This window comes from Streptomyces yatensis, assembly GCF_018069625.1.
In the GTDB taxonomy this organism is placed as follows: domain Bacteria; phylum Actinomycetota; class Actinomycetes; order Streptomycetales; family Streptomycetaceae; genus Streptomyces; species Streptomyces yatensis.
The window spans coordinates 115343-345138 of the sequence record NZ_CP072941.1 but is presented as its reverse complement, the minus strand read 5'-3'; the positions used below and the strand labels follow the sequence as shown (position 1 = coordinate 345138).

At 69.9% G+C, this 229796-nt stretch carries 196 protein-coding genes, 29 pseudogenes and 1 other annotated feature (2 of these 226 running past the window's edge); of the genes and pseudogenes, 138 read left to right on the top strand and 87 right to left on the bottom strand.

Annotated elements, in window-relative coordinates:
• A protein-coding gene (locus tag J8403_RS01610) for a non-ribosomal peptide synthetase (RefSeq protein ID WP_211121472.1) crosses the window boundary here: on the top strand, positions 1-3902 show its final stretch. The gene continues 7033 nt to the left of window position 1, outside the view; only the last 3902 of its 10935 coding nucleotides appear in the window; its start codon lies off the left edge, out of view; it ends in the stop codon at positions 3900-3902.
• Positions 3889-5589 carry an ABC transporter ATP-binding protein gene (locus tag J8403_RS01605; protein ID WP_211121471.1) on the top strand — a complete coding sequence of 567 codons (1701 nt, stop codon included), beginning with the start codon at positions 3889-3891 and terminating at the stop codon, positions 5587-5589. The genes J8403_RS01610 and J8403_RS01605 overlap by 14 nt, the downstream gene beginning before the upstream one ends.
• A 9-nt stretch (positions 5590-5598) precedes the next feature.
• Here J8403_RS01605 and J8403_RS01600 read toward each other — a convergent pair whose 3' ends face one another.
• Positions 5599-6699, bottom strand: coding sequence for an alpha/beta hydrolase-fold protein (locus J8403_RS01600; protein ID WP_211121470.1), 1101 nt, complete (start codon positions 6697-6699; stop codon positions 5599-5601).
• Between the two features lie 110 nt (positions 6700-6809).
• Here J8403_RS01600 and J8403_RS01595 point away from each other — a divergent pair, with 110 nt between their 5' ends.
• The 6 genes and pseudogenes from J8403_RS01595 (at position 6810) to J8403_RS01570 (ending at position 14104) form a co-directional block, all read left to right on the top strand.
• Positions 6810-8387, top strand: a complete 1578-nt coding sequence (locus J8403_RS01595) for an amidohydrolase (RefSeq protein WP_211121469.1) — start codon at positions 6810-6812, stop codon at positions 8385-8387.
• Positions 8388-8451: 64 nt separating this feature from the next.
• A complete protein-coding gene (locus J8403_RS43400) occupies positions 8452-8943 on the top strand; it encodes a GNAT family N-acetyltransferase (RefSeq protein ID WP_425519738.1) in 492 nt (163 codons plus the stop codon).
• A gap of 184 nt (positions 8944-9127) precedes the next feature.
• Positions 9128-10144: pseudogene (locus J8403_RS01585) on the top strand (extracellular catalytic domain type 1 short-chain-length polyhydroxyalkanoate depolymerase); the annotation flags it as partial.
• Positions 10145-10168: 24 nt separating this feature from the next.
• Positions 10169-11614, top strand: a complete 1446-nt coding sequence (locus J8403_RS01580) for a 3-hydroxybutyrate oligomer hydrolase family protein (protein ID WP_211121467.1) — start codon at positions 10169-10171, stop codon at positions 11612-11614.
• Between the two features lie 295 nt (positions 11615-11909).
• On the top strand, positions 11910-12311 hold the full coding sequence (locus J8403_RS43395) for a hypothetical protein (RefSeq protein ID WP_246585636.1): 402 nt from the start codon (positions 11910-11912) through the stop codon (positions 12309-12311).
• 671 nt (positions 12312-12982) lie between these two features.
• The gene (locus J8403_RS01570) at positions 12983-14104 is read left to right on the top strand and encodes an LCP family protein (RefSeq protein WP_211121466.1); all 1122 of its coding nucleotides are present in this window, start codon (positions 12983-12985) and stop codon (positions 14102-14104) included.
• A gap of 100 nt (positions 14105-14204) precedes the next feature.
• Here the strand turns inward: J8403_RS01570 and J8403_RS01565 are convergent, their stop codons facing one another.
• Positions 14205-15362 (bottom strand): alkaline phosphatase PhoX, encoded by a 1158-nt coding sequence (locus J8403_RS01565; RefSeq protein WP_211121465.1) that lies wholly within the window; start codon positions 15360-15362, stop codon positions 14205-14207.
• Between the two features lie 341 nt (positions 15363-15703).
• Here J8403_RS01565 and J8403_RS01560 point away from each other — a divergent pair, with 341 nt between their 5' ends.
• Complete coding sequence (locus J8403_RS01560; RefSeq protein ID WP_343245239.1) at positions 15704-18055, top strand: glycosyl hydrolase family 95 catalytic domain-containing protein; 2352 nt, start codon at positions 15704-15706, stop codon at positions 18053-18055.
• Positions 18056-18125: 70 nt separating this feature from the next.
• On the opposite strand, the gene J8403_RS01555 is transcribed toward J8403_RS01560, so the two are convergent.
• The 3 genes from J8403_RS01555 to J8403_RS01545 are packed head-to-tail and all read right to left on the bottom strand — an operon-like array spanning position 18126 to position 18978.
• Positions 18126-18278, bottom strand: a complete 153-nt coding sequence (locus J8403_RS01555; protein WP_014057504.1) for a hypothetical protein — start codon at positions 18276-18278, stop codon at positions 18126-18128.
• Entirely contained in the window at positions 18275-18703 is a 429-nt protein-coding gene (locus J8403_RS01550) for a DUF4352 domain-containing protein (protein ID WP_211121463.1), read from the bottom strand. Before J8403_RS01550 ends, J8403_RS01555 begins: the two co-directional genes overlap by 4 nt.
• 8 nt (positions 18704-18711) lie before the next feature.
• Positions 18712-18978 carry a hypothetical protein gene (locus J8403_RS01545; RefSeq protein WP_211121462.1) on the bottom strand — a complete coding sequence of 89 codons (267 nt, stop codon included), beginning with the start codon at positions 18976-18978 and terminating at the stop codon, positions 18712-18714.
• A 323-nt stretch (positions 18979-19301) separates the two neighbouring features.
• On the opposite strand from J8403_RS01545, the gene J8403_RS01540 reads away from it, so the two are divergent.
• The 8 genes from J8403_RS01540 (at position 19302) to J8403_RS01505 (ending at position 31671) form a co-directional block, all read left to right on the top strand.
• Positions 19302-20393, top strand: coding sequence for a LacI family DNA-binding transcriptional regulator (locus J8403_RS01540; RefSeq protein WP_211121461.1), 1092 nt, complete (start codon positions 19302-19304; stop codon positions 20391-20393).
• 76 nt (positions 20394-20469) lie between these two features.
• Entirely contained in the window at positions 20470-22068 is a 1599-nt protein-coding gene (locus J8403_RS01535) for an FAD-dependent oxidoreductase (RefSeq protein ID WP_211121460.1), read from the top strand.
• A 73-nt stretch (positions 22069-22141) separates the two neighbouring features.
• Positions 22142-24274: a hydantoinase/oxoprolinase family protein gene (locus J8403_RS01530; RefSeq protein ID WP_211121459.1), complete on the top strand. Its 2133-nt coding sequence runs from the start codon at positions 22142-22144 to the stop codon at positions 24272-24274.
• Complete coding sequence (locus J8403_RS01525; protein WP_211121458.1) at positions 24271-24822, top strand: hypothetical protein; 552 nt, start codon at positions 24271-24273, stop codon at positions 24820-24822. Before J8403_RS01530 ends, J8403_RS01525 begins: the two co-directional genes overlap by 4 nt.
• Before the next feature lie 3 nt (positions 24823-24825).
• The gene (locus J8403_RS01520) at positions 24826-26112 is read left to right on the top strand and encodes a TRAP transporter large permease subunit (RefSeq protein ID WP_211121457.1); all 1287 of its coding nucleotides are present in this window, start codon (positions 24826-24828) and stop codon (positions 26110-26112) included.
• A gap of 141 nt (positions 26113-26253) precedes the next feature.
• On the top strand, positions 26254-27276 hold the full coding sequence (locus J8403_RS01515) for a glycoside hydrolase family protein (RefSeq protein WP_211121456.1): 1023 nt from the start codon (positions 26254-26256) through the stop codon (positions 27274-27276).
• Positions 27277-27344: 68 nt separating this feature from the next.
• Positions 27345-28313 (top strand): acetylxylan esterase, encoded by a 969-nt coding sequence (locus tag J8403_RS01510; protein ID WP_211121455.1) that lies wholly within the window; start codon positions 27345-27347, stop codon positions 28311-28313.
• Positions 28314-28539: 226 nt separating this feature from the next.
• On the top strand, positions 28540-31671 hold the full coding sequence (locus J8403_RS01505) for a discoidin domain-containing protein (protein WP_211121454.1): 3132 nt from the start codon (positions 28540-28542) through the stop codon (positions 31669-31671).
• Between the two features lie 257 nt (positions 31672-31928).
• Here the strand turns inward: J8403_RS01505 and J8403_RS01500 are convergent, their stop codons facing one another.
• The 3 genes from J8403_RS01500 to J8403_RS01490 form a co-directional block, all read right to left on the bottom strand.
• Complete coding sequence (locus J8403_RS01500; protein WP_211121453.1) at positions 31929-32690, bottom strand: class I SAM-dependent methyltransferase; 762 nt, start codon at positions 32688-32690, stop codon at positions 31929-31931.
• 122 nt (positions 32691-32812) lie between these two features.
• On the bottom strand, positions 32813-33613 hold the full coding sequence (locus tag J8403_RS01495; RefSeq protein ID WP_211121452.1) for an alpha/beta fold hydrolase: 801 nt from the start codon (positions 33611-33613) through the stop codon (positions 32813-32815).
• Positions 33614-33657: 44 nt separating this feature from the next.
• Entirely contained in the window at positions 33658-34995 is a 1338-nt protein-coding gene (locus tag J8403_RS01490; RefSeq protein WP_211121451.1) for an MFS transporter, read from the bottom strand.
• Positions 34996-35094: 99 nt separating this feature from the next.
• On the opposite strand from J8403_RS01490, the gene J8403_RS01485 reads away from it, so the two are divergent.
• The gene (locus tag J8403_RS01485; RefSeq protein WP_211121450.1) at positions 35095-35667 is read left to right on the top strand and encodes a TetR-like C-terminal domain-containing protein; all 573 of its coding nucleotides are present in this window, start codon (positions 35095-35097) and stop codon (positions 35665-35667) included.
• A gap of 121 nt (positions 35668-35788) precedes the next feature.
• On the opposite strand, the gene J8403_RS01480 is transcribed toward J8403_RS01485, so the two are convergent.
• From J8403_RS01480 to J8403_RS01470, 3 genes are all read right to left on the bottom strand, one after another.
• Positions 35789-36253: an NADPH-dependent FMN reductase gene (locus J8403_RS01480; RefSeq protein ID WP_211121449.1), complete on the bottom strand. Its 465-nt coding sequence runs from the start codon at positions 36251-36253 to the stop codon at positions 35789-35791.
• Positions 36254-36333: 80 nt separating this feature from the next.
• A complete protein-coding gene (locus J8403_RS01475; RefSeq protein WP_211121448.1) occupies positions 36334-36999 on the bottom strand; it encodes a TetR/AcrR family transcriptional regulator in 666 nt (221 codons plus the stop codon).
• A 16-nt stretch (positions 37000-37015) separates the two neighbouring features.
• Positions 37016-37774 carry an SDR family oxidoreductase gene (locus J8403_RS01470; RefSeq protein ID WP_211121447.1) on the bottom strand — a complete coding sequence of 253 codons (759 nt, stop codon included), beginning with the start codon at positions 37772-37774 and terminating at the stop codon, positions 37016-37018.
• Positions 37775-38274: 500 nt separating this feature from the next.
• On the opposite strand from J8403_RS01470, the pseudogene J8403_RS01465 reads away from it, so the two are divergent.
• Positions 38275-38544: pseudogene (locus J8403_RS01465) on the top strand (alpha/beta hydrolase); the annotation flags it as partial.
• A 63-nt stretch (positions 38545-38607) separates the two neighbouring features.
• Positions 38608-39627, top strand: coding sequence for an LLM class flavin-dependent oxidoreductase (locus J8403_RS01460; RefSeq protein WP_211121445.1), 1020 nt, complete (start codon positions 38608-38610; stop codon positions 39625-39627).
• Between the two features lie 35 nt (positions 39628-39662).
• Here the strand turns inward: J8403_RS01460 and J8403_RS01455 are convergent, their stop codons facing one another.
• From J8403_RS01455 to J8403_RS01435, 5 genes are read right to left on the bottom strand one after another with little or no spacing between them, the layout of a single operon-like run.
• Positions 39663-42647, bottom strand: coding sequence for a glycoside hydrolase family 2 TIM barrel-domain containing protein (locus J8403_RS01455; protein WP_211121444.1), 2985 nt, complete (start codon positions 42645-42647; stop codon positions 39663-39665).
• Positions 42648-42676: 29 nt separating this feature from the next.
• Complete coding sequence (locus J8403_RS01450; protein ID WP_078646375.1) at positions 42677-43504, bottom strand: carbohydrate ABC transporter permease; 828 nt, start codon at positions 43502-43504, stop codon at positions 42677-42679.
• Between the two features lie 21 nt (positions 43505-43525).
• Complete coding sequence (locus J8403_RS01445) at positions 43526-44497, bottom strand: carbohydrate ABC transporter permease (RefSeq protein ID WP_211121443.1); 972 nt, start codon at positions 44495-44497, stop codon at positions 43526-43528.
• The gene (locus J8403_RS01440; protein WP_211128028.1) at positions 44494-45777 is read right to left on the bottom strand and encodes an extracellular solute-binding protein; all 1284 of its coding nucleotides are present in this window, start codon (positions 45775-45777) and stop codon (positions 44494-44496) included. Before J8403_RS01440 ends, J8403_RS01445 begins: the two co-directional genes overlap by 4 nt.
• A gap of 35 nt (positions 45778-45812) precedes the next feature.
• Positions 45813-46865 carry a PfkB family carbohydrate kinase gene (locus J8403_RS01435; RefSeq protein ID WP_211121442.1) on the bottom strand — a complete coding sequence of 351 codons (1053 nt, stop codon included), beginning with the start codon at positions 46863-46865 and terminating at the stop codon, positions 45813-45815.
• 136 nt (positions 46866-47001) lie between these two features.
• Here J8403_RS01435 and J8403_RS01430 point away from each other — a divergent pair, with 136 nt between their 5' ends.
• Genes J8403_RS01430 through J8403_RS01415 form a run of 4 tightly spaced genes read left to right on the top strand, consistent with a single transcriptional unit; the run spans position 47002 to position 53540 of the window.
• Positions 47002-47751 (top strand): DeoR/GlpR family DNA-binding transcription regulator, encoded by a 750-nt coding sequence (locus tag J8403_RS01430; protein WP_211121441.1) that lies wholly within the window; start codon positions 47002-47004, stop codon positions 47749-47751.
• Positions 47748-49121, top strand: coding sequence for a 6-phospho-beta-glucosidase (locus J8403_RS01425; RefSeq protein WP_211121440.1), 1374 nt, complete (start codon positions 47748-47750; stop codon positions 49119-49121). The genes J8403_RS01430 and J8403_RS01425 overlap by 4 nt, the downstream gene beginning before the upstream one ends.
• Before the next feature lie 11 nt (positions 49122-49132).
• A complete protein-coding gene (locus J8403_RS01420; RefSeq protein ID WP_211121439.1) occupies positions 49133-52267 on the top strand; it encodes an alpha-mannosidase in 3135 nt (1044 codons plus the stop codon).
• Between the two features lie 4 nt (positions 52268-52271).
• Positions 52272-53540 (top strand): alpha-L-fucosidase, encoded by a 1269-nt coding sequence (locus J8403_RS01415; RefSeq protein ID WP_211121438.1) that lies wholly within the window; start codon positions 52272-52274, stop codon positions 53538-53540.
• 97 nt (positions 53541-53637) lie between these two features.
• Here J8403_RS01415 and J8403_RS01410 read toward each other — a convergent pair.
• Positions 53638-54267 (bottom strand): annotated as a pseudogene (locus J8403_RS01410) (NADP-dependent oxidoreductase); the annotation flags it as partial.
• A gap of 453 nt (positions 54268-54720) precedes the next feature.
• Between J8403_RS01410 and J8403_RS01405 the strand changes: the two are divergent.
• Positions 54721-55749 (top strand): phosphotransferase family protein, encoded by a 1029-nt coding sequence (locus tag J8403_RS01405; RefSeq protein ID WP_211121437.1) that lies wholly within the window; start codon positions 54721-54723, stop codon positions 55747-55749.
• 290 nt (positions 55750-56039) lie between these two features.
• Positions 56040-57923, top strand: coding sequence for an ATP-binding cassette domain-containing protein (locus J8403_RS01400; RefSeq protein ID WP_211128027.1), 1884 nt, complete (start codon positions 56040-56042; stop codon positions 57921-57923).
• A 323-nt stretch (positions 57924-58246) separates the two neighbouring features.
• On the opposite strand, the pseudogene J8403_RS01395 reads toward J8403_RS01400, so the two are convergent.
• A pseudogene (locus tag J8403_RS01395) lies at positions 58247-59271 on the bottom strand (TerC family protein).
• 200 nt (positions 59272-59471) lie between these two features.
• Positions 59472-59942: a winged helix-turn-helix transcriptional regulator gene (locus J8403_RS01390; RefSeq protein WP_211121436.1), complete on the bottom strand. Its 471-nt coding sequence runs from the start codon at positions 59940-59942 to the stop codon at positions 59472-59474.
• Between the two features lie 92 nt (positions 59943-60034).
• Between J8403_RS01390 and J8403_RS01385 the strand changes: the two genes are divergently transcribed.
• Positions 60035-60529, top strand: a complete 495-nt coding sequence (locus J8403_RS01385; protein ID WP_211121435.1) for a PaaI family thioesterase — start codon at positions 60035-60037, stop codon at positions 60527-60529.
• A gap of 67 nt (positions 60530-60596) precedes the next feature.
• Here the strand turns inward: J8403_RS01385 and J8403_RS01380 are convergent, their stop codons facing one another.
• On the bottom strand, positions 60597-61556 hold the full coding sequence (locus J8403_RS01380) for a zinc-binding dehydrogenase (protein WP_211121434.1): 960 nt from the start codon (positions 61554-61556) through the stop codon (positions 60597-60599).
• 380 nt (positions 61557-61936) lie between these two features.
• On the opposite strand from J8403_RS01380, the gene J8403_RS01375 reads away from it, so the two are divergent.
• Genes J8403_RS01375 through J8403_RS01365 form a run of 3 tightly spaced genes read left to right on the top strand, consistent with a single transcriptional unit; the run spans position 61937 to position 62873 of the window.
• Positions 61937-62128 (top strand): hypothetical protein, encoded by a 192-nt coding sequence (locus J8403_RS01375; protein WP_211121433.1) that lies wholly within the window; start codon positions 61937-61939, stop codon positions 62126-62128.
• Complete coding sequence (locus J8403_RS01370; protein WP_211121432.1) at positions 62125-62367, top strand: hypothetical protein; 243 nt, start codon at positions 62125-62127, stop codon at positions 62365-62367. Before J8403_RS01375 ends, J8403_RS01370 begins: the two co-directional genes overlap by 4 nt.
• A 29-nt stretch (positions 62368-62396) precedes the next feature.
• The gene (locus J8403_RS01365) at positions 62397-62873 is read left to right on the top strand and encodes a hypothetical protein (RefSeq protein WP_211121431.1); all 477 of its coding nucleotides are present in this window, start codon (positions 62397-62399) and stop codon (positions 62871-62873) included.
• On the opposite strand, the gene J8403_RS01360 is transcribed toward J8403_RS01365, so the two are convergent.
• Positions 62767-63936, bottom strand: a complete 1170-nt coding sequence (locus J8403_RS01360; RefSeq protein WP_211128026.1) for a glycoside hydrolase family 113 protein — start codon at positions 63934-63936, stop codon at positions 62767-62769. The genes J8403_RS01365 and J8403_RS01360 overlap by 107 nt on opposite strands.
• Positions 63937-64200: 264 nt before the next feature.
• Here J8403_RS01360 and J8403_RS44260 point away from each other — a divergent pair, with 264 nt between their 5' ends.
• Together J8403_RS44260 and J8403_RS01350 are read left to right on the top strand one after the other, a co-directional pair.
• Positions 64201-65409: a sensor histidine kinase gene (locus tag J8403_RS44260; protein WP_211121430.1), complete on the top strand. Its 1209-nt coding sequence runs from the start codon at positions 64201-64203 to the stop codon at positions 65407-65409.
• A 4-nt stretch (positions 65410-65413) separates the two neighbouring features.
• Positions 65414-66068, top strand: a pseudogene (locus J8403_RS01350) (response regulator).
• Positions 66069-66116: 48 nt separating this feature from the next.
• Here J8403_RS01350 and J8403_RS01345 read toward each other — a convergent pair.
• From J8403_RS01345 to J8403_RS01330, 4 genes are read right to left on the bottom strand one after another with little or no spacing between them, the layout of a single operon-like run.
• Positions 66117-66572, bottom strand: a complete 456-nt coding sequence (locus J8403_RS01345) for a MaoC family dehydratase (protein ID WP_211121429.1) — start codon at positions 66570-66572, stop codon at positions 66117-66119.
• Positions 66569-68095, bottom strand: a complete 1527-nt coding sequence (gene menE, locus J8403_RS01340; RefSeq protein WP_211121428.1) for an o-succinylbenzoate--CoA ligase — start codon at positions 68093-68095, stop codon at positions 66569-66571. Before menE ends, J8403_RS01345 begins: the two co-directional genes overlap by 4 nt.
• 10 nt (positions 68096-68105) lie before the next feature.
• Positions 68106-68981 carry an amidohydrolase family protein gene (locus J8403_RS01335; RefSeq protein WP_211121427.1) on the bottom strand — a complete coding sequence of 292 codons (876 nt, stop codon included), beginning with the start codon at positions 68979-68981 and terminating at the stop codon, positions 68106-68108.
• A complete protein-coding gene (locus J8403_RS01330) occupies positions 68981-69898 on the bottom strand; it encodes an SDR family NAD(P)-dependent oxidoreductase (RefSeq protein WP_211121426.1) in 918 nt (305 codons plus the stop codon). The genes J8403_RS01335 and J8403_RS01330 overlap by 1 nt, the downstream gene beginning before the upstream one ends.
• Before the next feature lie 246 nt (positions 69899-70144).
• On the opposite strand from J8403_RS01330, the gene J8403_RS01325 reads away from it, so the two are divergent.
• Positions 70145-70570, top strand: a complete 426-nt coding sequence (locus J8403_RS01325; RefSeq protein ID WP_211121425.1) for a MarR family winged helix-turn-helix transcriptional regulator — start codon at positions 70145-70147, stop codon at positions 70568-70570.
• A 327-nt stretch (positions 70571-70897) separates the two neighbouring features.
• Positions 70898-71617, top strand: a complete 720-nt coding sequence (locus J8403_RS01320; protein ID WP_211121424.1) for a hypothetical protein — start codon at positions 70898-70900, stop codon at positions 71615-71617.
• Positions 71618-71751: 134 nt separating this feature from the next.
• Here the strand turns inward: J8403_RS01320 and J8403_RS01315 are convergent, their stop codons facing one another.
• Positions 71752-72384, bottom strand: a complete 633-nt coding sequence (locus J8403_RS01315) for a DUF2461 family protein (RefSeq protein ID WP_246585635.1) — start codon at positions 72382-72384, stop codon at positions 71752-71754.
• Between the two features lie 243 nt (positions 72385-72627).
• Between J8403_RS01315 and J8403_RS43380 the strand changes: the two are divergent.
• A pseudogene (locus J8403_RS43380) lies at positions 72628-72873 on the top strand (carbon monoxide dehydrogenase); the annotation flags it as partial.
• A 2-nt stretch (positions 72874-72875) separates the two neighbouring features.
• Positions 72876-73124 carry an NUDIX domain-containing protein gene (locus J8403_RS01310; RefSeq protein WP_246585634.1) on the top strand — a complete coding sequence of 83 codons (249 nt, stop codon included), beginning with the start codon at positions 72876-72878 and terminating at the stop codon, positions 73122-73124.
• Here the strand turns inward: J8403_RS01310 and J8403_RS01305 are convergent.
• Positions 73058-73861: an alpha/beta fold hydrolase gene (locus J8403_RS01305; RefSeq protein ID WP_246585633.1), complete on the bottom strand. Its 804-nt coding sequence runs from the start codon at positions 73859-73861 to the stop codon at positions 73058-73060. The two genes, J8403_RS01310 and J8403_RS01305, sit on opposite strands and share 67 nt — an antisense overlap.
• 103 nt (positions 73862-73964) lie before the next feature.
• On the opposite strand from J8403_RS01305, the gene J8403_RS01300 reads away from it, so the two are divergent.
• From J8403_RS01300 to J8403_RS01235, 14 genes and pseudogenes are all read left to right on the top strand, one after another.
• A complete protein-coding gene (locus J8403_RS01300) occupies positions 73965-74915 on the top strand; it encodes a GlxA family transcriptional regulator (RefSeq protein ID WP_211121422.1) in 951 nt (316 codons plus the stop codon).
• A 536-nt stretch (positions 74916-75451) separates the two neighbouring features.
• Positions 75452-75919, top strand: a complete 468-nt coding sequence (locus J8403_RS01295; RefSeq protein ID WP_211121421.1) for a winged helix-turn-helix transcriptional regulator — start codon at positions 75452-75454, stop codon at positions 75917-75919.
• 147 nt (positions 75920-76066) lie between these two features.
• Positions 76067-76915: an alpha/beta fold hydrolase gene (locus tag J8403_RS01290; protein ID WP_211121420.1), complete on the top strand. Its 849-nt coding sequence runs from the start codon at positions 76067-76069 to the stop codon at positions 76913-76915.
• Positions 76916-76929: 14 nt separating this feature from the next.
• Positions 76930-77328, top strand: coding sequence for a nuclear transport factor 2-like protein (locus tag J8403_RS01285; protein ID WP_211121419.1), 399 nt, complete (start codon positions 76930-76932; stop codon positions 77326-77328).
• Positions 77329-77569: 241 nt separating this feature from the next.
• A pseudogene (locus J8403_RS44685) lies at positions 77570-78561 on the top strand (Ldh family oxidoreductase).
• A gap of 143 nt (positions 78562-78704) precedes the next feature.
• Positions 78705-79733 carry an LLM class flavin-dependent oxidoreductase gene (locus tag J8403_RS01275; RefSeq protein ID WP_211121418.1) on the top strand — a complete coding sequence of 343 codons (1029 nt, stop codon included), beginning with the start codon at positions 78705-78707 and terminating at the stop codon, positions 79731-79733.
• Positions 79730-81373, top strand: a complete 1644-nt coding sequence (locus J8403_RS01270) for an AMP-binding protein (protein WP_211121417.1) — start codon at positions 79730-79732, stop codon at positions 81371-81373. The genes J8403_RS01275 and J8403_RS01270 overlap by 4 nt, the downstream gene beginning before the upstream one ends.
• A 9-nt stretch (positions 81374-81382) precedes the next feature.
• A complete protein-coding gene (locus tag J8403_RS01265; protein ID WP_211121416.1) occupies positions 81383-82318 on the top strand; it encodes a beta/alpha barrel domain-containing protein in 936 nt (311 codons plus the stop codon).
• A gap of 83 nt (positions 82319-82401) precedes the next feature.
• A complete protein-coding gene (gene tcuA, locus J8403_RS01260) occupies positions 82402-83898 on the top strand; it encodes an FAD-dependent tricarballylate dehydrogenase TcuA (RefSeq protein ID WP_211121415.1) in 1497 nt (498 codons plus the stop codon).
• The gene (locus J8403_RS44255; protein WP_281427985.1) at positions 83895-84338 is read left to right on the top strand and encodes a flavin reductase family protein; all 444 of its coding nucleotides are present in this window, start codon (positions 83895-83897) and stop codon (positions 84336-84338) included. The genes tcuA and J8403_RS44255 overlap by 4 nt, the downstream gene beginning before the upstream one ends.
• Positions 84339-84419: 81 nt before the next feature.
• Positions 84420-85199, top strand: a complete 780-nt coding sequence (locus J8403_RS01250; protein ID WP_211121414.1) for a TIGR03084 family metal-binding protein — start codon at positions 84420-84422, stop codon at positions 85197-85199.
• 481 nt (positions 85200-85680) lie between these two features.
• Positions 85681-86616: an aldo/keto reductase gene (locus tag J8403_RS01245; RefSeq protein ID WP_211121413.1), complete on the top strand. Its 936-nt coding sequence runs from the start codon at positions 85681-85683 to the stop codon at positions 86614-86616.
• Between the two features lie 92 nt (positions 86617-86708).
• Positions 86709-87359: a TetR/AcrR family transcriptional regulator gene (locus J8403_RS01240; RefSeq protein WP_211121412.1), complete on the top strand. Its 651-nt coding sequence runs from the start codon at positions 86709-86711 to the stop codon at positions 87357-87359.
• Positions 87360-87836: 477 nt separating this feature from the next.
• A complete protein-coding gene (locus J8403_RS01235; RefSeq protein WP_211121411.1) occupies positions 87837-89150 on the top strand; it encodes an MFS transporter in 1314 nt (437 codons plus the stop codon).
• Positions 89151-89362: 212 nt separating this feature from the next.
• Here J8403_RS01235 and J8403_RS01230 read toward each other — a convergent pair whose 3' ends face one another.
• Positions 89363-90262 (bottom strand): NADP-dependent oxidoreductase, encoded by a 900-nt coding sequence (locus J8403_RS01230; protein ID WP_211121410.1) that lies wholly within the window; start codon positions 90260-90262, stop codon positions 89363-89365.
• 578 nt (positions 90263-90840) lie between these two features.
• Complete coding sequence (locus tag J8403_RS01225; protein ID WP_211121409.1) at positions 90841-91935, bottom strand: PP2C family protein-serine/threonine phosphatase; 1095 nt, start codon at positions 91933-91935, stop codon at positions 90841-90843.
• Positions 91936-92190: 255 nt separating this feature from the next.
• On the opposite strand from J8403_RS01225, the gene J8403_RS01220 reads away from it, so the two are divergent.
• From J8403_RS01220 to J8403_RS01210, 3 genes are all read left to right on the top strand, one after another.
• Complete coding sequence (locus J8403_RS01220) at positions 92191-92649, top strand: sigma-70 family RNA polymerase sigma factor family protein (protein ID WP_211121408.1); 459 nt, start codon at positions 92191-92193, stop codon at positions 92647-92649.
• A gap of 207 nt (positions 92650-92856) precedes the next feature.
• On the top strand, positions 92857-93795 hold the full coding sequence (locus tag J8403_RS01215; protein WP_211121407.1) for an NADP-dependent oxidoreductase: 939 nt from the start codon (positions 92857-92859) through the stop codon (positions 93793-93795).
• Positions 93792-94256: a cupin domain-containing protein gene (locus tag J8403_RS01210; protein ID WP_211121406.1), complete on the top strand. Its 465-nt coding sequence runs from the start codon at positions 93792-93794 to the stop codon at positions 94254-94256. The genes J8403_RS01215 and J8403_RS01210 overlap by 4 nt, the downstream gene beginning before the upstream one ends.
• 251 nt (positions 94257-94507) lie before the next feature.
• Here the strand turns inward: J8403_RS01210 and J8403_RS01205 are convergent, their stop codons facing one another.
• From J8403_RS01205 to J8403_RS01195, 3 genes are all read right to left on the bottom strand, one after another.
• Positions 94508-94969 (bottom strand): YkgB family protein, encoded by a 462-nt coding sequence (locus J8403_RS01205; RefSeq protein WP_211121405.1) that lies wholly within the window; start codon positions 94967-94969, stop codon positions 94508-94510.
• Positions 94970-95265: 296 nt separating this feature from the next.
• The gene (locus tag J8403_RS01200) at positions 95266-97404 is read right to left on the bottom strand and encodes a SpoIIE family protein phosphatase (protein WP_211121404.1); all 2139 of its coding nucleotides are present in this window, start codon (positions 97402-97404) and stop codon (positions 95266-95268) included.
• A gap of 193 nt (positions 97405-97597) precedes the next feature.
• Complete coding sequence (locus J8403_RS01195) at positions 97598-97966, bottom strand: hypothetical protein (protein ID WP_211121403.1); 369 nt, start codon at positions 97964-97966, stop codon at positions 97598-97600.
• Between the two features lie 408 nt (positions 97967-98374).
• Between J8403_RS01195 and J8403_RS01190 the strand changes: the two genes are divergently transcribed.
• On the top strand, positions 98375-98989 hold the full coding sequence (locus J8403_RS01190) for a carboxymuconolactone decarboxylase family protein (RefSeq protein WP_211121402.1): 615 nt from the start codon (positions 98375-98377) through the stop codon (positions 98987-98989).
• 110 nt (positions 98990-99099) lie between these two features.
• On the top strand, positions 99100-100086 hold the full coding sequence (locus tag J8403_RS01185; RefSeq protein WP_246585630.1) for an SMP-30/gluconolactonase/LRE family protein: 987 nt from the start codon (positions 99100-99102) through the stop codon (positions 100084-100086).
• Positions 100087-100176: 90 nt separating this feature from the next.
• Here J8403_RS01185 and J8403_RS01180 read toward each other — a convergent pair whose 3' ends face one another.
• Positions 100177-101064, bottom strand: coding sequence for an aldo/keto reductase (locus tag J8403_RS01180; protein WP_211121401.1), 888 nt, complete (start codon positions 101062-101064; stop codon positions 100177-100179).
• A gap of 632 nt (positions 101065-101696) precedes the next feature.
• Positions 101697-102260 (bottom strand): annotated as a pseudogene (locus tag J8403_RS01175) (CTP synthase); the annotation flags it as partial.
• A 678-nt stretch (positions 102261-102938) separates the two neighbouring features.
• Here J8403_RS01175 and J8403_RS01170 point away from each other — a divergent pair.
• Positions 102939-103133 (top strand): hypothetical protein, encoded by a 195-nt coding sequence (locus J8403_RS01170; protein WP_211121400.1) that lies wholly within the window; start codon positions 102939-102941, stop codon positions 103131-103133.
• On the opposite strand, the gene J8403_RS01165 is transcribed toward J8403_RS01170, so the two are convergent.
• Positions 103118-103468, bottom strand: coding sequence for a hypothetical protein (locus J8403_RS01165; protein WP_211121399.1), 351 nt, complete (start codon positions 103466-103468; stop codon positions 103118-103120). The genes J8403_RS01170 and J8403_RS01165 overlap by 16 nt on opposite strands.
• Before the next feature lie 216 nt (positions 103469-103684).
• On the opposite strand from J8403_RS01165, the pseudogene J8403_RS01160 reads away from it, so the two are divergent.
• Positions 103685-104476: pseudogene (locus J8403_RS01160) on the top strand (IS701 family transposase); the annotation flags it as partial.
• A 69-nt stretch (positions 104477-104545) separates the two neighbouring features.
• On the opposite strand, the pseudogene J8403_RS43360 reads toward J8403_RS01160, so the two are convergent.
• Together J8403_RS43360 and J8403_RS01155 are read right to left on the bottom strand one after the other, a co-directional pair.
• Positions 104546-105005 (bottom strand): annotated as a pseudogene (locus tag J8403_RS43360) (MarR family transcriptional regulator).
• The gene (locus tag J8403_RS01155) at positions 105002-105496 is read right to left on the bottom strand and encodes a MarR family winged helix-turn-helix transcriptional regulator (RefSeq protein WP_211121397.1); all 495 of its coding nucleotides are present in this window, start codon (positions 105494-105496) and stop codon (positions 105002-105004) included. The pseudogene J8403_RS43360 and the gene J8403_RS01155 overlap by 4 nt, the downstream one beginning before the upstream one ends.
• 366 nt (positions 105497-105862) lie before the next feature.
• Here J8403_RS01155 and J8403_RS01150 point away from each other — a divergent pair.
• Positions 105863-106624 (top strand): annotated as a pseudogene (locus tag J8403_RS01150) (IS5 family transposase); the annotation flags it as partial.
• 18 nt (positions 106625-106642) lie between these two features.
• Here the strand turns inward: J8403_RS01150 and J8403_RS01145 are convergent.
• On the bottom strand, positions 106643-107905 hold the full coding sequence (locus J8403_RS01145; RefSeq protein ID WP_211121396.1) for an outer membrane protein assembly factor BamB family protein: 1263 nt from the start codon (positions 107903-107905) through the stop codon (positions 106643-106645).
• Positions 107906-108630: 725 nt separating this feature from the next.
• Here J8403_RS01145 and J8403_RS43355 point away from each other — a divergent pair.
• Positions 108631-109821 carry a hypothetical protein gene (locus J8403_RS43355; protein WP_246585629.1) on the top strand — a complete coding sequence of 397 codons (1191 nt, stop codon included), beginning with the start codon at positions 108631-108633 and terminating at the stop codon, positions 109819-109821.
• A 784-nt stretch (positions 109822-110605) separates the two neighbouring features.
• The gene (locus J8403_RS01130) at positions 110606-112312 is read left to right on the top strand and encodes a serine/threonine-protein kinase (protein ID WP_211121395.1); all 1707 of its coding nucleotides are present in this window, start codon (positions 110606-110608) and stop codon (positions 112310-112312) included.
• 80 nt (positions 112313-112392) lie between these two features.
• Here the strand turns inward: J8403_RS01130 and J8403_RS01125 are convergent, their stop codons facing one another.
• Positions 112393-112620 carry a hypothetical protein gene (locus J8403_RS01125; RefSeq protein ID WP_425519737.1) on the bottom strand — a complete coding sequence of 76 codons (228 nt, stop codon included), beginning with the start codon at positions 112618-112620 and terminating at the stop codon, positions 112393-112395.
• Positions 112621-113286: 666 nt separating this feature from the next.
• Between J8403_RS01125 and J8403_RS01120 the strand changes: the two genes are divergently transcribed.
• Complete coding sequence (locus J8403_RS01120; RefSeq protein ID WP_246585628.1) at positions 113287-114756, top strand: FG-GAP repeat protein; 1470 nt, start codon at positions 113287-113289, stop codon at positions 114754-114756.
• Between the two features lie 456 nt (positions 114757-115212).
• Positions 115213-115356, top strand: coding sequence for a DUF305 domain-containing protein (locus tag J8403_RS01115; RefSeq protein ID WP_211121393.1), 144 nt, complete (start codon positions 115213-115215; stop codon positions 115354-115356).
• A gap of 48 nt (positions 115357-115404) precedes the next feature.
• Here the strand turns inward: J8403_RS01115 and J8403_RS01110 are convergent, their stop codons facing one another.
• Together J8403_RS01110 and J8403_RS01105 are read right to left on the bottom strand one after the other, a co-directional pair.
• Complete coding sequence (locus tag J8403_RS01110; protein ID WP_211121392.1) at positions 115405-116337, bottom strand: hypothetical protein; 933 nt, start codon at positions 116335-116337, stop codon at positions 115405-115407.
• A 98-nt stretch (positions 116338-116435) separates the two neighbouring features.
• Positions 116436-116888: a hypothetical protein gene (locus J8403_RS01105; RefSeq protein ID WP_211121391.1), complete on the bottom strand. Its 453-nt coding sequence runs from the start codon at positions 116886-116888 to the stop codon at positions 116436-116438.
• Positions 116889-116929: 41 nt separating this feature from the next.
• Here J8403_RS01105 and J8403_RS01100 point away from each other — a divergent pair, with 41 nt between their 5' ends.
• The 3 genes from J8403_RS01100 to J8403_RS44250 are packed head-to-tail and all read left to right on the top strand — an operon-like array spanning position 116930 to position 118832.
• Complete coding sequence (locus tag J8403_RS01100) at positions 116930-117472, top strand: Chromate resistance protein ChrB (protein ID WP_343245359.1); 543 nt, start codon at positions 116930-116932, stop codon at positions 117470-117472.
• A 44-nt stretch (positions 117473-117516) separates the two neighbouring features.
• Positions 117517-118650 carry an MFS transporter gene (locus J8403_RS01095; protein WP_211128022.1) on the top strand — a complete coding sequence of 378 codons (1134 nt, stop codon included), beginning with the start codon at positions 117517-117519 and terminating at the stop codon, positions 118648-118650.
• Between the two features lie 47 nt (positions 118651-118697).
• The gene (locus J8403_RS44250) at positions 118698-118832 is read left to right on the top strand and encodes a hypothetical protein (protein ID WP_281427895.1); all 135 of its coding nucleotides are present in this window, start codon (positions 118698-118700) and stop codon (positions 118830-118832) included.
• Positions 118833-118924: 92 nt separating this feature from the next.
• Here J8403_RS44250 and J8403_RS01085 read toward each other — a convergent pair whose 3' ends face one another.
• Positions 118925-119311 (bottom strand): ArsR/SmtB family transcription factor, encoded by a 387-nt coding sequence (locus tag J8403_RS01085; protein ID WP_211121390.1) that lies wholly within the window; start codon positions 119309-119311, stop codon positions 118925-118927.
• A gap of 93 nt (positions 119312-119404) precedes the next feature.
• Between J8403_RS01085 and J8403_RS01080 the strand changes: the two genes are divergently transcribed.
• Entirely contained in the window at positions 119405-121381 is a 1977-nt protein-coding gene (locus tag J8403_RS01080) for a heavy metal translocating P-type ATPase (protein ID WP_281427894.1), read from the top strand.
• Complete coding sequence (locus J8403_RS01075) at positions 121378-121797, top strand: (2Fe-2S) ferredoxin domain-containing protein (protein ID WP_211121388.1); 420 nt, start codon at positions 121378-121380, stop codon at positions 121795-121797. Before J8403_RS01080 ends, J8403_RS01075 begins: the two co-directional genes overlap by 4 nt.
• A gap of 192 nt (positions 121798-121989) precedes the next feature.
• Here J8403_RS01075 and J8403_RS01070 read toward each other — a convergent pair.
• A pseudogene (locus J8403_RS01070) lies at positions 121990-122289 on the bottom strand (DinB family protein); the annotation flags it as partial.
• A gap of 585 nt (positions 122290-122874) precedes the next feature.
• Positions 122875-123768, bottom strand: a complete 894-nt coding sequence (locus J8403_RS01065; protein ID WP_211121387.1) for a LysR family transcriptional regulator — start codon at positions 123766-123768, stop codon at positions 122875-122877.
• Positions 123769-123875: 107 nt separating this feature from the next.
• On the opposite strand from J8403_RS01065, the gene J8403_RS01060 reads away from it, so the two are divergent.
• Entirely contained in the window at positions 123876-124964 is a 1089-nt protein-coding gene (locus J8403_RS01060; protein ID WP_211121386.1) for an alcohol dehydrogenase catalytic domain-containing protein, read from the top strand.
• Positions 124965-125623: 659 nt separating this feature from the next.
• Here J8403_RS01060 and J8403_RS01055 read toward each other — a convergent pair.
• Both J8403_RS01055 and J8403_RS01050 read right to left on the bottom strand, forming a co-directional pair.
• Positions 125624-126526 (bottom strand): annotated as a pseudogene (locus J8403_RS01055) (non-reducing end alpha-L-arabinofuranosidase family hydrolase); the annotation flags it as partial.
• Positions 126527-127606: 1080 nt separating this feature from the next.
• A complete protein-coding gene (locus J8403_RS01050) occupies positions 127607-128515 on the bottom strand; it encodes a LysR family transcriptional regulator (protein WP_211121384.1) in 909 nt (302 codons plus the stop codon).
• 198 nt (positions 128516-128713) lie between these two features.
• On the opposite strand from J8403_RS01050, the gene J8403_RS01045 reads away from it, so the two are divergent.
• From J8403_RS01045 to J8403_RS01035, 3 genes are read left to right on the top strand one after another with little or no spacing between them, the layout of a single operon-like run.
• Complete coding sequence (locus J8403_RS01045; protein WP_211121383.1) at positions 128714-130108, top strand: M20 family metallopeptidase; 1395 nt, start codon at positions 128714-128716, stop codon at positions 130106-130108.
• Positions 130105-131382 carry an MFS transporter gene (locus tag J8403_RS01040; RefSeq protein ID WP_211121382.1) on the top strand — a complete coding sequence of 426 codons (1278 nt, stop codon included), beginning with the start codon at positions 130105-130107 and terminating at the stop codon, positions 131380-131382. The genes J8403_RS01045 and J8403_RS01040 overlap by 4 nt, the downstream gene beginning before the upstream one ends.
• 13 nt (positions 131383-131395) lie before the next feature.
• Positions 131396-132406 (top strand): 1-aminocyclopropane-1-carboxylate deaminase, encoded by a 1011-nt coding sequence (locus J8403_RS01035; RefSeq protein WP_211121381.1) that lies wholly within the window; start codon positions 131396-131398, stop codon positions 132404-132406.
• 86 nt (positions 132407-132492) lie between these two features.
• Here the strand turns inward: J8403_RS01035 and J8403_RS01030 are convergent, their stop codons facing one another.
• Positions 132493-132756 (bottom strand): hypothetical protein, encoded by a 264-nt coding sequence (locus tag J8403_RS01030; RefSeq protein ID WP_211121380.1) that lies wholly within the window; start codon positions 132754-132756, stop codon positions 132493-132495.
• 75 nt (positions 132757-132831) lie between these two features.
• Positions 132832-133446: pseudogene (locus tag J8403_RS01025) on the bottom strand (S8 family serine peptidase); the annotation flags it as partial.
• Between the two features lie 93 nt (positions 133447-133539).
• Between J8403_RS01025 and J8403_RS01020 the strand changes: the two are divergent.
• Positions 133540-134166, top strand: a complete 627-nt coding sequence (locus J8403_RS01020) for an HIT family protein (protein ID WP_246585626.1) — start codon at positions 133540-133542, stop codon at positions 134164-134166.
• Positions 134167-135248: 1082 nt separating this feature from the next.
• Positions 135249-135695 (top strand): annotated as a pseudogene (locus tag J8403_RS01015) (IS5 family transposase); the annotation flags it as partial.
• 30 nt (positions 135696-135725) lie between these two features.
• On the opposite strand, the gene J8403_RS01010 reads toward J8403_RS01015, so the two are convergent.
• Entirely contained in the window at positions 135726-136100 is a 375-nt protein-coding gene (locus J8403_RS01010; RefSeq protein WP_211121379.1) for a MerR family transcriptional regulator, read from the bottom strand.
• 67 nt (positions 136101-136167) lie between these two features.
• Here J8403_RS01010 and J8403_RS01005 point away from each other — a divergent pair, with 67 nt between their 5' ends.
• The 4 genes from J8403_RS01005 to J8403_RS00990 all read left to right on the top strand — a co-directional run bounded on the left by J8403_RS01005 (position 136168) and on the right by J8403_RS00990 (position 138536).
• Positions 136168-136503 (top strand): EthD domain-containing protein, encoded by a 336-nt coding sequence (locus tag J8403_RS01005; protein ID WP_009719449.1) that lies wholly within the window; start codon positions 136168-136170, stop codon positions 136501-136503.
• Between the two features lie 402 nt (positions 136504-136905).
• Positions 136906-137106 (top strand): transposase domain-containing protein, encoded by a 201-nt coding sequence (locus tag J8403_RS01000; protein ID WP_246585625.1) that lies wholly within the window; start codon positions 136906-136908, stop codon positions 137104-137106.
• Between the two features lie 23 nt (positions 137107-137129).
• Entirely contained in the window at positions 137130-137945 is an 816-nt protein-coding gene (locus J8403_RS43350; protein WP_425519736.1) for an IS4 family transposase, read from the top strand.
• Positions 137946-138173: 228 nt separating this feature from the next.
• Positions 138174-138536, top strand: a complete 363-nt coding sequence (locus tag J8403_RS00990) for a DUF2267 domain-containing protein (RefSeq protein ID WP_014058497.1) — start codon at positions 138174-138176, stop codon at positions 138534-138536.
• A 362-nt stretch (positions 138537-138898) separates the two neighbouring features.
• On the opposite strand, the gene J8403_RS00985 is transcribed toward J8403_RS00990, so the two are convergent.
• Positions 138899-139498, bottom strand: a complete 600-nt coding sequence (locus J8403_RS00985; RefSeq protein WP_211121377.1) for a TetR/AcrR family transcriptional regulator — start codon at positions 139496-139498, stop codon at positions 138899-138901.
• A gap of 102 nt (positions 139499-139600) precedes the next feature.
• On the opposite strand from J8403_RS00985, the gene J8403_RS00980 reads away from it, so the two are divergent.
• Positions 139601-140764, top strand: coding sequence for an epoxide hydrolase family protein (locus J8403_RS00980; RefSeq protein ID WP_211121376.1), 1164 nt, complete (start codon positions 139601-139603; stop codon positions 140762-140764).
• A gap of 25 nt (positions 140765-140789) precedes the next feature.
• Complete coding sequence (locus tag J8403_RS00975) at positions 140790-141008, top strand: hypothetical protein (protein ID WP_211121375.1); 219 nt, start codon at positions 140790-140792, stop codon at positions 141006-141008.
• A gap of 36 nt (positions 141009-141044) precedes the next feature.
• On the opposite strand, the gene J8403_RS43345 is transcribed toward J8403_RS00975, so the two are convergent.
• The 3 genes from J8403_RS43345 to J8403_RS00955 all read right to left on the bottom strand — a co-directional run bounded on the left by J8403_RS43345 (position 141045) and on the right by J8403_RS00955 (position 143462).
• The gene (locus tag J8403_RS43345; RefSeq protein WP_246585624.1) at positions 141045-141194 is read right to left on the bottom strand and encodes a hypothetical protein; all 150 of its coding nucleotides are present in this window, start codon (positions 141192-141194) and stop codon (positions 141045-141047) included.
• Positions 141195-141468: 274 nt separating this feature from the next.
• Entirely contained in the window at positions 141469-141738 is a 270-nt protein-coding gene (locus J8403_RS00965; RefSeq protein WP_211121374.1) for a hypothetical protein, read from the bottom strand.
• Between the two features lie 1088 nt (positions 141739-142826).
• Entirely contained in the window at positions 142827-143462 is a 636-nt protein-coding gene (locus J8403_RS00955; protein ID WP_211121372.1) for a TetR/AcrR family transcriptional regulator, read from the bottom strand.
• A 131-nt stretch (positions 143463-143593) separates the two neighbouring features.
• Between J8403_RS00955 and J8403_RS00950 the strand changes: the two genes are divergently transcribed.
• The 5 genes and pseudogenes from J8403_RS00950 to J8403_RS00930 all read left to right on the top strand — a co-directional run bounded on the left by J8403_RS00950 (position 143594) and on the right by J8403_RS00930 (position 147498).
• Positions 143594-144526 (top strand): alpha/beta hydrolase family protein, encoded by a 933-nt coding sequence (locus J8403_RS00950; RefSeq protein ID WP_211128019.1) that lies wholly within the window; start codon positions 143594-143596, stop codon positions 144524-144526.
• A gap of 41 nt (positions 144527-144567) precedes the next feature.
• On the top strand, positions 144568-145428 hold the full coding sequence (locus J8403_RS00945) for an LLM class flavin-dependent oxidoreductase (protein WP_211121371.1): 861 nt from the start codon (positions 144568-144570) through the stop codon (positions 145426-145428).
• A gap of 15 nt (positions 145429-145443) precedes the next feature.
• Positions 145444-146412 (top strand): alpha/beta hydrolase, encoded by a 969-nt coding sequence (locus J8403_RS00940; protein ID WP_211121370.1) that lies wholly within the window; start codon positions 145444-145446, stop codon positions 146410-146412.
• Positions 146413-146478: 66 nt separating this feature from the next.
• A pseudogene (locus tag J8403_RS00935) lies at positions 146479-146991 on the top strand (FAD-dependent oxidoreductase); the annotation flags it as partial.
• Between the two features lie 150 nt (positions 146992-147141).
• Positions 147142-147498: a hypothetical protein gene (locus J8403_RS00930; protein ID WP_211121369.1), complete on the top strand. Its 357-nt coding sequence runs from the start codon at positions 147142-147144 to the stop codon at positions 147496-147498.
• A gap of 152 nt (positions 147499-147650) precedes the next feature.
• Here J8403_RS00930 and J8403_RS00925 read toward each other — a convergent pair whose 3' ends face one another.
• The gene (locus J8403_RS00925; protein ID WP_211121368.1) at positions 147651-148358 is read right to left on the bottom strand and encodes a hypothetical protein; all 708 of its coding nucleotides are present in this window, start codon (positions 148356-148358) and stop codon (positions 147651-147653) included.
• Positions 147768-147817, bottom strand: a sequence feature (sul1 is cis-regulatory element that is thought to sense ions involved in sulfur or methionine metabolism; They are found in Alphaproteobacteria). Its footprint overlaps the gene before it by 50 nt.
• A 24-nt stretch (positions 148359-148382) precedes the next feature.
• On the opposite strand from J8403_RS00925, the pseudogene J8403_RS44535 reads away from it, so the two are divergent.
• Positions 148383-150752, top strand: a pseudogene (locus J8403_RS44535) (Tn3 family transposase); the annotation flags it as partial.
• A 162-nt stretch (positions 150753-150914) separates the two neighbouring features.
• Here the strand turns inward: J8403_RS44535 and J8403_RS00905 are convergent.
• Complete coding sequence (locus tag J8403_RS00905) at positions 150915-151622, bottom strand: SDR family oxidoreductase (protein WP_211121365.1); 708 nt, start codon at positions 151620-151622, stop codon at positions 150915-150917.
• 61 nt (positions 151623-151683) lie between these two features.
• Here J8403_RS00905 and J8403_RS00900 point away from each other — a divergent pair, with 61 nt between their 5' ends.
• The 3 genes from J8403_RS00900 (at position 151684) to J8403_RS44245 (ending at position 152997) form a co-directional block, all read left to right on the top strand.
• Positions 151684-152106, top strand: a complete 423-nt coding sequence (locus J8403_RS00900) for a MerR family transcriptional regulator (RefSeq protein WP_211121364.1) — start codon at positions 151684-151686, stop codon at positions 152104-152106.
• Between the two features lie 83 nt (positions 152107-152189).
• Positions 152190-152561 (top strand): recombinase family protein, encoded by a 372-nt coding sequence (locus J8403_RS43340; RefSeq protein ID WP_343245358.1) that lies wholly within the window; start codon positions 152190-152192, stop codon positions 152559-152561.
• A gap of 304 nt (positions 152562-152865) precedes the next feature.
• Positions 152866-152997 (top strand): hypothetical protein, encoded by a 132-nt coding sequence (locus J8403_RS44245; RefSeq protein WP_281427893.1) that lies wholly within the window; start codon positions 152866-152868, stop codon positions 152995-152997.
• Positions 152998-153166: 169 nt separating this feature from the next.
• Here the strand turns inward: J8403_RS44245 and J8403_RS00890 are convergent, their stop codons facing one another.
• A complete protein-coding gene (locus tag J8403_RS00890; protein WP_246586284.1) occupies positions 153167-155143 on the bottom strand; it encodes an ATP-binding protein in 1977 nt (658 codons plus the stop codon).
• A 261-nt stretch (positions 155144-155404) separates the two neighbouring features.
• Between J8403_RS00890 and J8403_RS00885 the strand changes: the two genes are divergently transcribed.
• From J8403_RS00885 to J8403_RS44680, 3 genes are all read left to right on the top strand, one after another.
• A complete protein-coding gene (locus tag J8403_RS00885) occupies positions 155405-156352 on the top strand; it encodes an aldo/keto reductase (protein ID WP_211121362.1) in 948 nt (315 codons plus the stop codon).
• Positions 156353-156411: 59 nt separating this feature from the next.
• Positions 156412-157935, top strand: coding sequence for a GMC family oxidoreductase (locus J8403_RS00880; protein WP_211128018.1), 1524 nt, complete (start codon positions 156412-156414; stop codon positions 157933-157935).
• Positions 157936-158277: 342 nt separating this feature from the next.
• Entirely contained in the window at positions 158278-158505 is a 228-nt protein-coding gene (locus J8403_RS44680) for a transposase domain-containing protein (protein ID WP_211121361.1), read from the top strand.
• 454 nt (positions 158506-158959) lie between these two features.
• Here the strand turns inward: J8403_RS44680 and J8403_RS00870 are convergent, their stop codons facing one another.
• The gene (locus J8403_RS00870; protein ID WP_211121360.1) at positions 158960-159835 is read right to left on the bottom strand and encodes a cyclase family protein; all 876 of its coding nucleotides are present in this window, start codon (positions 159833-159835) and stop codon (positions 158960-158962) included.
• A gap of 1007 nt (positions 159836-160842) precedes the next feature.
• Here J8403_RS00870 and J8403_RS00865 point away from each other — a divergent pair.
• The 3 genes from J8403_RS00865 to J8403_RS00855 all read left to right on the top strand — a co-directional run bounded on the left by J8403_RS00865 (position 160843) and on the right by J8403_RS00855 (position 163487).
• Positions 160843-161430 (top strand): TetR/AcrR family transcriptional regulator, encoded by a 588-nt coding sequence (locus J8403_RS00865; RefSeq protein WP_211121359.1) that lies wholly within the window; start codon positions 160843-160845, stop codon positions 161428-161430.
• 78 nt (positions 161431-161508) lie between these two features.
• The gene (locus tag J8403_RS00860; RefSeq protein WP_211121358.1) at positions 161509-162915 is read left to right on the top strand and encodes an amidase; all 1407 of its coding nucleotides are present in this window, start codon (positions 161509-161511) and stop codon (positions 162913-162915) included.
• 140 nt (positions 162916-163055) lie between these two features.
• Positions 163056-163487 carry a type 1 glutamine amidotransferase family protein gene (locus J8403_RS00855; protein WP_246585622.1) on the top strand — a complete coding sequence of 144 codons (432 nt, stop codon included), beginning with the start codon at positions 163056-163058 and terminating at the stop codon, positions 163485-163487.
• Between the two features lie 416 nt (positions 163488-163903).
• Here the strand turns inward: J8403_RS00855 and J8403_RS00850 are convergent, their stop codons facing one another.
• The gene (locus J8403_RS00850; RefSeq protein ID WP_211121357.1) at positions 163904-164389 is read right to left on the bottom strand and encodes a MarR family winged helix-turn-helix transcriptional regulator; all 486 of its coding nucleotides are present in this window, start codon (positions 164387-164389) and stop codon (positions 163904-163906) included.
• 104 nt (positions 164390-164493) lie between these two features.
• On the opposite strand from J8403_RS00850, the gene J8403_RS00845 reads away from it, so the two are divergent.
• From J8403_RS00845 to J8403_RS00820, 5 genes are all read left to right on the top strand, one after another.
• The gene (locus tag J8403_RS00845; RefSeq protein WP_211121356.1) at positions 164494-165057 is read left to right on the top strand and encodes an NADPH-dependent FMN reductase; all 564 of its coding nucleotides are present in this window, start codon (positions 164494-164496) and stop codon (positions 165055-165057) included.
• Positions 165058-165063: 6 nt separating this feature from the next.
• Complete coding sequence (locus tag J8403_RS00840; protein WP_211121355.1) at positions 165064-166053, top strand: amidohydrolase family protein; 990 nt, start codon at positions 165064-165066, stop codon at positions 166051-166053.
• Between the two features lie 25 nt (positions 166054-166078).
• A complete protein-coding gene (locus tag J8403_RS00835) occupies positions 166079-166411 on the top strand; it encodes an alpha/beta fold hydrolase (RefSeq protein ID WP_211121354.1) in 333 nt (110 codons plus the stop codon).
• A gap of 486 nt (positions 166412-166897) precedes the next feature.
• On the top strand, positions 166898-167773 hold the full coding sequence (locus J8403_RS00825) for a dioxygenase family protein (RefSeq protein WP_211121352.1): 876 nt from the start codon (positions 166898-166900) through the stop codon (positions 167771-167773).
• A 146-nt stretch (positions 167774-167919) separates the two neighbouring features.
• Entirely contained in the window at positions 167920-168750 is an 831-nt protein-coding gene (locus tag J8403_RS00820; RefSeq protein ID WP_281427984.1) for a dioxygenase family protein, read from the top strand.
• A gap of 11 nt (positions 168751-168761) precedes the next feature.
• Here the strand turns inward: J8403_RS00820 and J8403_RS00815 are convergent, their stop codons facing one another.
• Positions 168762-169502: an SDR family oxidoreductase gene (locus J8403_RS00815; RefSeq protein WP_211121351.1), complete on the bottom strand. Its 741-nt coding sequence runs from the start codon at positions 169500-169502 to the stop codon at positions 168762-168764.
• A 220-nt stretch (positions 169503-169722) separates the two neighbouring features.
• Between J8403_RS00815 and J8403_RS00810 the strand changes: the two genes are divergently transcribed.
• Complete coding sequence (locus J8403_RS00810) at positions 169723-170088, top strand: MarR family winged helix-turn-helix transcriptional regulator (RefSeq protein WP_211121350.1); 366 nt, start codon at positions 169723-169725, stop codon at positions 170086-170088.
• A gap of 253 nt (positions 170089-170341) precedes the next feature.
• On the opposite strand, the gene J8403_RS00805 is transcribed toward J8403_RS00810, so the two are convergent.
• Entirely contained in the window at positions 170342-171397 is a 1056-nt protein-coding gene (locus J8403_RS00805; RefSeq protein ID WP_211121349.1) for a GlxA family transcriptional regulator, read from the bottom strand.
• 70 nt (positions 171398-171467) lie between these two features.
• Between J8403_RS00805 and J8403_RS00800 the strand changes: the two genes are divergently transcribed.
• The 3 genes and pseudogenes from J8403_RS00800 to J8403_RS00790 form a co-directional block, all read left to right on the top strand.
• The gene (locus J8403_RS00800) at positions 171468-172466 is read left to right on the top strand and encodes an NADP-dependent oxidoreductase (RefSeq protein ID WP_211121348.1); all 999 of its coding nucleotides are present in this window, start codon (positions 171468-171470) and stop codon (positions 172464-172466) included.
• Positions 172467-172599: 133 nt separating this feature from the next.
• Positions 172600-173807, top strand: a pseudogene (locus tag J8403_RS00795) (IS1634 family transposase).
• Positions 173808-173916: 109 nt separating this feature from the next.
• Positions 173917-174183, top strand: a pseudogene (locus tag J8403_RS00790) (transposase family protein); the annotation flags it as partial.
• Positions 174184-174256: 73 nt separating this feature from the next.
• Here the strand turns inward: J8403_RS00790 and J8403_RS00785 are convergent.
• Positions 174257-174973: a GntR family transcriptional regulator gene (locus J8403_RS00785; RefSeq protein ID WP_211121347.1), complete on the bottom strand. Its 717-nt coding sequence runs from the start codon at positions 174971-174973 to the stop codon at positions 174257-174259.
• A 160-nt stretch (positions 174974-175133) separates the two neighbouring features.
• On the opposite strand from J8403_RS00785, the gene J8403_RS00780 reads away from it, so the two are divergent.
• The 6 genes and pseudogenes from J8403_RS00780 (at position 175134) to J8403_RS00755 (ending at position 179386) form a co-directional block, all read left to right on the top strand.
• Positions 175134-175709 carry an HD domain-containing protein gene (locus J8403_RS00780; protein ID WP_211121346.1) on the top strand — a complete coding sequence of 192 codons (576 nt, stop codon included), beginning with the start codon at positions 175134-175136 and terminating at the stop codon, positions 175707-175709.
• Positions 175706-176812 carry an Ldh family oxidoreductase gene (locus J8403_RS00775; RefSeq protein ID WP_211121345.1) on the top strand — a complete coding sequence of 369 codons (1107 nt, stop codon included), beginning with the start codon at positions 175706-175708 and terminating at the stop codon, positions 176810-176812. The genes J8403_RS00780 and J8403_RS00775 overlap by 4 nt, the downstream gene beginning before the upstream one ends.
• A 1-nt stretch (position 176813) precedes the next feature.
• On the top strand, positions 176814-178151 hold the full coding sequence (locus tag J8403_RS00770) for an MFS transporter (RefSeq protein WP_211121344.1): 1338 nt from the start codon (positions 176814-176816) through the stop codon (positions 178149-178151).
• A gap of 38 nt (positions 178152-178189) precedes the next feature.
• On the top strand, positions 178190-178672 hold the full coding sequence (gene rraA / locus J8403_RS00765; protein ID WP_246585619.1) for a ribonuclease E activity regulator RraA: 483 nt from the start codon (positions 178190-178192) through the stop codon (positions 178670-178672).
• A gap of 201 nt (positions 178673-178873) precedes the next feature.
• Positions 178874-179047: pseudogene (locus J8403_RS00760) on the top strand (transposase domain-containing protein); the annotation flags it as partial.
• Between the two features lie 96 nt (positions 179048-179143).
• Entirely contained in the window at positions 179144-179386 is a 243-nt protein-coding gene (locus tag J8403_RS00755; protein ID WP_211121342.1) for a hypothetical protein, read from the top strand.
• A 44-nt stretch (positions 179387-179430) separates the two neighbouring features.
• On the opposite strand, the gene J8403_RS00750 is transcribed toward J8403_RS00755, so the two are convergent.
• Positions 179431-179880 (bottom strand): hypothetical protein, encoded by a 450-nt coding sequence (locus tag J8403_RS00750; RefSeq protein ID WP_211121341.1) that lies wholly within the window; start codon positions 179878-179880, stop codon positions 179431-179433.
• Between the two features lie 890 nt (positions 179881-180770).
• Between J8403_RS00750 and J8403_RS00745 the strand changes: the two genes are divergently transcribed.
• Positions 180771-181379, top strand: coding sequence for an ALF repeat-containing protein (locus J8403_RS00745; RefSeq protein ID WP_211121340.1), 609 nt, complete (start codon positions 180771-180773; stop codon positions 181377-181379).
• A 978-nt stretch (positions 181380-182357) separates the two neighbouring features.
• Positions 182358-182830, top strand: a pseudogene (locus tag J8403_RS44675) (transposase).
• A 77-nt stretch (positions 182831-182907) separates the two neighbouring features.
• Here the strand turns inward: J8403_RS44675 and J8403_RS00735 are convergent.
• On the bottom strand, positions 182908-183654 hold the full coding sequence (locus J8403_RS00735) for a phosphotransferase family protein (RefSeq protein WP_211121339.1): 747 nt from the start codon (positions 183652-183654) through the stop codon (positions 182908-182910).
• A 230-nt stretch (positions 183655-183884) separates the two neighbouring features.
• On the opposite strand from J8403_RS00735, the gene J8403_RS00730 reads away from it, so the two are divergent.
• Together J8403_RS00730 and J8403_RS00725 are read left to right on the top strand one after the other, a co-directional pair.
• The gene (locus J8403_RS00730; RefSeq protein ID WP_211121338.1) at positions 183885-184067 is read left to right on the top strand and encodes a hypothetical protein; all 183 of its coding nucleotides are present in this window, start codon (positions 183885-183887) and stop codon (positions 184065-184067) included.
• Between the two features lie 183 nt (positions 184068-184250).
• Positions 184251-185303 (top strand): fatty acid desaturase family protein, encoded by a 1053-nt coding sequence (locus J8403_RS00725; RefSeq protein ID WP_211121337.1) that lies wholly within the window; start codon positions 184251-184253, stop codon positions 185301-185303.
• A gap of 240 nt (positions 185304-185543) precedes the next feature.
• Here J8403_RS00725 and J8403_RS00720 read toward each other — a convergent pair whose 3' ends face one another.
• Together J8403_RS00720 and J8403_RS00715 are read right to left on the bottom strand one after the other, a co-directional pair.
• The gene (locus J8403_RS00720) at positions 185544-185951 is read right to left on the bottom strand and encodes a DUF2178 domain-containing protein (RefSeq protein WP_211121336.1); all 408 of its coding nucleotides are present in this window, start codon (positions 185949-185951) and stop codon (positions 185544-185546) included.
• A complete protein-coding gene (locus J8403_RS00715) occupies positions 185941-186132 on the bottom strand; it encodes a helix-turn-helix transcriptional regulator (RefSeq protein ID WP_211121335.1) in 192 nt (63 codons plus the stop codon). The genes J8403_RS00720 and J8403_RS00715 overlap by 11 nt, the downstream gene beginning before the upstream one ends.
• Before the next feature lie 517 nt (positions 186133-186649).
• On the opposite strand from J8403_RS00715, the gene J8403_RS00710 reads away from it, so the two are divergent.
• From J8403_RS00710 to narI, 5 genes are all read left to right on the top strand, one after another.
• Entirely contained in the window at positions 186650-187684 is a 1035-nt protein-coding gene (locus J8403_RS00710) for a tellurite resistance/C4-dicarboxylate transporter family protein (protein WP_246585618.1), read from the top strand.
• Positions 187685-187964: 280 nt separating this feature from the next.
• The gene (locus J8403_RS00705) at positions 187965-191693 is read left to right on the top strand and encodes a nitrate reductase subunit alpha (RefSeq protein WP_425519735.1); all 3729 of its coding nucleotides are present in this window, start codon (positions 187965-187967) and stop codon (positions 191691-191693) included.
• A 1-nt stretch (position 191694) separates the two neighbouring features.
• Complete coding sequence (narH, locus tag J8403_RS00700) at positions 191695-193329, top strand: nitrate reductase subunit beta (protein ID WP_211121334.1); 1635 nt, start codon at positions 191695-191697, stop codon at positions 193327-193329.
• A complete protein-coding gene (gene narJ, locus J8403_RS00695; RefSeq protein WP_211121333.1) occupies positions 193326-193961 on the top strand; it encodes a nitrate reductase molybdenum cofactor assembly chaperone in 636 nt (211 codons plus the stop codon). Before narH ends, narJ begins: the two co-directional genes overlap by 4 nt.
• A complete protein-coding gene (gene narI, locus J8403_RS00690; protein WP_211121332.1) occupies positions 193958-194707 on the top strand; it encodes a respiratory nitrate reductase subunit gamma in 750 nt (249 codons plus the stop codon). Before narJ ends, narI begins: the two co-directional genes overlap by 4 nt.
• Before the next feature lie 220 nt (positions 194708-194927).
• On the opposite strand, the gene J8403_RS00685 is transcribed toward narI, so the two are convergent.
• Positions 194928-195545, bottom strand: coding sequence for an SDR family oxidoreductase (locus J8403_RS00685; protein WP_246585617.1), 618 nt, complete (start codon positions 195543-195545; stop codon positions 194928-194930).
• 16 nt (positions 195546-195561) lie between these two features.
• Between J8403_RS00685 and J8403_RS00680 the strand changes: the two genes are divergently transcribed.
• Positions 195562-195963 carry a methyltransferase domain-containing protein gene (locus J8403_RS00680; protein ID WP_425519734.1) on the top strand — a complete coding sequence of 134 codons (402 nt, stop codon included), beginning with the start codon at positions 195562-195564 and terminating at the stop codon, positions 195961-195963.
• A gap of 481 nt (positions 195964-196444) precedes the next feature.
• On the opposite strand, the gene J8403_RS00675 is transcribed toward J8403_RS00680, so the two are convergent.
• Positions 196445-197245, bottom strand: coding sequence for a TetR/AcrR family transcriptional regulator (locus J8403_RS00675; protein ID WP_211121331.1), 801 nt, complete (start codon positions 197243-197245; stop codon positions 196445-196447).
• 151 nt (positions 197246-197396) lie between these two features.
• Between J8403_RS00675 and J8403_RS00670 the strand changes: the two genes are divergently transcribed.
• On the top strand, positions 197397-197780 hold the full coding sequence (locus tag J8403_RS00670) for a VOC family protein (RefSeq protein WP_211128012.1): 384 nt from the start codon (positions 197397-197399) through the stop codon (positions 197778-197780).
• Positions 197781-198113: 333 nt separating this feature from the next.
• Here J8403_RS00670 and J8403_RS00665 read toward each other — a convergent pair whose 3' ends face one another.
• Both J8403_RS00665 and ku read right to left on the bottom strand, forming a co-directional pair.
• A complete protein-coding gene (locus J8403_RS00665; protein ID WP_211121330.1) occupies positions 198114-198398 on the bottom strand; it encodes a hypothetical protein in 285 nt (94 codons plus the stop codon).
• An 80-nt stretch (positions 198399-198478) separates the two neighbouring features.
• The gene (ku, locus tag J8403_RS00660) at positions 198479-199372 is read right to left on the bottom strand and encodes a non-homologous end joining protein Ku (RefSeq protein ID WP_211121329.1); all 894 of its coding nucleotides are present in this window, start codon (positions 199370-199372) and stop codon (positions 198479-198481) included.
• Positions 199373-199476: 104 nt separating this feature from the next.
• On the opposite strand from ku, the gene J8403_RS00655 reads away from it, so the two are divergent.
• Entirely contained in the window at positions 199477-199950 is a 474-nt protein-coding gene (locus J8403_RS00655) for a DUF6233 domain-containing protein (protein WP_246585615.1), read from the top strand.
• Positions 199951-200061: 111 nt separating this feature from the next.
• Positions 200062-200415, top strand: coding sequence for a hypothetical protein (locus tag J8403_RS00650; protein WP_211121328.1), 354 nt, complete (start codon positions 200062-200064; stop codon positions 200413-200415).
• A 25-nt stretch (positions 200416-200440) separates the two neighbouring features.
• Here the strand turns inward: J8403_RS00650 and J8403_RS44670 are convergent.
• Positions 200441-200488 (bottom strand): annotated as a pseudogene (locus J8403_RS44670) (hypothetical protein); the annotation flags it as partial.
• Positions 200489-200898: 410 nt separating this feature from the next.
• Complete coding sequence (locus J8403_RS00640) at positions 200899-201669, bottom strand: anti-sigma factor antagonist (RefSeq protein ID WP_211121327.1); 771 nt, start codon at positions 201667-201669, stop codon at positions 200899-200901.
• Between the two features lie 173 nt (positions 201670-201842).
• Here J8403_RS00640 and J8403_RS00635 point away from each other — a divergent pair, with 173 nt between their 5' ends.
• Positions 201843-202187 carry a helix-turn-helix transcriptional regulator gene (locus tag J8403_RS00635; protein ID WP_211121326.1) on the top strand — a complete coding sequence of 115 codons (345 nt, stop codon included), beginning with the start codon at positions 201843-201845 and terminating at the stop codon, positions 202185-202187.
• Positions 202188-202269: 82 nt separating this feature from the next.
• Positions 202270-202479, top strand: coding sequence for an ATP dependent DNA ligase (locus J8403_RS00630; protein WP_211128010.1), 210 nt, complete (start codon positions 202270-202272; stop codon positions 202477-202479).
• A 130-nt stretch (positions 202480-202609) separates the two neighbouring features.
• Here J8403_RS00630 and J8403_RS00625 read toward each other — a convergent pair.
• Positions 202610-202999, bottom strand: a pseudogene (locus J8403_RS00625) (SDR family oxidoreductase); the annotation flags it as partial.
• Between the two features lie 344 nt (positions 203000-203343).
• On the opposite strand from J8403_RS00625, the gene J8403_RS44240 reads away from it, so the two are divergent.
• From J8403_RS44240 to J8403_RS00615, 3 genes are all read left to right on the top strand, one after another.
• Complete coding sequence (locus J8403_RS44240; protein WP_014057601.1) at positions 203344-203472, top strand: LPFR motif small protein; 129 nt, start codon at positions 203344-203346, stop codon at positions 203470-203472.
• Positions 203473-203815: 343 nt separating this feature from the next.
• Positions 203816-203971, top strand: a complete 156-nt coding sequence (locus J8403_RS00620; protein ID WP_211121325.1) for a DUF6131 family protein — start codon at positions 203816-203818, stop codon at positions 203969-203971.
• 207 nt (positions 203972-204178) lie between these two features.
• On the top strand, positions 204179-204355 hold the full coding sequence (locus tag J8403_RS00615) for a hypothetical protein (protein WP_211121324.1): 177 nt from the start codon (positions 204179-204181) through the stop codon (positions 204353-204355).
• A gap of 132 nt (positions 204356-204487) precedes the next feature.
• On the opposite strand, the gene J8403_RS00610 is transcribed toward J8403_RS00615, so the two are convergent.
• Entirely contained in the window at positions 204488-206053 is a 1566-nt protein-coding gene (locus J8403_RS00610) for an FMN-binding glutamate synthase family protein (protein WP_211121323.1), read from the bottom strand.
• Positions 206054-206482: 429 nt separating this feature from the next.
• On the opposite strand from J8403_RS00610, the gene J8403_RS00605 reads away from it, so the two are divergent.
• Positions 206483-207115 (top strand): restriction endonuclease, encoded by a 633-nt coding sequence (locus J8403_RS00605; RefSeq protein WP_211121322.1) that lies wholly within the window; start codon positions 206483-206485, stop codon positions 207113-207115.
• A 44-nt stretch (positions 207116-207159) separates the two neighbouring features.
• Here the strand turns inward: J8403_RS00605 and J8403_RS00600 are convergent, their stop codons facing one another.
• Positions 207160-208443 (bottom strand): IS701 family transposase, encoded by a 1284-nt coding sequence (locus J8403_RS00600; RefSeq protein ID WP_425519878.1) that lies wholly within the window; start codon positions 208441-208443, stop codon positions 207160-207162.
• 670 nt (positions 208444-209113) lie between these two features.
• Here J8403_RS00600 and J8403_RS00595 point away from each other — a divergent pair.
• Positions 209114-209764: a hypothetical protein gene (locus tag J8403_RS00595; RefSeq protein WP_211121321.1), complete on the top strand. Its 651-nt coding sequence runs from the start codon at positions 209114-209116 to the stop codon at positions 209762-209764.
• A 189-nt stretch (positions 209765-209953) separates the two neighbouring features.
• Here J8403_RS00595 and J8403_RS44665 read toward each other — a convergent pair.
• A pseudogene (locus J8403_RS44665) lies at positions 209954-210259 on the bottom strand (hypothetical protein); the annotation flags it as partial.
• A 284-nt stretch (positions 210260-210543) separates the two neighbouring features.
• On the opposite strand from J8403_RS44665, the gene J8403_RS00585 reads away from it, so the two are divergent.
• Entirely contained in the window at positions 210544-211833 is a 1290-nt protein-coding gene (locus J8403_RS00585) for a hypothetical protein (protein ID WP_246585614.1), read from the top strand.
• Positions 211834-212132: 299 nt separating this feature from the next.
• Here the strand turns inward: J8403_RS00585 and J8403_RS44525 are convergent.
• The 3 genes and pseudogenes from J8403_RS44525 to J8403_RS00570 all read right to left on the bottom strand — a co-directional run.
• Positions 212133-212369, bottom strand: a pseudogene (locus tag J8403_RS44525) (DUF2000 family protein); the annotation flags it as partial.
• Positions 212370-212488: 119 nt separating this feature from the next.
• Positions 212489-212715 (bottom strand): annotated as a pseudogene (locus J8403_RS00575) (IS5/IS1182 family transposase); the annotation flags it as partial.
• A gap of 108 nt (positions 212716-212823) precedes the next feature.
• The gene (locus tag J8403_RS00570; protein WP_211121320.1) at positions 212824-213417 is read right to left on the bottom strand and encodes a TetR/AcrR family transcriptional regulator; all 594 of its coding nucleotides are present in this window, start codon (positions 213415-213417) and stop codon (positions 212824-212826) included.
• A 121-nt stretch (positions 213418-213538) separates the two neighbouring features.
• Here J8403_RS00570 and J8403_RS00565 point away from each other — a divergent pair, with 121 nt between their 5' ends.
• Both J8403_RS00565 and J8403_RS00560 read left to right on the top strand, forming a co-directional pair.
• On the top strand, positions 213539-214492 hold the full coding sequence (locus J8403_RS00565) for an NADP-dependent oxidoreductase (protein ID WP_211121319.1): 954 nt from the start codon (positions 213539-213541) through the stop codon (positions 214490-214492).
• A 336-nt stretch (positions 214493-214828) separates the two neighbouring features.
• Positions 214829-215637, top strand: a protein-coding gene (locus J8403_RS00560; RefSeq protein ID WP_211121318.1) for an IS5 family transposase whose coding sequence is annotated in 2 segments (ribosomal slippage) — positions 214829-215168 and positions 215168-215637 — 810 coding nt in all. Because the reading frame shifts where the segments join, the coding sequence is not laid out codon by codon here.
• A gap of 89 nt (positions 215638-215726) precedes the next feature.
• Here the strand turns inward: J8403_RS00560 and J8403_RS00555 are convergent.
• Positions 215727-216274 (bottom strand): annotated as a pseudogene (locus J8403_RS00555) (integrase); the annotation flags it as partial.
• A gap of 411 nt (positions 216275-216685) precedes the next feature.
• Entirely contained in the window at positions 216686-217711 is a 1026-nt protein-coding gene (locus tag J8403_RS00550) for an Lrp/AsnC family transcriptional regulator (protein ID WP_211121317.1), read from the bottom strand.
• Between the two features lie 148 nt (positions 217712-217859).
• On the opposite strand from J8403_RS00550, the gene J8403_RS00545 reads away from it, so the two are divergent.
• From J8403_RS00545 to J8403_RS00530, 4 genes are all read left to right on the top strand, one after another.
• On the top strand, positions 217860-219257 hold the full coding sequence (locus J8403_RS00545; protein WP_211121316.1) for a type III PLP-dependent enzyme domain-containing protein: 1398 nt from the start codon (positions 217860-217862) through the stop codon (positions 219255-219257).
• 1 nt (position 219258) lies between these two features.
• A complete protein-coding gene (locus J8403_RS00540; RefSeq protein ID WP_211121315.1) occupies positions 219259-220677 on the top strand; it encodes a Na+/H+ antiporter NhaC family protein in 1419 nt (472 codons plus the stop codon).
• 51 nt (positions 220678-220728) lie between these two features.
• Positions 220729-222330 (top strand): N-acyl-D-amino-acid deacylase family protein, encoded by a 1602-nt coding sequence (locus tag J8403_RS00535; RefSeq protein WP_211121314.1) that lies wholly within the window; start codon positions 220729-220731, stop codon positions 222328-222330.
• Between the two features lie 69 nt (positions 222331-222399).
• Positions 222400-222693, top strand: a complete 294-nt coding sequence (locus tag J8403_RS00530; RefSeq protein WP_211121313.1) for a hypothetical protein — start codon at positions 222400-222402, stop codon at positions 222691-222693.
• 86 nt (positions 222694-222779) lie between these two features.
• On the opposite strand, the gene J8403_RS00525 is transcribed toward J8403_RS00530, so the two are convergent.
• The 5 genes and pseudogenes from J8403_RS00525 to J8403_RS00505 form a co-directional block, all read right to left on the bottom strand.
• Positions 222780-222953, bottom strand: coding sequence for a CsbD family protein (locus J8403_RS00525; protein WP_211121312.1), 174 nt, complete (start codon positions 222951-222953; stop codon positions 222780-222782).
• A 14-nt stretch (positions 222954-222967) separates the two neighbouring features.
• Positions 222968-223354, bottom strand: coding sequence for a hypothetical protein (locus J8403_RS00520; RefSeq protein ID WP_211121311.1), 387 nt, complete (start codon positions 223352-223354; stop codon positions 222968-222970).
• Positions 223355-223377: 23 nt separating this feature from the next.
• Positions 223378-224259 carry a hypothetical protein gene (locus J8403_RS00515; protein WP_211121310.1) on the bottom strand — a complete coding sequence of 294 codons (882 nt, stop codon included), beginning with the start codon at positions 224257-224259 and terminating at the stop codon, positions 223378-223380.
• A gap of 472 nt (positions 224260-224731) precedes the next feature.
• Positions 224732-225337 (bottom strand): annotated as a pseudogene (locus tag J8403_RS00510) (transposase family protein); the annotation flags it as partial.
• A 342-nt stretch (positions 225338-225679) separates the two neighbouring features.
• On the bottom strand, positions 225680-226015 hold the full coding sequence (locus J8403_RS00505) for an ArsR/SmtB family transcription factor (RefSeq protein ID WP_211121309.1): 336 nt from the start codon (positions 226013-226015) through the stop codon (positions 225680-225682).
• 170 nt (positions 226016-226185) lie between these two features.
• On the opposite strand from J8403_RS00505, the gene J8403_RS00500 reads away from it, so the two are divergent.
• Complete coding sequence (locus J8403_RS00500) at positions 226186-227328, top strand: FAD-dependent monooxygenase (RefSeq protein ID WP_211121308.1); 1143 nt, start codon at positions 226186-226188, stop codon at positions 227326-227328.
• A gap of 1207 nt (positions 227329-228535) precedes the next feature.
• Here the strand turns inward: J8403_RS00500 and J8403_RS44660 are convergent.
• A pseudogene (locus J8403_RS44660) lies at positions 228536-228841 on the bottom strand (transposase); the annotation flags it as partial.
• A gap of 15 nt (positions 228842-228856) precedes the next feature.
• Here J8403_RS44660 and J8403_RS43315 point away from each other — a divergent pair.
• Complete coding sequence (locus J8403_RS43315; protein ID WP_246585613.1) at positions 228857-229009, top strand: hypothetical protein; 153 nt, start codon at positions 228857-228859, stop codon at positions 229007-229009.
• Here J8403_RS43315 and J8403_RS00490 read toward each other — a convergent pair.
• Positions 228996-229796, bottom strand: the 3' portion of a protein-coding gene (locus tag J8403_RS00490) for a membrane-associated oxidoreductase (protein ID WP_211121307.1). The gene runs 666 nt beyond the window's last position; the window shows 801 of its 1467 coding nt (coding positions 667-1467); its start codon lies beyond the right edge, outside the window; the stop codon is at positions 228996-228998. The two genes, J8403_RS43315 and J8403_RS00490, sit on opposite strands and share 14 nt — an antisense overlap.

Below are 229796 nucleotides of genomic sequence, written 5' to 3'. Positions count from 1 at the left end.
CCCTGGTGGTCACCGTGCACCACCTCGCCGTCGACTCGGTGTCCTGGCTGATCCTGCTGGACGACCTGGCCACCGCCCTGCGCGGGGCGCCCCTGCCCCCGCCGACCACGTCCTACGCCGAGTACGCGGAAGCGCTGGCGGCCCGGTCCGCCCATGCCCTCGACGACCTCGGGCACTGGCTCACCACGCTCCGGGCGCCCGCCCTCCTGCCCGCGGTCGAGCGAACACGCGAGACCACCGTCGTGCTCCCGCCCGAGGTGAGCGACCGCGTGACGCGTACCGCGCCCACCGCACTCGGCGTCGGCCTCACCGAGCTGCTGTGCGGCGCGCTGCGCACCGCGCTGACCCACATCCAGCCATCGCCCACCGACCTCGCGATCGAACTGGAGCGCCACGGCCGGGTCCCGGGGCTGGAGCACCACGACTACACCCGCACGGTCGGCTGGTTCACCTCCATCGCACCCGTACGGCTCACGGCGCACAGCGACCCGGTCGCCGCGGCGTACGAGGTCGCCGAACGCCAGCCCGACGAGCACGCACACGTCGCCTACGGCCGGCTCAGATACCTCAACCCGCAGACGGCCCCGCTGCTCACCGCCCGCCCGCAGGTGCTCTTCAACTACCTGGGCCGGGGCGGCGAGTCCCAGGCCCCGCACCTCACCGGCGGCGACCCGGGCAGCCCGTACGCCGTCGAGGTGAACGCGTGGACCGACGCGGCCACCGGCAGCCTGCACGCCGTCTTCACCCTCGCCGAAGGCATCCCGGACGCGATCACCGGCCACTGGCGCAGCGCACTGGAACGCCTCGCGGACGCCTCCGCGACGGCCGAGCGCACGGCACCGGTCACCCCGCTCCAGCGGGGCCTGTACTTCCAGGCCCAGATGGCGGGTTCGGCGGGACACTACGTCGCGCAGAGCTGGTTCACCTTCGACCGGCGCCTGGACACCGACGCGCTGTCCGAGGCGATGGCGTATGTGATGGCGCGGCACCCGGTGGTGGCCGCCGGCTTCGCCACCGACGACGACGGAAACCCGGTCCAGGTCCTGGGACCGGGCCGGCGCGTCCACGTCCGTACGGTCGAGCTCACCCGTGACGCGGACGTGGAGGCGCTGCGCGCCCGGGACCGCGATACGGGATTCGACCCGGGCGAGCCCCCGCTGATCCGGATGACGGTGGTGCGGCTGCCCAGCGACCGCGACGGGCTGCTGCTCAGCTACCACCTGCTGCTGTGGGACGGCTGGTCCCGCGAGATCGTGCTGCGGGACCTGTTCGACGCCTACCAGGCCGTCCTCGACGGCGGGTTGCCCGACCCGGTCCCGGCCACGCCGAGCTTCGAGGACCACGCCCGGGCGCTCGACGCCAAGGACTCCGCCACGTCGGAACGCTTCTGGGCCGAGCACCTGGCCGGTCTCCCCGGCCCGACCCTGCTCGCCGGACCGGCGCCGTCCCTCTCCGACGACCTGCCGCGCGCGCTCGTGCACACGCTGTCCGCCGAGCGGTCGGAGCTGCTGAGGGCGGCTGCCAGGACGCACGGCGTCACCCTGAACTCGGTCCTGACCGGCGCGTTCGGCCTCCTGCTCGGCGCCCACACCGGCCGCGGCGACGCGGTGTTCGGCGTGACCGTCTCCGGCCGGGAGGGCGAGGGGCTGGACGGCATCGTCGGCGTGCTGCTCAACACCGTCCCCATGTGGACGCGGGCCCGGCCGGACGACACCGTCAGCACGTATCTGTCGGACGTACAGGCGGCCAGGGTCGAGGCGATGGTCCACGAGCATCTGGGGCTCGGCGAGATCCAGCGGGCCACCGGGCACGACACCCTGTTCGACAACCTCTTCGTGCTCCAGAACTTCCTGGACATGGACGCGTTCGCCGAGATGAACGCCAGGCACGGCATCACCTCGGTGACGGCCGACGACTCCACCCACTACCCGTTCACCTGGGTCGTCAACCCCGGGGAGCGGCTCACGGTCAAGCTGGAGTACCGCGACGAGGACACCGCGAACGCCCGGCGGCTCCTCGACGGCTATCTGCGGGTGCTCGACGATCTGGCCCGGGCCACCGGGCCGGTCGGCGCGCTGCGGGGACTGGGACCGGAGCCCGTGCCCGCCGAACGCACCGACATCGGCACGGACACCGTGGTCGACCGGTTCGACCGGGCGGCGGACCGTGACCCGCGGCGGACCGCGCTCGTCGCCCACGGCTCGACCATGACCTTCGCCCGGCTGAGGGACCGCAGCCGCGCGGTGGCCGGTGTGCTCGCCGGGCGCGGTATCGGCCCCGAGACGACCGTGGGCCTGGCGATTCCGCGCTCCCTGGACTCGATCGTGGCGCTGTTCGCCGTGCTGCGCGTCGGCGCCGCGTATGTGCCGCTGGAGCTGGACCACCCGGACGAGCGGATCGCCGCGATCGTCGCGGACGCCCGCCCCGATGTGATCCTCACCGTGAGCGCCGTGTCCCCCCGGCTCACCCCGCTCACCGGCGACCTGATCGAGCTGGACCGCCCGCTGCCCCAGGCCGAGCCGTACCGGACGTATCGGCCGGAGGATCCGCACCGCCTGCGGCACCCCGCGTACACGATCTACACCTCGGGCTCGACCGGGAAGCCCAAGGGCGTGGTGACCGAGTACGCCGGGCTGACCAACATGCTGATCAACCATCAGCGCCGGATCTTCGAACCGGTGCTGGCGGACCACGGCCACCGGGTCTTCCGGATCGCCCACACCGTGTCGTTCGCCTTCGACATGTCATGGGAGGAGCTGCTGTGGCTCGCCGACGGCCACGAGGTGCACATCTGCGACGAGGAGTTGCGCCGTGACGCGCCCCGGCTGGTCGAGTACTGCCTCGAGCACCACATCGACGTCATCAATGTGACCCCGACCTATGCACAGCAACTGGTGGCCGAGGGCCTGCTCGACCACCCGGAACGGCGGCCGGCGCTGGTGCTGCTGGGCGGCGAGGCCGTCACCCCGGCGCTGTGGCAGCGGCTCGCGGAGACCGAGGGCACGGTCGGCTACAACCTGTACGGACCCACCGAGTACACCATCAACACCCTGGGCGTGGGCACCTTCGAATGCCAGGACCCGGTGGTGGGCGTGGCGATCGACAACACCGATGTGTACGTGCTGGACCCGTGGCTGCGGCCGCTGCCCGACGGCGTTCCCGGTGAGCTGTATGTGTCGGGCATCGGCATCGCCCGCGGCTATCTCGGGCAGCCCGACCAGACCGCGCACCGCTTCGTGGCGTGCCCGTTCGGCGCACCCGGCGAGCGCATGTACCGCACCGGCGACCTGGTGGCCCGACGGCCGGACGGCAACCTGATGTATCTGGGCCGCATCGACCAGCAGGTCAAGATCCGGGGGCACCGGGTCGAACTGGGCGAGGTCGAGGCCGTGTTCGCCGCGCACCCGGCGGTGCGGTTCGTCGCCGCGGTCGCCCAGCCCGATCCGCAGGTCGACGGCGCCTACCGGCTGGCCGCCTACCTCGTCCTGGACGGCTCGGACCTGGCGGAGGTCGCCACCGACGTGGGCACCGGGCTGCCGGACTTCCTGCGCCCGACGCACTACGCGCAGGTCGACAGCATCCCGCTGACCGTCAACGGGAAGGCTGACACCAAGGCGCTGCCGGAGGCCAAGCCGCTGGGCACGCTGACCACGGCGGGGGAGCGGGCGCCGCGGACCGGGAACGAGACCGTGGTGTGCGAGTTCTTCGCCGAGGCACTGGACCTGGATGACGACGAGGTGAGTGCGGTGAGCGATTTCGTGTCCCTGGGAGGGCACTCCATGCTGGCGGTGCGGCTGATCGGGCTGCTCCGCCGCGAGTACGGCCCTGTGATCACCATCCGTGACCTGTTCACCCTGCGAACCCCGGAAGCGATTGCCCGCCACCTTGATGACCACGCCTGACACCCAGCGGCCCCGCCCGGGGGCCGACATCCTCCGGACCGCACTGCGCCGCAACGTCGGCGCCATGGCCTGGGGCACCGTCCTCATGGGCCTGTACCAGGCCGGTGAGACCGCCTTCCCCATCGCGCTCGGCCTGATCGTCGAGCACACGATGCGGGACCGCGGCCTCGGCTCGCTCGGCCTGGCGATCGCCGCGCTGGCGGTCATCATCACGACGGTGTCGCTGTCGTGGCGGTTCGGGATGCGCGTCCTGCAGAAGGCCAACACCACCGAGGCACACCGCTGGCGGGTGAAGGTCGCGGCCTACGGTCTCCAGCCGGTGGCCAGGGACGTCGACCTCAAGTCCGGCGAGGTGCTGACCATCGCCACCGAGGACGCCGACCAGACCGCCGACATCATCGAGGTGGTGCCGCTGCTGGTCAGCTCGCTGGTGGCGGTGCTGGTCGCGGCGGTCGCGCTGGGCCTGGCCGATGTCCGGCTCGGCCTGCTGGTGATCGTGGGCACCGTCGCGATCCTTTCGATCCTGAGCGTGCTCTCCAGGCGGATCGGCTCCAGCACCCGCGAACAGCAGGCCCGGGTGGCGCGGGCGGGGGCGAAGGTCGCGGACCTGATCACCGGCCTGCGCCCGCTGCACGGCTTCGGCGGCAACCACGCGGCGTTCGGTTCCTATCGCAGGGTCAGCACGGAGGCGAAACACCAGGCGATCACCGTCGCCAAGGTCAACGGCGTGTACGCGGGCACCGCACTGGCCCTCAACGCGGTCCTCGCCGCCGCCGTGACCCTGCTGGCGGGCTCACTGGCCTTCAGCGGCCGGATCACCGTCGGGGAACTCGTCATGGCCGTGGGGCTGGCGCAGTTCATCATGGAACCGCTCAAGCTGTTCTCGGAGATGCCGAAGTACGTGATGATGGCGCGCGCGTCCGCCGAGCGGATGGCGCTGGTGCTGGCCGCCCCGCCGGTGGCGGCCGACGGGCGGGAGCGCCCGGCCGCGGGCGGAGACCTCGACCTCGACTGCGTCCGGTACGGCTCGCTGCGCGAGCTCAAGTTCACGGTGGCCGCCGGCGAGTTCGTGGCGATCGCGCCCTACCAGCCGCGCGCGGCGGCCGACCTCGCGTCGATCCTCGCCGTGAAGGTCCCGCCCGCCGCGTACGAGGGAGCTGTGCGGGTCGGCGGGCAGGAGCTCGCCGACCTGTCGATCGAGGCGGTCCGCGAGCACATGCTGGTGAACCCGTACGACGGGGAGATCTTCGCGGGCACCCTCGGCACGAACATCGATCCCTCGGGCACCAGCCGGATGGTCCCCGAGGCCGTCGAGGCGTCCATGCTGACCGACGTCGTCGCCCTCCACCGCGAAGGACTCGACTACGGCGTCCGCGACCGCGGCGCGAACCTCTCCGGGGGACAGCGCCAGCGGCTGTCCCTGGCCCGCGCCCTCGCCGCCGACACCGACGTCCTCGTCCTGCACGACCCGACAACGGCCGTCGACGCCGTCACCGAACAGCTCATCGCGCGCAACATCGCGAAGCTGCGCCGGGACCGCACCACCATCGTCATCACCAGCAGCCCGGCGCTCCTGAACGCCGCCGACCGGGTCCTCGTCCTGGACGACGGCGTCATCACCGCCGGAGACACCCATCGCAACCTCCTCGCCACCGACCAGGACTACTGCCTGGCGGTGGCCCGGTGACCCGGCCCGCTAGCCGAGCGTCCAGGCCACATCCCTGAGCAGGGCGTGCCGCCAGCCCGCCCGGTCGTGACCCGCCGCCGACCGCGAGACCCGTACGGTCGCGCCCGATTGCCGCACCAGGGTCTCGGCCAGCTCGCAGTGGGGGAGCATCCGCGTCTCGTGCTCCCCCACGTCGAAGGCGACCCGCAGACCGGACAGGTCGGGGCGCTCCCGCAGACGCGCGGCCATGGTGCCGCCGACCGGGCCGCCCATGGGGTCCGGCAGGTCCATGGCGCCCGGTGTCCACCAGAACGACCCCGACTGACAGGCCACGCGGGAGATCAGGTCCGGGAACTCCAGCGCCGCGTACAGCGCGCTCAGCCCGCCCAGGCTCTGCCCCGCGACCACCAGCCGGTCCGGATCGGCGGCCGCGCCGGATTCCGCCACCAGCGGCAGCAGTTCGTCCCGGACCGCCTCCCACAGCCCGGGGCCGCACCCGAACTCGGCCTCCCTGTCCTTGCTCGGCAGGAAGACGAGCGTGACGGGCGGCATCTCGCCACTGGCGACGGCCGAGTCGAACGCGGTCATGGCCGGGTGCAGATGCAGCCAGTCGTCGCCGTCGAGCAGCAGGACCACGGGTCCGCCGCCACCCACCGGGTGCACGCGCACGGTGCGCCGCCCGCCCAGTCGTGCGCTGTTCCAGCGGATCCGGTGGTGGGGGAGGGGCAGTACGGCATCGGCGCCGAGGACGGGCCAGTGCGGCTGGGCCGGGGCGTCCGGGGTGGTGGCGATGGACCGGTCACCGCCCGCGCCGACCGGGTTGAACGGGTCGGCGTGCGCCGCGTCGTCCGCGAGGAACTGGTAGGTCACCCGCAGCCGCGCGGGCATGCGCACCTCGGCGTACCAGCAGTCCGTATCGCCCCACCGGCGCAGGGGGACCGGCTCCGACCAGCTCTCGAAGCCGATGGTCGCGGGAGAGCCGCGCCACAGGAACAAGGTCGTCCATCCGCCGCCGTCGGCGGGCACCGACGCGGGTGTCCCCGCCGCCGCCCAGAACTCGTCGGTGCCGGGTGTGCCGGGCAGTCCGAACGCGACGAAGGCGTTCTCCCCATCGGTCGCACTCAGGCGCATGAACGTCTCCTTGTGAGAGGGAAGGGACACAGCTAAGCTCCTGTCAATTAGGCGAGGCTAACCTAAGTTTGACCCGCGAACCGCCCCGGCACCCAGGAGAGTTCCGGCAGATGCTCTGCACCAGACTGACGAACGCCCGCTTCCTCACCATGGACCCGGACCACCCCGTCGCCCACGACCTGGGCGTGTGGCGGGGCCGGATCGTGGGTCTGGACGACGCCGTGACCTCCCTGCCCGCCCGCGAGGTGATCGATCTGCAGGGCGCCACCGTGCTGCCCGGGTTCATCGACCCCCATGTGCACCTGGCCTGGACCGGGTTCAAGCAGCGGACCCCGAGCATCGCGGGGTGCACGCGGATCGAGGAGGCGCTCGCCGCCGTGGAGGAGGCCGTCACCGGGAAGGGCTCGCCCGGCGCCTGGGTGAGCATCGCCGGCTACGACCAGCGGGCCCTGGGACGCCATCTGACCGCCGCCGAACTGGACGAGGTCAGCCACGGGCGCAAGGTGTTCATGATGCATGACTCCGGCCACGGCTGCATGGTCAACTCCGCCGTGCTCGATCTGCTGCCCGCCGACACCCCGCACCAACGCGGCTTCCTCGCCGAGGGCGCCATGGGCGCCGCCCGCGCCCTACGCCTTCCGTACTCCCAGGCGGAGCTGGCCGAGGCGATCGGCCGCGCCGCCCGCACCTGCCTGGCCGAAGGCGTCACCGCCTGCGCCGAGGCGGGCATCGGCGGCGCCCTCTTCGGCCACAGCCCCGTCGAACTGGGTGCCTACCAACTCGCCGCCGAATCGGGCCTGTTGCCGCTGCGCGTCCAGCTCATGGTGTCCGCCGACCGGCTGCGCCCGGTGGGCGCACACGAGGCCGACGGCATTCCCCGGGCCCTCGACCTCGGTCTGCGCACCGGATTCGGTGACGACCGGCTCTCGGTCGGCGCCCTGAAGATCTACACCGACGGCGGCATGATGGCCAGGACCGCGGCGCTCAGCAGCCCGTACGAAGGGCTGGACCACGCCGGTGAGCTGCAGGACGACCCGGGGACGCTCGCGGACACGATCGTGGACGGCCACCTGGCCGGGTGGCAGCTCGCCGTCCACGCGATCGGCGACCGCGCCGCCGATGTCGCCCTGGACGCCCTGGAACGGGCCCAGCGCCTCCGGCCGCGCCCCGACGCCCGGCACCGCATCGAGCACGCCGGGCTGATCCGCCCCGACCAGCTCCCGCGCTTCGCACGGCTCGGCATCAGCGCCGTCGTCCAGCCCAACTTCCTGCGCTACTTCGGCGACGACTATGCGGCGATCATGGGCGAGGAGCGGGCCACGTGGCTCTACCGCGGCCGGGCCTTCCTGGACCACGGCATCCCCCTCGTCGGCAGCTCCGACCGCCCCGTCACGGACGGATCGCCGCTGCGGGCCATCCAGTTCATGGTCGACCGCGCCTCCGAGTCCGGCCAGGTGATCGGCCCGGAGGAGGGCATCACCCGCGACGAGGCCCTGCGGGCCTACACGGTCGCGGGTGCCGTCGCCTGCCACCGGGAGGACAGCCTGGGCAGCCTCGCCCCGGGCAAACTCGCCGACCTCGTCGTGCTCGGGGACGACCCCCGGCGGGTCGACACCTCGCGCATCGGGGACATCGAGGTGGTGGCGACCTACGTCGACGGCCGGGAGACCGGGATCCGCACGGGATGAGATGAAGCACGCCGAGGTGCTCACCGGCCGGGCCCTCCGACCGCGGAACCGAGGAAGGAAAGCCTTGATCACGGCTACGCCCTGCCCTGCCCCGCTGCCGCCCGCCTTCCTCGCGCGGACGTCCCGTGTGCGCGGCGCCCGTCCGGAGGACGCCACCGCACTCGCCGAGCTGTCCCGGCCCTTCGTGCGTTCGGGGGCGCTGCGGGAGCGGCCCGTCGCGCTCTACGCCACCCGTGCGGCCGACTTCCTCGTGGCGGAGGCCCCCGATGGCACCGTCGAGGGCTGCGTGGGCCTGCGCGCGCACCCCGCGGAGACGCCCTGCGGCGGAGCGGATAACAGGGCAGACAGCGGGTCGACCCACGACATGGCGCAGGACACCATGCTCACCTCGGCCGGGCTGACCGGGAGGCACAGGGGCCGCGCGGCGGCCCCTGCCCCCCCGCAGAGCTACGGACCGGTCGGTCCGACATTCCGGGAAAACCCGGAGGAAGTTGGCGGCTGGTCGCCGCGTGGGGGAGAAGGCAAGTGGCCGGCTGGTGACGGCCGGGCCAATTAGCAGATCGGTCCTCGACCGCGCAATCCGTGTGACGCCGACGGCGGCGAATTCGCTTGTGGTGCCCGCGGCCATGGCGACGGGCCACGGCCGATTCTACGGTTCCGGCCATGTCTGGTGCTTCCGGCGCCCAGCGACGCCGGTGGCCTCACGAACACCGGGAGCGCGTCAACCGAAGGAGCCTGCCATGCCAGTTCCGCCGCGCCACGTACCGTCACGGAGTCGATGGAGCCGCATCGCCGCCCGGCTCCTCCCCGTCGCCGCCCTCGTGCTCGGAGCCGTCCTCGCCGGTCCCGCGCCCACCGCGAACGCCGCGGTCACCCTCACGAAGGTGAGCAACTTCGGCTCCAATCCCGGGGCGTTGAACATGTACGTGTACAAGCCGGCGTCGCTGCCCGCGAACGCGCCGGTGGTCGTCGCGCTCCACGGGTGCACACAGAGCGCCCAGGTCTACGCCGACAACTCGGGGCTGCCCGCGCTCGCGGACCGCGACAAGTTCGTCCTGGTGCTCGCGGAGACCACCTACTCGAACAACCTCACCAAGTGCTTCAACTGGTTCCAGGCCGGTGACAACCGGCGTGACCAGGGCGAGGCCCTGTCGATTCGGCAGATGGCCGGCCACGCCGTGTCGGCATACGGTGGGGACTCCAAGCGGGTCTACATCACCGGACTGTCCGCCGGCGGTGCCATGACCTCCGTCATGCTCGCCACCTACCCCGATGTCTTCTCCGCCGGCGCGGTCGTCGCGGGCCTGCCCTACAACTGCACCAAGAACAGCAGCCCTTACCTGTGCATGAACCCCGGGCTCGACCTCGGTCCGGACGAGTGGGCCCAGCGGGTGCGCGATGCGTACCCGTCGTACCAGGGACCGTGGCCGCGGGCCGCCATCTGGTACGGCGACCGCGACACCACGGTCGTGCCGCGCAACGCCACCGAACTGCGCGATCAGTGGACGGCGTTGCACGGGCTGTCCCAGACGCCCACCCGCACCTCGAGCATCGGCCCCAACGCCACCCGGCACGACGAGTACGTGGCCTCCGACGGCACGGTGGCCGTCGAGGTCAACAAGGTCCCCGGCATCGGTCACGGCACACCGGTCGACCCCGGCACCGGCGCCGAACAATGCGGCAGCACCGGTGCCCCGTACTTCCTGGACTCGATCTGCTCCAGCTACTGGATCACCAAGTTCTTCGGTCTCGGCGGCTGAAGGCGCTCGGAGGAGAATCGGATGTCTTCACCCCGCACGGCCTCCGCCCCACCCCGCGGACGGCCCGGACGGCACGCCGCCCTCGGAGTACTGTCGCTCGTGGGCGCCTGTGTGCTCGTCGTCGCATCGGCCGCGGCGGTGCCCGCGGCCGGCGCGGAGGGGACACCGGGCGGCCGCTGCCCCGGATCCGCCCTGCCGCACGTACCGGGCGCGGCCCACCAACAGGCCGACTGCCTGGACGAATTGACCACGGCCGGAACGGTGGCCTCGGGCCACACCGATCCGGCCGACTTCGCGGGACTCACCCCCGAGGGGCTGCCCACACCGAGCGGCGTTCCCGGGATCCAGATCGATGGCTACTTCCCCGACACCTCGACCACCAACGCCAACCACGGCTGGAACCACGACGCGCAGTTCGTCATCCGGCTGCCCGACCACTGGAACGGCGGTCTGGTGGTCTCCGGAACCCCGGCCAACCGCGAGCAGTACGCCAACGACCGCGCGATCTCCGACTGGGTGCTCTCCCGCGGCTACGCCTTCGCCGCCACGGACAAGGGCAACACCGGCCCCGCCTTCTACCGCGACGGCCGCGGGCCCGGTGGCGCCATCGCCGAGTGGAACGAGCGCGTCACCCAGCTCACCCGCGCCGCCCGGGGCGTCGTCACCCAGCGGTATCACCGGCCCCCCGTCCGCACTCTCGCCACCGGCCTGTCCAACGGCGGCTACCTGGTGCGCTGGCAGCTGGAGAACCACCCCGAGCTGTACGACGGGGGAGTGGACTGGGAGGGCACCCTATGGCGCTCCGACGGCCCCAACCCGCTCACCTTCCTGCCGCCCGCGCTGCGCGCTTACCCGGTGTACGCGGCCGGCGGGGCCGGAGCCGAGGACGCCCGGAAGGCCATGCGCAAGGCCGGCTACCCGGCGGGCTCGGAGTTTCTGTGGCCCTACCACCACCAGGTCTACTGGGACCTGACCCAGCGCATCTACCGCGAGGAAGCCGACCCGGACTTCGACGGGGCGGCCGAGGCGGGCACCCCCTACTGCGCCCCGGGCACCCCCGGCTGTGACGCCGACTACGACTACGCCACCCGGCCGCCCGCGGTCCACCGCGCCGTCGAGCGCATCGCACTGACCGGACGCATCGGCAAACCGCTGATCACCCTGCACGGCACCCTCGACGCGCTGCTGCCCATCAGCAAGGACTCGGACGTCTACGCCCGCATGGTGCGCCGGGCCGGCCGGGGCGCGCTGCTGCGCTACTACCGTATCGAGGACGGCACCCACGTCGACTCCCTCGTCGACGCCTACCCCGACAAGCTCCGCCCGATCGTCCCCTGCCACCGCTCCGCCTTCGTGGCACTGGAACAGTGGCTGACCGGAAAGGGCCGCCCCCCGGCGGACCACACCGTTCAGCGCCCGGCCGACGCGGATCCCGCGACACTGCTCACGAGGTGCCCGCTGGACTAGCGGAGGCGACGGTGTCCGTCAGCCGGACCAGGTGGACGATAGCCTTCCCCGATGGCGGGATCCCCGCCGAAACAGGGGTGTTCACCCGGCGCCCCGGCTCGTTTCGGATGCGCTCGGCCGGACGGAGCCCACGCGCCCGACCATGCCGTCCACACCGCTCCAAGAGAACTGAAGTTGCATCAAATTACTCCGGATGAGGCCGGTTCTCGGTGAATTTCATAACGCCCCGGGAACACCGGTGTGAAACGAGTGTGAAGAAGGTTTCGGGTGGGCTGGCCCGGCAAGGGGGAGCCTCATGAGTTACCCCCATGACCGCATAGCGGATAACAGCCAGTACAACAGCGACGGAAATCGCCCATACCACGCCGGCCCGGCCGGCTATCCCCCGGACAATCAGCGTCGGGCGGGCAATCGAGGGGGTCTGGGTGCAGACAGGACAGCGTTGGTCATTCACACCGTCGCAGACATTGCCGCGGGTTTTCTGGCGTTGTGGATCCTGCTGTACATGCTCGACGCGAATCAGGCGAATGTCTTCGTCGACTTCGTGCACGGTGTAGCGGACTGGCTCGCCGGCTGGTCACAGGACATCTTCACGATGGACACGGAATCCGTGCGGGTCTTCTTCAACTACGCACTGCCCGCGGTGATTTATCTGGCGATCGGGCACGGCGCCGCCGCCTGGGTGCGACGGCTCTGACTCCGCACGCCCGGCGGCCGGTACCCCTTCTCGTGCCGAGGGGTGCCGGCCGCCGCCGTGTTCGGGCGGACGGCCGCTCCGGACCCTGCGGCGACCAGCGGCGATGCCCCGCGCGGGCGATGCCGGCAGCTGGGGCCGACAGGGGGCTCAAGGAGGGCGCGGGCGGATAGCGTGTACCCGCCCGCGCCACGCGTCCTGCTGTCCCTGCACCCGGGGGGGACCGGAGATCGATCAGGGAGGACGCGCGCCGATGACCAGTCGGCAGTACCTACAGCGCCGTACCGTAAACGCGTGTTACTCCTGGCCATTTTCGCCCGGCAGGCCCCGTCCGATTCCGGCCGAGTAACACGATCCGCGCCCCCGGCGCTGTATGTGATGGCACCGTCATCACCGCCGTGGAGTGGTGTGTGGAGCCACGCCCCAACCGTACGCGGCAAATCCCAGAACGCCAGCACACGAGAGCCGGAGGTCCGCCGGGAGAACACACAGGTAATGTCCAAAATGTAGGGTGGCCGCAGAGCCTCCACTTGCTCGGTCACAGCTGATGGGAAATATCGGCTGTGCGCTTTTCGCTGCCCGCCGTGGAGTTGTGTATCAAATTGGAAACACTCCGAGGCGCATCCCCTCCGCCATTTGCGTTTCAGCCGGGCGAGGAATGCACACTGTCGGGCATGCATCCACGGACCGACAGCAGAAATCCCGACTTCGCGCACCCCTCTGGATGGGGAAACGCCGCGCCGGGTACCGGCGGCACGCACCCACCGGATGAGTTCCCGTACGAGGAGCACGGTGGTGGGCACCGCGGCAGGCCGCGCCGCCGCCGTGGCAGGACGGTCATACGTGTCCTGGTCGCCTTGGTCCTCGTTCTGCTGGTCGTCTCGGTGGCAACGTACTTCTGGGCCGACTCCGAGCTGCGCAAGGAAGTCGACCTCAGCAAGGTGGTCGACCGCCCCGGCACGGGGGAGGGCACCAACTATCTGATCGTGGGTTCCGACAGCCGCGAGGGCATGTCGGACCAGCAGAAGAAGGACCTGCACACGGGCTCCGCCGACGGCAACCGCACGGACTCGATGATGATCCTGCACGACGGCGCGTCCGGCCCGTCACTCATATCGCTGCCGCGCGACTCGAACGTGACCATCCCGAAGTTCCGCGGCTCCGAGTCCGGGGACATCAAGGGCCCGTTGGGCGACAACAAGCTGAACGCCGCGTACGCCATCGACGGCCCACAGCTCCTGGTCCGCACCGTCGAGTACAACACCGGTCTGCACATCGACCACTACGCGGAGGTCGGGTTCTCCGGCTTCGCCAACATCGTCGACTCCATCGGCGGCGTCGACATGACCCTCGACAAGGGCTTCAAGGACAAGTGGTCCGGCGCCGACTTCGACGCGGGCGAGCAGACGCTGAACGGCCGGCAGGCGCTCGCGTTCGTCCGCACCCGGCACGCGTTCGCCACCAGCGACCTGGAGCGCACCAAGAACCAGCAGAAGTTCCTCTCCGCGCTGGCCGGCCAGACCGCGACGCCCGGCACGCTCCTGAACCCCTTCAGGCTCTACCCCACCATGGAAGCCGGACTGGGAACCCTCATCGTCGACAAGGACATGAACCCCTACTACCTGGCCAAGATGTTCTTCGCCATGCAGGACGTCACCGGCAGCGACGGCAAGTCGATGAACATGCCCGTCTCCGGCAGCGTCGGCGGCAACCTCCAGTGGGACAAGGCCAAGGTCGGACAGCTTGTGCAGGAGCTCAAGAACGACGAGCCGGTCACCGTGACCGACACCCGGTGAACCCCGCCGGGCGGCGGCCGGACGGTCTGCTGCCCGTACTCCGGAGCCGCCGCCGGGCGCTCGCCAGGCAGCGGCTCCGGCTCCGGTTCACCGCAGACCGTCAGCCGCGGAACGGCCCCGTCACCTCATAGGTGATACCGCCCGACGAGCTGCCGCTGGTGCCGCGCTGGCTGGAGAAGTACAGCCGCGTGCCGTCCGGCGAGAACGCCGGGCCGGTGATCTCCGAGCCCGACTGGCCGTCGATGCGCAGGAACGGGGCCACCACATCGTCCGGGGTGATGACACAGATCTCCATGTTCCCGCCGTCCTCGGCCACGAACAGATCGCCGGAGGCGGCCCCGGTGACGTTGTCCACACCGGTCAGCGGGGCCGTGCCGCCGGTCACCAGCGAATCGTCATAGGCCAGTTCGATCGTCTGGGCGGCCGCGTCGTACTGCCACACCCGGTTGTCGCCCTTGGTGGTGAACCAGCAGGTGTCGTTCGCGTAGTAACACCCTTCGCCACCGTTGAACCGCTTGGCCCCGGCCACCTGGTTGCGGGTGGCGGTGGCGCCGGTCGGGTCCGGTACGGTCGCCCAGGTGACGGAGCCACTGGTGCCGGAACCGGCGACCATGACCTCCAGCCTGCCGGAGGACAGGTCACCCCACGTCGCCGGGGTAAATCGGTAGAAGCAGCCGTCCGTGACGTCCTCGGTCAGGTAGAGGGTCCGGCGGACGGGATCGGCCGCCGCGGCCTCGTGCTTGAAGCGCCCCATCGCGTCGCGCCGCACCGCGGCCTTCACGCCCCAGGGGTCGGTCTCGTACACATAGCCGCGGTCGACCTCCTCACAGGACAGCCAGGTGTTCCACGGGGTCTTGCCTCCCGCGCAGTTCTGCCGGGTACCGGAGAGGACGCGGTAGGCGCCGGTGACCGTCCCGGTCGAGGAGAACCTCACCGCGCTCGCCCCGCCCGACGGGTTGATCTCCGAGTTGGAGACATAGATCCAGCCGCTGCCGTCGGCATAACAGGCCCCGCCGTCCGGGGCGTCGTGCCAGGTGTACGAGGTGCCGGCGACCGTCTGCCGGGAACGGGCGATGACCCGGCTGGTGAACCCGGCGGGAAGCCGTACGCGATTGGCGTCCGGCGAACCCAGTGCTCCGTACGGGCCGGCGCCCGGCTGCGCCGGTGCGGCGTACGCGGCGCCGCGCCACAGGGTTCCGCCGAAAGCTGCCGAGGAGCCGCCGATGACGGCGGCACGCAGGAGGGTGCGACGTTTCACTCTGGCTCCCATGAGTGTCGTGACCGTTCCCCGCAGCCGGCCGACGGCGGGGTCCCACGGTGAGGGACTCTAGACAGTCGGCCAGTAGGCGGAATTGACGGGATTTGGACAACATATGACGCGGACGTGGAGTGTCCGGTGGCCAGTGGCGGCGGTCTGCGTGAGGAAGGGATATACATCGGCTGGCTGATGCCCTTCGTCGCTTCGAAGTGACGGGATAGGTCCAATTCATCTGCGGATATGGGAACTTCCGAATTCCGATACGTCGGAGGTCTTCCCCTGTGGCTCCTACGGCCTGCACCATGCCGGGTAGTTCACCACCGGAGATGGGAGGCACATACGTGACCCCAACGACAGGGAACGGGATCTCTCGAAGAGGTGTGATCGGCTCGGCGGCCGCAGCCGGGTCGGCGGTGGCGCTCGGGGCCGCGGGCCCGCTGGGCGGAGCCGGCACCGCCTGGGCCGCGCCCCGAGGCGCCGACGAGGCGGGCAGCCTGTCCGAGCGGCTGGCCAGGGCGGCCGCCCTGCGGTGGCGGCGGCTGCCCGGCGACTGGAAGGACGGCCCCTTCCTCGGCAACGGGCTGCTCGGGGCGAACGTCTACCGGGGCGCCACGGCCAACTCCGTGAAAGTGATGGTCAGCCACTATCACGTACAGGACCAGCGCCCCCAGTGGGCCGCCACCTACGGCTACTCACGGCTGCCCATCGGCCACTTCGACCTCACCCTCGCCGGAGAGGTGACCGGCGTCGACTGGACGCTCGACATCTGGGACGCCGAGCTGACCGGCACCGTCACCACCACCCGGGGCAGCGTCCGCTTCTCGATGCTGGTGCACAACGCCCGTACCGCGCTGCTGATCTCCACCCGGCCGAGCGCGGGCGAGGAGAGCGCGGCCTGGTCGTTCACCTGGCTGCCCGCCGCCTCGCCCCGGACGAAGGGCAAGCCCGCCGACTACACCGGCAACCCCGACCCCCGCACCGGCTCCACGGGCGCCACCCACTACGTCGAACAGCCGCTGATCGCCGGCGGCGGCTGGGCCACCGCATGGCGCGAACGCCGCGTCGGCACCGGCAGGCTGCTCGCCGCGCACATCGTCTACCGCTACCCCGAGGACCTCGCGAAGACCACCCAACTCGCCGTGGCCGAGGTGGCGCGCACGCTGGCCGAGGACCCGGACGAGCTGGTGCGCGTACACCGCGGCTGGTGGAACCGCTTCTACCGGCGCAGCCTGCTCTCCGTGCCCGACAAGCGGATCCAGGACTTCTACTGGATCCAGCTCTACAAGGCCGCCTGCGCCACCCGCGCCGGAGGACCCTCGATGTCCGAGTGGGGACCCTGGTACCCGGAGACCGGAGGGAGTTGGACCGCGGTCTGGTGGAACCTGAACGTCCAGATCGCCACCTGGCTCATCCAGGGCTCCAACCACCTCGAACTCGACTCCGTCACCTCCGCCTTCAGGGACTTCGAGAAGAATCTGCCGCTGTCCCTCCCGCCCGAGATCCCGAACGAGCAGATCTACGCCCTCGCCCACCCCTCCGACTGGACGTTGCGCCCCGGCACCCACACCGTCGGCGTCCCCGGCACCGCCACCAAGACCGACAACAACGGCAACCTCTCCTGGGCCATGCACAACGTCTGGCTCAGCTACCGCCACACCATGGACATCCGCATCGTGCGCGACGTCCTCTACCCGATCCTCGTCAAAGCGGTGAACTACTACGACCACTTCCTCCACGAGGGCGGTGACGGCAAGCTGCATCTGCCGCTCACCCGGTCTCCGGAGTACGCGGACGCGGTGGACTGCACCTACGACCTCTCCTTGCTCCGCTGGGGCTGCGCCACGCTCCTGGACTGCCTGCGCATCCTCCGCACGGACAACCCGCGCGCCGGCCGCTGGCGGGAGATCCTGCGGCGTCTGGTCGACTACCCGCGCGACGCGACCGGTGTCACGATCGGCGCCGGCACACCGCTCGCCGACTCCCACCGCCACTTCTCCCACATGCTGTGGCTGTACCCGCTGCACGAGCTCACCTGGGACCGTCCGGCCGACCGGGACATCATGCGCACCACCTTCGACCACTGGACCGAGGACCGCAGCCTGTGGGCGGGGTACAGCTACGCGGCGGCCTCCTCGATGGCGTCGCGGATGGGGCGGCCCGAGGACGCCCTCGACTTCCTCACCACCTTCACCGGGAACCTCTTCGACGAGTCCTACATGGACTGCTACATGACCGCGAACACCATGTACGCGGAGGACACCAACCTGGGCATCGAGAGCCCTCTGAGCACGGCCCAGTCGATCCTCGACATGGGCATACAGAGCCATGGCGGCGTCGTCCGGGTCTTTCCCTCCGTGTCACGGCGCTGGCCGGACGTCTCGTTCCAGGCCCTGCGCGCCCAGGGCGCGTTCCTCGTCGACGCGGACCGCGCCGGCGGCAGGACCCGGTGGGTGCGGGTGCACAGCGAGGCGGGCGCGCCACTGGTGCTGCACCACGGAATCGCCGGCGCCGTCGACGTACGGGACGAGCACGGCCGCCGGCTGCGGTACCGGGAGACCGGACCCGGCCGTATCGAGATCCCGCTCGGCCGCGACGAGACGGCCGTCGTCGCCCCGCGCGGCGCCCACCCGGAGCTGCGACCGCGCGACGTACCGGCCATCGGCGACGCGAAGCCGTGGGGACTGCCGGACTGAACCCGGCTCCCCTCCCAGCGGCCCGGGGCGACGCCTCATGCCCCGGGCCCGCTGACCATCGTGCCGCGTGTCAGGTGAGCAGCCACATGTAGGACGAGGTGAGGCCCGAGGCCAGCCAGAACGATCCCGAGGCGATCCCGATGATGATCAGTACCGCCAGCGTGCTGTCTATCTTTTCCACCCGCGGGGACGGACGCCGGGGCTCCAGGTCATGTGAACTCACCCGTCCACCATATATGGCAAGAAGTGGGTGTGTGTGGCAGCTTGTTGAGACCGCCGACGAGCCGCGACCGGGTAGGAGTCGCTAACCGAGGTTCCACCTGCCCACGCGCTCCTCGTCGAGCCCGTCGCGTCCATCTGGTAGGTCACGGCCGTGATCTTCGCGCCCTCCGGTACGTCGAAGACGATCCACCCGGCGGCCCGCTCGCCCGGCTGGAGGACCAGCGAGAGGTCCAGGGACTCGCCGACGGTGGGGGACCCGGGCTTGCCGATGTACTTCTTCCCCGTCGAGTCGATGACCTTCGCCCCGCTGTACCCGGCGTCGTGGTAGGTGCCCGTGCCCGTGCCGACGATCGAGAACTCCGCCGCGACCAGGCGCTCCCCGGCGGGAGCCTCGAAGTAGGCGACCTCCGCCTGGGCGCGGTCCACGTACCTCTTCAGCGTGAAGTCGGCCCGGACCGTGCCCGTGGTGTCCAGACGGCCAGTCCCTCCAGCGCGAGAGTGTCGCCGAGCTTGCCGACCGGCGGCCCCGCGCTGCTGGGCGCGGCCTCCGGCGCCTGCTCGCCGCCGGGTTCGGTGGGGCCGGGGGGGCCGGTGTTCTTCGTGGGCCCGCCCTTGCCGACACCTATGTCCGAACCGCCGCACGCCACAAGGGTGGCGGTGAGTGTGACGACCGCCGCGGCGGCCGCGATGGAACGGTGCATGGAATCCCCCCGTACATCCCGTTGAACCGGATCGGTCCGGCGACGAGTGGAATCCTCGTCCACCACGGCGTACGGGGAGTGCCGGTCGGGTAACCGAACGGCATCAATGGGGCTCGGGGCGCCGACGCGGCCGTCAGCCGGACCGCGAACGGCCTCCATCGGAGCCGGAGCGGTCCGCCTCCTCCAGGACGGTCACCATTGCGCCCCGCTCGAACGGAAAGCCGCCGCACGGGTCTTGACCTTCTCCACACGCCACCCGCAGAGTGCTCGGTAATGCGCATAGGTAATGCGCATTACCAATCGACGGGGAGAGGGAAGCACGCGTGGAGCAGTCGAGGAAGCGGGCGAAGCCGGGGCGCAATCCCGGCTCGGTCGGCCGTACGTCACGCCCGCGGCAGGCGGAGGTGGCCCAGCTCGCCGGAGTCTCGCAGGCCACCGTCTCGCTGGTGCTGTCGGCCCGCACGGACGGCAAGGCGGCGACGATCTCCGAGGAGACCCGGCAGCGCGTCCTCGACGCCGCCCGCAGCCTCGGGTACGTGCACGACCCGGCCGCGCGGCGGCTGGCCGCCGCCCGCAACAACCTCCTCGGCGTCTTCAGCTTCACCGCGACGTTCCCGACGGACGTGCAGCACTCGTACTACCCGTTCCTCGTCGGCGTGGAGCAGGAGGCGGCCGCCCGCGGCTATGACCTGGTGCTCTTCACAGGGTCGAGCGCGGGCGGGCCGGACGCGCTCGGCCGGGTGCGCCTGGCCGACGGCTGCCTCTTCCTCGGCCGCCACGCGCCGGGTGCCGAGCTCAAGCGGCTGGTGGCCGACGGGTTCCCGGTGGTCCACCTGGGCCGCCGCGAGGAACTGGAGGGGCTGGCCTGGGTCGGCGCCGACTACGTCAGCGCCAGCCGCGCCGTCGTGGAGCATCTGGCGGCGCTGGGTCACCGGCGCATCGTCCTGGTGCGCGAGGACGACGACGCCCCGGCGTCCACGGACCGTCAGCGCGGCTTTGTGGAGGGGCTGGCGGCCGTCGGCGCCGACACGGGCCCGGAGGCGGTACTGCGCTGCGCCGACCCGGCGGCCGAGGTGACGGCACAGCGGGTGCGGGCGCTGGTCGGGGACGGGGTGACGGCGTTCGTCGCGGAGGAGACGGACACCGGTGCGGCCTGGCGCGCGCTGGACGCCGCCGTCCGGGAGGCGGGGCTCGACTGCCCCGGGGACGTCTCGCTCGGGCTGCTCGGCGGCCCGCCGCCGGACTTGGCCGCGGCGCCCGTCCCCATGGGATTCGACGTGCCCCGGCACCAGCTCGGCGCGGCCGCCGTCCGGCTCTTCGCCGCCATGGTGGCCGGCGAGGAGACCCACGAACCTTTGGTGGCCTGCGCGTTCCGTACCGGCGAGACGGCGGGTCCGCCCGGCCGGCGGCCATGACGCCCCCTGACGCACACCGCGGTTCGCACACCGCGTTTCGGATACCGCGGTTCGGATACGACCCCCAAGGAGCAGCGTGATAGCGGAACCGGACATCCTGATCGTCGGTGGCGGCCTCGGCGGGGTCGCCGCCGCGCTCGGCGCCTGCCGGGCGGGCCGGCGTGTGGTGATGACCGAGGAGACGGACTGGATCGGCGGTCAGCTCACCGCGCAGGCGGTGCCGCCGGACGAGCACCCCTGGGTGGAGCAGTTCGGTACGACGGCGACGTACCGGGCGCTGCGCGAGGGGATCCGCGCCTACTACCGGCAGTGGTACCCGCTGCGCTCCGAGGCGCTGGCGCTCACCGAGCTGAACCCGGGCGCCGGCCGGGTCAGCAAGCTGTGCCATGAGCCGCGGGTGGCGCTCGCCGTCCTCGAGGGCATGCTCGCCCCGTACCGGGCCGCGGGCCTGCTGACCGTCCTGACCGAGCACCGCGCCGTCTCCGCGGAGACGGACGGCGACATGATCCGCGCGGTGACCGTGCGCGACCTGCGCTCCGGTGGGCTGACCACGTTCACCGCCCGGTACGTCGTCGATGCCACGGAGACCGGTGAACTGCTCGACCTCGCCGGTGTGGAGCATGCCAACGGGGCCGAGGCGCAGGACGAGTTCGGCGAGCCGCACGCGCCCGCCGTGGCGCGGCCCGAGAACCAGCAGGGCATCACCGTGTGTTTCGCGCTCTCGCACCACGAGGGCGAGGACCACACCGTGGAGCGGCCCGCGGACTACGACTTCTGGCGCTCCTACCGGCCCGACTTCTGGCCGGGTCCGCTGCTCGGCTTCGAGGCGCCCGACCCGCGCACCCTGGAGTCCGTGCCCCGCACCTTCGTGCCCAACCCGGACCTCGACCCGCTGGCGGTCAGCGCCGACCAGAGCGCCGACGCCGGGGACAAGGAGCTGTGGGGATTCCGCCGGATCCTCGCCCGCGGACTGCACCGGCCGGGCGCCTTCGGCTCGGACATCACCCTCGTCAACTGGCCGCTGAACGACTACTGGCTCAAGCCGTACATCGGCCAGGAGGCCGAAGCCCTGCACGAGGCCCGCCAGTTGTCGCTGTCGGTGCTGTACTGGCTGCAGACGGAGGCGCCACGGGCGGACGGCGGCACCGGCTTCCCGGGGCTGCGCATCCGCCCGGACGTCACCGGCACCGCGGACGGTCTGGCCAAGGCGGCCTACGTACGCGAGTCGCGGCGCATCAAGGCGGTGACCACCGTCGTCGAACAGGACGTCGCGATCGACGTGGTCGGCCCCTACGGCAGGACCCGCTACCGCGACTCGGTCGGCGTGGGCGGCTACCGCATCGACCTGCACCCCTCCACGGGCGGCGACAGCTACATCGACATCGGCTCCGTACCGTTCGAGATCCCGCTCGGCGCGCTGGTGCCGCGCCGGGTGCGCAACCTGCTGCCCGCCGGAAAGAACACCGGCACCACCCACATCACCAACGGCTGCTACCGGCTGCACCCGGTCGAGTGGAACATCGGCGAGATCGCGGGCGCGCTCGCCGCGCACTGCCTGGACGAGGGTGTGGAGCCCCACCAGGTGCAGGCCGAGGACAAGCGGTTCGAGGAGTTCGGCCGCCTCCTGGACCGGGCGGGTGTGCAGCGCCGCTGGCCCGACGTCCGCGGCTACTGACCCCGTCCGACAGCACTTCCGGCCCCCGTCCTGGACCACCTGAAGCACGTCAACACACAAGGAGGTGCCCGCCATGACTCCAGACCGCCGCATCCGCGTCGGCATCGACGTGGGTGGCACGTTCACCGATGCCGTGGCGGTCGACGCCGTCACGCTCACCCTGGTGGGCCAGGTGAAGGTGCCCACCAGCCACCACCACGAGGACGGTGTCGCCCACGGCATCGTCCAGGCCCTCGAACAGCTGCTGGCGAAGGTCGACCGGACGGCCGGCGACGTCGTGTTCCTGGCACACGGCACCACCCAGGCCACCAACGCCCTGCTGGAGGGCGATGTGGCCACGGTCGGGCTGATCGGGATCGGCGGCGGGCCCGGCGCGATGATCACCCGGCGGCTCGCCGCCTTCGGCAAGCTCGAACTCACCCCCGGCAAGCGACTTCCGCTGGTGTACGCGCACGTGGCCGACCCGTCCGCGGAGGCCGAGGTGCGCACGGCCGTGGAGCGGGTGCGCGCCGAGGGGGCCGAGGTCCTCGTCGCCACCGAGCCGTTCGGGGTGGACCGGCCCGAGGGCGAACAGGCCGTGCTCGACGTGGCGCGGCCCACGGGGCTGCCGCTGGCCGCGGCCCACGAGATCACCTCGATGTACGGGCTGCACAAACGGACCCGGACGGCGGTGGTCAACGCCGCCATCCTGCCGCGGATGCTGGCCACGGCCGATCTGGTGGACGCGTCCATCACCAAGGCCGGGGTGACCGCGCCGCTGATGGTGATGCGCTGCGACGGCGGTGTGATGTCGCTGGACGAGATGCGCCGGCGTCCGCTGCTGACGATCCTGTCGGGCCCGGCGGCGGGCGTCGCCGGGGCGCTGATGCAGGAGCGGGTCAGCGAGGGCGTGTTCCTGGAGACGGGCGGCACCTCGACCGACATCAGCGTGGTGCGGCGCGGAAAGGTGGCGGTGCGCCACGCGACGATCCTCGGCAAGACCTCCTATCTGAGCGCACTCGACGTCCGCACGGTCGGCGTCGGCGGCGGCTCCATGGTGCGGATCTCCCGCGGGCAGGTGGCCGGCGTCGGTCCGCGCAGCGCGCACATCGCGGGCCTGCCCTACGCCTGCTTCGCCTCGCTCGACCAACTGCGGGACGCCCGGGTGGCGATGGTGCGGCCGATGGCCGGCGACCCGGACGACTACGTGGTCCTCGACGCGGCGGGCGGCCGGTTCGCGGTGACCATGACCTGCGCGGCGAACGCGCTCGGACGGGTCGGGGAGGAGGACTTCGCACGCAGCGACCAGGAGGTCGCGCGGGCCGCCCTCGCCCCACTGGCCGCCACCCTCGGCACGGACGTGGCCGGTGCGGCGCGGTCGGTGCTCGACGCGGGGACAGAGCAGGTCAAGTCCGTGGTGGACGCCATGATGCGCGACTACCGCCTGGACCGCGACACCGCCCTCCTCGTGGGCGGCGGCGGGGGAGCGGCGGCGGTGACTCCGCACCTGGCCGCCTCCGCCGGGCTCGAAGGACGCATCGCCCGCCACAGCGAGGTCATCAGCCCCATCGGGGTGGCGCTCGCGCTGGTGCGCGAGCAGGTCGAGCGCATCGTGCCCGGCGCCACCCAGGAACAGATCCTCGCGGTACGCGCCGAGGCCGAGCGGGCCGTCGTCGCCCAGGGCGCCGCCGCCGACGGTGTCGAGGTGGAGGTGACCGTCGACCCGCAGACCAACACCGTGCGGGCGGTCGCGACCGGCGCCACCGAGCTGCGCACCCAGGACCGGGCGCACCGCGCCGATGCCGACGAGCGGCTGCGCGCCGCCGCCACCAGCCTCAAGACCCCCGAGACCCGTGTGCGGACGCTCGCCGGCACGGACGCGTACACGGTGTACGGCACCGAGGTGCGGCGCCGGTTGCGGGCGGACCGCCATCCGGTGCGGGTGGTGGACGCGGACGGTGTGGTGCGGCTCGGCGCGGCGGACGCGCGGGTGGCGACCATGACGGTCGAGGGCTCCGGCGAGGCGCTCGCCGCACTGGTCCGCGACACGACCTCCTACGGCGACGGAGGCGTACGGGCCCCGGCCGTACGGCTCCTGGTGGGCGGCCGGATCGCGGACCTCTCCGGTGTCCTGGAGCCCGAGGCGCTGCTCGCCCTGGCCCGCGCCGAGCTGCGTCCGCGCGGCGCCGCGGAGCCGGTCGTCGCCGTCGTGGAGTCGCGGACATGAGCGCCGACCCCGACGTTGACCTCGCGGTACGGCTGCTCGGAGGGACACCCACCCACGAGGGCCGCGACCCCGTGCTGCTGCGCCACTGGGCAGTGGCGGCAACGGAGTTCGGCCACCGGATGACCCCGCGGGCCGCGACCGTGCGGGTCGTGGAGCGGGACGGCGGGCTGGCCGCCGGGCTGCTGGCCCGGTACCGTTCCCGGCCGCCGGTGGTCGAGGTGTACACCGACACCGTGGAGCGGGCCGAGCGGCTGGTCGCCGAGCGCGGCTGGCGCCACTGGTTCCCGGAGGGGTCGGTACGCGCCGCCGCCCTCGCCCACGAGCAGGCACACGCCTGGCTCCACCACACCGCGGTGCGCGCCGAGTTCAAGCGCGCACTGGGCCACACGGCACTGCGGTTCGGACGGCGCCGCCTGTACGCGTACGTCGCGGGCGCGGACGAGGTCGCCGCGCACGCCTACGCCCACGCCGCCTGCGGCCTGGGCCGCAGCCCACTGCTGCTCACGGAGGCGCTGGCCGCCGCCGTGTCCTGCGAAAGCGAGAACTGAACGATGGGTGTCGTCATTCTGCTCGTCATGGCGGCGGGAGTCGCCGCCATGCTCACCCGCAAGCTGCCCACGGCGTTCGCCCTGGTGCTGCTCGCCGTGGTGATCGCGTTCCTGGCGGACGCGCCGCTCACCGGCAAGGGCAGCGTGCTCGACACGGTGCTCCAGGAGGGGGCTCCCGCGCTCGCCGCCACGATGATCGCGATCCTGCTCGGCTCGTGGCTCGGGAAGCTCCTGGAGGAGACCGGTATCGCGGGCACCCTGGTCCGTAAGATCGTCGAATTCGGCGGCGACCGGCCGGTGTTCGTGGCGCTCGGTGTGCTCGCCGTGTCCGCGGTGGTCGGCACCGTGACCGGATCGGCGCCCGCCGCGATGCTCGCCGGTCTGATCGGCATCCCCGCGATGATCGCGGTCGGCATTCCCAAGGTGACCGCGGCGGGCACGGTCCTCATGGGGATCGCCGTGGGTGTGCCGTTCGAGCTGCCGGTGTGGCAGTTCTTCTCCACCGCCCTGGACCTGCCCGTCGACACGGTGCGCGGCTTCATGGTGAAACTGTTCCCGTTCGCGCTGGTGGCCGCCGTCGCCTACGTCCTCGTGGAGTCCCGGCGCCGCGGTGTCGAGCACACCTGGTCGCTGAAGGCGGTGCAGGCCAGGCCCTCGCGCGGCGACCGTCGTCGGCGGCTCGGCGACGCCCCCTGGTACGCCCTGCTCACCCCGGCGGTCCCGCTCACCCTCGCCCTCGGCCTGGACGTGGCCATCATCCCCTCGCTCCTCGGCGGCGTGCTGTACGCGCTGGTGACCACGACCCGGCCGCGGGAGATGAACCGCCGCCTGCTGCGCACCCTCTACGGCGGATTCGAGGTGGCCGCCCCGCCCATCACCCTCTTCGTGGCGATCGGCATCCTGCTCGCCGCGGTCAAGCTGCCCGGCGCCGTCGACGCCCTGCAGCCCCTCGTCAAGGCCGTCAGCCCGCAGAACACCGTCCTGTTCATCCTCGTCTTCACGCTGCTGGTGCCGCTGTGCCTGTTCCGCGGCCCGCTGAACGTCTTCGGCCTCGGCGCCGGCATCGCGGGCGTCCTCGTCGCCACCGGCATCTACCCGGCCGTCGCCGTCCTCGGCATGACCGCCTCGTACAACCAGGTCTTCGGCGTGTCCGACCCGACCAGCACCCAGACCGTGTGGAGCGCCCAGTACGCGGGCGTCTCCCCGCACCAGGTGATGCTGCGCACCCTGCCGTACGTATGGGCCGTGGCCTTCGGCGGTCTGTGCGTCACCGCCTTCACCGAGCTGTGACCGAAGCCGACTTGCCCCACCCCGCCTCGACCGGCCCGCGCGGCCATCCCACCCCATAGCCACCGAATCCCCGGCCACCGAACCCCGGCCGCGCAAACCCCCGGCCATCGAACCCGCAGTATCCGACCCAAGGAGCCGATCATGCCCGAGCCGCAGCCCGGCCTCGACCGCCGTATGTTCCTGCGCGCCACCGCCGTGTCCGGCGCGGCGCTCACCGTCGGCGGGCTGGCCATACCGTCCGCCTCGGCCACGCCGTCCGCCTCGGCCGCGCCCGGCGGATTCCCCGACTACGCCTACGTCCGCACGCTGCTCACCCCGTCGCAGCTGAAGTACAACCCCACCGGCGAGATCATCTTCCCCACCATCCGCGGGGTCTACGACAAGCTGGCCAACCCCCTGGGCCGGTACTACCTCTACTACGCGCCGCACGACGCGCCGGGCGGCATCTGCCTGGCCTACGGCAACTCCCTGGAGGGCCCGTTCACCGAGTACCCGTCCAACCCGATCGTGTCCAACAGATGGGACCCGCACTACTCGGTCAGCCACGTCTCCTCGCCGCATGTGCTGTGGAAGGAGGACGTCAAGGAGTTCTGGCTGTACTTCCACGGCGAGAACACCACCACCCGCCTCGCCCGTTCGAAGGACGGGATCCACTTCACCTACGACAAGGTGGTCCTGAACACGTCCATGATGCCCGCCGGCACCACCGAGACGTCCTACGCCCGGGTGTTCCCGTACGACCTGCCCTCGCGTGGCGCCCACTACGTCATGCTGTTCATGACCAACAACACCACCGACCACCGCGACATCGGCTGGGGCTGGTCCGCGGACGGCCGCAACTGGACCTTCGCGCAGACGCCGCTGGTGCGCCACTCGGACGTCGGCGCGGTCAACGTCGGCGGCCCGCACCTGCTGACCCGCGGCGGCTCCGCGTTCGTCGTCTACAACAAGGACAAGGCGAGCGGCGGCGACCTCATGATCACCGAGGTGGGCAAGGACTTCTCGCTCCGCAAGCACCTCGGCGTCTTCTACAACTCCCATTCATCGGCGCCCGAGAACGGCCGGGCCGCGGCCCCCTCCTTCGGCACGGACCACGGCGTCCCGTACATGATCTACGAAGCCGGCGAACGCCTCGCCGGGTCCATCGCGATGGCCCGCGGATAGACACGGTCCCCGCCGGACCCGGAGCACCCACCGCCCGACCACCCGCCCCCTGAGGAAGACAGTCCCGCATGGCGCTCTTCGACCTTCCACGCGAACAGCTGCACCGCTACCGCGGCGCCTCCGCCGAACCGGACGACTTCGACGCGTTCTGGTCCGCCACTCTGACGGAGGCCCGGCAGCACGACCTCGACGCCCGCTTCGAGCCCGTCGACACGGGCCTTGTCACGGTGCGGGTGTACGACGCCACGTTCGCAGGCTTCGGCGGCCACCCGGTGAAGGGGTGGCTGACCCTGCCCGCGGAGGCCGCCGAACCGGTGCCGCTGGTCGTGGAGTTCGTGGGGTACGGAGGCGGGCGGGGGCTGCCCCATGAGCATCTGCTCTGGGCCTCCACCGGCCGGGCGCACTTCGTGATGGACACCCGCGGCCAGGGCAGCGGCTGGGGCGGCGGGGGAGCCACCCCGGACCCGGTGGGCGCCGCCCCCGCCTACCCGGGATTCATGACCCGCGGGATGGACGCGCCGGAGAACTACTACTACCGGCGGGTGTTCACCGATGCCGTGCGGGCGGTGGAGGCCGCCCGCACGCATCCGCTCATCGACGCCTCCCGTACGGCGGTCATCGGGGAGAGCCAGGGCGGCGGGATCTCCCTCGCGGTGGGAGGGCTGGTCCCCGACCTGCTGGCGGTCGCCCCGGACGTGCCGTTCCTGTGCGACTTCCCGCGCGCCGTCACCCTGACGGACGCGGCCCCGTACCGGGAGATCGGCCTGTTCCTGCGCACGCATCGCGGTCGTACCGAGGAAGCGCTGCGCACGCTCTCCTACTTCGACGGCGTGCACTTCGCCGCTCGTGGCCGGGCGCCCGCGCTCTTCTCCACCGCCCTCGAGGACGAGACGTGTCCGCCGTCCACCGTGTTCGCGGCCTTCAACGCCTGGGCCCACGAGGAGAAGTCCATCGAGGTGTACGACTTCAACGGCCATGAGGGCGGCGGGCCGTACCAGGCGGCGGCGAAGCTGAGATGGCTCAGGCTTCTGATGTGACACGGCCGGCGGTCCGGATCGCCGCACGGCCCCTGCCCAGGCCGGTGGGCGGCCCCGCCCCCACCGGTCGACGAGACCTGTCCGGAACACCCCGGCCGCACGGACGGCCCCCGCGAAATCCGCTGAACGGCTGACGTCGCACCCGTTGACGCGCGGACCGGGACCGCCGAAGAATGTGCGCCACCCCTCCTCTGACAACGTTGTCCAGCCCGTGAGGTATCGCCCCGTGTCGCATCAGCCCCTGCCCCTCGACCGCCGCCGCTTCCTGCACCTCGCCGGTCTCACGGGCGCGCTGGCCGCCCTGCCCCCGCTCACCGCGGCCGCGAGCGCCCACGCGGCGTCCGGCCGCACGGACGCCCCGCCCGACCCCGTCGCGGCCACCTACCTGCGGGTGCTCCTGGACCACACCCGGTGGTCCGAGACGCAGTGGGACGAGGCCCAGGGCCACTACCGCGCCAAGGACTTCGGGTTCGCCGTGGTCCTCGGCAACGCGGTCCTGCTCACCCACGGAACCTACGACGCGGCGCGCGCGGGCACCGACCGGGAGACCCTCGAGCGGCGCACGCTCGCCACGATCCGTCACTTCGCCGCGTCGAACCGGCTCACCGGCGGTGACGAATGGGGCCGCACGCTCTTCTTCGACACCACCTTCCAGTCGTACTTCATCCTGGCCGCCCGGCTGCTGTGGAAGGACCTCGACACCGCGACGCGGCGCAACGTCGAGACCATCGTCCGCGAACAGGCCGCCTACACCGCGTCGTTGGGCAGCGGCGACGACCCCGCCTCGGGCGACTGGACGCCGAACGGCACGAGCGGCGGACACGTCGGCGACACCAAGCTGGAGGAGATGGGCCTGTACGCGCAGACCCTCGCTCCGGCGCTCGCATGGGCCCACGACGACCGCCGCGCCGCCGACTGGGCCACGTGGTACGGCATCTGGTCGCGCAACGAGGCGGGGCTGCCGCCCGCCGACCTCGCCAACCCCGCCCGCGTGGACGGCGTCGCCGTCTCCGAGAACACCGCCCGCAATCTGTACGACACCTTCATCGTCGAGAACCACGGCTCCTTCGGCCCGCACTACCAAGAGGAGCTGTGGCGCACCTCCGGCCGCAACGCCGCGCACTTCCTGGCCGCCGGACGCCCCCTCCCGCAGGTCCTCGCCCGGCAGCCGAACGCCCAGCCGCTGTGGCGCACCCTGCTGGGCGTCATGAGCGACGCGGGCGAACCGCTGATGCCGATGGTCGAGGACCGCGAGCACCTCTACGGCAGGGACGTCATCCCGCTCGCCTTCCTCTCCCAGGTGATGCGCGACCGGGCCGCGGCGCGCGCCGAGCGGGAGCTGGCATCGCGGCTGGAGGCGTACCAGCAGTACCCGCCCGAGCACCGGTTGGCGAAGTTCTCGGGGGAGCCGAAGTACGAGCCGGAGGCACGCGCCGAGATCGCCATCAGCTACCTGTTGCATGTGTGGGCGGCGGCGTCCGGGCGCCCGGTCGAGGCGCTCTCGCGCGAGGAGATGTTCGCGCGGGCCTCCGGTGTCACGGACTTCGGAACCGGCCCCGGACTGGTGTCGCACCAGTCGCGCACCGCGTGGGCCGGTGCCGTGACCAAGCCCGGGTTCGTGAAGTTCGCCTGGCAGCCGGGGCACGACGACTGGCTGTTCCGGATCGGTGGCGCCACCCCGATGTTCCTGCCCGCCACCGCCGCGAAGATCCAGGGCCGCACCGTGCGCGTATACGAGTCCCTGCGCGACGGCTTCGACGGCAGCGCGACGCTGCTGCGCCTGGGCGGCGGTTGGGCCGGGTTCGCGACGCTCCCGACGGGCTCGATCGTCTACGCGAGCGGCGGCACCGCCGACGCGGAGGGCCACCTCGAGGTGCACAACCTGACGATGCCCGGTATGCCGGGGCTCGACGGCGCGCGCACCTACCGCTTCGAGGAGGGCGAGGCGACCGTCCGCGCCCGCGACACCGCCACCGGCACACCCGCCGGACGGGTCGACGACCTTGGCTTCACCCCCACGACGGTGCGCCACGTCCGTATGCTCGGCGTGCGGCCCGACCCGGCCTACGGGTACTCCCTGTACGCCTTCGAGGTGCGCGACGGGGCCCAGGGCGCGGACCTCGCGCGTGGCGGGTCCGCCACCGCCTCGTCCGCCGACGCGGGCAAGGGCGCGCCGCTCGCGGTCGACGGCGACGCGGCCACCCGCTGGGCGGTGTCCAAGGCCGACCGTCCGCGTGCCGACAGCTGGCTGGCCGTCGACCTCGGCGCCGAGCGCCGGATCGACCGGGTCACCCTGCGCTGGGAATCGGCGGCCGGCCGCGCCTACCGCGTCCAGGGCTCCACGGACGGCCGGGACTGGAGCGACCTGGCGACCGGGCCGAGCCCGGCGGTGAGCAGCCGTGGCGGCTGGCTCGATGTCGAGGGACGCGCCGGGCTCGTGGTGCGTGAGGGCCGGAACCCGATCGGCGTCTACGACGACACGATCGTCCTCGGCGACGGTCCGGCGGCACCCCTCCTCGTCGAGGGCTTCCCCGGCACGTCGGCCGGGAAGCTGCGCGCGATCTCCCGGGGGACCGCGCCCACGGCGGAGAACACCGCGGTGCGCACGACGCTGACGGACGGGCACCTGACCCTGTTCAACCTCTCCGGGGAGCCCGTCAGGACGCGGATCACGATCCCGCGCACCGGCACGGACACGGTGGTCTTCGAGGGCACGCAGTGGCTGACCGCCGACGGCATGTCCTTCGAGGCAGCGCTGCCCGCCGCCACGGCGGCCGTACTGCCCCCGCGCTTCACGCTCACCCCCCTCACGAGCCGACCCCTGCCGTCGGGCCTGCGGGTCCAGGTCGTCGACGGAGCGACCGTGCGCCTGTCCGGGGCCTCCTGCACCCTGCGCGTCCGGGCCCAGGGGCGCAGTCAGGTCGCCGTCGTCCGAGCGGGCCGGACGATCACCGTCGTCCTGGCCGGCGCGGCCGCCCATCCGCACGACGACCTGGCTCTTGGCAGGACCGTCTTTCCCACGAGCCCGCTGCCGGAGGGCATGTCCGACCCCGCGGCGGCGGTGGACGGCGACAGCCGCACCGCGTGGACACCGGGCACACGCGGCCGCATGGTCGTGGACCTCGGCGCGGCCCGCCCGGTCCGCCTGGTGGAGACCGAGTGGACGGCGGGCACGGTGCCGGGCACGAAGGTCGGCCTCAGCATGGACGGCATCACCTACCGGGACGCCGGGACCCTCACCGGCCGGGGCCGTGTGCGCGGGCTGACCACCTCCGGGACGGCCCGCTACGTCAGCCTCGAGGTCGACGGATCGGCACATGCGGCCGGGTCACGCCTGCGGCGCCTGACCGTGCGCTGACCGCTCCAGGCCCGCCGGGGCGAGTGGCCGTCGACCGCGCCGACGCTCGCCCGGCGGGCCCTCAAAGCGCGCATGCCACACGAGTCAGGGGTCAGTGGCGATGCGCTGCAGCACTTTGGTGAGCCGGCTCAGGTCTTCGCCCTGGACATGGTCGAGGACGTGTCGGCGCACGCCGGCGAGGTGCAAGGCATCCGCTGGGGCGGCCGGCCACTCGCCTCGGCTGCATGAGCGTGCCGCCCCGCCGCGGCCGCACCACGTCAGGGACGGAGCGCGACGAGGAGATCGACCACGTAGGTCTCTTCCACCTCCTCGCGGGGGAAAATCCTGCCCAGTCGCTCACGCTCGTCAACGAAAAACGCCTGACGGTCAGCCTCTTCAAGCACGAGGAATGCCGATCGGCTGCCAATGTTGGCGAGATGCGTGTCCAAGGAGACGGTGCGGCTCCAGCGCACTTGACGGCGCTCGACCCGCAGCCCCGTGAGCCCCGCCAGCCGGATGGCATCACGGTCCGAAGGGCGCACCGCAGACCTTCCCTTCACCCCGCAGTGGTGCGCGATACGCCCGTGCTGCTCGCGGATCCACGGCACGTCGAAGGCCGTGGTGTTCCACCAGATCGCCAGCGCACCGCCCGCTCGCAGGACGCGCAACGCCTCCGGGACAGACCGGCCGGGATCGGTCCACTGCCAGGACTGGGCATAAGTGATGAGGTTGCAGGAAGCCTCGGCCAGCGGCAGAGCGTTACCGTCACCCCTCACGATCGGCACTCCCGGGAGCGCCTGGTGGAACTCACCAGCCATGGCCTCACCCGGCTCGACAGCGATCACATCAGCACCTCGCTCCCGCAGCAGCACGCTGGCGATTCCGGTACCCGCGCCGACATCAGCGACGCGGGCACCCGCCAAACGACAGCCCGCGAACTCCTCGATGCAGTCGAAGAGCGGGGCTGGATACGAAGGCCGACTCGCCGCGTACTGAGCCGCGGCTCCATCGAACGACTGGGCGCGAGAGCTGACGGTCATACCCTCATCATCACCTCCCCGCACCGAACACGCGACCACCACCAACCCTGTGATCGTGTCCCGGTCACAGCACTAGCTCCAGGGATGGAGGGCCTGGAGGCCGGGCCGCAGCACGCTCGTTGCTACTCGGTGCCCACGCCGGCCAGAAGGTTCGCTGTGCCTTCGGGTGCCTCCACCGGGAAGTGGTGGCTGCCCAGGTCGATGGGCACGATGTCGAAGCGGTCGCCATAGCGGTCGATCGCTTCTTGCGTCACCAGGGCACGTATGGCGAACACGGTGATCGGCTGCTTGGTCTCCCGTAGCGCCGCGTCCATGTCCCAGCGCATCAGACCCTCGATGGAGCGCAGCCCCGCGGGCTGCCGCACCGCGACCATCTTCTCGAAGTACGTGTCCTTGAGGGCCGGGTCGGTCCCGGCCGGCGAACCTCCCTCGACGAGGCCTCGCACCCCTGCGGGGAAGTCCTCACGGAACATGCTCACCATCGCCTCGGTCTGTTCTTCGCTCTGCGCGGGGAACAGGGACAGGTAGTGCAGTGCGTCGAGGGCGACCACATGCGAGACGGTGTCGGGGAGCAGCCGGCCGACCTCGACGGCGACGGCCCCGCCGAGGGAGTGCCCGGCCACGACGCACGTGTCCACCGACTCGGCCTCCAGTACTGCCGCCACGTCGCGGGCGAACTCTTCCATGGTCCAGATGTCCCGCGTCGATCGCGACGCGCCGTGCTCGGCGAGGTCGATGGCGAGGACGCGGTAGTCCTCGGGCAGATGGTCGGTGACCGCGTCGTAGTCGCCGCGGTTGCACGCCCAGCCGTGGATGAGAGCCAGCGTCGGCCCTCCGGCCGGACCGCTGGCCGTGTACCGGATCGTCGTGTGGTCCGATCGCTGAACCTCGAGGTGCTTCCTGGACCTGCTCGCGGTCGTCACGGTGTCTCCTTGGCTCTGTTCCAGATGGTAAACGGTGTATCGGTTCAGTGGCATGAAGCGACGGTCGCCGGAGCCTCGGCGGTCGCCGGAGCCTCGGCGGTCGCCGGGGCCTCCGTGGCCGTCGGCGCCTCGGCCGCCCGGGCCACGACGGCACGGCGCTCCGCCCGTGTCCGGCTCAGGCGCAGGACGAGGGCGGTGGCGGCGATCACCGCGATCGCCAGCGCGTAGATCCCGGTGGCGGTCCGCACTCCCAGGACGGTGACCGCGATTCCGCCGAGGACGGAGGGCACGCTGTTTCCCAGGTAGGCGATGATGTTCGCCAGGGCGAAGACCTCGCTGCGCTCGTGCGGCTTGGCGATCCGGGCGAAGGTGCCGAACGTGGCCAGCACCGACGCGCCCATGCCGAGCCCCGAAACGACGGTGCCGACAGCGGCGAGCCAGGCGAGGTCATCGGCGACCCCGGCGAGCGATATCAGGGTGCCGAGTCCGAGCAGTGCGGACGAGGGGGCCAGCAGCGACGGCGCGGGACGGGAGCGGAGCAGGAAGACCGCGAGCGCTCCGGTACCCGTCAGGAGCGTCACCACCACGCCGCCGATCAGATGGCTGCGCAGCCCCAGCAGCTCGGCCGCGACGGACGGGCCGAGCGAGAGGTACATCCCGGCCAGGGCCCAGCCGGCGATCATCGCCGGCACCACCGGGACGATGTCCGCGCGCAGGTGAGCGGGCATCGCGACCCGCGGGCGCAGGGAGGCGGCGGCTCCGGGGCGGCGGAGCGATGTCTCCGGCATGAGGGCGACGATCACCGCCGCCAGCGCCATCGCGCCGAAGAGCAGGGTGTAGACCAGCCGGGTCGGGGCGGGGCCGAATTCCACCAGCACACCGCTGCCGAGGGCGCCCAGAGCGAGTCCGGTCAGGGGAGACACCGAGGTGATGACGCCTGCACGGCCGCGGGCATGCGACGGCTCGAGATCGACGAGGGTGGCGCTCAGGGTGGTCGTCGCGGCCCCGGTGGCGATGCCCTGCAGCACCCGGGCGGCGGACAGGACGAACACATCACCGGCGACGTAGAACAGGACGAGCGCGACCATCTCCAGCCCGATCGCCGCGGCGAGTACCGGTCGGCGGCCGAGATGGTCCGACAGCGCTCCGACGACGAGCAGCGAGCCCAGCAGGCCGACCACGTAGAGGGCGAAGACGACGGACAGCACCCACGCCGTGAAATGCCATTGCTGCTGGTAGATCGCGTAGAGCGGGGACGGTGCGCTGGAGGCGGCCAGGAAGAGGACGAGGATGGCGCCGACGTAGGGGAAGGCCCCCTTCCACGGTGCGCGGCGCGGATCCCCGGCGGGCGGCCTGGCGGTGACTGCAGGTGGAGCAGACATATGGACTCTCGCAGTGATCGATGCGTTAGTGGCTTCACTCTTACCGTAAACGCATCGATCGCTGCTTTCAAACGCAGTGATCGATGCCATACTGGTCACATGTCCACTCGCGCCGCCCCTCCGCCTCACACCGGCAGCCGGCCCGGCGGCCGCTCCGCCCGCATCCGCGCGGCGGTCCACCGGGCGGTCGCGGAGCTGCTCACCGACGAGGCCGACGAACTGCTGACGATCCCGGTCGTGGCCGCCCGCGCGGGCGTGCACGCCACCACGGTCTACCGCCGCTGGGGCTCCGTCGGTGAACTGCTCACCGATGTCGCGACCAGCCGTTTCTCCGGCGACATCGTGGTGCCGGACACCGGGAGCCTCCGCGAGGATCTGGAGCGCTATGCATCCGATCTCGCCAAGGACCTCAATGACCCGGACACCCTCCCTCTGGTGCGCGCCACCATCGGCACGGCCGGAGACCAAGGCGCCAGCGCCTGCACGGGCGAACGCCGGCAACAGCTCCAGGCCATGCTCGAACGGGAACAGGCCCGGGGCCATCAGACCCCGACCGTCGAACGCGTCACGGACGCGGTGATCGCCCCCCTCTACTACCGGGCGGTCTTCACCGACCAGCCCCTGACCCCCGAGTGGACACGCGGCCTGGTGTCCAACCTGCTGCCGGACTGACAACGCCCACACCCCCTCGTCGGATCAGCCCAACGAGGCGGCGTACCGGCGGGCGCCGGGGCCGGGCAGGCCTTCGGATGGCGTGGCACGTTCCCTCACGGGTCAGGCCACGAACGGGGCCTCAGGCGGCCGTGGCCGTCTGCGTCTTGGCTTCGCGCACCCCGCGCAACGCGCCGGACCAGGCGATGAGTTGGTCGAGCATGCCGCGGACTGCGGTGTCGAGGCCCTCTTGGGGGGCGAAGAGGCCGGTGGAGAACGAGGGGCGTATCGCGATGGTGGGCTGGGCGCGGACCGTGGCCACCTGAAGCTCGGCAAGGACGAGCCGGAGTGCCTCGGCAGCCCGCACTCCGGCGGCCCAGCCGCCATAGCTGATGATCCCCGCGGCCTTGTCGTTCCACTCCCGGTAGACGTAGTCCAGGGCGTTCTTCAGGGCTCCGGGGAAGGAGTGGTTGTACTCGGGGACGAGGAAGACGAAGCCGTCGAAGCTGTCGATGAGTTCGCCCCAGGCGCGGGTGTGGTCGTGCTGGTACTGGTCGGCGAAGCCGCCGAGCCCGGGTGCCGGCCGGTGTACAGCTCGCGAGGACATCGCCGATCTCCGGACGATGACTCGACACGCACCGGTGGCGTGGATGCGCCTGTGCCCCCGCCTCCAGGGCAGGGAACAGGTCACCCCCCAGGCGCGTTCCACAGCTCGCTGAGCTCCGCCCAGTCCGGGGCCGGTCCCGGCAGGATGGTGACTTGACCGGCGGCCGGGTGGCGCAGTCCGGCGAGGACGAGGTCCAGGTAGCGCAGGTGGAGCGCAGTGGCACGCTCGCCGGTGACGGGAATCCGCGCGGCGAGATGTTCGAGCAGCAACGGGATGTCGGCGGAGGTGAAATCCGTACGTAGCACGCCTGCCCGGTGCGCGCCTCCCACCAGCTCGTCGAGGGCGGCTCGCAGCCGGTCGGCGGCGGCCACGACATCGTCCGTGGCCGGCAGCCGCCCGCCGACCTGTGGCAGAAGTGGGCCGCTCGCCCCCTGGGCCGTCAACGCGTCGTGCAGGAAACGGGCGAAGGCGGCCCACGCGTCCGGTTCTTCGGCGAGTGCCGTGTGGGCCTGGGTGGCGAGCTGCTCCATGCCCGCGAGCCGCATGCGCTGGGCCAGTAGTTCCTTGCTGGGGTAGCGGCGGTAGAGACTTCCCATGCCGATGCCCGCTCGACGGGCGATCTCCGAGACGGGTGCGTCCCAGCCGCGCTCGGCGAAGACTTCGCGCGCGGCCTGCATGAGGCGGGCGTCGTTGCGGTCCGCCTCACGTTGGCGGCCTCGCGGTTTGCCTGCGTGTGTATCACCCATGGCGCAGCATTCTCCCTTAGGGGCGCGCCACCCCGTGCCCGCCGTCGACGGTGAGCACCGAGCCGGTGACGAAGCCGGCATCGTCGCCGACGAGCATCGCGATCGCCCGGGCCACGTCCTCCGGCTCCGCGACCCGTCCGAGCGGGGTGCGCTCCACCAGGCGCTGCTGGAATTCCTGCGGCATCCCGGCGCTGGTCTCGGTACGCACGAAACCGGGCGCCACCACGTTGACCTTGACGCCGAGTGGACCGGCCTCGTAGGCGACGAAGCGGGCGAAGGTGTTCAGGGCGGCCTTGGCGGTGCCATGGGCGGCCATGCCCGCGGTGGGTGGGCCGTCGGCCACGGCGCTGGACACGTACACGATCCGTCCCTGCCCCCGCGCGCCCATGATGGCCAGGGCCTGCTGGGTGAGGGTGTAGACGGACGACAGTTCGTCCGTCACCTTCCTCTTGAAGTCGTCCCAGGCCAGGGCGTGCAGGGGAGTGGGGACGAAACGGGCGCCGGCGTTACAGACAAGGACATCCAGGCGTCCGTCGACGGCGGCGCGCTTCAGCAGTTCGGCAGCCTGGTCGGGGTCGTACACATCGGCCTGTACGGCGAAGGCATCGCCGCCGTCGGCCTCGATGAGCTTGACCACCTGGGAGGCCGCCTCACGGTTCGAGAAGTAGTTGACCGCCACGCGGTATCCACGAGCCGCGAGTTCGCGTGAAGTCGCCGCGCCGATTCCCCGGCTGCCGCCGGTCACCAGAGCCGTCGGCCTGCCTGTCGCCTTCATATGTCCTCCGTGTCGGCGGAACGAAGTGTGTCGCATGCAACCTATCGGAGCGGAGCGCTCCGTTCAAAATCTTCATCCGGTCGACGGAACAGAGAGCACGGCACGCTCCCGGGTGTGTGCCGAGCCGGTGGCGATGGGACTCAGGGGCGCGGATTTCGTGGAGCGGCGCCGGAGCTCGCCGAGGGTGCCCCGGGTGGCGGGGGGGATCGTCCGGGGGTCGGGTGGAAGCCCCCTCCTCGATGCTGATGCGCTGATGAAAGCGCAGGTCGCCGGGGTTCCGTACGATGAGACACCTAAGGGTGTCCATTGACACCGGCTTCTGCGGTCACGACCATAAGAGGTATGCACTCGACGCATCCGGGCGTGCTCTGCCGCTATGTGGACTACCTGCGCACCTCCAGCGCTCTTTGTCGCTGAGCGGCGATTTTCACCGTCCCTGCGTGCGCTCGGCACCGTGTTGGTGATCGCTTCCCGCCACCGGCCCGGCCCGGTATTCCTCATCGCCCGCGTCGTTGCCCGACCTCCCCGCCCTGGTCCTGCACGGCGAGGCGGACCCGAGCTCTCCGCTGGAGCAGGCCCGCGGCCTGGCCGAACGGCTGCCACACGCGACCCTCGGCGTACTGCACGAGGGCGTGCACGACGTGCTGAACGACGCCACCCACCGCACCACGGCAGCCACCATCGTGCTGTGGCTGGAACGCCTGCGTGCCGACCGGGAGATGAGCCCGATCCTCACCCTCGAAACCGGCGCACACCCCGCACATTCCTGACCGTCCGGCACCGACCTCCGTCAGCCTCGCGTCGTTGACCGCCATGTGACAGGGAGCCACACCATGCCACTGACCTCGAAACCCTTGCGGAAGCTGGGTTTCCTGACCATAGGGCTGTTCGACGAGGCCGACCCTCACCGGGGCCATGAGTCGACACTGCGGATCATTGAGATGGGCGAGCGGCTGGGCTTCGACAGCGCCTGGGTGCGCCACCGCCATCTGCAATACGGCATCTCCTCCCCGATGGCCGTGCTGGCGGCGGCTTCGCAGCGCACCAGCCGCATCGAGCTGGGCACCGCGGTCATCCCCGTGGGATGGGAGAACCCGCTGCGGCTGGCCGAGGACCTGGCGACCGTCGACATCCTGTCCCGGGGCCGCCTCAACCCGGGGGTCAGCGTCGGTCCGCCGAACCACTACGACCAGGTCAAGGGCGCGCTCTACCCCGACACCGCCGACGTCGAGGACTTCGGCCACGAGCGGGTGCGACGACTGCTGGACTTCGTACGGGGCGAACCCGTCACCGACTTCAGCGGTGTCGAGGGCTTCGAGGTGTTCTCCGACCGCGTCCAGCCGCACTCCCCGGGACTCGGTGGCCGCATGTGGTACGGCGGTGGCAGCCTGCGGTCGGCCCAGTGGGCCGGTGAACACAGAATGAACCTGCTCACCAGCAGCGTCGTGAAGGCGGAGGAGTCCGAGGACTTCGCCGAGATCCAGCTCTCGCACATACGGACCTTCCGCGCCCACCACCCCGACGGCGACCGCGCCCGTGTCTCCCAAGGACTCGTCGTGATCCCCACCGACACCGCCTCGCCGGAGCAGCGCGCGAAGTATGAGCGGTACGCCCTGCGGCGCCTGCCGCGTACCGCCACGCCCCAGGGACCGGCGCGCATGATGTTCGCGCCCGATCTCGTCGGCACCTCCGAGGAGATCGCCGCACGGCTCGCCTCCCATGCCGCATTCCGGGAGGTCGACGAGGTGGCGTTCGCCCTCCCCTTCACCTTCGACCACGAGGACTACGTCCAGATCCTCACGGACATCGCCACCCGGCTCGGCCCGGCACTGGGCTGGCAGGCAGCCCCGTAGCGCGCATCACCCGCAGACCACCCGACGCGGGCGCCTCACAGCGGGCGCAGCACCCACGACCAGCGGTACGTGCCGGGGCCCAGCCGGTAGCGCGGGAGGGTGTCCGGGCCGCAGGACGCGGTGCCGAGGCCGCGGTGGGCGGCGTCGAGATGGACCACGCACCGCGGCCTGGGGGTCAGCTCGTCGTGGTGGGAGGCGGTGGCGAGGTCGGCCGCGCGGTACCGGGTGACCGAGACCTGGCGGGGCGCGTCCAGCCGTACGCCGAGACCGGTGCCGGTGTCCGACAGCAGCGCGAAGCGGCGTACGCCGGACCGGCCACCGCTCTCCTGGGGGCGCAGATACGGGGTGAACAGGCTGTCCACGCGGGCCCGGTGGTGGCCCACCGGGCCGCCCGTCCGCCGGTCCGGATAGGTCTCCCAGGGGCCCTGGCCGTACCACTGGAGGTGGTTCAGCCCGGCCACCGTCTCGAAGACCGTGCCCACGCGCGCGGCGTCGGTCAGCCCCTCGGGGAGGACGGCGGTCTCCTCGATCAGCAGGCCGTCGTCGTTGAGGAGGCGGAAGACCTGCTGGTGCTCGACGGGCCCGGCGCCGGTCGGGTAGGCCGACCGCACACGGACGCGGCCGTCCGCCCGGTCGACGGAGACGGGCTCGCGCACGAGCCGGTCGAGGCCCAGCGCGCGCCAGTGGTCCGCTGCGCCGCCCAGCAGATCGTTGTCGGTGGGCGCTCGCCACAGGCTCAAGGCGGGCGGGCAGGTCAGCAGCGGATGGCGCAACAGCCCTTCCGCGTCGACGTCGGGGGAGTGGGCGGACACCGCCACGGACGCCGCCACCACGGACGCCACCACGGACACCGACGTCGGCGGCGCCGGGGCGGGCCGTTCGCGCACCTGGATCTGAGGCGCGCACACCTCGGTGCCGCGCGGTGCCCAGGGCTCGTCATGGCGCGTGGTCACCTGCAGCGTCAGCCAAGCCTCGCCGCCACCGGCGGCGCCCGCGGCGGGCAGTTCGGCCAGCAGCCCGTGCGGCAGGGGCAGGTCCGCCGAGGCCCCGGGCGGGAGGTCGGGCAGGACGGCCGGGGCGGTGCGGGTGCCGCCGTCCTCGACGGACAGCCGCCACTCCGCCGTCAGCCAGGACACATCGCGGAAGTGCTGGGCGTTGGTGACGCGCGGCGGGCGGCCAGGATCGCTCCGGGTCAGCCGCACCGGGGCGGCGATCTCGCGATGCTCGTACATCGCGGGCTTCGGGGTGCGGTCGGGGAAGACCAGCCCGTCCGCGCAGAACGCCCCGTCGTTCGGCACATCGCCGAAGTCCCCGCCGTACGCCCAGCGGTAGCCGTCGGCCGCCACCCCGTGGGCGTAGGCGCCGGACGCGAAAGGGCCCGCGGGGCGGCCCGTGGCCAGGCGCTGGAGGATGCCGTGGTCCCAGAACTCCCAGATGAAGCCGCCCTGGAGACCCGGCGTGGTCTCGATGGCCGCCCAGTGGTCGGCGAGGGTGCCGTTGCTGTTGCCCATGGCGTGCGAGTACTCGCACAGGATCAGCGGCTTGTTCTGCTCGCCGGAGGCGGCGTGCGCGGTGATCTCGTCCAGTGACGCGTACATTGGGCAGAGGATGTCGGAGGCGATGTCCGCCCCGGACCAGCCGGTCTTGGCCGCCCCCTCGTACTGCAGCGGGCGGGTCGGATCGTAGCGGCGCAGCCAGCCGGCGGCCGCGTCGTGGTTCGCGCCGTAGTCGCTCTCGTTGCCCAGCGACCACACGATGACGCACGCGTGGTTCTTGTCCCGCAGGACCATGCGCGAGACCCGGTCCACGAACGCGCCCAGATAGCGGGGGTCGTCCGCGATCTCGTGGGCGTGGTCGTGGCATTCGATATCGGCCTCGTCGACGAGGTAGAGGCCCAGCTCGTCGGCGAGGTCCAGCAGTGCGGGGTCGTTCGGGTAGTGCGAGGTGCGGACGGCGTTGAAGCCGAAGCGCTTGATGGTCTCCAGGTCGGCGCGCATCTCTTCGGGGGTGACGGTGCGGCCGGTGAGCGGGTGGAAGTCGTGCCGGTTCACGCCCCGGATGAAGACGCGTTCGCCGTTGACCAGCAGGTCGTTGCCCACGATCTCGACGGTGCGGAAGCCCACGCGGTGGCGGGAGGTGTCGGCGACGGATCCGTCGGGGCGGTGCAGCCGGATGTCGAGCCCGTACAGCTCGGGCGTCTCGGCGGACCAGCGGCGTACGTCGGGCACGGTCGCGAGCAGGCGCGCCTCGCCGAGGAAGTCCGAGACCCGGTCCTCCTGGACGCACCAGGCGGCGTACTCCTCGTCGGGGGTGAGTACGCCGAACCCGTCGAGGTGTCCGGACACGCGCCAGCCGGCGGGCAGTGTCCCGCCCGCGTGGCGCACCTGCACCTCCACGCACAGCCGTCCGTCGGCGGGGGCGCTGACCTTCACATCGGCCAGATGCAGCGGATCGGTGGCGTAGAGCAGGACGGGACGGGTGATGCCGCCGTGCCACCAGTGGTCCTGGTCCTCGATATGCGAGGCGTCGGACCACTTGACCACGGTCAGCCGTACGGTGTTGGCCTCCCCGGTCCGTACCGCGTCGGTGATGTCGAACTCGGACGCGAGGTGCGAGTCCTTGCCGATGCCCACGGCCCGGCCGTTCACCTCGGCGATCAGCACACTCGTCGCGGCACCGACATGCAGGATGACGCGGCGCCCGGCCCAGTCGGCCGGGATGTCGACGTCGCGCTCGTGCACACCGGTGGGGTTGGCGGTGGGGGAGTGCGGCGGAATATCGGGCCAGGGCATCCGCCAGTTGGTGTACTGCGGCAGGTCGCCGGTGTCCTGTGTGGTCCAGGCGCCGGGCACCTTCAGCTGCCGCCAGTTCTCGGACGGGGGCACCTCCGGCGCGGGCAGCAGCTGGAAGCGCCAGTGGTCGTCGTCCAGCGAGAGGGCACCCGCCCCGCGGTCCACGGCGTGCATCGGCAGCCGTCGCCAGGAGGTGAGCTCGGGCGACTCCCAGGGACGCAGGTCCATCAGAGGAGTGTTCAGCGGACGCGGATCCATCAGCGGATGGCCCCCTTGGCGAGGTCCGCCATGATCTGGCGGGCGCCGATGAAGAACACGACGAGCAGCGGGATCAGGGCGAGCAGCGCGCCCGCCATCACCATCCCGTAGTCGGTGGTGCCATTGACGCTGTTGAGCTGCGACAGGGCGACCTGGAGCGTCACATGGTCCGGGTTGATCAGGGCGATCAGCGGCCAGGCGTAGTCGTTCCACTGGGCCATGAAGGTGAAGATGCCGAGGAAGGCGAGGCCGGGCCGGACCACGGGCAGCGCCACGTGCCAGTACTGACGGAGGAAGCCGCAGCCGTCCAGCCGGGAGGAGTCCATCAGTTCGTCATGGATGGAGCCCTTCATGTACTGGCGCATCCAGAAGATCCCGAAGGCGTTGGCGGCCGCCGGGATGACGAGCGAGGTGAGGGAGCCGATCCAGCCGAGCTTCGCCATGATCACGAACTGCGGGATGGCCTGGAGCTGGGCGGGCACCATGAAGATGCCCATCATGATGACGAACAGCGCCCGGCGGCCGGGGAAGTGGAACTTCGCGAAGACGAAGGCCGCGAGCGAGTCGAAGAACAGCACGAGGAAGGTCACCGAGACGGCGACGACCAGGGTGTTGAACATCGACCCGAAGAAGTCGATCTTCTGGAAGAGATGGTGGACGTTCTCGTCGAAGTGCGAGCCCGGCAGCAGCTTCGGCGGGTACTGGAAGATCTCCGTCGACGAATGGGTCGACATCACGATGGTCCAGTAGAACGGGAAGAGCGAGACGAGCACACCGGCGATCAGCGAGATGTGCAGGGTCAGCCCTCTGGCGCGGGTACCCTTCATGCCTTTCACGATGGTCTCCCTCTACTTTTCCCCGCGCTGTACCAGGCGCCAGTTGACGATCGAGAAGATGGCGACGACCAGGAAGATGCCCCAGGCGATGGCCGCGCCGTAGCCGAAGTCGTTGTTGTCGAAGCTCTGCTGGAAGAAATAGAGGACCATCGTCTGGCCGGAGTTGCCGGGGCCGCCCGCGAAGGTGGAGGTGTTGTTGGTGTTGGCCAGCAGCACCTGCGGCTCGGTGAAGCTCTGCAGTCCGGTGACGGTCGAGACGACCAGCGCGAAGAGGATGATCGGCCGCATCATCGGCACGGTGATCCGGAAGAAGGTCTGCACGGGCCCGGCGCCGTCGACGCGGGCGGCCTCGTAGAGCTCGGTGGGAATGGTCTGGAGCCCGGCCAGGAAGATCAGCGCGTTGTAGCCGGTCCACTGCCAGGTCATCAACACGGCGATGGAGATCTTGATGCCCCAGTCCGTGTTCAGCCAGGCCACCTGATCGAGTCCGAGTCCTTGCAACACGGCGTTCGCGAGGCCGAAGTTGGTGGAGAAGATCGAGGTGAAGATGATCGCCACGGCGACGACCGAGGTGACGTTCGGAAGGAAGTACGCGAAGCGGTAGAAGTTCTTGAACCGCACCGCGGAGTTGAGCATCACCGCGGTCACCAGCGCGATGAACAGCATCGGCAGGGTGGCGATCGCCCAGATGATCAGGGTGTTGGTGAGAGAGTTCCAGAACTGTCCGTCGCTGAGGAGGTAGCGGTACTGCGACAGGCCCGCGTACTCCATCGAGCCGAGGCCGTCCCACCGGTGGAAGGAGAGATAGAGCGAGAAGCCCACCGGGATCAGGCCGAAGCACAGGAAGAGCAGATAGAAGGGCGAGATCGCCAGATACAGCCGCCAGTACCCGAGTACGGAGCGGGACCTGGCGCGGGCGGGGGCGGATCTCACACCGCTGTCGGCGGGCGCGCCGAGCGTGGGGGCGGCACCTACTCCGGTCATGTCTGCACTCCCAGGTGGTCCGCTATGCGCCGGCACTTGGCCATGGCGTCCTTCCACGCCCGGCGGGGATCCTTGCCCAGGGCGTTCACATTGCGCAGTTCATCGGAGACCGCCTGGTCCAGGGGGTAGTCGTACGGGCTGTGGTAAGCGATCGGGATCTTCTCGGCCGTGGGGCCGAAGACATCGATGGTGGTCTGGCCGCCGAAGAACGGGTCCGGCGCGCGCATCGCCTCCTGCTGGTACGAGGCGGGGGTGGACGGGAAGAGGGTGGCGTCGGTGAAACCGCGGGTCTGGTTGTCCGCGTTCAGCAGCCAGGTGAGGATCTCGAAGGCCCGCTCGGGCTTCCGGCAGGACTTGGTGATCGCCAGGAAGGAGCCGCCGTTGTTGGCCGGGCCGCCGGGCAGGGCGGCCACCCGCCACTTCCCCTTGGTCTTGGGCACCGTCAGCTTGAGGTCGCCGGCCACCCAGGAGGCGCCGATCTGGCTGGGCAGCAGGCCGTTCTCGATGGCCGCGTTGCCGTCCGGGGTGCCGGACTGGTACCGGGAGCACAGGCCGCGCTCATACGCGTCGATCGCCATGTTCCAGGCGCGGCGCACATGCTCGTGGTCGCCGATGAAGCGCCGTTCCTCATCGACGTAGCGCCGGGTGCCCTGCGCGATCATGTACTGGTAGATCGTGAGCGCGTCGATGACCATATGCGCGCCACGGACCTTCTTCTTCAGCCGCTCACCGGCCGCCAGGTACTTCTCCCAGGTGTCCATCTCCTTGCCGACGTCCGCCGGATCGGTCGGCAGCCCCGCCCGGTCGAACACCTCGGGCATGAAGTAGTGGGCGACCGGGCCGGTGTCGATGGGAAAGCCGATCATGCTCCCGTCGGGAGCGATGCCCTCGGCCCACTTCCACGGCAGGTACTGGTCCTTGAGTTTCTCCGCGCCGAGCGTGCGCAGATCGATGAACTGCTCGGCGTTCGGCAGGTACGAGGCCATGTCCTCGCCCTTGAGACCGGTGATGTCGGGTACGTAGGCGCGCCCGGTCATCGTGGTCAGCAGCTTGGACTTGAAGTAGCCGCCGATCTGGGCGGGTTTGAGCGAGACATCGGTGAAGCGCTTCTTGGCGTCCGCCACGACCTTGTCGCTCAGTCCGCCGGTCCAGTACCAGAGGGTCATGTTCCGGCCGGTCGAGCCGTTCGGAACCGAGCAGCCTGCCGTGGTGCCGCCGAGCGCCGCGGTCGCCGTGGTGGCGAGGCCCGCGTACAGCAGTGCTCTTCGCGAGAGGTGCACCGCTCCCACCGCCTTTCGGGTAGTACGCACTGCGATTACAGGGTGTGGGGGGTGACGGGTGTGGTGTGCGGGGCGGGACCGGGGTCCTCGGGGATGCGGTCCGCCAGGAATCCGTAGGTGCGCCGCAGTGCGGGGTCGCGGCTGCCGGTGGTCCGCCACCACTGGTCGATGCCGTGCCAGCCCGGTGCGGCGAGCGCGCCGCCGTGCCGGGTGACGGACAGGCCGGCGGCCAGTCCCGCGAAGCGCAGCCGGTCGGCGAGCGGCCAGCCGGCGAGGGTGGCGGCGGTGAAGCTCGCGCCGAAGACGTCCCCGGCTCCCGTCGCGTCCACGACATCGATGTCGAGCGCGGCGACGTCGGCGGCCTCGCCCGTCGTCTGGTCGACGGCGAGGGCGCCGTGCGGGCCGCGTGTGACGACGGCGACCGGCACGATGTCGGCGAGCTTGCCGAGCGCGGCCCGTGCGTTGCCGGTGCGTGTGTAGCCCATCGCCTCGCCCTCGTTGGGCAGGAAGGCGTGGCAGCGGGAGAGCTGGTCGAGCAGCTCGCCGGACCAGGCCCCCGTGGGGTCCCAGCCGACATCCGCGAAGATCTTGGTGCCCGCGGCGGCGGCCTTCGCGATCCACGCCTGGGGCTCGGTGCCGAGGTGTGCGATGGCCGCCCGTGCCTGAGGGGCGCTCGCCATCAACTCGTCCTGCGGATACGGGGGTTCCTGGCCGTGGGTGATCAGTGCGCGGTCGTGTCCCTGGGCGATCGAGACGGTGACCGGCGTGTTCCAGCCGGGTGCGGTGCGCGAGAGCGCGAGGTCGATGCCCTCCTGCCGGGCGAGGATGTCGCGGCAGTACGCCCCGTAGAAGTCGTCGCCGAAGACGGTGGCCAGCGAGGTGGTGAGGCCGAAGCGGGCGGCGGCGACCGCGAGGTTGGCGATGCCGCCGGGGCCGCAGCCCATGCCCTGGGTCCAGATCTCCTCACCCGGTGCCGGCGGCCGGCCGAGTCCGGTCATCACGAGGTCGTAGAAGAGCAGACCGGTCACCAGGACATCGGGTCCCGTGGCGTCGGGAGCCCGTTCCCCGGGCGGGGGAGGTTCGGCCACGAGCTCCTCCTCTCGTCAAAAGTGTGCAGAAGCTGCAGCGCATTGCAGAGGATCGTGCGGGCTCTGCGCAAAAATGGCAAGAGGGGTGCACGTGGATGCATAGAAATGATTGAGATTGACGAGTAGGCTGCTCGCCGTGCTGGCTGAACGACGACATCAGATGATCCTCCGCGCCCTGCGGTCCGGGGGCCCGGCGGCCGTGACCGACCTCTCCGAACAGCTCGGGGTCTCCGCCGCGACCATCCGGCGCGACCTGCTGAAGCTGGAGGAGGAGGGACTGCTCACCCGGGTGCACGGCGGCGCGGTCGTCGAGGAGGGCGACCAGCCCTTCGCGGAGGTCGCCGGAGTGCGCGTGGCCGAGAAGGACGCCCTGGCGGTGGCGGCCGCGGACATGATCGAGGACGGGCAGTCCGTGCTGCTGGACATCGGCACCACCGCCTACCGGCTCGCCCGGCAACTGCACGGCCGACGGCTGACCGTGATCACCAGCAACCTGGTGGTGTTCGAGGAGCTGGCCGACGACACCGCAGTGGAGCTGGTGCTGCTCGGCGGGGTGCTCCGGCGCGAATACCGCTCCCTGGTCGGATTCCTCACCGAGGACAACCTCCGCCAGCTCCACGCCGACTGGCTCTTCCTGGGGACCAGCGGCGTCCGTCCCAGCGGGCAGATCATGGACACCACGGTCATCGAGGTCCCGGTGAAACGGGCGATGATCGCGGCCAGTGACCAGGTGGTGCTGCTCGCCGACGCGGGCAAGTTCCCCGGCACCGGCATGACCAAGGTCTGCGGCCCCGAGGACCTCGACACGGTAGTGACCAACGCCCCCTCGGACTCGGCCACGTGCTCGGTGTTCGAGCAGGCCGGAGTAAAGGTGGTGCGGGTGTGAAGCTGACCATTCTCGGCGGCGGCGGGTTCCGGGTGCCGCTCGTGTACGGGGCGCTGCTCGCCGACCGCTCCCCGGGCCGCGTCACCCAGGTCACCCTCCACGACCTGGACGCCGGCCGACTCGGCGCCGTCGCCCGGGTGCTGGCCGAACAGGCCGCGGCGAGCCCGGGAGGCACCGCCCGGCCGGAGGCCGGGGGAGCGCCCACGGTGTCCCACACCACCGACCTCGACGAGGCGCTGCGCGGCGCCGACTTCGTCTTCTCCGCGATCCGCGTCGGCGGCCTCGAAGGCCGCGCCGCCGACGAGCGCGTCGCCCTGGACCACGGAGTCCTCGGCCAGGAGACGGTGGGCGCGGGCGGCATCGCCTACGGGCTGCGCACCGTCCCCGTCGCCGTCGACATCGCCCGGCGGGTCGCCCGCCTGGCCCCCGACGCCTGGGTCATCAACTTCACCAATCCCGCGGGCCTGGTCACCGAGGCCATGTCCCGCCACCTCGGCGACCGCGTCATCGGCATCTGCGACTCGCCGGTGGGCCTCGGCCGCCGCGTCGCCCGCGCGCTCGGCGCCGACCCGGACCGCGCGTGGATCGACTACGTCGGCCTCAACCACCTCGGCTGGCTGCGCGGCCTGCGCGTCGCCGGGCGCGACGAACTCCCGCGGCTGCTCGCCGACCCCGAGGCCCTCGGCTCGTTCGAGGAGGGCAAGCTCTTCGGCCCCGAGTGGCTCGCCTCCCTGGGCGCGATCCCCAACGAGTATCTGCACTACTACTACTTCAACCGGGAAGCGGTACGCGCCTACCGCGAGGCCGAGCAGACCCGCGGCGCCTTCCTCCGCGACCAGCAGGCGCGGTTCTACGAGGTGATGGAGCAGGGCCACGCCCCCGCGCTCGCGACCTGGGACCGCACCCGCGCCGAGCGCGAGGCCACCTACATGGCGGCCAACCGCGAGGCGGCGGGCGCCGGCGAGCGCGACGCGTCGGACCTGGAGTCCGGCGGCTACGAGCAGGTAGCGCTCGCCCTCATGCGCGCCATCGCCCGCGACGAGCGCACCACCCTCATCCTCAACGTCCGCAACCGCACCACGCTGGGCGCGCTCGACGCGGACGCCGTCATCGAGGTCCCCTGCCTGGTGGACGCGAGCGGTGCGCACCCCGTCTCCGTCGACCCGCTGCCCGGCCACGCCACCGGCCTGGTGTGCGCGGTCAAGGCCGTCGAGCGCGAGGTCATGAACGCCGCCGACAGCGGCTCGCGCGCCACCGCCGTCAAGGCGTTCGCCCTCCACCCCCTCGTGGACTCGGTCGCCGTCGCCCACCGCCTCGTCGACGGCTACACCAGGGCACACCCCGGACTCGCCTACCTGAACCGCCCGTAGGAGCCCTCGCCATGCATGACGAACGCCGCCGCATCGAGGACCGCGTCCAGCGCGTCCTCACCCAGCGCGTCCAGCCCGCCGTCCACTCGGCCTCCGTGCCCTTCACGATCGAGGCGTGGCAGGCGCCCGACGAACCGGTGCCCTTCGCCGAGGCGGCACAGGCGCCGTACGAGCCCTTCACCACCGGGACCCCCTGGGGCCCGCCCTGGGGCACCACCTGGTTCAAGGTCCACGGCGAGGTCCCCGCCGCGTGGGCGGGCAAGCGCGTCGAGGCCGTCTTCGACCTCGGCTTCGTCGGCGACTGGCCGGGCAACCAGGCCGAGGCACTGGTCCACACCCCGGGCGGCGCCCCGCTCAAGGCGGTCAACCCGCAGAACCAGTACGTGCCGGTGGCGCACCCCGCCGAGGGCGGCGAGCAGGTCTCGTACCTCATCGAGGCCGCCTCCAACCCCGACATCCTCGCGAACGACTTCAGCCGACCGACCCCGCTCGGCGACAAGCTCACCGCCGGCCGCGCCCCCCTCTACACCTTCGCCCGCGCCGACCTGGCCGTACTGGACGGGCAGGTGTGGCATCTGGGCCTGGACCTCACCGTGCTGCGCGAGCTGATGCTGGAGCTGAGCGAGCACGACCCTCGCCGCCACGAGATCGCCCACGCCCTGGACCGCGCCCTGGACCGGCTGGACCTGGAGGACATCTCCGGCACCGCCACCGACGTGCGCGACGCCCTGCGCGGTGTGCTGGAGCGCCCCGCCAACGCCAGCGCCCACACCCTCTCGGCCGTCGGCCACGCGCATATCGACTCCGCCTGGCTGTGGCCCATACGCGAGACCAAGCGCAAGACCTCGCGCACCTTCTCCAACGTCACGGCGCTCGCCGAGGAGTACCCGGAGTTCATCTTCGCCTGCTCGCAGGCGCAGCAGTACGCCTGGGTCAAGGAGCACTACCCCCAGGTCTGGGACCGCATCCACGAGGCCGTGCGAGGCGGGCAGTGGGCGCCGGTCGGCGGCATGTGGGTGGAGGCCGACGGCAACCTGCCCGGCGGCGAGGCCCTGGCCCGCCAGCTCATCCACGGCAAGCGCTTCTTCCTGGACGAGTTCGGCATCGAGACCAAGGGTGTGTGGCTGCCCGACTCCTTCGGCTACAACGCCTGCTTCCCGCAACTGGCCCGGCTGGCCGGGAACGAGTGGTTCCTGACCCAGAAACTCTCCTGGAACCAGACCAACAAGCTGCCCCACCACACCTTCTGGTGGGAGGGCATCGACGGCTCCCGGGTCTTCACCCACTTCCCGCCGGTGGACACCTACAACGCCGAGTTCTCCGGCCAGGAGATGGCCCACGCCGTACGCAACTACCAGGACAAGGGGCGTGGCACCCGCTCCCTGGCACCCTTCGGGCACGGCGACGGGGGCGGCGGGCCCACCCGCGAGATGATGGAGCGGGCGCGCCGGCTGGCCAACCTGGAGGGCTCCGCGAAGGTCGTCATCGAGCACCCCGACGACTTCTTCGCCGCCGCCCGGGCCGAATACCCCGACGCCCCGGTGTGGACCGGCGAGCTCTATCTGGAGCTGCACCGCGCCACCTACACCTCACAGGCCCGCACCAAGCAGGGCAACCGGCGCAGCGAGCACCTGCTGCGCGAGGCTGAGCTGTGGTCGACGGCCGCCGCGCTGCACGCGGACCACCCCTACCCGTACGAGCGGCTCGACCGGCTGTGGAAGACGGTGCTGCTCCATCAGTTCCACGACATCCTGCCGGGCTCGTCGATCGCCTGGGTGCACCGCGAGGCGGAGGCGGAGTACGCGCGGGTGGCCGCGGAGCTGACCGAACTCACCGCGGAGGCCATGGCCGCGCTGAGCGGCACCGCATCGCCCGGATCCGGTGCGCGGGTGTTCAACACCAGCCCCCGTCCGCGCGCCGAGGTCGTCGCCGTCCCCGCGGGCACGGCCGAGGGCCAGCCGCTGGCGGACGGCACCGTCGCCGTCTTCGCGCGGGTGCCGGCCTCCGGCGCCGCCCCGCTGACCGCGGCCGCGGCCGCAGCCCCGGAGCCCGTCACCGTCACCGGCGGCCGCGTCCTGGACAACGGCCTGGTCAGGGTCGAACTCGCCGAGGACGGCACGCTCGCCTCGGTACGGGACCTGGTGGCCGGCCGTGAGGTCCTGGCCCCCGGCGCCGCGGGCAACCTCCTGCGACTCCACAGCGACCTGCCCAACTACTGGGACGCCTGGGACATCGACAAGCACTACCGGCAGCGCTGGACCGATCTGCTCGAGGCCGACGCGGTCACCGTCGCCGAAGAGGGCCCGCTGCTCGGCGCCCTGCGCGTGCAGCGCGCCTTCGGCAAGGACGACCGCTCGCGCATCGTCCAGACCATCACCGTCCGCGCGGGCAGCCGCCGTATCGACTTCGCGACCGAGATCGACTGGCACGAGGCCGAGAAGATCCTCAAGGCCGCCTTCCCCATCGACATCCACGCCGACCGGTCGACCGCCGAGATCCAGTTCGGCCACGTCCACCGCCCGACCCACACCAACACCAGCTGGGAGGCGGCCCGTTTCGAGGTCTATGGCCACCGCTGGGTGCATGTCGCCGAGCCGGGCTACGGCGTGGCGGTCCTCAACGACTCGACCTACGGGCACGACGTGGCCCGCACCACCCACGAGACGGGCGAGGGCACCGGCGGCACGACGACCACCGTCCGGCTCAGCCTGGTGCGCGCCCCGAGGGTGCCCGACCCCGAGGCCGACCAGGGCATCCACCGCCTCACCTACGCCCTCCTGCCCGGCGCGACCGTCGAGGACGCGATCGCCGAGGGCTACGCGCTCAACCTCCCGCTGCGCGTCGCCGACTCCGGCGCGGCCGTGGCGCCGGTCGTCACCACGGACGGCCCGGCCGCCGTCGTCGAGGCGGTCAAGCTCGCCGACGACCGCTCGGGCGATGTCGTGGTGCGGCTCTACGAATCGCTCGGCGGCCGTACCCGCACCACCCTGCGCCCCGGCTTCACCCACAGCGGCGCCACCGTCACCGACCTGCTGGAACGCCCGCTCACCGAGGTCCAGGACGCGCCGAGCACCGATGCGGACGGCAATGTCACGGTGAATCTGCGCCCCTTCCAGATCCTGACCCTGCGGCTGAAGAGGAGCTGACGCCATGGCCATGCGACCGTGGTTCCCCGACGCGAAGTTCGGGATCTTCATCCACTGGGGCATCTACGCCGTGGACGGAGTGCAGGAGTCCTGGTCCTTCTTCGACGGCGACGTCCCGCACCAGACGTACATGGCGCAGCTCGACCGGTTCACCGCGGCGCGCTACGACCCCCGCGCCTGGGCCGACCTCTTCGCCCGCGCCGGAGCCCGCTACGCCGTGCTGACCAGCCGCCATCACGACGGCGTCGCCCTGTGGGACACCGCCCTCGGCGACCTGAACGTGGTCCGGCACACCCCGGCCGGCCGCGACCTCGTGGCCCCGTACGCCGAAGCCCTGCGCGAACGGGGGCTGAAGGTCGGCCTCTACTACTCGCACAGCGACTGGAACCACCCCGACTACGCCTCCACCCGCTACGAGGGACGGCCGCCCGAGCAGGAGAACAACCCGTACGCCGAGGTCCCGAAGGAAGAGGAGGACCTCGACGCCTGGGCCCGCTACCTCGCCTACCGCGACGGCCAGGTGAACGAGCTCACCACCCGATTCCGCCCCGACCTCCTGTGGTTCGACGGCGAGTGGGAGCGCACCGAGGAACAGTGGGGGATCCGCGAGCTGGCCCGGCTCATCCGCGCCGAGGTCCCGGACTGTGTGCTGAACGCGCGCATGCTCAGCGAGGGCGACTACGCCACCCCCGAGCAGGGCGTGCCGATCGAACCGCCCGCGGGGCCCTGGGAACTGTGCCTGACCTTCAACGACTCATGGGGCTTCCAGCACCACGACCACAACTACAAGACGACGACCCAGCTCATCCGCTACTTCACCGAGACCATCGGCGCGGGCGGCAATCTGCTGCTCTCCGTGGGCCCGAAGGAGGACGGAACGATCCCCGGCGAGCAGGTCGAGCGCCTCGAAGGCATGGGCGCCTGGATCGCCCGGCACGCCGACGCGGTCTACGGCACCGTCGCGGGCCTGCCCGCCGGACACCACTACGGCCCCAGCACCCTCGCGGCCGACCGCCGCACCCTGTATCTGACGCTCTTCGACATCCCGCGTTCGCCCATCGGCGTACGGGGCCTGGTGAGCCCCGTACGCCGGGTGACCGTCCTCGGCACCGGCACCGAGCTCGGCCACCGGGTGATCGGCGGCCTGCACGAGGTCCCCGGTGTGCTGTGGATCGACCCGCCCGCGGCCGCCGACCTCGACGACCACGCCACCGTTCTCGCCGTCGAACTCGACTCCGAGCTGGAGCTGTACCGGGGGCACGGCCGGGCCTGAGGGCGCGGCACATCAGCCGACGGTGATGACGATCTTGCCCGGGGGTGCCACCGGCGGTCAGCGCGCGCTGCGCATCGGCCGCGCGTTCCAGCGGGTAGGTGGCGCCGATCCGCACGTGGAGCTCGCCGGCCTCGGCGAGCTCCACCAGCGCCGTGAGGTCCGCGCGGTCCATCCGGCAGAACACCGGAGTGACGCCCGGTGCCCCGATGCCGGCGATGGACGCCACGCGTGCGCCGGGTGCCACGGCGTGTGCCGTCGCCGCGAGCAGGCCGCCGCCGACGGTGTCCAGGACCGCGTCCACGCCATCGGGGGCGAGTCCGCGGACGTGTTCGGCGGCACCGTGGCCGTAGGTGACCGGCTCGGCCCCGAGTGTGCGCAGGTAGCCGTGGTCGCGTGGTGAGACGGTGCCGATCACGCGCGCTCCGCGCGATCGGGCGATCTGCACCGCGAGCGAGCCGACACCACCGGCCGCCCCGAGCACCAGCCGCGTGTGGCCCTGCCGGACGCCCAGGGCGTGCACCACGGCCTGGCAGGCGGTCAGACCCGCCAGGGGCAGAGCGGACGCCTGAGTGAAACTCATGGTGGCCGGCTTGCGCACAAGGGTGCGGACATCCGCGGCGACGAGCTCGGCCAAGCCGCCGTGGGCGCGCTGCACATCGCTCCTGACATACCCGATGACCTCGTCGCCGGCCGAGAACTCCGGCGCTGCCGGACCCGGGCGTTCCACCACACCGGCGATGTCCCAGCCGGGGAGGACCGGGAAATGCGGTCTCGTGGCAACCGGACTCGATCGGCCCGTCGATGGGGCTGGACGAGATTCTCGACCGGGTGGCGGTGGGACGTCTCATCACCGTCGTGGGATCTGCCATCGGCGAGCGCCTGACGCGGGAGGTGTGCGCTGTCCCCGTGACGGACCTGCCTGCCGCGACACTGGCCCTGGGCTGGCTGGAGCACACGGCCCGGCCGGAGATCACCGCCTCGTCCGGGCCGCGCAGCGCATCGGGGTGGACCAAGCGCGGTTCCCCGTCGAGGCGGCCTGACCCCATCCCTTCCCGCGGAAGTGGCCGAGCTCGTCGCGTTCCTCGTCTCAGGCCGTCTGCTCAACACGACACTTGAAGCAGGATGGCCCGTTGCCCGCCGTAGCCACACGCTCGTTTCGTCCGCGTGGAAGGATCAGCCCATGGGGTCACGACTGGCGTTCGGGGACGGGTTACGGGCCGAGCTGGGATCACCCAGGAGCTCTCACAGGCTGGGCAGCAGCCCGCGCTCGCGTGTATGGCGCGTGGAGTTGGCAGGGACATCGGCGGTCGTGAAGCAGATCGTCGACGGCCCCGATGCCGACGAGCGATACGCCCGCGAGGTGGCCGCCCTGCGGCTCGCCGCCCGAGCCGAAACGCCCATCGTGCCCGCCCTGCTTGCCACCGATTCCGGCGAGCGGGTGCTGGTGCTGGAGCATGTGGAACACCAACGCCCGGCCGACGACTGGATCGTCGGCTACGCGGCCGCTCTGGCACGGCTGCATGCCACCGCCCGTCCGGAGGACGCCGGGACACTTCCGCGCTGGCAGGGCCCGAACCGGGCCGACATCGACTCCTTCCTCGGGCTGGCCGTGGCGCTCCAGGTTCCTGTGGCGCCCGGTGTTTCCGATGAACTCGATGACCTCGTGCACCGACTCGACCAGGCGCCCGGCCATGCCCTGCTTCACGGGGATCCCTGTCCCGGGAATGACCTCCACACCGCCACGGGGATCAGGTTCATCGACTTCGAGCAGGCGTCACTGGGCAGCGGTCTGATGGAGCTGGCCTATCTGCGGATCGGCTTCCCGACCTGCTGGTGTGTCACTTCGGCGGCCGAGCCGCTGCTGGAGCGGGCGGAGCAGGCCTATCGCGCGGCGTGGCGCACCGCGACCGGCGCCGAGATCCGGGACGGCCTGGCCGACGCGTGCGCCGGCTGGCTGCTCCGCGGCGACGCTCTGGTCGAGCGGGCACACCGCGAAAGCGATGACCACCTGGCCCGGATTCCGCAGCGGGACTGGACGTGGGGCACGGCGACAGCCCGGCAACGGCTCGTCCACCGGCTCCGTGTCGTCTGCGAGTTGACCGCCGGCCACACTTCTCTCAGCGGTGTGAGCCGCCTCACCAGCGACATGCGCCACCGCATGCTCACGCGCTGGCCGGCACTCCAGCCGGTCCCGACAAAGCGACCGTAGAGCCGGGCCGGCACCCCCATCGACGGGGCGGGACCGGACCTCCCGGACAGGGCCCGGTGGAAGCGCCGAAACCTCATACGTCACAGGCGCATCGAAGATCGGCGTTTCGGCCAACCATCAGTACCGCATGGGCGGCCCCGGCACGGCGATCGCACGTTCGCCCCCTTGCGGCCCAAGGGCTCCAGCACGTCCGGAATCGAGCGCGTTCGATTCGCTCTCCGCGTCGTTATGCCGTGCACTGCCGAGCCATCCAGGCGCGGCACCCACCCCCAGGAGGGATGCAGGTGACGATGACCGACGCCTCGACCGCAGACGCGAAGACGCCACCCCCTCCACCCCCGGCCACCATCACCTTCGAAGGCCAGCACGGTAAGAACCCGCTGGCCGAGGCCAATTTCAGGGCGATGTGCAGGCGTCTGCCCGCCGTGCTCGGGCACACCGCGCGGATGGCCTGGGCCGTCGACAAGCCCGGCGTCGTGCTCCTGCTCGTCTGCCAGCTCCTCACCGGTGCCGCGGCCGCCATCGTCCTCACCTTCACCGCGCGGGCCATGACGCACATCCTCGGCACCGGCACGGTGTCCGAACGGCTGCACGCCGCCCTGCCCGCCCTCATCGTCGTGACCGCCGCCGCGGGCGTTGGCCGAATCAGCGGCGCCCTGTCCTCCTATGCCGACGGGCGCATCACCCCCCTGCTGATGACCGAGGCGGATGTCGCGCTCGTCTCCGCCGTATGCCGCGTCGAAGCCTCCGCGTACGGCGAGGACGGATTCGCCGACCGGCACGAGGCCGCCGAGGTCGGCGTCACCCGCACCCGGATGATGGTGCAGGACGCCCAGCGGTTGATGGCCGCGCTGGTCCGCATGATCGCCGCGAGCGGCGTCATCACCGCGCTCCACTGGCTGATGCTCCCGCTGCTCCTGCTCGCCGTGCTCCCGGCCGGCGTCGGCGCCGTGCTGTCCGCGCGCGTCGACTACGAGACCCACTACCTCAACGTCGGCGACCGCAATGTGCGCTCCATGATGCGCTGGTGGGCCACCTACTCCCGCTACGGCGACGAGGTCCGCGCCAACGGGATGACCGGCTACCTCATCTACTGGTACCGCGCCCTGTCCGACCGCATCGACCAGCGCGTCCTCACCGCCGCGCCCCGCATGCTGCGCATCGCCCTGGCGACCAGCGCCCTGGGCGGGTTCTTCCTGCTGTGCACCTGGGCCACCCTCGCGTGGCTGGCCACCGCCGGCCGTGTCGCGCTCCCGGTCGCGGCCACCGCGGTGGTCGCCGTCCAGACCACGCTGGCCGCCCTCTCGCAGTTCGTGATCCACGGCGCGGCGATGTTCCACACCTCCCTGTACCTCGCCGATATGCGGTCCTTCCTCGACATGGCCGCCGAACGGGCCCCGCGGCGCGGCGAGTTGACGATCCCGGAGCGCGTCGACGAGATCAGGCTCGACGAGGTGGTCTACCAGTACCCCGGCAAGGAGGAACCCGCTGTGGACGGTGTCTCGCTCACCCTGCGCCGCGGCGAGATCCTGGCCATCGTAGGGGAGAACGGCTCGGGAAAATCCACCCTGGCCAAGCTCATCACCGGCATCCTGCTCGCCGACAAGGGCCGCGTCCGGTGGGACGGCACCGACCTGGCCCAAGCCGACCCCGACGCGGTATGGAAGCGCACCGCCCTGGTCCCGCAGAACTTCGCCTGCTGGCCCCTGCGGGCCCGTGAGAACATCACCCTGGGACAGCCGAAAACCTTCGACGACGAACCGGTGTGGCAGGCCGTCGACGCCGTCGGCATGCGCGAGGCGGTCGAGAAACTTCCCCGGCAGCTCGACACCCTCCTGGCACGTGAACTCTTCGGCGGGGCCGAGCTGTCCGGCGGCCAGTGGCAGCGGCTGGTGTGCGGCCGCGCCCTGTACCGGCGGACACCGCTGCTCATCCTGGACGAGCCCACGTCGCAGATGGATCCGCGAGGCGAGCACCAGATCTTCCTGGAGATCAAGCGCATCGCCGCCGAGCGCATGACCATCGTCGTCACGCACCAGCTCGAGAACACCCGCCTGGCCGACCGCATCCTGGTCATGCGCGAGGGACGCGTGATCGAGCAGGGCGGATACGAGGAGCTGGCCGCCGCGGGGGGACTGTTCGCCGAGCTCGTCGCCCTGGCCAAGGACCGATGAGGTGAGCGGGCGTCTCACCGTCGTTACGGTTTCGCCCCGCTGCCCCTCGGGCTCTTCTCCCCTTGCGCTTGCGCTTGCGCTTGCGCGTGCTTCGGGCAGGTCGGGTTGTGGCAGGTGCCCGGCGTCCATAGAGGAACGAAGATGCCCATGGTCTTGTGGCGCGTCATCTTCGCGGTCAAGGGGTAGTGACAGGCGGGGCACATCCGCCCGGTCCGCGGTACCGTCGCTCGCTCGGCGCTGCGCATAGGTACAGAATAAGATATTTTGCCATTAAATGGGATAGTTTTTGCAATGGGGGCAAAGAGGAGGGCGGCGATGTCCGGTCAGCTGTCCTGCGATGGGTTCTCCATCTTCCGTCCCTCCCGTGGCTCCCGTGCCTCCCGTGCGGCCGGAGCGGTCCCTTCCTGGGCGGCCGGACGGGGGTGTCGAATGCTCAGTGCGACGGACGCTGCCAGGACCGTGACGATGACCGCCAGGCTGACCGGTGACGGAATCTCCGGGATGCTGCTGCTGACCAGCTTGTGGGACGCCTGAAGGATCAGCTTCACGCCGATGAAGGAGAGGATCAGCGCGAGGCCCTTGCTGAGGTAGTGGAACCGGTCCAGCAGCCCGGCGAGCAGGAAGTACAGGGCGCGCAGGCCGAGGATGGCGAAGGCGTTGCTGTGCCCGCCGTTCTCGCGGTCAGCGACGACGCCTTCATCGTCTACACCACGCTGTCCACGGCGAAGACCAGGTCGGCTGCCTCGATCGCGGCGACGACCGCGAGCAGTGGGGTGGCGACGCGTTTGCCCGCCTCCATGACGAAGAACTTCATCCCGGCGTACTCATCCCGCACGGGCATCACCTTGCGCAGCAGCCGCACGGCGATGCTTTTGCCCGGGTCGAAGCTCTCGTCCTCCTCATGGAGGATCTTGTAGGTGCTGTAAAAGAGGATGGCCGCGAAGACGAACAGCACCGCGGTGAACCGGCTGACCACGGCCACTCCGGCGGCCAGGAAGAGGCCGCGGAACACCAGCGCGCCCATGACGCCGAAGAACAGGACGCGGTGCTGGTAGGGGCGCGGCACCTTGAAGTAGGCGAAGATCAGCGCGAAGACGAACAGGTTGTCGACCGACAGGCTCTTCTCCAGCAGCCACGCGGTGGTGTACTCCACCCCCGGCGTCATGCCCAGCACCAGGAAGACGACCGCCCCGAAGACCAGGGCGAGACCGACCCACACCCCACTCCAGGCGGCGGCCTCCTTGAACCCGATGATGTGCGCCTCCCGGTGCGCCAGCAGGTCCACCGCCAGCGACACGACCACGGTGACGGCGAACGCCGCCCACAGCCACATCGGCACATCGAGCACGAAAAGCCCCTTACACCGGTGGGGGTGAATCCCGCCTCTGCTGAAAGTCTGACCCAGCGGTTCCGGCTTGTCGCCCGCACAGGCACGGTGGTCACTTCCGGACGGGGTCGGTCAGGAACGGTGTGGCCGGGGTGGGCGACGGGCTACCGGGAGGTCGGCCTCCCGCCGCGGCGCGAAGCCGCGGCGTGCATCCGGGGCCGTCAGGACCGAGGCCGGGCTGCGGGGCCGGGCCTGGCGCTGACGTCGTAGGGAGACAGGGAGGTATGCCCCCGCTCGCACTCGACCGTCACCCGCACCGGCGCTTCGCACATGGCGTGCCGAAGATCGAGGACCGGCCCCTCCGCATCGTCTCCCGTGTACGCCTCCCCCCACTGCTTCAGCGCCACCAGGACGGGCCAGAGGTCCCAGCCCTTGCGGGTCAGGCGGTATTCGTTGCGCGAGCGGCTGCCGGGTTCCTGATACTGGACGGTCTTCAGGATGCCGGCCGCGGTCAGCTTCCTGAGGCGATCGCTGAGGACCGCCTCCGACAGACCGATGTGGCGGCGGAACTCGTCGAAGCGGCGGATGCCATTACTCGCGTCGCGCAGGATGAGCAATGTCCATTTCTCCCCGACCAGATCAAGCGTGAGCTGGACCGGGCAGTTCTCCGTGCTCGCCTCAAGCCACTCCATCCCGCCATCCTAAGTCCCTGACTTCGCAATTGACAGTCAGGTGTCCACCCGGCTAGCTTCGCCATGCGAAGTCAGATCGGGAGGAGCGGGCTGTGGGACGAACGCGCACGTACGAGTGGGAGGACCCGGCGCTCACCGCAGCGGCCGTGGGTCAGTCCTCCGGTCTGGATTTCCTGCGTGAGTTGCAGGCAGGCCGGCTTCCCAGGGCTCCTGTGAGCGCGACCGTGGGCTTCTCGCTCGACGAGGTGGAGAAGGGGCGTGTGGTGTTCTCGCTGGTGCCGGGGGAGGAGCACTACAACCCCATCGGCAGTGTGCACGGCGGCATCTATGCCACCCTGCTCGACTCGGCCGCCGGCTGCGCCGTCCAGTCCACGCTTCCGCCTGGCCTGGCCTACACCTCACTCGACCTGACCGTGAAGTTCCTGCGCCGGATCACTGTGGAGACGGGCACGGTCCGCGCGATCGGCACCGTGGTCAGCAGCGGCCGCCAAACCGCCCTCGCCCAGGCCCAGTTGGTCGATGCCACGGACCGTGTACTCGCCCACGCCACCAGCACGTGCATGTTGTTCCCGCTGCCGGAGGCGTGAGTCGCCCCTCATCAGAGCCGTGGCGGCGGCCCTCCCGGCACCGGACAGCGCGTGGTGTCCGATTGGGTCAGCCGCCCGGGCGGGTGACCAGGCGGCCCCGGACCTTGCCGTGGCGGAGCCGGTCCAGGCCCTCGTTGAGGTCGGCGAAGGGGATCTCTTCCACGATCGGGGTGATCCGGCCCTCCGCGATGAAGCCGAGGACCTGGCGGTATTCGTCCTTGCCGGCGCCGTAGGAGCCGCGGAGTTCCACGCTCTTGCGGATGAGGCTGCCGTTGGAGAAGGTCGTGGTCTTCGTGCCGAGGCCGACGACGACCACGCGGCCGAGGCGGCGTACGGCATCGATCGCGTCGGAGGTGGTGGAGCCCACGCCCGCGAAGTCGACGATGGCGTCGGGCCGCAGGTCCGCCAGCGCGGTGACGTCGGTGAAGCACTCGCGGGCGCCCGCCGCGCGGGCTGCCTCGAAGGTGTCGGGGTTGATGTCCACGCCGTAGACCGTGGCCCCCGCGATCACTCCCGTACGGACTCCATTGAGGCCGAGGCCGCCCAGGCCGACGACAGCGATCACATCGCCCGGTTTGGCCCGAGCCTCGGTGCGGACCGCATGGTAGGCCGTGACGACCGAGTCCGTGGCGACCGCCGCATGGACCGTGGAGACGTTGTCGGGCAGGGGGACGAGAGTGGAGGCATGGGCCACCAGGCGTTCGGCATAGCCGCCGTCGAGGCCGATACCCGGCGCGTAGGACGCCTTGACCTCCGGGTGGGCGATGATCGCGACGGCCACGCGGTCGCCTGTCGCATAGCCCTCCACCCCCTCGCCGAGGGCGGAGACGGTGCCCGCGACCTCGTGGCCGAGTGTGAAGGGCGGTCGGACGATGGGCTCGATCATGCCGTCGATCACATGGACGTCGGAGTGGCACAGTCCGGCGGCCTCGACGTCCACCACGACCCAGCCCGGGCCGGCCACCGGGTCCGCCAGTTCGGCCCCCTGCAGCGGGGCGCCCTTCGCCACGTACCGGAAGGCCTTCATCGACTACTCCAAAGTTCACCTGAGACGAACCGCCGCCGCAGCCTATCGGTGTGTCAGTTAGCGCTGATGGGCGGGCGGTTGGCTCGGCCTGGACGACGGAGTTCGCCTCCCGCGTCCAGCGTTTCAGCACGGCGCGCTCGTCGTCGCTCAGCGGAGGAGCGAGTAAGTCCCGCTCAAAGTAAGTTAGTTCATGGTCGGGCAACCCGATCTGATCCAGTGCCCGGATCTAGCATCGGTGACCTCATCACGGTGCCGCGGAGAGCGATGGACCGGCGACAGAACACCAGGAGCACATGTGCGGGCGATATCCGGGGACTTCTCCGTCGCCCCCGCTCTGCTGAGCAATGCCACGGTCCGCTACGAGTGGTGCCGTCCCGCCGATGGCCGGGAACGCCGGCTCGGTGACGCTGCGCCCCGCCGCGTCCGAACTCGCGGGCGAGGTGGCGGTCACCGGGGACCATGCCCTCGACCCGAGCGACTGGAGTCTTGAGGGTTCCCACGACGGGCGGCACTGGGCCACCCGGTCGGGTACCGGGGCACCGCCGAGATTGCCGCCCGTGTGGGGACCGTGACGAGTGGGCCGCGCACGGTCGAGCGGTGGCGGCGCTATCTGGCGGAGTACAGCGTCGAGATGCTGCGGCTGGCCGACGCGGACCAGTTGGAGCAGGTCGGCGATGACCAGCGGGCCGCCGGATGGCTGGGGGCCGAGGGAGCGGACGAACATCGGCTCACGGCCGTGGAGGAGCGGCTGGGCGCACCCCGCTCCCGCCCAGCCTCCGCGGATTCCTCGGCGCCTCCGACGGCTGGCTGACCCTCGGCGCGTACGCTGCCGATTGGCGGATGCGGACGACCGAGACCATCGGCTGGCTGCGCGAGGAGGAGCCGTGGCTATGGGAGATAGTCCGGGAGTGCCGAGGCGCCCGGTTGGCGGACCACGCGCTGCTGATCTCCGTGGTGGAGGACCAGGACGACTGGCTGCTGGACTCCTCGCATGTCTCCGAGGACGGCGAGTGGCCGGCGTACCGCTCTGTGGCCTTTGGCGATGAGCGGTTCGCCTCGTTCGCCGAACTGATCGCCGCGGAGCGCGAGAAGCTCAAGGGAGTGGCAGGCGCCCAAGGCCATCCTCCGCATCCCGAGAAGGCCGGGTGGCTGGTGGCCGAGGACGGCGCGCAGGCCCTGTGCGGCGAGAGTCATGGCCGGTCAGCGGAACTCAGCCACGCCCTGCTGGGTGGCGGGCGTACGCGTCGGCCAGGGCCGCGAATGATTCCTTGGGCTCCCAGTGCCAGGGAGAGTTCGGATCCGCCGGGCGGTCCCTGATCACTTTCGCCAGGCTGTAGCCGGCCATGTCCAGGTCGAGTCGCTGCTCGCGGCGGTGCGGTGCGTCGGGCGTGAGGAAGGTATAGGCCATGGCCGCGTAGAGGTTCATCGACTCGAATACGCCGAACACGTCGGTGAGGTAGGCGGCCTGTTCGTGCTCGCTGCGCACCAGTCCCTTCTTCACCCGCGGTGGCGTCGTGGAGTAATCGACGACGTCCCAGGCCATGCCGCCCAGGCGCGGTGCGCCCTTGAAGGTGCAGGAGCCGAACTCGGTGATCGCGAGCGGCTTGCCGTGGCGTTGATACGTGCGTAGCTCCCGGACGTGCCCGGAGGGGTCCGGGTACCAGCCGTAGTAGTCGATGCACACCAGGTCGAACAGGTCCCAGTCCACGTCTTCGTCCTGCGCGGCGCCATACGACAGGGGGCCGCGGAAGACCGAGCGGCCGACGGCGGCGGCCCGTGCGGTGAAGCGGCGCAGGCGCTGGGCCGTTTTCACCGGGTCGTAGTTGCCCTTGACCAGGTTGTCGATCCGTTCGGTCGCGGTGGCGCCGGGCACGATTCCGGGCACGAACAGCATGAACTCACAGCCGACGTTCAGATGCGTCCGCACGCCCTGCCGGCGCAGTCGTTCCGCGAACCGTCCGGTCTCCGCGAGGTGGTCGAGGATGTCGTCGGCGGGCACGTCCCCCAGGGTCGGCTCCAGCCAGACGTGCAGACCGTTCTCGGCCGCCTCTCCCGCGGTGCGGGTGAGGCGTTCGACGCCATCGCCGGTGATTTTCACCGTGTCGGCGTGCAGCTCGCGGCGGATCGACCGCAGATCGGCCCGGGTACGCGCCGCGCTCCATCCCGTCGCCGGGGTCTCGCCCTGCCCTACCTCGTAGACGACCCCGCGATAGCGCACCCCGCCCGGCCTAGCGTCCCCCGCCCGCTTCCGATCGGGCGAGGCGTGTGTTCCGTTCTGCCACTCCGACGCGGCGGCGTATCCCGCGGGAAGCGCCGCACCGACTGCGACGGCTCCCGCGAGCCGCAGAAACCGTGCCCTGTTTACCTGGGCTGCACCCATCTCGTTCTCTCCCGTCTCATCCGATGGCAGCAGCCTGCGGGGGCCACCGGAGTCGGACCATTCGCCGATGGTCTGCAAAGCGGGAGAGGGCGTTAGGACGAAGGACCTGCCGCCGTTGCCGAACGAACGACCCGAGAAGCCGTATCGGACCACGGCCCCGGCGCCGAAGCGACGGTCGGCGCCACCTGCCTGTGCCAAGTGGCCAAGGGGGTCTGGCCGGTCGGCCGATGTGCCGCCCTCGGCGGTCCGCATACCCTCACCCCTATGACCAACGGCCCCGACCCCGACCTCCCGGCCGGGCGCACCTGGCGCGACTGGGCGGTGGACGCGGTGCTCTTCTGCGCGGCCGTCTTCCTCGGCCTGGTCGTCCTCGGCGTGGTGGAGGAACAGGGCGAGCTGTCGGGCCGGGTGGCCGAACTGGACCCGCTGCTGGGGCTCGTGGCCTGCCTCGCGCTGTGGTGGCGGCGCCGTTTCCCGCTCGCCGTGGCCCTGGTCGGGCTGCCGACGGTGGCGCTGGCGACCAGCGCGCTGCCCGCCGGCGCGGTGATCGTCACCAACTTCGCGCTTCGCTTCCGCTGGCGGCGGGCACTGCTGACGCTCGGTGCGTACGTGGTGTGCATGGTGCCCTCCGGCCTGCTGCTGTACGGGCGGGGTACGAACCTGGTCATCGATGCCGCGTTCTGCCTGGCCTACCTCCTGACCACCTTCGCCTGGGGCCACGCCCTGCGTTCCCGGCGGCTGCTCCTCCAGCGGCTGCGGATGGACGCCGAGCGGGCCCGGGCCGAACACGAGCGCCGGCTCGCCGACGCCCGCCGCGGCGAACGCCAGGCCATCGCGCGTGAGATGCACGATGTGCTGGCGCACCGCATCTCCCTGCTCTCCGTGCACGCGGGCGCGCTGGCCTACCGCACCCGGCAGGCACAAGCCGGTGCCGGACCCGCACTCGACGGCGCCGAGGTCGCCGAGAGCGCCGAGGTGATCCGGGGGAGCGCGCACGAAGCGGTGGAGGAGCTGCAGGAGGTGTTGCACCTGCTGCGGGCGGAGGACGGTGGCGAGCCGGTGTCGCTGCTGCCACGGATCGAGGACATCGACTCTCTCGTCGCGGATGCCCGCGCCACCGGCCAGCCGGTGGACTTCCGCCCCGAACTGGCCGCGGACGCCGTCCACGAGCTGCGGTGGCAACTGCACCGCACCGTCTACCGCGTAGCCCAGGAGGGCCTGACCAATGCCCGCAAGCACGCGCCCGGCGCACCGGTCAGCGTGTGCCTGGCCGGAGGTCCGGGCCGCGGGCTCACCGTGGAGGTCCGCAATGAGCTGCCCGCATCTCCCCGCACCGACGAGGCGATCCCGGGCACCGGCACCGGTCTGACCGGGCTCGCCGAACGCGTCCGCCTCGACGGCGGCACCCTCGACCACAGGGCTGCCGACGGCACCTTCACACTGTGCGCCCGGCTACCGTGGTCCGCGAGGTGACGCCATGATCCGAGTGCTGCTGGCCGACGACGACCCCCTGGTACGGACCGGGCTGAAGATGATGCTGCGCGGGGCGGACGGCATCGAGGTCGTGGCGGAGGCTGCCGACGGTGCCCAGGCGGCCGCCGCCGTCGGCGAACACGAGCCCGACGTGATCCTCATGGACATCCGGATGCCCGTCATGGACGGCCTCGCGGCCACCCGCGCACTCACCCGCGACGGCAGAGAGGCCCCGCAGGTGATCGTGCTGACCACCTTCGACGAGCACCGTCTGGTCCTGGAGGCGATGCGCGCGGGCGCCGCCGGGTTCCTCGCCAAACACACGGCGCCCGAGGACATCGTCGCCGCGGTACGCCGGGCCGCTCGCGGCGAGCCCGCACTGTCGCCCTCCGCCGCGCGCGCTCTGATCGAGCACGCGGCTGCCGGACCGGACGACCGGGGCGAACACGCCCGGCAGCGGCTGGCGTTGCTCACCGAACGGGAGCGCGAGGTGGCCGAGGCGGTGGCCGAGGGATTGTCCAACACCGACATCGGCGCCCGCCTGCACCTGTCCCTCGGCACGGTCAAGGCCCACCTCTCCAGCGCCCCTGGCCAAACTGGACCTGGACAACCGCGTCCAGCTCGCACTCCTCACCCACGACGCTCACCCGCGGTCCTGACCGGGCGGGCGGATCGTGGCCGCGGCGCCCGACGTGCGCTGCCTCGACTCAGACGTAGAAGCGGGACAGACTCTGCACCACGGCCGCGGGCTTCGTGCCGCCGTCCACCTCGATCGTGCCGTCGACGGTGATCTGGACGCCGCCGGGTACGTCCTCGACCGAGGTGAGCCGGGCGGCGAGCCGCAGGCGGGATCCGGCCCGCACCGGTGCGGGGAAACGCACCTTGTTCAGACCGTAGTTGACCTTGGTGGTCACCCCCCGCACGTCCAGCAGCTCGGTGAAGAGGGGGATGAACAGGGACAGCGTGAGGTAGCCGTGTGCGATCGGCGCGCCGAAGGGGCCCTGGGCCGCTCGCTCCGGGTCGGTGTGGATCCACTGGTGATCGCCGGTGGCGTCGGCGAAGGTGTCGATGCGGTCCTGCGCGACCTCGATCCACTCGCTGGTGCCGAGGTCGCTGCCGGCGAGCTTCCTCAGTTCGTCCAGGCCGTTGACGGTGATGCTCATGAGTCGGCTTTCTGTTGAGGGTTTGGGGTGCCGTAGCGGTGGCGTACCCGGGACTTGAGGAGCTTCCCGGAGGCGGTGCGCGGAAGTTCGTCCGCGACCACCACGGACTTGGGGATCTTGTACTTGGCGAGGTGCCCGGACAGTGATGCCAGCACCTGCTCCGGATCGAGTTCGGTGCCCGCTGCCGGGACGACGACCGCGCGGGGCACCTCGCCCCACTTCTCGTCCGGTACACCGATCACCGCGCATTCGGCGATGCCCGGGTGGGTGAGGAGGAGGTCCTCGATCTCGGCGGGGTAGATGTTCTCGCCACCAGAGATGATCATGTCCTTGATGCGGTCGACGATGTACACGTAGCCGTCTTCGTCGACCCGGGCCGCGTCCCCGCTGCGGAACCAGCCGTCCGCGAAGGCGGCCTCCGTCTCCTCGGGCAGCCCCCAGTAGCCGGACATCACATGGGGTCCGCGCACCACCACTTCGCCGGTCTCGCCGATGTCGACCGGGGTGAGGTCGGGCCGTACGACCCGTACGTCGCTGAAGAAGTGCGGTACGCCCGCCGAGCCCGCCTTGCCCACCGCGTGTTCGGCGTCCAGGAAGAGCGCGCCGGGCGCGGCCTCGGTCATGCCGTAGCCCTGGAGGAAGGTGAGCCCGCGCCGCTGGTAGGAGGCGATGAGCGGGGTCGGCACCGGTGATCCGCCGCAGGTGAGGATGCGCAGCGAGGACAGGTCGGCGTCGGCCCAGCGGGGATGCCGGGCCACCTGGTCGAACATCGTCGGCACCCCGAACATGAAGGTGATGCGGTGCCGTTCGATCAGATCGAGGGTCGCTCCCGGGTCGAAGGCCTCCACCAGGACGCAGGTGCCGCCCTTCAGCAGCACCGGCAAGGTGATCATGTTCAGCCCGGCGGTGTGGAACAACGGGGCGGATACCAGGGCGCGTTCGTCGGCGAACAGGTCGTGGTCGACCAGGACGTTGACGGCGTTCCAGGTGATGTTGGCGTGGGTGAGCATCGCGCCCTTGGGGCGGCCGGTCGTCCCCGAGGTGTACATGATGAGGCAGGTGTCGTCGGGGGTGACCGGCTCGTCGATCGGCTCGGCAGACGCGGCCGCCAGGGCCTGTTCGTATGCGCCGCCGATCTCGAGGCAGATCCGTACCCCGGTGCCGGCCGGCAGTCCGGAGACGAGCGCGGTGTGTGCGGGGCCGTGGATGAGGGCCTTGGCGCCGGAGTCGGTGAGCTGGTAGGCGATCTCGGGTCCGGACAGGCGGGTGTTGAGGGGGACGAAGACGGCGCCGAGGAGGCCGGTGGCGAACAGGGTCTCCAGATAGGCGGGGTGGTTGGGGCCGAGGTGGGCGATGCGGTCGCCGCGTCGGATGCCCTGGGCGCGCAGGGCGTGGGCGAGGCGGGTGGTGCGTATGTGCAGGGTGCGGTAGTCGGTCGACCGTTCGCCGTGGATCAGGGCCGTGCGGTGCGGGGTTTTACGGGCCCGGCGTGCGGGCCACGACCCCAGTCCCTCGTTGCGCATCTGACACCTCTCACGGTTGCGTCAGCCCGAGCAGGCGGGCCGCGTTCTCCTTGAGGATCTTCGGCTTGACCGCGTCCTTGAGGGAGAGCTTCTCGAAGTCGGCCAGCCATCGGTCAGGGGTGAGCACCGGGAAGTCCGAACCGAACAGCACCTTGTCCTGCAGCAGCGTGTTGGCGTACTGCACGAGCTGCGGCGGGAAGTACTTCGGGGACCAGCCGGACAGGTCGATGTGCACGCCGGGCTTGTGGGTCGCCACCGCCAGGGCCTCGTCCTGCCAGGGGAACGACGGGTGCGCCAGGATGATCTTCAGCTGCGGGAAGTCGGCGGCCACATCGTCCACATGGAGCGGGTTGGAGTACTTCAGGCGGATGCCGCCCCCGCCGGGAACACCGGCGCCGATGCCGGTCTGGCCGGTGTGGAAGAGTGCGATGGTGCCGGTCTCCTCGATCACCTCGTACAGGCCGTACGCCACCGAGCGGTCGTCGGGGAAGAAGCCCTGGACGCTGGGGTGGAACTTGAAGCCCTTCACGCCGTACTCCTCGACCAGCCGCCGGGCCTGCTTCACGCCCGCCTTGCCCCGGAAGGGGTCGATGGAGGCGAAGGGGATGAGGACGTCGGCGTTGGCGGCGGCGGCCTCGGCGACCTCCTCGTTCGGGACGGGCTCGGTGCCGGTCGCGGACTCGGCGTCCACCGTGAAGATGACGGCGGCCATCCGCCGCTCGCGGTAGTAGGCGGCCGTCTCCTCGAGCGTGGGCTTCCGGTTGCCCTCGACCTTGAAGTAGGCGGAGGAGGCGGTGTGCAGGTCGTCGTCCAGGGAGGAGTGGCCCGTGGAGGACACCTCCGCGTGGGTGTGGACGTCGATGGCGACGAGATCCTGGAGGTCCATCACGCCTCCGGAATCCTCGGCGCGGGGATACCCACCGTCTGCGGCTCGGCGCCGACCGACGTGTGCCAGGCGTCGGCCAGGGCGCCGGAGGTCCAGCCGCCGTCGGCGTAGGCGGCCCGGAGCTCCTGCGGATGCGACCAGAGCGCCACCTTGTCGCCGCCGATGCCGATGCACTGGCCGGTGATGCCGCGGGCGGCGTCGGAGGCCAGGAAGGGGACGAGGGCGGCGCAGTCCTCCGGCGTGCCGAATCCCTCCCCCTTGCGCAGGAAGTCCGGCAGCGGCTCACCGTTCCTGAGGGCCTCCACATACGGGGCGAGGGCGGGCATGGTCTCGGTCATCGCGGTGGCGGCGACCGGCACGATCGCGTTGACGGTGATGCTCGCGCGGGACAGTTCCATGGACCAGGTGCGGGCCATGGCGGCGATACCGGCCTTGGCGGCGGAGTAGTTGGTCTGGCCGAAGTTGCCGCGCTGCCCGGCCGGGGAGCCGACGAGGACGAGCGTGCCGCCGTCGCCCTGCTCGCGCATGCGCACTGCGGCGGCGCGGGCGCAGGTGAAGGTGGCCCTCAGATGGGTGGTGATGACCGCGTCGAAGTCCTCGTCGGTCATCTTCCACAGCACCTTGTCGCGCAGGATGCCCGCGTTGGTGACCAGGACGTCGAGTCGGCCGAATTCCTGGACGGCACGGCTGACGAGGCGGTCGGCCGCCTCGGCGCCACCGACGGGGACCACCTCGGCCACGGCGGTGCCCCCGGCCTCGGTGATGGACTTGACGGCCTGTTCGGCCGCGTCCTCGTCGATGTCGTTGACGACCACGGACGCGCCGTGGGCGGCGAGGGCGTGTGCATAGGCGAGGCCGAGGCCCCGGCCGCTGCCGGTGACGACGGCGGCCTTGCCGGTCAGATCGATGGTGGGCACGAGCGAGTCCCTTCGCACGGGGTGCGCCGGTCGGGCGCGGGCTGTGGCATCGAGATCGAAGCTAAGCACAATTATTGTTGACGTCAACAGTTGTTGTTTACCTCGGGTGCGTCATGCTGGACTCTGCACACGAGACCAACGCCTCCGGGGAGCCGAGACCAACGCCCCGGGGCCGAGACCAGGGAGCCCGCCATCACCCGCCCGCACACCGACGACCCCCACCCCATCGACGCGGACGAACCGTGGATGCGGGCGCTCCACGCGGACACCGGCTATCTGCTCTACCGCCTGGGTCTGCGCTCCGGTCAGCTGTTCAACACCTTCCTCCAGGAGTCGGGTCTGCGGCTGCGGCACTACGCCGTGCTGCGATTCCTCGCCACGTGTGAGGGCGCGTTGCAGCGCGAACTCAGCGCGCAACTCGGCTACGACCCGAGCGCGATCGTCGGCCTGGTGGACGACCTGGAGAAACTCGGCTTCGCCGAGCGCCGCCCAGCCCCCGACGACCGCCGCAGCCGCATCGTCGTCCTGACCGAGGACGGCCGCGCGTTCCTCCGGGACACCGATCAGGCGGGTCAGGAGGTGACCGACGAACTGCTCACCCCGCTGGCCCCCGCCGAGCGGAAGACGCTGCACACGCTCCTGCTGCGCGTCGCCGGGAACGGGCTCGCCTGATGCTTCGCCAGGGGGACGCCCGGCGATAGCCGCCGACCGGGCGCTCGACCGGCAGGCGCCGGTCCCGGCGCTACCCGCCGCGAGGGCCGCTCGGCCGCGGCTTGCTGAGCCCAACGCGTGAGGGGCGGAGGACTGACGCCGGACCCACCCATCGCCCGGAGGTGATCCTCCGCGACGGCGAGCGGGTGTCGACCCGACCGACATGAGGTGACTGTTTTACAAGGCTTTGGTCAACTTTGTGGGTGTTGGATGGTGTGCAATGAAGGCGGATCGGCGTTCAGCTTTGAGTCCGCGGGTGCCCCGCGGCCCGCACTTCAGGAGGCCTCCATGAACGACCTGCTCAGCGAGGCAGTCGAAGCCCACGGCGGGGAAGCCCGCTGGCGTGAGCTGACCCGGGCGCGAGCCACCCTCGTGAGTGGTGGTCATCTGTTCGCCCTGAAGGGCCTGCCGCAGGATCCCGCGCCGCGCGAGATGACCGTGCTGCTCCACGAGGAACACGCCTCGGTCAGCCCCTTCGGCGCCCCTGACCAGAAGACCGACTTCACCCCCGGACGGGTGAGCATCGACAAGCTCGACGGGCGCGTGGTGGCCGAACGCGAGGACCCGCGGTCGTCCTTCAGCGGCCACACTCTGGAGACCCCCTGGGACCCGCTGGACCGCGCCTACTTCAACGGCTATGCGCTGTGGACCTACCTCACCACGCCGTTCCTGCTGATCATGCCCGGCTTCACGGTCACCGGGATCGAGCCGTGGCAGGAAGGAGACGAACTCTGGCCAGGACTGCGCGCCACCTTCCCGCCCGAGATCGCCAGCCACAGCACCCACCAGGACTTCTACTTCGGCCCCGACCGACTGCTGCGCCGGCACGACTATCACGTCGAGGTGGCGGGCGGATTCGCCGCCGCGCAGTACGTCTACGACAACGTGGAGGCGGACGGCATCGTGCTGCCCACCAAACGCCGGGCCTACCGCCGCGACGCCCATGGCTACCCCATCCCCGACCAGGTCATGGTCTCGATGGACCTCAGCGACATCCACTTCAGCTGATCGTCCCGCCGGCACCCAGGAGCGAACCGATCCCCATGCCGCCGGTTCGACGGCCACGGCCGACTGCTGCCGAACAGCGCGCCATAGTTGATCAAGCTGGAGGAAGTGTTCGGCGAAAGTGGGTTCTTCTCGAGTCAGGCGGAGCCGTTCACGTGTCGGACCAGCCACGTGAGCATGGCGTCGAGGTCGTCGGCGGCCGCGAGGACCTTGCCGACCGCTTCGGGAGTGTGGAGCCATTCGTCGCAGCCAAGGGGTTGGGCAGCGATCAGTGAACGGTGGCGCAGCAGGTCCGTGCGGGAGTGGTCGGACGGATAGCCCCGTGGAGGGCGCTTCATCACGTCCCCGGAGATCTCGTAGCGCTTCCTTCTCAAGTCCTCGACGATGGCGGATAGTTCTCGGCCGCTTCCCTCGGCGGCGACGGCCTTGCGAAACGTGTCCACCTGGCCGGGGTCGGGATACCACCAGGCGCCCTGGATCCGCAGGCCGTCCAGGTCGAACCGCAGGCTGATCTCGATCTTGCGGCCGAGCCGGATCACCGCGCCCTGATGCTGCCACCACCAGGAGTTTGTGCGGTAGTGCCAGACAGAGAAGTCCTCGTACCGGGGATCGGTGTCCGCCACGTCATTGAGCAGCGCGATCATCGGCTGCCGGACGAGACGTTCGCGATCCGCGCGGTACTGCTCGCGCACCATGTGTGATGGCTCGCCCTGCAAGTGCAGCAACACGTCCATGGCTCGCTCCGGCCAGCCGGTGAACCGTCCGCTCATGCGGGCACCATAACCCAGCAACCCACGGCGCGGGGCGCACCACCGCCTTCCCCCGAGAGGGCGGAGATGAGGGGGACAAAAATCTCCCTGCCTCGAGCCCCGCTGGTGATGCCAGGCTCCTGGTGTGCCCCGCCGCGGCTGTCGGAATGCGCGGTCATCGAGGTCGTGCGGCGACGACATGGGCCGCGCCTCTTGCCGTGCCGAGACGTGCGGCAGATCCGTCCGTGATGCGAAGGCGTACATATGTCCACCGAATTGCCCGAGTCCGATGTGCCACCCCCCACCGGATCCAGTGAGTCCTCCCCGGCGCCGACCCGGCGCACCTTCATCGCCACCACTACCGCTGTGGGTGGTGGCGCCGTCGCGGGTGGCGTAGTCGGAGGCACCCTTCTCGCCGCCCCGGGGGAGGCGGCCGCCGAGGCGCCGCCTGCCAGTCGTGTCTCCCTGTCGGTCAACGGCACACGACGGACGGTGACGGTCGCAGGGCGAAGATGCTGCCGGGCGCCACGTCGAAGTGGCCCGGAGGCAACGCCGACGCCGGGGAAGACCCCCTGGAAACCGCACGCCGCGAAGCGGTCGAGGAGACCGGACCGGTGAATGCAACCGGAGCCGCAATCATGGGCACGTATTCCTGCTGGTCAACGGCCTCAAAGCTGATCGGCCGTAATGGTCCCTACGCGGTGAGGAAATCGGTGAGCGCGCCGCCGATGTGGTCGGGGGCGTTCTCCGTGGGGATGTGATCCGCGTTCGGGATGCGGATGAGCGTGGTGTGGGGGACCTCTGAGGCGAACCGCTCGGCGTATTCCACCCTCTCGTGGAGGTCCTCTTCGCCCCAGATCAACAGCTTGGGTGTGGTGGACCGCTGCAGGGCGGGAACGAGGTCGAGGGTGTAGCGGTTGTCGGCCGCGCCCGCCAGGGCCGTCCAGGAGCGGCGCACCCGCTCATCGGTCCACGGATCCACGTAGTCCGCGATCAACGACTCAGTGGCGACACCGGCCAGCACCCTCGTAATCGCCTGCCGACGGGCGGCGAGCACACCCTCGGCCGTGTCCCCCTCCCGGAATTGGGCGACGTGGGGCGCGGGCCAGGAGTCGTAAAGGACCGAGTTGACCAAGGCGAACCGGGACACGTCCAGCCGGTTGCGGGCAAGGAGGTGCTGGGCGATGGCGCCGCCGATGTCGTGTCCTGCCAGGGCGATGGGGCCGGAGAGGTTCAGCGCGGAGGCGAATCGCGTCACCCAGTCGGCGAGGGCCGGAACCGTGGCCGTTTCCGGGGTGAGCCGGCCTCCTGAGCGTCCCAGTCCGGGGAGGTCGACCGCGAGGGGCCGCAGCCCCGCGTCGGCGAGGTGGTCGAGTACGGGGAGCCAGACCCGGCTCCAGTACGTGCCGTGCAGCATCAGCACGGGCGGGGCGTCCTGGCGCCCTGCGGTCAGGTAGCTGGCCGGCTCGCCGTCAACCTGGACTGCGGTCCTCCGCACTGTCCGCACTGTCGTTTCGTCGGTTTCGCTCATGGGTCCACTGTGTCCTGTGCGGGGCATCCGGCCGAGAGTCCAGAAAGACACCCACAGGTATAATCCTGCCATGAGCCTTCATCGGGTGGTGGCCCTGCTCAACCCGCCTCAGTCACCCTTCGAGCTCGCCTGCGCCACCGAGGTCTTCGGCACCGTCCCGCAGGACGAACCGCCCCGCTACAGCTTCCGGATCTGCGCCGAGCACCCCGGCCCTCTGCAGACCACCGCCGGCTACGCGATGCTCGTCGACGCCGGGCTGGAGGCCCTGGAGCAGGCGGACACCGTGGTTGTCCCCGGCTGGCAGCCGCCCGGCACACCCGTGCCCTCGACCGTCACCGCGGCGCTGCGGGCTGCCCACCGGCGCGGGGCGAGGATCGTCGCCATCTGCACCGGGGCGTTCGTCCTCGCCCAGGCCGGACTGCTGGATGGCCGCCGCGCCACCACCCACTGGCGCGACACGGCCCGACTCGCCGCCGCCTTTCCCGAGGTGCGGATGGACCAGGACGTGCTCTTCGTGGACCACGGCGACGTGGCGACCAGCGCCGGAACCGGCGCGGGCATCGACCTGTGCCTTCACCTGGTACGTTCCGACCACGGCGCGGCATACGCCACCCAGATCGCCCGGAACATGGTCCTGCCGCCGCACCGGGAGGGCAGCCAACTTCAGTACGCCGCACAGCCCGCACCGGCCAAGGCGGACCAGTCACTGGCGCCCGTGATGGAGTGGGCCACCTCCCGGCTCGACACCCGACTGACCCTCGCCCACCTCGCCGAACACGCCGGGCTTTCCGGCCGCACCCTCGCCCGGCGGTTCGCCGAACAGCTCGGCACCAGCCCGGGACAGTGGCTGCTCGGCAAGCGCATCGACGCGGCACGGGTACTGCTGGAACAGACCGACCTGCCGGTCGAGGCCATCGCCACCCGCGTCGGACTCACCTCGGCGGTCAACCTGCGCCGCCGCTTCCGAGCGCATCTGGGCACCACACCCGGCGCCTACCGACGCACCTTCAGTCAAACCTGATGGTCGGGTAGCCCCAGGGCGGGGCCCCTCGGGGTTCCCGACCCAGTACGGTTCCCGGTGGCAGAGCGGCGTCCTCGCCTTGTTCCCGTCGTCGCCGGATGCGGCGGGTGCTACCCCACGCGGCGAGGGTGAGCTGCGCGGCTCGGGTGCCGTTCAGACCACGGTCGACGGAGGAGGCGGCTGTGACCAGGGGGTTGTGTAGGCAGCCGATTCGTGCCTCGAGCGGGGTGTGCAGCAGGTGGACCGAGTCGTGGTCGTGGCACGCTGGCCGGCTCCTGGGGGCGCCAGCTCGGCTCCTCTTTTGAGCCGGCAGCAGGGAAGACGCCTTCGGCCGCGTGCCTCGGCCGTCAGGTGAAGGTCGCCGGTGCCGACCTGGTCTTCCGCCCACAGTCGACCCTCGACCTGTTGTGAGCACTGGGGGATGAGGAGACACCGAAAGCGGTCGAGGCCGCGCAGGAGCGGGGATCTCGGCTAGTAACATTGCGGGACTACTTTTGACTTAAAACTACCACCGGGATCACCGGGGAGGAGAAGCCGTGTCTGACCAGGGGAGTCACGTCACCTTCCAGCACGGACAGGAGTTCCTGGCCGCGATCTCCGAGCGCTGGAACTACCAGATCCTGCGGGAGGTGTTCTTCGGGGTCGGTCGCTTCGGTGAGCTCAAGCGGGCTCTGGGTATCTCGGCGAACATCCTCACCGCGCGGCTCAACAGCCTGACGGAGCTGGGTCTGCTCACCAAGCGCGCCTACCGCTCCGACAAGCCGTGGTACGAGTACCAGCTCACCGACAGCGCCCGCGAGCTTGTCGTCCCCGCCATCGCGGCCATCACGAGGTGGGCCGAAACCTATGCGACCGATACCGACGTCACGCAACACCCGCTGATGCACACGACGTGCGGGAACCCGACCAGTCCGTACCTGGCGTGCAGCAGCTGCCATCAGCCGGTCGAGGCCTCGACCCTGCGACCGGCGTCCCCCGAGGAAGGCGGTGCCGGTCAGCGATAGGGATCGGCTGCCGCGGCGCCGGGCTGTGACGGTTCGAGCTCCCACTGATCACCTCGGTCCGAAAGGGAGCAGGGCTAGTAGCGTTTTGGAACTAGTAGCGTTACGCTACTAGTAATCGAACGTCTCCTTGGTCATGGAGGACCGATCATGACGACGAATTGGCTCGAAGGGGTTACCGAGAAGCTGATCCCCACCTCACTGGGTCTGATCAACGTGCGCGTCGGCGGCCGTTCCGACGGCCCCGCCATGGTGTGCTGGCCGAGCCTGATGATGGACGGCACCATGTGGCAGTACCAGTACGAGCACTTCGCCCCGACCCACCGCGTCGTGCTCATCGACAGCCCCGGACACGGCAGGTCCGACGCGCTGCGAAAGATCATCGATCTCGAGGACTGCTCCGACGCGCTCGTCGAGATCCTCGACGCGCTCGGCATCGACAAGTGCATCCTGGTGGGCAACAGCTGGGGCGGCATGCTCGCCGGGGTCTTCCCGGCCTACTACCCGCAGCGGACCGCGGCGGCGATCGGCATCAACTGCACCGCCTCCCTGCCCACGACCGTCGAGAGCGTCTGGGCCACCGCGCTGTCCACGTTCCTCTCGCTGCACTCGAAGATGCCGCCGCTGGCCGCCAAGGCCGCCCGCGCCGCCTTCGCCGGCCCCACCGCCGAGGCCACCAACCCCGAGTTCACCGAGTTCACCAAGTTCGTGCTGCGCGACGACCCGAAGTCGGTGGCGTGGGCGCTGCGCAGCATCCTCATAGGCCGCAAGGACGAGCACCGCCGCCTGAACACCATCAGGGACGTGCCCGTCCTGATCATCGCCGGCGAGGAGGACAGCCAGTTCCCCGTGCACGTGGTGCGGAAGATGGCGGACGCCATCGAGGGCAGCACCTTCCGTGTGCTCCTGCACACCGCCCACCTCGCAGCCCGCGAGAACCCCGAGGGTGTCAACGCCGAGATCGACGGCTTCCTCGCCACCCTGCCCGCCACGGTCTGATCGGGAGGTCACCCATGGAAAGCAACGCACGGGCGACGGCCGTGCCCGGCTGGGTCCTGAAGTTCATGGATGCCATCGACACCCTGGAGTTCGGCGAGGGCTTCGCGCCGCTGACCGAGGACACCGACATGTTCTTCGGCACCGCACACCTCCACGGCGTCGATGCCATCAAGGCGTTCTTCGTCAAGATCGACGAGCCGCTGATCATCACCCACGAGGTCCTGGAGTTCTGGTCCGCGGACGAGGGCGTCCGCCTGCTGCGCGGCGAGGCGACGATGGCGAAGAAGAGCGATCCGGGCCAGGTGGTGCGGGCTCCGTTCATGCACATCTTCTACCTCGACCAGGAAGAGCCGGTCCGCGTCCGGACACTCCGCGTCACCGCGGGACCGCTGGAGACCGACGCCGTGATGTGACCTCGCTCCGGGGCCTGCCGGTCAGTGCCCCAGGCCCGGAGCCGAGGGTGGCGAGACCGGGCAGACGAGCGCTGTCCGGTCTCGCCGCACCGTGGGGACCGGGGTGCCCACCCCCGCGCCGGCGCGAACCCACCTGAGCCAGCACTATCAGCATGCTTGTATTCGACTTCGCTCGCTTATATTGTGTAAGCATGCTTACCGACGGGCGAATTTCAGGTTCCCTCATCGCGAAGGTCGGTCAATGACGACTCTGTCCCTTCCCGACGCCCGCGCACTCGTCGCGGCCGTGCTGACCACATGCGGTTATTCCGCCACCGACGTCGAGACCATCGCCGACCACCTGCTCGACTGCGAACTACGCGGGCTGTCCTTCGGCGGGCTCGCCCGCGCGCTGTCCATAGCGGAGCGACGCCACGCAACCGAGACGCCGCCGCAGCCGATCCGGACCGTGGCCCAGACGCCGGTGTCCGCCACCATGGACGGCGGCGACCAGGTGGGCTACCTCGTCGGCAGGCACGCACTGGAGCTTGCCGTGGCGAAGGCCCACGCCCAGGGAGTCGCGGTCGTCGGCGCACGTAACACCTGGTACATCGGGATGTTCTCGTACTACCTCGAAAAGGCCGCGGCAGCCGGCCTCGCCGGGATGATCGCGGGCAGCGGGCCCGCGGTGGTGGCCCCGCACGGCGGCACGAGGGCCGGTTCGGCACCAACCCGATCGCCTTCGGCTTCCCGGCCACCCCGGCTCCCGTCATCTGGGACATCGGCACCTCCACCGTGATGCACGGGGAGGCGAAGCTGAAGGCGCGGCTCGGGGAGAAGCTCGCTTCCGGCCATGCCTACGACGCGGCCGGAGCCCCGACGCTCGACCCGGCCGCCGCGCTGGAGGGCGCGTTCGGGGTGTGGGGCGGCCACAAGGGCTCGGGGCTCGCCCTGGTCGTCCAGCTGCTCGGCATGATGTCAGGCGCCGCCGCTGATCCGTCCGGTGTTTCGGAATGCGGCTTCTTCATCGCGCTGTTCGACCCCGGTGTGCTCACCGACGCGGACGACTACCGTCGACGGGTCGCGGCCTTCGCCGAATCGGCCCGCGCCACTCGTCCCGTCGAGGGTGGCAGTCCGGTCCGGGTGCCGTTCGACCGCTCGGTGAACTGCCGGGACGAGACGCTCCGGCGCGGCACCATCGACGTACCCGAAGCGGTGGTCACGGCCTTGCGCCGGGAGGCCGCAGGCATCTGAGGACGGTGCTCGCCGTCTCGGAGTCGGCCACCGCCCGGGCCGAACCGCGGACACACCGGCCGCACCCTTTCGCCCGGCACGAGACCTGGCTCGCCCCCGGCCCCGCTCCCGTACCGGAGTCCACGCAGAAAGCTGAGCAAGCCGTGATCGAATTCTTCACGGGGCTGCAGCCCCTCCAGGCCGGTGAAACCGATCCGGACCGAATGATCTCCAGGATCAAGGAACTGGACCGCTCGAACGCCATTGACCGGGTCCTCCTCGGATACTCCTCCACCTGGCCGCACAACCACGCCACCGCACCGTTCGCGCTCGCGGCGTCGGAGAAGTTCTCACCCATCGTCGCGCACCGCCCCGGGGTCATGGCGCCGGTGGCCGCCGCGCGCTACTTCGCCACCCTCGACGTGCTGGCCCGCGGCCGGCTCGCCGTCAACGTGGTCGTCGGCGGCTCGGACAAGGACCTGCGCCGTGAGTCGGACGACCTGCCCAAGGCCGCACGGTACCGGCGGGCGGTCGAGTACCTCGACCTCGTGCGCCGCGCCTGGACCGAAACCGAGCCCTTCGACCACCACGGCGAGTACTACACGGCCGAGGCGGTGAAGCTGCAGACCAAGCCGGTGCAGGGCCAGGTGCCGATCTTCATGGGGGGCGAGAGCGCCGACGCCGTGGACTTCGGCGCCCGCCACGCCGACCTGTACATGCTGTGGGGGGAACCGTTCGCCGGCACGAAGGAACGCGTCGACCAGGTCACCGCGGCGGCCCAGAGCTATGGCCGCCCGATGCGGTTCTCGCTGAGCCTGCGCCTGTTCATCGGTGACACCGACGACGACGCCTGGGCCCGGGCCCGTGCCGTGGAGCGGGAGATCGCCGAGGCCGCCGGAACGTCGACCTTCCTGCGCTCGTCGTCGACCGACACCTCCGTCGGGCGGCAACGGGCGCTAGCGCTCACCGACCACGAGTTGCACGACGACTGCTTCTGGACCGGGCTGACCAAGCTCCTGGGCGGCTTCGCCAACTCCCAGGCGCTGGTCGGCACGGAGGAGCGCATCCTGGACACCCTCGGCCGGTACCGGGAGCTCGGAGTCGACACGTTTCTCGTGACGACCGGCGCGGAGGCGGCCTGGGACCCGTCGTTGGAGGGTTTCCTGGCCCGGGCGAAGAAGGAGCTGGCATGACGCCCACCATCGCCCGGGGCAACGGCGCCCCGGGGCTGGAGAACTTCTCCGATCTCGCCGACGGCACGGTCGGCGGCCTCATCGCCGCCCGCGCCGGAGAACATCCGGACCAGCCCGCGCTGGTCTTCGAGGACAGCGAACTGACCTACGGCGCACTCGACGCGGCCGTCACCGACGTGGCGCGCGGTCTCCTCTCGGCAGGCGCCGCCCCGGGCAACTCGGTGGGGATCTTCCTGCCCAACCGGCCCGAATACCTGCTCGCCTGGCTCGGGGCGGCCCGTGCCGGCCTCATCGAGGTCCCGATCAACACCGCCTACAAGGGCTCCTTCCTCGACCACGCGATCCGCGGCACCGGCGTGCGTGTTCTGGTCACCGACGCGGCCCTGCTGGAACTTCTCGCCGACCTGCCCGACGTACCACCGACACTCAAGACCGTCGTGCTGATGGACGGCGACCGGCCCCGCCGCATTCCGCCCGCGGTGACGGTACAGACCTGGAACGACCTGCTCGCGGCCGGTGATCCGGCGGCGGACCTCCCCGGCGTCGCGCCCAAGGACCCGGTCGCGACCATGCTCACGTCCGGAACGACCGGGCGGAGCAAGGGTGTGGTGTACCCGCACCTGATGCAGCTGGTCGCCGCGCGCGAGTGCGCGGTGCAGATGGCCACGACCGCCGACGAGCGGCTCTACACATGTCTCCCGCTGTTCCACGGTGCCGCGCAGATCAACATATCCCTGCACGCCTTCTACGCGGGGGCGACCGTGGTCCTCGGCCGCCGGTTCAGCGCCAGCAGGTTCTGGGACGAACTGCGCACCCACCGGGTCACCCAGTTCAACGCCCTCGGCTCGGTCCTGCCGATGCTCCTGGCGCAGCCCCCCTCCGACCGCGATCGCGACCACCGGGCGACGAAGGTGTTCGCCGCACCCGCCCCGCCCCAGGTGCTCCATCCCTTCGAGGAGCGCTTCGGCGTACACGTCGTCGAGGGCTACGGGCTCACCGAGATCAAGAACGTTCTCTACAACCCCCTCGGCGCCCGGAAGGTCGGCTCGCTGGGCCTGCCCACCGACTCGTCCCTCCTGGAGATCCACGACGAGTTCGGGAACCGTGCCGCGCCGGGCCAGGCCGGGGAGATCGTCTACCGGCCGCGCCTTGCGAACATCATGTTCTCCGGCTACCACCGCGATCCCGAAGCCACGCTCGCGACCATGAAGGATCTGTGGTGGCACACCGGCGATCTGGGCTACACCGACGAAGACGGCTACTTCTACTTCATCGACCGCAAGAAGGACGCCCTGCGCCGCCGCGGCGAGAACATCTCCTCCCACGAGGTCGAGTCGGTGCTGCTGGCCTACCCCGGCATCGTGGCCGCTGCCGCCGTCGGCACGCCGTCGGAGCTGGGCGAGGACGAGGTCCTGGCCGTCGTGCAGCTCGAACCCGGCCACGAGCCGGACCACACGGGCCTGTTCGCTCACTGCGACCGGTCGATGCCGCACTTCATGGTCCCCCGCTACTACCGCTTCGTGGACCGGCTTCCCGTCACACCCAACGGCAAGGTGCGCAAACACCAGTTGCGTGACCGGGGCAGCGCCGATGCCTGGGACGCGCTCGCCGCCGGGCTCAAGCCCACCCGCCACGCCTGAGGAAACGCCATGTCCCTACCCGACGCCGTACGCATCCGGGAGATCGCCACCCGGTTGACCTTCCAGGACCATGCGGTCCCGACCGACGTCAAGATCGAATTCGCGCGGCGGCTCATCGACGCCGGTGTCCGCGCGTTCGAACTGTCCTCCTTCGTCAGCCCCGATCTCGTACCAGGCCTCGCCGACGCCGCGGAGGTGTTCGCGCGTGTGCCGCGAGTGTCCGGACTCAGCCTCGGCTGCTGCGTCGCCAATCCGCGCGGGCTTACCCGCGCGGTCGACGCGGGTGCCGACACGGCGTACTTCCTGCTCTCCGCTGACGAGGAATTCGCCCGCGCCAACACCGGACGGTCCACGCGGGAGTCGATGCGCGAACTGGAGCGCATGGCCGCCTACGCCGCGGACCGGAACATCGTGCTCGGCACCTACGTCATCTTCGCCTGGGGCGGGCCGACCGGCCCCCCGCGCACCGGCGCGGATATCGAACCGCTGGCCCGGGGGCTCCTCGACATCGGGGTGGACCGCTGGATTCTCGCGGATTCCTCCGGCTACGCGGCGCCGCCCCAGATGTGCGAACTGGTCACCGCCGAGCTCGCGCATGTGCCGCCGGGGAACCTGACGGTGCAGGTCCACGACGACCGCGGCATGGGCCTCGCCGCACTGCTGCCACTCCTCGAACTCGGCATCCACGACATCGACACCTCCCTTGCCGGCAGAGGCGGCCACCCGGCGATGCCCGGCACCCAGGGCGGCGGTCTGTGCACCGAGGACGCCGTGCAATTGCTCGAACGGTCCGGGGTCGCCACCGGTATCGACCTGCCCCGCCTGATCGAGACGGCGAACTGGCTCACCGGCGAGGTCGGCGTGCCCGGCGAGGGATTCGTCCGGCACACCGGCCCCGTACCGAGCGCCGCCCGGCCCGGCACGTCCCTCTCCTTCACGTGGTGACACCTCATGAGCGTCTTTGGTCATGTACTTCAGCCACCCCGACCCGCACCTGCCGTTGCAGCACCATGTCTCAAGGAGGACCAGTGACGGAAACCCCTGCGCCCACGATCGTCGTCGCCGGCGCCGGGCTGACCGGGCTCTCGGCGGCGATCTCCGCCCGCGAGGCCGGCGCCCGCGTGGTGCTGCTGGAAAAGGGCGGCCGCGAGGACGTCGGCGGGAACGCCGCCTTTTCCGGCGGGCTGTTCCTGTTCTGCTATGACGGGCCGGACGATCTGACGTCCATCACGGAGGACTTCGAGCCGGGTATGAAAGCCGACCGGATCGAGGCACCCCCTTACACCCGCCAGGCCTACGCGGCCGAGTTGTCGGCGATGAGCGGCGGCCAAGCCGAGCCGCGGCTGGTCGACCGGCTCGCCGAGCGGTCGTTGGACACGGTCCGCTGGCTGGCCGCGAAGGGCGTCCGCTTCACGTTCAACCGAACCGTGGGCGCCGCGGTCCGCGACGGTGTCCTGCACATTCCACCCGGCCAGATCCTGACGTGCACCGGCGAGGGAATGTCACGCGGGTTCGAGGTGATCCGGCCCCTGTTGGCGCACGCCGAGCGAATCGGCGTGGAAATCCGCTGGTGCGCACCGCTGGTGGAGGTGGTGCGCGGCGACGGCCGGGTCACCGGTGCCGTGGTCGGCGACGGCGGCGAGACCGTGCCCGCCGACGCGGTGGTGGTCGCCACCGGCGGCTTCCAGGCCAGCCGGGAACTTCGCCGCGAGTGCCTGGGGCCGCAGTGGGAGACGGTGCGCCTGCGCGGCACCCGCCTGGCCACGGGCGACGGGATCCGGGCCGCACTGCGCGCCGGGGCGCAGAAGGCCGGGGCCTGGGCGAGCTGCCATTCGGCCGCGGTCGACCCGACCAGGCCCTCGCCACAGCGCAGTGAGGCCTCACCGCCCTTCCCGCTGCACGGCTTCTGGCTCGGCGTGCTCATCAACCGCCACGGCGAGCGGTTCGTCGACGAGGGCCCCGGCCCGTGGGTCAAGAACTACTCGAAGATGGGCAAGGCCATCATGCGCCAGCCGGGATGCGAGGCCTTCGAGATCTTCGACCAGCGCACCGCGGCCCGGGTGGCCGACGAGTTCGCCGGTGCGGCCGAGCCCATCGTCGCGCACAGTGTCCCGGAGCTCGCCGAGCGGATCGGGGTACCCGCCGACCGGCTGGCGCACACGCTCCAGGCGTTCAACAACGCCTGCCCGTCCGGTGACGGCGCGAGCGAAGGTCGCGGCACGGCCGGCATCACACCGCCCAAGTCGGGTTGGGCCTCGCCCCTCGACCAGCCACCGTTCGTCGCCTACCACGCCGTCGCGGGGCTCACCTTCACCTTCGGCGGCATCCGGATCGACCCGGACGGGCGGGCTCTCAGCGCGGACGGGACGCCGGTGCCGGGTCTGTACGCGGCCGGCGAGGCCGTGGGTGGCCTGTTCTACGGCGACTATCCCGGTGGTGCCGCTCTCATGCGCGCCGCGGTGTTCGGCCGCGTGGCCGGAGCCACCGCCGCGCAGGAAACGAAACCCGCTCCTCACCCGGCCTGAGGAGCGCGGAGCGGGCCGGACAGGAACGGGCCGCGGTAGAGCCCGCCGATCCGGCCCGCCATTGCCTGGCTGGCTGGCTGCCCGCCCGACATCGGCTGGGCGGGCAGCCAGGCGGCGGCAGGACGTCATCGACCTTCCTGGTCATCGCCGAGCGCGGCACCTTCTGCGTGAACGTTCTCGCCACCGACCAGGAGTGGATCTGCCGTGCGCTGTCGGTCTCGGGAGGCGACAAGTTCACGCAGGTGCCCTGGCGGCCCGGGCCGCACGAAGCCCCGGTCATCGACGGCGCGGTCGCCTGGATCGGCTGCACGATCGAAGCCGTACACGCCGTCGGCGACCACCGCATCGTCATCGGACGTGTCGACGACCTCGTCGCTGACAGCACGGCGTCACCCCTGCTGTTCTTCCAAAGCCGCTACAACCAACTCGTATCCGCCTGAGCGGCGAGCGCCGCACAGTCCCACCGGACGACCTCGGAACCGGGGCTGCCTCGGTTCGCTGATCGGAGAAGGGCCACCACCATGGACGGCGGAGTTCCGCGCGAGCTGCTCGACGATCTCACGGCGGAGTTCGACTCGCTGCGGGCGCTCGTCCCCGCGGGGACAAACCTGCGGCGTCCAACCCCGGCCGTCGGTTGGGATGTTGGAGCCAGCGTGTCGCACCTGATCGGCTGCGACCTGCTGGCCGAGGCGGCCGTGGACGCCCCCGGTGCATTCCGGCGTGCCCGTCCTGCGACGGACGTGGGTCTGGCCGAGCTCCTCGCAGATCACATCACGGCCCGCAAAGACCTCCCGGTGGAGCGACTGCGACAGGAATGGGCCGATGCCTTCGCGGCGATGATGAGGGCTTTCACGTCCTCGCGTCGGGAACAGAGGGTGCCCTGGTTCGTGCCGCCGATGAGCCCGGCGACGCTGGCCACGGCTCGTCTCATGGAGTACTTCGCTCACGGCCAGGATGTCGCCGACGCCCTGAAGATCGTCCGCCGGCCCACCGACCGGCTCCGGCACGTCTGTCACCTCGGGTTCGTCACCTTCGAGTTCAGCTTCGCCAACCGCGGCCTGCCCGTGCCGCCGTCTCCACCGCGCGTCGAACTGCGCCTGCCCAGCGGCCGGTCATGGGCCCGTGGTCCGGAAGGCGCCGATGCTGTCGTCACCGGCGACGCGCTCGACTTCGCCCTGGTGGTCACCCAACGCAAGCAACCCCTCGACACGTCCCTGACCTGCCGAGGCGAGGTCGCTGAGCAGTGGCTCGCGATCGCCCAGTGTTTCGCGGGCCCGCCCGGCCCGGGGGCCGGGGGCTAGGGTCTGTCGTGTGGATCGGGCCGGATCAGGGAGCGGGGTTACCGGGCACCACCCCGCGGTAGCTGGGGGAGCGTGCAGCTGCAAGGCGGAGGAGGGAGTCGACGCGGAGCGTCGGCGAGTGACGACAACGCCGCAGATGCGCGTGCGCGGTCCGAACCAGCCGTCTCGGACCGATCGCCTTTGAACCGGCGGTCTGCCGCTTGTCGACGCCTCACAGTTCGCTATCGCCGTCGTCCTGACCGATCGCAGTGGCCCCGTCGGCGGTCCAACTACCGCTGTGGACATCCGGCTGCCGCTTCGGCCAGGACTCCGCCCAGTGCGCCATGCCGAAGATCCCCGGTGCATCTCGTCTCGCAAGTGTCCGGGACTCGCCGCTCGCCGCTGAGCTCGCGCTCGCCGCCGATGGACCCTCCGCCCCCTCAGGCGCACAGTGGCCCTCGCCTTGTACCGTGCGGACCTGAACATCTGAAAGGAAACTGTTGTGAAGACCTTCACCATGCCCGGCACCGACATCCTCGCCCCGAACGTCGTGCTCGGCCTGATGCGTATCGCCGACAAGACCGACGAGGACGTCCGCGAACTCGTCCGCACCGCGCGCGATGCGGGCATCGACTTCATTGACCACGCCGACATCTACGGCGGCGAGCTGCACGCTTGTGAACGCCGCTTCGCCGACGCGATGGCGCTGAGCCCGTCGCAGCGCGACGAGATCACGATCCAGACCAAGGCGGGAATCGTGACGGACGGGCCGTACTACGACTTCTCTTACGAGCACATCATCACATCGGTCGAGGGTTCACTCGCGGCCCTGCGGACTGACCGCATCGACATCCTGCTGCTGCACCGCCCCGACGCGCTTGTCGAGCCCGAAGAGGTGGCCCGCGCCTTCGACGATCTCGAATCCTCGGGCAAGGTGCGCGCCTTCGGTGTCTCGAACCAGACCCCACGCCAGATCGACCTGCTGCGCAGGTACGTGCGTCAGCCCATCGTGGCCAACCAGCTTCAGCTCTCGGTCACACACGCGCCGATCATCGCTCAAGGGATCGCCGCGAACATGCTGGCGGAGCAGCAGTCGGCCACCCTCGACGGCGGAGGGATCGTCGACTACTGCCGTCTGAACGACATCACCATCCAGGCGTGGTCTCCCTTCCAGGCCGGTTTCTTCACGGGTGTCTTCCTCGGCTCGCCGGAATACCCCGAGCTCAACGCCGTTATCGACCGCCTCGCCGGCCAGTACGACGTCCCCGCCATCGCGATCGCGACTGCCTGGATCACCCGCCACCCCGCTCAGATGCAGGTCGTGCTCGGCACCACCAACCCGGAGCGTGTCGCGGGCGCCGCCCAGGGCTCCGAAGTTCGACTCACCCGGGCCGAGTGGTACGAACTGTTCCGCGCCGCCGGGCACCTCGTGCCCTGAATCCGGATGCGGGGCACCAGCTGAATCACCCCAGGAACGTCGGCGCGGATGATGTTGTCTGCCGGCGCGCCGGCACTTCGTAGCATGGCGGGATGGAACAGGACGGTGACGCGGCGGCGCGCAGGCGGTCGTACCGGAAGGGCCCCGAGAGGCGCGCGCAGATCATCGCGCGCGCCATCGAGTTGTTCGCCGCGCAGGGGGTGGGCGCGTCGCTGCGGGCGATCGGTGACTCGATCGGTGTGTCGCACGCGGCACTGCGGTACTACTTCGCGACTCGCGACGATCTGCTGCTGGAGGTGTACCGCGCTCACGAGGCGGGAGGTAACGCCAAGCCGACGCCGGAGGAGGTGTCGGCAGTGGTGGTGATGGAGCAGAGCGCCGAAGAGAACCGGGCGATCCCCGGTCTGGTCGAGCTCTACGCCACACTGACCACCGATGCCCTGCAAGCGCAGGCCCACCCTCGCACCCGGGAGTTCGTCCAGGCGCGCTTCGCGCGGCTGCGCGCCGACCTGGCCGAGCGGATCCGCGTCGGCCAGCGTGCCGGTGCGATCGCCGTCGACATCGATGCGGAAGACGCCGCCTCGTTGGTCATCGCCGCGTCCGATGGTCTGCAGCTGCAGTGGCTGCTCGACCCGGACGCGGTCGATGTGCGGCGGTCCCTGAGGCTCCTCGAGCGGCTGCTTCCGGACCGGGACCGGACGGCCGGCCCGTCGGCCGAGCACGGGCAGGACCGGCCGATGTGACAAAGCGCCACTGCCGCCGGGCAGGTCGGCGCAGGGGCGGCGCCCGGACTCCGGGTGCCGCACGGCGACACGGGATGGGCATGGTTCGGCGCGGTTGTCGCCGGCCGCGCGGGCAGGCTCAGCTCGTCGTGGCCGACGAGCCGGGCAAAGGACGGCGACCCCATCGATGTGCCTGGCCCAGGCGTTGAGCTGGATCACCCCCGTCGTCAGCGGGGCGGCGGGACCTCAGGGGCGTGATCAGCTGCACCCGCTCACCCGATCTGCCCGGCCGGGCGTCGAGGTTCTGAGCGATGGGCCGCGCATCGGGCGCAGTTGAACGGAAGTCCTCTCCACGGCCTGCTCAAGGGCTCGACGGACGGCCGGTTTCCCGCGAACCAATGCATCCGGACCGTACCGGTGTATCGTCCGAGCACAGATTCTTACAGTGGAATAATCTGAGCCGGGGGATTCGGGACTCCGCGGGAGAGGGGGACGGCGGTGAGCGACCAGGGTCGCCGCAGGCCGCACATCGACACGACGGAAAGCGCATCGCCAGGTCTGGCGCTCAACGCCCCGGCAGAGCTGGTCTCGGCGATTCGGCTCGTCCTGGCCTCGCCGCTGTACCGGGGCGCGACGATCGCCCTGTTCCTGGCGGGCCTGGGGCAATCGGCCGCTGCTCCGCAGATCGCCCAGTTCCTCACCAAGGACCTGCACGGCTCACTGACCGTGGCCGGCCTCTACTACCTGACGAATCTGACCGCCCCGGTCGCCGGCTACCTGGTCGGCGCGCGTTCGGACCGCACCGGGGGCCGTCTGGGGCTGTTCCGGGTCTGTGCCGTTCTCGGCTTCCTCGGCTGGGCGGGCATCGCCTCCGCCACGCAACTGTGGATGCCGTTCGCGGTCGGGGCTGTGATCCTCGGCTTCGCCGGAGCGTCCGCGTCACAGCTGTTCGCGGCGATTCACGACGAGTTGAGCGCGCGCCCCACCGCCCACGATGACGCGGTGGTCTCCATCGTGCGGATGGCCCTGACGGCGGGCTGGATCGTCGGCCCGGCCGTGGGCACGATCCTGGCCGCCCAGTTCGGCCTGCGCACGATGATGCTCGCGACAGGGATCTGCTTCCTGGCGCAGGTCGTCCCGCTGGGCCTGCAGCGGACGCGGACGCCCTGGCCGGCTCCGGTGAGAACCGTCCCGCAGGATGCGCGGCCGGCCGCTCCATTACGGACCGGACTCCGGACGATGCGCCCGCTGTTGATATTCACCGGCCTGTACGTGCTCGTGTACGCGGGGGAGCCGATCAAATACGCCTACCTGCCGATTTACATGAACGAGCGCCTGCACTTCGCCTCCGGGGTCCAGGGCGCGATTATCGGCATCCAGCCGTTCGTGGAACTGGTCCTGATGCCGTTCGCGGTGGTCGCCGCCCGCAGGATCGGAACGATGCGCCTGATGGTTCTGGCAGCCGCCTTCGGCGTTGGCGCCAACATCTGCTTCGCCACCACCGCCACCGTGCCCGGACTGCTCGCCGGGCAGATCCTCATGGGCGGCGTGTGGGGCGTCTTCGCGGCACTCGGGATCATCATGGCCCAGCGGCTGCTGCCCAGCGCGGTCGCCACCGCGTCCGCAATCTTCATCAGCTCCGCCGCGCTCAGCTCTGCGTTGGGCGGGGCCACGGGAGGACTGGGCGTCGCGGCAGTCGGCCTGCCCCACGTCTTCCTCATCCCGGGCGCGTTCGGGCTCATCGCCGTCGTCGGACTCGCCCTCATGGACCTCACGTCCCGCACAGCCGACAAGGGGAGCGGAGACGGGTGAGGGGGGACGCGACTCGACCGACCCGCGGCCGACGGAGCATGGGGTGACGGAGGCCTCGAAGGGCCGATCGTGGGCGTACGGCGGCGGGGAGGTTGCACGCGGCTGGCATCCGCTGACGCAGTCCCCGGCACACTCCAGTCCTGCTGACGATTTCTCGATCGCGCCTGGCGGGCACCGTGGCCCAGCCTCGGGAGGGGCGGTGCCCGGTCGGGTCATGCTCGGGTGAGCACGATCTTCTTTCCGCCGGCCTGTCCGGTAACCGCGCGGGCGAACGCTGCCGGTCCCTCGCTCAGCGGCAGTGGTTCCGGTGCGAGTTTCAAGGTTCCCGCGGCGACTTGCTCCGCCAGCTGGGCAAGCTGCGCGGCGTTGGGCTCGACGTAGAGGTCCCAACTCGTGATGCCTCGTTCCTCAGGAGGCGCGTCCGAGGTCAGGGAGCACAGTCGCCCGCCGTCCCGCACCAAAGGCAGGGCGTCGTCCGCCGTGCCGGTGGCGATGACGAGGGCGGCGTGGAACCCGCCGCGTACCTTGGCCGACCAGTTCGGGTCGTGGTAGTCGACGACCTCGGTCGCTCCCAGACCGCGCAGGCGCTCTGCGGCGGCAGCTGAGGCGGTTGCGGTCACCTCGAAGCCCTTGGCCGCGGCGAGCTGGATGGCCAGGGCTCCGGTGGCCCCGCCTCCGTTGGTGATCAGGAGCCGCTGTCCTCGGCTGAGGTCCAGCTTCTCCAGGGCCTGCGACGCGGTGAGTCCGTTGACTGGCAGTGCCGCCGCGTGCACGGCGTTGAGCCCGGGTGGGCAGGCAGCCGCATGATCCGCGTTGATCAGAACGCGTTCGGCCCAGAAGCCGCTTCCCCCGGACAGCGGGGCCTCGTGCGCGAGTACCCGATCGCCTACGGCAAACCCGGTGACATCCGCGCCCACGGCCAGCACCTCGCCCGCGCCCTCCACTCCCAGCGCCGCCGGCGGGCGCAACCCCACATCCCACCCGGCGCCGTTCAGCAGTTCGTCCCATGGGCCGACCCCGGCCGCCTCAACCGCCACCAGGATCTGACCGGGCCCGGGAGATGACGGTTCGGGCAACTCCAGCAGGGCGGCTTCCTTCTCGGCCCCGGACACTCCGCACGCCTTCACAGCAGATCTTTGTCCTCTCACTCAGTCCGGCCGGCCGGCCGGGCGGTACGGGCCGGAAACCCGAAGCAGGCACCAGTGTCGACCGGATCCCCTGCAGAGGTCGCGTGTGGTCTCAGCCGCATGGGTGTGGAGCCTATGCAGCCAGTGACCCGGACATGTGTCTCGACCCGCCGGAGCGGGCCCTGGTGCTATGCATGGACGAGAAGTCCCAGACCCAGGCGCCGTGGCCGGCTCGACTCGTGCCTCTTGCAACCTGACGCGCTTCAGTGCCTGGCCTGCAAGGTCGGCAAGAGTACCCATGAAGGCCCGCTCATCCGGGGACGAGCGGTGCTCGCTGTCGTAGGTCACCAACCAGGCCCCGAGCGGCTGATCGCCGCCCGGGCTGAGGGCTGGACGACGACCCCTGGGGCGACCAGGCCACCACCGCCGACCAGCACGCGGTGCCCCACCGTGGACCTCGACTTCAACGCGGCCCAGGGGGCCAACCCGTATGCGGACGGTTACCGGGGTCACGCCCGGACGGTGATCGATCTCGACCGTGACGTCCTGCTCGGGCACCGTCGTCATGAAACCCACCGGTTCTCGGGGATCCGCGCCCGGGCGCGCGCCCCCTCGCGCTGCAGCACGATCAAGGCCATGTCGTCGGCGAGCGGCCCGCCCGTGTATGCCCGCAGGTCCGCGCCGATGCTGTGCACGAGCTCATCCGGACGCTGATCGGCCCAAGCCGTCACCCGCTCCACGAGGGGGTAGAAGCTGCCCAGGCTGTCCCGGGCCTCGCTGACTCCGTCCGTGTACAGCACCAGCCGGTCACCCGGGGCGAAACGGAAGGCCAATAGGGCGTACTCGGTCTCCGTCAGGGCGCCAAGACCCAGCGGGGGAGCGGGGGCAGCGACTTCCAGGGGCGTGACGTGCCCCTCGTGCAGCAGAAGCGGCGGCAGATGGCCGAAACTGATCAGACGGGCACAGAGCTGGTTGTCAGGGATCTCCAGCACGGCCGCCGTGATGAAGTGTTCACTGGGCCATTCGTCAGGATCCCCGTGGTGCGACTGACCCAGGTCCCAGCGCACATCGGATTCCAGGGCGGACGCGAGCCCAGACAGTGTGGAGTGCCGGTGCGCGTTGAAGCGGAAGGCACCGAGGACGGTCTCGATGTCCCCGATGGCCCCGAGCCCCTTGCCGCGTGCATCCCCGATGATCAGCCGGGTGGGGCCAGGCGCGCGGACCAGTGCGTACAGGTCTCCACCGATACGGGCTTCGGTCTCGGCGGCCACGTACGTCGACGCCAGGGACACCGCTCCCGCGCGTCGCGGCAGCGGCCGCAGCAGCACGGACTGTGCGGCTTCCGAGACCTGGCGCGCCCTGGCCAGGTGGCGCAGATGTTGCTCGCGCAGACGAGTGGCGATCAGGAGCAGCGCCGAGAACAGCACCAGGGACAGCATCTGCACGAGTACGTTCTCGGTGGTCAGCGTGCGTCGTTCGGCCCCCGCGACGACGAGCGCCGTCAGGGCGAGCAGAGCGGTGACGGCAGTACGGCGGGTGTCGGCGAAGGTGGCGGCGAGCGCGAGCGGGATGACCAGCAGATGGGCGGGGTGGATGTCCGGCGGCAGGAACCAGTCGGCCACCGGAATCGCCACGATCAGCACGGACCACAGGGCCACCCATCGGCAGCCCCGCCATCCGCTCGATGCCCTAGTCGTCCGCAAAGGTGATCTGCTCCGCATTGCTCTCCCAGGTTCGGCGCGCACGGCAATGAAGCGTCGCCGCTCGGTACGCACAGCGCGGAGCGGCCGTTCGTACGTCCGCAAACTGCTGTTGCAAATCCTCGTCTGGCCCTCCTCCGGGTGCGGCGCACCGCAGATCAGAGCGTCCGGATGGCTACTCTGGGTCCGCGAGCTGGAGGAGGTTGCGTCGGCATGGGTGACGGGCACGCGCCGGGGCCGTCTGAGCGGGAGGACGTGCTCGGAGCCGGCTGGGAGAGCCATCGGCCTTTGGCCACGGTGGCCGCGCGGCGGTCGTGCGGCATCCTCAAGAGCGCCCGTTTCCGCCGGGGGACCTACGTCGGGCCGTGGCTGCCGGAACCGCTGCTGGCGGGGCTGCCGCACCCGGACGCTGCCTACGTCACCGACGGCGGCGGCAAGGCTGCCACGGTGCGCAAGATCATCCATGGTGGTGAGCGCATCGCCGAGGTGATGGTGCGGGTGGGCCGTCAGGGGCGTCCGGACCGCATCGGCCTCGCCGAGGTCGGCGGCGAGCCCGTCCTGGTGTTCCACCGGGAGGGCCGTGTCTGCTCCGTGGACACGCTGCAGATCACGGACGGTCTGATAACCGCGTACCGCAGGGTCATCAATTCGGACGAGCTTTCCCTCGTCTGAGCTGTCACACCCCGAGAGGGCTGCCTCGTTTTCCTGATGAGAACCAGATCAACCACATCGGGACAGACGAAGGAACGCTCGCGGCCAGATGAGATCGATCATGCGGACGGCATGTTTCCACCTGCCACGTTCCTCCGCCGACGAGCCGCGATGAGCCCTGCGTGAAGGGGCTGCGCGCTCGTATGCCCTTCCCCAGTAAGGACCTTTATGCAGGCCATCACTGTTCGAGACCGTGACGCCGGTCTCGCCGGGCTGTCCCTGACGGACATGCCCTACCCTCATGCGGCCGAGAACGACGTCATCGTACGGGTGCACGCCGCGGGCTTCACCCCCGGAGAGCTGGACTGGCCGGGCACGTGGACCGATCGCGCAGGCCGCGACCGGACGCCGAGCGTGCCCGGGCACGAGCTGTCGGGTGTTGTCGAAGAGCTGGGGTTCGGCACCACCGGCCTGAGTGTCGGCCAGCGGGTGTTCGGCCTGGCTGACTGGACCCGCAACGGCTCGCTCGCCGAGTACGCCGCGGTGGAGGCCCGCAATCTCGCGCCGCTGCCGACGGACATCGACCACACCCTGGCCGCCGCACTGCCGATCTCCGGGCTGACCGCATGGCAGGGCCTGTTCGACCACGGCCGCCTGACCACGGGCCAGACCCTCCTCATCCACGGCGCCGCGGGCGGCGTCGGCTCGATCGCGGCACAGCTCGCCCGCGAGGTAGGCGCCCGCGTCATCGGCACCGGCCGGTCCGCCGACCGGGACACGGCGCTCGCGCTGGGCGTCGACACCTTCCTGGACCTGCAGACCGAGAGGCTGGAGGATGTCGGCGAGGCCGACGTCGTGTTCGACGTGATCGGCGGAGACATCCTCGACCGCTCGGTCGCCCTGGTCCGGGCCGGCGGCACATTGGTCACCATCGTCATGCCGCCCAAGGGCCGGCCCAAGGACGGGCGGGCCATCTTCTTCGTCGTCGAACCCGACCGCGCCCGGCTCACCGACCTCGCCACGCGAGTGAGGGACGGCCGGCTCAAGCCCGTGGTCGGCGCCGTACGGCCACTCACCGAAGCACCCGCCGCATTCGCCCCCGCCACCCGTACCCCGGGCAAGACGATCATCCGCGTCGCGGAAGACCGAACAGGAGACCCATCGTGACCGGAACGCGGATCGCCGGTGGCCTGTTGGCCATCGTCACGCTGACCGCGGCCACGGCCTGCTCGGCCTCGGACCAGTCCGTCCACGCCAAGACGCCCACCGCGGCCGTGACGTCGAAGCATCCCACCGAAACGGCCAAGCCCCTGCTCCAGCAGGCCCTCCCGAACGTGAAGGGCAAGACGTTCACCTCGGTGGTCGTCGACTTCCCGCCCAAGGCACGCGCGGTGCCGCACCGGCACGGCAAGGCGTTCGTCTACGCCTACGTCCTCGAAGGCACCGTGCGCAGCAGGCTCGCCGGCAAGCCCGCGAGCACCTACCGCCAGGGCGAGTACTGGGTCGAGCGGCCGGGCGCTCACCACGTCCTGACCGAGAACATCAGCCGGACTGAACGGGCCAAGCTCCTGGTGGTCTACGTCTCCAACACCGGAGACAAGCTCAAGGTCGACGACCCGAGGTCGTAGCCCGTCTCTCACGGCGGCGCAAGGCGACCCGAACTTCGTCCGATGCGTGCATCTGCCGCTATGGCGGAATCGGGAGCTGTTCGGCAAAAGTGCCGCCCTATGGAGCGCGGCGCAATGCCGCGGTCACGAGGGCGAGCTCATGCGCGCCGTCATCGCTTTTTGGGCCGAAGCCGTTCTCACGCGTGACCGCCAGTATCTGGAGCGAATGAATTCCCGCTTTTTCGGAGAAGGGCGGTACAGGTGGCGGTGGACTACCTGCGCTGTCCGGTCTGCAGAGATTCGGCAGCCGTGAGCAGGGAAGCCCCCAGCAACACGATGTCTTTCACCAGGAACTGGCCGGCGAGAGAGAGCTTTGGTTCTCTGCGCCTCTCCTGCCATGCCTCGGGTGTTGTGGCCAGGAAGCTGAGAGTCGTGGCGAATATCCCAGCAGCCCCCAGGCTTCCCAGCGCCGAGGCTCTCGGCGCGAACGGTCTCGCCGCAATCAGTGATCCCGCAACCATCTCCGTTACACCGATGATCCTGGCCAGTTTTTGTTCGCCGAGTTCGGTGAGGAGCCGCGAGAATACAGGGCTCGCGGTGACCAAGGGCCGAATGTTCTCGACCTCATAACTCTCGAACTTGAGCCGCCCAATCGACAGGAGATTGAGCGCCAGTCCATAGCGGATCGTTGAGAATCCTGTGCTCAGAAGGCACTTACTGACCGTGGAACGCATTATCATGTGAGTGTCCCTTCACATGTGCACCGCAGAACTCCCTACATCTGCTCAGCGTACGCCAGGTCCCACCTACTGGCACACCGACTCCGGAGCCTTTCGGCATTTTCTCTTAAGAGGACGTCTTATCTGGTGAGGCGCCGGTACACAGTCGACGCCCTCGCGTGATTACTTCATTTTATTGCCCGCGGGCGCCGCCGCCGAGGAAGTCATCAGTTGCATGTCCTGCGGGCATGCCGCGACGGAATGGTGGCCGATCGGCGCGGCCGGCACCAGCCGAACTGTGGTGGTTCGCGTCAGGCCGACGGCTCGCGGTGCTCCCCGTGGGCGGTCGCCCGGCTGCCGTCGGCGGCGCGTGTCCGGGCTATGAGGAGCGCGATGTCGTCCTCCGGAGGAGCATCCGTGGTCATCCTCGCGATAACGCGGCCACACAGGTCCTCGAGGCCCCCCGAGGGGTGTTGCAGCGAGGCGAGCAGCCGGTCGAGCCCGGCGTCGATGTCGGCGTGCCTGGACTCCACCAGTCCGTCGGTGAAGAGGGCGAGCAGGCTGCCTTCGGGCAGCTCCAGGTCGACGGATTCGTAGCGTCCGGTGCCGATTCCGACCGGCGGGCCCACCGGTGTGTCGGCGATCGTGGCATGGCCGTCGGGTGTCACCAGCATCGGTGGCGGGTGCCCGGCGCGGGCCAGGGTGCAGATGTGGGTGGCCGGGTCGTAGACGGCGTAGACGCAGGTTCCGCCGGTGATCGACGAGTACCCCGCAGACCAGGTGCCCGTTTCGGCGAGCTGGGCGGTGACCTTGTCCAGGTGGTCGAGCAGTTCCGCGGGATGCTGGTCGAGAGCGGCGAGGGTATGCACCGCGGTGCGCATCCTGCCCATCGCGGCGGCGGCGTTGATGCCATGGCCGATGACGTCGCCGATGGCCAGGGCAATCCGGTCGCCCGGCAGCTCGATGGCGTCCATCCAGTCCCCGCCCACTCCTTCGCGTCGGTCCGACGGCAGGTAGCGGCCGGCCAGGTCCACCGCGGTGCCGCCCGACAGCTCCTGCGGCAGGAGACTGCGCTGCAGGGCGACGGCGGCGGCCCGCTCCCGTGCGTAGCGGCGGGCGTTGTCCAGGCTCAACGCCGCCTGGACGCAGAGTTCCTCGGCCAGCAGCAGGTCGTCCTGGGAGAAGGGCACGGCGTTGTCGGTCCGCGTGAACACGGCGATGCCGAGGATGGTGCCACGGGCCCTGAGCGGGATCATCATCACCGAGTGCATGCCGGTGTCGTGGATGAGCCGTCGGCGCTCGGCGTCGCGGTCGAGCCATGTCCCCGGGCCGGTTTCCATGACCGGCTCGAAGTAGGACCGGTCCCCGTACAGCGCGGTGAGGAACGGCGATCCGGGCGGTACGTACACCACATCCCCCACCAAGAAGGCGGCCTCGGGCATGCCGGTGTGGATGGAGGACTGACCCGCGCGGCGGAAGACGGCTATACCGGAGGCGGCCTCGGACATCCGCTTCAGCGGCTCCCCGCCCAGCGGGACGGCATCGGCCAGATCCACTGTGGCGTAGTCGGCGAGGGCGGGGACGGCCATGTCCGCGAGTTCCTGCGCGGTCGTCATCACATCGAGCGTGGTGCCGATCTGCTTGGCCGCTCTGCCGAGCAGCGCCAGCCGCTCGCGCTCCCCGCTCTTGGTGACCAAGGAAACGGTGCACACGCCCAGTGGGCTGCCGCCGACGGGGCCGAGGGGAAAGACGGAGGAGGAGAAGACGACCTCCCGGCCGTGCTCCGGTGACACCCACCGCAGCACGTGGTCGCCGACCGGCTCCCGCGAGGTCAGAACCTGCCGTATCACCGGCTCGATAATGGACCGGTCGAAACCACGCACGGTGCGGCGGGTCGACCGGGTGGGCGCGTCCACCTCGGAGCGGCCCACCATCTCCCGGCAGGCCCGGTTCGACCACAGCAGCCGTGTGCCCGCGTCCCACACCGCCACGGCCAGCGGTGACCGGTCCAGGAGCGCCGCCTCGGCGTCGGCCGTCCGTACGCCGTCCGGCGCCTCCGTGATGGCGACGAACCAGCAGCTCTCACCGTCCCCGCCGGTCAGCTCGATGATCTCCACCGTCAGACGGAAGCCGGTGCCATCGCGATGCCGGACCTCCACGACGCCGTTAGCGGCCCGTCGGCCAACACGCTGCCCCATGTCTCCCGGAGCCGAGAACCACGGCACCGCTTCGGCGGGGATCTCCAGCAGCTCCCGCACCGGCAGCCCTACGACGTCCTCCGCGCGGTGGCCCAGCAGCCGCCGACAGCCCTCTCCCCACTCCAGGACGGTGCCGTCGGAGCCCAGGAGAGCGAGGGCCGGAGCGGGCGCTTCAGGCCCGTGTGCGAAGTCGGTCGGCATCGGAATCGGCATCGGCTTCGACTCGGAGTCGGCCTCGGCTTTACGCACCATCCCGATACCCTCCGTAGCCCACCGATATCCGGACGATGCCCTGCCAAAAGGGTAACGCGCTGGACGGCCGCGGCAGCGGGCGGCGGGGGGTGGGCGGCGGGAGACCCGAACCGGTCGGCGTCCTTCAGGCCGGGGCTGTTGCGATCGGAGTGGCCGGCCACCGATGAGTTCGACGACCGAGCGGGGTCTACACCTACACATGGCACGCCACACACGTCGCCCGCACACCCACATGATCAGTGAAGACCATGACATGACCACCAACGCACTGTCGTCTGTCGTGGACGCCGCTACCTCGCGGCGTCAGCTCGAAGCGCGAGTTGTGGCCGATGAGATCGACGAACAACTGCCCGTCGGGGAACTGCTCCCGCACCGCCTGGGCAACGCACACGGCCAAGGCCGTCTTGCCCACCCCGCCGAGCCCCTGCACCACGCGGACCGCCGTCACCGATTCGCGGGCGGACAGCAGCAGCTTCCGCAAGGTGTCCAGGGCGTCGGCGCCCCCGGTGAAGTCCGCGCGTCCCGCCGGTAGTTGCACCGGACGTGGCGTGGCGGTGTGCACGGCTCCCCGGCCGCCTGCGGAGCGCGTACCCCCCGGCCTCCGAGACCACCACACCGGGCCCCGGCGCCCGGCGCAGGCGGAAGGCGTGGGTGCGTAGGCTCGCGATCGCATGAGGCGGTGGGGCATCCCCCCACACCGCGCCCACCAGCTCGCTCGTGGGGGTGGTGCGTCCCCGCAGCCAGCAGCATGGCGCGCTCCTGCGGTCTCAGGGCCGGGAGCGCCTGATCACCGCGCCAGATGCGGAGCGGCCGCAGGAGGGCGAACCGCATCCGCTTTTGTGCCCACACTTTCCGCTTGGCGTTGCAGGCGGGCCAGTCCGTTGCACCGCAGCTGGGCAGGGCGTACGGTGGGAAATAAGAGATCGATCGTTCGTTTTTTTCAGCCCACAGGAGAGAACAGGAGATCCTCGTGCGACTACCGCTAGTGCCCCCGTCGGAGCTGACCGCCGAGCAGCGTCCCCTCTATGACGCCTTCGAGAAGATGACCCAGGACGAGGAGTACCAGGGCTTCGAGGTACAGGACTCCGACGGCGCGTTCGTCGGCCCGTGGGGCGTCGTGCTCAACTTCCCGGAGCTCGCAACGCCACTGAGTCAGTTCATCAACCTTGCCCAGAAACTGCCCGGACTCAGCGCGCGAGCACGGCAGGTCGTCATTCTGACGATCGGCGGTCGCTTCAACGTCGCCTACGAGCTGTACGCCCACCGCCCGCTGGCCGCACGCGCCGGATTGCGCGCGGACCAGATCGCGGCCCTCAGCGCCGGCTCGCGCCCCGCCGACCTCAGTGAGGACGAGCTGCTCGCCGCCGATGTCGCCGGGGCTCTGACCCGGGCGGGCGCGGTTCCCGGGCCGTTGTACGACGCCGCCGTGGCCAAGCTCGGCCAGCAGGGCTTCGACGCCGTGGTGTTCATCACCATCCATTACCTGGCGCTGGGTGTCCTGCTCAACGCCTACGACGTACCAGCCGGTCGTTTCGTGGACCAGCACGCTGAGGAGAACCGCCAAGGAGCCCTTGGCCATGCTTGAGCACCCCACCGACCCCAACGTGCCGTCCGCCGCCGTCGGACTCGACCAGTAGCCGCGAACAGAGCGGCACGAGACCCAACCGGCATTGTGAAGCAGTGAGGAAAACCGCAATGGCTATCGCGCCTCTGCCCGAGGTCACCATGACCCCGGTGGCCTACTTCCCCAAGAAGTACTTCCTGGAAAATCTCGTCGTCCGCGCCGACGGCTCGGTGCTGATCACCTCCGTGCTGCAGAGGGAGCTGTGGTACGTCCCCGGCCCCGCCCCGCGCACACTGGTCGACCCGGTGCTCGTGCACACCTTCGACCACATGATCACGGGCATCGCCGAGGTCGAGCCGGATGTGTTCATCATCAGCATCACCGACGGCTACGCCACGCACGAATCCCACCTCGCCCGGATCGACTTCAACGGCTGGACCCCCGGCAGCCCGGTCGTCCCGGAGATCGTTTTCACCTTCGACGAGAGGGTCCGCGCCCTCAACGGCAGCTGCCTGCTCGGCCCCGGGGTGCTCGCGCTGGCCGACTGTTTCGCCGGACTGATCTGGCGCGTCGACCTGACCGAGGGAGGCCGCAGCGCGACCGGCCGGGTCTGGATCGAACACGACACCATGGGCTGGGACCCTGACGGCGAAGTCGCGCCGCCGCCGCAGCCCGGCGTCAACGGGGTGCGCTACGGCGCGAAGACCGGCTACCTGTACTACACCTCCACCGCCCAGAAGGTGTTCATGCGCATCCCGGTCGACCCGGCCACGCTCGACCCGTCCGGCGCCCCTGAATTCGTCGCCGCCATCGACAACGGTGACGACTTCTGCATCGACGAGGACGCCGGCTTCGCCTACGTCACCCGGCACCGCGCCAACACCCTCGACCGCGTCCCGCTCGTGCCCGGCCGCGGCAGCCAGGTGCGCCACATCGCCGGCGACCCGTTCGACCCGGTGATCGTCGGGCCCTCCAGCGCCTTCTGGGGCCGCGAACCCGGCGATTACGGTCGAGTCCTCTACGTCACCACCGACGGCGGCACCACCGCACCGCCCGGGGGCATCGTGCGCAATGCCGCACTCCTGCGCGTCGAGCTCAACCCGCGCACCGAATCCTGACCACTGGCCGTCATGCCCGGAACGGAGGAACAAGTGAACCGGCGCGACGGGATCACCACCACCGGCCCGCGATGCGCCCGAAGTGTGGGGCTATCCCTCCAGCGCGGCCAGTGCCTCGTCGTCGAGCACGATGTCGCCGGCGGCGAGGTTCTCCTGGAGGTGGCCGACGCTGCGGGTGCCGGGGATGAGCAGCGTCTGCGGTCCGCTGGTGAGCACCCATGCCAGCCCGACCTGGGACGGGGTCGCGCCCAACCGTGTCGCCACCTCCCGCACGGCGGGCTGGTCGGCGACCTTCGGCAGCTCCGCGAATCCCGACCCGAGCGGGAAGTACGGCACCCAGGCGATGCCGTGCTCGCGGCAGAGGCCGAGCACCGGCTCGGACGAGCGGTCGACGAGGCTGTAGGCGTTCTGCACGCAGACGACGCCTGACGGTAGGGCGCGGCGCAGCTGGTCGGCGTCGACGTGACTGAGTCCGAATCCCCCGATCAGCCCGGCGTCGCGCAGGGCGACCAGCTCGGCGAGTTGGTCATCGAAGTCGACCCGTTGGCCGGCGGGGATGTCGGGCGTCCGGTACATCGGGTAGAAGTTGACCACATCGAGGCGTTCCAGGCCCAGCGTGCGCAGGTTCGTCTCCACCTCGGCCCGCAGCTCGGCGGGCTTCTGCGCCGGGCGCAGTCCGTACGGGCCGCCCAGGTCAGTCGTGGCACCGATCTTGCTGACCAGCACCACGTGCTCGGGGTAGGGGTGCAGGGCGGCGCGGATGCGCGCGTTGACGCGGCCCGCGCCGTAGAACTCGGCGGTGTCGATGTGGTCGACCCCCAGCTCGACCGCTCGGCGCAGCACGGCGAGGGCGGGCTCATCGTCGCCGTGCTCGAGCTGCATCGCCCCGTAGCCGATGCGTGCGACGGGACGGCCGGCGAGGGACGCGAGGCCGCCGGGGTGCGGGCGGGTGTCCCAAGTGGTGTTGCTGGTGGTCATGATCGCGACTCCCGGGAATGGCAGTACCCGCTAAGCGGAGGAACCTCCGGATCGTAACGCAATTGGAGGCGCCTCCGCTTCATGGCCGCCGCAGACCGCGAACCACGCCCGCGGGCCGCCGACGCCCGGCGCAACCGGGCCCGCCTCCTCGGGTGGAGCGCGCCCCCTCCGCGGCCGGACAGACGCCGACCCCGGAGGCCATCGCCCGCGAGGTCGGCGTCGGGATCGGCGCCCCGTACCGGCACTACCCGACCCCGCCAGGCGCTGATCGAGGCGGTCTACCGCACCGAGGTGCCGCGAAGGTGCCACCGCCCCTCGCAATCGCCTCTCGAAACGGCAGCATCCTTGGGGGCCAGTCGGGGCGGACCGGACCCCAGGCGCCGGACGCGGCGGCTTCCCGGACGAAGTCCGAGAAGGCGTGTGGCTGTCGGCCCAGCATCTGATGGACACCCTCGTGCAGGCGGAAGCAGCCCTCGCGCAGGCCGCGGACCGCCGTGCCGAGGAAGTCGACCCTCTTCGCCCAGTCCCCGGGCGCGGGCCTGCTCCGCCCACTCGTCGGGGGAGGCCTCTGTGTACTCGACGGCCTGCCCGGAGTGCGGGCCATCGGGTCGGCTGCCTCAGGTTGATCTCGTCGGGATGTCGTAGATCGAGCGGGCTTCGGGGCAGGCGACCACGGCTGCCTTGTCGACGTCGACAGCGATGTTCCGCGGGGCCGCAACGAGCGCTGGGGTGGCTTCGTCTTCAGCCCGCCCGAGGGGCCGGTGTACGGCAGGAGCGGGGGATACGCACCACCTCCAGGAACGGCAACGACTCGATGTCGCCGATCATGCCGCCGACCTCGGTGATCATGACGGTCACCTCATCGGAGACCATGCGGCGGATGCGGTGCTTGATCTCGTTCGCGATGGGCGGGATGACCTGCGTGGTGTCGCCCAGGTACTCGCCGCGCCACTCCTTCGCGATGACCGTCGCGTACACCTGGCCGGTGGTGACGTTGGCGGGATGTCCAGGTCGGTTGCGGCGCCGTCGTTGGTGACGAACACCTCACCGTGCTGGAAGGGGTTCACGGTGCGCGGGTCGACACCCAGGTACGGGTCGAGCTTCTGCATCACCACACGCAGACCCCGGGCCTTGAGCAGCATGCCGAGGCTGGAGGCGGTGAGGCCCGCGCCGAGTGAGGAGGCAACGTCCCCCATGACGAAGATGTGCCTGAACGGCGGCGGCTTCAGCGGTGCGGATGGGCCAGCCCGCGCCGATGAGACCACCAAGGGGGCTCCCGTACTCGCGGCATCCGGCCCGGCCGGATTCGCGGCGGATGCGGTTCGCTTTCGCTCGGCTTTGACTGGGGCTCACTCGTTCAGGTCACGGGGCAAGCCGAGAGTGGCACGCGCTTCAATTTCCACCGTCGTATCCTGCCCGCATCCTGATCGCAGCCGGACAAGGGGAGACCCGGACCAGCCGCTACAAGCATGGGCTCGAGCTCTTCCTCTGACTCCGCGCCGACGCGGAAGGGGGCCGCCCCCCCCTGGCAGGGACGGCCCCATTGATGCCGCGTATCGCCAGTGCGACCAACGACTACGACGGAGGTATCCATGGTGTCAGGACGTCCGGGGCTCGCCACGCAAGAGGAACCGGACCTGTTCCGATTCCGGCGGCCATCACGCGCCACGGCAGCGTTCTTCGGTCTCTCCTGCGTGGAAGCGGCTCACCTGGCCGGCTTTGTACCTGAAGGGCCGACCACGGGCCTGACTCTCTTAGTTGCCGCGGGCGCGGTTGTCCTCAGGCAATGTGTCCACCGGGGACGATGACCACGTGAACGGTGGGGGACGCCCGGCATGACCGTCCCTCACCCCCTTGCGTGCGGTCATAGCGGCATGGGCGACCCAGCTGATGCCGACCTCCGTCGCTGCGCGGCCATCGTCGACCGGCTCACCTTCAACGGCACCACCATCGAGACCGGCACCGACTCCTACCGCCTCGCGGGCACCCGCTCACGAGCCGAGGGACCCGCCAAGACCGGCTGGAGCTCCCAGCGCGATCCGTCAGATCGCCCTCACAGCCAGCGCTGAGCCGCTTCGACACTGTCTTCGCCACTGGTGTTGAACGCAATGGCAGCATGAGGCGCGTGCTGGCGGATCAGATTCACGATCTGTTCGAAGAGTGGAAGCAGTGGCTCGGTCTTGCGAATACCGCCCCCGACGACGATTACGTCCCACCGGCGTTGGGCCAACGATGCTACGAGTGTGGACTCAGCCGACTGGTCGAACACGACCAAGGCCATGGCCGCGTCGATGCCGTGCTCACCGAACCGTGCCAGTTCCTTGTCCAGGGCGGTGCGGAGGGCTTCCGCATCGACGCCCGGTATCGCCTGCGGATCGTAACCAACCACAAGTACGGAAGACATGCTGCCAACCTACTGGACCTATCAGACCCTGATCCGCCGGACAGATCCTGATACTGCAGCAGTATGTTGACACTTTCCCTGGTCAGGGGCGGTTTGGGCGAGTGTAGTGGGCTGGTTGTCGGCCTGTGGTCGCTTTCCCGGGCCGCCCCCCGATCGTGTGCAGTCGCCGCTGATAGTGGCAGGGGTCCGGGCAGCCTGCCGGCGTGGTCGGCGAGCATGCAGTTGAGAGCTGGAAACGACAAGTTCGACGAACTGTTCCTGCGTACCGGCCACCGCTTCAGGCGCGCCGAGCCGCGCCGCAGGACGCGTGACTACATCCGTGGGCTGCTGGGCCCGGTCGGCCGCAAAGACGGCTGGCATCTGGCCGAATGCACCGGACACCGCACACCCGGCCGCCTCCAGCGGCTCCTCAACGGCGCCCGCTGGGACGCCGATGACCCCCGCGACGACCTCCGGCACTACGTAGCCGAACGGCTCGACGAACCCGACGGGATTCTCATCCTCGACGACGCCGGCTTCCTCAAGAAAGGCACCACCTCGGCCGGCGTGCAGCGTCGGCACTCCGGCACCGCCGGCCGCACCGAGAACTGCCAGATCGGCGTGTTCGCCGCCTACGCCACCACCGGCGGACGCGCCCTGGTGGACCGGGAGTTGTACCTGCCCAAGTCCTCGACCGACGACCGTGACCGCTGCCGCGCCGCCCACATCCCCGGACGATCGGGCCTTCGCCACCAAGCTGGATTGGCCAAGGCCATGGCGCTGTGGGCGATGGCCTTGCCACCGCCGATCGCCTGGGTGACCGCGGACGCCGCCTACGGCCAGGAGTGGCGGCTGCGCCTCATGCTGGAGGAGACCGGCCTGGGGTATGTGCTCGCGGTCCCCAAGTCCCAGCAGGTGCCGCACCTCGGACGCATCGACCGCCTCTTCGCCCAGGCGCCTGACGAAGCGTGGGAGCGACGCTCGTGCGGTGACGGCGCCAAGGGCCCGCGCATCTACCACTGGGCCGCCCTGCAGAGCGATCTTCAGGAATCGATGGGTCTTTTGGTGAAGCCGGGTGGCTGGCCGCCGGTCGGGCGGTCAGGCGGTCAGCGCCGCAAGCTCCGCGTTGGCGCGCTCGGTGACCAGGGCGAGGACGCGGCCGGCGGCGGCCAGGTCCGCGGCGGGTATCCCGCCCCAGACGCGGGCGCTGAGGGGGGGCGGTCTCCGCGCCGACGGCGGCCGTCAGCTCGCGCCCTGCATCCGTGGGGCGAAGGTGCGCGCCGTCCGCGACGAGCAGCTGCTTGGCCAGCAGCTCGTCGAGAGTGGCGCGGACGTCGGCAGGATCGGCCTTGAGGGAGCCCTGGACCTGGGTGACGATGTCGTCCGGCGTCTGCGGGACGTCGGTGGTGAGTGCGGCGCGCAGGGCGATCTGCTGCTGGAAAGTGATGCCGTGCCGGGCCAGGACGTGCTCCAGGACGCCACGGGCGGCGTAGTGGGCCAGGGCTAGGGCGCGGGCGTCGGCGACGGGTGCGGTGGTGGTGGATGCGGTGGTGGTCATGGTGTTCTCCCCTGAGTGCTGTCGTCATTCGGTACGGATGGGGTGAGAGGTGCGTCGAGCAGGGTCGTCAGCTCGTCGGTGAACGCGCGCGTCCGCGGGGCGTCGAGGCCGCCGAGCGGCTCCAGCAACTGCTCAAGCAGTGTCTGGACCACAGTGATGGCCTGCCGCGTGATGGCCTGGCCCTGCTCGGTGAGGGCGAGCTGCACGGCGCGCGGGTCGCGGGGATCGCGGGTGCGCTCGATCAGCCCGGCCGACTCCAGGGCACGCGCCAGCTTCGAGACGTACAGCGCCTCCAGACCGGTGTGGTCGGCGAGTCGGCGCTGGCTGGGCCGCTCGCCGCTGCGCTGCATGCCGTGCAGCGACGCGACCAGCACGTACTGCGCGTGGGTGAGGCCCAGCGGAGCCAGCGTGCGATCGACCGCGACGCGCCACTTGTTGGCGAGCCGCCATACCAGGTAGCCGGGTGTGGGGCCGGGTGGAACCTTGCTCATGCCGAGGCTACTATGTCCATGGCTACTATTTCTCTGGCGGATGGGACGGCGGCGCATCCCGAACGGACGAATGACGCCGACACTCGCGCACACGACTCAAGGCCGGCCGTATCGACCAATTCGTCCTCGGCGTCCTCGACGGCGTCCGGGTCCCGGAAGGGACGCAGGCCCTGGCTGCCCTGGAGTGCCCACTCTCGTTCGGCCAGGCGTTTCGCCTTCGACGGCAGCCCCTCGACCTTCGCCGGGACCGCCTGAAGGCCTAGATGTGCTGTCCGGAGAGGTTGGTGACGGGCGACGCGCCGTGAGGGGTGCTTGAACGGGGTGAGGGCCTTCTGGTTTCGGTGGCCGTTACTGGCTCCGTCGCGGATGGGCCGTCCGGTGCGGGATCGCCGTCAGGTGGTCAACGGGATCCTGTGGAAGCTGTCCACCGGTGCGGCCTGGCGGGACCTGTCCGAACGCTACGGGCCGTGGAAGACGGTTTACGAACGCTTCCGGCGCCTGGTCGGCTGACGGCACCTGGGACCGGCTGCTGGCGCACGTCCAGCAGCATTGCGACGCCGTCGGCACGGTCGACTGGACGGTCGTGTGCATCGACTCGACGACCGTGCGGGCCCACCAGCATGCGGCCGGGGCCCGAAAAGGGACCCTGGCCGGGCGAGGCGATCGGCCGGTCCCGTGGCGGGCTGACCACGAAGATCCACCTCGCCTGCGACGGCCAGGGCCGGCCGCTCGCCTTCACCATCACCGCCGGCAACATCAACGACCGCACCCAGTTCGAGCACGTCATGGCCCGCATCAGCATCAGCCGGTGCGGGCCCGGCCGCCCCAGGACCCGGCCCGAGCGGGTTGCCGCGGACAAGGGCTACTCGTTCATGAAGATCCGCTCCTACCCGCGCGGACGCGGCATCAAGGCGGCCATCCCCGAGCCGATCGACCAGATCAACGGCCACACCCGCCGAAGCGAGAGGCGCTGCCGGCTCGACCGGGCCGCCTACCGGCGCCGCAACGTCGTCGAGCGCTGCTTCAACAGGCTCAAGCACAACAAGGCCCTGGCCACCCGCTACGACAAACGCGCCCGCCACTACCAAGCCCCTGGTCACCCTCGCCTGCCTACGACTGTGGCCGCCCCGACTTTGCGGACACGACCTAGGAGGCCGACGGTCCGGTCCAGTCGGCGGCCACATGGCCGATGCGCACCCGCTGCGGGTGGTCGCCGACCGACACGGACGCGGTCTTCTCGCCCGTCGCGAAGTCGATCGCGGTGACCCGGTCGGCACCGCTCTCGGAGACGACGCACGAGGTGCCGTCGCCGCTCACGGTCGCCCAGTACGGCTTCGAGGTCGGCACCAGGGGGCCCTCTTGGAGCGATTCCCGGTCCACGACGGTCGCGTAGTCGTCCATCGTCCCGGCCACGCACAGCTTCTTGCCGTCGGGGCTCATCGACAGGCCGTGGTGGCGGGAGTCATTGACCCAGGTGGTGCGATCCTCACTGGTCGCCGGGTTCTTCGGGAGGGTCTTCGAGCGGGTGATCTTGTCCTTGGCCACGTCGTACTCCAGGAACCCGTTGAAGAAGGACACCTGGAAGTAGAGCTTGGACTCGTCCGGGGTGAAGGCAACCGGCCGGACGGCGTCGGACAGGTCCTTGCGGCCGAAGGCGTCGAGCCGTTCGCGCATGTCGATGACCTTGACCTGCCGATAGGTGTCGGTGTCGACCACGGTGATGTGCCGGTCGCCCTTCGTCCAGTCCATCGACGGATCGTCCAGGTCGGTGTTGACCTCACCGATCGACATGTTCCAGAGATACTTGCCGCCGTCGGTGAAGACGTTCTCATGGGGCTTGTCACCGGCGGAGAACGAACCCAGCTGCTTCCCTGTCTCGATGTCGAGGACATGCACCGTGTTCGAGGTCGAAGCCGACACCGCGACGCGTTTGCCGTCGGGGGACACGGCCATGTGGTCCGCGCGGAATCCCGATACGGGGAAGCGCCAGTTGACCTTGCCCGTCGCGACGTCGATCGAGACAACATCGGCGAAGCTGGGCCGGGAGACGACGATGGCGGAGCCGTCCGGGGTCGAGTACATGTCGTCCACGAACTGGTCGTGCCCTTCACCCGGCCCCAGCCGGATCCCGAGGAAGAAGGCAAGTTTTATGGGGTTGAGGTAGATCTCGGTGAGCCGCTGGTCCTTGTCCGGTATGACGTTGATCCGGCCGATCCTGGCCAAGTCGCCGGTGGACTTGATGACGTCGGCGGTGCCGTCCCAGTTGTTGCCCACGAACATCACCTCCCGCAGCTCGGCCGCCTTCGGCTGTGCGGAGGCGCTCACCGCCGTGGAGCCGGTCACGGCCAGCGCCACGGCGGCGGCGAGGGAGAGAATCATTCGGGTGGAGCCACGGTGCTCGGGAGACATGGTCACTCCATGGGAGGTGGGGGTCTGTCATCGTCGGGGCGCCACCTACTGGAAAGTAATGAAGGTGGGTACCTCTCACAAGAGCTCCGACGGCAAAAAATGACAGGCTCTCAACTTCACCGCCCCATCGGGACGGCGAAGCTCGCCGCGCTCTCTTTATGGTTGATGCCGACGCCGACCCACAGACTGACGTCGGCGTACGCGCCGGCCGCTCGGCCACGGCCCGCAGCCGCAACCCTCTCCTGCCGTCGCCCAGCTCGATGCGAGCGGCACCCGCCGGATGAGCGCCGCCGAAGCCGACATCGAGGCGGCGCCGCTGTACCGGCCCGGCGGGCTGGAGCACCTCGCTCACCTTCGCGAGCGTGGCGTGCTCGGCTCGCCGGATCGGCCCTCCTGACCGTGGTCCGTGACGGGTGCACCCGGCCGGGTGGCCCGGCGGCTCCTCTTGTCCGGTGGGCTGCGGCCGCCCAACTGTACTGACCGTCCCTGACCTGGGTAAGCCGCCCGACCAGCGGCTTACCCAGGCTCGGTCGGCCCGGAAGAGCGGGAGGTGGCTCGTGCAGATGCTCAGGACCGGGCGGAGTGCGAACGCGCGGCCGCGGCCGCCGCCGACGCGATCCGGCAGGCGTTGCCGTGTGAGGACTGCGGGTGGGGAGCGGGTGGCCGGGTTGTGTAAGGCGTGCGGTTGCCGGCGGCGGACCGAGGCCCTGATCGTGGAGGCCGGGATGGCCGTCGCCACCTGGTCCCGCCGACCAGGAGGAGCGGACGACGTCACCGCCCGCGTGAGGGCGTCTCTGGAGACCGACATCGCCACCACCCGGAGCGAGTTCATGGCGCTGATGGAGCCCGGCGAGCTGGACACGGAGCCGGCTGCGACGGCGGCCGGGCTCGCCTTCGCCGCGCTCCAGGCGGCGTGGCAGGCGGCACCGGAGTACCGGCGGTGCGCCCTGGCGATGATGGGCCAGACCGAGGAAGCCGAGGCGGAGGCACGGCGGGCGTATGCGACCGAGCAGAACCGCCGCTGGTTCCGCGCGAACCCGAATGGCGCGGACGCGGTTGCCGCCGCGATGAAGGCAGCCGACGCCGCCCGGGAACGTACCGCCCAGTACCTCCTGGCGACGCGGCTGGAGCAGCTGCGCGAGCAGGCCGCGACCGAGACGGCCGCGGCGTCTCAGTGGGGGACCGGCTGCGCGAGCGCGCCGTACGGCCTGGCCGGTGCGCCCGCTTCGGCTTCTGCTTGCGGTGGCCGCGGTTGTTCTTCGCCTGCTCGCGGGCGGCGACCAGTGCCTGGCGTGCGAGGTCGACGCCGCTCGGCTCGGTGGTCATGCGATCACCGCTCCGGCCGTGCCGCCATCGAGGGGCCGGGCCGGCGGGACGGCCGCGAGCCGCTCGGACTCGGCACCGCGATCACGATGATGATGACCGAACGCGGCATGGTCGCCCCGGCCGCCGCCGGCGGCGTCCTCGCCCGGTTCGACGACATCCTCGCCGCGGCCGCGCCCGAACTCACCGGCCCAGCCTGCGCGGTCGCGTTCGACGTGGATACCGGGCGCCTGGATGTCGTCCCCGACGCCCCGTCCTGCGGCACCAAGCTGCGCTCGAGCGCGCCGAAACTGATCGCGGCGGCCAACACGAAGGGCGCACGGATCTGCACGGCGACGAAACCGGGCCCCACCTCGGATGGCCGGACTTGCCCGGTCAGTGCGGTTTCAGCAGGGAGCGGTGACGTTGCCGCAGTAGATCCAGCCGTAGACGGTGTGTGGGGTGCCGTTGCCGAGTATGTACCGGACGTAATACCAGCGGTTGCCGGACCCGTTAACGGCATAGTGGTCCCAGTCCAAGTGCACGCCAGAGTCGGTTTGGACGACCACATCGCAGCTGGCTGCGTAGCACTCCCTGATCGGGCCTCCGAGTGAGGTGGTGTGATTCCACGACGCCCCTGCCGGGGCCCAAGAGTAGGCCGAGGCTGTGGGGGCGATAGCCACGATGCCGCCGATGAGTGCCATCACCGACGCACTCATGGCCATCGTCCTGCGCAACGTCATAGTCCCCCTCCTGCGGGCAGAAGTTTGGTGGCCATGATCGCCGAGAACCAGCGGGCCATCCGGGCCAGTCACACTATGAGCTGGCCCAAGTTGGGAGAAGACCGCATATCGTCAATATGCGGATGTCAAGCCTGCGGCATTTCCTCAAGCGGTCGCGCAGGTCCTGCCGAGTCCGACGCCTTCCAGACCGGCATGCCGAGGTACGTGGGGGCCCGCTGACCAGGCAAAGAAAGCGCACGACACCAGGCCGGAATCAAACTCTCTCTCCACTGCTGCTACCGCACGTTCCAGGGCGGATGTTCCTCAAGCCCAGGTCAGCCGGCGGGGTGGGACTGAGTGCCTCGGCCTGCATCGTCCGCCACCGTCACAGGCCGCCTTCGCTCCCTCGGCGTACGGGGCCGTGATCGACCCCGCTGGGCTCTACCCCGCGGTCCGTTGCGGGGAGGACCCAACGTCTCCGGCTACCGCGTACTGGCCAACGGGCCGTCGACATGGACGCCACCGATATCCAGCTGTGGAGCCAGGCCGACGAGGACGTGACCCCGGCTGGCTGCTGGGCCTGAGTGCCTGTTTCGAACTAGGCGGTCCGGCATTGGTGCTTGGGTAGGTGTCGAACTGGTTGTTGGTGTGTGTTGTTCCGGTAGAGGGGGGCGCCATGGAGCCGCTGGGGGCTGGGGATCCGGTGCGTGTGAGCGATTTCGTGTTGCGTGGTCGGCTGGGCGCCGGGGGGATGGGGAAGGTGTTTCTGGGCCGGTCGCCGGGTGGGCGGGCGGTGGCGGTGAAGATCGTGCATCCGCATCTGGCGGTGCAGCCGAAGTTCCGGCGTCGTTTCCAACGGGAGGTCACCGCCGCGCGGGCGGTCAGTGGCGCGTTCACCGCGCCGGTCGTGGCGGCGGGCCCGGAGGATGATCCGCCGTGGATCGCGACGGTCTACATTCCGGGGCCGTCCCTGGCCGAGGCCGTAGCCACGGCCGGCCCGCTGCCGGAGGACGCGCTGTGGCCGCTGGCGGCGGGGCTGGTCGAGGCATTGCAGGCCATCCACGCCGAGGGCCTGCTCCACCGCGATCTCAAGCCGTCGAACGTGCTGCTGGCCGCGGACGGCCCGCGCGTGATCGACTTCGGGATCGCCCGGGCGATGGACAGCACCGCGCTGACCGGGACCGGCACGACGATCGGCACCGCGGGGTTCATGTCGCCGGAGCAGGTGGAGGACCAGCCGGTGGGTCTGGCCGGCGACGTCTTCTCGCTCGGCGCCGTGCTCGCCTTCGCCGCCAGCGGCAGCGAACCTTTCGGCCAGGGCCCGCCGCTGGGCATCCTGCACCGCGTCGTCACCGGAGAGCCACGGCTGGACGGGCTGCCGGACCCGGTACGCGCCCTGGTCATCGCGTGCCTGGCGAAGAAGCCGGCCGACCGCCCCACCACCGCGCAACTCCTCGAACAGATCGCCGCACACTGGGACGCGCCCGACGACTTCCCTTTCACCCCGCTCTGGCCGGAGGCCGTGACCACCCTCATCGACACACACGCCACCCCCGCCACCGCGCGCTACACCGAGCACGTCCTCACGCCGCCCCTCCTCCATTCCGCGCCCACGATCACCACACCCCAACGGGACGCCCCCGAACCAACGGGCCGGACAACCGGCTTCACCGAGGACCCCGCGCGCCTGCCCCAGCCCGCCCGTCCCCGCGCGCTGCGCCGCCGCCGCCGACACGCCTTGAAGCTCGGGGAAGCGGGGGAGCACGCGGAGGCCGCACGTCTGCTGGCCGAGGTCGTAGCTGACTCGGCACGCGTCCTGGGTCCCGATCACCCCGACACCCTGGGCAACCGCGGCAACCATGCCAGCGAGCTCGGAGCGGCGGGGGAGCACGCGGAGGCGGCTCGGTTGTTCGCCGAGCTGGCCGCCGACCGGGCACGCGTGCTGGGGCCTGACCACCCCGACACCCTGAGTGCCCGCTTCCTGCACGCCACCAACCTCGGGGAAGCGGGGGATCACGCGGAGGCCGCACGTCTGCTGGCCGAGGTCGTGGCCGACCGGGCACGTGTCCTGGGAGCCGACCACCACCACGCCCTAGCCGCCCGCCGGCGGCACGCCGGCTTCGTCGGAGAGGCCGGGGATCACGCGGAGTCGGCGCGACTGCATGCCGAGCTGGCTGCCGACCGGGCGCGTGTGCTGGGAGCCGACCACTACGACACCCTGCTCAGCCGCCATCTCCATGCCTGGGAACTCGGAGAGGCCGGGGAGCATGCGGAGGCGGCACGGCTGTACGCCGAGATCGCCGTCGACTCGGCACGCGTGCTGGGGCCTGACCACCCCGACACCCTGAGTGCTCGGTCGTTTTCAGACCGCTGGAGCGAGTGAGGAGGCCTCGCGGCTGGCTGTGGTCGGCGGCCGCCGCGGTGATGCACGGACCATGCCTCCGCTCGGGGCAGCGATTGTCATCACCTGACCTCACGCCGGGCGAGCTCCTTGAGCTCCATGCGCGCGGCCGGTGTGCCCGAGGGGCCACACCAGTACGGGTGTCCGGCGATCTGCCTCGACAGCTCCTGCAGGCGTTGGCGGTTCCTCGTAGTGCTTGCCGTCGGACCGGATTCGGCGAGCTGCCAGTACGTGCGGTACCAGGCGGTCTGCGCCTCCACGAGGTCGAGGGGGAATTCGTGCTGGCTCATGTCTCGCATTAGATCGTGTGTTCGAATTTTGGAGCAACCGGACGCCACGAGGGCGTGCAGCAGGAGGTCGGTGCGGGAGGTCTCCGGTTGATATGCCTACGTGCTCGAGGGCGGCTGGAGCATCGCTGCCGCGTATCCACTTTGGGGTGACACCTCGGGGGAGCGTTCGGCCCCGCAGGGCGGGCCACGGTGACGGTCATGATGATTCGTCGCTGGGCCGCTGCGGCGGGCCGCCACGCCGGGCTACAGGCATCGGTCTGCCGCCAGCCCATTCGGAGCGGTTGGCTGGCTATGTCGAAGGCCTGCGGTTGGTATGGCCGTCGTCGCGCCGACTTCGCGGTGGATACCCACTGCTGCGCGCCCTCACCTCGCCCCGCATCCGGTGGTCGCGGAGACCATGCTCGGCGTGCGGGGCAATTCGATGTGCACGGTCGCCCTGCCGCCGGCTCGTTGCCTGGAGTGCGGGCAGCGTGCGAGCTGCCCCGTATGCCGACTCCCGGACGGCCCTGGTGGGCAGCCGTCATCGGTCGGCCGTCCGTGTCCGCTCGGGTCGAGGTCCGCCTACCGTTAACCCGGCGCCAACCACCGGTGAACTCCGTGCAACCAGCGCCGCCCTTCGGTGGTCACACCGGATGACCCGCATCCGTCGACCGAGTGGGAGCCTCCGTGCCACACAGCTGCCGCACCCTGACGTACGCCATCGCAGCCGCCGCTGTGGCCACCGCCGGGTTCGTGTTCCCGTCCGGCGTCACCGCTGCCGCACCCCGTAGCGCCACGAGCGACTTCGACGGCGACGGCTACGCGGACCTCGCCGTCGGCGTCCCGGACGGGACCGTCGGCGGCCAGGCCAAGGCCGGGTATGTGAACGTCGTCTGGGGCGGCCCGAAGGGTGTCGGCGGCTACGGGAGCATCCGTGTCACCCAGGCCACTCCCGAGGTTCCCGGCGCCCCGGAGGCGGGTGACCGCTTCGGCGCATCCGTGGCCCTGGTGGACCTCAACGGCGACGGCATCGCGGAACTGCTCGCCGGTGTCCCCGGCGAGGACGTCACCGACCGCGGTACGGACGCAGGCATGGTCATCGCCATAGGCGGCTCGACGGACGGGCCGGGACCGGGGGCGACGGTCCTGACCGGGCCGTCGCCGTCGGCCGCGTACGGCACATCGGTCGCGGCAGCCGAGCTGACGGGCGACGACAACAAGGAGATCGTGATCGGCGGCACGGACAAGGTCCTCGCTCGTGTCATCCAGGGTGAGGACAGCATGATCACCACCGTCGTCGCCGCCCCTATGGGCGGCCGCGCCCCCGTCCTGACCACCGGCGACTTCGACAGCGACGGCACGGCGGACCTGGCCGTGGCGTACTGGACCGCGGGCAGCCCCAACACGCAGTCTCACGTGCGGCTGTGGAAGTGGGACGCCGACCGGTCCGAGATGGCCAACTTCTGGAACACGGACAACGCCGGCGTGACCGCCCTGGCCGCCGGCGACTTCGACGGCGACGGCCACGACGACCTGGCCCTCGGCGAGTGCCGTGAGATCGCCGACGAGAACATCGACGACCCGTGCGGCCCCGAAAAGCTCGCCAAGGGGGGCGGCATCCACCTCCACTACGGAAGCCCCGCGAGCGGCTCGTTCGGCAGCCGCGCCCAGACTCTCAACCAGGACACGGCGGGCGTCCCGGGCGTGGCCGAGGACGGCGACCGCTTCGGCGCCGCCCTCGCTGTCGCCGACGTCAACCGCGACGGTCGCGACGACCTGATCGTGGGTGCTCCTGGTGAGGCCATCGGAAGCGAAGCGGGGGCGGGCGCCGCCTGGCTGCTCTCCGGCAGCGCTCAGGGCCTGCTCGACGCAGGCGGCGCCGCCACATCCGTCTCCTGGAACCAGGACACGCCCGGTGTCCCGGGCGTCGCCGAGGCCGGCGACGCCTTCGGCGCGGCGGTCGCCTCGGGCGACTGCAACGCCGACGGCGTACCGGATGTCACGGTCGGATCCCCTGGAGAGAACGCCTCCCTGGGCGCCGCATGGCTCTTCCGCAGCGGCTCGGCCGCCGGCTCGACGGCCCTCTCGCCCCGCACACTCGGCCTCCCGAACCTGTCCACGGCTCAGAAATACGGCAAGCCGCTCAGCAGCCACTGAGTGCGCCCTACGGTCGTTCGAGAATGGCCCCGCCACGACGAGCGGCCCTTCGTACGGGACCTGCGCCCGCTGAAGGACGATGGGCACCTGCAGTTCGCCACGACGGCTAACGTATGGATCCACGACGGCGCAGTCTCCTGGGCCGCGCTCACCACACTCCCCAGCGGGAAGGCCCGCGCGTGTCAGGGCCGGCCGCGGCGTCCGGCCGACGAGCTCGAGCCCGCCTGGGCCTGGTGGCTGGCCGAGGGGCGGCCGACTCTGGACGACTTCGGCATGACCGTGGAACCGGAGCGCCAGTATGTATGGTGCCGGGATCCGGCAACGTGGTCGCGCTGGCCGCTCCAGGCATACAGCCGGGCCTCGGTGTCGAGGCAGCGACATCACTGCCGCGGTGCTCGTCACTGCGTCAGGAGCTGAACCAGGGCTTCATCAGGCGATCGGTCGATACGCCCGGACATGATGGCCAGGACCGAACAACAGCACGGCGCCTACGGCCCGGCCAAGAAGATGGCGGCCGACATCGTCACCACCCAGACGGCCGAGATCACCCGGATGCGCACCATGCTGGCCACCAGCTCGCCCACCACGACGGAACAGTGAATGTCCGCCGGGGGACAGCACCGCGGTGCCGCCCCCAGCGGGGGCGTATCAGCTGACGCGCAGGGTGAGCGCGGCGGTGTGCAGCGTGCCGCCGGTCTGGAACTGCAGGAACAGCCGCCAGTTGCCGGACTTGGGCAGCATGGCCTGGAAGGCCAGGTCCGGTCCGCCCTTGTCGCTCTCCACCTTGGTCTGCGGGTGGAGATGGGCGAACGCCTGGTCGCCCTCGTGGAAGGCCGTCAGGTGAGCGTAGGTCTCCAAGTAGGGCCGCAGGTCGGTGACCGGCTTGCCGTCCCTGCTGACGCTGACCGTCATCGGGTGGGTCATGCCGGCCATGAGATCGCCCCTGACGGTGACCGTGTAGCCGTCGACGTCGGCGCTGCCTGCTGCGGCGGGCAGCGGGGCGCGCCGCGCGTCGCCGGGAGCGGTGACGGTGCGGCTGAGGACGAAGTCCTTGCCCTTGCCAGGGCCGCTGTCCGGGGTGAAGGAGGCGTACACGCGCCACTTCCCCGGCTTCAAAGCCGCGAGGTCGGCGGTCCAGGTGCCGTTGTCGTCCATGGTGGGGTGCAGGTGCTGGAAGCCGGTCAGGTCCGAGCGGATGGCGTAGAAGTGCATCCGCTTCGTCTGGTCCACAGCGAAGCCGGTGACCGGCTTGCCGTCCTCACCGGTGATCCGGAACCTGTATGCGGCCTCCTTGCCCGCCGGGAGCTTCGTGGTGGTGGAGGTCAGCTTGTAGCCGTCCTTGGCGTCGGCCAGACCGTCGCCCATGCTGCCGTGGTCCATACCCGGCATGGAACCGTGATCACGGTCCTTACCGGCCGCGGAGGCCGAGGCGGAGGGCTTGGAACCGTGGTCCATGCCGGACATGGACGAGTCGGAGTCCTTCGACGATCCGCAGGCCGCCAGCGTCGTCGCCAGGACGACGGCCGTACCCGCTGCGGACAGGGCACGACGGCGAGAGAAGAGACGAGAGGTGAACGACATCACACAGTGCTTTCGGGGTGTGCGCGCCGTACGGGCGCGCGGGTGATCAGGACACGTGGCCCGAAGCCCGCGCCAATCCGGGCTCGAGCGAGGTCCTGTCACCTCCGCGCGATGCAGACTCTCAGCAGCAGCTCCCGCCCGCCACCGGGTGGGCCACGTCGGCCGGCTTCCCGGGCTGCCAACCCACGCCCGGCCAGCACCTCCAGGGACGACACCGCGACGGCCACAGCCGCCAGAGCCCACACCGGTGCCAGCAGCAGCCGCTCACGCGCGGGGGTCGCCACACACTGGGCACCGTGCCCGCCGGATCCCGTCTGCGGCACGGCATGAGGCGGCGCATGGCTGGTGGCGGCCGGGGACATCGAGGTAACGCCATGACGGCCGCTGTCGGCCTGCCCGACGTGCTCCACGGAGGTGGACACGGGCATCGCATCGTGACAACCACTGGCGGCCGTGGCCGGAGCACCGTGCATGAGGAACAGGCCGAACAGCACCGCGCACACGGCCAGCAACCGGGCAACAGCCCGCCTGCGCGCGTACACGGTGCCCATCACAGCCTCTCCCTCACCAGACGCCCTCGAGCCGCGGGCCGATAACCACCCTCGACCATACCCCCACCCCCTATTGTTGGCGGCAGGCGGCAGGCGGCAGGCGGCAGGCGGCAGGCGGCAGGCGGCAGGCGGCAGGCGGCAGGCGGCAGGCGGCAGGCGGCAGGCGGCAGGCGGCAGGCGGCAGGCGGCAGGCGGCAGGCGGCAGGCGGCAGGCGGCAGGCGGTCAGGCCGTGACCCTGCACGCGGCCGGACGCTCACCCGAGGACGCAGCAGGTTTCGAGGCGATGTTCACGGCTGCCCGCAGCGCCGGCTGGGCCGAGTTCCTTGCCGACTGCGGGAAGTTCGAGCAGGAGATCGCCAAGGAGATCCGTAACGCCAGATTCACCCTCGCCGAACTGGAGGAAGAGGAGCAGAGCCTGGACCGCCTGCGACGCTGGCACCGCGACCTCACGGCCCGCGATGTTTTCGGCGCACCCGAGGCTCCCCAGGCCGCCGAACGCCTCAAGCAGTGCACGGCGGTCTGCGAGGACTACGCCGAACGCGTCTTCACCGCCCTGCACCGCAGCCAGGGGGACCAGGCATGAGCGAGGTATCCCGCACCGGCCGGCCCCCTGCGCCGAGACGGTCCATGTGGCCCCTGTACGCGGCCGGGTTCACCACCGCCTTCGGCGCCCACGGCATCGCCGCCAACCTCGGCGGCTTCTCCGGCGACGCCGTCACCTCCCTGCTCGTCCTCGGCGGTCTGCTCGCCCTCTACGACGGCGCCGAAGTCGTCCTCAAGCCCCTCTTCGGTTCGCTGGCCGACAAGATCGGCGCAAAGCCCGTCCTCCTCGGCGGCCTGATCTCCTTCGCCGCCGCCTCCGCCCTCTACGCGATCGCGGACAGCCCCGGCTGGCTGTGGGCCGCCCGTCTCGGCCAGGGCGCCGCCGCATCCGCGTTCTCCCCCTCCGCCTCCGCACTCGTCGTCCGCCTCAACCCGGCCGCCAAACTCGGCAGTTACGGCTTCCACAAGTCCATCGGCTACACCCTCGGCCCGCTCCTCGGCGGCGTCCTGGTCTGGGCCGGCGGGCTGCGCCTGCTGTTCACCGTCATGGCAGTCCTCGCCGCGGCCGTCGCGCTGTGGGCCACGTTCGCCGTCCCGGCCGTTCCGCCGCTGCCCAAGGAGCGCCAGACCCTCGCCGACCTCGCCCGCCGGCTGACCGACCGCTCCTTCCTCGCCCCCACTGCGGCCCTGGTCGGCGCCGCCGCCGCTCTGTCGGTCGGTGTCGGGTTCCTTCCCGTCTCGGGAGCCGCGGCCGGTCTCGGCACGGTGGCCACCGGCGCGGCCGTCTCCGCCCTGGCCGCCTGCGCCGCCGTCGTGCAGCCGTACGCCGGGAGCGCCCTGGACTCCGGGCGCCTCACCACCCGTACGGGTCTCGCGGCCGGCCTCGCGATCACCGCGGTCGGCCTGCTCTGCGCGATGCTGCCCGGCGTGACCGGCGTACTCGCCGCGGCGGTCCTCATCGGTGTGGGCACCGGGCTGATCACCCCGCTCGGCTTCACCGCCCTCGCCACCAGCACCCCCGAGGAACGGATGGGCCAGACGATGGGATCGGCGGAACTCGGCCGCGAACTCGGCGACGCCGGAGGCCCCCTGCTGGTGGCCGCCGTCGCCGCCACCACCGCCCTCACCTACGGCTTCGCCGTCCTGGCAGCCTTCCTGGCCATCGGCCCCCTCCTCGCCCTGGCGCTACGGGGCCGCACCACCCCGGCAACTCGATAGCACCCGGCATACCGCCAGCGCGGCGCATCCCGCTCGCGGTGTGGATCGTGGCCGGGCGGTACTTCGCCACGCGGCCCGTCATCGCCAGGGCCCTCAGCCGCTGGGGACACGTCCTGCGCTCATTGGTCCTGAGCGGTATCGGCCTGCTCATCCTTGTCGAGGGCGGCGCCTTCGGCCTGTAGACGGTCACCGGTGCGTGAGCGGCGGCACCGTCCGGTGTCGCCGCTCGGTGTTTTGCCGTTACGGCTGCCCCGAGAGCCGCGGCCTGTTCGTCTCAGTCGGCGGTGACGGATTCGGGCGCGGCGGCCGGGCTGTCGCGGACCCCGAGGCGCAGGTGCTCGACGTGGTAGAGGGCCTGGTCGAGGAGTTCGGCGACGTGGTTGTCGTAGAGGGCGTACACGATCGAGCGGCCGTGTCGTTCGCCGGTGACCAGCCCGAGGTTGCGCAGCAGGCGCAGCTGGTGGGAGCAGGCGGAGGCTTCCATGCCGACCGCGTCGGCGAGGTCGCTCACCGAGCAGGGTCCTTCCTGGAGGCGGGCCAGGATGTAGAGGCGTGAAGGGGTGGCGAGGGCCTGGAGGGTGGAGGCCACGTCGGTGGTGCCGACCGCGTCGAGGCGCTCGCGGGTGGTGGCGCTGCTGGCGGTGTCGGTTCCGTGGCCCATGGGGGACATCATACCGGCAACATATGAAGACCTGTTCAGATGTTCCTGTATGGTGAAAGTGTAGCCCCGCCCGCCCGTGAAGGGTTCTTTGTCATGTCTTCTGTCCTGGATCAGAGGCCCATGCGGGCTGTCCCGGGGCCGCGCCCGGCCCCGTCCGGGCGGCGCACCCGGCTGCTGGCGCTGCCGGAGGCCCGGTGGGCGCTCGCCGCGCTGGTCCTGTTCCTGGCCGCACTCCCGCTCTACCTGCTCGATGCCCCGGCGTGGCTGTGGGGGTCGCTGTTCACCGCCACCTACATCACAGGCGGATGGGAGCCGGGATGGGAGGGCTTGAAGGCCGTCAAGGACAAGACTTTGGACGTGGATCTGCTGATGGTGGTGGCCGCCCTCGGCGCCGCCGCGATCGGTCAGATCCTGGACGGCGCACTGCTGATCGTCATCTTCGCGACCTCCGGCGCCCTGGAAGCCGTCGCGACCGCCCGCACCGCGGACTCGGTCCGCGGCCTGCTCGCCCTCGCCCCCTCCACCGCGACCCGCCTCTTGGCCGACGGCACGGGGGAGACGGTCCCCGCCGGGGACCTGAAGATCGGAGACACGGTCCTGGTGCGGCCCGGCGAACGGATCGGCGCCGACGGGCAGGTCCTGGAAGGCGCCAGCGACGTCGACCAGGCCACCATCACCGGCGAGCCCCTGCCCGTGGCCAAGCAGACAGGGGACGCGGTGTTCGCCGGCACGGTGAACGGCACCGGCGCCCTGCGCGTGCGGGTCGAACGGGATCCGGTGGACTCGGTGATCGCCCGGATCGTGAAGATGGTCGAGGAAGCCTCCGAGACCAAGGCCCCCACTCAGCTGTTCATCGAGAAGATCGAGCAGCGGTACTCGATCGGCATGGTCATCGCGACCCTCGCCGTCTTCGCGATCCCGCTCCCCTTCGGCTCGGCCCTCCAGCCCGCCCTCCTCCGGGCGATGACCTTCATGATCGTCGCTTCACCATGCGCGGTGGTGCTGTCCACGATGCCGCCGCTGCTGTCCGCCATCGCCAACGCCGGACGCCACGGCGTGCTGGCAAAGTCCGCCGTCGTGATGGAGCGCCTGGGCCAGGTCGACGCCGTCGCCCTCGACAAGACCGGCACCCTCACCGAAGGCACCCCCCGGGTCACCGACATCCGCCCCCTGCCCGGCACCGGACTGGACGAGGACGAGCTGCTGTCGCTCGCGGCCGCGGCGGAGCACCCCAGCGAGCATCCCCTCGCCCGTGCCGTTGTCGACGCCGCCCGAGAACGCGGCCTCGACCTCGCCGATGCGGTCGACTTCGCCTCCGCAACCGGCCAGGGCGTAAGCGCCGTCATCGACGGGCGGACCGTCCAGATCGGCGCTCCGGGCCGCCTCGTCCACACCGGCGGCCCGCAAGCAGACGCCGTGGTGGGAGCCCTCGAAGACGACGGCCGCACCGCGGTCCTCGTCCTCCGCGACGGAGCACCGGTCGGGGTCCTGGGCATCGCCGACCGACTCCGCCCCGACGCCAGGGCCACCGTGGCCGCGCTCACCAAACTCACCGGCCGCACCCCGGTCCTGCTGACCGGCGACAACGAACGCGCCGCCGGCCACCTGGCCGCCGAGGTCGGCATCACCGACGTCCGCGCCGGACTCCTGCCGCAAGGCAAAGTGACAGCGGTCAAGGAGTGGGAGGCCGAAGGCCGCAAGGTCCTGGTCGTCGGCGACGGCGTCAACGACGCCCCGGCTCTCGCTGCCGCGCACATGGGCATCGCCATGGGGAAGGCCGGATCCGACCTCGCGCTGGAGACGGCCGACGCCGTCGTCGTCCGCGACGAACTCGCCACGATCCCCGCGGTCGTGGCCCTCTCCCGCAAGGCCCGCCGCCTGGTCGCGCAGAACCTGGTCATCGCCGGGATCTTCATCACTCTCCTGGTGGCCTGGGACCTGATCGCCACCCTCCGACTGCCGCTCGGCGTCGCCGGCCACGAAGGCTCCACCGTCATCGTCGGCCTCAACGGCCTGCGCCTGCTCCGCGAAGCCGCCTGGAAGAGCACCCTCCGAGGAGGTGCCGTATGAGCAAACGCTCCCGCCGCACTGCGCCCGCCCCGGCATCCCGGGCAGGAGCAGCACGGACCACGGTCACCGTCTGCCGCGGCTGCTGCTGCGGCACCGAGGCCAAGGTTCCCGGTCTCGACCACGCCGCCCAACTCCGCGAACTGCGCAGCGCCCTGGACGGCGCCGCGACCGTACGGGTCACGAACTGCCTCGACGCGTGCGAGCGTGCCAACGTCATCGTGGTGCAGCCCTCCGTCGCCGGCCGGAAAGCAGGTGGGCGGCCCGTCTGGCTCGGCCTGGGCAACGGATCTGACGCCATCGGCGACATCACCGCGTGGATCGCCACCGGCGGGCCGGGCATCAGCGAACCACCGGGCATCCTCGACGTCTACGCCTTCACTCCCTCCCGCCGCGTACGGGCCGAGGCTGATAGATGATCTACACCCGCGACCTCCGCCCAACACCGGCATGACCTCCCCGAACGAACCTCAGGCCACCACCCTGACCAGCTACTTCAAGAGGCGCAGCTTCACTGGAGCTCGCAGCCACGGAGTGTCACGGAGTCCACGTAGGTTTCCGAATCTCGATCGCCGGCTACCGGAAAGTCACATTCGGCGCGGTACGGCTCCGTCCTGGCCGCCGAAGTACCATCCGACCCGATAGCCCAGGCAGGAGACGATGATGTGCGCCAGCTGCCAGGCAATCGTGGTCACCGGCGCCGGCACCGGGACAGGGGACGCGAAGTCCATCGTCCACTCTCCCGAACCTCCCGACATCGGTGCGGCCGACGTGCCACGTGGGCGGAGGCTCCAGCAGCCGCGCACCGGCTCCCAGAAGTACTCCTCATCGGCAAGACCGTCCAGCCGTGGCCGCAGGTTCGTGCGCCAGTGCCAGTCCAACTGCTCCGCGAGCCGCTCGCCTCTCGTCATTTCCGCACGTTACGTATAACGGAGACCTGGCTACGACCCTCGCGGACGCCGTCGCCGGCCGTGGGCCGCGTGAGCGTACCGCGCGTGAGATGACGCTGGGGGCTGGGCTGATGTGCCCTTCGGGCCGCGCCGCCGCGAGCGGCTGTTGGACATGAACAACCCGGCTGGCTGGGATGGGTTCAATGACCCAAATGTGACAGCTGAGACCGATGACATGACGGGTGATCAAGACCGCAGAGGCGTAGGCGGTGAGGTGCAGACGCCGGGAGACTCCGGTGACGGGCGTGTGGCCGGCTCGCCAGGCGTTGCGGATTCGTCGGGGGCGGGCTGAGGGTTCGCCGCGGAGGCAGGTGCATGTGCGGTCGGGTGTTTTGTTGGGCTCGTCTGGCCCGTTCGTCCCCGAAAGATCGCAGCGGGGAAGGTCACCGCACATCGGGCCGTGAGGTGACCCGGCTCCGCCACACGGCCATGGCGTCGTACGACCGGAGCGCGTTGAGCCCGGGGGAGGTGGGGGTGAATTCGGGGGAGGGCGGGGTGATCGTGCGGACGGTGGCCGGAGTCGGCTGACCGGCCCGGTGGTGTGTGTCAGACGGCCGAGATGATCGCTCGGGTGACGGCGGTGATCGCGGGGGTGGGGTGGCCGGGAAGGCGCGCGACGAGAACCCGGCGAATCTCGGGAGGGGCGCCTTCGATGTGGACCAGGTTCACTCCGGGTGGTAGCACCGGCGAGAGGCGCAACGGCACTGTCGTGACTCCGAAGCCTCCTGCGACCAGGTGGAGTTTTGTCAGCCAGTCGCGTGCGCGGTGGGCGATGTGGGGTCGTCCGGGCAGGCCGGGCCAGACGCCGAGCAGGGGTTCGGCGTTCGAGGACGGGGTGGCGATCCACGGGGCGTCGGTCAGTTCGTCGACATGGACGGTGGTGCGGCCGGCGAACTTTCCGGTTGAGGGTGTCGCCAGGACCAGTTCGGTGTCCACGGCGGTCTCGACGTGCAGGCGGGGCGACTCGCTGTCCAAGGGCCGGTGGGGTGGGCGGGAGGTGAGTACGGCGAGGTCGATCGAGCCGGCCCGCAGCGCCCGGATCAGGGTGGGTGTGGTGCCTTCGGTGGTGGTGACGGTGAGCTGCGGGTGGGTTGTGGTGAGGCGGGTGAGCGTGGCGGGCAGGAGGGCGGCGCCTGCGCTGAGGAACACCCCGAGCCGCACCAGTTCGGTCCGTGGGGTGGCGCCGGTGATCTCGGATTCGGCTGCGGCGAGGCAGTCCAGGATGGTGCGGGCGTGGCGCAGCAGGGTCAGGCCCGCGGGCGTGAGCCGTACCCCGTCGGGGCGGCGGTCGAAGAGGGTGGTGCCCGCGCTCCGTTCGAGGGAGACAGCCTGTCGTGAGACCGCGGACTGTGTGTAGCCGAGCCTAGCGGCTGCCGCGGTGAAGCTGCCGGATTCGGCGATCTGCTGCAGGACCCGCAGACCCGTACTGGAGATGTCCATGCGGCTTACGCATACCACAGATGCTGGATCGTCGCTTCCCGCATGATCGCCGGACTCTTAGTGTCGATGCGACGGACCCGGATGAACATGAACATGGAGGTCATCGCATGCGAGCAGCAGTACTGACGCGGTTCGGCGCCCCGCTCACGGTGCGGGAGCTGCCCGACCCTGAGGCCGGTGGCGGTGAGGTGGTGGTCGAGGTGCTGGCTGCCTGCGTCCCCCCGTACGCGGGCGAGGTCTTCAGCGGCGAACGGAACTACCCCCTGGTCCCTCCCGTGGTGCCCGGGGTCGGCGGCGTGGGGCGGATCGTCCACGTCGGCCCGGATGCCACCCGGCTGCGCGTCGGGGACCTGGTGTGGTGCGACTGCACGGTGCGCTCGCGGGACGATGCCCTGACGCCCGACATCACACTGCAGGGCTGGAGTTCCCGCGGCGAGGGCGGCGCGCGGCTGGCCCGGTACCTGCATGACGGGTCGTTCGCCGAACGTATGCGGGTTCCGACGGAGAACGTCTTCCCGCTGCCGGCCGCGGCGGGGGAGGACCCGGCCCGCTGGGCCGCGCTCACCGCGCACACCATCCCTTACGGCGGGCTGCTGGCGGGCGGGCTCGCGGCCGGTGAGACGCTGCTGGTCAGCGGGGCCACCGGCAACCTCGGCAGCAGTGCGGTCGCGGTCGCGCTCGCGATGGGGGCGGGCCGCGTGGTCGCGCCGGGCCGCAACCGGGCAGCGCTCGACCTGCTCGCCGACCGGTTCGGTCCGCGGGTGCGCCCGGTGCCGCTGACCGGGGACGAGACCGTCGACCGGGCGGCGATGTCCGCGGCGGGCGACGGCCCGATCGACATGGTGATCGATCTGCTTCCGCCGAGCGCACCCAGCTCCGCGGTGCGTGTGGCGGCCATGACGGTGCGCGAGTACGGCCGTGTCGTCCTCATGGGCGGTGTCGGCATGCTCGGTGGCGACGATCTCGCGCTCCCGTACCCGTGGATCATGCGCAACTCGGTCACCGTGCGCGGCCAGTGGATGTACCCGCGCACGGCGAACGTCGGCATCATCCGGATGCTGGCCTCGGGCGCGTTGGACCTCGCCCCCGAACGCGTCCGGACCTTCGGTCTCGATGCGGTCAACGACGCCGTCGCCTATGCCGCTTCCCACGGCGGCCCGTTCGACCGCACCGCCCTGGTCCCCATGGAGGTGTGAGGTCCCCGGGCAGGTGATCCCGACCGCCGTGAGCACACCGGACCGAGCCCGCCGGACCGGCGTGCGGTCGGGTCGCATGAAAGCGCTCACGGTGAGGTTGCCCTGCGTCTTCACCCGTGGTCACGCCGTCCTGCCCGGCGGGGTGGTCTCGGCACCGTGCCGCTGGAGACGGTGTGCGCGGTCGGCCGGGTCGGCGGCCGCGGCTGCCTGAGCCGTCGTCGTCACACCGCTGGACGACTGGCCGGGCGACGCCCCTGGATCCCGGCAGTCGGTGATCAACCCCGTCGACCGGACCGGGCCCCGGGCCGTGGGGCGAAGGGCTCTGCGGGCGTCACGCTGCGCAGGTCTTCATCCCATGGCCCGCGCAACCTTCGTGATCGCTGCCGACTTTCTCCTCCCGCGCCCCGCCCCAGCTCCACGTGATCGCGACTGCGTTCCCATCATCACCACCAGCAGTACACCGCCGGCCTGGGACACCACCCCACGGCCGTGGCCCTCAACACGGACACGCGGGTATGACCCGACACGCTCGGTCACCCGAAAAGTGCTTCTTTCCTCGCAACCAACAGAACTCTCGACAAGCCTTATCGTTGCAGGTCAGAAGCACTTCTCGGGTTTGTGATCAGGCCTTGGACAGCCCACCCGATGAAAGCGCGAGGTTAACGCTGCAGGGTAAGGACACCCGGCCGCCAGGGCAGTTGGTCGTAGGGGCCGCCCGCGGAGGGGGACTTGCCCTGGTAGAGGAACTGCAGGTTGCAGGGGTCGATGGTCATGGTCTGGTCGGGGTTGTTGCGGACCAGGTCACCATGGCTGATGTCGTTGGTCCAGGTGGCACCGCTGTTGGCCTTGCCCGCGAAGGGGTTGCTTTCGCTGCTGGCCTGCGGGGTCCACGAACCGCTCAGGCTGGAGGCCGTGAACGAGCGGAAGTAGCGCCCCTTCGCACCGATCGCCTCAACGATCATCAGGTACTGGTTCTGGCCCTGAAGTTTGTAGACCTGCACCCCTTCGAACAGGTTGTTCGTCGAGTCGCTCATGACCGTCGTGTACGACGAGCCGAAGCTGCCCGGGAAGTTCCCGATCGGCGTGCTCGCTCGGTAGATCTTGCCGTTGTCACCGGCGAAGAACAGGTACATGTTCTGGCCGTCACCGATCAGGGTCTGGTCGATCGGGCCGGTGCCGGAGCCGGAGATGCTACCGGTGAACAGCGGCTGCGGCGAGGACCAGCCGTTGGGGTTGGTGGGGTCGCTCGACGTGCGGTAGATGAAGGGCCACGCACCCCACTGGTACGCCAGCACCCAGATGTTCTTGGGCGCGAAGTAAAACAGCGTGGGCGCCACCGCGGCCTGGCTCATCCCGGTCTGGCCGGCCGATGTCATGTCCGACCAGTTCGTGAAGGGACTGAACCTCATCGAGCCGTAAGACGATCCTGACACGTTCGACGCGTAGACCAGGTGCTTGCCGTTGTACACCACATTGGTGAAGTCCTTCAGCGAGACCCATCCGTTCGCCGGCTGCGCCAACACACCCGTCGACGTCCACCGGTACGTCGACGGAAGAGAACACGCGCTGGTGGACGCCTGAGCCGGGTCGGCGACGAGCGTCGCCGCCAACGAGACCAGGGCCGCGACCGAGGCGCTGAGCATCACAGACAGACGTTTGCGGTTGAAGCTTCCTCTGCGCATGGGGACCTCTTGATTCTTGAGTAAGCGGTTCCGGTTGGCTCCGTCAGAGGCTTTCCGGACTGTCGATGTGGCGCGTGCGGTTCATGGCGGTCCGTGGTCACCGGGCCGACCCCTTGCGGCTTTCCCGTCCTGCAAGTCCCTCGGCTGCGGAATGCGTTGGTCATGACATTCCTTGAGCGAGACGGAGCTGAGGAGTCGAACGGCTCAACGACGTGCCGCGCCCCACCTGGAGAGGGCATCGAGCGTCACCGAGCCGGGTGGACGGATGGAGCTGTCACCCGGCTTTGTCATAGAGGCCCTGACCGTGTTCGCCGTCCTGTCCGGGCCGCTTGGGCGCCCAGAGTGGAGGTTTCCCTCGTACGGTCGGTTGCGGGCGGGGGTGGGGTTGACTCGGGGCGGGGTGTGGACAGCTCGAACGGCGTGAGGCGGACCGAGCCGCCGTGCGCCCGGGTGGCGTGGGATACATCAGCGGCGTGCTCCTTGCGGCTCGGCCGTTTCGGTGGGCGTGACGGCGGTGCCCTGTGCTGTGCGCGTGGAGCGGACCTCAGTGTGTTCGCGATATCGAACAAGGGTCGAAGTGTCGAGCAACCTGGATAGTAGGGGACCGGTGAACGGCGTCAATACCTCTCGCAAGATTCGCGAGCAACGCCGAAATATCCCGCAGGCCAGCCCCGACCCGTGGGCCTGTCCGCGACGCGCGATCCGCGGAGTGATGCGCTGTTCACCCTGGCCTGCATCGGGGGCACTCCTGACGCCCGGTGAAGCCGGTGAAGACCGCCTGCACGCGGGCTGCGGGCCGCCAGTGGTCAGACCGGCCTGCTGGTGCGAGTCGGGTCACGCGCGAACTCGTCAACCACAGCGTCGCCCCGCTGCTTCTTCGCCGAGCTGAGGGCAGGTAATGCCGCGTCGCTGTTGCCAGGAGTCTCGCCAATCGGCCTTGGGGCGCCGCCAAGGGTCTGCCTACATGAGAATGTCATCACCGATCTGCTCGATCAGGTGCGCGAGGAAGGCCCGCACCGCCGCGGGCAATGCGCGCCGCGCCATCGATTGGATCTGCATGCTTCGGCGGCTCAGTTCCGGGTTGTGGATGGGAACGATCGCCAGGCGGTCGGCACCGAGCCGCCGTCGCACCGTCAGCGGACCGACCAGGGTGACCCCACCGCGTAGCTGCGCGAAACTCTGCAGCGCACCCGAGTAGTTGCTGACGAGCGCGGGCTCGAAGCTCAGCCCTTCCAGCGCGACGCAGACGTCGAAGAGTTGCCGGATCGTGGTTCCCTCGTCCATCAGCGCGAGCGGGTACTCCAGCAGGTCCGCGAGCTCGACGTACTCCCGGTGCGCCAGCGGATGATCGTCGGGCATCAGCGCGTAGATCGGCTGCTGCTGCGAATACTCGACCTTGATTCCCCATTCCGGTCCGAGGCTATAAGTGACGGCCAGGTCCACCGTGCCGTCTATCACCTGCCGCGTCGCCGCGGTGGGGCCGGTGACATTCAGTCGGAACCGCACCCCCGGATATTTTTCCCGAAATGCGGTGATAGCCGCCGGCAGGAAATCGCGCGCGAAACCCTCGGAGCTCGCGAGTTTGACGGTACTGCGGTGCAGGGCCTCGACGCCGTGCACGTCGGCGAGCACCTGCTCGGCCTCGAGCGCGCTGCGCCGGGCGTAGGCGGTGAGAATCTCGCCCGCCTCCGACAGCACCATCCCCCGCGGCTGGCGCTCGAACAGCGGCGCCCCGACGTCCTGCTCCAGCTTCGCGATCTGCCGACTGATCGCCGACGTCGCCACGTGCAGGCGCTCCGAGGCCTCGCTGATCGAACCGGTGCGCGCGACCTCGAGGAAGTAGCGCAGCGACGTGGGCAGGAGGTGCATTCCGAGAATGTACTCCAGCGCGAAGCGCGTCCGCTGAGGGTGGTGGTGGGGAAGCCGCAGACCGTAGCCGTTGCCGCCAGGGCAATACACCCTTCGAAAACGTGCAATTTCCCGCTCTATCGCCGCCCTATCCCGCTCCGTAAACTCAGCACACCGGCCGGACGCATTGTAAATCGCACGTTTCTCATGTTAAGGGTAATGATGACCCGTGCTGCCGTGATCGATTGCGCCACCGAATACTACGATTCCGGGGAATTCCTCGCCGACCTCGGCCGCCGGGTCGCGTTCGCGACCGAAAGCCAGGACCGGGCCGCTGCGCGGACGCTGCGTTCCTACCTCACCGACGAGCTGGCCCCTGCGCTCATCGGCCGGCTGGGCTGCGAGGCGCGCGTCCTCGACAACCCCGCCGGCGACTACCCGCTGCTCGTGGCGACCCGACACGAGGGCGATGAGATGCCCACGGTGCTGGTCTACGGCCACGGCGACGTCGTCCTCGGCGAGCCGGAGCGGTGGCGGCCCGGCCTCGATCCGTGGCAGGTGGTGGTCGAGGGCGACCGCTGGTACGGCCGCGGCACCGCCGACAACAAGGGCCAGCACACCATCAACTTCGCGGCACTCGAGCAAGTGCTCCGCGTGCGCGGTCGGCTCGGCTTCAACCTCAAGGTGCTGGTCGAGACCGGGGAGGAGTCCGGCTCGCCGGGCCTGCGCACGGTCTGCGCCCAGTTGCGGAACGAGCTCGCCGCCGACGTACTGATCGCGTCCGACGGGCCGCGCGTGGCCGCGGAGCGGCCGACGCTGTTCCTCGGTTCACGCGGCTCCACCCCGTTCACGCTGCGGGTCGACCTGCGCGAGGGCTCATACCACTCCGGCAACTGGGGCGGTCTGCTGCGCAACCCGGCGACCGTGCTGGGGGCGGCGCTCGCCTCCATCGTCGACGCGCGGGGCCGCATCCTCGTCTCCGGTCTGCGGCCGCGGGAGGTCCCCGAGAACGTCCGGGAAGCCCTGCGCGACATCGCGGTCGGCGGCGGACCGGACGATCCGCCCGTCGACGACGGCTGGGGCGAACCCGGTCTCACCCCGGCCGAGCGTCTCGTCGGCTGGAACAGCGTCGAGGTGCTCTCGCTCGCCGCCGGCAACCCGGACACCCCGGTCAACGCCATTCCCGGCAGCGCCCACGCGCACTGCCAGCTCCGGTCCGTGGTCGGCACCGACGTCGACAAGCTCGGCGTCATCCTCCGTACCCACCTGGACGAGCACGGATTTCCCATGGTCGACGTCGAGGTCGGCCCGACCATGCCGCCGACCCGGACCGATCCGGACGACCCCTGGGTGCACTGGGCGCTCGGCTCGATCAGCCGCACCACCGGCGCGGAACCGGCGCTGCTGCCGAACCTCGGCGGCAGCCTTCCCAACGACGCCTTCGCAGGCGCGCTCGGGTTGTGCACGCTCTGGATCCCGCACTCCTACCCCGCCTGCGCCCAGCACGCCCCGGACGAGCACCTGCTGGCCCCGGTGGCGCGGGAGAGCCTGCGCATCATGGCCGGCCTGTTCTGGGACCTCGGCGAGGACTCTCCCGTGCGGAGTCACCCATGACCACACGGACCGTAGCCCCCGAAGCACCACCGGTGAAGGTGCACCGCGTCATCGTCGCCGCGTCCATCGGGAACGCGCTGGAATGGTTCGACATCCTCGTCTACGGTTTCTTCGCCGCGACGATCTCGGACCAGTTCTTCCCCACCGCCGACGAGACCGTGTCGCTGCTGCTGACGCTCGGCACGTTCGCGGTGGCCTATGTGGTCCGTCCGCTGGGGGCACTCGTGCTCGGCGCGTATGCCGACCGTGCCGGGCGCAAGCGTGCGCTCATGGTGTCGATCCGGCTCATGATGGTCGCGACACTGCTCATCGCGACCATGCCGCCGTACGCGACGATCGGGCTCGTCGCGCCGATCGCGATCCTGATCGCCCGACTCGTCCAGGGCTTCTCCGCGGGCGGGGAGTTCGGCAGCGCCACCGCGTTCCTCGTCGAGCACAGGCCCGAGAAGCGCGGCTTCATGGCCAGCTGGCAGTTCGCGAGCCAGGGCTTCGCGACGCTGCTCGCGTCGGCGTTCGGCACGGTGCTCACGGCCACGCTGTCCGACGCGCAGCTGGAGTCGTGGGGTTGGCGCATCCCGTTCTTCTTCGGTCTGCTGATCGGCCCGGTCGGCTACTACATCCGGCGTTACGTCGGCGAGGCCGGTGAGTTCGTCAAGACCGCGGACCAGGAGCGCGCGCCGGTGAAGGAGACGTTCCGTACCCAGAAGGACCGCATGTTCGTGGCCATGGGCGCGCTCGCCGTGTCCACCGCGATCAGCTACTTCATCACCTACATGCCCACGTTCGCGGTGAAGGAACTGGACCTGCCGGCGTCGACCGGATTCGCCTCCACTCTGGTCACCGGGATCGTGCTGACCGGCCTGACTCCCGTGGTGGGTCACCTGTCGGACCGGTTCGGCCGCACCCGGATCATGCTGATCTTCGCGACGCTGATCCTCGCGCTGGTATACCCGAGCCTCGCGTTCCTGGTCGCCGCCCCGGGCTTCGGGGTGATACTCGGCGTGATGTTTTTGGTCGGCGTGTTGAAGGCCGGCTACTTCGCGCCACTGCCCGCGATGATGGCGGAGCTGTTCCCCGTCACCAACCGGGCCACCGGCCTGGCGGTGAGCTACAACATCGCCGTGATGCTGTTCGGCGGCACCACACCGCTGATCATCGTCTGGCTCGTCGATGTGACCGGCAGCAAGCTCGCGCCGACCTTCTACCTGATGTTCCTGGCCGTACTCAGCCTGTCCTGCGTGGCGTTCGCGCGGCGCAGGCTCGACATCCACTGATCGGAGAAATTCCTTGTCCCTCAACGACTTCGACCGCTACCCGCTGCTGTTCGGCCCGTCGCCGGTGCACCGCCTGGAGCGCCTGACCACACACCTGGGCGGCGCGGAGATCTGGGCCAAGCGCGAGGACTGCAACTCCGGCATCGCCTACGGCGGTAACAAGACCCGCAAGCTGGAGTACCTCGTCGCCGATGCGCTGGCGCAGGGCTGCGACACGCTCGTGTCGATCGGCGGCGTGCAGTCCAACCACACGCGCCAGGTCGCGGCGGTCGCGGCCCGGGCGGGGCTCAAGTGCGTGCTGATCCAGGAAAGCTGGGTCGACTGGCCGGACGCGGTGTACGACAAGGTCGGCAACATCCTGCTGTCCCGGCTCGCCGGAGCGGACGTGCGGCTGGTGAAGGCCGGGTTCGGCATCGGGTTCAAGGAGAGCTGGGAGCAGGCGATCGCGGAGATCGAGGCGGCGGGCGGCAAGCCCTACGCGATCCCCGCCGGCGCCTCGGACCACCGGCTCGGCGGGCTGGGCTTCGCGAACTGGGCGTTCGAGGTGGCGGAGCAGGAAAAGCAGCTCGGGGTCTTCTTCGACACCATCGTGGTGTGCGCGGTCACCGGCAGCACCCAGGCCGGCATGATCGCCGGATTCGCCGCGCTGGGCGGGCGGCCGCGGCGGATCCTCGGCATCGACGCCTCGGCGAAGCCGAAGGAGACATGGGACCAGGTGGCCCGGATCGCGCGCGGAACCGCGTCGCTCATCGGCCTGGACCGGGAGCTCGCCCACGACGAGATCCTGCTCGACGAGCGCTACCACGCGGGCACCTACGGCATCCCGGACGAGTCCACCATGGACGCGATGCGGCTGGCCGCACGGATCGAGGGCATGGTCACCGACCCGGTGTACGAGGGCAAGTCCATGGCGGGCCTCATCGACCTCGTCACCCGGCGCGAGATCGCCAAGGACGCCAAGGTGCTCTACGCCCACCTCGGCGGGCAGCCGGCACTGAACGGCTACAGCGCCCTGTTCGGGTAGGCGTCAGGAGAGTGTCGGTGAGGTCTACCGGTCCTCACGGCCCGGCCCGGGGCGGAGATCGCGTGCCGGCAAGGCCTTTCGCGCGGTCAGGCGCCGAGCGTCGCCGCTCGGGACGCAAGCACGGCAAGAAGAACACGGCGAGCTGCCCCACCGAGATCCCTCGATACCTGGTGGCGACTGACCATGGCAGCGGGAACGCGCACGAGGGCCATCACGTCACTGAAGGCGGGTGCGTCGCCGGTGTGTCCTTCGGTCAGGGCGAACTCCAGCGGCCGGCAGGCGCCGTCGGCCGCGAGATGGATCTCATTGGTCCGGCCGGACCCGCCGATGGCGAATCCCGGTTTCGCCACGGCCTGCCGCCCGCCGGGTGGGACCCGGTGGGCGGCAGGTGTGATCAGCGGAGGTCCGGTGTGCCGGTCAGGGTGTCACTGCGCGATCTCGAGCAGCTTGTTGGGGGAGCCCGAACCGATGCCGGACAGGGCGCCCGAGGTGGCGGCGTTCACCAGCGCCCTCCCCACCTCGGACGGGGACGCGGTGGTGTGGCCGGCGAGGTAGATCGCCGCGGCGCCCGAGACATGCGGGGCGGCGAAGGAGGTGCCGGAGCCCGTGTATGTGGCGGTGTCGGAGGTGTTCCAGCCGGCCGTGATGTCCGATCCCGGGGCGAAGAGGTCCACGGTCGAGCCGTAGTTGGAGTAGTTTGCCCGCGCGTCCGTGTTGGTGGTGGCGCCGATGGTGAGGGCGGTCAGCACCCGGGCGGGGGAGTAGTTCGCGGCGTTGGCGTTGGAATTGCCGGCGGCGATGGAGTAGGTCACGCCAGAGGCGATCGACTTGGTCACCGCGTTGTCCAGGGCGGTACTGGCGCCGCCGCCCAGCGACACGTTGGCGACGGACGGGCCGGAGTGGTTGGCGGTGATCCAGTCCACGCCCGCGATGACACCGGCCGTGGTGCCGGACCCGTCGTTGCGGAGCACCCGTACCGCCACGATCTACGCCTTCTCGGCCACGCCGTGGGTGGTGCCGGCGACGGTCGTGGCGACGTGCTCGTGGTCTGCCCCCACCGCCGGGGAGGAGCCGGGCCGCCCTGGTCCTCACTGGGTGTCGATGCCGGACTGATCTTCACTAGTCTTCGGGCCATGGCCTTACGACCTGATGAGTTCTACGATCACGCGCTTGCCGCTGCGGATGGTGAGCGCCGGCTCCCGCTCGCGCGCATGACGGGGTGGGATATCAGCCCGTTCGAACGGGACGGATTGCGCGTCGCGCCGTTGCGTCCTCCGGTTCTGCCGGAGTCTTCGCGGCACGGTGAGGACCCGTCGAGCTGCGAGGCGTGCCGGGACCGGGGCGATGGGATCTGGTTCAACGACGGTTGGCGGCTCACACGGATCACGGGAGTCGGTGTGCCGCTGGTGCTCATGCTGTATCCGCGTGAGCACTATGACATGGCTGACCTGCCCGATGAGCTGGCAGCCGAGCTGGGGGTCCTGTCCACTCACATCGTCCGTCATGTGCAGGCTCTGCCGCACATTTCGCGAGCCCATGTCTACCGCATCGGAGATGGAGGCGCACACCTGCACATCTGGTTCTTCGCCCGGCCTGAGGGACAGACCCAGCTGCGCGGGTCATGGATGCCCGTCTGGGACGACCTGCTGCCGGAATACCCGGCGGACGTGGCCGAGGCGGATGCGGCGATCGTGGCAGATGCATTGGTCGCCTCCCTCGGTGGCCGTCGCTCGGCTGCGGGCGAGTCGCGGCACGGCTGATCACTGGCCGCAGTTGGGTGAGGGGTATGGCTGGGTGAGGATCCGGGTTCGCAGAAGTGCGGACGAGGCACGGCCATGCATGGCCCGCTTGAGCCTATTCCACCCGGTTTCGGGTGTTCTTCGGCAATTCCGGAACGCTACGGGAAGGTGGGGCCGGCAGGGACGGTGTCGAGGTCCCGGCGGAGGAGGCCGGTGAATCCGCTCATCGGTTTCGCAGCGTCCTGCTCAGCTTGGCGGATCCGCTCCTGGAGCAGGTGTCTCCGCGCTGGTGACGCACCGGATCGGCGGACGCGCGGGCAGGGTCGCAGGCCCGGGTGATGTCCGGGCAGGCGAGCCGGACGGGAAGCAGTCGTTCCTGCCGGCTGCCGGTGAGCGTGTCACGTGGAAGGTGATTCATGAGGTGGTCTTGCGGGGGCTGGGGCTGGGGCTGTCGGCCCGGACCGGTTCGGTGGTGCCCGCGCGCAGGGCGGCGGCGAGGTGTGTGCGGGCGATCTGGCGGCTGCCGAGACAGCCGCGTTCACGGATCTCCGGGAACAGGCGGGTGCCGCTGATCTGACGCCTGTGTTGCGATGAGGCGGGTGTTGAGGTGTGGTGTGAAGGGCTCCGGGACGCCGTTGGGCCGTCGGTCGCGGGCGGAGGCCAGCAGCTGGTCGAGATCGGGATGGGGGTCGGGGTCGGTGTCGCGGAAGCGGCGCGTGGTCTTGCGGCCGAGGTTCGGCCTCCGGGCGATCGCACTGGTCGTCCGACCCCTTCTCCATCAGGCGGTGGATGTCCTCGCAGCGGTGGCGGGTGGGTCGATGAGCTGGGTGCGAGGCATCTCGGTGGGCGGTAACAGCACCGCCGCGGGATCTGTCTGTAGATCGACGGCGATATCGAAGGGCTTCCCGGCCGCGACCACGTCGGTCCCACCGGGCGGGGCGCGGTCTTCGTGGAGCGATCGCGTCCCCGGATCCACCTCGGGCCTCCGCCCGGCGGCATGAGAGGGGGAGACCGGTCTGACCAAAGGTCCCGGAACGGCGGCAGGCTTCCACCTCACACGGCGGGCCCTTGCGCATCCGTGCACGGGCTCACTGCTGAGCTATGAGATCCACCTCGCGGCCGACGCCCGGTGCCGACCACTCGCGTCCGTCCTCACCGCCGGACAGGCCGGCGACGCACCCGCCTTCACCCACGTCATGGCCCGCCTACGCGTACCCCGCCGCCATGGACGCCCCCGCACCAGGCCGGACATGGTCCTGGCCGACAGGGCATACTCCTCCTGCGAGATCCGCGACCACCTACGCAGACGTGGTATCCGCGCGGTGATCCCGGAACGGGCCGACCAGCGAGCCAACCGGACCCGGCGCGGACAAGCCGACGGCAGACCACCTGCCTTCGAGCGGGAGGCATACAACCAGCGCAACACCGTCGAACGGTGCATCAACCGCCTGAAGCAGTGGCGAGGCATCGCCACCCGCTATGAGAAGACCGCGACCATCTACCTGGCCGGACTCCACGTCGCAGGCATCTTCCCCTGGTCCGCACGCTGATCCAAACACCCCGCCTAGTTCACGCCCAGTTCACGCCCCGTCGTCCGCCGACCGTGTCAGGTACGCGTGGTTGTCCTCGATGAGGTGGTCCAGCGCGTCCCTGGCGGCGGCAAGGCCGTCGATGTCCTCGGACAGCCGGGCCCGCTCGCGGCCCATGATCTCCAGTGCCTGCCGCGCCCTGTCCTCGCTCGGCTCGGTCATGCAGGGCACCATCTCGACGATGGTGCCGCTGGACATACCCGCCGCCAGGAACGCCTGCACCAGGCGCACCCGCTGGACGTGCTCGTCTTCGTAGTGGCGCTGTCCGCTGGGCGAGCGGGAGCTGACAAGCAGGCCCTGCTCCTCGTAGTAGCGCAGCGACCGGCGGCTGACTCCCGTCCGGGCGGACAATTCACCGATCCGCATGCCGAACTCCTCCCATGCTCCTGGCTCACTTGCCCCTGACATCAATGTGAGCTTTTAGGTTAACTCCATGCTGAAGCTCATCTTCATGATCAACCGCGTCGAGGGAATGTCGTACGAGCGTTTTGTCGAGCACCACCGGGATCGGCACGCGCCGCTGTTCACCTCCATCCCGGAGGCGGAGCGCTACGTGCGCAAGTACACCGTGTCCCACCCGGTCCCCGCCGAGAACTACCCGCCCCGGGCCTACGACGGCCTGACGGAAATCTGGTTCGAGGACTGGGAGGACCACGACGCTTTCTTCGCCTCCGACAACTACCGGACGCTGGTCAACCCCGACGAAGCACGCTTCATCGACATGGACTCGGTGGCCGTGATGGTCACCGAGGAGAAGGAGGTCATCTGACGGACCGACTCGAAGGGGCGGATACGAACTCAGCTCTTGCGGCCGACCCGTGTACACGTTGATGTCCGCGCCCGCGACATCGTTGACGTCCCGGGGCCCAGGGCGCATCAGTCAACGGCGCACCCGAACCCACGATCAGATGATCTGAACGAAACGGCCTAGCCCCGAGGCCGTGAAGTTACGAGTAGGGCGGGGTCGTCCAGGGTCTCTGAGCTGTGGATTCGCCGGACGTGAGGAGCGGAGCCCCGGTAGAGCTGGCAGTCGACCAAGACAAGCCGTTCACAAAGACCGGAGGCTCCGCTGTCCGATCAGTCTGCCATCACCCGTGCCGTCACGGTGGCTGGAGGGCGGTTTGCGCCCGGGCATCTCGGTGAACTCACCCAGCTCGTTCCGTTCGAGATGGTGGATGAGGCCCTGAGGGCGGCCAGGGCCGTGCAGTCGCGGCTGCGGGACCTGCCCTCCCGGGTCGTGATCTACCTGATCCTGGCCGCGTGTCTGTTCCCCGAGGTGGGATACCCCGGCGTGTGGCGCAAGCTCACGGGGGCACTGGTCGGCTTACCGGTAGCCGCACCGACAGCCAGCGCGCTGGCCCAGGCCCGCTGACGTGTCGGCAGCAAACCGCTGCGGTGGCTGTTCGACCTGCTGCGCGGCCCGGCCGCAACCCGTACGGGCCAGCGGTCCGCCGGCGTGGTCTGCTGGTGGTCGCGCTCGACGGCACCACCTTGACCGTGCCCGACAGCCCCGCTGTCCTGACCAGGTTCACCAAGCAGGCGGGCAACCACGGTGGCACCGGCTACCCGCAGGTCCGCCTGCTGGCTCTGGTCGCCTGCGGCACCCGCAGCCTCATCGACGCCGTGTTCGGCCCCACCACCACCGGCGAGACCACCTACGCTCCGCGACTGCTGCCCAGCCTCCGGCCGGGGATGATCCTGCTGGCCGACCGCAACTTCGCCGCCCAAGGGCTGCTGTCCGACATCACCGCCAACGGCAGCGAAGTCCTGGTCCGGCTGAATCACGGCCGCAGGATGCCGGTCCTGGCCCGCCACCCCGGCTCCTACCTCTCCACGCTCGGCCCGGTAACCGTCCGTGTCATCGACTGCGAGATCACCATCACCACCACCGCCGGGAAGCACACCGGCCTCTACCGGCTGGCCACCACCCTGCTCGACCACCACCGCTACCCGGCGGGCGAACTGGCCACGCTCTACGACCAGCGCTTGGAGGTCGAAACCGCCTACCTGGAGCTGAAGTCGATGATTTTGGGCAGCCGGGTCCTGCGTGCCCGCACTCCCGAACGCATCACTCGGGAGATCCACGCACTTCTCGTGGTCTACCAGCTCGCCAGGTCAGCCCGCCGGGAGCGTCCGGGGTGCCTTGTCGCTCCAGCCGAGGCGGGCTTCCGCGTCGGCGCCGGTCTGGACGGCCCAGGTGCCGTCCGCTGACCAGCGTCTGTGACGCCCACGTACGGTTGCCGCCTGGCGCGGCGGCGAGGAACACCACAGCGCCAGGCGCGTCCGTCCTCGCTCCGCAGCTCCTGCCCCGAAATCACCCGGATGGCCGGTGGGCGCACGGACGATAGGGCCTGCCTGATCGTTACGATCTGTCGACTTATGTATCTGCTCGGGAAGTACGCCGCGGGTACTCAAGCAACGTTTCGATGAGGAGTCGCCATGGAGTATGACGAGTTCATCCGGCTCGTCGCTCAGCGGGCCCACGTGCCGGAGGATCAGGCGGCGCCGCTGACCCGTGCCACGATGCTGACGCTCGCGGAGAGGATTACGGGCGGCGAAGCACGTGATCTGGCAGCAGTCCTTCCTCCGGAAGTCGCCCCGCCGCTGGTCCCGCCGGAGGACGTGGCTCAGAAATTCGGCGTGGACGAATTCGTGCGGCGTGTGAGCGAACGTGCGAACACCGACGAGACGGTGGCGCGCCGCGCGGTTCGGGCGGTGTTCATGACGCTGCAGCAGGCAGTTCCGGGCAAGGAGTTCCAGGACGTCATGGATCAGTTGCCGAACGAGTTCCAGGACATCTAGGTTCTCTCCGGCCGAACGCCGTACCAGGTCCGAGGTCGCGGCGGATGCCCAGGTGAGACCCGGCTGGGGTATCGCGGCCGGCCAGGCGCCCGTCTGCACAAGGGGACACGCGGCGGACGGCCACCTGGCTTCCACAAGGAGCGGCACAAAAACGCAACCCCGTCGAACGGGCCATCCACAAGCTGAAGCATTACGGGGCCGAGGCCACTCGCTACGACAGCGGGCTGAGCGGCGGACACCCTCGACCAGAGGCCTGTCGACATTGTCGCGATCACACTGTTCTCACCGGATACTGAGCGGGGTGCGGTGACAATGTCGTGTCCGGAGCAGGACGATCCGCGGCTCCGCTCGAGTGCTGCGGGTCAGGGCTGGTCGCCCACGAGAGCAATTGCGCGCGGCTCGGGAACTCCCAGCATCAGCAGGCTGGTGATCGTCGCTGCTCGGGCGCCGAGGGTCCCGTTCGGCAGGTCACTGTCCGCGATGGCGAACACGACGCCGTAGGCAACCTGGCTCAGAAGACCCGCCGGCAGGTGCTGTGCGAACACGTCGCCGTCCTGGCCCCGTTTCACGAGGCCGGCGAGGAGCTCATCGACGGGCCCGAGCAGGGCGTGGATCGCCTCGCCGTACTCGCCACGGCGCAGCGCCAACAGCACTCGGTACCGGTGCGCCACCGGCCAGAGACGGGCGATGAATTCGACCCACGTCGCGTCCGCTTCCGCGCCGGAGGCGTTGACTTCGGTGAGCACGGCTGTCACCTCGGTGACGGCCCGTTCCGTGAGTGTCCGAACCAGGTCGAGGCGCGAGGGGAAGTGGTCGTAGACCGTACGACGGACGACGCCGGCAGCGGAGGCGATGTCGCCCATCCCGGCGTCGGGATTCTCTCCCAGCACATCGAGGGCGACGTCGAGGATGCGATCGCGTGTCTCGTTCATCGAGCGCACACGGGAGGACTCGGTGGACATCGCACCAGTATTGCACACTGGTGTACAGTGAGACGGACTGCACACCAGTGTGCAGCGGAGGGTTGTGCTGTGCTTCGAAGCTCAGGAGAAGAGAAGAAGGCAATGACCGCACCGACGCCGCCGACCTCGGCTCTCGTCCGCCCGTTCACCGTCTCGATCTCGGAATCGGAGATCGACGACCTCAAGCAGCGACTGGCCAGAACTCGATGGCCGGATCCGGAAACGGTGGGCGACTGGTCGCAAGGGGTTCGCGTAGAGAACGCCAGATCTCTGGTCGACTACTGGGAGCGCGGCTACGACTGGCGGCGCTTTGAGTCCGAGCTCAATCGCTTCCCCCAATTCCTGACCGAGATTGATGGGCTGGACATCCACTTCATCCACGTCAGGTCCAGGAATCCCAACGCGATGCCGCTGATACTCACGCATGGATGGCCGGGCTCGATCGTCGAGTTCCTGAAGCTGATCGGCCCGCTGACCGATCCGGTTTCGTTCGGAGGAGATGCCGCCGATTCATTCGACGTCGTCGTCCCCTCGCTCCCCGGGTTCGGGTTCTCCCAGAAGCCCACGGAGACCGGGTGGACCGTATCGCGCATCGCAAGCGCATGGGCGGAGCTGATGAAACGTCTCGGCTACACGAGATGGGCCGCGCAAGGCGGCGATTGGGGTGCCGTCGTCACCACCGCCCTCGGGGCCATGCAACCTGAGGGGCTTCTCGGAATTCATCTGAACACCCAGTACGCCTTTCCCGCACAGATACCCGACACCTTGTCGCCCGAACAGCGCTACGCCGTGGAGACCCTCGCCCTCTACGCCGGCGATCTCGGTGGGTCGAACCACCTTCAGGGCACGAAGCCGGAGACTGTCGGATTCGCCTTGGCGGACTCTCCCGCCGGCCAGGCAGCCTGGATCTACGAGAAGTTCCAGTCCAAGACCGACAACCACGGGCTCGCCGAGGACGCTCTCGGCATCGACGACATGCTCGACGCGATATCCCTCTACTGGTTCACCAACAGCGCAGCGTCGTCCGGCCGCATCTACTGGGAGAACAAATCGCTCACTTTCGCCGGCCCGAAGGTGACGCTTCCGGTCGCGGTGACCGTCTTCCCGAGGGACATCCCACGCGTGCCCCGCAGCTGGATCGAAGACACCTACAGCAATCTGATCCACTACGGCGAGGCCGACAAGGGCGGGCACTTCGCGGCGTTGGAGCAGCCCGAGATCCTGGTCAGCGAAATCCGCGCCGGCCTGCGCACCCTTCGTTCCTGACGCCAACGCGCGAGCTCAGCGGGCAATGAGCGAGTCTTCTGGCGTTTTGCCCGTTGGTCTGGATCAGGATTGCTGGTCGGCGGCGCCTGTCGGCGCCCTCAATGCCGGGGCGTGCGAACACTCCGGTTTCGGTCTCATCGAGGCATCCAATGCTGACCAGGCGTTTGAGTTTCGCGCGGGTGCCTTCGACGTGCTTGGGCATCAACGGCAGGTCCAGCGCGAGGCACAGATCGTGGGCGCGTAGCGGGCCGCGATCACGAGAACGGCGGGCATCACGGCATCAGTCCATTGGGCCCTCGACGAGCGGCGGCGGATTCGACACACTGCCGTCCTGGACGGTCGGGGTGTGCGTCGGCATCCACGGCAGCGGACCGTCGTACAGGCCGACCGACATCTGCAACTCCTCGTCGTACGCGGCGAACGGCAGCACGACTGCCTTGGAGGCGTCGGGGGTGCGAGCGAAGCGCAGGACCCACGGACGGGTGTCGGCGCCTGTCGGGGGCTCCGCGCTGTGCGGGATGCGCCCCCCTCGGACGCGAGCGGGAAGGCCTCCCGCACGTCTGCAACGGTCACGGCTTGTCTCTCCTCAATACGATGGATGATGGTCTGCCAGTCGGGCCCGCCCCGCCGGCGTCTTCCGGAACACCGACGGGGCGGGCGTCTTGAGCACGGCCCTGACCTGGAGCGCCCGCCATGGGGGTGCGTCAGTGCGGGGTCCGCGCCGGCACCAGGGCGAGGACGGGGCCGGTCACGACCGCCACGTACAGGCCCATGCCGGCGATGGTCTTCACGAGGGGCTCGTTGGCCTGACGGTGGCAGGCGCTGGGGGAGCGGCGAGCGAGCGGGATTCCGCGACCGTACGGCGGGGGCAGGTCCTTGGTCTGGCGGCACTGGGCGTGCACGCTCTCGTAGCCAGACTGCCGTGCCAGCGTGCGCTCGACGGACAGGTCTGTCGCCTGCTCGGTGGCCGTCACGGGCACTCCCCTCGGGACCGGGCGTTGGCCAGGGCCACACCCGCGCTGAGCGCTTCGGTCACTGTGATGGGCCGGAGCTGTCCGGGCCCGCGTTCTACTCCTTGCCGCCGCCGATGGGGCGGAGCTGCACGAACGGGGCCGACGAAGCCCATCACGCGGCCGGTCTGCCGCTTCTGGGTGTCCTCGACGGTATCCCCGAGGCGAGGCGTGTACGCGGGCTTCCTCCGCGTCGGGCTGCGGCCGGTTGCGCCGGCCACAGGTCACTGCGGTGCACGCCACAGATTTACTCGCCGCCCGGGCGGCGAGTAAGAGGGAGATATCGAGTTCCCTCACAGCGCCCTGCCGCGCATCGACTGTGCGAGGAGGGGACTACGGGCATTGAGAGTTCGTTGGGGGACCTGGCGAGACCGTCGGTGCATTCCCGGGAGTTGTGGTCGAAGACCATGGTGCGGCGCTCTTCGGCGGTGTAGGCGCTCCATCCGGGGTGATCGCCGTGGGCGAAGCACACGAGTGCGGTGTGCATGTCTGTGGCCGTGTGCTGGGGGGCGTCGGGTCCAGGAGTTCGGGTGCCTGGGGTGCGTTGAGGTGGTCGAAGACGAAGGGGAGGTCGGTGCAGTGGGCGGCGCCGAAGTGCGGGACGGGCCAGGCGGATTGGTAGGCGTAGGTGGGGATGCCGGCTTGGGCGGCGGTGTCGGCGAGGCGGCGGGCGGGGCGCCTGAAGGTGCGGTCGCTGAGTGCTTGGGCCAGTGCGTGGCCGGGATCCTTGCTGCCGAGTCGGCTGAGGTAGGTGTCGAGGTCGGCGGCGGTGCATCCGAGGTTGGCCATGCCGTTTAGAGCGGCCTCCTTGGTGGGTGCGATGTGAGGTCGCCGAGGATGAAGTTCCATTCCTGCGTGGTCGTGTTCCTGCGTGGTCGTGCCGATCAGGAAGGCTTCGACACCGTCCTCGACGGCCTACACCTCACCGCCTAGCTCCGCGCGGGTGGTGTGATGGTGAACCGCAAGCGCATCGAGCAGCTCCTGCGCCAGCACGGCAAGCGGAGGCACCGCATCACGGTCCCGGGCCCCACTGCCGTAGGCAACAAGCCGGGTCAACAAGCTCGGTTGTTTCCGGCCGAGTTGCCGACCTCATCGTCTGTCGGTGCCGGGGCGGGCTGGGCAAGGCCGGCGAGCATCAGGTCGATCATGTGGCGGGCCTGGTAGTCGGGGAAGGTCTCGATTCCGATGCACAGGTTGCCGATGGCGAGCATGAAGTCGTAGGCCCGTACGTCGGCGCGTGTGTGGCCAGCGGAGGCGGACGCTTTCAGCAGTTGGTCGAGCACGGGTAGCAGGCGTTCGACGAACTCGTTGTGCAGGGTCTCGAATCCGGCTTGGTCCGAGTGCAGCGCCTCGGCGAGGCCGTGTTTGGTGACGAGGAAGTCGGCGAATTGGTGGACCCACTGCCGCAGGACTTCGTAGGCATCGGCAGTTTGCGCCGGGTGGGCGGCTGCGGCGAGTGCGTCAACCTGGTGGCGGAAGACCGCGACCACCAAGTCCGCCCGGGTGGGGAAGTGGCGGTAGATGGTGCCCATGCCGAGGCCTGATTCCGCTGCGATCTCCCGTACGGGAGCGTGGACCCCCATACGGACGAACACGGCCGCGGCTGCGTCCAGGAGCCTCTGCTCGTTTCGGCGGACGTCGGCTCGCTTGCGACCTGCGGCTGCCGGCGGAGTATCGGCTGCGGACATCGTGAACACCTCCCACTTGCAAAGCGGAGCATCGCTCCGTATTCTGATCCGGAGCGGCGCTCCATATTTCAAGGATGCCAGACGCCGCGCCGCACGAGCCCACTGGGCCTATCGAGAAAGGCATGCACCACATGAGCGGCACCACGTCAGCGGACGGCGGCAACGCCTTCACCGCCTCAGTCATCTCTGTCAGCCCGATCGCGCTGCCCGCCCCGGACCGCGGCCAGGACGTGCAGGTGCGGGTCACAGCGCCCACGACCGGCCACAACCTGCCCGTCGTCGTCCTCTCGCACGGCATGACCCTGACCATGGACGATTACGCACCTCTGGTCGGCTTCTGGGCCGCCCGCGGCTTCGTCGTCATCCAGCCCACACATCTCGACTCCCTCGGCCTCGCCCCCGACGACCCGCGCACCCCGCTCATCTGGCGCATCCGCACCGACGACCTCGCTCGCGTCCTGGACCAGCTCGACACACTTGAAGCCGCCGTGCCCGGGCTGGCCGGCCGCATCGACCACGACCGCATTGCGGTAGCCGGACATTCCTGGGGCGCGCAGACCGCCAGCACCCTGGCGGGTGCACGGGTCGTCGGCGCCGACGGCACTCCCGGTGAGAGCATGGCCGAGCCGCGAGTCAGCGCGGCCGTGCTGCTGTGCCTGCCCGGTACCGGCGGCGCCGACCTGAGCCCGCTCGCCACCCAGTACTTCCCGTTCATGAACCCTGATTTCGCCGAGCTGAAGACACCCAGTCTTATGGTCGCCGGCGACGCGGACCAGTCTCCGCTCACGGTGCGCGGTCCGGACTGGTTCACCGACGGCTACCGCCTCAGCCCGGGCGCCACCGATCTGCTGACCCTGTTCGGCGCGGAACACGGACTCGGCGGCATCCAGGGAGCCAACGACACGCGCACCACCGACGAAAGCCCCGAGCGTGTCGCGCTCGTCCAGCACGCCACCCTGGCGTATCTGCGTACCGCACTCGGCCTGGACAACGACGCGTGGCCTACCGCCCGTCGGACTCTGGCTGCGGCCGCCGACCCGCTGGGAAGCATCGACTCGAAGTGACCAACCACCTGGCACCGGCCGGTATCTCCAGTTTCGGAATCATGACCGCCCCCGCGCAGGTCGCCTACGACGACGTCCTGCGGGTCTGGCATGAGGCGGACGGCATCCCTCAGATCGAGCACGCCTGGCTGTTCGACCACCTCATGCCGCTCGGCGGCGACCCGAACGGGCCCACCTTCGAGGGCTGGACACTGCTGTCCGCTCTCGCGGCCCAAACCGAGCGGTTGCGGCTCGGGGTGATGGTCACCAGCAACAGGTTCCGCCCACCGGCCATGCTGGCCAAGATCTCCGCCACTGTCGATGCCGTCTCCGGCGGCCGGCTCGAGTTCGGTATCGGCGCGGGCTCTCGCACCGACGTGCCACTGGCCCGGCGTGAGTACACAGCTCACGGCCTTCCCTTCCACGATGCCGCCCACGCGGTCGGAAGCCTCGCCGAGGCGTGCACGATCATCCGCAGACTATGGACCGAAACCGCACCATTCGACTTCCACGGCGAGTACCACCAGATGACGGGCGCGTTCTGCAGTCCCAAACCCGTCCAGCATCCCCGCCCCCCGATCCTGGTCGGCGGTCAGGCCACCCGGACGCTGCGCGTGGTTGCCGAGCATGCGGACCGGTGGAACATGCCCGGAGGCACCATCGACAAGGCGATCGAGCGCAGCGCCACCCTCGACCGGCTGTGCGAGGAGACCGGCCGTAACCCGGCTGAGATCACCCGATCCATCGTCCTGCCCGTCTCCTACGATCGCCCTCAGCACACCCGCCACACCATCCGCGCGGCGCTCGATGGCGGGTTCAGCCACATCGTGCTCGGACTGGGCGCGCCCTACCCGACCGGCGTCGCACGCTGGGTTGCCGACACCATCATCGCCCCCCTCTCCGACAAGATCACCGCCCCCTGAACCGAGGAATCGCCGATGGCCAGGACGCACCCACCGCTCGACCCTGAGCTCGCCGCAGCGCTGACGGTCGTACACGAACACCTATCACCGACCATTACCGCCGAGGACATCGAGGAACTGCGAGCCAACCCCATATTCGCGGTCCCGGACGAGGCCCTGACGCGCAACGGGACGCTCCAACTGCAGAACTTGTCCGTACCCGGCCCGGCGGGCGCTCCGGAGGTTTCGCTCCTCGTCCTCAAGCCGGTGGGTCTGGCGGCAGGAGCGCCCATCCTCTACTACATGCACGGCGGCGGCATGATCATCGGCAACAACCGCACCGTAGCCGGCGGCGTGCTGGACTGGGCCGTCGACATCGGCGCCATCGTGGTGTCGGTGGAGTACCGCCTGGCACCGGAGCACCCCGACCCGGCGCCGATCGAGGACTGCTACGCGGGTCTGCTGGGCACCCATAGACTCGCCACGGAGATAGGCGGTGACCCGAACCGCATCGTCGTCACCGGGGCGAGCGCCGGCGGCGGGTTCGCGGCCGGCGTGGCGCTTCTCGCACGCGACCGCGGTGGCCCTCAGCTGCTGGGTCAGTTGCTCATGTGCCCGATGCTCGACGACCGGTTCCTCACACCGAGCAGCCAGGAACTGGACGGCGAGGGCCTCTGGGACACCACCAGCAACATGACCGGATGGAACGCGTTGCTCGGCGAACACAGAGGTGGCAGCGACGTCAGCATCTACACGGCGCCTGCGAGGGCGACCGACCTGACTGGCTTGCCCAGCTCCTTCATCGACGTCGGCTCTGTCGAGACCTTCCGCGACGAGGACATTGACTACGCCGCTCGGCTGCTGCAGGCCGGTGTCCAGACCGAGTTGCACGTCTGGCCGGGCGGTTTCCACGGGTTCGACGGCATCGCGCCACAAGCTGCGCTGTCGCAGACCGCATCGGCGACCCGCAGCGCCTGGCTCAGGCGACTCTTGGCCGCGGGCTGACAAGCAGCAGGACGACGTGATCTGCACGCGCGTGAACACCTGGAGATGGCGGGCCAGGCCATCCCGATGCCGGGCGGCACGTCCGGCAGTTCGCTGGGTCTGCTGGGCGCGGCGACCAACGCGCCGACCGACGGCAGCGGGGCGGTCTACGAGGCCGATCCCTCGGAGAAGTCCCGCACGCAGGGCGGCCGGCTCGACATCCACGAGGCCGACGGGCAGCGCGCGCTCGCCGACGCCGGCCTCACCGACGAGTTCCGCGCGATCATCCACGAGGGCGCCGAGGCGTCGCGTGTGCTCGACCAGCACGGCAAGCTGCTGCTCGACGCCCCCGACGACGGCACGGGGCGGCGTCCCGAAGTGCTCCGCGGAGACCTGCGCCGCATCCTGCTCGACTCCCTTCCCGATCAGACGGTCCGGTGGGGACACAAGGTCACCGGTGTCCGGCCCCTCGGCGACGGCCGACACGAGCTGGCCTTCACCGACGGCACGACCGTGACCAGCGGCCTCCTCATCGGCGCCGACGGCGCCTGGTCGAAGATCCGCCCACTGCTTTCCGACGCCGAACCCCGGTACACCGGCCTCGGTACTGGTGAACTCGCGTAATCAACTGTCGCGAGTACTGCTGCCCAAGCGGTCGTTGTAGTCACTGTGTGTGCTGGGGCGTCGCAGGGACATGGTCTGCGCTGTGCAGCAACTCGCGGTCTGGTCGTCGAGGGCTAACCTGCTCTCATGCCGGAGAAGGTGCCCAAAGCAATCAAGCGTGTGAACAAGCAGGACCTGGTAGGACTGAGCTCGAAGAGCGAGCGCCTCAACCTCGGCAGGGGACGTGATCCTGGATGGCTTGATCAGCACCTGGCGGACGATGCGACGGGGTCTCTGAGAGCGATCCTTCTTGAGCATCCCCCCAAGGTCTGTTATCGCTCCCTCGTCCTGATCAAGCGAGCAGACCGGGAAGTCGAGCACTTCCTGCTCGACGTGCTGCCGGAGGACTTCTACCGGCTTGAGGACCTCGCCGGCGAGGCTTTGCTGACCTTCACGCGCTGGGCGTTGATGCAGATTCCGTTGAGTCCCCTTCCTGCGGAGTAGCGGCTTCAGTCGGCTGACAGCAGGTTCAGATAGTGCTCCGTGGTGTCCAGCCTGGTGGTGACCGCCGGTGGTCACCAGAGGCGTATCGGCTCCAGGTGCCTCCGGCCTCGGAGGCCAGCTTGGCCGTGGTAACGCGGTGGTAGCTCAGAGCCTCAGCGACGACCGGGGCGGGCATCTCCAGGACGTGCTGCCGGATCGCGGCGGTGCGGCCGGCGGTGGTGGGGATGCCGATGTCGTTGAGGAGAGCCGCCAGGACGTCGGGGTGGAGCGGTTGCCCGGCTCGGCGGCCGGAAAAGCCACCGGCAGGCGTTGGTCCCGGTGTTCTTCATGTTGTCCCGGTTGTCGATCCAGCGGAATAGGAGTTCCGCTAGCGGTTCGGGAACGGGGGACGGAGGCTCGCCGAGCCGGAGAAGGGTCTGCTGGTCGCCGCAGGTGATGTCGTCCAGCGTGAGGCGGACCGCGCGGCTGAGCGGCTGGGCGTAGAGCAGGACGATGCCTCCCGCGACCCGGGCTCGCAGAGGCAGGCTCGGGTCGGTGAGAAGGCGCCCGATCAGCTCCAGGCGCTCGGCCTGTGGCATGGGTGCGGCCCGGCTGATCTGGGCTGGAGACAGCCGGAAAGGCCGGGTGAGCTTGCTGGCCGAACACCACAGCAGGAAGCAGCGAATGCTGTTGGGGGCGTATTCGTTGTGCTCGACGTGCCAGGCGTCGACGCCGGTCTGACCGCAGGTGGCGAGAGTGTGGTCCCGGTCAGCTAGCCAGCCGAGAAACGCGGTGGCCTGCTTGACCTGATCCGCGACATGCCTGCGGGCAGCGGGTGTGATCGGCTTCCTCTCGGCGCGGGTCCGTAGCAGGGGCAACACTTCCCAGGTCTGAACCGCACCGGCCGAATAGCCGCTTTGGCCCGGTACGCGCTGGGGTCGAAGGCGCCGCTGCTGGAGCGGGCGGCGGAGCCCAAGCGCACGGCGATGCTCACCGCGGTGATGCGGCACCTGGAGGCGAAGGCGATCGACGAGGCCCTGGACCTGTTCCAAGTCCTGATGGCCGCCCGCCTGCTGAACACGGCGAAGCGCAAGTCAGAGAAGGAACGGCTGTCGACGTTGCCGCAGCTGGAGAAGGCGTCGCGGGTGCTCGCGCGGGCGGCGAAGGGGCTGCTTCAGGAGCTGGAGCTGGTCGAGGAGCAGGAGGCGGCCCTGGACGCGGCCGCGCTGTGGGCGGCGGTGGAGGAGGTCGCCCCGCGCGCGGCCGTGATGACCGCGGCCGTCACGGTGGTCTCGCTGGTGCCCGAGGACGAGAACTCGGCCGAGGTCGCCATGCGGGCCGCGCTCGCCAACCGGTACGCCACGGTGCGCCCGTTCCTCGCGTTGCTGGGCGAGTCGAAGGCGCTGGACGCGGCGAGCGCCGGGAAGCGGGTCCTGGCCGGGGGTGCGCGGCCTTCCGGCGCTGGCGCGGCGGAAGGTGGGCGTCAAGCCGCTGCTGCCGCGCGAGGTGGACGACAAGCTCGTGCCGCCCGCGTGGCGCAAGGCGGTGTACGCCAACCCCGACCTGCCGCAGGGCGCGGTGGACCGGGACGCGTACGTGGTGTGCGTGCTGGAGCAGCTGCACCGGGCCCTGAACAACCGCGACGTCTTCGCCTCACCCCCGCACCGCTGGTCCAACCCGCGCGCCCCGCCTCCTGGACGGGCCCGACTGGGACGCGGTCGAGGAAGACGTCCTGGCGGCCCTGAGCCTGGACATGTCCGTCACCGAGCACCTGGCGGAGCTGGTGCGCGGCCTGGACGCCGGATGGAAGCAGCTCGCCGAACGCCTGGAGGAAGCAGGGCCGGCGGCGAAGGTCTCCATCGAAGTGCAGGACGACGGGCGGGTGAAGCTGAACGTCGACAAGCTCGGCGCACTCGGCGAACCGAAATCCCTGACCTGGCTGCGCCAGCGAGTCGAGAAGATGCTCCCGAAGATCGACCTGCCGGACCTTTTGTTCGAGGTGAACGCCTGGACCGGGTTCCTCGACGCGTTCGTCCACCTCGGCGACGGCACCACCCGGATGAAAAGACCTGCCCACCTCGGTGGTCGCGCTGCTGGTGTCCGAGGCGTGCAACATCGGCCTGACCCCGGTGGTCAACCCCGGCTACGAGGCCCTGACCCGGGCCCGGCTCGTGCACGTCGACCAGTACTGCCTGCGCGCCGACACCATCGCCGCCGCGAACGCGCGGCTCATCGCCGCCCAGGCCGACATCCCGATCGTGCAGTTCTGGGGTGACGGACTGCTCGCCTCCGTGGACGGGCTGCGCTTCCAGGTGCCGGTGCGCACCATCAACGCCGCCCCGTCGCCGAAGTACTTCGGGTTCAAGCGCGGCATCACCTGGCTCAACGCCGTCAACGACCAGGTCGCGGGCATCGGGCAGATGGTCGTCCCCGGCACCCCGCGCGACTCCCTGCACATCCTGGACGCCCTGCTGAACCTCGACGGCGGCGTGAAGCCGGAGATGCTGGCGACCGACAACGCCTCGTACTCCGACATGGTGTTCGGCCTGTTCAAGATGCTCGGCTACAACTTCAGCCCCCCGTTCCGCGACCTGGACGACCAGCGGTTCTGGCGGGCCACCATGCCCGGCATCGAGACCGGTCACCTACCGCGTGGTGGAGGACCTGGCCCGCAACCGCGTGAACCTGAACAAGGTGATCACGCACTGGCCGGACATGCTGAAGGTCGCCGGTTCCCTGGTCACCAACCAGGTCCGCGCCTACGACCTGCTGCGCATGTTCGGCCGCGACGGCCGCCCGACCCCGCTCGGGGCGGCGTTCGCCGAGTACGGGCGGATCGCCAGGACCGAGCACCTGCTGCGCGTCGTCGACCCGGTCGACGACACCTACCGCCGTCAGATGAACCGGCAGCTCACCGTGCAGGAGTCCCGCCACAAACTGGCCCGCGACGTGTGCCACGGCAAGCGCGGCACCATCCGCCAGGCGTACCGCGACGGAATGGAGGACCAGCTCGGCGCGCTCGGCCTGGTCCTCAACGCCATCGTGCTCTGGACGACGAAGTACATCGACGCCGCCGTCGCCCAGCTCCACGCCGAGGGCCACGAGATCCGTGATGAGGACATCGCCCGCCTGTCCCCGCTCAAGCACCGCAACCTGAACGTGCTCGGCCGCTACAGCTTCACGGCCTCCACTCCGGCCGCCGGCGCCCTGCGCCCGCTGCGCGACCCTGACGCGCCGTCCTGGACGAGGACGACGACGGGGGCGGGTCGGATTAGTCGTGGCCAACCAGGGCGGTGACGAGCTTGCGGGCCCTGACCTTGGGCAGCCGCTTCGCGGCCGTCGCGTACCGCTGCCGGGGAGCGCGGAGCGATGCCGCTGCCCTTGGTCACCTTGTCGAACCGGGCACCAAACCACGTCACACCGGGTAAATCACAGGCTCAGGAGACGAGGAACTGCTGGAACTGGCTGGCGAACTCCCTCGGGTCCTTGCTCAGTGAAGCCTTGACCATTTCGGTGAACTCATCGACAACGACCTCGAACACCTCGGCCTCGACGCCATCGAGAGCGGCTCGCGCGACGTCCGCCGCGGTCATCTTCGGTACATCGAGGCCCTTGGTCATGTCGGTGTCGGCAGCCCCGAGGTGCACCGAGGTGAGACGGGTTCCCTGTCCGGCCAGTTCCTGGCGCAGCGCGTTGCCCATGCTCCACACGGCGGCCTTGGAGACTGCGTACGCGCTGGCCCCCGGGAAGACGAACCATGACGCGGACGAGGCGATGTTGAGGATCGCGCCTCCACCATTGTCAGCCAGGACCGGCGCGAAGGACCGGATCATGGACAAGGTGCCCCAGAAGTTCACGTCCATCGTGGCGCGGACGCGGTCGAGATCGCCGAGCAGGGTTCCACCTCCGATGCCGGCATTGTTGACCAGCAGGTCAACGTCACGAGCCTCCTGGGTGACGGCTGCGACGGAATCGGGATCGGTGATGTCGAGGGCGAGAACCTCCACGCCGTCGAGATCGATGGACTCGGTCCGGCGGGCAGTTGCGTAGACCTTCGCGCCCCGCTCGGCAAGCTGGGCTGCGAGGTGGCGGCCGATGCCGCGGTTGGCTCCGGTGACGAGCGCGGTCGCTCCGTTGATGTTCATGCCCGTACGCTAGAACCTCACGTCGGCGTGAGGTGCAAATCGGGAACAGCCAGGAGGGGCAATGCGTATCGGAAAGGTCGCCGAACGCGCGGGGGTCAGCGTCCGCGCGCTGCGCTACTACGAGGAGCAAGGGCTCGTCGTCGCCGCCCGCGGCGCCGGGGGCCAGCGGGACTACTCCGATTCGGACGTCGAGCGGGTGAAGTTCATCCAGCTCCTCTACGCGGCCGGGCTGCCCAGCAAGGCGATCCTGCACATCCTGCCGTTCCTGGACACCCTCGTCGCGACACCGGAGATGACGCAGCGGCTCACGGAGGAACGGGACCGCATCCAGGCCCGACTGCACGATCTGACCCGGGCACGCCACCGCCTCGATGAGCTGATCAGCCTTGCCGCCCAGTACACGGAATCATCGACGGCACAGTGTCCACCGCGTGCACGCTCCCGCCTGACCGGGGCCTCCTACATAGCTACCGGATCGCCTTGAAAAAGACGCCCCGGGCCGTGACAGGGTTAAACGACAGATAGGGTCCCGATCCTTCGTACGGAAGGGGCCTAGCGGCGGCGAACCTGGTCTACAAGCGGGTCTCGACCGACCAGCAGTCAACCGCCCGGCAGAACCTCGTCCTGGACGAGGCCGGGATCGAGGACCCCGTCGTCTTCGAGGAAGACCCGGGCACCTCCAGCCGTCTCCATCCCCTCCAGCGCCCGAAGTTCCGCGCGCTCCTCGACTACGCACGGCCCGGGGACACCGTGCACATCTCCGAGATGTTCCGCCTCGTACGCGGCACCGGACACATCCTCGACGTGCTCGACGTCCTCCACCGCGACCGCCTCGCCCTGCGTATCCATGACGGCGCGTTCTCCGCGATGGACCTCACCGCCCGCCACCCGCGCACCGGCGAACTGCTGTCCACCGTGAAGTTCATGGTGCAGACGTGAAGTTCATGGTGCAGACCCTCGCCGCCGCCGGCGAACCCCAACGCGATCTCCAGCGGGAGCTGACGTACGACGGACTGCGCGCCGCCGAGGCCAAGGGCGCGAAGGGCGGTCGCCGCCCCGCCGTGGCGGCCGCGAAGACCGATGACGTACGCACCGCGTACCTGGCAGGCCGCTCCATCGCGGCCCTCGCCCGCGACCACGGCGTCAGCCGCGGCGCCTCCGTACTGCCGCCGCCGACCTCCTGCCCGACCAGACCCCCACCGAGGAGGACGCGCCTGCCCCGGAGCTGCCGGTCACCCTCGACATGCGCGGCAAGGTCGCCGACTACCTCCGCACCACCGACCTGGAGCCCGCCGAGCGCACCGCGCTCGACCAGGGGACGACCGTACGGCGCGGCCAGGGCTACACCCTGCGCGTCAGCGCCCTCACGCCCTGACCATCATCGTTCTCAGCGCCAACCGCTGTACCGATGTTCCCCGAGGCCGGAGAAGCCCCCGCTACTGCCCCCGCTACGGCATCCGAGATTGCCGTGACGCTCGCCTTCACCACCGTGACCTCGGTACCAGGGGCCAGATGCCGAGCACAGCGTCGTCGGCCCCGGAAGGTCATGGTCTGCTCGTGCGGTGCCCGGTCTCGGCCGCCCACAGCCACTCGGTGATGCTGGTGACCGCCCGGTCCCGATGACGGCGATAGGTGTTGAATGACAGGTGGAGACTCTCGGCGATGCGTTCCTGGGTGGTGACGGGGTGCAGGAACGTGCGATCCGCCAGGACCCTCAAGTTGGGCGGCAGCACGCTGACCGCCGTCTCGAGCAGTTCTCGCAAGGTTTCGGCGGGAGCATTCCCGTCGCGCTGGTTCTGCCGTACGGCCCGCGAGCGCAGCAGGGGATTTTCTTGTAGCAGGTTCGGCGTGCGCAGGTCGCGCAGGGCGGCCTGGACGGCCTCGGCGAATTGCGGCTCCGAGAGCACCGTGTTGTCAGTGCCGTCGGCTGCTGTGGCCAGTGCGCCGGCTTGACGCGCGTGGAGGATCTCCAGCCATTCGTCGACATCGGTGCGGCGCCAGTCGTGTGCGAAGACCGGGAACCGGGTGCTGCCGATGGTGTATTCGGCGCCTTTGGCGGGCTCGAAGCCGAGGTTGTGCATGGTGGGTGCCCACAGAGCGGGGTCGGCGTACGCCCCTACCAGCGTCCATGCCGTGTTGTGGTGGGTCAGGGCGTCGAGGGTCTGGCAGGCGGCGAACAGGGTGACCGAGGGCGACGCGAGCTGGCCGTGGTCACGGTCGAGGAAGAAGCGCCAGGCTCTCACCCGCTCCCCGGTCCGGGGCGCGCCGTGTTCATGCGCGTATCGCCACATCGCGTTCACTCCTGGGTCCACGCCCAGGTCCGTTTCGGTCAGCTCCAGGCACGCGGCGTAGCCGCGCGGCTCCCCTGAGACGGTGCGGAAGACGCGGAACGCCCCGGGACGGCGGTCCAGCCAGTAGGCGGCCAGTTCGGCCTGCTCTTCCCCCTGCCACGCGGTGGTCATGGCGATGATCGGCGCCCGGTCGCCGTCCTGCAGGGTGTCGGCGTATGCCTGCATCGTCGCCGGCGGATTCGAGCACGTCGCCACTTTGGACCGGGAGCCCTCCACCGCGATCACGTCCGCCAGCAGCTGGATCTGCTCCCGCTCGTCCGCTGTGGCAAGGATCCGGGCTCGCAGCGCGACGGAGAGCCGGCGGCGCATCTCGGCATAGCGGGCACCGTCCCGCCAGCGCAGATCCGCGTCGAGAGCGTCACGGGCCACGTCGTGCGGGTACAGCCCGTTCGGGCCGTCGTCGATGAACGGCAGCGTGCGCAGCCACGCGAACAACTTTTCTGCCTCGTCGCCGAGCACCGCGCGCAGCAGGTCCGCGGTGGTGACGGGCGCATGCGCGCATAGCTCGAGCGCCGCCCGGTGCAGCGGGCTCGGCGCCTCGTCGACAATCTGCGCGAGCAGCGCGCCGACGACGGAGGGAACATCGCCCAGCCGGTACGGTTCGGCGCCCTTGCCCACCGCGTCGACCAGCATCGACAGCAGAAGGGGATGGCCGTGGCTGATGGCCAGCAGCCGGTCGTGGAGCTTCTCGGGCACCCCTTGAGCGGCCAGGTACGCTTGCCCGTCCGCGGGAGGCAGGTTCCCCAGTGCGATCTCTCGCATCAGATGTCGCCATGCGGGATCCGCGTACCACCGGGGGCTCGGCGCCCGGCGCCCGGCGATCACCACCAGCGCATCGCCGGGCAATGACGGCAGGTACCGCTCCCGGACCCAGTCATCGAGCGGCTCCAGCAACTCGTACGTATCAATGAACAGGACCTCGCCGTCGGCGAGCGCGGGCAAGACGTCCGGACCGAGCCGCAGATGCCGGGCATCCACGCGAACCGCGGAACGGCCGGCGTCCGCCGCGATGTCCGCGAACATGTCGAGCAGGGCGCTCTTGCCCACCCCGCCCGGTCCGTGCACGAACACCAGGCCGAAATCAGCCAGCGCGGACCGGAACAGCCTGACTTCCCGTTCACGCCCGACAAATGAGCGCCGCCGCAGGTCCCGGAGCCGTTCGCCAAGCATCGTCACGACCCCACGCTACCTGACCGAATCAGCCGGATCGCCTGCTGTGTTGGCGGTGATCGGCCTCCCGTGCCCCGGCGGAATGGCTCCGGCCACCCGGGCGGCCCGGCCGCGGGTGCACCTGTCGGCCGACCGGGTTGGGCAGCGGATGGGCACCGCATGGGCTGTCGGCCGCCGGTCGCCTTGACGACGATGGTGCCGCAGGCAACCGAGCCGACGGGGCCCTTGTCCCGGCACCGCTGACTGCCCGAAAGGACGAAAATGACCGCCATAGGAACTGGCATCGACGTGTCCCCGCTCGCGCTGGGCGGAACCACGTTCGGCTGGACCAGTGACGAGGCCACCTCCCGGCAGGTCCTGGACGGCTTCCTCCATGCCGGCGGCAACCTCATCGACACCTCCGACAGTTACTCGGCCTGGGCGCCGGGCAATTGCGGTGGCGAGTCCGAGACCATCATCGGTGCGTGGATGGCCGCCCGCGGCAACCGCGACCGCGTCATTATCGGCACCAAGGTCAGCCGGCACCCGGAGTTCGCCGGACTGTCCGCCGCCAATGTCGCGGCCGCCGCCGATGCCTCGCTCAAGCGGCTGGGGACCGGCTACATCGACCTGTACTGGGCCCACTACGACGATCCTGACGTGCCGCTGCAGGAGACCGCCGAAGCATTCGACGCGCTGGTCCGGGCGGGCAAGGTCCGCGCGATCGGCGTGTCCAACTACACCGGCGAGCGCATCCGGGAATGGATCACCATTGCCCGCCGCGAGAACTACGTCGTGCCCGTAGCGGTGCAGCCGCTGTACAACCTGGTCAAGCGCGAGGCATACGAGCGGGACATCGCCCCGGTCGCCGCCGCCGAAAATCTCGCTGTCCTCCCCTACCAGGCCCTGGCCAGCGGCTTCCTCACCGGCAAGTACCGAGCCGAGTCCGACCTTGCCGGCGGAATCCGCCAGTACATGGCGCGCGGCTTCTACAGCGAGGCCGGGCTCGCCGTGGTCGGTGTTCTCGAGGGTATTGCACGCGAGCACGGCTCTACCCCGGCGGCCGTTGCGCTTGCCTGGCTGCGCGGGCGCCCCGGCGTGGCGGCCCCGATCGCCAGCGCTCGCACGCTTGATCAGCTCGCTTCGATGATGGCCTTCACCCGCTTGCAGCTGACCGCTGACCAGCGCTCCGCGCTCGACGACGTGTCCGCCCGTGTCCCCAGTGTGTGACCCGGCCCCTTTCAACGGTATTTCGCACGGCTATCCACATCCTGACGGAGGGACATGAGGTGGACAGTTTTGATTTTGTCGTCGTAGGTGGCGGGACGGCCGGGTGCGTGCTGGCCGCCCGTCTTTCCCAGGATCCCGGGGCATCGGTGCTCTTGCTGGAGGCAGGGGCGGCCGCGCCCCCCGCGAACGCGGCCGATCCGAGGGCGTGGATGTCTCTGTGGGAGTCTCCTGCCAGCACGGGCGGGGTCCCGCCGGGCCAACCGACCGCGGGTTCTACCGATCCGATCCGGCGCGGCCGGGTGCTGGGCGGCTCGTCGGCGATCAACACCATGATCTTCGTGCGCGGTCACCGGTCCAGTTACGATCGGTGGCCCGAGGCGGGCGCAAAGGGGTGGGGCTTCGCTGACCTGCTGCCGTACTTCATGCGCACCGAAACCGCTTCTGGACGTGACCCCGCGGTCCGCGGCACCTCGGGTCCGCTGGCCGTTGCCCCGGCGAGCCCGCCCGGCCCGGTGTTCGAGGCCTGCCTTGACGCGGCCGGGGAGGCGGGGCACCGTCGGGCGGATGACATCAGCGGCGGGCTTGAAGAGGGCTTCGGCCTGCCTGACCTGAACATCGTGGCAGGCCGCCGCCAGAGCGCCGCCGATGCGTACCTGGCCCCGGCGGAGAGCCGCGGCAACCTTCGGGTCGTGACCGGGGCGTCGGTCCGCCGCGTCCTGGTGCACCGGAGCCGCTGTGTCGGCGTCGAGTACGGCACGGGCGACGAGATAGTCCGGGCCGGGTGCACGGGAGAGGTCGTTCTCGCCGCAGGCGCCATCGGATCGCCTGCGCTGCTGCAGCTCTCCGGGATCGGCCCCGTCGGCGTGCTTCGCCCGCACGGCATCGAGGTGGTCGCGGATCTGCCCGGCGTCGGTGAGAACCTGCAGGACCATCCGGGCGTGGCCCTGGCCTACGCGCCCGGCCAGCCGCTGCCGGCGGCCGGGAACAACGGCGCCGAGGTCCTGGGCCTGCTGCGCAGCGGCCCCGATGTGGGATACCCCGACCTGCAGATCGCATTTTCCGAGGTCCCGGTGCCCGCGCCCACCGATGGCCGGCCGCAGGCGGTCTTCGCCGTCCTGGCATCGCTGATGCAGCCGTTCAGCCGGGGGGCGGTCCGGCTGGCCGGCGCCAGCCCGGACGTCGCTCCCGTGGTGGACCCGTGCTACCTGACCGATCCCCGGGACCTCGACGCCATCGTCAGGGGCCTGAAGATCGCCCGGGACATCCCGCGGACTGCTCCCCTGAAGCCCTGGCTCGCGCGGGAACTCCGGCCCGGCCCCGAAGCCGGGGACGACGCGGCACTGCGCGCCTACGCCACCGCAGCGGTCTCCTCTTGCTTCCATCCGGTGGGCACCTGCCGGATCGGGACCGACGACATGGCGGTGGTCGATCCCGAGCTGCGGGTGCACGGCATCAGCGGGCTGCGGGTCGCCGACGCGTCCGTGATGCCGTCCATTACCTCCGCCAACACCAACGCCACGGTCTACGCTATCGCCGAGCGGGCCGCGGAACTGATACGGCTGGCTCACGGGCACGGGCGGTAGCAAACGGTCATGGCCGACGACGGTCTGGACCAGTAGCAAGGCCGTGAAGTCAACGGGTCTTGCGGGGTTGTCCAGGAGCCGGTAGGTGAGGGTTTGGCCGGGCGGCATGAAGAGCGGAGCCCCGGTAGAACTGGCAGTCGACCAAGACAGCCGCTCACAAAGACCGGAGGCTCCGCTGTCCGGACAGCCTGCCATTACCCGTGCCGTCACGGTGGCCGGAGGCCGGTTTGCGCCCGGTCATCTCGGTGAACTCACCCAAGCTTGTGCCCTTCGAGATGGTCGACGAGGCGCTGAGCGCCACCGGGCCGTTCAGTCGCGGTTGGGGGATCTGCCCTCCGGGTCGTGGTCTACCTGGCCCTGGCCGCGTGCCTGTTCCCAGAGGTGGGATACCCCGGCGTGTGGCGCAAGCTCACCGGGGCGCTCGTCGGCTTACCGCTGGCCGCGCCCACGGCGAGCGGGCTGGCGCTGGCCCGCGGCTGTCGAGCACTTCGCCGGCACGAGGGTCGACCTCACCTACGAGGAGGCGCTTCGGCAAGCAACCTCCTAAGGGCCGGAGTTGATCGTGTGTGAGGCGTTCGACTTCGTCGCGCCGATGGTCGCGGCCGCCCAGGACGTCCCGTGGGCGGCCCTGGGGATCAGCGGTGTAATACCGGCGGACCTCATGGCACAGATGCGGAAGCGCTGGCAGGAGGAACTCGACCGGCGCTCCCTCGTCGGCACGGAGCGCCTGGCCTACCTGGCCGCCCTTCTCGCCGAGGCCGTGCTGCGCGCCGCCGACGATCATGCACATAGGCGAGGTGAATCACGCCCTCTGCCTGGGACGCGCCGCGCCGCAGACTGTTCACATCCTCCAGGTCGCCTTGGTGCCCCCGGGCGCCGACCGAGGCAGCCGCGCGGCGCCGGCGTCCGAGCGGGCCATGCCGATGGATTCGGTCGCATACCCCAGGGGCCACCACGACTGCAGGCACGGCTGTTCCGGCCGGCCGCGGGGCACTGGTCCCAGGAGGCGCCCGAGTGGTGTCCGTCAGAAGACGGCCAGCGGGTTGACCGGGACGCCGGTCAGCCCGTGGATGCGTGGGGGTGCCACCACGAACAGGAAGGCGTGGCGGTTCAACTCCGTGCATACGGCGGCCAGTTCCTCCACCTCCGCCACGTCGATCAGGGGCATGCCCAGCAGTGGCAGAGCGACGCGGTGCAGCGGTGCGGGCGCGGCCGTTTCCAGGGGTGGGTAGGCGTCGCCGAGGTCGCCGGCGTACAGGGATACGCCGCGCTGGTGCATCCACCGCACCGCGTCCAGCGTGACGCCCGGCAGCGGCTTCTCGAAGTCGACGACATCGGCCCATCCGCCGCGCAGCACCAGGGCGTCCCCGGATTCCAGCCGTACGCCCTGGCGGGCCTCGGCCGCCTCGAAGTCCTCCGGGGTGATCGGGTGCGCCGCGGGCAGCGGGCCGTCGAACGCCAGGTCGAGCAGGACGCCCCGGGTGGAGATGCCGGCGGCGAACGCCGCGGTGGAACCGTGCCGTACGCCGGCCGGTGTCACGCTCTCGGCGAGGGGATGTCCCGGGTAGACCTTGCCGTCCAGAACCTGGTGCCCCAGGGCGTCGATGTGGGTCGAGCTCACGTGATGGTTGGTCACCAGGATCATGTCCACGGTCGCGGGCACGTCCCCGGCGTACTGCATGATCTGCTGGACCGGCGAGCTGTCGCGGGCGAGGGGCGCGAAGGGCCCGCTGACGAACGGCGTCGGCCGGATCGGCCGGGCCAGCGACACCGTTCGTCCGGTACGGGCCTGTGCGGCACCCCTGGCCCGGGCCTCCTCGGTGATCAGGTTGAGCGTGCCCAGTTCGTCGTCCGCGCCCCATCGGCCCCAGTTGCTCGGCAGTTCCTGGTCGTTGGCCATGTCGGTGATGTCCTCTCTCTGTCGTCTTGCCCGTGGTGGTGGGATCGGGGGAGGAGGCGGTCGCCCCCCCCTGCGTGTGTGCGTCGTCGGGAGATGAGCACTCCGATCAGGTCACTGCCGACAAGCGGCAGGTCCTGTTCGCCGAGGACGTGCCAGGCGTTGGCGCGACCGAGCCGGTCGAGCCGGGCGCAGGCACCGGCGGGAGGGTCCCGCTTGTCCCGCAGTCACCGCTGCTCGAGCCGGCCAGACCTCTCAATGGGCCTTCTCCGCCGGGCCGTCGGCCTGGCTGCCTGGGCTGGTTCGTGCGGCTGATCGCTGCTGACCGTGGCTGATCGCTGTCGGTCTCCGGACTGTCGCCGGTGTCTCCGGGTTCCGGAAACGGCCAGACGGTGCCAGAGCCGGGGGAATCGCTTCATCCTTTCGGGTGGCGGTGACGCCCCCGGTGATCGAGATCGTCGAGTCACTGTCGGCGGCGGTCGGCGCGGGGTCGCTTCTGCGAGCGGTGCCGTTCCTGGCGGAGCGGATGGAAGCGCAGGACGGTTCGGCGCAGGAGCAGAAAGCGGAGCGCTGCTCCGGATGCTATACGGAGCGCGGTTCCGTTGTACAGGGTGTCGCCGCACCAACTCCGGCTCCGCCGTCGGGCGGCCTGCCCCGGCGTGCGGCGACGACGTGGAGTGCGGTGTCCAAGATGCCGCCCGGGGCCTCCCGTTCGCCGGCCTCGGCGCCGGTGAGCGCGAACAGGACCGGCGGCGCGACCGGTGCGCCGGGCTCCACGGGCCCGGGCATTGAGGGTCGTCTCGTTCCTGGACCTTGTCAGGGCGGTGTCCGGCCGTCGGGTGACAGCCGGGGAGAGCAGTGAGCCGGCTCTCGGAATGCTGCACCAGGCGTTCGCAGCCGCGGGTGGTTCGCGTGCGTGATCATCCGTGCGAGTGATGCGTCGACGACGATGGTCCCGCTCGCCGGCCAGCCGACTAGACGACTGGTCTAATCCGAGCTAGGGTCGAGTTATGGTGGTCAAGCAGACGAACACGCGACAGGTCATACTCGACACGGCCCAGGAGCTGGTGGCCCAGAAGGGGTACGCGGCTGTGGGGCTTACAGAGGTGCTCACCGCAGCCGACGTCCCGAAGGGTTCGTTTTACCACTACTTCGACTCGAAGGATGCCTTCGGCGAGGCCATGATGCAGGGCTACTTCGACGATTACCTGGCCAACATGGACCGGATCATCGCCGCGCCTGGACGAACCTATGCGGATCGGCTCATGACTTACTGGCAGCAGTTCCGCGACAAGCAGCTCGTCGGCGACTGCCAGGGTCGCTGTCTGGTCGTCAAGCTCGCCGCCGAGGTCTGCGATCTGTCGGAATCGATGCGAGCCGTACTGAAGGACGGCACCGCAGGCATCATCGACCGTGTCGAGACGATGGTCAAAGGCGGCCTCGAAGACGGCTCTCTGTCCATCGAGGGGGCGCCACGGCTCACCGCCGACGCCCTGTACCAAGCGTGGCTGGGGGCGAGCGTACTCGCCAAGGTGAACCGTAACCCCGGCCACCTGGACCGCGCGATGGCGCTGACTCGCCAGATGCTTCACCTCTAATCCGACCAGGGCCGTCCCGAAAGGACCGGCGGAGGCGGCTAAAAAGTAGACCGGTCTAATATCCATAGGAGGAATCTGATGGCCGACAAACTCTTCTACCGCGACGCGACCGAGCTGGCGGAGTTGATCCGTACGAAGCAGGTGTCGTCGGTTGAGGTGGTGCAGGCGCACCTGGACCGCCTCGCGGTGATCAACCCGAAGATCAACGCGATCGTCACGATCGCCGACGGCGCCGTGGACGCGGCGAAGGCGGCGGACGAGGCGCTGGCTGCCGGTGCGGCGGTCGGGCCGCTGCACGGTGTGCCGTTCACGGTCAAGGACTCGTTCGACACGGCAGGCGTGCTGACACAGCGCGGTTCGCCCATCTTCAAAGGCCGCATCCCGGAAACCGACGCCACCAGCGTCGCCCGGATCAAGAAGGCCGGTGGCATCCTGTTGGGGAAGTCGAACCTGCCGGAGTTTTCGTACTCGACCGAGTCGGACAACCTGGTGACCGGGCGCAGCAACAACCCCTGGAACCTCGACCGTACCCCGGGCGGCTCCAGCGGCGGTGAGTCGGCCGCCATCGCGGCGGGCATCGCTCCGTTCGGTCTCGGTAGCGACCTGGCGATCTCGGTGCGCGGTCCGGCTGCGCACACCGGCATCGTCGCGCTCAAGCCGACCCACGGGCGTATCCCGATGACGGGCGTCTGGCCACGGGTCCCGCGCCGCGATTGGCATGTCGGCCCGATGGCGCGCTCGGTTCGCGACGTCGCGCTGGCGTACTCGCAGCTCACCGGCCCGGACGGGCTCGACGGCTTCGCCACCGTTCCGCAGGAGTTCGACACCGGCGTGGGTTCTGGTCTCGGCCGTGCGCTCCGCGTCGGATGGCTGGTCGATTCCGGTCTCGGCCCGATCGACCCCCAGATCGCCGAGACTGTCGAGAAGGCCGCCGAGGCGCTGCGTGCCATCGGTGTGCAGATCGAGCAGGTGACCATCCCTGCACTCGAACGGGACAACCCGCTTGCACTGTTCAACCTGCAGCACGTCATGGAGCTCAAGCCCGCGATGGCCGAGGCGACGGCCGGCCACGAGGACGAGATGTTCCGCATGTCCAAGTCGATGCTCGCCACCCCGAACACCTCGATGGAGGACTACGTGGCCGCCGAGCAGGGCATCGAGCGGCTGCGTGACGGGTTCTCCGCGTACTTCTCGCAGTTCGACGCGCTGCTGCTTCCCGTACTGCCGATCCCCGCGCACGAGCACGGGGCCGAGGAGTTCGTGATCAACGGCCAGACGGTGCCGTTCACGCACATCCAGACCGCGACGGTGCCGTTCAACGTGACCGGCCTGCCGGCCTTGTCGATGCGGTTCGGGACCAGTACGGATGGGCTGCCGATCGGTGTGCAGCTCGCCGCGAACTGGCATGCCGAGTCGACCGTGCTGCACCTGGCATCACTGCTGGAGTCGGTCAGCCCGGTCCGCGACCTTCGACCGAACCTTTAGTCGCTGTCACCCGCGAGATCATGCGCGCGCAGGAGCCGGCGGATCCACGCCGTGACCGCGGCGTGACCATTTGTTTCGGAAGAGACGACCGGTCTACTAAGGAGTGATAGTCATCAAGGTTCTCACCGTTCTCGCCTCGCATGACGAGCTCGGGCACACCGGCAAGGAAGACCGGCTTCTGGCTGGAGGAGCTGGCGGCGCCGTACTACCGCTTCAAGGACGCCGGTGCCGAGATCGTGCCGGCCTCTCCGAAGGATGGCCGGCCGCCGCTGGACCCGAAGAGCAACGAGCCCGGCTTCCAGACCGACGAGACCCGGCGCTTCGAGACCGATCCCGAGGCCACCGCCGCGCTGTCGAACACGGTGCGCCTCGACTCGGTCGCGGCCGACGATGTCGACGCCGTCTTCTACCCCCGGCGGCCACGGCTCCCTGTGGGACCTGGCTGCCGTCGCTGTCGCCAAGATCCATACCCAAGGCAGACGTACCCTTCGGCGGCCACAAGCAGTCAGGTCTGGGGACCGAGCACGGCGATGAAGGCCGACGATTCTTCACCAATCCGAAGACCGTGCTGATCCGCAAGTAAGCGAGCGGGCGGCACCCGGAAGACCGGGCGCCGCCGGCGGCGAAGACTTGCCCCTCATTCCAACAGCTCTCACGCATGGCCCCCGGCCGGGATCTTGGCCGGGGGCCGGGGGCGGAAGCCTCCGCGCCTTGCGGTCGTGCCTCGCCCCCCATAAGCAGGCTCAGATCACGCGGGGCCCCGACCCGAGTTCGCCCGCATCGACACCCAACCCTCTACCTCAAGACCGAACCGCATGCCTGTCTCCCGAGACGGGATAGGAACGGCCAGCTCAGCGCCGTCGAATTCGAACGTCGACATGCTGCTGAGGCATTGGCTGACCTCACACAATCCGCAGCTGGGGTTGCAAGCCCCTCCGAGGCCATCAGACCGGGGCAACTCCCATCCGGCGGGTGGTGGCTCGTCGTTTCAGCCTGCTCTCTCGATGTGGGCGAGCACCTTGTCGGAGATCCGGTGCAGCGTTCGCAGTTCGCCCGGGTCCAGCACGTCGACGAACAGGTCCAGTACCCGGGCCACGTGTCCGGGTGCCGTCTCCGCCAAGTAGGCGTAGCCGGCTTCGGTCAGGATCGCTTGCGTGTAACGCCCGTTGTGCGGGTCGGGCTCGCGGCGCACGAACCCGCGTCGCTCGAGCCGGCCGATCATGTGGGACAGGCGGGACAGCTCCGTGTTGGCCATGACCGCAAGCTCGCTCATTCTCATGCGACGCTCGGGCTGGTCGGACAGGTGCGCCAGTACGTGGTACTCGATGAAGCTGAGCTTCGAGTCCTGCTGGAGCTGCGACTCCAGCGCCGCCGGCAGCCGCTGGAGGAGCTTCATGAACCCGCGCCACGCCGCCAGCTGGTCACCGGTGAGCCAGCGCGGCTCGGACACCTCGGACTCCCCTGGGACAGGCATGTGCGCAGTCTACTGGCGTCACCAAGGATTGACTTGAACATTCATGTGAAGCGGGCTAAAGTCTCACTTGAACATTCAAGTGTGATGGATCGGAAGGACCGTTCATGAGCAACTTGAAGCTGGCCGTCATCCTCGGCAGCACCCGCCCCGGCCGTAACGGCGAAGCGGTGGCGAACTGGGTGCTGACCAAGGCCAAGGAGCGCGCCAATGCCGACTACGAGCTGGTCGACCTGCTCGACTACCCGCTGCCGCACCTGGACGAGGCCGTGCCGGCGAGCCGGGGCGTATACGCGGGCGAGCACACGAAGGCATGGTCCGCCAAGATCAAGGAGTTCGACGGGTACATCTTCGTCACCCCGGAGTACAACCACTCGACCTCGGGGGTACTGAAGAACGCCATCGACTACCTCTACGCCGAATGGAACAACAAGGCCGCCGCCTTCGTGTCGTACGGCTCGCTCGGCGGTACACGGGCGATCGAGCACCTGCGGGCGATCTCGAGCGAGCTGCAACTGGCCCACGTGCGCCAGCAGCTGTCGTTCTCGTTGTTCACCGACTTCGAGAACTTCTCGGTGTTCAAGCCCTCCCCGGTACACGACGACACCGCTTCCGTGCTGTTCGACCAGCTCGAGTCCTGGGCCGGCGCGCTCAAGTCCGTCCGAAGCTGAGCCCTGATGCGGCTCTACGGTCTTGAGGAGCACTTCGTCACCGCCGACGTGGTGGAGGCGTGGAAGCGGCGCGACCCCCGGCTCACTGAGCCGATGATGAGGTGGGCCGTCGCCAGTGACATCACGCCGGCGTTGCTGGACCTCGACAGCGAACGCATCGCCGCGATGGACGACGCCGGGATCGACGTATCGGTGCTGTCCCTCACGACGCCGGGGTTGCAGAACCTCGACACGGCGGAGGCGGTCGCCCTGCAGGCGCCCACGAACGACGCGATCGCCGCCGCCGTGCGCCGCCACCCCGGGCGCTTCCAGGGGTTCGCGGCGCTCGCCACATCCGCTCCGTCCGCCGCAGCCGCCGAACTGCAGCGCGCGGTCACCGAGCTGGGGCTCAACGGCACGCTGGTCAACGCGAACTCCGATGGCCGGGCTCTGGACGCGCCCGAATTCTGGGACATCTACGAGGCTGCCGAGGATCTGCGCGTACCCGTCTACCTGCACCCCAGCGTTCCGTTCCCGGCTGTCACCAAGGCCTACTACCGCGGTTTCGGCGCGCCGGTGGACGACATGCTGGCCACCGGCGCGTTCGGCTGGCACTACGACGCCGGGCTGACCGTGCTCCGGATGATCATCGCCGGCGTCTTCGACCGGTTCCCTGGGTTGCAGCTCGTCCTGGGGCACTGGGGCGAGGTCGTGCTGTTCTACCTCGACCGCATCGCGGCCATGGACAAGTTCACCGAGCTGCGGCGCCCGATCGCCGAGTACTTCCGTTCGAACATCTTCATCACCCCGGGCGGCATCTCCAGCCACAAGTACCTACGGTGGGGCCTGGAGACAGTGGGGATCGAACGGATCATGTACGCCTCCGACTACCCGTTCAACCGGGAGCGCGCCGGATCCGCGCAGCGCTTCCTGGAAACGGCGCCGATCGTGGAGGCCGACCGCGAGCGCATCGCCTACCGGAACTGGGAAGAGCTCATTGCCGGTATCCGGCGCTGACCATTCGTGCGGAAAGGGGTTTCGTGTGCCGGTTCTGCCTGGCCCGGATGGCTCGCTGTATTTCACCGATTCGAGCACGGGCGGGGACGCAGTCGTCTTCCTGCACCCCGCCTCGGGCTCCGCGGACAGCTGGGTGCACCAGGTCGGCGAGTTCGTCTCGGCCGGCTTCCGGGTTGTCACCTACGACCGCCGCGGCACGAGTCGCTCCCCAGCGGGGACGCTGTGGACCGCGTCGGCGATGTGGCAGACCTGCACCACCTACTGGACCGCCTCCGTGTGGACGCGGCACACCTGGTCGCCGCCGCGGGCGGTGGGCCGATCGCACTGGAGTACAGCCTCCTCCACCCAGAGCGCGTGACCTCGCTGGTGCTCAGCGGGACCGTCGGCGGGCTCGCCGACGCCGACTACCTCGAGGAGCAAGCCCGGTGCGTCACGCCTGAACTCGGCTCACTGCCCTGGCATCTTCGGAACTGTCGGCCGGATACCGCGCGCTTCACCCCGAAGGAGTCCGGCGGTGGGAGGCGGTTCGGGCCGCCGCGCACCAAGAGCGAGAATTCACCTTCGGGAGTGGGACACGCACGCCGATCACTTCTGCCCGGCTGGCCGGCTTCACCACGCCCCTCCTGCTGCTCGTCGGTGTGGCCGACCTGCTGATACCGCCAGCCCTCATGCGACAGCTCGCCCGACACCTGCCCAGCACGGAATTCCGTGTCCTCGACGAGGTCGGCCACGCGGCGTTCTGGGAAGCCCCGCCGGAGTGGAATGCCTCCGCGCTCGATTCCCTGACGCGTCATCGCGTCCGTCCGAACCGCACTGTCCCCGCACCGAAAAGGAGCCAACGCACGTGAGCGAGTCCCAGAGCCGGCTGCAGGTCGTTTTCGCCGATCTGCGCCGCGCCGTCGACGACGTCATCGTCAAACACCAGGTCACCCTTGAGGAGTTACTCACCACCATCGAATGGCTGCAGCAGGTCGCCGACGCCGGGGAACTGCCGTCCGCGAGCATTCTGTTCTACAAGACCGTCCTGAAAGGAACGGCGGGCGCGACCTACGCCCACCCGGAGAAGGACGGCGCGAGCCACTGGGAGATGGAAGGTCCCGCCCATCGCCCCGGCGCTCCCGTCCTGCACAGCCCCGCAGTGCTGCCCATGCGCCCCGACGAACCCGGCGAACCCCTCATCGTTTCCGGGACCGTGCGCACCACCACAGGCGACCCGCTGCCCGGAGCGGCCCTCGAGATCTGGCAGATCGACGCCAACAACGTCTATTCCGGCATGGACACCAGCGACTTCGAGCCGCTGAACATCCCCAACGACTCCACCGGCATCCCCGTCGACAACCTCCGCGCCCGAATCATCGCCGACGCCGAGGGCCGCTACGAGTTCCGCACGGTGATGCCCGGCACCGAAACCTTCGGCCTGGCCACGGACAGCCCGCTCGCCACGTTCACCCGGGCGTTGCGGCTTCAAGGCCTGCGCCCGCTGCACATCCACGCCATCGTCTCCGCCGACGGGTGCCTGCCGCTGACCACCCAGATCTACTTCGACGGCGACCCACTGGTCGCCGGCACCATCGAAGGCAACGTCCCCGCCGACGCGGTCAAGACGACCACCCGCCACGACGACCACCGCGCTCGCGGCCTCGACCGGCCTTACCGCACCCTCACCTACGACTTCGTCCTGCGCCCCACGGCCAAAGCCGCCGCCGTCACTCCTCAGTGAACGACGCGGAGCCGGCACACGCAGCGGACGCGACGAGCGCCCGCGCCGACCCCGCCGGCTCGAAACACAAGTCCGTCTCCCCGGAATACCCAGCGAGGACACGTATGAATGCTGCTGCCGATACCGCGGCCGCCTACGACCGGTTCATGATCGAGCAGGCTCCCGCCAGTCGCGGGCAGCGTCCCTGGACGCCGGCCGATGGTCCGATGCCCGCGCTGTACCTCAGCCATGGCTCTCCGGCGCTGTTCGAGGACGCGTTGTGGATGAGCGAGCTGTTCGGCTGGTCCCAGGCACTGCCCAAGCCGACAGCGATCCTGATCGTCAGCGCGCACTGGGAATCGGCGCCGCTCAGCCTCTCGGCGACGGGCCCGGGCACGCCGTTGGTCTACGACTTCGGGGGCTTCGCCCAGCGCTACTTCCAGATGACCTACGAGACACCGGACGCCGGCGCACTGGCCGCCAGGGTCGCGGCCTCAATGCCGGACAGCGAACCGGTCCACCAACACGCCGGCCGCGGCCTGGACCACGGCGCGTGGGTTCCGTTGAAGACCATGTACCCCTACGGCGACGTCCCGGTCCTGCAGATGTCCCTGCCCACCCACGACCCCGCCCGGCTGATGGACATCGGCCGTCGGCTGCAGGGCCTGCGGGAGGAAGGCGTGCTCGTGGCCGGGTCGGGCTACATGACGCACGGGGTTCCCTTTCTCACCCGGGACCAGTTCGTGCACAACGTCGTGCCGTCCTGGTCCGCCGACTTCGACGCCTGGGCGGCCGACGCCCTCACCCGTGGCGACGTCGACACCTTGGCCAACTACCGCAGCCTCGCTCCCGCAGTGTACTTCGCGCACCCCACCGTCGAGCACTACACGCCGATGTTCGTCACCCTCGGAGCCGCGACCGATGCCGAAGCACCCGTACGGACGACGATCGAAGGCTACCGGTTCGGCCTGTCCAAGCGATCCTTCCAAGTCGCTTGATGCCGGTGCGGCTATGCCGCTCCGAGCGATGCGAGGGCTTCTTCGGCCTGGGTCTGGTTCAGCAGCTGCACCAGCCGGCCGGGCTGCGTCGAAGCGGAAGCCGCGACGGCGACCGCACCGATCTGCGCGGCCGTGACCCGGGCGGGGTCGCCGGCTTCGGCGAAGCGGGTGGCTACGGGACCGAGTTCGAGCAGGAACACGCGCTTGGCGCCCTGGAGCTCGGCGGCGACCACCTGGTGCATCATCTGGAGCGCGGTCTGCTCCATGCTGACCAGGCCACTCCCGGGGATCGGAACGTAAGCGGACTCGCCGACGACTATGGAGTACGCGCCCCGCGGTGTCATCCGGGGCAGGGCCGCGCGCAGCACGGCCATGTGTGCGGTCGCCAGGTCCACGAAAGCGCTCTGCCAGTCCGCCTCGTCGATCTCCCAGAGCCGCTTGCCGTACCACCAACCGCCGATCGGGGCGACGACGTCGTCCACGCCCCCGATCCGGTCGACCATGGTCTCCACGAGCGTCTCGGCGCCCGGGAAGCTCGTGTAGTCGTGCGCGAAGAGGTGCAGGCGCTCGGTCGCTGCCTCGCCGAGCAGGGCACGGAACTCCTCAGCCCGCTCATGGCTCCGCGTGGGCACCACCACCTGTGCGCCGGCGGCGAGATAGGAGCGCACCGCACCTTCTCCCACCCCTCCGGTGCCACCGGGGATCAGGACTCGCCGACCGGAGATGTCGGGAAGAGAGACGTTGTCGGGCATCACAGTGCTCCTTCGACCAGTCGGAGCCGGCGGCTATCCCGCCAAGCTCCTCACGTTGGGACTTCCAACGTTGGCTTGGCCAACGTAGCACTTATGTGTTGGGTTGGCCAACGTTTATAGTGGGGACATGGCTGACGCGGACGAAGACCTCCAACCACCGGCACGACTGCGTGCACTCATGAGTTGGCAGGCGAACAAGGTCTCCACGATCGGGGCTCGTATGACAGCGAGGTACATGCCCCTGACGGCGCGCTCCGACTTCGCCGTCCTCGCCGCGCTGGAGGAGTACGGCGCGCTCAGCCAGGCCGACCTCGGCAGGCGGCTGGGCCTGGACCGCAACGACGTCAGCGGCATCGTGACCCGGCTCCAGGCCGGCGGCCACATCGACCGTCGGACCGACCCCGCCAATCGGCGCCGGAACCTCGTCACCATCAACCAGGCCGGTATGCGCTACCTCGAGCAGATCCAGATCAACGCCGACAAGGCCCAGGCCGAACTGCTGTCAGGTCTGGAAGCGGACGAGCGCCGCCAGCTCCATGCGCTCCTGGCGAAGATCCTCAAGGCGCACAAACCGGAACCTGCGTAGCACGCCTGCGGCGCGGAGAGCGGTCGCGGACGCCGATGACCTGGTGCAGGACAGCAGGCCGACGAAAGTGACCGGCCAGGCATCCCGGTCCAGGACCGGCCGCTGGTGATGGGTGCGGCCGGAGAAGGCCGGGATCGGGGCGACCTCAGCCAGGTGTGCGAACGCGCCCTCGGAGCGCATGCGCTCGGGGGTGCCCCCTGCCTGGACGAAGGTAGATCCACTTCGCCAGGACCCGATCTCATGGCTCGCCGTCTCACCGACGAGAGGCGCGGAAGGTGCGCCGGTACGCCGACGGCGCCACCCCCGCCTCCGCCGCCAGGTGCCGCCGCAGCGAGGTGGCGGTGGCGAAGCCGACCTCGTGGGCGACCCGTTCCACCGGCAGATCGCTGGACTCCAGCAGATGCCGCGCCCGCCGCAGCCGCTGCTGGGTCAGCCAGCGGCCGGGGCTCAGACCGGTCTCCTCCCGGAAGCGCCGGGCGAAGGTGCGGGTGCTCATCGCCGCGTGCGCGGCCAGGTCGTCCAGCGACAGAGGAAGTTCCAGGCGCCGCAGCGCCCAGTCGCGGGTCGGCCCGGTGCCGGTTTCGCTCGCCGGCGGCAGCGGCCGCTCGATGTACTGCGCCTGCCCGCCGTCCCGGTAGGGCGGCACGACACAGCAGCGGGCGACGTGGTTGGCCACCTCGCTGCCGTGGTCCCGGCGCACCAGGTGCAGGCAGACGTCGATACCGCTCGCCGCCCCCGCGGAGGTCAGCACGTCACCGTGGTCGATGAAGAGCACATCGGCGTCGAGCTCGACGCGGGGGAACAGCTCCTGGAATTGGCCGGTGAGCGCCCAGTGGGTGGTGGCCCGGCGCCCGTCCAGGAGACCGGCGGCGGCCAGCAGGAAGGCGCCGGTGCAGATGGACACCAGCCGGGTGCCGGGGCGGACACGGGCCAGGGCGGCCAGGGCCCGCGGATCCGGGGCGGCGGCCGAGGCGCGGGTGATCGCGTACGGAGGGATGACCACGGTGTCCGCCTCGGCCAGCACCTCGGGACCGTGGCCGGGGGTGACGGTCAGATCCGCGTCGGTGCGCACGGGCCGCCCGTCCACGCTCGCGGACAGCACCTCGTAACGGCCGTCGGCGGAGCCCAGGACCCGGTGCGGAATGCCGAGTTCGAAGGGGTAGACGCCGTCGAGGGCGAGGACGACGACCTTGTGGGCGCCAGGCCGCGGGTCCGGGTCCGGCTCGGCCGCGCTGTCGGCGAGGTCACGGGCCCAGGAGGGCGCAGCGGACGCGCCACGGGCGTCGGGAACAGCAGGGTCGACAGGCATGGCATGAATGTATCGGAAGCTGACCTTCTTGCCATCGCCCGGGGTCGGACCGTACGGCCAGGATCGAGGCATGACTTCTACAGACACCGCTGAGAACCTCAATTCCCCGGACCCTGCTGCCCCGGACGGTGCCCCCGTAATGCTCGCCCTGCACCAGACGGTCCTCGGCGGCCCTGAGGTTCTGCATCTGACCGAGCTTCCGCGGCCCACGCCCGGCCTTGGGGAGATCCTCGTCGCCGTGCACGCGGCCGGATTCAACCCCACGGACTCCATGCACCGCGCTCTGAGTCTCTTCCTGCCGCCCCCGCCGCTGACCCTCGGCTGGGACGTCTCCGGCACCGTGGTGGAAACCGGCCACGGCGTCACCCTCTTCAAGCCCGGTGACGAGGTGTTCGGCATGCTCCCTTATCCGTACGGGGCGGGCTCCCACGCCGAGTACGTGACCGGCCCCGCCCGCGCCTTCGCCACCAAGCCCGCCGGGATCGACCACGTCCAGGCGGCCGCTCTGCCGCTGGCCGCGCTCACCGCCTGGCAGGCCCTCGTCGACACCGCGGACCTCCGGCCCGGGCAGCGGGTGCTGATCCACGCCGCGGCCGGCGGTGTCGGCCATCTCGCCGTACAGCTCGCCAAGGAGCGCGGCGCGCACGTCACCGGGACGGCGAGCGCCCCCAAGCACGACTTCCTGCGCGAACTCGGCGCGGATGCCTGCATCGATCACCGCTCCGAGGACTTCACCGACACCGACGAGCGCTACGACGTCGTCCTCGACGCCCTCGGCGGGGAGAACGCCATCCGTTCCGTGAGCGTGCTCCGCCCCGGCGGCGTCCTCGTCACCCTGCTGCCGGGCGCCGAAGACACCCGGGTTGTCGCGGAGAAGGCACAGGTCCGCGCCGTCCACCTGGCCGTTGAACACGACCATGCCGGGATGCGCGCCATCGCCGAGCTCGTCGAGCGGGGCAGGCTCCGCGCCCACGTCTCCGGCACCTTCCCGCTCGCCGAGGGCGCCCGGGCCCACGTCCTGGGGGAGACCGGCCGCACCACGGGCAAGCTGGTCATCACCGTGCGCTGAGGCGGAATGGCCCGGGGGCCGTCCCGGCCGGCGGCACAGGACGGCCGTCCGCCGGAGGCGAGGGGAAGCCGCACGGTGAACGAGGCACTTCAACGAGTGGGACCCGGCCGCGGGGCAGTCCCGTACGAAGGTCGTGTACTCCTTCGGCCGCGAGGACCAGCTCGACCGGGCCGCGATCTCCCGCCTGGTCACCGCCTTGTCCCGGCTGCTGGACCCCGCTGCCGCGCTGACGGCAACCGCCGACGTCGAGCTCGCCCTCACCGGGTCCAGCCCGGTCGGCGGCGTGCACTTCTGGACGGCCTGTGGCGCCGGCTCGGCCTGGACGCCGTGATGCGACGCCAACTGACCGGCCGCCGCCTGGATCCCCGGGTCGAGCGCGTGCTGTTCGCCCTGGTCGCCAACCGCGCTCTGGACAGCTCCAGCAAGCTCGCCGCCACCGACTGGATCGCGAACGACGTCCACATCGACGGCCTGGACCAGATCAACGACGAGGCCTGCTACCGCGCGATGGACTGGCTGCTGGAGATGGAGCCCGCCCTGGCGAAGGAGGCGTACTTCCAGGTCACCGACCTGCTGAACCTCGAGGTAGACCTGATCTTCTTCGACACGACCTCGACGTACTTCGAGACCGAGGACGCCGACGAACCCGTCGACCGGGACCAGGACGGCAAGGCGCTGCCCGAGGACGCCGATCCCGTCCTGGTCGCCAGGCAGGGCGGGTTCCGCGCCTTCGGCAAGTCCAAGGACTCCCGCGAGGACCTGCCGCAGGTCGTGGTCGGCATGGCCGTCACCCGCGACGGAATCCCGGTGCGGGTGTGGTCCTGGCCCGGCAACCACCTGGCCGGACGGTTGTCCACCGAAGCGGGCCTGAAGCGTTTCTTGCGCACCACCCCCGGCGGGCTCCTGCGCGTCGACAAGAAGAAGATCGCCGCAGAGGAGAAGCTCGACGGCAAGTACCTCCTGTGGTCCTCCGACCCGGACTTGAGTGCCGAGGACATCGCCCTGGGGTACAAGCAGCTTCTTGAAGTGGAACGAGGCTGGAGGGACATGAAGCAACTTCTCGACCTCCGCCCGGTCTACCACCGCCGAGAAGACCGCATCCGCGCCCACATCCTGCTGTGCTGGCTCGCCCTGCTGCTGATCCGCGTGGCCGAGAACGCCACCGGCACCACCTGGCCCCGCCTGCGCACCGAACTCCAGCGCCTGCACGCGGTCACCTACACCGGCCCGGCCGGCACCTTCCGACAGTCCACCGACCTCACCAAGCCCCAGCGCGGCAGCTATACCGCCCTGGGCCTCACCCCGCCCAGGAAGGTCATCGACCTCACCCCAGGCCGCTGACCAGGCACTATCCCCACCCCTAGTGACACGCCAACCCAGCGTGTCCATCGGCGTTTCCGCAGCTCAACCCGCGTTTTCTCGCACTGGACCCAGCCTTCAACTGTGGAACCCGGGCCTGACCGATCTCGGCTATGAGAACGCCGGAGACGGCTTCCGTCACCCGGTCAAGAAGCCCAAGGGCGGTGAACTCGGAGACTGCGACAAGGCGTTCAACGCCGTGATCCGGGGCATCCACGCGGTCGCCGAACGCGCCAACGCCCTGCTGAAGGTCACCTTCAAGGCCCTGCGCAGGGTCAGCCTCGACCCCGCGGCCATAACCCGGATCGCCCGAGCCACCCTCGTCCTGCTCCAGCTCGAACACGGTCGCACCGCCTGAACGCGGATCACAAAAAGTCACGAGACGTTACCGAGAAGGGTTCACTCATCGGCGTCGATCCCCGGACGCGGTCTTATGGTGCGTCGACCGCGGGCCAGTTCTTCTCGATCACCTGCAACGCCTTGGTCATGATCGATCCGCCGACCGCGACAGCCAGGTCGGCGTCGCGGTCCTCGTAGGCCTCGACGAGCCGGGAGTAGTCCCGAAACGAAATCTCGGTACGGCCAGGCACCGCAAGGCCGAACCGCCGCAGACGATACGTACGCAGACCGAGCGACTCGATGAGCGGTCCGACTGATCTATTGGGGCAGATCTCGGCTTCGATCCACCGAAAGTCGACGGTGCCGTAGAAGTAGTCAAGTGCGTCGCCGGTGTGCACGGCGAGCTTCATCCTGCGCAAGGGCGCGTGGAGGCGAGCGATCGCCTCATCGGGTGCTGCCTGCACGATGCTTCGGCTGATAACGGCGTAGAGACTTGCCCGGATCTGGTAGATGTCTCGGATCTCGGGCAGCGTCAAGGAGGCGACCCGTGGACGCCGCCGAGGCTCGATGGCTACGAGTCCTTCACGCTGAAGCAGACCGAGGGCTTGGCGTACCGGCGTCCGACTTGTCTTGAACCGCTGGCCCACCTCGACCGAGGTGAGCGGGTAGTTGGCAGGCAACGTGCCCTCGATGATCTCGGTCGCGAGCACCGTGACCATGCGGCGGACGAGGGCCCCCTGTCCCTCGAGACCCATGGCTCGGGACAGCGCTTGGGTGATGAACGTCGGCTCTTCCGCCGCCTCAGTCATGTCGGGCTCCCTCATGCGCCTAACCCTAGAGGTTCGTGCCGGTGTTAGCTGCTGGCGCTCGCCACTGGGGGTAAGTGGCGCCAGTATGACTCTTGACCGAACCAACCTCCCCAATTTAGCCTCCGGTTGGTCGCAAAGTGGCGCCAGATTGGGAGAAGAGATGACGAACAACGCCGATGTGGGGATCGAGAGGATCCGGGAACTCCTCCCCGAGATCTCACGGATCGAGGAGGCGAAGCTCTCCGATGCGGTCGCACGGATCTGGCTGCGGGCCTGGAGGTCAAGTGCCTGGGAGGAGCTGGCCTCCGTGCCGAAGAGCGTGGACCTTCCCGCGAAGCGGACCCTGGTGACGCACACCAGTGCTGTGGCGCGGATCGCCGGCCACATGGTCGACGTACTGGCCCCGGCCCACGGGCTGACCATCAGCAAGGACCGGACCCTGGCGATCGCCCTGCTGCATGACGTCTCGAAGGTCGCCGAGTTCGAGCAGTCACCGAGCGGAGCGCGGGCCTCCCGCGCCGGGCGGCTGTACCAGCACGGGTTCCTCGGGGCTCACTGGATGGAGGACGAAGGACTCGATGAGGAGTTGGTCCACGGCGTGCTCGCCCACACGCCCGTGTCTGCGGTGGTTCCCCAAACGCACGAGGCCGTGATCGTTCATTACGCGGATTTCGCCGACTCGGACGTTCAGTTGCTCGATGCCGGGCAGCGACTGTTCTGCAAGAGGCGGGCATGAGCGCCGAGGCCGGCTCGCGCCGGTTGCGCGCGGGCGCCCTGATCTGCTTCGCACGCAGCGCCTTCGAATGCGTCGGAATGCGGTCCGCCGATGCGCAGATCATGGCCGCTTCGCTGGTCGAGGCCGATGTCATGGGGGTGCGTACGCACGGTCTCAACCGTCTTGAGTCCTACCTCGGTCAGCTCCGGGCGGGGCAGGTCGAGGTCCGCCCCATTGAAGCGACCGTCAAGGAGGGGCCCGCTTCTGTGCTGACCGATGCCGGTGGTGGGTTCGGGGCGCCCGTCGGTATCCGCACGGTCGAGGCACTGATGTCGAAGGCCCGGTTCTGTGGGGTGGCACTCGGCGCTGTGCGCACGGTCGCCCACTTCGGGGCAGCCGGGTTCTACACCCGTCACGCCGCCCGATCGGGCTTCCTCGCCGTCGCAGCGAGCAGCTCGTCCGCGTCGGTGGTGCCCTTCGGCGGTCGCGGTCCACGCATCGGGAACAGCCCGATCTCCTTCGCCACCCCTGGCGTCGAGCATCCCGAGCTCGTGATGGACATGGCACTGTCAACCACATCGCGCGGGCGCATCAAGCTGGCGGCCGATAAGGGGGAGGACCTTCCAGAAGGATGGGCCGTCGACTCCTCGGGGGCGCCGACGACCGATCCCGAGGCAGCGCTTGCCGGTGGGGTCCTGCCCAGCGGCGGCCATAAGGGGTCCGCACTCTCCCTGATGGTCGAGATGCTCGCCTCGGGCCTCGCCGGAGCAAACCTCACACAGCAGATCAACCACGCCGGGTTCACTAGCGCGGCCGGCCGAGAAGCATCCAGCATCCTCGACGTGACCGTCGGCAACTTCTACCTCGTCATCGACGCCGACCTCTTCGGCGACGGCACCGGAGTCCGCGAGCGCGCCACTGCCATCGCGAACTACGTCCGCGCCAGCGAGCCGGCGCTCCACGTCGACCAGGTCCTCGCGCCCGGCGACATCGAGGCCGCGAGGGCGGAGCAAGCGTCGCACGAGGGCGTGTCACTCAGCGAACCAACCCTCCAGTCGCTGGCACGAGTTGCCGACCAACTCGGGATCGACTTCCACCCGGGTGACCCCAGAGTGGAGGAGTGAGATGTCCACAACAGCTCCTGCAGCACGTGGTAACCGATGGAAGACCATCGCCGCCGCATCCATCGGCAACTTCGCCGAGTGGTATGACTGGGGCATCTACGGCGTGGTCGCGACGCTCCTCGCCAAGGAGTTCTTCCCGAGCGGCAACGACGCACTGGCGCTGATCAGCGTCTATGCGCTCTTTGCGATCTCTTATCTGACGCGTCCGCTGGGGGCCGCGATCTTCGGTCACATCGGGGATTCGATCGGCAGGCGTCGCGCAATGGCGGGCACGATCACCATCACCTGCGGATCGACCGCTCTGATCGGTTGCATCCCCTCTTACCACGCCATCGGGATCGCCGCCCCGATCCTCCTCCTTCTCATCCGGCTCGCCCAGTCGCTCGGTACCGGCGGTGAACACTCCACATCGACCTCGCTGGTCTACGAGAGCACCGAGGACGGCCGGAAGGCCAGGGCGGTCGCGCTGCTCGCCGCCGGCACGTTCCTCGGCCTGCTCGCCGGGTCACTGCTCGCCACAGGACTGTCGGCGATGCTCTCCGAGCACGCCTTCGAGGCGTGGGGCTGGCGTGTGCTGTTCTGGCTGTCCCTGCCGATGGGCGGGATCGGGCTGTACATGCGTCGACACACCGATGAGGGAGAGGAATTCACACAGGCCAAACGGCGACAGGGCGCAACCACCCAGGCACCGACAGCTCCGCTGGTCGAGGCCCTCCGCACGCATTGGGCCCGAATGCTCCTCTTCATGGGATACCTCGGGACCTGGACGATCGTCTCCGCCGTCCTGACCTCCTACCTCGCCACCTTCCTCCAGAAGAACGACGCGCTCTCCTCGACACAGGTCTACGCCGCAAACACATTCGCATCCGTCGTGGTGATCATCTGCGCCCTGCTCTTCGCCCCCCTCACCGACAGGATCGGCCTGCGCAACGCCTCGGTCCTCGCCAGCATCCTGGTCGCAGTCCTCGTGCTGCCCGGCTTCCTGCTCGCCCACCGCGGGGTCATCTGGGCATTCACGGGCGCCGGACTCCTCGGCGCGAGCAAGGGAGTCCTCTCCGTCCCCTCACGTCTGGCGGTCAGCCAGATCTTCCCGGCCAATATCCGTGCCACAGCCGGCGGCCTGTCGTACAACACCGCGACATCACTCCTCGGCGGCACTGCCCCGCTTCTTGCCGTCGCTCTCAACGACGCCTTCGGATCCAGCCTGGTCTTCTGCTCCTACGTCATCTTCGCGGCACTGGTAACGCTCGCCATCTCACTGACGTCGGTCCGGCACTGGACCGCGGAGTCGGAGCAAGCTCCCAACGAGGCAAGCAGCGACACCCCTGCCCCGGTGTGACCGACTGGCCGATGTTCCCCACCAAATGGAGGACACCCTTGACCACCCCGAGTACATCAGACCTCTACGACACGTACGGTGATCAACTGCAAAGCTGCGACCTGCAGATGCGCCAGTTCGGCGGCACGACACACTTCAGCGGGGAGATCGCGACCTTCCGCTCCGAGGAGGACAATCTGATCCTCAAGTCCATTCTCGCCGAACCCGGCCACGGCCGCGTCATCGTCATCGATACCCGCGGATCACTGAGGGTCGCCATGCTGGGCGACAACATGGCCGCCGTCGCAGCCAGGAACGGCTGGGCCGGAATCATCGTGAACGGCTCCATCCGCGACGTCGCCGCCCTCCGAACTTTGCCCATCGGTATCAAGGCGCTCGGCAGCAACCCACGACGCAGCCGCAAAGAAGGCACCGGAGAGCGCGACATCCCCCTCACCTTCGGAGGAGTCACCTTTGTACCAGGCCAACGACTGGTCAGCGACGAAGACGGAATCGTCATCCTCCCAGCGGGCGAGGTATAGCAAGCGCAAAAACCGTAGAAGAGCAACCGGCCAGCCGCGGCGTCTCTGGTCAACGGCCTAAAGGCCAAGGCCATGAAGTTATGGGTCTGGGCGTGGCCGCAAGTGGGGTCTGATCTGGAAGAACGCCGGACGCGAGAAGCGGAGCCCCGGTAGAACTGGCTGGTCCGCCAAGACAAGCCGTTCACAGCGCCGGAGGCTCCGCTGTCAGGTCAATGTGTCATCAGCCGCGAGATCGCGGTAGCCGAGGGTGTCTTCGCTCCAGGACATCTGGGCGAGTTGACGCAGATCGTGCCGTTCGAGATGGTCGACGAGGTACTCATCGAGTGCGGTGCTACCCAGCAGCGGCTACGGAAACTGCCCGCCCGGGTGGTGGTCCCGGACACGTAGGCGGCCTTCGTCTGATCCTGTGCTCCGTCACAGAGTGGATCAGCGCGGAGGCCGTGGCCTGAACCCACGAAGGTGAGCTGCCGCGTGACCCTCAACCAAGATCGAGAACAAGTTCACAGCTTGTCGTTCTGCAAGATCCACGGCCGTGTGCTGCCCGTGGCCCCGATCGAGCTGGCGGAGCTTCTCCTCGGCGTCGGCCAGGCTGACCTGGAGACTTTCGACCTCGCCGAGCCGGCCTTCCGTCTCGGCTTCGGCGATTCGGGCGATCAAGTTGTCGCGGATCTCGGCAACCCGTGCCCGGGGGGACGAGCCAGGTCGCAGGAGTGAGCATCTGACACAAGCTTCTCTGAACTAGCGCTGGCGGGTGCGGATCACGTCTCGTCGGACCCGATTGCGGCGTTCAGCGCGCGTAGGGCGTCATCGTATTGGTGACGGTCGAACTGGAACGGACCGAATGCCTTGTAGTCGCGAGTCTTGCGATGGGGTTGCTCGAAGGAGTCCCAGATCACGAGGTCGGCTGTCATGGTGATGCGGGTCATGAGCGGCCAGCACCCCCACTCGCCGCATTCACAACCGAGCACGGGTGTCTTCGGCCCCATCGCGTTGGTGGACCGTCCGAGGAAGTGGTCCTGCATCGGGCCGAACCGGAAGAACTGCGGGATCAGACCACCGTAGGCGTCGCCTCCGGGCTGCATCCCGGCAGCGATCTCGAAACTGTCGATCAGCTCGGTGAGTGGCGCTCCGTCGATGCGGGGGAGGATCACGAGCACGCCGCTGTCGCCACGTTGCTGGCAGTCGAACCGGATCTCATTGCTGGTCATCCACTGATTGTCTCAGCGCAGCTGTTCCCTCCTCCCGGATGGGTTGGGCTGGGGATATGCGTGGCATACCGATGTTGATCGCCGTGCCTCCGGGAGTTCGTCGGCCCATTTGAGCGAGCTTGTCTTCGGCGCCAGCCAGGCTGACCCGGAGTCCTTCGACTTGGCCGAGCCAGCCTTCGTGCTCCGCCTCGGCGGTGCGGGCGACGAGGTTGTCGCGGATCTCCTCCAACCGGCCGCGTTGGGCCGGGTCCGGCCGGAGGAGCGAGCAACGAATGCAAGCGTGTTCACGAACACAAGGGCTTGAAAAGGCACGAGCGCAGGTGCCAATGAGACCTTGCGCTTCTCGAAGTGTGCGACGAAAGCGTCCCATTCCTCCTCGGTGGGGGTTCGATACTCATCGCTTGATCGTTCGGTTGTCATGGGAGGGGTGGGGAGGGGATGGCGGTGTTGATGAGGACGGTGGCGATGGTGGCGGCGGTGGCCGAAGGATTGGAGGTCGGTGTCCTGGATGCGGTCTGTGGTGGCCGGCCCGGTTTTCCCGGCTGGTGGGGGCGGCGGTTCTGGTGGTGTTGCCGGGTCTGGGTGGGGGTCTGATGTGCGTTTATGGGAGGTGCGTTCGGCGTCTTCAGCCCGCGGGCGGGGGTGGCTGTTGAGGTGGTCGGCTTTTGGTGTGGTGGCGGGGGGTGTTCGTGATGTGGATCGCGGTGTGCTCGGGCAGGGATGTCGGTGGGGCCGGTGGCTCTTTTCGGACTGGAGTGGTCGGCGCATCGTGTGGCGGGGCGGGGCCTGGTCCGCCGGCTGTTTTCCGGAGTGACGGATTTCTGGTGCGGTTTTGGCGTGGATGGGTGATCATCGGCTTACTTGATGTTCGATCACGGAGGCGTTCCTTCATGAGACCGATGCGTGCCGCTCTGTTCGTCACGGCAACCGCCCTGGCACCGGCCCTTCTGTTCACCGTCCCGGCGTTTGCCACCGGTTCGGCGGCCCCGTCCACCACTACTACTACTGCGGTGGCGGTGGTGTCCGGGACGCCGGTGGAGGAGATGTCGGAGGGTGAACTGCGTGCCGCGATCGCGGTGATCCTGGCGGATGAGGACAGCGGCCGGGGAGTCGTCCGTGAGGCGAATGAGGCCCTCAACGGCACGGTGGAGGACATGCGGGCCTTTTTGGAGACCGGCTACCGGCTGGCTCAGGCCGAGGACGACCGGGTCGCCATCGCCCGTATCCTCCATGGGGCCACGCAGAACCACGACAAGCGGGTGATCGAGGAGGCCAACGAGCTCCTCGACAGCGGTTCTCCGGAGGAGATGCGCGCCTGGCTGGAGACGGGCTATCGGCTGGCCCAGGCCGAGGACGACGCCGTCTATATAGCGCGCATGCTCACGGACCCGAACATCAGTGATGCCCTCCGCGCCGCTGTCAACGCAGCCCTGGACGACGGTTCCCCGGAGGCCCTGCGTTACTTCCGTGAGGTGGGGCAGTACGAGGTGGACGGCTAGGCCGGGCCGGGGGTGCGCTGCCGCCCGGGGCGTTCTGCGGTAACCGGGTCAATCGGCCACCGGGTCGATGACGCGGTGGCGTCCGCCGGAGCGGTGGGTCACCACGGTGACCGGCGCGGCCGGTGGGCCCGGTGAGGTTAGCCCTGGACCTGCGGGCGTGGTCGTGGCGAGGGTCTGCGGCGCGCCCCGGGGGTTTCCATGGCCGTGGCGCGCATGGCGTGGACGTCGGTGGTGAGTTGGCGCGGGCTGTCGCAGCGCTTTGTCGGGTGGGTCGGGCAGCCCTATCGTGCCGTTCGCGCGTCGGCGCTGATGGCGTGCGGGGGTGGGGGAGTGTTCCCGCGGATTCGAGCGCGATGGTGGTGTGCTGCAGCACGTCAGCCCGCCCACCTTCGTCCTCGTTCTCGTCGTTGTCGTGGAGGCGGCCGGCGGACACCACGGTGACGTCGGCTGCCTGGGCGGGGACTGGTCCCGATGGGTGTTCCCTCCGCAGCAGTGTTCGCGCGCCTTCCCTCGGTGCCGCGCACGGTGGTCTGCCGCGGTGGCCGGGCCTCGCGGGGGCTGTGGGCGCGGATACCGAGGAGGCCGAACGACCCGTGGAAGGCGGTCAAGAAGCCCCTTCCTCCAGGTGCTGCACGTAGTCGTCTCCGCTCGTCTCGGTGTCCGTCCCGGCGCCCGGAGCCCGGGCGTGCGCCTGTCCCTGCGCCCGGGCCTGTGCCTGTACGCGTGTTCGTGTTCGTGCCGGTGGTCGTGTCTGTCCGGCCGGTGCGGTTTCGCTGGGCGTTCTGGCGCTTCCTGGCGGGTCTGCGTAAGAGGCCGGGGCATGGCCCGGCCTGTCCGGCGCATGAGGCCGCCCTCCGCGTCGCCGCTCCCTGCCGCAACGGGCCTTACGACTCCGGACAGGAGGAGGGCTCTGGACCTTGGGGGGTGATGGGGTGCCAGTTCTCGTTGGTGCTGGCTGAAGGGGGCGAGCCAGTGGAGATGTGGAAGACCGTTGCCGGGCCGTGGGAGATCGACGAGGAGTTGTGGGCGCGCGTCGAGCCGCTGCTGCCGGTGGTCCGGCGCAATCCGCGGCGTCCCGGGTCGGCGGTGTTGGGGAGTCGCAAGGTGGTGTGCGGGATTGTGTTCGTGCTCTGCACCGGGTTCCGCGGGGAGTTTGTGCCTCAGGAGCTCGGGCTTGGGCTCGGGGATGACCTGCTGGGATGGCTGTGGGACTGGAAGGAGGCCGGGGTCCGTTCCAGATCACCCCGCGCCTCGCCCGGTGCGGCACCGGGCACGGCTGCGGCCTGGGCGTGTTCCGCTGGGTCGTGGAAGGAGCGATCGCGCTGCTGCACTGGTTCCGCCGCCTGCGGACCCGTTGGGAGATCCGCGACGACATCCACCACGCGTTGGTCACCCTCGGCTGCGCCGTCATCTGCCGGCAACGACTCCGCACCGCGCTTTGCTGGGAGTAAGAGCAGGCGATGCGCCGCAAAGGGGTGACCTGTTCGATGCATCGGAGCGTACCCACAACGGTCGGGCCCGTGCAGCCTCACATGCGGGATTTCAGCACGTCGACCTCGCAGCCCGGCGCGAAGGGGTCGAAGCCGTGTTCGATCAGCCAGCGAACCCCTAGCAGGCTTCGCAAGGACCACCACGCGTGGATCACGTCGAGGTCGACGTCGGTGCCATAGCCGGCGATGACGTCGTCGAGGTGCTCCTCGTGTCCGAGTGTGAAGGTGGCGAGGTCGTAGAGGGCGTCACCCTGGCCCGCTTCGGACCAGTCGATGATGCCGGTGACCTCGTCGCTGTCGACGAAGACGTGCGCGATCTGCAGGTCGCCGTGTGTGAACGCGGGAGTCCACGGCCGGAGCGCGGCCTGGGCGATCTGGCGGTTGCGGGTGACCAGGTCGGCGGGCAGGACGCGGTTCGTCACGAGCCGCTCGCATTCGTCGTCGAGTTCGGCCGCCAGCGCGACGATGCTCCGTCCGGCCCGGCCGGGCCGGGGCGGCAGGGGCGCGTCGTGCAGTTTCCGGATGGCTGCGCCCGCCGCGGCCCACGCCGCCGGCGCCCCGCTCGACGGCCCACCGAGGCGCCCGAGCGGTGTCCCTGGGAGCGCGGTGATCGCGAGCACGGGCGGCTTGCGCCACAGGACCTGCGGGGTCGGGACCGGTGCGAGAGACATCGCCTCGACCTCGACGTCGATGCGCGCCTGATCGGCGTCCACCTTCAGGAACACGTCGCCGACGCGCAGGGTCGCGCGCTCGGAATGGGCGACGACGACTTTCACCTCGTTCATGGGCGCCCAGTATCCCGGGGATGACCGTCGACGTCGCCGGGTTTATCGCGTGCGGTGACGCGGCCGGGCCGCGTCCCGCTGCCCGGCGGCCTCGTGCACGACACCGACCTCTGACCAGGTCAAGCCCACCACTGTTGTGAGGAGTCCTTCCTCCATGGCGCGGTTCAGACTCAACGGGGTGGCTGGCTCAAGGGGGGTAGCCGGCTCGTGGGGGTGGCTGGCTCGATGGGGTGGCCGACACGGTCGTGGCCGGTGGCGGCCGGCGCACTTTGACCACGGCCGTGTCCCGCTTCACCTCGGCCGTGTCCCGCTTCACCGCGGCCGTGTCCCGCACCACCGGCACGGCGGCCGGCGCCCCGGCGGTGATCACGGTGCGCCGCCGCAGGAGCGGTTCCTCCAGAACGCCGGCGTGACCCGGTCCTTCCGGTGTGGTGGCTGCCCGGAGGCCGGGTGGGGGTGTCGCTGGCCCCCTTCAGGGTGTTGGGGCTAGCCCCCGGTGTGGCCGGGGTGTTGACGCCATGGCGCCCCATGACCCCCGGTCCGTACGTTTGAGCAGGTCACAGCCTTGCCGTCCGATTCACTGACCGGAGTCCTTCATGTCTCAGACCGTCGCGCCGTCTGTGTCGACCGCACCCGGTGGCGCCACCGCGCGGCAGGGGAGTGAGTTCACCCCCCTGCTGCGGAAAGTCAAAAGACAGGGTCTGCTGGAGCGCCGCAGGGGCTGGTACGCGCGGATGATCACCGGGAACCTCCTCGCCCTGGCCGCCGTGGTGACCGGGCTCGTCCTGGCCCAGGACACCTGGTGGACGCTGCTGCTGGCTGTGCCGCTGGCCGTCTGGTCCGCCCGCACCGCCTACATCGGCCACGACGCCGGGCACGCCCAGATCGCCGCCGGCCGCCGGGCGCACCGCGTCATCGGGCTCCTGCACGGCAATCTGCTGCTGGGCATGAGTTACGCGTGGTGGAACGACAAGCACAACCGGCACCACGCCAACCCCAACCACATCGACAAGGACCCCGACGTCGGCGCCGGCGCACTGGTGTGGACCGCTCAGCAGGCGGCTGTGCGCCGCGGATTCGCCCGCTGGGTCACCCGCCACCAGGCCTGGCTGTTCTTCCCGATGCTGCTGCTGGAAGGCATCGCCCTGAAGGTGAGCAGTGTGAAGGACCTGCGGCGGCAGCCGCTGCGCGAACGGGCCATCGAGGGCGCGCTGCTGGCGCTCCACACGGCCGGTTACGGCGCCCTGCTGCTGACCTGCCTGCCGGTGGGCAAGGCCGTCGTGTTCGCACTCCTCCATCAGGCGCTGTTCGGGCTCCACCTGGGCATGGCCTTCGCGCCCAACCACAAGGGCATGGAGATGCCCGATCCGGCGGGGGAGCGGTGGGGCCATCTGCGCCGCCAGGTTCTCACTTCGCGCAACGTGCGAGGCGGGCCGGTCACCGACTGGCTCCTGGGCGGGCTGAACTACCAGATCGAGCACCACCTCTTCCCGAACATGCCCAGGCCTCACCTCAGGCTCGTACAGCCTCTGGTCCGGGAACACTGCCGCAGCCTCGGCCTCCCGTACGCCGAGACCGGACTGCTCGACTCCTACCGGCAAGGTCTGCGGCACATGCACACGGTCGGCCGTGCGGCCCGCCCCGAATGAGAGCGCCGACGGCCGCGGGGCCACGGAGCCACTCCGGGCGCGTGGCGGTCAGTGTCTTCTGGCGGGCAGATCAGGACATCGACGTGCGGTGGGCGGTGAGCGGCGGTAGGTCATGGCCGCGGCGCCGGATCGTCGTTCGCGTGCGCGTTGCCGCCCGCGCGGATCCGGTGCCGCGGCAGTCCGGCACCGCCTCCACGAGCACCGCGGTGGCCGCCACCGTCCAGGGCGTCCGCGGGCGGGTCAGCCGCGGCGCGAGAAGTAGATGGTGGCGAGGATGTAGGTCACGGCGCCTGCCCCGCACAGCACATCCCAGGGGTGGCCGCTGTGTCCGCGGATCAGTTCGGTCACGAAGCCGGCCAGGAGCACCAGCACCAGGACGTTCAGCGTGAACGTGGACGCGCGCTGGTTGATGGCTCGACGGCGCTCGTCCGTTTGCTGGCCGCGCAGCAGCGCGGCGGGCTCCGATCGGCGCGATGCCATGACGAGGATCAGCACATAGGCAGCCATGGTGGCGAAGCCGCCGGCAGCCATTCCGGGTTCGTGCCGGGCCAGGAAGATCGCGATGAAGACGACGCCCATGGCCAGCCCCACGGCTGGAACGGCCCAGCGCTGGCCGCGGGTGGTCTCTGGCTTGTGGTCAGTCGACATGAAAGATCTCCTCCACCGTCTTACCGAAGTACCGGGCCATACGGATCGCCAGGGGCAGAGAGGGGTCATAGCGAGACTGTTCGATGGCGTTGATCGTCTGCCGGGAAACGCCCAGCGCCCGCCCCAGCTCCTGCTGGGAGAGCCCCATGACGGTGCGCAGCTGGCGTACCTCGTTCCGCATGTATGGAAAGTAGGCTTTACATCCGAGGGTGTCAAGCGACCTTTACATGCGGGAGGCGAAGGAACTGCGCGAGGTTGTCTCCGACCCCCTCAGCCTGTCCGCGCTGCTCGGTCCCCGTCCATCGGGCCGATCGCCGCGTGCTCGTCCGCGACTCCTGCTTCAGCGGGCGCGCCGTGCGCACCTTGGCGGGACTGTAAGAGGTTCGGCGTGACTCCTGATCATGGAAAACGCTCCAGGACCGTGCTGACGGACGTGGGGCCGGGTGGAGATGTCCGTGCCCTGCGACCGGGACCCGGAGTCCGGGACGCGTTCGGGGTGAGACTTCAGGCCACGGTGGCCCGTTCCCGCGGCCGGCCCGGGCCTCCTCGGCTATCGGAACGGTCTGCGCTGGTTCAAGCGCGTACTAAGCAGGCCCAGGGAGTGTCTTGGGGAACCGGTGGCCGACGAAGTCCCTGCGAGCCGTTCCGCCCGTCCGGGCCACTGCACCGGGGTTCCGGTGTGGTGGCAGCCTGCTGGTGTGTTGCGGACGACGAACGGGGTGGGGGCGCGTAACCTGCCGCCCGGTGCCTTCGCCCCGGTGATGGCGACCGGAATCGTGTCCCAGGGGCTCGCGGCAGTGGGCGCGCGAGGGTTGTCGGAAGCCCTGCTGGCCGTGGCCGTGGTGCTCTACGGCGGGCTGCTGGCGAAGCTGGTGTGGCGGGTGGTGCGCTTTCCGCGTGAGGTGGCCGCCGACCTGCGAGATCCCGCGCGGCTCTTCGGCTTCTTCACCTTCGTGGCCGGCTCCGATGTGCTCGCCGTTCGGCTGGCGGCGGGGCCTGCGCGAGTGGCCGCGCCGGCTCTGCCGGTGCTGGCCGCGCCCGCCGCCGTCTTCCTGCTCGGGTGTGTGGGGCTCCTGGTGCGCCGGCTCGGTGCGGGCGGGATGGTGCGGCGCGTGGACGGGGCCTGGTTCCTGTGCGTCGTGGGGGTCCAGTCCGCCGTCCTGGCCGTGGCGGCGCTGGCGCCCGGCCGCGCACGGCCGGTCGAAGCGCTCGGCTGGGTGGCCGGGGTGCTGCTGTACGCGGCGGTGGCCACCGTGGTCGCCTGCCGGCTGACGCGGTTCGGGTTAGGGCCCCGGGAGCTGTCGCCGCCCTACTGGATCACGATGGGGGCCTGCGCGATCAGTCTGCTGGCCGGTGCCCGGCTGGTGCACCAGGGGCTTGGCACCCCGCATCTCGGGGCGGCGATCCGCGTCGTCCTCATCGCCCTGTGGGGCTGGGCCACCTGCCTGCTGCCCCCGCTGCTGGCCGCCGGAATCTGGCGGCATCTGCTGCACCGGGTGCCCCTGAGATACGAGCCGTCCTGGTGGACCATCGTCTTCCCCACGGGCATGTACGCCGTGTCCACCGCCGCCCTCGGCGAGGCTGAGGGGATCCACCGTCTGGTACTCCTCGGGCATCTCGGGGTCTGGGTGGCTCTGGGGGCGTGGTCGCTGGTCGCTGCCGTGCTGGTGCCGACGCGATGGCATCGGTCGACGACAGCGGATTCAAGCCAGAAGCCGGGTCAAGAAAGGTGAAAGTTCGATCGGCGGACGTTCTTCACTGAAGTGGTGCCCTCTCCCCATTTGCCTACCAGGCAAAAGTGACACCTTGTCAAGTCCCGTTCATCTCGCCGCCTTGCTTCGCGCACGCGTCCCTCACAGGAAAGGCAAACCGCAAGGAAAAACCGATTCAGGCGATGCTAAACGACTAAAAGGGGTCATACGGCACGGCTGATGCGCGAGTGATGCTGTCGCGCGACACGCAATCAGGCCCCGGCCGACTGTTCGGCGGAGCCACAGCCGAAGGAGCTGGACCGTGGTGCGCCGCACAGCACGAGAAGGAGCCGAAACCGCCGCCTCGGCGGTGACGGAGAGACTGCTCGCGGTCGGGACCGCGCTCCGCCGCGTCCCGGTCACCCCCGACTTGCGGGCCGTCTACCGGACCGACCAGACCGTCGAGGACTCCCCCTACCGCGAACGCTGGGCGCACGACCGGGTGGTGCGCTCCACCCACGGCGTCAACTGCACCGGATCCTGCTCCTGGAAGGTCTATGTCAAGGACGGGCTGATCACCTGGGAGACCCAGCAGACCGACTACCCCTCGGTCGGCCCCGACCGCCCCGAGTACGAACCGCGGGGCTGCCCGCGCGGCGCCTCCTTCTCCTGGTACACCTATTCGCCCACCCGGGTGCGCCATCCCCTCGCCCGCGGCGTGCTGGTCGAGCTCTACCGGGAGGCCCGGGACCGGCTCGGCGACCCGGTGGCCGCCTGGGCCGAAATCACCGAGGACCCGGTCAAGCGGCGCCGCTACCAGTCCGCCCGCGGCAAGGGCGGGCTGGTGCGGATCGGCTGGGAGGAGGCCCTGGAGATCGCGGCCGCCGCCCATGTCCACACCCTGCGCGCCCACGGCCCGGACCGGATCGCCGGTTTCTCCCCCATCCCGGCCATGTCGATGGCCTCCCACGCCGTCGGCGCCCGCTTCATGGCGCTGATCGGCGCGCCCATGATCTCGTTCTACGACTGGTACGCGGATCTGCCGATCGCCTCCCCGCAGGTCTTCGGCGACCAGACCGACGTCCCCGAATCAGGGGACTGGTGGGACGCGGCGTATCTGATGCTGTGGGGATCGAACGTGCCGGTCACCCGCACCCCCGACGCCCACTGGATGGCCGAGGCCCGCTACCGGGGACAGAAGGTGGTGGTGGTCTCCCCGGACTACGCGGACGCCACCAAGTTCGCCGACGAATGGCTCCACCCCCACCCCGGCACCGACGGCGCGGTCGCCATGGCGATGGGACATGTCATCCTCAAGGAGTTCTTCGTCGAGCGCGAGGTCCCCTACTTCACCGACTACGTCGGGCGCTTCACCGACCTGCCCTTCCTGGTGGAACTGGCCGAACGCGACGGGCGCCGCTTCCCCGGCGCCTTCCTCACCGCCGCCGGCCTGGAGGACATCGAACCGGGCCTGGCCGCCCACGCCGACGAGGAGGCCCGGCGCTGGATGCCGGTGCTCTACGACGCGGACACCGACCGCCCCGTGGTCCCCAACGGCACCCTGGGCGACCGCTGGAGCAAGGGCGGCGAAGGCCGCTGGAACCTCGCCCTGGAAGGCATCACCCCCCGCCTCACCCTCCACCGCACCCCCGACGCGGCCACCGCCGAGGTCGAACTGCCCCGCTTCGACGAACCAGGCGCCTCCGTCCGGCGCACCGTCCCCGTACGACGGCTCGGCGAGCGGCTGGTCACCACCGTCTTCGACCTGCTCCTGGCCCAGTACGCGGTGGGCCGTCCCGGCCTCACCGGCCAGTGGCCCACCGGCTACGACGACGCCTCGGCACCGTCCACCCCGGCCTGGCAGGAGGCCATCACCTCGGTCCCGGCCGCGGCCGTGATCCGCGCGGCCCGCGAGTTCGCCGGCACCGCGGAGAAGACCAACGGCCGCTGCATGATCGTCATGGGCGCGGGCACCAACCACTGGTTCCACTCCGACACCATCTACCGCTCCTTCCTCACCCTGCTGCTGCTCACCGGCTGCCAGGGCGTCAACGGCGGCGGCTGGGCCCACTACGTCGGCCAGGAAAAGGTACGCCCGTACAGCGGCTGGCAGCAGCTGGCCACCGCAGCCGACTGGACGCGGCCGTCCCGGCAGATGGCGGGCACCCCGTACTGGTACCTCCACACCTCCCAGTGGCGCTACGAACGGTACGGCGCCGACGCGCTCGCCTCGCCCACCGGCCAGGGGCTGTTCACCGGCCGCCACACCGCCGACTTGGTCGCCCAGTCGATGCGGCTGGGCTGGATGCCCTCCTACCCCACCTTCTCCGCCAACCCCCTGGAGCTCGGCCGCCGGGTGAAGGAGAGCGGACGCCCGGCGGGGGAGTGGGTGGCCGAACAACTCGCCTCCGGTGGGCTGGAGTTCGCCTGCGAGAACCCCGACGCGCCCGAGAACTGGCCCCGCGTGCTCACCGTCTGGCGTGCCAACCTCATCGGCTCCTCCGCCAAGGGCAACGAGTACTTCCTGCGCCATCTCCTGGGCGCCCAGGACAACGCCACCGCCGAGGAGACCCCACCGGACCGCCGCCCCGCCGACCTCACCTGGCAGGACCAGACGCCCCGCGGAAAGCTGGACCTGCTGCTCGCGCTGGACTTCCGGATGACCTCCACCACCCTCTTCGCCGACCTCGTGCTCCCCGCCGCGACCTGGTACGAGAAGCACGACCTGTCCAGCACCGACATGCACCCGTATGTGCACGCCTTCTCCCCGGCCATCATCCCGCCCTGGCAGGCTCGCACCGACTTCGACATCTTCCACGGCCTCGCCCGCAAGCTCGGCGAACTCGCCGCCGGACGGCTGGACACCGCCCACGACCTGGTCGCCACCGCACTGATGCACGACACCCCCGGAGAGACGGCCCAGCCCGGCGGGACCGTCCCGGACTGGCGGGACGGCCGCACCCCCGCCGTACCGGGCGTGAACCTGCCGAACCTCGCCCTGGTGACCCGCGACTACACCGCCGTCGCCGACCGGCTGGCCGCCTTCGGCCCCCTCGCCCAACAGGTGGGCATGCAGGTCAAAGGCATCACCGTCACCCCGGACCCGGAATCCGCCTGGCTGGCCGAACGGTGCGGCACCGCCACCCGCGGCGCCGCGGCCGGCAGGCCGCTGCTCGACACCGACGCCAAGCTGTGCGAGGCCATCCTGGCCCTGTCGGGCACCACCAACGGGCGCATCGCCGCGGAGGGATTCGCCCGCCTCGCCGAGCGCTGCGGCCCCCGCTCGGGCCTCGCCGCACTGGGCGCCTCGGTGGCCGAACGCCGGGTGGTGTTCTCCGACACCCAGGCCCGCCCCGTCCAGGTCGGCGCCAGCTTCGAATGGTCCGGCAAGGAGGCCCCCGACCGCCGCTACGCGCCGTTCACCATCAACACCGAACACCGCAAGCCCTGGCACACCCTCACCGGCCGCCAGCACTTCTACCTCGACCACTCCTGGATGGCCGAACTCGGCGAACAACTCCCCATCTACCGGCCCCCGCTGGACCTCGCCGCCCTTGGCGAGGCCCCGCCCGGAGCCGACGGCGACGAGGGCCGCTCGGTCACCGTCCGCTACCTCACCCCGCACTCCAAGTGGTCCATCCACTCCGAGTACCAGGAAAACCTCATCATGCAGACCCTGGCCCGCGGCGGCCCGGTCATCTGGCTCAGCGTCCCCGACGCCCAGGCCATCGGCGTATCCGACAACGACTGGATCGAGGCCGTCAACGCCAACGGTGTCGTGGTCGCCCGCGCCGTGGTCTCCCACCGCATGCCCACCGGCACCGTGTTCATGTACCACGTGCAGGAACGGCTGGTGAACGTGCCCAAGTCCGAGGCCACCGGCCGCCGCGGCGGGGTGCACAACGCACTCACCAAGCTCCTCATCAAGCCCACCCACCTCATCGGCGGCTACGCCCAACTCTCCTTCGCCCCCAACTACTACGGCCCCACCGGCAACCAGCGGGACGCGGTCACCGTCATCCGGCGCCGCTCCCAGAACGTGGAGTACTGACATGCCGCGCCAACGGCCGCGCAGCCCCCGGGTGATGGCCCAGATCGCCATGGTCATGAACCTCGACAAGTGCATCGGCTGCCACACCTGCTCGGTCACCTGCAAACAGACCTGGACCAACCGCTCGGGCACCGAATACGTCTGGTTCAACAACGTGGAAACCCGCCCCGGCCGGGGCTACCCCCGCGGTTACGAGGACCAGGACACCTGGAAGGGCGGCTGGCACCTCAAAGGCGGCAGGCTGGTGCCCCGCACCGGCGGCCGCGCCCGCCGCCTCGCCCGGCTGTTCGCCAACCCCGAACTGCCCCGGCTGGACGACTACTACCAGCCCTGGACGTACGACTACGACACCCTCACCACCGCCCCGCTCGGCGACGACGTGCCCACCGCCCCGCCCCGCTCCCTCATCGACGGCCGCCCCACCTCCGTCACCTGGGGCCCCAACTGGGACGATGACCTCGGCGGCGGCCCCGAGCACATCGCCGGCGACCCGGTCCTGGCCAAGATGAGCGAAAAGGTCCGGCTGGAGTACGAACAAGCCTTCATGTTCTACCTGCCGCGCATCTGCGAGCATTGCCTCAACCCCTCCTGCGTCGCCGTCTGCCCCTCCGGCGCGATGTACAAGCGGATCGAGGACGGCATCGTCCTGGTCGACCAGGACCGCTGCCGCGGCTGGCGCATGTGCGTCAGTGGCTGCCCCTACAAGAAGGTCTACTTCAACCACCGCAGCGGCAAGGCCGAGAAGTGCACCCTGTGCTATCCGCGCATCGAGGCCGGGGAACCCACCGTGTGCTCCGAGACCTGCGTGGGACGGCTGCGCTACCTCGGCGTCATGCTCTACGACCCCGACAAGGTCGGCGAGGCCGCCGCCATCCCCGACGAGAAGGACCTCTACCAGGCCCAGCTCGGCTGCTTCCTCGACCCCGAGGACCCCGCCGTGGCCCGCGCCGCCGCCGACTGCGGCATCCCGAACGACTGGATCGAAGCCGCCCGGCGCTCCCCGGTGCACGCCCTCATCACCCGGTACCGGGTGGCGCTGCCGCTGCACCCCGAATACCGCACCATGCCCATGGTCTGGTACGTCCCCCCGCTCTCTCCGATGGTGGACGCGCTCACCGCCACCGGCCACGACGGCGAGGACCCCGTCAACCTCTTCGGCGCCATCGACAGCCTGCGCATCCCCCTGGGCTACCTCGCCGAACTCTTCACCGCCGGGGACCCGGAACCGGTCGAGGCCGCCTTGTGCCGGCTGGCCGCCATGCGCAGCCATTTGCGCCGGATCAACCTCGGCGAGGAACGCGACCCCGCCATCGCGGCGGCCGTCGGCCTGGACCAGGACGGCATCGAGGCCATGTACCGGCTGCTCGCCCTCGCCAAGTACGAGGAGCGCTACGTCATCCCCACCAGCTACACCGCCGGGCCCGGCGGTGACACCCCCATGGATTCCTGCAGCCTCGACGGCGATGGGCTGCCCGGGATGATGCCGTACGACGACACCGACGCCTTCCACGCGCCCCCCGCCCCCCAACCCGCCGGGACCGCCTCCGGCCTCGCCGGCCGGGTCAACCTGCTGGGCTGGAACGGCCGCGGCCGCCCCGCCGGACTGTTCCCGAGGCGCAAGGGGGACACGCGGTGAACGCGGCCACTCCCGCGGCGCACCAAGCCGCCGCCCTCCTCCTCGGCTACCCCGGACCCGACTGGCCCGCCCGCCACGCCCTGGTACGCGAGTGCCTCACCGAACTCGCCACCCCCGCCGCGGCGCCCCTGCTGCGATTCTGCGCCGCCGTCGACGGCGTCCCGGTGCTCGACCTGGCCTCCGCCTATGTCCGCACCTTCGACCGCAGCCGCCGCCGGACCCTGCACCTCACCTACTACACCGACGGCGACACCCGCCGCCGCGGGGGCACCCTCGCCGCCCTCAAAGCCCACTACCGCGCCCACGGATGGGCGCCCCCCGAGGACGAACTCCCCGACCACCTGCCGCTGCTGCTGGAGTTCGCCGCCCGCTGCCCGGCCCCGGGCAAACGGCTGCTGTGCGACCACCGCGCCGCCCTGGAACTGCTGCGGATGGCCCTCACCGACCACGGCAGTCCGTACGCCGACGTGCTGCGCGCCGTCTGCGAAACCCTGCCCGGACCCTCGCCCGCCGACCGTGCCGCGGCCCTGGCGCTCGTCCGCGGTGGACCGCCCACCGAAACCGTGGGCCTGGCCCCTTTCGCCGCGGCCATCCCCGCGGCCACCCCCCTCGCCGAAGGAACCGGCCGATGAACCACCTGAACACCGCCCTGTGGGGCGTCCTTCCCTACCTCGTGCTCGTCCTGTTCACCGCCGGCGCCGCCTGGCGCTACCACTACGACCGCTTCGGCTTCACCACCCGCTCCAGCCAGCTCCACGAGCACCGTCTGCTCGGCATCGGCGGGCCCCTCTTCCACTACGGCCTGCTCTTCGTGCTCGCCGGGCACGTCGTGGGCCTGCTCATCCCCGAAGCACTCACCGAACGGCTGCGCGTCAGCGAGTCCCTGTATCACGCCAACGCCCTGCTCGTCGGGGGCACCGCGGGACTGGCCACCGTCACCGGCCTCGGCATCCTGCTCTACCGACGGCTGCGCGTCCCCGCCGTACGCGCCGCCACCAGCCGCGGCGACCGCGCCGTCTACCCGCTGCTCGCCGCCGTCCTGCTCGCCGGGCTGACCGCCACCGCCACCGGCGCCGACCCCCACGCCTACGACTACCGGCAGGGCGTCTCCATCTGGTTCCGCAGCCTGTTCGCCCTCGACCCCGACGTACCCGCCATGGCCCACGCCCCCCTGGCCTACCGGCTCCACGCCCTGCTGGCGATGGCCCTGTTCGCCCTGTGGCCCTTCAGCCGCCTCGTCCACGCCTTCACCGTCCCCCTCGGCTACCTCACCAGGCCCTACGTCGTCTACCGCTCCCGCACCCCCGCCCGCCCCCAGCCACACCCCGCGCTCACCGGCCCCCCGGCCCCCCGGCGGCAGCGGCGGCAGCGGCCCTGAGGCGGTGACGCCCGGAGGAACTGTCGGGCTCGTGGCGAGCGGCTGAGGCCGGGGCGCAAGCGCCTGGCGGCTGTGCAGGGCGGTGCGGGCGAGGCCGAGTGTCCCGAGTGCGGGGCCCGCTGGGCGACCGGCCTGGTCTGGCGCTCGGACGCCGTCTGCCTGCTGGACATCCCCACCCACAAGACCGGCGGCGTAGCCCACGTCGTCTCCGAAGCCGCGGCTACCTGGTTTTCCTTGCGCCGCCGTTGACGTTGAGGACTTGCCCCCTGATGTGGCGGGCGGCAGGCGAGGCGCGGAAGGCGACCGCTCCCGCGACGTCGGCCGGGGTTCCGGGACGACCCGTGGAGGTGGCGGCGATCAGGCTGGTGCGGCGTTTGTCGGAGGGCTGGTCGCGGAAGCACTCGGTGTCGGTGATGTAGCCGGGCGCGACCACGTTGGCGGTGATGTCCCGAGGCTCGAGGGCGTCGGCAGGGCTCAGGTCCCAGGTGGCGAGGCCCGCCTTGGATGCTCCGTAGGAGTCGGCTCCCTGGTCGGCCGCTATGGAACCGATGTGTATGACCGCACCGCCCGGGGCGAGGCGGTCGTTGAGGACCCGGGCCGTGAGGGCGGCACTGATGAGGTTCGCGTCGAGATTGGCGCGGAAGTCGCGGGCGAAGGCGGCGAGATCGGTCTTGCCGTCAGCATCGAAAGGGTCGTCATGGCAAACGAGCCCACCACGCCGAAGAGCATGAGCTACCTGACGGACGGCGCCTCCACGTACCCCGTGCAGGACATCGCTGCGGCCTGGGAGCGTGAGCGGCCCGGCACGCCCGTTACGTCGATCGGGATCGTCACGCACTCCTGACACGCTCCCCGTGACCTTCACCGTCGCCGACGCGGTGACCGGCCTCCCCGACGGTCCCTACGACGCCATCAGCTGTGTCGCCACGATCCACCACCTGCCTTTCGCCCAGGTGCTCACCTGGTTCCGCCGCCGTCTGGCGCCGGGAGGGACCGTGGTGGTCGTCGGCTTGTACCGTGCCCAGGCTCCTGTGGACCATATGCTGGCGGCCCTCGCCAGTCCGGCCAATGCCGTCGTGGGGTGGTTGAAGAACAGGGGCCGCCCCGCGCCCCGACCGGTCTCCATGACGGCCCGTACCCGGCCGGCGGACATGGCCTTCGGCGAAATCGCTCGGGAAGCAGGTGAGATCCTTCCCGGGGCGCGGGTGCGGCGCCGGTTGTTCTGGCGGTACACCCTTGTGTGGCGGCGGCGGTGAACGGCCTCAGGCCCGCGCGAGAGGAGCCGCCCGGTGTGAGTACCCCCCACCGGGCACGGGGCCACTGCGGACCGTAGGGGGTTCTGGCGGTCCGGACTCCAGCGGGCGTTCCGGACGAGGTGCGCGACCGGGGGGCGCGCCTCTCGCGACCGCGAGGCAATGGGCCGCCGCGCGGAGCGGCAGGCGGTGAGGGCGCCGTTCCCTCAGAGCCGGCCTGAGGCCGCGGTCGGCATCCGCGTGGTTCGCGACCCGTATTGCGATTGGCTGCCTGGTCGGCCTTGTCCGGGATGGTGCAGCGGATTCCGCGTCGTCGCAGGTAGGCGCGGTTCCTACAGCTGCCGTCTGGTCCATATCGATGGACGCCCCGGCTTCTTGCCCTTGGGTAACAAGCACTCCAGGCGGGCCCACTGCGCATCCGTCAGATCTCCACGTGTCACAAGGCAAGATCATCTCACCTTAAGATCCACTTCCGAAGCACGCCCTAACGGTCCTTGGTCTGGGTTCGGGGCTCGGTCTTCTCGATGAGTGCGGCGAAGCCTTCGAGTACGCAGCGCAGCCCGAAGTCGAAGGCGTGGTCGGGGTTGTAGGCGCCCTGGTGGGCCGCGCCGGCCGCGCTGCCGACGCGGGTGGCGAGGGGGTAGCGGGCGGGGTCGAAAACACGGGCCAGGAGGGGAGCGTTGGCGGACCACCACTGCTCGTCTGACATGGCGCTGTCGCCGTAGGCGGCTTGGGTGTCGGATGCCGTGCGGGCCGTGGACTGGACGAAGGCGAGGAGATGGGTGAGCGCGGCGTCCCTCTCGATGTCGTCGAGCTCGGTTCCCTCGAAGGCGCCCAGTTCGTGCTCGTACTTGCCCATCAGGCCGGGCCCGAGGGCAGGGCGAGTGGTGGGCAGGGTGGCGACCCAGGGGTGTTGTTGGAACAGGACCCGGTTCTCGTGGGCGACGGTCGTGACACGGGTGCACCAGGAGGTGTCCGGGAGATGCTCGGTGCGGGGCATCTCCTGGTAGACGGTGTCGAGCATGAGGTCCAGGAGCTCAGCCTTGCCCGGGACATAGGTGTAGAGCGTCATCGGGGTCACGCCGAGTTCCTGGGCGAGGTGACGCATGGTGAGCGTGTCCAGGCTGTCGCGGTCGGCGAGCTCGATAGCGGTCTGTACGACGGTGTCGATGCTGAGCTGCTGCTTCGGCCCGCGTCTGGAGACGTTGTGTCCTGCCTCGCGCCACAGCAGTTCGAGTGTGCGTGCCGGGTCGCCTGCGCCGGTGCGGTCCTTCGCTTTAACCATGGCTCACATTCTCTCGCGGACTCTTGCGCGCAACTCGGGTCGGGACCTGGGATTCTAACTCCATACGCTGTATAGAGTACTATGTATAGAGTCACTCGATGTGATCGGCTCGCTGCCGGACTCATCGGCCCGCCCACCCCTGGAGCAGGACGTGCAGATCACCGCCACCGCCATATCCCTGAACGTCGACGATGTCGCCGCCTCCGCCCAGTTCCTCACCAAGCACTTCGCCTTCCACGAGGCTGCCGCTGCGGACGGCTTCTCCTCCCTCCTCCGCGAGGACGCAGCCAACGTGATCTTTCTGCGGCGCGGGAGCGAGGTCCTGCCCGAAGGCTTCCGGGACCAGCACGCTGCCGGGCTCATCGTGGCCTTCACCGTGACCGATCTGGAGGCCGAGTACGAGCGGCTGCAGAACGAGCAGGTTGCCATCACCATGCCGCTGCGAGAAGAGCCGTGGGGGGAGCGTCTCTTCCAGGTGACCGACCCGAACGGCGTGATCATCCAGCTGGTCGACTGGGCCACCCCGACCCAGTGAACGGTGTGGACGCGAAGTTGCCGGTCACGGCCCCGCCGTGACCGGCAGCCAGCGGGAGATTTGGACTCTGGTGCGTACGAGGAGGGCCCGCAGTACCCCGGTCGCATGACGAGGGCGCGATGGGGAGCCTGGCGGGGATCCGCCAGTGCTTCAGGTCGGCGGAGCCGTGTTCGTTCGCCGCGCGTTCGCGGGCCACCGGCCCGTTCGCCCCATCTGCGAGGCGGCGAGGCGGCGTTCGCGGGCGGCCCGGTGACCGGTGATGACGACGGGAGTGCCGGGCCCCTCGTCGCGGCCATCAACGAGTGGCTGTGGCCAGCACATTCGATACACGCCCTAGGGGGCGCCCGCCATCTGCCGCTGCCGCTCGCCGTCGGTGTGTGCCTTGCCCATCAGCGAGCCTTCTTCCTGCTCGTAATGGGACAGGGCGAGGCCGAGGCAGAAGAACGTGGGCGCCCACTCTCCGACGAAGATGCCCCACCGGTCGGCGCGGTCGAGGCCGGTTCCGGGTTCGGCGCGGAGGGAGGTGGCCCAGGTGAAGACCGACAGGCCGATGGAGGCGACGGCGGCGGTGTAGGCGTGCTCCGAGCGCAGGCCGATGTCGTGCAGCTTCTTGATCATGGCGGTACTCCTTGGGGAGGGTCCCCCCCCTCAGGTCCACCCTCGTATGCCCATGCTTCGGCGAGTGACGCAGGAAGGGGTCAGGACGCGGGCCGCTTTGTCGCCGGAGCCTTTTTGGCGGTCTTCTTTGTCGCCTTCTTGGCGGGGGCCTTCTTCTTGGGCCGCATCTCCCGGACCTCGCCTTCGCCCGCTCCCTCGCCGCGGGCCTGCTTGGCGGCCCGCACGCTGTCCTGGAGGGCGGACATCAGATCCACGACCTTGGCCCTGGGTTCGGCCGGCGCCTCCATATGGGGTGGCTCGGCGCCTTCGGCTTTGGCTCGGATGATCGCTTCCATCGCTTCGCGGTACTGGTCCTTGTACTGGCTGATGTCGGTGGGCCCGATGGCGTCCATCAGAGCCATGGCTTCGTCGACCTCGGAGTCGGAGACCTCGACACCACTGGGCGCGATGCCGTCGGCCGATCGGATTTCGTCGTCCCAGTGCATGACCTGGAGGACGATCGCGTCGCCGACGACCCTGAGCGCGCCGAGGCGCTCGCGCCCGTGGAAGGCGAACTTCGCCACGGCCACCTTGTCGCTCCTTTTGAGCGCCTCGCGCAGCAGTACATACGGTTTGGTGGCCACGACCCCGTCTCGCTCGAGGTAGTAGGGCTTGCCATAGCGGATGGCGTCGAGCCGCTCCTCGGGCACGAAGGCCTGCACATCGATCGCCTTCGCGGTCGGCAGGGGCAGCTGGTCGAGGTCTTCGTCGCTGATGGGGACGAGCTGGTCGCGCGAGACCTCGTAGGCGCGGCCGATCTCGTCCGGGGCGAGTTCGCGGTCTTCGATCTCGCAGACCTTGCGGTTTCGGACGAGGCCGTGGTCGGGCATGTGGATCTGCCGGAACCGGATCGAATGATCTTCCGTTGCCGAATACATCTTGATCGGAATCGTCACCAAGCCGAAGCTGACCGCTCCGCTCCATACGGGGCGCATGGCTACCTCCACAGGCACCCCCCTGGGGTTTCCCAGCGTATGCGAGGTGTGGCGGTGATGCCCTGGGGCAGGCCGCATCCCTGTATTCGAACTAGAATCGAACGGTGAGTGTTGAGGAGGAGTGGCGGTCGAAGGCCGGGCCGTGGGCCAGGGCGACGATGCCGGACGGTCAGAAACTGGACGTCGTGGTCACTGCCCGCCATCGATCAAGGGACGGCCGCTGGTGGTATGAGTGCGAGGCCATCCTCCCCGCGCGGCACGAAGCGGCTGATGGCGCCACGAAGATGATGGGCGCCCCGACCCCGATCAGCGTCGAGTCCGAGCGGATCGCCGAAATCCCGGGCGAGGACTACTCGCTCGTGTCGACGGACGGGGCGATCGCGGGTCGCCAGTGGGCGATTGAGCGGCTCCATCAGTACACCGAAGATGCCCCCTCCCGGCGCCTTCACCGCCGCGACTGCTGGCAGGTCCGCAACGAGCACACACTCATTCCCACCCGCGAAGCGGTCGAGAGTCAGGCCCATCCGGACATCGCGACATGCGACGTCTGCCGCCCGGACAAGGCGCTGCCACGCTAAGTGGTCGGCTCCGGAAGTCCTTCGGGGGTTGACCCCGGACGGCGCGTCTGTCGAGTGTCGCCGAACTCCTGGCTGGCACAGCCGTTGACGAGGGCTGCTACCGCCATCCGGATGGCCACCGCCATCACCGACCGCCTGGCTGGCCGCGGGCTCGACGTCATCACTCCCGCGCCAGCGGACCGCGCGTTCGTCCACCAGGTCATCTTCAACGGACGCACCCGGAGGCGTGCGTCAAACCAAACGGTTTGGGCGTTGGTCTCAGTCCGGGCGAGGGAACATGCGCTCGACGGCGGTCACCAGTGCGGCGCGGCGGGCGGTGATAGAGGGGTCCACGGCCTGGTCTGCGGCAGCGGCGGCGATTTCGGGCTGGCCTGCCCAGGTCATGGCGATCTGGTTGATCAGGGCGAGGACGTCGACGCCGTCGAGTCCGGTGGTCGACGAGCTGCAGGACGGCCACCGCTGTGAACATCTTGGGCACCGACGCCACGCGGAAGCGCGTGTCGCGCGTGTTCGGTATGGACCATCGCCGTGACGCCATCCCGAACGCGCGGGTGGATACCGGCTCCCCGTGCCGCGTGACGCGGACCGTGCCGGAGAACCCTTTCCCTCCTGCCGCTCGGGATCCCTCCTGCCGCTCGGGAAACGGCCTCCTCCAGGCGAGCTGGATCGAAGCAGTCAGCCCTCGTCACGATCGTCACCGCAGCCCCCTCGCAGCGAAAAGTTCACCAGCCATCGGTGATGATCGTCAGCAGCCGCCCGCGGGCAACCGCTTTACCCTGACCGCCTCGCCGAACTGGACACTCGCCTTGGGCGTCGCTTATGAGAGCTGGAGCGACACGACCAGCGGCGGCCGGCTTCGGCTGCGTCGCGCGACGCGTCGGGAGGTGATGGTGTTCCGGACGTTGCCTATGCCGAGGAAGAGGTTTCAGTGGGATTTGGGCGTGCTGTCTACTGGGCCGGGGTACCGTGTGCTCGTACCGCAGCAGCCAGGTGATCGGCGAGGGGTTCGGGCAGGGCTTGGCCGTTGAAGGTCTGCATGAGTGCGTCGGCGATCAGGCGCACTTTGATGTTGCTGTGCTGGGAGGCGGTCACCAGTACCTGCCAGGACTGCTGGCTGGTCAGCTGGAACGATGCCATGAGGATGCCGCGAGCCATATCGATCGTTGGCCGGGTCTGCATGGCCCGACGCAGTTGGGTGTTCTCGACCGCTTGATCGTCGCCGGATGATTTTGCTATCCGTGGCAGCCGTTCCGGGGACGGCGTGTGCTGTATGGCTGCGACGACATCTTCCTCACTGGCGCAATCGGGCGGATCTCCCGTCTCGGCGTACGTGGGATGGGGTGAGGAGGCCAGATGTTCGGCCGTCCCCTCCTCTCCGGCGGTGAAGAGTGGAAGGGTGCTGGTCAGGGCGAGCAGGCGGGCCACGGCCGGGCTGGTGGCACACAGGATGAAGCTCTTGGATGCCTGGAGGGCGCGGTGGCGCACGCGCAGCAGAACGTTGAGGGCGGAGCAGTCGCAGAACTCGACTCCTGCGAGATCCAGTTCCAGGCCGCCCACAGCGTGGTCCAGTGCATCGCTCAGCGTCTGCTGCAGTACCTGACCGCTCTCCAGGTCGAACTCGCCGGACGCTGTCACGATGAGCCGGTCGCCGACCGCGTCGACATGCAGTGTCACGGGCACCGGCGGCTGCATTTCCTGTAGAGCGGTGACGCACTCCATGCAGGGCCCCTCGTCTCGGGCAAGGGTCGTCGTTTGATGGGACATGGGGGCTCCCGGTGCATACCGTCGTCTCTGTGCTCCCAGGATCACCATAACTCTGGTTCACGTCAACCATTACATGAAATGTAGTTCCTGTTTTTGAATGCGCGAATCAGATGCCGTATCGTGGGGAGGTGAACCGAACACCGGAACCGCATGCAGGCTGGACGTTCTTGACCAACCATGCCCGGGTACTGATCGCGATCTTTGAAGATCACACGATCCGTGTCCGCGACATGGCGGCTCGCTGCCAGCTCACTGAACGCGCCGTGCAGAAGATCATCGCCGACCTCGAAGAGGGCGGATACCTCACCCACGTCCGGCAGGGCCGGTCGAATGTCTACCGCATCGCGCCCGACACGTCTCTGCGTCATCCGGCAGATGTCGGCGCCACTGTCGCAGACCTGCTGTCACTCCTGGCGCACCAGGAGGCCGGGCACGTAACCACCCTCGCCGCCGAGTCGCATGAGGGGCGCTGACCCGGCACTGGCGGCCATTCGCCGTTGTCACGACGAAGGCGTGCACGAGGGAACCTCTCGCAGGATCCGGGGCGGGTGACGGCTGCGTCGCCGGGGCTCGCCACCACGGCATGACGCGTGCGCATCCCGCGCAGGGGAGCGGAGCAGGTGGCGTTCGACTGAGGCGGTTCGGCCCGAACCGGTCGCCGAGATCGCCCTCACCGAGTGGACCCGCGACGGACGCCTGCGCCACCCCCGCTACCAGGGGCGGAGGGGGCACAAGTCGGCCCGCGACGCCGCCGTGCGCGAGTGATCGGGGCACTCACGTCCGTGCGGCCGGTGAATGCCGAGCGTGAGCGGGAAAACGGCCGCATGGGCATCGGGCCCTCCAAGCCGAGGAGGGGCTGGGCGAGGGAATGACCGGGCCAGGGCGGACGATGCCAGGGCAGGGATGTGCCGTCGGTGGCGTTGAGGATCTCGGCGGTGACATAGCTGGCCTGCTGTGAGGCAAGGAAGACGTACGCGGGTGCCATCTCGGCGGGCTGGGCCGGGTGCCGAGGAGGGCTTCGCTCGCCGAACCTCGAGGTGCCGGGCAAGGTGGCGGGGACCAGAGGTGTTCACACGGGGCCCGGGGCCACGGCGTTCACACGGATGCCGCGCTCCGCCAGGTTCCCCGCGAGGCCCCGGGTGAAGGTCACGATGGCGCCCTTGGTCGTTGCCGTGCGCATCGCGCGGTCGAAGTGCTCGGTGGTGATGTCTTCCAGACCCTGGGACTGTGCCATCTGGAAGGCGGCATTGGTGACGAGGCTGTCGATCGAGGCGTAGGCAGATAAGAGAAACCGAATACCCTGGGTGCCCGATGGCGGCACGCACAAACCATCCGCCATGGAGCCAAAGGCCTCCCTTCCGGCCTGGCGGGGCTTGACGATCTCCGGTCCGGATCGGTAGCCGACCAGTTCGCGCGTACCGTAGCGAAACTGGGCCAAGACATTTCGACACCAGATCCCTGAATCGGGTGTCGCCATAGCGGGTCAGCGGCTGTCCGCCACATCTGTTCGAAGCGCCCGGCGAGACACAGTTTCCTCACCTGATGATCGGGAACGCGCTTGATGAGCGGCCATACCGCGGCAGTTGCCACCAGGGCTTCGCCACGGCGGCCCAATGGAGGTTCGTACTTATGTTCAGGGCGATTGCAGATGTCATCCGGGCCATCGGTGGGGCCATCGCCACCGTCGTCACGTTGCCTTTCCGGGCTGTGGCTCGGCTCTTCGGCGGAGCATCGGACACCGCGCACGGCCGTCACTGAACCCGCACGCAATTGTCGCCAGCCGTACCTGGCCGTGAGGAGGTCATCGGCGTTGCCGATAAAAGCCGGACGCGGCGCGATGGGCGGAAAACGCGGCTTTTTGGACGGTCGGCATTGTCACGATTACCCCGCTGGGGAGCGTGGTGCCTCCGGGGCCCATGAGACGCATCAGCGAGTAGTGCCAGGCGATTTCTTGGAATGCCCGGACCCTCGGAAAGTGGGCGCAGTGGGGGAGTTTCCGTCAGGGAGTTTCTGTCAGGGAGTGGGGCCCGGCCCGTTGGCCGTGAGGCTGCTCGGGGGGCAATAGTGGAAGTGGGGCATCCCTGAAGCAGTGGAGGGTTCCATGATCACCTTGGGGATAATTCTCCTCGTCGTCGGATTTGTGACCGGCATCAGCGTTCTCTGGACCATTGGGATCATCCTCCTTGTCATCGGAGCGATCCTGTGGGCCTTGGGTGCCCTCGGCCACGCGATCGGCGGTCGTCGACACTACTGGTAGAGCCGTCGCTGCAGGCTGGCTCTACGTGTGGACTGGCCGTCGTAGGCTCGTCGAACGGGACTGGGAAAGCCCGATACGACCGGCGGTCACCGATGCTGGTCGCCGGTCGGGGTGGCCGACGGCTTCTCGGTCCGAGCGGACGCGGACCGCGTGGCCGACGGCTCTTCTGCCCGCGTGGACGCGGACGGCTGCGAAGGCTTCGGGCCCGTGTCCTCTTTCGCTTTCTCCGGAGCGCACGCGCACGCCACCAGCGCCACGCAGGCCGGTACCGCCACGCTCACCATCGTCCGCGCTCTCACCACCCCTCCGGTCGCGGCCTCGATGACCGAGGGGCGGCTTGCGCCGCTCAGGGCGCACGTGGTCATCTCGGAAGAACCTCCGTGACGTCATTGCGGTGCAGCGGGTGGGGCGGGGGCGCTCCCGGTTGCTGCCAGGCATGGGGGAGCGCCCCGGTCTACTGAGGGGGACGGGTGCAGCGGCCGGCGTGCTCGTCCTGCGGATCTGTGCCGTGCCGGGTCAGATGGTGAACTGGCCGGGGTCGGCGGCGGCCCAGTCCTCGGCCCACGTCGCCGGGGGCTCGGTGAGCAGCTGTCCCGGAGCCAGCCATTCGTACAGCTCCGCGTGGGAACGGACGGTGAAGGGGTCGACCCGCGTCCGCAGCATGTGCGGACGCAGCTCGGTGGGGTCATGGACGCCCATGGAGGCCATGATCTGCATCGCCCCGTACACCGTGGCCCGCTGGAACCGCTCCACGCGCGCCGACTTGTCACCCACGTCCAGTGCGCGGGCCCGCCGGGGATCCTGCGTGGCCACCCCGACGGGGCAGGTGTTGGTGTGGCAGCGCTGGGCCTGGATGCACCCGGTGGCGAACATCATCGCCCGCGCCGCGTTGGTGTAATCGGCCCCCTGCACCATCCGCTTCACCATGTCGCTCCCGGTGGCCACCTTGCCGCTGGCGCCGACCCTGATCCGGTCCCGCAACCCCGTGCCGACCAGTGCGTTGTGCACCGTGATCAGGCCCTCGGTCAGCGGCGTGCCAACATGGTCGGCGAACTCCAGCGGGGCCGCGCCGGTGCCCCCTTCGGCCCCGTCCACCACGATGAAGTCCGGAGTGACGCCCTCGCTCAGCATGGCCTTGCACACGGCCAGAAACTGCCGCCGCGAGGTGAGGCACAGCTTGAAGCCGGTGGGCTTGCCACCCGCCAGCTCCCGCATCCGGCCGATGAACCGCACCAGCTCGCGGGGTGTGGAGAACACCCGGTGGTACGGCGGCGACACCACCGTCTGCCCCTGCGGCACCTCGCGCACCTTCGCGATCTCCGCGTTGACCTTGCTGCCCGGAAGCACTCCGCCCATGCCCGGCTTCGCGCCCTGCGACAGCTTGAGGGAAACACACTTCACCTGGTCATGGGCCGCCTTCTCGGCGAACATGGCCGCATCGAAGTCACCGTCGTCCGTCCGGCACCCGAAATACCCGGTTCCGATCTCCCAGATCAGATCGCCACCGTGGCGCAGGTGGTATTCCGAAAGACCGCCCTCACCCGTGTCCTGCGCGAAACCGCCCAGGGCCGCACCGCGGTTGAGCGCGAGGATCGCGTTGGCCGACAGAGATCCGAAGCTCATCGCCGAGATGTTCAACAGCGCCATGTCGTACGGCTTGGCACAGTCCGGCCCGCCGATCCGGACCCTGGGCGGCTGGTCCGGCGTGGCCTTGGGCGCCAGCGAAGGGACCAGGAACTCATACCCCGCCGCGCCGACGTCCCGCTCCGTCCCGAACGGCTCCTCGGCGTCCACACCCTTCGCCCGTTCGTACACGATGCTGCGTACATCACGGTCGTACGGGCGACCGTCGTAGTCGCGCTCGATGAAGTACTGCTGCAGCTCCGGCCGTAGCGCCTCCAGCAGGAACCGCAGATGGCCCAGTAGCGGATAGTTGCGCAGGACGGAGTGCTCGCGCTGCACCACATCCCGGACCGCCACGGCCGTCATGGCCGCCGCCACCACGACCAGAAGCCACCACGACGGCGATACCCACCACGCGAGCGCCGCGCCGAGCGCCACCGTCAGGGCAGGACCAGTCATCAATACGAGTTTCAGCACGTCGCACGGCTACCCCACTCGCACCAGTCGATGCGGTTACCTCCGCCGGGTCGAACCGGACCGTGTGCGAAGTGTGCGCACGGCCTGCCGGATGACCGCCACGGCGGACACTCCATGGGGACCTCGGCCGAGCCGGGACGGGGTGCCGGTCGGGCGCTTCCTGCGGGACAACCCGATGAGGCGCAGTCCCTGGTCCAGGCGGTGCAGGGCGGAAGTCATGGCAGATATCCCATCGTCGGAATGGTGAAAATGGCGGGGCGCCCGACTATCGGCTTCCCCTTGGCTGACGCGCTATGCGTGGTGGATACGTCGGCCCGCCACACCGCTGATGTTGCAGCGGGTGTGGAGGCGGCGTACCGGGGCAGTCGGCATTGACGATCTTGATGTCACCACACGAGAGGATCGCCATCCATGGCCACTTCCGGCCGTCGGCCGCGTATCGGGCGTCAGTACGCCTTCAGCCTGCGGAATCTCTCAGTCTGCTTCGGGCTGATCGCCATCGTTGTCTTCGGGGCTGGGGTCACCGTGAGAGCCGCCGGCGGCGCGAACGGCGCCCAACCTGTCGCCGCCGTGGCCGTGGGACTGTTCACTCTTTTGGCCGCCGTCGTGATGCGCCACCGCCGTACGGCCCCCGCTTCTCCCGAGGAGGATTCCCTCAAAGCAGCCGACTTCGAGGCGATGACGGCCAGTGAGTTCGAGCAGGCGGTGGCGGACCTGTGTGAACGGGACGGCTGCCGGGTCAGCCGGGTGGAGGGCGGCGCGGGCGACCTGGGCGCGGACGTCCTCGCCACCGCCCCCGACGGCCAGCGCATTGTCATCCAGTGCAAGCGATACGACTCGACTCACAAGGTCGGCTCGCAGGATGTTCAGCGCTTCGGCGGAACGTGCTTCGCCGTCCACGACGCCGAGATCGCCGCGGTGGTCACGACCAGCGAGTTCACCGAGCCCGCCGCCGAGTACGCCACGCAGTGCGGAATCCTGTGCGTCGACGGGCAGGAGCTCGCCACGTGGGCAAGCACGGGCCCGGCTCCGTGGACGGAGTAACGCAACGGCGCCATCCCGTTAGTACTCCAGTGCGGTTTCGTGGTCTATCCGGTGAGTTGGTCGGTCGACCGTCGTCGGTAGTGGCTGCGGCGGGCTGTTGCCTGGTGGCGTCTGCGCCAGTTGGACCAGTGCAGCGGCCTGGCCGCTGTCAGGGCCGGTGGGATGAAGGCGACGACGAGTAGGTGGCGGATCTCGGGGACGGTCAGCGTGATCGGGTCGCTGCCGCGGGTGGGGTGGTGGGGATCGATGGGCCGGTCGGGAGCCGCGTCCGCTGCGAGGGCGGTCAGGAAGGCCAGTGCGAGCATGGCGAGCGTGATGTGGCGGTGCCATGAGGTCCAGTTGCGGACCTGGTAGTGATCGAGTCCGACCTGGCCCTTGGCGGCCTGGAAGCATTCCTCGACGCTCCAGCGGATGCCGGCGATGCGTACCAGTTCCGCGAGAGCGACTGGGGCGGGTGACCAGGACAGGTAGAAGGCGAGTCCGCCGGTGGTGCGGTTGCGGCGGACGAGCAGGTGGCGGTGGTCGTCGGTGCCGATGTGGATCCAGGCCCAGTCGTAGTGGCGCGGGCCCTTCGCGCCGTTGCCTGCGCTGTGCCGCTGCCAGGCGGTGGCGGGCAGGCGTGCGGCAAGGGTGTCCGCTCGGACGGGGGTGCGGCCTGAGTTGATCCGCACCCTGGTCGAGCAGGCGACGGCCATCACGTAGCCGGTCCCGCGCGCTTCCAGGGCGGCGCGGAGCTGCTGGTCCTGTCCGTAGGCTTCGTCGCCGGTCACCCACGGTGCCGGCACTTCGGCGTCCAGCGCGGCGGCGATCATCTCCCAGGCCAGGCGGGGTTTGGTCGCGAACTCGATCTCCTCGGGTATCCCGGCCGCCCGGCGGCGTTCGGGATCGGTGCACCAGGACTGTTCGGGCAGGTAGAGGCGGCGGTCGATCAGGGCCCGTCCCTGGCTGGTGGCGTCGGCGAGGAAGACGCCGACCTGGGAGTTCTCGATGCGTCCGGCGGTGCCGGTGTACTGGCGCCGGACGCCCGCCGAGGCGCGGCCCTTCTTCACGAAGCCGGTCTCGTCCACGATCAGCACCGCGCCCTCGGCGCCGAGGTGTTCGACGGCGTAGGCGCGGATGTCGTCGCGTACCGCGTCGGCGTCCCGGCGGGCGTAGCGCAGCAGCCGCTGCATGGGGCCCGGCCGGGGCAGGCCGGCCTGTTCGGCCAGCTGCCAGCAGTTCTTCCGCTCGGCACGTGACAGCAGCCCGAGCAGGTAGGCGCGGGCGGTAGCCCGGGGTTCAACTCGGCTGAACCGTCCCGCGATCCGGGCCATGGCCTGCTCGAACATCGCCCGCCATCGGGCGCCGTCTATGCTGTGACCTGCGGCCACCGCACGATCGTCATGAGTCCACACAACCCTTGATGATCACGCGGTGGCCGTTCCAGTTCTCACGCGGGTCCCACCCAAGATCGCGAAGTCACACTGGAGTACTAAGTCACGAGCTCTTGCTACGCAGGCGGACCTGCCCCCGGGGCTGGGTGCCGCCGGCCGGCAGTCGCCTGATGAGGGCCGACGGGTGTCGCCCTTCTCGATCAACACCACGAGCACACTTCACTGATCGGTTCCCGACCGGACCTGCGGGTTTTCGGTGCCCCGCCCACGGCGCCGGTTTCTGTTCGACGTGTGCCCCGACGGTGCGTGGTGGCGGTGGCGGTGGTGGTGGCGGAACCGATCGTATCCACCGGAGCGTCGTTCGCGGATCAGCCAAGCACCGCGCGTTCTCTGCGGTGGCATGGTGGGCCTGCGGGTGCAAGTGCGCTCCATCCGCCTGCACCAGCTGGGCGATCACCGGCACACGGTTCCCGCCGGCCGAGTGACGCCGCCTGCCGGAACACCCCGCGTGCGCCTCTGGCATAGCCAACGTTATAGCGTTTCGTGCACCGTTCGACTTTGTTGCCCGTCGTAGCGACTGATGGGCAACAAGCCGAGGGCACGCACGTGTAAGGAGCAGAGAGCCATGGCACGACCAGAGTCCGGTAAGAGGTTCATTGGCTGGGCCGCCGCGGCCACGTTGCTGGCGGCGGCGCCGCTCATGGCGGCGTGCTCGGACAGCTCGCAGTCCTCTTCCGCCTCGCAAAGCAGCAGCGCCTCTCCATCGGCCGACACATCGAACGACTCCGATGCCTCGTCGGGGGACGGCTCCAGCGCACAGGAGGGCGGCCAGTCCACCGTGCCCTCCGCGGTCGGGGCCTGGGTCAGTGCGGTCATCGAGAAGGACGCGAAGCAGGTGTGCCTGCTCTCCGCGGTGCCGGGCGGCGGCTCGACCCCGAAGGCCGCCACCTCCCAGACGTGCAACGCGTCGATGACGGAGAAGCTGGGCCCCGGTTTGGATTCCATGAGTCAGGCGTTCTCGCCGCAGAACGCCTCCGGCAAGCCGACGGTGAAGGTCGACGCGCCCACCCCCAAGGGCGACGAGGCAGTCGTCCCGGCGTCCAAGATCACCGTCGACGGAAAGCCCCTGCGGGCGATCATGCTGTCCCACTCGAATGGCGACGACCCGAAGTCCTTCAAGTCCAATGTGGAAACCGACAAGATCGACGGGAAATGGTACATCGGCGACTTCAACATGGGTAACGGTAATCAAACGCTTCGGCCTCAAGGGCAGTAGCTGAGGCGTGGTGTGATCTCCCGGCCGTCCAGGAGCGCGTCGGCGTCGGCGTCGCGGCCCGCGGCGGGAGCGGATGGGTGGGATGCCGCCGGTCTCGGTCTGCAGACCACCGGCTGCAGGCCGAGGCCGGCGTGGGTGTTCCCGGCGGAGACGTCCAGCAGAGAGCGGGAATCCGCTGCGGTCGCGGTTTCAGATCATGTCCCACATGGTGAGGCGGAAGTAGCGTTCGTAGCAGCACAGGGCAGCGGCGAGACCGAGGAGGCCCAGGTAGTTACGGGGGTGTCGTTCGTAGCGGGGGCTGAGTCGGCGGTAGCCGGACAGCCACGACATCGTTCTCTCGATCACCCAATGATCGCCTCCCGAACTGGTGTCGGGGTTCCCTGGTCCGCAAGCACACGTACGCCGACCGCGTCGCGGGGTCGAAGGATACGACCGCGGTGCGCGGCAATGCCTACGGCTGCTACGACGCCGTGCGTGCCGTCGCCTGTCTGGGCGTCGAGGGGGATGAGAGCACCGCGTTGTGCGGAGCGGAGTACCGCGGTCTGCCGCAGACCTTGGATACGGACGTCCGCGCCGAGCGCGCGAGGGTGGGCCACGCCAGGCTTGCCCTCACGCTGGGCGCCCATGCGCCCTCGGGCTGGTCGAACTCCGGCGCTCGGGCGATCACTTGTTCTGGATGGACTCCACCGGTCCCGGTTCCCAGGCGAGGTTCCTGCTCGGCTAGACGCCGCTCCTGCACACAGAACGACTTCGGCGTAGGCCGTGGAAAGGGAAAGCACGTGAAGCAGAATGATCTTGCAGTGTCGCGGCGTTGGCTGATCGGGGCCTCGGGGGCGGCCCTCCTTGCCGCCGGGTGCTCGAAGAACGATAGCGGAGGGGACAGCAGCGGCTCCGGCGGCAGCGACGGTTCCGTCGGCACCGAGGGCTACGGCGGCAGCGACGACTCCGGCGGCGGGTCGGCTCCGGACGGTGTGCTCGGCGGCAACTTCAACGAGGACCCCACCGGCTGTGGTTTCACCGAGCTCGAGGGTGTGAAGGCCAGTTGGCTGCGCGGCTTCGTCGCCATCCGCGACAAGGAGGAGACCGGTGCCACGCAGGACCGGGCCGTCTCCACTCTGCTCAACGCATCCGAGCACGGCTACGGCACCATTCTCAGTCTCAAGCTCCCGCACAACGACAAGCCTTTCCCGGACCCGGACAGCTCCGAGATGGACGACCTGCTGGCCAAGGTCGACAAGGTGCTGGACACCGTCATGGACAAGGTGAACATCCTCGTAGTCGGCAACGAGCCGTTCATCGAGAGCCGCAAGGAGGACTGGAACGGCCCGCTGGGTGACTTCTACGAGAAGGTCGCCGAGCATGTGCTCGCCTACCGGGCCGAACACAGCGGCAAGAGCAGCCGTACCCGCATCTACATGGGCGCTCTCAACCACCTCGACGAGCCCGAGTGGCGCGGCGAGGGCGCGGAGCGGTGGATGGAGTTTGCGCGGAAGACCGACGGAATCGAGGGGGTGGACATCCATCCCCACGTGTCGTCGATGGCGAACGCCAAGCAGTACCTCGACTTCGTGGTGCCGCGGCTGGGGGACGGGCAGAAGTTCCTGGTCACCGAGTTCTCCCTGGTGCAGCTGTGGCGGCAGCACATGAAGGACCCGATTCCGCGCCAGTTCGCCGAGCGTTACAAGATGAGCCCCGGCACCAAGGTGTGGGAGGCGATCAAGCAGGCGATCGACCACCCGTGGTCGCAGCGCCAGTGGCAGGACCTGCTCGCCATGAGCCCCTGGTACGCGAGCCACAAGCACTGGCTGAGCACCCAGGTCAAGCAGTTCCGCGACACCGGCAAGCTCGCCGTAGCCACGTACGGCGTGGCCCAGGGGGCCGCCATGACCAAGGACTTCGGACCGAAGAAGCCGCCGTGGCTGCTGAACAGCCTGTACGCGAGCCGCACCGCTCGGCCCGAGGACGGGTCGTCGACGCCCGCCCAGAGCCTCGGCTGGTACGACGACTTCCGGGCCCTCCAGCGCAAACAGGACAAGCTGCCGGTGAACACCGGCAGCGTCCGCACCTGACCCGAGGCGACAGTCCCTGCGACCGGAGGCCGGGATCCGGCCATGCGGGGCCCTCGGCGTGTCAGCGCTGACACGCCGGACAGCTCGACCAGTTGGAGAAGAAAGCGGGCCAAGCCAGCGACGAGGTGGGTCCACGGCCAGGGCCCTGGCGGGCCATGGGCACCGTCGCTCATGGGGGGGCGATCCGCACTCAGCGGTGCGGCCGCAGGCCCCTCGTCGACTTGTCCACCTGGCCGCGCAGGCCCGTAGCGGTCGAGGCCGCCCAGGTTGAGGTCGGGGGCCTCGACGGTGCGGATCGCGGCGCGGTTGTCGTCCTCGTTGTCGGTGCCGAACAGTTCCTCCGTGTAGAGGGCCGTCGGGAGGCCGCGGGGGAGGGCGCGGGTGTGGGTGCGGATGAGTCCGGGGGTGTCGGCGGCGTAGACGAGGACCGGTTCGCGGAACATCGGGAGGTACGTGTTGCCCGAGGCGTCTTCGTACGGCTTGCCGACGATGTCGTCGGTGGCGCGGGAGAGTCCGTTGGAGAGGAAGGCCGCCACGTTCAGCTTCTCCCAGTCGGCGAGGTCGTCCCGGATGATGAGGTTTCCCCGAGATGCGGGGAGAGCTGACAGCAGGGAGCCCGCCGGACACGCTAAGTCGGCTTGGCTCACTGATCGTTTCAGAATGAGGTGCGGAGTCGTCGCAAGCAGATGATGCTGCAAGCGAGTTGGAGCAGGCCGTTGTGGAGGTCGGCGTGTATGGGTTCGTAGCCGTTTGAACTGGTGAAACCGGGCAAAGGTGCGCTCGACGACCCAGTGGGTCTTGCCCAGGCCGGGGCCGTGGGCGGTGGCCTTGCGGGCGATCTTCGGTGTGATGTCCCCGGGCCCGGAGGTGACGGCGGTAATACCGGCCCATGAAACCACCCCAGAAGCGAATATCCCTGCGCGCTCCTCAGCACCCACACATGCCGGCTGGCCTCGGCCGGCACGCAAGCACAGCAGATCAACCCCGCCCTCACGGTATGGCTTGTCGACGCGTGCGGTGAAGCCGTGCGCTGATCTCGGGGGATGTGCTGTCGTCCGCTGCCAGCCCGATCAGGAGGAGTTCGACGAGTCGCTGAAGGTCTGTGGCGGAGTGCGCCAGACGGAACGAGGCAATGGCGCCGAGGCATACGCGTACGTCCTCCACTGTGACGTCCGGACGCACTGCACCGGCCTCGCGGGCGCGGTCTACGAGCTGCTCCATTGCCCGTGCCTGTTCGCGGCGGTCGACAGCGAAGGCTGCCGCCGCCGGGTGGGAACCGAACAGAGCCTCATTCAGCCCGCGGTCCTGCAACCGGTGCTCCGCGAAGCTATGTACGGCGCCGCTGAGCGCGCGCCAGGGATCGGGCTCGTCCAGAGATGCCTGCATGTCCCCACGGCATTCCGCGACCAGCTCAGCGAGCGCCGCCGTGACGAGGTCGGTGCGTGCCGGGAAGTGCCGATGGACCGTGGCAATGCCCAGACCGGCGCGGCGGGCGATCTCCCGCATCGGCAGGTCGAGCCCTTCGTCGGCGAAGGCGGCGCGGGCGATGGCGATGATACGGCGACGGTTGAGCTCCGCGTCCATGCGTGGTTTCCGAGTCACTTCGATCTCCGCGATTCTCACTTCAGCCTGATACGGAACACCTGCTCCACATCCATGTTTACCGTAAGGCAGCGCCCGGAAATTCCGGGCCGGAGAGGTGACCATGCAAGCAGTACAGTTCGACCGTTTCGGTTCTCCCGACGTACTCGGCATCCGCTCCGCGCCCGAGCCGCACGCAGGCCCGGGCGAGGTGCGCATCGCGGTCCGCACCAGCGCGGTGTCGCCGGTGGACCTCGCGCTGCGGGCCGGTGAATCACCCTCACGCGGCAGCCTTGCCCTGCCCCACATCCCTGGCGTGGACGCGGCCGGCGTGATCGACGAGGTCGGCGAGGGCGTCGAAGGCTTTGCCATCGGGGACGAAGTGTTCGGCGCCGTCGATGTCGCCCGACTGGGCGGGGCGAGCGCGCAGTTCGCCGTCCTGGCGTTCTGGGCGGTGAAGCCGGCCGCTTTGTCCTGGGAGGAGGCAGGTGCCGCCGGGACGAGCGTGGAGACGGCTACCCGTGCTCTGGACCTGCTCGGCGTGCGCGAGGAGACGGACACGACATTGCTGATCGACGGCGCGACGGGTGGTGTCGGGAGCATCGCCCTGCAGCTGGCCGTGGCTCGCGGAGCCCGTGTCGTCGGGACCGGCCGCCCCGGCAGCGAAGAATTCCTCTCCGGTCTCGGCGCGACCCCCCTGCCCTACGGGCCTGGCCTGCCCGAGCGGGTTCGCGCGCTGGGCATCTCACGCGTCGACCGCGCGCTCGACGTGGCCGGAGCCGGCTCGCTCGATGAACTCATCAGTCTCACCAAGGGACCTCAGTCGGTGGTCACCCTGGCGGATTTCACCGGCCCCAGCCGTGAGGTGCGCCTCTCCCTCGGCCAGTTCGGCGGCCAGCCCGACGGGCGCCACGGACTCGCCGTCGCTGCAGATCTGGCCGAAAAGGGACTGTTCCACGTACCGGTCCAGGCGGTCTTCCCTGCCGGCCAGGCGGCCGAAGCACACGCGGCGGCGGGGACAGGCCCCCGCCGCGGGAAGACCGTCATCGATCTCACGGCACTCACGCCTGGCCTCTGACGTTGGTCAGGCGAGACCAACATCCCTGATTCCCGCTAGCTAACGGAATCTCTGGTGCGCGGACCGGGGCAAAACACCCAGCGCCCCACCCAGTAAGCCACCCGCTCCTAGGCGCTCACCCGCATGCCTGTATTCCTCAGATCTGCCGTGCTCACACTTACTGATCGTTCCAGAATGATGTTCCGCAGGCTGGCCCCTGAGCCACCTGTCGGAAAGTGCCGACGAGAGCACTGGCCGTTCCAGTCCAAGGATCGTTATGAGTTGGGTGGCGAACGTGATGATCTCGGTCGACATCGGCATGGCGCTCGTCGATCTTGGTCGGGCAGTGTGTCCGGGGTGCGTGCTGATCTTGTTCCTGACGACCTGTGGGAGCGGGTTGCTCCGCTGCTGCTGCCCGCTCCCGAGCGACGCCACCGCTACCCCGGACGGTTGCGGGTTGCGGACCGGGCGGCACTCGCCGGCATCCTGTACGTGCTGCGGACCGGTGTCGCCTGGCGCGATGTCCCCGCGGAGACGGTGGGCTGCTCCGGGGTGACGGCCTGGCGTCGGCTGCGGGACTGGACCGAAGCCGGTGTATGGCCTCGTCTGCCCGCCGCCCTGCTCAGCGAGTTGCGCCGCAACGACCTCTTGGACCTGGACGACTGCGCCGTGGACGGCTCGCACGTCCGGGCCCTCAAAGGGGGGATCACGTCGGCCCCTCGCCCGTCGACCGGGCCCGCCCCGGCTCGAAACACCATGTGATCGTCGACCGCCACGGGACCCCGCTCGCCGTCACGCTCACCGGCGGCAACCGGCATGACATCACCCAGCTTCTGCCGCTGCTGGACGCGGTCCCACCGATCCGGGGCCTGCGGGGACGCCCCCGCCGCAAGCCGCGGCGCCTGTACGCCGATCGGGGCAACGACTTCGACAAGTACCGCCGCCTGCTCTGGAAGCGCGGCGTCAAGCCGTTGATCGCCCGACGCGGTGTCGCCCACGGCTCAGGACTGGGCAGGGTGCGTTGGGTGGTCGAGCGCGCCTTCGCCTGGTTGCACCAGTTCAAGCGACTCCGCATCCGCTACGAGCGACGCGCTGATCTCCACCAGGGCCTGCTCGAGCTGGCCTGCGGCCTCATATGCCTCCGCCGCCTGCGAACCTCATTCTGAAACGATCAGTAAGACACATCTCGCGCACGTGCTCACCGCAGCGGCTGTCAACCTGATCCGTCTGGACGCGTGGTGGAACGAAACTCCTACATCCGAGCCCCGGACAAGGTGACCGTTTCGAAGAAGTCACAGGCAGCACGGCGTCGGCCTGGGAGCGCAGGAAGTCCGCCCAGGTGCTGGAGGACCGCTCGGGTGCTGGATTGACGCCGGCCTCTTGCAGGATCTCCCAGACGGTGGACGCGGCCATCTGCACGGTGAACTGCTCGTCCTGGGCGTGAAGGGCCCGCACGGAGTGCACGGTCCGAGGCCGTCCCGAGCGCCTGGGCCGGGAGGCGGCAGCATGGCGGCGGGCGAGAAGGTCGCGGTGCCAGCGCAGCACCGTGTCCGGACGTACCAGCAGCCGCACCCTGCGGAGCACGTCCATGGGAAGCCGGTGCAGCAGCGCCGCCAGAAATGCCCGATCGGTCGGGGCGAACCGCACCCGGTCCTTACCGAGTTGGCGCTCCATCACCATGATCTGGTGGCGCAAGGCGAGTATCTCGACAGTCTTGTCTCGATCGCCCATTGGTAGCAGGCGCAGCATGGCGAACGCATGCGTCACGCCCAAGTGGGCAGTCGCAGCAGCACGGTCGATCATCTTGCCGCGGTGAGCACCAGCCTCGCGAGAGTGCCCGCCCGGGCGACTGCGCCGGTCGACCTCCCGTACACCCGCCTCCCACCAGGCCGGATGGGTTTTTCGGCAGGCGCAGGGCCCCGGCTGCCTTGGAGGAACAGCTGCGGCCGGGTGCCAACGGCAGGCGTTCCCAGACGCGAGCAGGCTGGTCACCTCGGCGATCGCCCACTTCGGCTACTCGCTCGAAGTGGGAAGAACACGGTCATCGCCGGAGAACTGTGCGTGAGCGTGTAGCCGGCCCAGCGGTGGCGGTGTCCGGCGTCGGCCGCGTGATCCAGATGCATCGCCCTGGCCGTCGAACCGAAGCCGGAGCGCATGCCTCCGCCTGCGCCCCCAGCCCGGTACCGGGATTCCGCCCACTGCCGGATGATCGCCTCAGATGTTCGAGAACACCTCCACATCGGGTGGCACATGCCCGATACTGCGTCCCTCGCTGTCGAGTAGCCGGCCCATCTGTTTCACGGTGTGCAGGCAGGCGGCCCGATCCACGATGGTGAGGTGACGAGAGCGCTCAGTGATCGTCGCCTCCAGCCGCGGCAGATCTCCGAGCGACCGTAGCCAGACCATCAGCAGGAGGTTCCGCTCTCCCGTGAGGGCACAGCACAGGCGTACGTCAGGGAGGGCGGTGAGCGAGCGCGCCGTGGCTTCCAGGTGCTGCGGTGCCACGCTCGCCCACAGGACGGCCGAGTCCGGCCAGCCCGACAGGGACTGTGCCATCTCACAACGCAGCCGGAGCAACCGGTGGGCCAGCAGGCGCTTCACACGGCGGCGCGCCGTGGGCTCGCTGATCCCGGCGCGTTCGGTGAGCTCGGCGTAGGACATACGGCCGTCCTCGTGCAGCAGGCGGTACAGCTCCCGGTCCACGGCGTCCACCCGAGCACCGCCCACCGTCGCGGACGGTGTGCGGCCCGCTTCCAGCGCGCGTTGCTGCGACCGTTCAAGGCTGCGCAGCCGCCACCGGCTCGGCTCGCTGTAGCCCACGGTCCGCATCTCGGCCCGGTACGCCCGGACACCGGGCAGCCGCCCGACCAAGCCGCGCAGGTAGCCCGACACCTCCGCGGGTGTGCGCAACGCCGCCACGGCCAGCAGCCCGTACAAGCCTGTGAGGTGGTGGACGTAGCGCACCTGGGGCTCGGCACTCAACGCGGTGGCCGTGTCGTCCAACCGGTCCGGCACACACTCGATCTCGATGTACGCCATGCAGAACTCGCCGTGCAGGGAGGGGCCGACCACACAGGTGACCCACGCCAGCCCGGCTTCGGTCAGCCGCTGCCAACGACGAGCCACTGTCACGGGGTCGAGCGCGAGGGCCCGGCCCAGCTGGGCCCAGGAGGCGCGAGGAGTGAGCTGGAGCGCGTTGATCAGCTCCAGATCCTTCTCGTCGACGGATTCGTGCGGCATGCCTCTGCTTATCACGGTGTGCGTGTGATGGACAGTGCCGATTTACCCGGCTGTCGTAACGGAATACTGCGTATCGGCGGCCGCTGCGCGCGGTCTGCCGATTCTGGTGGCCCGTACACGCTTGGTGTAATCGAGGAGGTCACAGATCGTGAGGATTGCCAGAGCCGACCAGGACGACGGCGCAGGCCGGCAGCGGCGCGACCGGGTCGTCCGCGAGGCGGTACGGTCCGGTATGGTCGGCCCGGCCCAGGTGGTGTCAGGGTTCGTCGACGCGGACGGGATCCAGGAGTCCGTGCGCGACCTGCACCGGGCCTTCGGCGACGCGCCGGTACTGCACACGTTCGCGGCCAAGGCCGCGTCACTGGTCCCCGTGCTGCGGCTGCTCGCCCGGTCCGGCATGGGGTGCGAGGTCGCCAGCCCCGGCGAGCTGGCCCAGGCCGTCGCTGCCGGCTTCCCGCCGGAACGCATCGTGCTGGACTCACCGGCGAAGACCCCCGCAGAACTGGCCCACGCGCTCGCTCTGGGAGTGGCGGTGAACGCCGACAACTTCGCCGAGGTGGACCGCATCGGTGAACTGCTCGCGGTGCACGAGAGCAGTTCGGTGCTCGGGCTGAGGATCAACCCGCAGGTCGGCGCCGGAGCCATCGACGCGATGAGCACCGCCTCGCCCAGTTCGAAGTTCGGCGTGCCACTGCGGGATCCCGGGGCACGGCAGCGCGTCCTCGACACGTTTGCCGAGCGACCCTGGCTGACCCGGCTGCACGTACATGTCGGTTCGCAGGGATGCTCCCTGGACCTGATCGGCGAAGGGGTGCGCGCCACGTTCGAACTCGCCGAGGAAATCAACGCGGCGGCGGGACGGCAGCAGGTGACCAGTTTGGACATCGGCGGCGGCCTGCCGGTCAACTTCGACGACGACGAGATCCGCCCGACGTACGAGACTTACGTCCGGCAGCTGCGCGCCGCGGTTCCCGGACTCCTCACCGGACGCTACGACCTGGTCACCGAGTTCGGCCGTTCTCTGGTCGCCAAGAACGGCTTCACGGCCGCGGTCGTGGAGTACACCAAGGACACCGGTGGCCGCCGTATCGCACTGACGCACGCGGGCGCGCACATCGCCACCCGCACCGTCTTCATGCCGGATGCGTGGCCGCTGCGGATCGCCGTGTACGACCGCGACGGCCGGCCCAAGCACGCTCCCGAGCGCGTTCAGGACGTCGCGGGCCCGTGCTGCTTCGCGGGCGACCTCGTCGCCCGCGAACGCAGGTTGCCCGAGTTGGCACCCGGCGACATCGTGGTGCTGCTGGACACCGGCGGCTACTACTTCTCCACCCCCTGGTCGTACAACAGCCTCGCCCGGCCCGCCGTGCACGGCTTCACCACACACGGACCGGAGCTGCGGTTCGCCACGGTCCGACGGGAGCAGACCCTCGCCGAGATCCTGGCCGAAAGCGGCGTCGACCAGGCGGACGCGCTCCTCTTCAGCGACTTCAGCGAGTCGGACAGCGACGCGGCCCACGCGCGGCTCGTACCGACAGGAGACTGACATGGCACTGACCGAAGAGCCCACGACGGCCGTCCGCCGTATGCCCGCGGTCAAGGCCGCCGCGCCCTACGCCATCGCCGTCGCGGGACTGACCGCCGCGCTGATACTCGGCTTCGTCATCCACGCGCCGACGATCTGGGGCCTGCTCCCGATCGGCATGTACGCGGTGCTCTCGCTATGCGGCATGAACCTGCTGCTGGCCACCGTGGTCTCCCTGCTGGCCGCGATCCTCCTCGTCCACCGTTCACCCACCGACGTCGGCACCCTCCTCGGCACCTCGCTCGGCGATACCGTCACCCTCATCGGGCTCATCTGCCTGCTCGGCGCCGGTCTGGGCGAGGTGCTGCGGCAGACCGGCGCGGCCGGCATCCTGGTCCACGGGATCCTGCGCATGGCCCGCCGGGACAGCCAACTCGCCCTTCACATCGGCGTGATGATGTCCTGTCTGGTCCTCACATTCGCCCTGGGCACCCTCGCCGGAGCGCTGGCCATCGCGGCCCCGATCGTCGTCCCCGTGATGGCCCGCGCGGGTCTCACCCGCTCCACGACCGCGACCGTCATGTTCCTCGGCGGCTGCGCGGGGCTGGCCCTCGCACCCTTCGCCGGATCCAACATCGCCATCCTCGACGCCTCCGGCCTGGACTACGGCACGTACGTACTCGTCGGCGCGGGCCCGCTCGCCGTCCTGTCCCTGGCCCTCTCGCTCGTCGTCGTCCCACGCGTCCAGCGCCGCTCCGCGGCCGCCGCCGACGACTTCTACGAAGACATCGACACGGGCGCGGGCGACGAGCCGTCCGGAGCCCGTGGTGTGCGCGCCACCTGGGCGTTCGCGGTGGGGCTCGGGGTCTCCGTCGGGTATGCCACCGCCAGTAAGTCCGGGACCGCGTTCCCGCTGCTTGCCCTGCCCACCATGGCCGCGCTCACCGCCGCCGCAGGTGGACTGTCCGTCAAGGACACCATCGACGCGTTCTGCCGGGGCGCGGCACGCATGGTCGAGACGTTCCTGCTGTTCTGGATGCTCGCCGCGTTCTTCCTGGCGGTCAACGAACTCCAGCCCTACGACGTTCTCCTGGACCGCTTCGGCCCCCAGCTGCACGGCCTGGCCCCGCTGCCCTTCGCGATCGCCGTGGCGCTCCTGGGCTGGCTCGGCGTCCCGGGGGCCACTGCCGCGCACGTGGTGTTGCTCAACAAGGTCTTCGGACCGCTCGGCACCAGCATCGGCCTCACGCCCGCCGCCTGGGCGGTGACCTACCTGTGGGGATCGAAGGCCGACACCTACGGCCCCTACCCCAACGCGAACATGATGGCCGCTCTCGGCTTCGCCGAAGGCACCCGGCTGAGGACGCTGCTCACGGTGGGCTGGACGCTCCTCATCCCGGCAGCGGCAATGTACGCCCTCATCCTCGCCCTGCTCCTCTGACCGGCTGGACTCCCAGGTACCCGCACCGCATTCCACCGCTAAGGAAGAAAGTTGTACGAATTCGATGTACTCGCCGTCGGCGGCACCGTCATCGACGGCACCGGCGGCCCCGCCCGGCGGGCCGATGTCGGCATTCGCGGCGACCGGATCGTCCTCCTCGGCCGGGCCGTGCCCAACGCCACCGCACGGGAGGTGCTCGACTGCACCGGCCACGTCCTCGCGCCCGGCTTCATCGACCTGCACTCGCACGCCGACTTCACCGTGCGCGACGCCCCCAGCGCCGAAGCGTGCATCAGACAAGGCGTCACCACCATCGTCACGGGCAACTGCGGCAGTTCCCCCTTCCCCATCACCCCGGAACGGCGCCACGCGCTGGACACTACGCTCGCCCGCGGCGGCAGCAGCAGCGCCGAGATGCCCTGGGAAGACTTCGACGGCTTCGCCCATGCAGTGGAGCAAGCCGAACCGTGCGTCAATCTCGCCGCCCTCGTCGGCCACTCGGCCCTCCGCATCGCCGCGGTCGGCACAGAACTGCGCCCCGCGACGGCCGACGAGACCGCCCACATGTGTGAACTCCTCGCCCGAGCCGCCGAACAGGGAGTGTTCGGCCTGTCCACCGGGCTCATCTATGCCCCCGGATCGTTCGCCGGTACGGACGAGGTCGTGTCCCTGGCCACCGAGGCCCGGCGGGCCGGGCTGCTCTACAGCACCCATATCCGCGACGAGGGCGACCATCTCGTCGAAGCCGTGACCGAAGCCCTGGACACCGCCCGGCGCAGCGGCGTGCGCCTCCAGGTCTCGCACCTCAAGGCGATGGGCCCCGCCAACCACGGCAAGGTGCACGAGGCGCTGGCCCTCATCGAGTCCGCCGCCGCGGAAGGACTGGACGTGGCGTGCGACGTCTACCCCTACGCCGCATCCTCTACGCGACTCACCTCCCGCCTTCCCGACTGGGCGCTGGACGGCGGACTCGACGCGCTCCTCGCCCGACTGGACAAGCCGAAGACCCGCGAGGCGATCGCCGCGGAACTCCGGGCGAAGACCGGACACACCTTCCTGCCCGAAGGCACCGTCATCGCCGCGATGCCACCGGGCCGCTACTCCTCATGGGTGGGAGGCACGGTCCAGGACATCGCCGTCGCCACCGGCCGCGACCCAGCCGAGGCATCCCTCGACGTTCTGAGCGCCCACCAGGCTCAGGTCTGGATCGTCAACCACGCCATGTCCGAAGCGGATGTGGACACGGTGCTGCGCCATCCCCTGAGCGCAGTCGTCAGTGACGGCTGGGAACTGGACACGGCCACCGACGGCCACCCCCATCCCCGTCACTTCGGCACGTTCGCCCGGGTCCTCGCCCGGTACACCCGCGACCGCCAGATCCTCACCCTCCAGGACGCCGTCCGCAAGATGAGCGCACTGCCCGCAGCCCGCCTGGGCCTCACCGACCGGGGCACCGTGAGCGAAGGCATGGTCGCCGACCTCACCGTCTTCGATCCCGAGACGGTCAGCGACACCGCCACATACGACGCACCGCTCTCCTACGCCGAGGGCACCCGCCACGTTCTCGTCAACGGCCGCCCCGTACTGCGCGATGGTGCCTTCACCGCGCACCGCCCCGGCATGATGCTTCGCAAGACGGCCGCACGACGGTGATGTCGAAGGCGGCCAGGCGCCGCTGTAGGTCGTAGGCGGCCTGGCGGGATCTGCGGGCGCGCTGGGGCCATGTCCTACGAGATCATCGCCGCCGGGCGGGCCATGGCCGTCTGCCCCGGTCACGTCGACCATCTGCGCCCGGGCCTGACCACCGGCCCGCTGGAAGGCGTCGACCCGAGTCACGTCGTGCTCGCGACCCGCGCCAGTGACAGGAATCGCCTGCTCGCGGCCTTCTGCAAGGCGCAGAAGGCCGCCGAGGCACATCTCACAGGCGAGGGCGGCTCAGGCGACGCGGTCGCCCCTCATCCCCACCCGGCAGGCCCTTGGCGAAGACTGATAACCGTCATTCCAGACGCAGACTAACCTCATTTTGATCCCAGTCCTTAACGTCGTCACGGCCCCGAAAAGGTTGCCACCCCCAGCCGCGTCCTGTGATCGTCTACCGCGGATCAGTGCCGGAAGGCGTCCTTGATCTTCGAACCGGACTGCTTGGTGTTGCCCTTCACCTTGCCGCCGCGCCCTTCCGCCTGCATGCGGCGGTTACCGGTGACCTGGCCGAGCGCCTTTTTGGCGCTGCCTCGGACCGCTTCGGCCGTGTGGGCCATCTTCTTCCCGACATTCATGAGTCAGTGCCTTCCTATCGTTGGGCGGTGCGGTGCCCGAATAGATGCGGTCGGCCATGACGCCGAGTGCCGCGGGCGGACTCGTCGTCCGCGGGCTCGTGTCTGCCAGCGACCTCATCGCGCTCCCGGTTGACCGGCGCGGCCTCCCGGCGGTGCCGTGTGAGCCCTTGGCGCGCGGCGTGCCTGCGGCGCACGGCGGCCATCATCAGGCTCAGCCCGAGCAGGGCGGCGGCCCCGATCACGATCCCGGAGAGAAACACCGTTCCGGTGTAGTCGGCGCCGTTGAAACCGAACACAGAGAAGCCCTGGGTGAGCGCGTGCCCACCGTCGAGGTTGCCCAGCACGCCTACCACGCCGATGACAGCCGCCGCGGCCAGGATGATGAGCCCTATGAGCAGCATGTCGCTCTCCTTGCCTTGAGAACCTATGTGTGAAACGAAAGGTTGCGGTCCACGCCCGTCTCGCCGTCGTCCGCGGTTCGACCTCGCAAGGTCCGCCTAACCTCCGTCACCGAAGCCGCCTCCGAAGCCCCTCCGTCACCGAAGCCGCCTCCGAAGTCGCCCCCGTCGTCGTAGCCATCTCCGTAGTGAACGGCGTCGCCGCCGACGGAGACGGTGCGGGCGTCCGGTTCTCGGCCGTCGTCGATGCGCGTGGCGTCCGCGGCGCATGCCGGGATCGTCCGCCGGCTGCCGCCCTCTGGTGCCCATTCGACGTCCCGGATCGACGGGCCGTGCCGCAGGAGTCCTCTTCGACCGCGCCGCGTACCTGCTCGAGGTCGGCCGGCTCCCGCTCCCGGCGGTGCTTGTGGCCGCGCCGCGTCAGGTACAGGCCGCCTCCGCCGAGCGCGGCCAGGACGGCCAGGAACACCACCCGCGCCACCTACTGACAGGCCGCTGGAGCCACGGTCGCCCTCGACTCCGTGGTCGCCCCCGCCGCCGGTCCGCGCCGCCACATCGGCCACGAACCCGTCCAGGAACGCCCGAAGCTCACCGTGGTGCCGGTGAAGGTTCTGTTGCGCCAGTGCCTGCGAGACGTGCCCTGGCAGTGCCGGGGCGTCGGAGGCCGCGCCGAACGATGAGCCGAGCGCCACCGTGTACCCGCCCGGCCGGTCGACGGCGGCACGCAGCCGGTCGAAGATGCGCTCTCCTCCATACGCGGGGTCGGCCGGCAGGACAGCGACGTTGATCGGCACGCCCGTGTCGCGGATGCTGTTTGCCAGCTCGCGCGCCTGCCCGACGCTCAGTGCGCCGGACGCGCGATCCGCGTAGACGAGACTGCTCCGCAGCGCGTGGGCGATCTTGTTCACGCTGGTTTCAGCGTGAGCGGTACCCCCGGCCGTGAGGAGTGCCGCCGTCAGAGGGGCGAGTACGGCCGGCGTGAGTGTGACCGGGCGCCACGGTTTGGTGGTCACGAGGTGCTTTTACCCACAATCGGGGTGTACCTCACATAACTGTCGATTCTGGTGTGTGCCCGCGTCACCGCCGGCAGACTGCCGGCGGTGACGCGGGCGACGGCGTTGGGGGGCACCGGTGCCGGAGACCGTGTGGGGCCCCATCACGGCGCCCCGGGCGGCTGTAAGAACTACGTCCGTGCTGGTCACGCAGCATGTCGGTAGCATGTCGGTACTCGTACAGGAGGCCGCCGAGGCGATCGCGTCGATGGACATGGAGATGGGCGAACTGGTCGGGGGCGGTGATCGGTTCGAGTAGGGGGCGGAGTGGCGCGGCGCCTGCGAGAGTGCGGTGAGGTCTGTGCTCGTTGTGGAACGCCTCGTACTCGATCTTCGCGTGTGAGCAGTTGACGGCCCGCTGACCAGGGGAGAGAGTCTCCCGGCGTCTTCAGTAGGGAACTCGCACGGTGTCGGCGGCGCCCCGGTAGCCCTTGTCGGCCCAGCATTCCACCCCGGCCCCCGCCAGGGCACCGATGATGCCGTGGGTTCGCGCGGCCTTGATGTCGTGGACAGGTCCCGGCAGCGCGGGCGAGGCCCACAGCAACCGTCCCGCCGGGTCGGCGATCACCTGCACGTTCATGCCGTGCTTCTTATGTTTCCCGGAGTAGAAGGGTCGGTCGGCGGCGATCCGGTCGATCGGCAGCAACGTGCCGTATAGGATCGCGGACGCCTTGCCGGAGGCTGTCCTCACCGCCTCGGCGAGGGTTGGAGCCAGAGCGGCCAGGATGTCGACGGCCTCGGCGATGTACCGGTAGACGGTGGTGGTGCCCACACCGAATCCGGTGGCGAGCTGGGCGTAGGTATGGCCGCATCGTAGATGAGCCGGCACGAGCAGCGCCTGCCGTCCGGCGGCCGGCAGGCGTCATCGTGTCCCATGCGCAAGACGACGTGCGGTCAACTCACGGGCGAGGCAGCGCAGAGCGAAGGTGGACAGATCGACCCCGGCTGGCTAGACAAGCATGCGGAAAGCTCTTGGCGGGACGGCTCGGACTCGACACGCACCCGTCCAACAGGAGCTTCTCCACGCCCGGACCCCGCCCTCACCCCCAGTGGCCCTGCTCCGCACGCAGGTTGAGGAAACCTCAGTGGGTGTTGGCGTGAGGGAGCGTGCGGAAGAGCTCGGCGCCGATCACGAGCGCGGGGCGGTGGTCGAAGTGCCACCGATGCATTCGTGTCCGCGTCGTGCTCGGCTGCCTGCGAGCCGGGCGCGAGCTGGGTCCGGTCGAGCTCGCGGCTCAGGGCCGACTCGGACTCCTTCCGGTGTGCTCGGCTGTGTTCAGCGAGGAGCAGTGCCGCCCGGGGACTCTGTGCCCAGGAGCGTGAGCAGTCCGGGGAATCTCTTCTCGATGTCCGCGCGGCGTAGTCGGATGCCCTTGCGGTTGCCGTAGTCGATCTCGTCAATGAGACCTGCCTCGCGCAGGACCCGGAAGTGGTGGGTCTGGGTCTGCTTCGAGATCGGAAGATTGAACGAGTTGCAGCCCCGCTCGCTGTCGCTGCGGTCGGCGGCCAATTCCGTCATCACCGAACGACGGTGCTCGTCGGCGAGGGCGCGAAATACCGCACCCAGATCGAGCGCATCGGCCTTGGGGCCGACCAGGTTCATCCCGGCCACGCGGCACTCCCTTCAGGTACGACTTGCATCGTACCTCAAGGGTGTGCTCCACTGAGGTACGAAATTGATCGTACCTTGACCCGATTGCGCTGCCCGGTGCCGCCGCCCCCTGAGACCCGGCCCGGCACTCGCCGGGGACCTGGTCATCGAGACTCCGTGAGGTCATCGTCATGAAGAAGCCCGAGGTGCTGATAGTCGGTGCCGGAATCGCAGGGCCCGCACTCGCATACTGGCTCTCCCAGAATGGATACCGGCCGACGGTCGTCGAGCATGCCCGGCAGCTGCGCTCCGGTGGCAGCGCGATCGTCGTGAAGGGGCCCGCGATCCCGGTCGCCGACCGCATGGGCATCCTTCCGCAGCTCCGCGGGCTCGCCACCCGCAATCGGTCACTGACCCTGCTCGACCCCGGCGGCAGGCGGATCCTGCGACTCCCGCTCACCTCGGACAAGGCTCCGACGGTCGAGGTGACCCGAGCCGACCTGTCCGAGGTGCTCCACCGGTCGGCGCAGACCGAGGCCGAGTTCTTGTTCGACGACACGGTCACCGCTCTCGACCAGGACGAAGGCGGGGTGGACGTCACTTTCCGGCGGTCCGCGCCACGGCGCTTCGACTTGATAGTCGGTGCCGACGGGATGCACTCCACCGTACGGCGCCTGGTATTCGGACCCGAGCGGCAGTTCGCGGGCGACCTGGGCCTGTACGGCGCGACCGTCCCGTTGGAACCCGATGCCATCGAGGACCCGACCGAGATGACGATGCTGACCGCGCCGAACCGGATGCTGGTCCTCCACCCCTCGCGGACCACTCCGCTCGCGATCTTCACCTTCCGGGCCGCACAGCTGGCCCCCCACGACCGCAAGAACATCGCCCTTCACAAGCAGACCGTGGCCGACACCTACGCCGACGTGCGGTGGCGGGCACCGGAACTCGTGGCGGCGTTTCTCGACCACCCGGCTCCGTTCTTCGACCCCCTGACCACCATCCGGATGCCCTCGTGGTCCCGCGGACGGGTCGTACTGCTCGGGGACGCGGCGGCGGCGACAGCCCTGCTGGGCGACGGGTCCAGCATGGCGATGGCGGGCGCGTACGCCCTCGCAGAAGAGCTCGCCGCCCATCCCGGTGATCACGCCCGCGCCTTCGCCGCCTACGAGTCGCGGCTCCGCCGTGAGGTAGGCCCGCGGCAGCGACGCGTCGGTCTGCTCTCCAGGCTCATGGTGCCCCGCACCCGGCCGGGCCTCGCGGTGCGCAACGCCGTGGGCCGCGCGGTCGGTCGCACGAACCGGATCGCCTCTCGCGAAGCCGCGAACCGGTAGACCGGACCCGCACCGACCGGTCACCGGTCGGTGCGCAGCTCCGCGGTAGCTCTCAGCCGGGTCGGCGCCGCCATATCCGACGAGCCCGGCTCGGCGTGGCAGGCATCGCCGACGCGGCAGGTCGGCTGCTGGCGGCCTCACCCACCGTTCCGGGCGCTCGCCACGACATGGGTGCTGCCGGTGACTACGCCCCCCCGCGAGGCGGAGGTACAGTGCTGGGCGGACAAGGTATATCAAGGCGCCGGCGGCACCACCCGGGCGCCCGTCCGCGGCCGGCGTCTCAAGCTGCGGCAACGTCGGCACAACAGCACCCACGCCAGAATCCGTTGCCCAGGCGAGCAAGCCATGGCCGCCCTGAAGGGCTGGCGCCTCCCGCGGAAACTCCGCTGTAGCACCAACCGAGTCACCGCCATCGTGAAGACCACCCCGCCCTTCGTCACGCCTCGACCTGAGGTTGGGAAAAGCTCATTGGCGCAACCCTCGAAACGGTCACCGATCTGCGCTTTTTCGGTGGAAAGTGGCCCCTGGGCAGCCTCCCCCCAACAGGGGCTTGCCCGGGCCGACTGGTCGGTTCTGGGCTGGACACCGCGACGGCACGCTCCTCGCATCCAAGAACGTCGCATCGGTCATCCGGGGGACCGGGACGACCATGGCGGGCGTCTACTGCGTCACGGTTTCAGACCCCCGTCAGCGATGACCTGGCCAGCGCGGCGATCGTCGCCACGCTGAACAACTTCCGTGGCGAGATCACCGTCGTCGGCGCACCGCATGGCTAATGCGGCAACGCCGCTGACACGATCACGGTCGTGACCAGCGACAGCAGCGGCAGCCCCGCGGACAGGCTGTTCACCGTCGCCGTGCTCTAGCTTCGTTCCCTCCTCGCGGGCCCGACCGGTGTCGGGCCCTCGACACGATCGCCCCGGCCCACCCTCAGCAGAAAAGGGGAAGGGACGGGGCCGGCGCACGTCAGGGCTTGCCCTGGGGTTCCCTGGGCAAGCCCGCGTTGATGCTCCTATTGCTGGTCAAGCAGTTTGGAGCCAGTCGCGGTAGGCGTGGGCGAGGTCGTCGAGACGGCGAGTTCCGCGTTCGACGTCGGAGATCCTGTTCGGCCAGACTCCGAGGTGTCGTGCGGCGGCGGTAAGGGTGATGTTCTTGGACTGCCGCAGGGGCGCAGATCGGCGATCTCGGGAACGTTGACCGTGGTGGTCAGGCAGCGGAAGACCTCGCGGGCGATGGCTCGTTTCAACAGCCGGATGATCACTTTCTTCGTGCGTCCGGCGGCGGTCTGGCGTGCGGCGTACTCGCGGGTGCGAGAGTCGCTGCCCATGCGGACCAGGGCGATGCGGTAGAGGGCGGCGTTGGCGGCCCGGTCGCCGCCCCGGGAGAGGCGGTGGCGGTTGGTTCTGCCGCTGGAGGCGGGGATCGGGGCGGCTCCGCAGAGGGCGGCGAAGGAGGCCTCGGTCCGCATGCGTTCGGGGTTGCCGCCTGCCGTGATCAGCAGTTGTGCGGCGGTGTCGGGGCCGACTCCGTGAGCGGCTCGCAGGCCGGCGGTGACCGCGATGTCCAGGGCCTTGGCCAGGGCTTCATGCTCAGCGGTCAGCTCTTCGACGCGCCGGGCAAGGGTTTTCAGAGGGTGTTCTGCGAGGTTTTCGCGGGTCTTGAAGGGGTCATTGGCGGCTGACTGTACGGGTCACGCCCGCGACGATCGTCGTCGCCAGAATCCAGCCGGTGATGATCAGGGCGTATGAAAGCCACTGGTGCCAGCCGTCGGGGGCGAACGCTGGCTCCTGGCCGAAGTTAATGATCGGCAGGAGCAGGTCGAGGGTGTAGAAGACGGGGTTGAAGTCGGGGGCCTCGTCCGCCTTGATGGGGCGTGGGTGGTCCAGGCCGTACGCGATCGATCCGATGGTCATGAGGGACAGCAGCCAGACGGCCGCGCGCAACGGACGAAAGCCGTAGCCGACCGTGGCGTCCTGGACGTACCCCCACAGCCGTCCGTACCAGGTGAGCATGGTGCGCCGACGGCGCTGCTTGGCGAGTTGGACGAGCCGTGCCGCGTCCTCGTCGCCCATGTGGCGGTAAGCCGCGGTCAACTGCTCGTAGGCGTGAGGCTCATACCGGTTGCCGTCCCGCTCAAGCATCGGAAGGCGGCGCTCGGCTGGCTCGTGCGGGGTGAGTACGGTGTAGGTGAGATTGCTGAGGTACACCTGGTCCGGCAGCATCTCCGGTTCAAGGGTCAGGATCTCTATGTGAGAACGTCGCAGATTCAGGGCGCCCTCGATGCGGTCGCCCCTGCGCAGCCAGAGTTCACCGATGACACAGCTGCTCGCCCGCAGTGCCGTGTCGCCCGGATGCGACAGGTGGGCGTGGAGCAGGTCGAGACGGCCCGATATACGCGAGCCTCGGAGCTCGACCCGGCCCTGCGCACGTACGCACCGCGCCCGTATATGGGCTCCCACGTTGAGGTT

Coding starts and splice junctions, on each gene's coding strand:
- J8403_RS01180 (WP_211121401.1), bottom strand. CDS start 101,064: ATGACCACCAGCAACACCACTTGGGACACCCGCCCGCACCCCGGCGGC.
- J8403_RS01600 (WP_211121470.1), bottom strand. CDS start 6,699: ATGCGCCTGAGTGCGACCGATGGGGAGAACGCCTTCGTCGCGTTCGGA.
- J8403_RS01270 (WP_211121417.1), top strand. CDS start 79,730: ATGACGCCCACCATCGCCCGGGGCAACGGCGCCCCGGGGCTGGAGAAC.
- J8403_RS44240 (WP_014057601.1), top strand. CDS start 203,344: ATGTTCAGGGCGATTGCAGATGTCATCCGGGCCATCGGTGGGGCCATC.
- J8403_RS01065 (WP_211121387.1), bottom strand. CDS start 123,768: ATGGACATCTCCAGTACGGGTCTGCGGGTCCTGCAGCAGATCGCCGAA.
- J8403_RS01595 (WP_211121469.1), top strand. CDS start 6,810: ATGCTCTGCACCAGACTGACGAACGCCCGCTTCCTCACCATGGACCCG.
- J8403_RS01605 (WP_211121471.1), top strand. CDS start 3,889: ATGACCACGCCTGACACCCAGCGGCCCCGCCCGGGGGCCGACATCCTC.
- J8403_RS01110 (WP_211121392.1), bottom strand. CDS start 116,337: ATGTCGTTCACCTCTCGTCTCTTCTCTCGCCGTCGTGCCCTGTCCGCA.
- J8403_RS00840 (WP_211121355.1), top strand. CDS start 165,064: ATGCGGCTCTACGGTCTTGAGGAGCACTTCGTCACCGCCGACGTGGTG.
- J8403_RS00985 (WP_211121377.1), bottom strand. CDS start 139,498: ATGTCCACCGAGTCCTCCCGTGTGCGCTCGATGAACGAGACACGCGAT.
- J8403_RS00720 (WP_211121336.1), bottom strand. CDS start 185,951: ATGTCGACTGACCACAAGCCAGAGACCACCCGCGGCCAGCGCTGGGCC.
- J8403_RS01165 (WP_211121399.1), bottom strand. CDS start 103,468: ATGTCTTCCGTACTTGTGGTTGGTTACGATCCGCAGGCGATACCGGGC.
- J8403_RS01115 (WP_211121393.1), top strand. CDS start 115,213: ATGATGGCCAGGACCGAACAACAGCACGGCGCCTACGGCCCGGCCAAG.
- J8403_RS01375 (WP_211121433.1), top strand. CDS start 61,937: ATGGCCGGGAACGCCGGCTCGGTGACGCTGCGCCCCGCCGCGTCCGAA.
- J8403_RS01310 (WP_246585634.1), top strand. CDS start 72,876: ATGCTGCCGGGCGCCACGTCGAAGTGGCCCGGAGGCAACGCCGACGCC.
- J8403_RS00805 (WP_211121349.1), bottom strand. CDS start 171,397: ATGCCTGTCGACCCTGCTGTTCCCGACGCCCGTGGCGCGTCCGCTGCG.
- J8403_RS01250 (WP_211121414.1), top strand. CDS start 84,420: ATGGACGGCGGAGTTCCGCGCGAGCTGCTCGACGATCTCACGGCGGAG.
- J8403_RS01335 (WP_211121427.1), bottom strand. CDS start 68,981: ATGGACCTCCAGGATCTCGTCGCCATCGACGTCCACACCCACGCGGAG.
- J8403_RS01075 (WP_211121388.1), top strand. CDS start 121,378: ATGAGCAAACGCTCCCGCCGCACTGCGCCCGCCCCGGCATCCCGGGCA.
- J8403_RS00725 (WP_211121337.1), top strand. CDS start 184,251: ATGTCTCAGACCGTCGCGCCGTCTGTGTCGACCGCACCCGGTGGCGCC.
- J8403_RS00930 (WP_211121369.1), top strand. CDS start 147,142: ATGCCGGAGAAGGTGCCCAAAGCAATCAAGCGTGTGAACAAGCAGGAC.
- J8403_RS00605 (WP_211121322.1), top strand. CDS start 206,483: ATGGCCACTTCCGGCCGTCGGCCGCGTATCGGGCGTCAGTACGCCTTC.
- J8403_RS01185 (WP_246585630.1), top strand. CDS start 99,100: ATGGCTATCGCGCCTCTGCCCGAGGTCACCATGACCCCGGTGGCCTAC.
- J8403_RS00940 (WP_211121370.1), top strand. CDS start 145,444: ATGGCCAGGACGCACCCACCGCTCGACCCTGAGCTCGCCGCAGCGCTG.
- J8403_RS01580 (WP_211121467.1), top strand. CDS start 10,169: ATGTCTTCACCCCGCACGGCCTCCGCCCCACCCCGCGGACGGCCCGGA.
- J8403_RS00890 (WP_246586284.1), bottom strand. CDS start 155,143: ATGCTTGGCGAACGGCTCCGGGACCTGCGGCGGCGCTCATTTGTCGGG.
- J8403_RS00565 (WP_211121319.1), top strand. CDS start 213,539: ATGCAAGCAGTACAGTTCGACCGTTTCGGTTCTCCCGACGTACTCGGC.
- J8403_RS43355 (WP_246585629.1), top strand. CDS start 108,631: ATGGCCGTCGCCACCTGGTCCCGCCGACCAGGAGGAGCGGACGACGTC.
- J8403_RS01040 (WP_211121382.1), top strand. CDS start 130,105: ATGACCACACGGACCGTAGCCCCCGAAGCACCACCGGTGAAGGTGCAC.
- J8403_RS00610 (WP_211121323.1), bottom strand. CDS start 206,053: ATGACTGGTCCTGCCCTGACGGTGGCGCTCGGCGCGGCGCTCGCGTGG.
- J8403_RS00975 (WP_211121375.1), top strand. CDS start 140,790: ATGAGCGAGTCTTCTGGCGTTTTGCCCGTTGGTCTGGATCAGGATTGC.
- J8403_RS00905 (WP_211121365.1), bottom strand. CDS start 151,622: ATGAACATCAACGGAGCGACCGCGCTCGTCACCGGAGCCAACCGCGGC.
- J8403_RS01240 (WP_211121412.1), top strand. CDS start 86,709: ATGGAACAGGACGGTGACGCGGCGGCGCGCAGGCGGTCGTACCGGAAG.
- J8403_RS01470 (WP_211121447.1), bottom strand. CDS start 37,774: ATGAAGGCGACAGGCAGGCCGACGGCTCTGGTGACCGGCGGCAGCCGG.
- J8403_RS00855 (WP_246585622.1), top strand. CDS start 163,056: ATGACGAGCTCGGGCACACCGGCAAGGAAGACCGGCTTCTGGCTGGAG.
- J8403_RS01530 (WP_211121459.1), top strand. CDS start 22,142: ATGACTCCAGACCGCCGCATCCGCGTCGGCATCGACGTGGGTGGCACG.
- J8403_RS00600 (WP_425519878.1), bottom strand. CDS start 208,443: ATGTTCGAGCAGGCCATGGCCCGGATCGCGGGACGGTTCAGCCGAGTT.
- J8403_RS01445 (WP_211121443.1), bottom strand. CDS start 44,497: ATGACCGGAGTAGGTGCCGCCCCCACGCTCGGCGCGCCCGCCGACAGC.
- J8403_RS00550 (WP_211121317.1), bottom strand. CDS start 217,711: ATGCCGCACGAATCCGTCGACGAGAAGGATCTGGAGCTGATCAACGCG.
- J8403_RS00945 (WP_211121371.1), top strand. CDS start 144,568: ATGACCGCCCCCGCGCAGGTCGCCTACGACGACGTCCTGCGGGTCTGG.
- J8403_RS01005 (WP_009719449.1), top strand. CDS start 136,168: ATGCTGAAGCTCATCTTCATGATCAACCGCGTCGAGGGAATGTCGTAC.
- J8403_RS01125 (WP_425519737.1), bottom strand. CDS start 112,620: ATGAGCCAGCACGAATTCCCCCTCGACCTCGTGGAGGCGCAGACCGCC.
- J8403_RS01315 (WP_246585635.1), bottom strand. CDS start 72,384: ATGAGCGGACGGTTCACCGGCTGGCCGGAGCGAGCCATGGACGTGTTG.
- J8403_RS00820 (WP_281427984.1), top strand. CDS start 167,920: ATGATCGAGCAGGCTCCCGCCAGTCGCGGGCAGCGTCCCTGGACGCCG.
- J8403_RS00870 (WP_211121360.1), bottom strand. CDS start 159,835: ATGGCCAACGACCAGGAACTGCCGAGCAACTGGGGCCGATGGGGCGCG.
- J8403_RS44245 (WP_281427893.1), top strand. CDS start 152,866: ATGCGCGGCAAGGTCGCCGACTACCTCCGCACCACCGACCTGGAGCCC.
- J8403_RS01485 (WP_211121450.1), top strand. CDS start 35,095: ATGTCCACTCGCGCCGCCCCTCCGCCTCACACCGGCAGCCGGCCCGGC.
- J8403_RS00775 (WP_211121345.1), top strand. CDS start 175,706: ATGAGCGCCGAGGCCGGCTCGCGCCGGTTGCGCGCGGGCGCCCTGATC.
- J8403_RS00860 (WP_211121358.1), top strand. CDS start 161,509: ATGGCCGACAAACTCTTCTACCGCGACGCGACCGAGCTGGCGGAGTTG.
- J8403_RS00595 (WP_211121321.1), top strand. CDS start 209,114: ATGGCACGACCAGAGTCCGGTAAGAGGTTCATTGGCTGGGCCGCCGCG.
- J8403_RS01145 (WP_211121396.1), bottom strand. CDS start 107,905: ATGTCTCCCGAGCACCGTGGCTCCACCCGAATGATTCTCTCCCTCGCC.
- ku (WP_211121329.1), bottom strand. CDS start 199,372: ATGCGCCCCGTATGGAGCGGAGCGGTCAGCTTCGGCTTGGTGACGATT.
- J8403_RS00950 (WP_211128019.1), top strand. CDS start 143,594: ATGAGCGGCACCACGTCAGCGGACGGCGGCAACGCCTTCACCGCCTCA.
- J8403_RS00810 (WP_211121350.1), top strand. CDS start 169,723: ATGACAGCGAGGTACATGCCCCTGACGGCGCGCTCCGACTTCGCCGTC.
- J8403_RS01320 (WP_211121424.1), top strand. CDS start 70,898: ATGAACGACCTGCTCAGCGAGGCAGTCGAAGCCCACGGCGGGGAAGCC.
- J8403_RS01265 (WP_211121416.1), top strand. CDS start 81,383: ATGTCCCTACCCGACGCCGTACGCATCCGGGAGATCGCCACCCGGTTG.
- J8403_RS00815 (WP_211121351.1), bottom strand. CDS start 169,502: ATGCCCGACAACGTCTCTCTTCCCGACATCTCCGGTCGGCGAGTCCTG.
- J8403_RS00715 (WP_211121335.1), bottom strand. CDS start 186,132: ATGCGGAACGAGGTACGCCAGCTGCGCACCGTCATGGGGCTCTCCCAG.
- J8403_RS01480 (WP_211121449.1), bottom strand. CDS start 36,253: ATGTCCTCGCGAGCTGTACACCGGCCGGCACCCGGGCTCGGCGGCTTC.
- J8403_RS01105 (WP_211121391.1), bottom strand. CDS start 116,888: ATGGGCACCGTGTACGCGCGCAGGCGGGCTGTTGCCCGGTTGCTGGCC.
- J8403_RS01525 (WP_211121458.1), top strand. CDS start 24,271: ATGAGCGCCGACCCCGACGTTGACCTCGCGGTACGGCTGCTCGGAGGG.
- J8403_RS00850 (WP_211121357.1), bottom strand. CDS start 164,389: ATGCCTGTCCCAGGGGAGTCCGAGGTGTCCGAGCCGCGCTGGCTCACC.
- J8403_RS01290 (WP_211121420.1), top strand. CDS start 76,067: ATGACGACGAATTGGCTCGAAGGGGTTACCGAGAAGCTGATCCCCACC.
- J8403_RS00540 (WP_211121315.1), top strand. CDS start 219,259: ATGGCACTGACCGAAGAGCCCACGACGGCCGTCCGCCGTATGCCCGCG.
- J8403_RS01365 (WP_211121431.1), top strand. CDS start 62,397: ATGCGGACGACCGAGACCATCGGCTGGCTGCGCGAGGAGGAGCCGTGG.
- J8403_RS01205 (WP_211121405.1), bottom strand. CDS start 94,969: ATGCGTTCCACGGTCAGTAAGTGCCTTCTGAGCACAGGATTCTCAACG.
- J8403_RS00865 (WP_211121359.1), top strand. CDS start 160,843: ATGGTGGTCAAGCAGACGAACACGCGACAGGTCATACTCGACACGGCC.
- J8403_RS01510 (WP_211121455.1), top strand. CDS start 27,345: ATGGCGCTCTTCGACCTTCCACGCGAACAGCTGCACCGCTACCGCGGC.
- J8403_RS00955 (WP_211121372.1), bottom strand. CDS start 143,462: ATGTCCGCAGCCGATACTCCGCCGGCAGCCGCAGGTCGCAAGCGAGCC.
- J8403_RS01360 (WP_211128026.1), bottom strand. CDS start 63,936: ATGGGTGCAGCCCAGGTAAACAGGGCACGGTTTCTGCGGCTCGCGGGA.
- J8403_RS44260 (WP_211121430.1), top strand. CDS start 64,201: ATGACCAACGGCCCCGACCCCGACCTCCCGGCCGGGCGCACCTGGCGC.
- J8403_RS00745 (WP_211121340.1), top strand. CDS start 180,771: ATGAGACCGATGCGTGCCGCTCTGTTCGTCACGGCAACCGCCCTGGCA.
- J8403_RS00780 (WP_211121346.1), top strand. CDS start 175,134: ATGACGAACAACGCCGATGTGGGGATCGAGAGGATCCGGGAACTCCTC.
- J8403_RS00750 (WP_211121341.1), bottom strand. CDS start 179,880: ATGACCAGCAATGAGATCCGGTTCGACTGCCAGCAACGTGGCGACAGC.
- J8403_RS00845 (WP_211121356.1), top strand. CDS start 164,494: ATGAGCAACTTGAAGCTGGCCGTCATCCTCGGCAGCACCCGCCCCGGC.
- J8403_RS01545 (WP_211121462.1), bottom strand. CDS start 18,978: ATGCACCGTTCCATCGCGGCCGCCGCGGCGGTCGTCACACTCACCGCC.
- J8403_RS01500 (WP_211121453.1), bottom strand. CDS start 32,690: ATGACCGTCAGCTCTCGCGCCCAGTCGTTCGATGGAGCCGCGGCTCAG.
- J8403_RS00885 (WP_211121362.1), top strand. CDS start 155,405: ATGACCGCCATAGGAACTGGCATCGACGTGTCCCCGCTCGCGCTGGGC.
- J8403_RS01300 (WP_211121422.1), top strand. CDS start 73,965: ATGAGCCTTCATCGGGTGGTGGCCCTGCTCAACCCGCCTCAGTCACCC.
- J8403_RS00990 (WP_014058497.1), top strand. CDS start 138,174: ATGGAGTATGACGAGTTCATCCGGCTCGTCGCTCAGCGGGCCCACGTG.
- J8403_RS01460 (WP_211121445.1), top strand. CDS start 38,608: ATGCCACTGACCTCGAAACCCTTGCGGAAGCTGGGTTTCCTGACCATA.
- J8403_RS01050 (WP_211121384.1), bottom strand. CDS start 128,515: ATGCACCTCCTGCCCACGTCGCTGCGCTACTTCCTCGAGGTCGCGCGC.
- J8403_RS00640 (WP_211121327.1), bottom strand. CDS start 201,669: ATGGAGTGCGTCACCGCTCTACAGGAAATGCAGCCGCCGGTGCCCGTG.
- J8403_RS00525 (WP_211121312.1), bottom strand. CDS start 222,953: ATGAATGTCGGGAAGAAGATGGCCCACACGGCCGAAGCGGTCCGAGGC.
- J8403_RS01060 (WP_211121386.1), top strand. CDS start 123,876: ATGCGAGCAGCAGTACTGACGCGGTTCGGCGCCCCGCTCACGGTGCGG.
- J8403_RS43395 (WP_246585636.1), top strand. CDS start 11,910: ATGAGTTACCCCCATGACCGCATAGCGGATAACAGCCAGTACAACAGC.
- J8403_RS01215 (WP_211121407.1), top strand. CDS start 92,857: ATGCAGGCCATCACTGTTCGAGACCGTGACGCCGGTCTCGCCGGGCTG.
- J8403_RS01130 (WP_211121395.1), top strand. CDS start 110,606: ATGGAGCCGCTGGGGGCTGGGGATCCGGTGCGTGTGAGCGATTTCGTG.
- J8403_RS01045 (WP_211121383.1), top strand. CDS start 128,714: ATGATGACCCGTGCTGCCGTGATCGATTGCGCCACCGAATACTACGAT.
- J8403_RS01390 (WP_211121436.1), bottom strand. CDS start 59,942: ATGGAGTGGCTTGAGGCGAGCACGGAGAACTGCCCGGTCCAGCTCACG.
- J8403_RS01415 (WP_211121438.1), top strand. CDS start 52,272: ATGGCCATGCGACCGTGGTTCCCCGACGCGAAGTTCGGGATCTTCATC.
- J8403_RS01455 (WP_211121444.1), bottom strand. CDS start 42,647: ATGGACCTGCGTCCCTGGGAGTCGCCCGAGCTCACCTCCTGGCGACGG.
- J8403_RS00530 (WP_211121313.1), top strand. CDS start 222,400: ATGTCCTACGAGATCATCGCCGCCGGGCGGGCCATGGCCGTCTGCCCC.
- narI (WP_211121332.1), top strand. CDS start 193,958: ATGAACCACCTGAACACCGCCCTGTGGGGCGTCCTTCCCTACCTCGTG.
- menE (WP_211121428.1), bottom strand. CDS start 68,095: ATGCGCAACGAGGGACTGGGGTCGTGGCCCGCACGCCGGGCCCGTAAA.
- J8403_RS01520 (WP_211121457.1), top strand. CDS start 24,826: ATGGGTGTCGTCATTCTGCTCGTCATGGCGGCGGGAGTCGCCGCCATG.
- J8403_RS00785 (WP_211121347.1), bottom strand. CDS start 174,973: ATGACTGAGGCGGCGGAAGAGCCGACGTTCATCACCCAAGCGCTGTCC.
- J8403_RS01020 (WP_246585626.1), top strand. CDS start 133,540: ATGGCCTTACGACCTGATGAGTTCTACGATCACGCGCTTGCCGCTGCG.
- J8403_RS00770 (WP_211121344.1), top strand. CDS start 176,814: ATGTCCACAACAGCTCCTGCAGCACGTGGTAACCGATGGAAGACCATC.
- J8403_RS00900 (WP_211121364.1), top strand. CDS start 151,684: ATGCGTATCGGAAAGGTCGCCGAACGCGCGGGGGTCAGCGTCCGCGCG.
- J8403_RS01155 (WP_211121397.1), bottom strand. CDS start 105,496: ATGAGCAAGGTTCCACCCGGCCCCACACCCGGCTACCTGGTATGGCGG.
- J8403_RS01405 (WP_211121437.1), top strand. CDS start 54,721: ATGGGGTCACGACTGGCGTTCGGGGACGGGTTACGGGCCGAGCTGGGA.
- J8403_RS01200 (WP_211121404.1), bottom strand. CDS start 97,404: ATGGTGCGTAAAGCCGAGGCCGACTCCGAGTCGAAGCCGATGCCGATT.
- J8403_RS00520 (WP_211121311.1), bottom strand. CDS start 223,354: ATGCTGCTCATAGGGCTCATCATCCTGGCCGCGGCGGCTGTCATCGGC.
- narH (WP_211121334.1), top strand. CDS start 191,695: ATGCCGCGCCAACGGCCGCGCAGCCCCCGGGTGATGGCCCAGATCGCC.
- J8403_RS01095 (WP_211128022.1), top strand. CDS start 117,517: ATGTGGCCCCTGTACGCGGCCGGGTTCACCACCGCCTTCGGCGCCCAC.
- J8403_RS00570 (WP_211121320.1), bottom strand. CDS start 213,417: ATGGACGCGGAGCTCAACCGTCGCCGTATCATCGCCATCGCCCGCGCC.
- J8403_RS01010 (WP_211121379.1), bottom strand. CDS start 136,100: ATGCGGATCGGTGAATTGTCCGCCCGGACGGGAGTCAGCCGCCGGTCG.
- J8403_RS01380 (WP_211121434.1), bottom strand. CDS start 61,556: ATGAAGGCCTTCCGGTACGTGGCGAAGGGCGCCCCGCTGCAGGGGGCC.
- J8403_RS01475 (WP_211121448.1), bottom strand. CDS start 36,999: ATGGGTGATACACACGCAGGCAAACCGCGAGGCCGCCAACGTGAGGCG.
- J8403_RS01515 (WP_211121456.1), top strand. CDS start 26,254: ATGCCCGAGCCGCAGCCCGGCCTCGACCGCCGTATGTTCCTGCGCGCC.
- J8403_RS00800 (WP_211121348.1), top strand. CDS start 171,468: ATGACTTCTACAGACACCGCTGAGAACCTCAATTCCCCGGACCCTGCT.
- J8403_RS01325 (WP_211121425.1), top strand. CDS start 70,145: ATGCGGGCGCTCCACGCGGACACCGGCTATCTGCTCTACCGCCTGGGT.
- J8403_RS01490 (WP_211121451.1), bottom strand. CDS start 34,995: ATGTCTGCTCCACCTGCAGTCACCGCCAGGCCGCCCGCCGGGGATCCG.
- J8403_RS01450 (WP_078646375.1), bottom strand. CDS start 43,504: ATGAAGGGTACCCGCGCCAGAGGGCTGACCCTGCACATCTCGCTGATC.
- J8403_RS00650 (WP_211121328.1), top strand. CDS start 200,062: ATGGCCACCGCCATCACCGACCGCCTGGCTGGCCGCGGGCTCGACGTC.
- J8403_RS01570 (WP_211121466.1), top strand. CDS start 12,983: ATGCATCCACGGACCGACAGCAGAAATCCCGACTTCGCGCACCCCTCT.
- J8403_RS01170 (WP_211121400.1), top strand. CDS start 102,939: ATGGGCGACCCAGCTGATGCCGACCTCCGTCGCTGCGCGGCCATCGTC.
- J8403_RS00500 (WP_211121308.1), top strand. CDS start 226,186: ATGAAGAAGCCCGAGGTGCTGATAGTCGGTGCCGGAATCGCAGGGCCC.
- J8403_RS00620 (WP_211121325.1), top strand. CDS start 203,816: ATGATCACCTTGGGGATAATTCTCCTCGTCGTCGGATTTGTGACCGGC.
- J8403_RS01085 (WP_211121390.1), bottom strand. CDS start 119,311: ATGGGCCACGGAACCGACACCGCCAGCAGCGCCACCACCCGCGAGCGC.
- J8403_RS01345 (WP_211121429.1), bottom strand. CDS start 66,572: ATGAGCATCACCGTCAACGGCCTGGACGAACTGAGGAAGCTCGCCGGC.
- J8403_RS00675 (WP_211121331.1), bottom strand. CDS start 197,245: ATGGTTAAAGCGAAGGACCGCACCGGCGCAGGCGACCCGGCACGCACA.
- J8403_RS00735 (WP_211121339.1), bottom strand. CDS start 183,654: ATGAACGAGGTGAAAGTCGTCGTCGCCCATTCCGAGCGCGCGACCCTG.
- J8403_RS00980 (WP_211121376.1), top strand. CDS start 139,601: ATGACCGCACCGACGCCGCCGACCTCGGCTCTCGTCCGCCCGTTCACC.
- J8403_RS01285 (WP_211121419.1), top strand. CDS start 76,930: ATGGAAAGCAACGCACGGGCGACGGCCGTGCCCGGCTGGGTCCTGAAG.
- J8403_RS01420 (WP_211121439.1), top strand. CDS start 49,133: ATGCATGACGAACGCCGCCGCATCGAGGACCGCGTCCAGCGCGTCCTC.
- J8403_RS01400 (WP_211128027.1), top strand. CDS start 56,040: ATGACCGACGCCTCGACCGCAGACGCGAAGACGCCACCCCCTCCACCC.
- J8403_RS00665 (WP_211121330.1), bottom strand. CDS start 198,398: ATGATCAAGAAGCTGCACGACATCGGCCTGCGCTCGGAGCACGCCTAC.
- J8403_RS01080 (WP_281427894.1), top strand. CDS start 119,405: ATGTCTTCTGTCCTGGATCAGAGGCCCATGCGGGCTGTCCCGGGGCCG.
- J8403_RS01220 (WP_211121408.1), top strand. CDS start 92,191: ATGGGTGACGGGCACGCGCCGGGGCCGTCTGAGCGGGAGGACGTGCTC.